Origin of the sequence: Acinetobacter halobius (genome assembly GCF_044130335.1) — a bacterium.
Lineage (GTDB): Bacteria > Pseudomonadota > Gammaproteobacteria > Pseudomonadales > Moraxellaceae > Acinetobacter.
In genome coordinates this window covers 230,247-460,932 of record NZ_JBIQOD010000001.1, presented here as the reverse complement: position 1 = coordinate 460,932, position 230,686 = coordinate 230,247, and the positions used below count along the sequence as shown (strand labels likewise).

Below are 230,686 nucleotides of genomic sequence, written 5' to 3'. Positions count from 1 at the left end.
GAGCGGCTCGCTCATTTCTCGGCTTAAACGCATCAGGTCTTGAGCATCTGCGAGTAGAACACGAGCACGTGCAACAACCTGCTCACCTAGGGGCGTTAAGCGCACATTTTGACGATCACGCTCTACAAGTACGCCACCGAGTAGGCGTTCAAGCTCCATAATCCCACCCGACAAAGTCGATTGGGTTACAAATGAACGGCGTGCAGCTTCAGTAAAATGCAGCGTTTCTGACAGTGTAACGAGATATGACAGCTGTCTTAAGGATGGTAATGCAGCCATAGTGTCCTAATGATTATGATTTAAAATGTTGTGCAAATAATTCGCTAAGATTTGGAATGAAGTGCGGTGGGATATCATGCCCCATTCCATCAATTAATTCAAATTTAGCACCCACAATTGCCTTTGCAACGGCTTTTCCGTGGCTAGGCGGAAGTAAACGATCCCGAGAACCATGCACTACAAGGGTTGGTTGTTGGATCTGTTTGTCCAGTTGCAATAAAGAACCTGTACATAATATTGCTAAAAACTGTTGAAGTACACCCGCTGGGTAATAACTTCGACGATATAATTTGCGAGATGTCTGAATTGCTTCTATTTGGTTGTGATAACCTGGTGAGCCTATGATCTTAAACACTTTTAAAGAGTGGCTGACAATTCCTTCTTCATCGGTTGATTCAGGTCTGCCGATGAGACTAAAGAGTTGTTTTGGGAAAGGCGGAGGAAGTAGAGGTTGATTGTTGCTGGTGAACATCAGCCCCAGTTTTTTTACTTTTTGTGGATGACGTGCTGCAAGAATTTGCCCAATCATACCGCCCATGGACGCACCAATCACATAACTTTCATCCAAACCTAAACGGTCTAGAAGCAAAGAAACATCATCTGCCATGTCGTATAAGTCATAGGGTGCACCACGGTTATCTAAACCTAAAGCAAAACGTCCCATCAGTTTAAGTGTGTTTAAACGTGGCCCTTGATGTTTAATTTTTGAAGATAAGCCAATATCACGGTTGTCAAAGCGAATAATACGAAAACCTTGGTCAATCAGTGATTTACAAAAAAAGTCAGGCCAAAATAGCAGTTGCGCTCCCAAACCCATAATTAAAACAATGGTGGGATGATGATCTTCACCACCGATTTCAACATGGAGTTCAATGCCATTACCTAAGTCGACTTTGGTTTCGCGCATGAAGGAGGTATAGGGGGAAAGATTATATTGGAGTGCGCTATTCATTGTTGTCATCCTCACATAAAGGACATTTATTGTTATAAATGTCCTTTTATTTAAACCTTAAACCTGTGCAGGAATCAAGTCTGGAACCAGTTTTGTCAATGCTAAACGTTGTTTTCCAGCCGTCGCACCCAGTAGTACGAATCCACGAAGTGTACCTTGACTATCTAGGGCTTTGGCAATCATGCCATCGTCTAACTCTTCTGTTTCCCAGTTTACGTCAACACCAATTGGTGCAGGTAAAACGGTCAATGGTGCAGCAGGGGTTTTCACTGCAACAGGCATAGCAGGGTAATGTACGGCAGTTTTTTCACCATTTAAGGTTTTTGCAAGTGCGCGAGCTTGCTGCATGATCGGCATAACATAAGGCAGTAGCAACCCGTTCACTTCTGCACAGTCACCTACGGCATAAATATGAGGTTGATTCGTTTCAAGTTGTGCGTTGGTTAAGATTCCGCGACTGGTTTGGATATCGGCATCCTTTGCAAGGGAAATGCTCGGTTGTAAGCCAATAGCAGATAGCACGACATCTGCCACTAAAGACTGACCGCTGGCTAAAGTTACAACATAGTCGCCATTTTCAATTTTAGACACTTTTTCAACTGTGGTGCCAAGGACAAAATGTATACCCGTTGCTTCAAGGTTTTCCTTAAATGCACTGGAAACATGTGTGGGTAAGAGACGTCCCAATGGTTGATTGGCTAAGTCAATTACTGTGGTTTGATGACCTGTATGTTGTAAGTCGTTGGCAAATTCACAACCAATCAGACCTGCACCTAAAATCACGACACGCTTATCTGCACGCTTTTCAAGTTCAGCCCTGAAAGTTTTGTAGTCATCTAAGTTATTGACTACTTGAATATCTTCACTGCCATCACCGGCAATCGCAAGGCGAATTGGATTTGCACCTACCGCTAAAACCAATTGTGAGTAAGGCTGTGTAGATTCAATACCATCTTTGATTAAGGTCAACTGTTGTTGTTCTGCATGAATTTCTTTGACCCAAGTGTGTGTAGCAATTTGCATTTTGAGCTGGGCTGCCATTTTCTCAGCATCGCCCAAAGCAATTTGTTCAGGTGCTTTATTCGCCACAAAGGCATTGGATAAGGTTGGCTTGGCATAGTTAGTCGCATCATCTGCACAGAGCATGAGCAGTTCTTGTTCAGGGTTGAGCTTACGAAATTCACGTGCTACAGCATAGCCTGCCATACCTGAGCCAATGATGACGATGGGATGCATAAGGTTCTCCAGAGATTATTTTAAGGACGTAAAAAAAGACCATGCTGCATGGTCTTTAACATTAGAAATTAGATTTCAACCATTTCAAAATCAATTTTTGACACACCACAATCTGGGCAAGTCCAATCGTCTGGGATATCGTCCCATTTGGTACCCGCCACGATGCCATCTTGCGGCCAACCTTCTGCTTCGTCATAAATCCATCCACAAACGATGCATTGATACTTCTTCATTTGACTCTCCAAAACGCTGAACAAGAAAGGGTTCAGCAAAATAATCCATTAAGCAAAATGCTATTGATCTGACTTTAGTAGCATACTCATGTAATCTAAATTTTTACGCAGTTCTATTACGAATGTAAAGTAAATATCGGAGTTTAATGATTGAATGTTTGAGCTAAAAGCGACGCTAAGGACAAAACGTATCATTTAAAACCAGATTGTATTTTGAGCGTATGCAGAATATAGACATGAAAATTGCTTAAATGAGGGTATTCGCTTAAGTTTTTATCTCAGTAAAATTCATGCCTTAGACTAAAGTCGGGCTGCATATCTTTCTTTAAATTGCTATTTTATGATTAGATAAATATATACCTAATATTTAATAAATAAATGATGTAATTAAAAACAATGACTTATAAAACTTCACTAAGTTTCCGTATTGGAATGTCGGGAGTTTTTGGCTGTTTTTCTGCAAGATTTGCTGTAAAATTCATCTATTCTTTTTCAAATTTCATTGATCTCCTATGAGCAACTTGTCTACAACGCTGTGGTCTCACATCCGTACGGTCCAAGATTTCCCAAAACCAGGTATTTGTTTCTTCGATTTAACGCCATTATTCATGAGTAATCTTGAGCCACTTACAGATGCACTGATTGCAAGTATTCCTGCGGAGAAGTTGGCTGAGGTAGACAGTTTTGTTGCTGTAGAAGCGCGTGGTTTTGTACTTGCAAGCTTGCTTGCGCAACGGTTGGGCAAAGGTTTGTTGTTAGTACGCAAGGCGGGTAAACTGCCACCACCAGTTGTAGGCGTTGGCTACAGTTTGGAGTATGGTTTAGATCGCTTAGAAATGGCAGCGAATATAGCATCACAAAAAGTGATAATTGTAGATGATGTTCTAGCAACAGGCGGGACATTAAAAGCAGTGAAGCAGTTGGTGAAAAAATGCCATCATGAAGTATTGGGTGCAAGTATTTTTCTGGATTTACCAGATTTGCATACTGACTTAGGTTTAGAAATTTGGTCTGTACTAGATGACAAATCTAAGCCAGAATCTGTAGCAGCATAATTGCGTTAAAAAAGCCTTGGATGATCCAAGGCTTTTTATTTATACAAATATTGTTGTTCTAGATGTTCAATCAATTGATTGATATTTTCAGGTTTCAGTAATCGGTGGTGTCCACCTTCAACGGCTTGTATCAGCATATAATTTTCTAATATTTCCTGTGCTGCATACATATCAATCAGCTCATCGCCGAGCTCCAAGTAGGCGACTTGGGGAACGTTGTGGTCTAGGTCTGTATCATTAATACTTGGATAATCATCACGGAAATCTGGTGCTAAACGAGGATTGGCAATTACACATGGAATTTGATGTGTCAGTGACATTTTCAACGCCCAATATGCCCCAATGCAATGCCCTACAATAATTTCAGGTTTTATTTTCTCAATAATATCGTCATAAAAACTGGCTACAGTAGAAAAGTTCAGATAGCGATAATCAATGTCGATACAAAACTTTTGTTTTGCATCAATCGCATGGAATTTGGTGGACTCACGGGAAGAGTCTAATCCATGCAAAAACAAAATTTTAGATTCGCATCTGCTCATATATTGTCATTCAATCAAAAATTAAATTCTTTTATTGGTGGCGAAAAGTTTACTTTTCCACGATTTATAACATTCATTGTAGAGTGATTCATATTGAAAGGAAGTTAGCTTTTGGTCTAAGAAAAAAGCTGAGTATATCGACAGTTAGTTCTTAGGTTTGAAATCAACAGAACAAACACTTTTTTATATATCGCTTGGTTTTAGATGATGCTCATTCGTCCAGAATTCTGCTATGCTATGCAACTTCCGTTTTTTAATACATATACGAGGCAGAGATGACGCAACAAAACGCTCAATCGACTTCTGAACAAGCCATTTCCGAAAACGATTTAATTGCACAGCGTCATGCCAAGTTAAAGCAGATTGAAGATCAAGCCAAACAAACGGGCACTAGCCCATGGCCAAACACGTTTAAACGTGAACATTATGCGCAAGACTTACAAGATCAATTTGCAGACAAAAGCAAAGAAGAGATTGAAGCAGCCGAGCATGTTTATGTGTCTGTAGCGGGTCGTGTGATGTTGAACCGCGGTTCATTCATCGTGATCCAAGATATGACGGGTCGTATCCAGTTATACGTGGCGCGTAAAGAATTAGCACCTGAAACCTTAGAAACCATTAAGAGCCTAGATCTTGGTGATATTATCGCGGTGAAAGGTTATATCGGTCGTTCAGGTAAAGGTGACCTTTATGTACATATCGAACATTTTGAGCTTTTAACCAAGTCACTTCGTCCACTTCCAGATAAATTCCATGGTCTAAACGACACTGAAGTCAAATATCGTAAGCGTTATCTTGACCTGATTGTGAACGAAGAAACACGTAAGACTTTTGAAATCCGTGCCAAAGTGGTTTCAGGCATTCGTGCATTCTTAACTGAACAGCGCTTCATGGAAGTAGAAACACCGATGATGCATGTGATTCCGGGTGGAGCGTCAGCGCGTCCATTTGAAACACATCACAATGCTTTGGATATGCCACTTTTCTTACGTATTGCACCTGAGCTTTACTTAAAACGTTTGGTGGTCGGTGGTTTTGAGCGTGTGTTTGAAATTAACCGTAACTTCCGTAACGAAGGTGTCTCGACACGTCATAACCCAGAATTCACTATGATTGAATTCTATCAAGCTTATGCAGATTATAAGGACTTGATGGAACTGACTGAAAATATGCTTGAACGCTTAGCGCTTGACATTTTGGGTTCAACCGATGTGCCTTATGGTGAAGAAGTGTATAGCTTCAAAGGTCCATTCAAGAAAATTTCGATGTTTGATGCCATTCTTGCGCACAACCCACAGTTCACGCCTGATAATGTCAATGACCGTGAGTTCTTAGCAAAATTTGTGCAGGAAGAACTGAAAGAACAGGTGAAACCAGGTTTTGGTTTGGGCAAACTGCAAACTATCGTATTTGAAGAAACTGTTGAAACTCAGTTACGCCAGCCGACTTTCATTACAGAATATCCTGCTGAAACTTCGCCATTGGCACGTCGTAATGATCACAACCCACACATTACGGACCGTTTTGAGTTCTTTATTGGTGGTCGTGAACTTGCCAATGGTTTCTCAGAATTGAATGACCCGATTGACCAAGCTGAACGTTTCCAAGCACAGGTTTCAGAAAAAGACGCAGGTGATGATGAAGCAATGCACTATGATGCAGACTTTGTTGAGGCGCTTGAGTACGGCTTACCTCCAACAGCAGGTGAGGGTATTGGTATTGACCGTTTGGTGATGCTATTTGCTAATGCAGCGAGTATTCGTGATGTGATTTTGTTCCCACACATGCGTCATAAAAACTAAGTTTACTGAGACACAAAACCCGCATCTCATTCTCAATGAAATGCGGGTTTTTTGATGGTTTCAGCATTCAGTGTAAAGCCTTTTGAATCCGAACTCTCATGTCTAATGCTTGCTGAAAGATAAAATCTTTCATCCAGACGACTTGTTCACCTAGTGGATTGGTTTTGATCGCAGTATTTAAAAAATCGAGTTTAGGTTGATTGAAGATTTGCTGTTCAATTTCATACAGGAGTTGGGCGGATGTGGCATAGAGTGGGCAACTCAACATGAAAAAAGTTTTGGGATAATTATAAAAAGCGTAATTAAGATTAAATGCTTGTTCATCTCCTTTTAAATGCCCAATACCGATTTCATAACTGCGGTCCTGGTTGCTATGTGTAATACCGATCAAAAATTCAAGCTTCAAAATTTTGCAGTCATACTGCGAAAGTCGTAGACCAAATTGCATGCCAATTTGGTCTGTACTATGTTCATGTTGTACAAAGCTGGGAAAGATCGAGCCTGCTTCATTGAGTACTTCTTGTAGTATCAGCATGTGGTTATTATGTTGATATATGAACCCAGCCAGTTGAGCTGCGTCTAATTTACTTCTTATTGTTGCTATTGTGAGGTTTGGTCTAGACATAGAATAAAATAAGTAGATGAAAAATTTACTGTAGAGTTTTTAGTGCAGGTGGCATAGCTAATGCTTAGATGAAATATCAATCATAAAAGTACTTAAAACACTGAATATGACAGGGGAAGTTAATGTAATATCTGCATTTATTTTGAACGTTGGAGTTGTTGAATAAAACTAATAGGGCTTATCAATTTTGTTTTATATGAGCTTTTTGCATATAAATATAATAAAACAAGCAATAGCGTGCATAACTAAATCTTTATAATGAATATATATTTTTGAATGTGTAATAAGTACACGATTTTTGTGAGTTGGTGCTGTCAATGTCATTAAATGAGGAAAGACTTACTCATCTTAAACAGCTTGAAGCTGAGAGTATTCATATTATCCGCGAAGTAGCTGCTGAGTTTGAAAACCCAGTCATGCTCTATTCTATTGGTAAGGATTCAGCAGTGATGCTGCATTTGGCGTTAAAAGCGTTCTATCCTGCCAAACTTCCATTTCCGCTTCTACATGTAGATACAGGCTGGAAATTTAAAGACATGATTGCTTTCCGCGACAACATGGCAAAAACGCATGGTTTTGATTTGATCGTACATCAAAACAAAGAAGGGAAAGATGCGGGCATTAACCCATTTGACCATGGTAGCTCAAAATATACCGACATCATGAAAACTCAAGGCTTAAAACAAGCACTTGATAAATACGGTTTTGATGCAGCTTTTGGTGGTGCGCGTCGTGACGAAGAAAAATCACGTGCTAAAGAACGTGTCTATTCATTCCGTGACTCGAAACACCGTTGGGATCCGAAAAACCAGCGTCCTGAACTTTGGAATCTTTACAACGGTAAAGTGAACAAAGGTGAAAGTATTCGTGTGTTCCCATTATCAAACTGGACTGAGCTTGATATTTGGCAATATATCTACTTGGAAAGTATTCCATTGGTTCCACTTTATTTAGCTGCAGAACGTCCTGTGGTTGAGCGTAGTGGCACGCTGATTATGGTTGATGATGAGCGTATGCCTTTAAAAGAAGGCGAAGTTCCACAAATGAAATCGGTACGTTTCCGTACACTTGGTTGTTACCCACTTACGGGTGCAGTTGAGTCAACGGCAAATACCCTACCTGAAATTATCCAAGAAATGTTGCTTGCAACCAGCTCTGAACGTCAAGGTCGTATGATTGACCATGATGAAGCAGGCTCGATGGAAAAGAAAAAGCAAGAAGGTTATTTCTAACTGTTGATAAATCTCTCCCCTTGCGCAGCAGTGCTGCTCATCTTTTTCTAAGAGAGGAGAAAAGCCCTTCTTTTGTAAAGGGGAAAGTCTCCCTTAACGAAGGGAGATTTAGAGGGATTAAAGAGATTAAAACCGATTTCTAAAGAATATGTGGAGTTTTGAGCAATGTCTCATCAATCAGAACTGATTAGCCAAGATATCTTGGGCTATCTAAAACAACATGAAAATAAAGACCTATTGCGTTTTTTGACTTGCGGTAATGTCGATGATGGTAAGTCAACTTTAATTGGTCGTTTGCTTTACGATTCAAAATTGATTTATGAAGATCAATTGCAAGCGGTGACTCGCGACTCTAAAAAAGTCGGTACGACAGGCGATGCGCCTGACTTGGCACTCCTTGTAGATGGTCTACAAGCTGAGCGTGAACAGGGTATTACCATTGATGTAGCTTATCGTTATTTCTCAACTGAAAAACGTAAGTTCATCATTGCTGACACACCAGGACATGAGCAATATACACGTAACATGGCAACGGGTGCGTCGACCTGTGATCTTGCGATTATCTTGATTGATGCGCGTTATGGTGTACAAACTCAGACACGTCGTCACACATATATTGCAAGCTTACTTGGCATTAAGAACATTATTGTTGCGATTAACAAAATGGACTTGGTGGAATTTTCTGAAGCACGCTTCAATGAAATTCAGACAGAGTATGCAAACTTTGTTGCACAACTCGGTGACCGTAAGCCAAACAACATTATCTTTACGCCTATTTCAGCATTGAATGGCGATAACGTTGTCAATAAATCACCAAATACACCGTGGTACACTGGTGAAACGTTGATGGGTACACTTGAGTCGGTAGAAATTAACCGCAGTTCAGTGACCAATGATTTCCGTTTCCCTGTGCAATATGTAAACCGTCCAAACCTCGACTTCCGTGGTTTCTGTGGTACGGTTGCGTTAGGTGATGTATCGGTAGGCGACAAAATCGTGGCTTTACCATCGGGTAAGTCATCAACGATCAAAGAAATTGTTACTTATGATGGTAACTTAGAGCGTGCTGTTGCAGGTCAAGCGGTGACGTTGACGCTGAATGACGAAATTGATATTTCACGCGGTAATGTACTTGTACGTGCAGATCAAACGGCGCCAGAAATTTCACGTTCAGTGAATGCTACTGTGGTCTGGATGGCAGATCAACCACTGGTGATTGGTAAGCTTTATAACTTAAAAGTAGGCACGCAAACTGTTCCTGCAAAAGTGACCGCAATTAACTACCGTACCAATGTCAACACATTGGAAAAGGTGCAAGTGGATAGCCTTGAGCTGAACGCCATTGCTAATGTCACCGTTGAGTTTGATGCGCCTGTGGTATTTGATCGTTACCAAGACAGCCGTTATACAGGTTCGTTTATCTTCATCGACCGTTTAAACAACGTGACGATTGGTGCGGGTATGGTGGAAGAGTCTGTGGAATGGTCTGCTCATAGCAACCCTGTCACAGCGGAAGACCGTGCTGCACGTTTAGGTCAAAAACCTGCTGCGGTAACTGTATCTGTGAAAGCACTTGAAAATGCACAAGTACTTGAAAACTTGTTAATTCAACAAGGTGTGGTTGCGATTGCGAAAGCTGGTTTAACTGCCGATCAGGTTGCGCTAGTACGTGAAACAGGTGTGGTTGTGGTGACTGACCTTGTAGACGGTACAGATGTCGCATTTACGCAAGATGCGGTTGAAGAGCTGGCTGATAAAATTGTTGAATTGGTTCGTCTTTAATAGATTTGGCTAATTTGAAAGGAACCCACCGTAAGGTGGGTTTTTTATTGAAAAATTAAAAAATAGTGGTAATAATGCATGAAAAATAAACGAGTTTAGTTAAATGTTTAAAAGTTTGATATTGAAAAATTTCAGAAATTTTGAGCAGATAAATATTGAATTAAAAGATAAAAATATAATTTTAGGAATGAATGATGTTGGAAAAAGTAATTTATTACACGCTTTGAGATTGGTCTTTGATAAGAAGATAAGATTAGAAGAAATACATTCTACTGATTTTCATAATAAAAATGATAGAAATCCAATTGAAATTATTGTTGGGTTAGATATATCCCAGCCTGAAAAAGAAGATGTCCAAAAACTTAAAGCTAGAGCACATGAAGCTGTAACGCAAGAAGAATCTGAAGTTTTTTATATCAAACTAATAATAGAAAATAGAAAAGAGGAAGGAATATTAAAAAAGTTTTTTTGGGGAGATGAACTAAGTGCTTTAAAAGAAATAAAGGGTAAGGGGGTTAATTATTTAATTTTAGATGATGTATTTAGTGTGATTTATATTCCGTCACATGTTGAAACTTTAAAAGTCTTTAGTGATATAAAAAAAGAGGTATTAAAAGATATAGTTTTAACTGAAGATGATTCAATATTAAAAGTTGAAATTAAAGATAACTTTGAAAATATAAATGAAAATATTCAAAAGTTAACATCTGTTAGTAGAATAGAAGAAGAAATTAATCAAAATTTGAAAATTTTTGATGAAACATATAAAGTGAAAATAACTTCACAATCAATAGTTGATGACTTATATAAGCAACTTAGAATTTATACCATAGAAAATGATCATGATCATTTGTATCCTGCTTCAGGGGATGGTAGGCAGAAAAAGATAATGTATGCCATGTTACATTATTTTTTAGAGAAAGAAGCTATTAAAAAAATTCCCATATTAATTCTAGAAGAACCAGAAAATCATTTATTTTTAAGTGCGCAAATAGACTTATCTAGAACATTATTTAATGATTTAAATATTAAGTATATTTTTTGTTCAAGCCACTCATCTGAGCTACTGTATCATATTGATATAGATTGTAATTTAGTTAGGTTGTATCGCCAGAAAAATATGCCCTTAAGAAAAACTATCAGTAGCTCGGCACAGATAAGTAGTGAATATCATAACCTAAAAAAAATGTATGCTGAGGGGCTCAGTAAAGGATACTTTGCGGATTGTGTTTTATTGGTTGAAGGATATTCGGAAAAACTTCTGTGTGATTCTATTTTAGGTTGTGTACTCAGTAAAAACCAGTTTCAAAAACTGTATGTTTTACCAGTACTTGGTACAAATTTTAAACCATATAGAGATTTACTTAAAAAACTGGGAATCAAGATTATTGTTTGAACGGATAATGATATATATAAGAATGATATTTATGGATTAAAACGCTGCTTAAAAATAGTTAATAAGAATCTTACTGAGATCATTCCTGAAGAGCTAAAAGGTAGGAAAGATGAAGATGAAATAATTTTGAATAAGAAGAAGAAAGATCTACACAAGCACTTTCAACCTTTAATTGAGAATCTCAAACTGGAACATGATATATTTTTGGCTGAAATTGATTTAGAAAATGATATTGTAAATGCTTTATTGGATGAGGGAATAAGTGATTGTTCGCTTAATGGGGAAGTTGTTGATTTAGAGGAGTTGAAGTCAGAACTTCAATATAAAAAATGGCACAATATGTTTTTATTTTTAGAAGAAAATGAAGAACTATTTGAAATAATATTCAAAAATTCAAGATTTGATTTTTTAAAAGAAGTAAAAGCATGCCTAGTTTAGATTTTACATTGGAACAACAGAGAATATTAGATTGTACTTCGGAAAATATAATTGTTTCAGCTTGTGCTGGATCTGGAAAATCTTCTACATTAGTTGAAAAAGCAAAAAGGGAAATATTGCTAAGTCGTCCATGGAAGAAATTGGCAGTACTTACGTTTACAAATAAATCTAAAGATGATTTGATTTCTAAAGTAAATCATCCATCAATTATTATTACAACATTTCATAGTTTTATTTTTGAAAATTTATTCCCATTTGATCCTCAAGTAAGTGATCAATTAAAGGAAATGTTCCGTGTAGAGGCTGATAATTATACTAAGTGGTTAGATATCTTATATAATAAGAAAACTATAGTTGGCTCGAAAGGAAAGAGTGACTTTGTATTAGAACATGCTATAAAACTTTGTAATAAGAAAAATGTACAACACTTTTTTAAATCTAAATTCCATGCAATTTATATTGATGAAGCACAGGATAATAATATTCAACAATATCAATTGATTGAGTTTTTTATAAAATTAGGCGTTAAGATTTTAATGGTAGGTGACGCAAACCAAACATTATATGGATTTAGAGGGGCTTGTTCTAATACTTTTACTCGATATTTTCATGATAATAGATTCAGCAGTTACGAGCTAAAACAAAACTTTAGATGTCATCATATCATTAATAGAATTGCTAACTCCTATAGTTTTCCTGATGAACATGTATATGAAGAGAATATGGGGTATTTTGTAATAAATATTAATATGCTAAATCAAGTTGTTGAAAAGTTAGTAGATGAGTCCATTGTTTTTTTGAAAAAGACTAATTATGATTTATCAGATCATGAAGGTAAATTTTCTATTCTAAAAGATATTTCTTTCTCTCCTGATTTGGATGATATGGTTAAAAAAATAGTAATTTGTCTTTTGAAAATTAAATTCAAAGCAAACTATTTTATGTATAACTTTCTAGAGGAATTACAAATAGATATTGATAAATTTAATAAAAATGAAATAGATTTTTTTAAAAACTGTATAGAAAAATATATTTATGAAAATGGCAATTCATTGGATGGTGCTTTAAGTCTAATAGGTTTTTCAGAATTGAATAATCAGATTTGTGAAACGTACAGCTCTTTAAGCCAATTAGAGGAAACAAAAAACTTTTTCCAAAATACAAATAAGCATGTAACGATGACTATTCATTCTTCGAAGGGATTGGAATTTGATAACGTTATCCTAAAAAGAGATGATCTTTATCATAATGGAGAACTTCAGAAAAATAACTTTTATGTGAGTATGACTCGAGCTAGAAATCGTGTTTTGGTAATTTTATGATTCTTGAAGAAGAAATTAATAAAAACTAATTTTTAATTCATATTTAAGCTAATCGAATCGCAATAAGTTAACTTTCATTATTAAACCGTTTTTTTAACTTATTCACATAGCGTTTAAATGGCCACGTAAACTGCTTCACAAAACTGTTTGGAATTTTATAACCCACTGTGCCATATACACTGGCTAAATGATTGGGCATATAAATGGATTTAAACATCACATCATAAAGGGGGATAAAGGCAGCATAGTTTTTATCAATCGCAGGCTTTTCAGAAGAATGATGCCAGTGATGGAATTCAGGCGTTGCGATTAACCAGCGCAGATAGGGAAAGCGGAAACGTACATTGGAGTGAATAAAAATGGCATGGAAAGAAATAAAGACCAAATAAGCAAATACTGCAGAGGTATGAAAGCCTAACAAGAAAATTGGTAAAGTTGCGATAAAACGAGTCATTAACACTTCAACAATGTGTAAGCGTGAAGAGGCTAGCCAGTCCATTTGTTCGGTTGAATGGTGAATGGCATGAAAGCGCCATAAGAAATTCACTTCATGCATCGCACGGTGTAACCAGTAGGTGGTGAAGTCCACCACAATCAATAGCTCAATAAACTGTAACCAAATCGGTTGTGCCTGCACATAAGGCACAATCGGGTTATTGGGAATATGCGTGATCCAATACTGAATAGGCATGACCGTTAAAAACGAAAAAAGCTGAATGCCAATATGGCTAAACATGAAATATTTCATGTCTGTGACCCAGCCGACGCGCAGGATTTTCTGTTCAGTATTTTTTGCAAAGAATCCTTCAAGCGGGATAAAAACCAAAGCAAGGATGATTAAAGTAATAACAAAATAATCAAAACCTGCATAAAACGGTAGCGCAGGTAATATCGGTGCTTTGATTAAGCCACAACCTAAAACAGCTGCCAAAATGGTGATACATAAACCATAAAAACCGTATTTATTCTGTTTAATGATTGCACTATAAGTACCAAAACCAGCACTGACGACAATACCGAACAGCAAGGCGTAGTAAAAAGCATCATAGTGTTTACTATAAAGCGGGCGTAGTTCAGGTGTGGTTAGGACGCTAGGAAACAAAAAACATAAGGCAGCAAAAATACCCAAAAACCCTAAGGACATAGAAAGAAATGCGCTGATCTTGCCTTGCCCAGCATTGAGTTGTAGGTTTTCAAATTTTTTTCTGAGTTGATCTGTCATTGTAATTAATTCTAAGTTTTAAGCTATTGGTCTGCGTTTACTTGAGTGTATAGGCGCAAAGACATAACGCAAATTTTAACGATATTGGGTGTTTACATCAATGAGATCGAACGTATTGATTTATGTTTTAACGCTTAGATATTCAAATTCTTCACTTTTTAATGATGATTTTAGTTTGAAATTTAGTGCTTGAAATAATCCAAAAACACATTAAGATATATCTTAATAATTTTAAGTTGTATCTTATGTATGTCGAATGCTCTTGAGACTGAAGCTATTGTCGAATTGGACGGATCTCCTGTTTTACGTAAGCGACGTTTATTTGAAACAGGACAAATGAAGCTCTTAGCCCTGCATCTTATTTCGTTGGCACCCAAATATGGTTACGACATTATTAAAGACATCGGTGAGATTGTAGGAGGAGGCTATTGTCCAAGTGCAGGAACCGTCTATCCAACTTTGAACTATTTAGAAGAGCAACAGTTTGTTCGCGTTGAATTGGGTGAGGATAAACGTAAGCAATACTGTATAACGGCCTTGGGTTTGCAACATCTTGAGGCTGAGCAAGGGGGGATTGAGAAAATTTTGGTGCGTTTTGATACCCGTAAACAAATTCAAAATAACGAGCAATATCTTGATATTAAACGTGCTATGGAAAATCTAAAAGCTTCTCTACGGCTTAAGATTCAGCATAGCGAATTGAGTCCTGAACAAATTCGGGCGATTGCTGCGGAAGTTGATCGGGCTGCAGTGAATATTGCATGTCTCTAGGAGAATAAAATGAAACAACATCGTTATGAAGTTACACTCAAACATATTGCCGATGCGCAAGGTAACCCGTCTAGTTACACCGATATTTTAAGTTTTAACAGCTATAACCACGACGACATTTTTAAAGTGTTAGAGATGATTCAAAGCAGTCAAATGCTTGATGATGAAGCTGCAAAATCATTTGCTGTTGGCTTAAAGCTATTTAGTGAAGTGATGCTGGAGCATAAAGAGCTTCCATTATTTAAAGATTTCATGCCTCAGTTCGGGCAATTTATGAAAGCGTTAAAACAAACCGTTAAAACGCAGAAGCAAGGTTAATTTTTAATTGGGTCATTTATGTTGAATACGCGCCTAAAAATTCATATCAAACATCTGAATTGGTTGATGCCGTTACTACTTTCAGGGCTAATGAGTGGCTCAATTTCTGCGTTTAATTTATTGTTGAATAAGGGTTTGGTGGATGGCTTATTTCAGCTTTGGTTAAAAAGCTGGAGTTTATCTTGGCTGATTGCATTTCCTCTGATTATGCTGTTTTTGCCTCTCGTCCGTAAATTTCTACTGCGGTTTGTGCATCTGCCAGATCAATCTTAAAACTCGAGTTATTTGGTTGATAAGCATTGTACTTTGAATAAACATGGTTTAGATGATGTTTTAAAGGCTGTTGTTTATGGGTTGAAAATCTTTTTGCTTTGATTCTGATTTGAGCGTGGAATATCACAGCGAAAAATAGTGAATAGACTATACATAAGTACGGTGTTCTTCATTTCAGTTTACTTCTATGATCAAATACGTCGATGAAACTTGAAAAATATTCAAAGCGTAGGGAATAATCATGTCACAAACAACAATGCAGCAGGTCATTATTACTGAGCCGGGCGGTGTGGATAAGTTAGCTTATGAAACAGTGACGATCCCAGAAGCAAAAGCTGATGAAGTTTTGGTGAAGGTGCATGCATTTGGTATTAACCGTCCAGACATTCTACAACGTCAGGGCTTATATCCGATGCCACCTGGGGTAACACAAGTCCCAGGACTTGAGGTTGCAGGCGAAGTTGTTGCTGTTGGTACAGACGTTACACAATTTAAAGTCGGGGATAAGGTTTGTGGTTTGACTAATGGTGGTGGTTATGCAGAGTATTGTGTGGTTCCACAAAGTCAAACTTTACATATTCCAGAAAATGTAAGCTTTGTTGAAGCTGCGGCTATTCCTGAGACTTTTTTCACAGTTTGGGCGAATGTATTTCAAATGGGTAAAGCCAAAGCGGGCGAAATTGTATTGGTACATGGTGGAAGTAGTGGTATTGGTACGACAGCACTTATGTTGTGTAAGTCATTGGGTATTCAAACCTTTGCCACAGTTGGCACAGATGAAAAAGTTCAAGCCATTGCGAACTTGACAGATGCCATCAATTATAAGACGCAAGATTTTGAACACGTGATTAATGAGAAAACGGATAATGGTGGAGTTGATGTTATTTTAGATATGGTGGGCGCCCCGTATTTAGAAAAGAATTTAAATCTACTCCGTCGTGACGGGCGTTTGGTCTATATTGCCTTTTTGGGTGGAGCAAAGGCTAAAGAGGTTAAGTTGGGTCAAATTATGATGAAGCGCTTAACGATCACTGGTTCAACCATGCGTGCACGAAATACGGCTGAGAAGGCTGAGATTGCACAAGGTTTACAAGATCATGTGGCACCGTTATGGGCTAGAGGTGAGTGCTTACCGATGATTTATCAAACTTTTGAGTTCGATCAGATTCAAGCGGCGCATGCGTGTATGGATACGGGTGAGCACGTGGGTAAAGTTGTTGTAAAAGTTCTGTAATATTTATATAAAATAAAAAGTAGAGCTGACATCATGTCGGCTTTTCTTTTGCCGAAATTTTTACAAAACAATCAAAATAATATATTGAAAAAATGAAATAATTTACCAAATATTAAAAAATGATAACTGTACGACACAACCTGTCAAAACTGCGGTGTAAATTTGCAGCTGAATTTAAACCTGACAAATTTACGTGGTTTTAAATGAAAAATAAAACAGAGAAGAGGGTGGTCATGAAAATTTTATCGACATCGTACACACATTCACAAGGTTTTCGTGCGCTTAAACGTCTGCATAGGTCTGTGATTCATAATCGAGTTTTGCCTAATGACTTGCACAAGCTGTATAAAGCTTTAATTCATTTTGAGCGTTATATCGAACGCTTAGCTCATCAACAGTCGGACTTAACAAAGAAATTTAAACAAAAGTGATCATTCTGATAAAAACATGAGATAGCTGTAAAGTTGATCATTTTTATTTAATCAGGGGATCCGAAAGTTAAAAGAGGGTTGTTACGGAGTAGTTTAAGCAAATCGCGGTATAAATAACCATGCTGATGATTGAAGCTAAATTCCGTTTCTTTAAGATGCAAATATAACATCTTCTTGTCAATTCCATTAAATTTGCTGAGCCGCTTTTTTGCATAGCCCCAAAAGGATTCTATACCGTTAATATGACGTTCCCCACAGGCAAATTCATTGTCCCTGTGATTTACTCTTGATCCTGGCCAAAATAATGGACAATGATTCCCTCTAAAGATAACGTAAGGTTAACTTTGGAGATGTAAAAATGGCTAAACGCTTTAGTCCAGAATTCAAACAACAAGCAATTGATTATGCACTTTCAAACTCGCACGAATCTGTGGCTGCTATCGCCCAGAAATTAGGTGTGGGTTATTCAACATCAGATAAATAAATTCGTGAGACCAACCCCACTGGTTCCAGCAAAAGACAGCTCTCGCCAGAACAACAGCGTATTCTCGATTTAGAAAAAGAAGTCAAACAACTCAGGGAAGCTAATGATATTTTAAAAAAGGCGCATGTGTACTTCCTGACAGATCATGCCAAGAAAAGTACACGGTAATCCAAGGCCTAACTGTGACTGAAATTACGGTTTCTTCTGCCTGTAAATGCCTAGGTTTCAGCACTTCGGGCTACTATGCTTGGCGAAAGAGACAGATTTACGTCAATCAGAAGTACACTGATTTAAAAGCTGTATATTGGCAACACCATGCTCGCTTAGGAGCACCTTCATTGGTGCACGACATGCATGATTTAGGTTACTGCATGAGTGAACGTACAGTTGGAAGGATGCTGAAAAAGCTCAGTTTACGTAGCAAGATTGCACGTAAATATAAGCATACGACTGATTCAAATCATCGTTTGCCGACGGCACCGAATTTATTAGATCGCCAGTTTACAGTCACTCTGCCAAATAAAGTTTGGACAACAGACATCACCTATATCCGAACCAAAGAAGGTTGGCTGTATTTATGTGTGATGCTAGATTTATTTAGTCGTCGTATTATAGGTTGGCAAACCAGCCATCGGATAGGTCGTCAATTGGTATGTGATGCATTTAATTATGCAATGGCACGTCAGGGATATCCAACAGGTGTCATGGTGCATTCGGACCAAGGCTCACAGTACTGTAGTCGTGATTTTAGAGCACTATTATTGGCGAATAACTGTATTCAAAGCATGTCACGTAGGGGGAATTGTTGGGATAATGCGGTGACTGAAAGCTTCTTTCATACATTGAAAGGTCATGTGATACATGACAGTGTATTTGCCACTCGAAAAGAAGCCAATGCTGTCTTGTTTGAATATATTGAAGTTAACTACAATCGAATCAGACGACATTCTGCAAACGGCTGGTTAAGTCCTGAAGCCTTTGAACATAAATATTTTAAGAATTTAGAGGGATATGCTGTCCACGATACTGTCTAGGATCATCTGAAGTGTTTATCAAAGCCAATATCAACTAAACCATCATACCCCCTCCATCCATCTGTATTGGTGATTGAATCAAGTTCTATATGCCCACGGATAATTCCTTGCAGCGTAGCTTTTGAGCAATCTGGTACAATTTCTGTGCACACATTTCCATCCCGTTTGAGCAACCCAAACACAATGGTTTTTCCTGATGCCCGCGACCTCACTTACCACGAGCACGACGAGCACCAAAGTAAGATTCATCCAGTTCAACGATGCTATTGAAGGGGGATATTTCTTCACATTGGACAGCAATCTTTTTACGCAATTTGATATAAATTGTATTGATGGAGCGAACAGAAATATTGGTAAGTTTAGCAGTATCAGATGCAGTAAAATCCATGGCAAAAAAGCGAATGATTTGTCTGAATTGTGCTTCTGCGATTCTTGAACGGGAATAGTATCTATTTTTTTCTTTCATATAAGGAAGTTACCATACTTTTTAATATGCTTAACTTCCTAAGCCTTTAATATTTAATTTTAAGTAAATTAATAACTATAATTTTTGGTATATTTAGACCTCTTGCAAAAGTCAAAAACAATCAGATGTAAGTGTTGATTTTATTAAGTTCGATCAATTCTAAAATGATTGAAAATGGTACTTACTCAAGAGGTCTATTTTATGCCTATTATATTTTATAGAATTTAATAAGTATTATCGGATATTAATTTTTAATGACACAACCTGTCATAAGGCTGTGAATAATATGCAGAGATGAGCAGTGTGAGATGAATTGGATAGATAATGGCAAAAAGTTCTGAAAAAAGTGGGCTATTGGCTGAGCGTTTAGCAAAATTGCTCGTCAAGTTAAATAATGGTGTACACCTAGATATAAAGACCTTGGCTAGTGAGTTCAATGTGAGTGAACGTACCATTATTCGAGATATAGGCCGTTTAGAATCTACTGAATTGGTTCTACAGCGTGATGCTCAGCAAAGATATTATTTAGAGACTAATTCAACTGGTGTATTTAAACAAAAAGATATAAGAAGTTTTGCCAAAATTTCTGGGATTCAAAATCTATATCCAAATTTAACAACATCGTTTTTAACTAAGCTGTTAGATCGTGAGCAACTTACTTATGAAGCAAGAGGCTATGCTTATGAGGATGCTAGTAAATTTGAAAATTTATTAAAGATGTTCTCTGAAGCGATTGAGAGAAATCAACAAATTGGTTTTTTATATAATAATGAACCACGAGTTGTTGAACCTTACCGCTTGATTCATCATCATGGAAGCTGGTATTTGGCTGCTGTGCGAAAAGGAAGGCTTCTTACTTATAGGGTGAGTCGTATTGCCCGTTCTTATCAACAGCATGAGCTTTCAACATTCGAACCGAATTTAGATATTTTAAAACAATTGGAAGATGAAGATGGTATTTGGTTTGGTCAGGAAAAAAGTGAAGTGATTTTAAAAGTTCATGCCGACGTGGTATTGCATTTTATGCAACGCCAACTTTTACCTGAGCAAGAGCTTGTTAAGACATTAGAAGATGGCGGGATATTAGTATCCAGTAAAATTAGCCATACCATGCAGCTTTTACCTTTAGTTCGATATTGGATTCCGCATGTTGAAATTGTTAGCCCTGAACATTTACAGGATGAGTTAGAAGTTGGTTTAAAAGGGTATTTGGAACGTTAGGGGATACAATGGCATGGAAACCAAAGCTAATAAAAGCTCAGGGTCTATAATGTAAAGCAACAGATATTTTTGTGTCTACAAGTGATGTGATTTTAGGCTTTCCACGGTGTAAAAAGTGTGGTGTACAAATGATCATGGCTGGGCAGTTTGATATGTTGGATTGGATAAAAAATTAAAAGCTTGGTTTAAAAATGAAGAAATTTATAAAGGGTTTGCAAAAAATGGGTCATAGAGAGAATCAACTATCTTCTAACATTAATGAGAAATTTGATTTAGAAAAAGCACGTCAGCGTTTACAGCAGTTTCAGGTAGAACGAGAACGTGATGGGCAGAATGAGGATCAGAATTTAGATATTGTTGAGCCTTTAGCTCAAGATCAGCAGAATTATATGATTGTTAAACCAACGGTTACTTTGGATGATGATGTCATTTTATCAACTGTTACCCGCGTGCAGTTAGATGAAGGAATGGCTAAATTACGCTTTCATAAAACGATCTATGAAGACTGGAATTTTGGTTCTGTAGATAAGCAAGGGCGCAGTGTTATTCTAAATTTTTTTGGTGCACCTGGGACAGGTAAAACTTTAACCGCAGAAGCATTCGCAGGAAGTTTAGGCTTATCTATCATAAAATTGGGAATTGCTGAGCTTGAAAGCAAGTTTATGGGGGAAACTTCAAAAAATATTCAGGCTGTGTTTAAGGTTGCAACAGAAGCCAATTCAGTTTTATTTTTTGATGAAGCAGATACCTTATTGGGTAAACGTTTATCTTCAGTGACACAAGGTATTGATAATGAAGTGAATGCTATGCGTTCTACTTTATTGATCGAGTTAGAAAAATTTAACGGAATTGCAATTTTTGCAACCAACTTTGCCAAAAACTATGATGAAGCGTTTAGAAGCCGTATTAGTCACCATATTCATTTTGACTTACCTGATTTAGAGGCACGCAAAAATTTATGGTCAAAAATGCTGGTTGAGCAAATTCCTTTGCTAGAAGAACGAAGTGAGTTTATTAATTGGGCAGCAGAATTATCTGAGGGTTTTTCTGGGCGTGAGATTCGGACTTGTATGCGTTTGGTTCTACCTAAAGCTTTGTTGGAAGCAGAACAGGCACAGGAAGAACCTAAATTAAAATTGGAACAGTTAAAAGAAGTAATTCATCGTGTGAATCATGCCAAGTCAGAAGTTGCAAGTAAAAACAAAGCAATAAGTGATGATGAGGTTAGTTCTGCAAAATCGTTATTGGGTATTAAAGGTTAATTTAAAGGAGATTGATATGGGGTGGTTTAGTTCGGCTTGTTCATGGGTTGGTTCAAAAGTCTCGTCTGCTGCAAGTAAAGTCTGGAATACAGCGAAAAGTGCAGCAAGTAAAGCGATTGATTGGATGGCCGATGAAGCTGAAAATTTTGTGGGCAAAGTAAAAGAAGTCTGGGCAACTGTAAAGCCACATGTTGTGAGAATTGCTCCAATGGTTTCCAATGCTTTAAAAGTGATCCCTCATCCGTGGGCACAAACGGCTGCGGTTGTCATTGAAAAAGGTTTGCAGGCTTTATTGGCATTAGAGAATAGTCCAATTCTTAAAAAAGCAGAACAGGCTATTTTATGGGCAGCTAAAGCAGCACGCCACTTTCGTGAAAAGTTTTTGACACCAGATGAAACCAAAGAGGCGGAACAACGTCAGGAAGATTTGCAGGAAACAATGGATGCTATGCAGACCGAAGAGCAACGCCAGTCTATTCGTTTTGCTGTAGTTATTAATGACTATATATTAGTTCAAACTCGCATTCAGTCAATTCTAGAGAAAGATAATTTAACTGATTTTAATCATTATTTAAGATTAAGAGCGACTCAGAAATTGTTGAAAGCTGCAGAAAAAACATTAAATACGGCACAGAACATCAATGAAATTACAGCAGATGATTCATTCTTGTTGCGTGTAGGTTCTGATCTTTTGGCTGAAAACCCACAATTATCTGATGCGGATGCAGAGCGTTTAGATCAATTAATCAGAAGACGTTTTAACGGTAAATCACTTATTCCTTTTGTATTTGAAGAAATGATTTGTGCATGGGAAACCAAATATCAAAATATGGAAGCGAAATGGAAAATGCAGAATAAGCATTTAGCATCTTTACAAGATGATTTAATGTCATTAGAAACAAAACTAGAAATTGAGCCCCTAAGCTCAGATGAAGAGCAAAGCTTAATTGAATTGAGGCAGGATGTTATTACTGAATCTTATCAATTAAAACAGAAAGGTAAAGAAAATCGAGCAATGAAAAGCTACGTTCATGCTGCCGAAGGATTTTTACAGGTATTGGAAAAATCAGAAGAACAATTTGAAGAGGAAGGACGAGATTATATCCTTGATGATGTTGCGACAGTGGGTCGATTATTAATTGATTGTGCCCAAAATGGAAAACAGTGGGATGAGTTATCAGTGGACGAGCAAAGCTTGATTACAGATTATGCCAATATTTTTGCAGCAGATAGTAAACAACGTAATCAAGATTTGATTGAGGCTGAAGTAGCATAATGGAAATCTTAAACTTTTTATTGCCGATTCATTTTTCACCCTTTAAAATTGAAGTTTTGCCAATTGCTTTTTTTGTAATTATTTGGGGGTTATTTATATTCACTATTACTCGAGTATATAAAGAAGCCAAGCCTGAGAATTGGGAACATAATTGGTATGGTGGTGATGTTAATAATACTGCTAATGATCTTGATGCTGAACATGGTTCAGTTATGGAAATTAGTGAAGCTGTAGCGACATCATCAGAAAAATTAGCTGATATTATGCCAGGAATGATCCTGATTATTGGTTTATTAGGTACGTTTCTGGGACTAGGTCTAGCTTTGGATAAAGCATCCTCCATTCTAACTGGTGCAAATGCCATGAATAATATGGATGCTTCAATGACTCAGTTGATGGGGATGTTGGAAGGGCTTGGCACTAAATTTAAAACATCAACATGGGGATTATTAGCATTTATTTTATTAAAAGTTATCTTATCTAAAAATGGTTATGAAGAACGCCGGTTACGTTGGTCAATTGAAAAAGTTAAAGGGGAACTTGACCTTGCACGAGATAGACAGCTAAAGGAACAACGTAGGAATAATCAAAATATTATTGATAACATGCAAACTATTGCTCAGTTATTTGTTGAGACGATTGGAAATAATCAAACTAAGAATCAGGAGTTGTTTCAGCAGTTAAGTAGACATAGTGAGGAGAGTAAAAATGCTATGGTTGGCTTTATTGAGAAGAATGAAGCAACAGTATCTAGTTTAGGAAAATCAGCAACAGGTATGTCAAAGGCCGCTGTACAAATGGGTGAATCAGCAAAGCATTTACAAAACGTAATTGATTCATTCCGTTCTAATATGGAAAGTGTTGTTGATCTAATGAAAGAAGACCTTAATTCAACAATTACTGGTATGAATGAGAGTTTTGGTCAAAACATGGCTGAAATGTCGGAAGGTTTAAATAAGGCAACAAAGGATATTTCTAATGCTGTCAATAGTTTATCGGGTAGTGTAGATGAAACTATGAAAACTGTAACATCAACTATTAATGAATCAATGGAATTACAGAAAAAATCACAAGGACAATTTACTACAACTGTACAAGTATTAAGAAAAGAAATTCTTGAAATGACGAATCTTGTAAAAGAATTAACAGAGGGAATAAATAATCAATTCGGAGCTGTTACTAATGGTATTAAGCGTACAGAGCACGTTGGTAAAAAAATAGAGGAATTAACAAATACAGTAAATGGTACATTTAAAGAATCATTACAAAGTATTGAAGCGGTCACAACGCTAAAACCAACACTTGAAAACTTGGTACATGGCATAGATTCTCAAATTACTTTATTGGGTAAGATTGAAATTAACACCTCTCCTGAGCAACAAAAGAAAGTTAATAATCTTTTAAAACTTGGGGGGAGAACGTAAACAGTGAAAGATAAACCCAATGAGTGGATTTCAATTTCAGATTTAATGGCAGGAGTTATGGCTGTTGTCATGCTTTTGCTAGTGATGTCTGTATTACAGAAAACGTATGCTGAGTTAAAGCACAAGCAGGAAATGGAACAGGGAGGAGCAGCCCAACAAAAACGTATTGCGGAAATGTTAAATGATTTAAAGAAATCTGTTGAAGAACAAGGTGCAAGTGGTTTGATGTCATTTGATATTGCAGATGGGCGAATTACATTAAAAGACAATATTTTTGAAAAAGGTAGTGCATGTATTACACCGTTGGCTGCTCAAGCATTTAAGAATATTGATATCAAAATATCAAAATTCTTACAAGATAATAGTTTAGCTTCGATTTATGTTGAGGGGCATACAGACAGCTTACCTGTTTCTCGTCCTGTAACTGATTATGCGCGTTTTTGTACAGTATATGATGATAACTTTACTTTATCCGCAGCGAGAGCGAGAGAGGCACGAAAGCTATTAATCTCACAATTGGATGCTATTCAGTCTAAACGTATTGTGGTCGCAGGTTTTGGAGATTCTCATCCTTTAAAAGGTATAGATTCTAAAGATGGTCGAAATCGCCGTGTAGAGATTCAGTTTGCAGTTACGTCTGGGAACTGATTGTTTGATATTTTTATCATATTTGGGTTTAAATGAAGATGAAAGAATGTATTGATTTATTATTATCTTTAAAATCTTGGGCCAGATAGGATTTCAATATGTTGTTATTGGGTTTTTTCTAATTTTATCGGTTTTCTGGGTGGTTGATAAGATATGTAAGTCTAAATAAAATGATTTATACCTCTTATTGTTAAATGTTTTAATAATAAGAGGCGATTTCTAATCAATATTTTAATTTTCTATAATTATTTCATTCACTTTACTGGTACTCATTAAATTTTAAATAACCCATCAACCCGATAAACCCTAAAATAGGAGTAAAAAGACCAGAGATTAAGAGCCAAAGTAAGAAAGATTGGCCTTGGCTTTTCGCAAAGGTTACAACTAAAAAAGCAAAAAATACTAAGATGAGAAAAGACATATTGTATTTCCTGATGAAGTTGTAGATTAGGCAACAAGCCATTCCTGACGAATGTTAGTGGCTTGATCATCTTGATTTAAATCAAATGTGACTTTTAATCCCAGTTTTAGATCGATATCTTCTGGCCATTCATTGCGGGAGAATCGATAGCGAACAGCATTCCCGTCAATAACAATGCCTGTTTTATTTAAAGGTGAATAATGTAAAATAAGTCCAATAATCATGATGTTTTTTCTCATTATCTTTAGAAGTTAGCGTAATGATGAATAATGAGAATGACAGGTGATGTCATTTTAAAAAGGATTATTTATAATTTTTAGATTTAATTTGATTGTATAAAGAAAAAAACTCCCAAAGATCAAATTGAGAGTTAAAGGTTAAAGAAATAGTTGGAATTATTTTACAGGTTCACCATAAAGATTGCTTTCACTTTGCCCCTTGGTAGCAAACCAGATCACTAATAAAATAAGACCAACAATCGGAATTAAACTAATGAGGAACCACCAACCTGAACGCCCTGTATCATGTAAACGACGTGCGCTCACTGCCAAATCAGGAATAAAGGTGGCAAGTAAAACCAAACCCGTAAAAATTACTTCTGTTTCGAGCACTATATCAACAATAGAAGCAACAATCACCAGAATGAAAATACTTAAACGAAAGAACCAGTATTCCTTGCGTCTCGACCGACCATTAAAGTTTGCATAATTTTTCATACATTTGATAAACCAGTCAAAGACATGATAATGCTCTTCACTTTTTTCAGTGGTGTTGGAGTGGTTTGCAATCGTAGGAGATGCAGCTAAAGCTTTATATATTCCAATAGCAAAACCTTGCTCATTTAAATCAAAGTCAACTTTTAATCCACGTTGTGGCGAAATGTTTTCTTTCCACTCATTGCCAAAAAATGTATAGCGCTTTTGGTCATCCCCAGAAATAATCCCACTATTGGTTTGAATCGAAAAATCAAGAATTGTGCCTTTCATTTTTATGCTCCGTGTATACGATTAGATAATGTGTATTGACGGGGCTATTGTTATTTAGAGGGATGACAGGGGGTGTCATTGGAATCAAAATATTTTTAATTCTAAATTACAGACATAAAAAAACCAGCTTAACGCTGGGTTCTTTATATGCACCATACTTAAAAGTATAAGAATGGTGCCCGAGGCCAGACTCGAACTGGCACGCTTTGTGGGCGGGGGATTTTAAATCCCCTGTGTCTACCGATTTCACCACTCGGGCTTTAACAAGATGGAGGCGGAGGTCGGAATCGAACCGGCGTCCACGGAGTTGCAGTCCGCTGCATGACCACTCTGCCACCCCGCCGCGTCTTGTTGATGCGTATATTAGCAAGCTCTGAAAAAAAAACAATAGGACTTTCATTCGTATGCGCATAAAAACAGCATATCGCGAAAAATATTCAAAATAATCATGTATTATGTGCAAAATTGATTCATATCAACACTTGGAGATGTGCCGTGGCATTAGTTTTAGATGGTCGTGCATTGGCAAAACAAATTGAAGCTGACTTGTTAACTCGCGTAGAAGTGCTAAAAGCAAAATCAGGTCGTACCCCAATTCTTGCAACAATTTTGGTGGGTGACGATGGTGCATCTGCAACTTATGTGCGTATGAAAGGAAATGCTTGCCGCCGCGTTGGTATGGACTCGCTTAAAGTTGAATTACCTAAAGAAACCACGACTGAGCAATTGTTAGCTGAAATTGAAAAGTTGAATGCGAATCCTGATGTACATGGTATTTTGCTGCAACATCCAGTGCCTGAACAGATTGATGAACGTGCATGTTTTGATGCAATCTCTCTTGCAAAAGATGTGGATGGCGTAACCTGTCTTGGTTTTGGTCGTATGGCTATGGGTGAGGCTGCTTATGGCTCTGCAACTCCTGCAGGTATCATGACGATTCTGAAAGAAAACAACATTGAAATCGCGGGTAAACATGCGGTTGTTGTAGGTCGTTCTGCAATTTTAGGTAAACCAATGGCGGCAATGTTGCTTGAAGCCAATGCAACTGTGACGATTTGCCATAGCCGTACTCAAGATTTGGCAAGCTTTGTGAAGCAAGCGGATATTATCGTGGGTGCAGTGGGTAAGGCTGAATTAATCCAAAAAGATTGGATTAAACAAGGCGCTGTGGTTGTTGATGCGGGTTTCCATCCACGTGATGGTGGTGGTGTAGGCGACATTCAATTGGTCGGTATTGAAGAAGTGGCTTCTGCGTACACACCAGTTCCAGGTGGTGTTGGCCCAATGACTATTACGACATTGATTCGTCAAACGGTTGAAGCGGCTGAAAAGGCTTTAGGTTAATTATTTAAAGTAGTCTAATACTTCCTCAAAGCGAGTATTGGATACACGATAACGTCATTCGCTGTTGTTTGAGCTAAGACTTTATTATTTATTTAATGTTTCTGCGACTATTTTAAATAGATGGTGGCATTTAACGAGTTCAGCGAATGACTATGGTTTTGCCTACTTTTGCCAAAACAAAAGTAGGTCTAGCCGAAGGCTAATTCCTCAATCCAAACTTTAGCTGCAAGACCCCGCAGTAAAAGCATAAAAGTACTCAATGACTTATGAGCTGTACTTTCCAATTCCCCAAAGCCCCAGATCATTTACTTCAAGCCTTGCATGAGGTGATTCCAAATTGTGAGCTTTTAGCTCAGCAACTTCCTGAAACACCCATTTCACTGTGGCTCATTCCCCCAGTATTTCCAACCGATAAACTGGATGATGAAATCATTCGACGTATTTGGAATGAAACGCCATATTGGATCTTTTGCTGGGCTTCAGGTCTAGCAATGGCGCAGTGGTTGCTGGCTGAACCACATCATGTTCAGGATAAAGTGGTGTTGGACTTCGGTGCAGGTTCAGGAGTGGTTGCGATTGCAGCCAAAATGGCGGGTGCAAAGCGCGTGATTTGCTGTGACATTGACCAAGTGAGTTTAGATGCTTGTCGTGCCAATGCGGAACTAAATAATGTAGAGCTGGAATATTTAATTGATCTCTACAAAGCAGAGCAAGTTGATATTTTGTTGGCTGCTGATGTTTTATATGACCAATGCAATCGTTTCTTTTTAGATGAGTTTTTAAAGTTTGCACCAGAGGTTTGGGTGGCAGATAGTCGTGTTAAAAATTTCAGCCATCCGCAGTACATAAAGTTGGATGAACGCAGTGCGACAACGTGGCCAGACTTAGATGAATCACCTGAGTTTCGTAATGTAAGTTTTTATCGAACTTTAGAAACTCAAAAAGGGCAGTAGCCCTTTTCATGAGTCTAAGCGATTTATGAGCAGGTATAGCGTACTACATGTAATGTGCTTGGTCGTGTTTCAAGTGCTTCGCGTGTGGCAAAATTTTCACCTTGGTGTAAGTCCGGTGTGTTACTTAAACCAAATGTAGCGCGAGTTTGTCCGATTTGACGACCATATTGAGGCATATCTGCGGCAGTATTTGGAATCTCATTGATACTTAAAATCGTCAATTTATAGTTTTTCTGTGAACCTAAAACCTTTTGGCATGCATGTTGGAGTTTGTTTTCATCGAGTTGCTGATTTTTACGTGCTGCAAGTGTATAAGCAAGCGTAGCACTAGTTCCAGACTGTTGTTCGATTTGATAGCCAACATTGCCATTGTATTGGCGAGGTGTACTTTGGCATGCAGATACTGCTAAAACAATACAACTTAAACCTAAAAATTTATACGTATTTTTCATGTAAAAAGTTCCTAACATTATTCTTGTTCTTAGTATGCCATACACAGGTTTAATTCACGATATTTCAATTGATCTAGTTTGAGTAAAACTTTCCTCTGGTAAATAAAAAATGCCTTCATGGGATGAAGGCATTTAGACTTTTAATATTTCAGATATGCAACAAGCAAAAGGATTAGTGATCGGTAATCATGCTGTGCTTTTTGGTGTCTTTCATGAAAATATAAGTCAGTAAGGATAATCCGATCATAAATGTAATGTAATAAAAGAAATAGTTTTCATGCCCTGCATTTTTAAAACTTAAAGCAACTAACTCTGCTGTACCACCAAAAACCGTATTGGCAATAGCATAAGGCAGTGCAACACCTAGTGCACGAATATGCGCAGGAAACAGCTCTGCTTTTACGACAGCATTAATGGCAGTATAACCTGTCACAATTACCATACCGCTCATACACAGCATAAAAGCAGTGGTTGGGCTACTGGTTGAGCCTAGGCCGTTAAAGATTGGAATCGTGAACAGTACGCCTAAAACACCGAAAGTAATCATAATGGGTTTACGACCAATCTTATCGGATAGTGCACCAACTACGGGTTGTAACAGCATAAAAATAAATATGGCTGCTGTGGTAATTTCAGTCGCTGTAGTTTTTTCAAAACCAGAGGTGTTGACCAAGTATTTTTGCAAATAGGTGGTGAAAGTATTGAATGCCAGCGTTCCACCTGCAGTCAGCATAATGACAGTAAAAGCTTGTCGTGGGTATTTGGTAAACAATGCCAAAGCACTTGATTTGGGGCCGCCATTTTTAGCTTGTTCTTGTGCATCTTTCGATGATTGTGTTTCAACCAAACCACGACGAATCCAGAACACCACAACTGCAAGAACGGCACCAATAAAGAATGGAATACGCCAACCCCATTCAGACAACTGGGTTTCAGTCATGTTGCGTTGTAAGATAATCAACACGCACAGAGCGAGTAATTGTCCTGAAATGAGGGTCACATACTGGAAACTAGAGAAAAAGCCGCGATGGTTTTTACCTGCCATTTCGGTTAAGTAAGTGGCACTAGAGCCATATTCACCGCCAACACTTAAACCTTGTAATAAGCGTGCAAAGAGTAATAGGGCAGGTGCGAGCATGCCGACACTTGCGTAGGTGGGCGCGCAGGCAATAATTAAAGACCCTACACACATTAAAGACACAGATAATGTTAGGCCTGATTTACGTCCTTTGCGGTCGGCATAAATACCCATGATCCATGCGCCGATTGGGCGCATGAGAAACCCAAGTGCAAATACCGCAGCGGCTTGCAGTAATTTGACCGTGTCATCTCCTTCAGGAAAAAACTGGGGCGCAAAATATAATGTAAATGCTGCATAGACATACCAGTCATACCATTCAACGAGATTACCTGCTGAACCGCCTAAAATTGACTTTAAACGTGTCTTTTTGTCGAGGCTTACTGGAGCTGCTTGGGAAGATAAATCAGTCACAAAGATTTTCCAAAGAGAAGTTCGGAAAAATACATCTTTTAACTTTTTGGATTATAAAAGTTAAAACAATATATTTTTAGATTAAACAATAAATTCTTTTTCGTTATACGCCCCTTGTTTAGAGAGTTCATTCGACTTTAGTCTAAAAAATCGCATGATTTATGGGCTGTTAAGTTTTTCTAATTAATATTTGTTTTTCAATGGGAAATAATAATTTTACTTATTTAAAACAGTATCTTGGTAATCAGTAAAATGTGAATAGTCAATTAAAATACAACAGTTTAGGCTGCTTTATACAAAATTAAAAAGAATTTTTATTTGGTGGAAATATCACTTTTTGTTTGAATGTTATTCAAATATTGAACCGAATCATAAAAAAGAAGCATTAATTTGTAAAAAGATGTGGGAGAGCTGATCTGTTAAGGAAAGTGATGTTTTTGTACGGTGGAATCATCTTTTCGGTATGACAAGGTCTGATTTTGATGTTAAGTTGAGATTAAGAAAAACAAGAATATATGCTAAGTAAAGAGGTTGATATGCAAGACACAAATGCAATTTATGACATTGCCGTTGTTGGAGCTGGAATCAATGGAGTGGGAATTGCAAATGATGCTGTTGGTCGTGGCTTAAATGTTTTCGTCTGCGAAAAAGATGATTTAGCTAGTCATACGTCTTCAGCGAGTAGCAAACTCATCCATGGTGGATTGCGTTATCTGGAACAAAAAGAATTTCGTTTAGTTCGTGAAGCATTACTTGAGCGTGAAGTCTTATTAAAAAAAGCGCCACATTTGATCCATCCCATGCGTTTTATCATGCCGCATCAACCGTATTTGCGCCCAGCATGGCTAATTCGTTCGGGCTTATTTATTTATGATTATCTGGCAAAACGAGAAACTCTCGAAGGTTCTGAGTTGATTTATTTTAATGCTGATAGTCCACTAAAGGAAACGATCAGTCGTGGTTTTGAATATTCTGACTGTACCGTAGATGATGCTCGGTTAGTGGTGGTCAATGCATTGCAAGCACATGAACTAGGAGCGCAGATTCGAACACAGACCCGCTGTGTTTCTGCAACTCAGCAAGAGGGTGTGTGGTGTTTAACATTAGAACATCAAAAACAACAATATCAAATTAAGGCAAGAGTTTTGGTGAATGCTACAGGTGCATGGGTTACTGATTTTATTCAACAGCAGTTGCTTCAAACGCCAAAAGCTGGAATTCGATTAGTACAAGGCAGTCACATTGTTGTGAAGCGCTTATACCCCGAACATCACGCTTTTATCCTACAAAATGATGATCAGCGCATTGTTTTTGTGATCCCTTATTTGGATGAATACAGTTTGATTGGGACAACAGACCTAGAGTTTGAGGGTGATCCAAATCATGTACAAATTACCGAACAAGAAACGGCATATCTAATAGATGTTATTAACGATCATTTTAAGCTGCAATTACAGCTTGATGATGTCATTTCTACCTATGCTGGTGTTCGGGCGCTATATGATGATGAAAGCGCACAGGCTTCTAAAATAACCCGTGATTATGTCCTTGCACTGTCGAATGAAGGAGAACACGAAGCACCTCTTTTGACAGTGTACGGTGGAAAGTTAACAACTTATCGAAAGCTAGCAGAAGCAGCATTATCTCAGCTCAAACGGTATTTTCCACAGATGAAAGCAGAATGGACGCTGCAAGCAAAATTACCGGGTGCGGAGGATTTTGATTCAGTGGAATTATTGCGGACAGAATTAATGCAGAGTATTCAAGGTTTGGATTTACATACTGCACAGCGTTGGGCTAAAACCTATGGCTGTCGTGTTTGGCAGATGCTAGATGAGAAGAAGACCATGCAGGATTTAGGGCAGTCATTTGGGTATGGTCTATATCAGCAAGAGGTTGATTATTTATATAGAGTTGAATGGGCTAGGCATAGCCAAGATATTCTCTGGCGAAGAACAAAGCTGGGTATGAAACTCAATATAGCTGAAGTCCGAAGTTTAGATATGTATCTACATGATTTACATCAGCGTCGTGTGCAGGGTGATGCTGCATAGTCTTGCATTGATGTTTATCTTCTTAAAAGTAGAGCATTGGGATTAAAAAAAGCCGCTTGCTGCGCGGCTTTTTAAGCTTAGATTTCAATACCACCTAATTGTTTGCAGTCCACAGGTGTTTTCCATTTCACAGCAGTACCCCAGACCACTGGGCGAACAATACGCCAAGGCCAGAATCCAAATCGTTGGCTTGCATTGTAATTAATCACCACATTGCCACCCACTTGGTGCGCGCGTTCAGCAAAGCGTGGATAAAGTTCTTCCACACTGCCATAAGTGCCTTTAGCAACTTTAATGCGTTTTTTGATGTCAAATTGAGTAGAGTCTGGAGTACCTTTAATGGCGCAGACGTGCAGTGTAGATGTTGTTGTTGGTTCAGTTTGAGCCATTGCTAGGCTTGATACACCAACTAGACTGATGGTTAGCATGAGTGTTTTGAACATAGTTTTCCCCTTTGATGTTTCTTTTTGATTTATAAAGTTAAATTTTTGAAATATTTGAAAGATTGAAAAAAGACCGCTTGTGCGGTCTTTTTTGAGAGCTTAATTTAAAGGTTAAGCAGATTTTTTCACAGCTTCTAAAAGTTCGTTTTGACGAGTTTTAAGAGCAGCTGGTAAGCGTTCACCAAGTTTATTGAACAACTCAGTATGACTTTCAATTTCTTTGATCCATTGATCTTTATCTTGAGAAGTCACAAGTTCAAATTGAGCTTTAGTAAAGTCAGAACCTGTCCAGTTTAATTGCTCATAAGTTGGTACTAAACCAATTGGAGTCTCAACAGCATCAGCACGGCCTTCACAGCGGTCAATGATCCACTCAAGAACACGCATGTTTTGACCAAAACCAGGCCATACAAAGTTACCTTCAGCATCACGACGGAACCAGTTCACGTTGTAAATGCCTGGGAGTTTGTTGCCTGCAGCTTTTGCTTTTGCTGCAACTTCTTCACCAAGTTCTAACCAGTGAGAGAAGTAATCCGCCATGTTGTAACCCGCAAATGGAAGCATTGCGAATGGGTCGCGACGAACGACACCTTGTTGACCTACAGCAGCTGCAGTTGTTTCAGAGCCCATAGTTGCAGCTTTATAAACACCATCTACCCAGTCAAATGCTTCTGAAATAAGAGGCACTGTGTCCGCACGACGGCCACCGAAGATGAATGCAGAAATAGGTACGCCTGCTGGATTTTCCCAGTCAGCATCAATAGAAGGACATTGACCTGCTGAAACAGTAAAGCGTGCATTCGGGTGAGCTGCTTTTTCTTCACCAGTGTGCGGTTGACCTTTCCAGTTAGTTAGGTTAGCAGGTACTTCTTTAGAAAGACCTTCCCACCATACTTCACCGTTGTCTGTTACAGCAACGTTGGTATAGATAACATCTTTAGTTAATGTTGCCATACAGTTTGGGTTCGTCTTGGTATTTGTACCAGGCGCTACACCAAAGAAACCAGCTTCAGGGTTGATCGCATATAAGCGACCATCTTCACCTGGTTTGATCCAAGCAATATCGTCACCTACGGTTTCAATTTTCCAACCTTCGTAACCCGCTGGTGGAATCAACATAGCAAAGTTCGTTTTACCACATGCAGAAGGGAATGCTGCTGCGATGTAGTGTTTCTCGCCTTGTGGATTTGTTACGCCAAGGATCAGCATGTGTTCAGCTAACCAGCCTTGTTGACGACCCATAGAAGAAGCAATACGTAAAGCTAGGCATTTTTTACCTAACAATGCGTTACCACCGTAACCTGAACCATAAGACCAGATTTCACGTGTTTCTGGATAGTGAACGATCCATTTTTCAGGATTGCAAGGCCAAGCCACGTCTTTTTCACCGATCGCAAGTGGAGCACCTACTGTATGAACACAAGGAACATATTCGCCATCAGTACCTAATACGTCATAAACAGCTTTACCCATACGAGCCATTTTAGACATACTGACTGCTACATAAGGAGAGTCAGTAAGTTCGATACCGATGTGTGCAATATGAGAACCTAAAGGACCCATAGAGAACGGTACTACATATAAAGTACGACCTGCCATTGAACCGTCGAACAAACCATTTAGACGAGCACGCATTTCAGCAGGCTCTTCCCAGTTGTTTGTTGCGCCAGCATCTTCTTGTTTTTCAGAACAGATGTATGTACGACCTTCAACACGAGCAACGTCAGAAGGGTCAGAATTTGCAAGATAAGAACCAGGATGTGTTTCTTGGTTAAGCGCTTGCATCGTGCCGTTAGCGATCATCAAGTCGATATAACGTTGATATTCTTCTTCGCTACCGTCACACCATTCAATTTTCGCTGGTTTTGTTAATTTTGCAATTTCTTCCACCCATGCAATAAGCTTAGGGTGACGAACGAATTCTGGTGCGTTCACTTGGGTCATGGTGAGGCCTATCTCAAATATGTACACAGTTGTACAAAGTACAATCTCAACAATAGATTTACTGCTGAGATGAAAAGATGAAAAAAAAGTGGCTGTATTAAAGCATAATTTGATAAAAAAAATAAGACCAAAGCCGTATCTAAATTATGAACAATTTTGTAAAGGTATTTTATTTTAATTATTAAAAAACAATACTTTACTTTAATTTTATTGCTTTATTTGGTGTATTTATTATATTTATGAGTATTATTCATTTAAAATATTTAAATTAAAAACAATGGTTTATAAATATTTTGTGATTGAGATTTATTATTGATTAAATAAATGAACGTCATTTGATTTTTACATAACCAAACTGTTAACTGTTGAATTTTTGGACAAAAATAGAGTAATTACTTTATGGAAGAGTGCTGGATGTCTGAGCAGTTAAAACCTTTGTCACTTATTTATAACAAAAAATCAGGTTTTCATGCCACAAATAAAGATGAAGTGTATGAACAACTGCTAGCCGATCTGAGTACTGCTGGTTTTGAAATACAGTCATTTGAGTTAAGTGAGTGCATGGACTTTGATCAGATGATGCAAGAGGTTTTATTACGTCATCGACAAGCAGAACATATAGGTGTTGTGGTTGCTGCAGGTGGAGACGGAACATTAAATGCAGTCGCTTCAAAGCTAATGGGTACTGATATCCCTATGGGAATATTGCCTTTAGGTACATTTAACTATGTTGCGCGAGTGTTGAATATTCCACTGGATTTATTAGACGCAGCCAAAGCTATTAGTGAAGGGCAGCCACGTTCGGTACATGTGGCACAGCTTAATCAACACATCTATCTGAACAATGCTAGTTTAGGGCTTTATCCTTTATTTATTCAAAAAAGAGAACAGTTTAATAAGCATTTTGGACGTTTTCCATTGCATGCGTATACCTCAGCATTGGATGTTCTCATCCGCGACCGTAAAGAGTTAAAACTTGAGGTGGAGGTCGATGGACAACGCTATCCCGTGAAAACGCCATTGATTTTCTTTGGAAATAATCAGCTTCAATTGGCTGAAATGAAATTGCGTATTGCTGAAGCTGCCGAAGCTGGAAAGGTAGCAGGGGTGGTTGTTGCAAAAAGTGATAAACGCACACTGTTTAAAACCTTGTGGCAGCTGATTAAAGGCAATTTGGATCAGGCTTCCGATGTTTATAGCTTTGCCGCAGATGAAGTGATTGTGCATTCAAAGCATAACAAGCTTACGGTTGCCGTAGATGGTGAAATCATTATGATGAAACCGCCTCTAAAAATTACAGTACGTAAACATGCACTGAATATCATGGTACCTGCATGATTTTACATTTGTCTGATTTACATTTCGGCACAGAACGCGAAGCCTGTTTGCAGGCTATTCATCTGTTATGTGAGGAACATCCTTTTGAAGCCGTAGTGGTTAGTGGCGATTTAACCCAGCGTGCACGGTTTATTCAGTTTTATGCTTGTCGGCAGTTTTTAGACAGTTTGAAGTTACCGTATTTGGTGGTGCCAGGAAATCACGATATCCCGCTGTACCATATTTGGAATCGTTTTTTTAATCCATTTGCGCGTTATCAACTGTTTTTTGGGGGGATGGAAAACACCTTAGAAACTGAACACTTTTATGTCATAGGTGTGAACAGTATTCGGAGGCGTTTCCACACACGGGGGCATATTTCACTGAGCCAAATTCAAGAGATTGATTTGAAATTACAACAAGCACCTGCACACAAAATAAAGCTGATCGCCGCTCATCAACCTTTTTATACGCCGCCAGACCATAGTCATGGTGTGAAAGACTGTCCAATGCTTGGTCGTATTGCACTGGAGCAATGGAGTCAACAGGGTTTAAATGGACTCTTGCATGGGCATTTGCATCATCCAGCAGTCTATGATCTGAATCAGATTTATCAACTTGGGGTATCGCATCCGGTGTTGGATATTCATGCAGGAACGGCAACCTCTTATCGTTTACATGGTGGACGACCGAATAGCTTAAATATTATTTTAAATAATGCAGATGTGCAGCATTTGAGCTTTAATTCTGCAATAAATCGCTTCGAGTTGATGCAGAAAAATATCTCAGATTAATTTGTGTGTCTAAACTTTGATTAGGTTTGCTTAAAAAGAGCGCAAAAATATAAAAATATTTTGTATTTGCCCTTGAAGCCCTTTTTTCCATCCCCACAAAAGTGTCATATCAAAATTTTGTTGATGACCTAGGAATAAGAAGTCATCTTCACATCGTAATCAATGACATTCTGAAAATGTCTATGGAGTTAGAAATGAGCAAAATTCGTCCTTTACATGACAACGTTGTGATTCGCCGCGTAGAGAAAGAAACTAAAACTGCTGGCGGTTTGATTTTGAGCACTTCTGCTGCTGAACAGCCAGCTCAAGGTGAAATTATTGCAGTAGGTAATGGCAAAATCACAGACAATGGCGTTCGTGCTTTAGACGTAAAAGTGGGCGACAATGTACTGTTCGGTGCTTATGCAGGCACTAAAGTTAAGGTTGAAGGCGAAGAGCTTCTAGTAATGAAAGAGTCTGATATTTTAGCAGTTCTTGAAGGTTAATTCGGAACGGTCATTTGCTGTTTAAGCAATACAATTGATTAAAATTTAAGAATATTTGGAGTTAAGCATGTCAGCTAAAGATGTAAAATTTGGTGATTCAGCACGTTCTAAAATGATTGCAGGCGTAAACGTACTTGCAGATGCTGTAAAAGTGACTTTAGGCCCTAAAGGCCGTAATGTTGTGATCGACCGTTCTTTCGGTGCACCACACATCACTAAAGATGGTGTAACTGTTGCGAAAGAAATTTCTCTAAAAGACAAATTTGAGAACATGGGTGCTCAATTGGTTCGTGAAGTATCTTCTAAAACCAATGACATCGCTGGTGACGGTACAACAACAGCAACTGTACTCGCTCAAGCAATTTTAAATGAAGGGATCAAGTCTGTAACTGCGGGTATGAACCCAATGGACTTGAAACGTGGTATTGACCTTGCAGTTAAAGCATTGGTTGCCGAAATTAAAGCAACAGCAAAACCTGCTTCTGATACTAAAGCGATTGAACAAGTGGGTTCAATCTCTGCAAACTCTGACGAAACTGTAGGTAAACTCATTGCACAAGCAATGGAACGCGTAGGCAAAGAAGGCGTGATTACCGTTGAAGAAGGTTCAGGCTTTGAAGATGCTTTGGACGTTGTTGAAGGTATGCAGTTTGACCGTGGTTATATCAGCCCGTACTTTGCAAACAAACAAGATACCTTAACAGCAGAACTTGAAAATCCATTCATTCTTCTTGTCGATAAAAAAATCAGCAACATTCGTGAATTGATTACTGTGCTTGAAGCCGTTGCTAAAACAGGTAAACCACTTTTAATTATCGCTGAAGATGTTGAAGGTGAGGCTTTAGCTACACTGGTTGTCAACAACATGCGCGGCATTATCAAAGTATGTGCGGTTAAAGCGCCAGGTTTTGGTGACCGTCGTAAAGCAATGCTTCAAGATATCGCAATCTTGACTGGTGCGACTGTGATTTCTGAAGAAGTGGGCATGACTTTAGAGCAAGCTTCTCTTCAAGACTTAGGTACTGCGCACAAAATTACAGTATCTAAAGAAAACACTGTGATTGTTGATGGTGCTGGTGATGCAACTCAAATTGCTGAACGTGTCACTCAAATCCGTGCACAAATTGAAGAGTCGACGTCTGAATACGACAAAGAAAAACTTCAAGAACGCGTTGCTAAATTGGCAGGCGGTGTAGCTGTGATCAAAATTGGCGCAGCGACTGAAGTTGAAATGAAAGAGAAAAAAGACCGTGTAGACGATGCGCTTCATGCTACGCGTGCTGCGGTTGAAGAAGGTGTGGTTGCTGGCGGTGGTGTTGCACTGGTACGTGCTGCAGCTGCGCTTGATGGCGTAACAGGTGCAAACGATGATCAAAATGTAGGTATCAACATTTTACGTCGTGCGATTGAAGCACCACTTCGTCAAATCGTTGCGAATGCGGGTGATGAGCCTTCAGTTGTGATCAATGCCGTGAAAAATGGTCAAGGTAACTTTGGTTATAACGCTGCAACGTCTGAGTATGGTGACATGCTAGAAATGGGTATTCTTGACCCTGCGAAAGTAACACGTTCTGCACTTGAACATGCTGCATCTGTCGCAGGTTTAATGTTGACTACAGAATGTATGATTACTGACGTTCCAGAAGACAAGCCTGCAATGCCTGATATGGGTGGCATGGGTGGTATGGGCGGCATGATGTAAATACTCGCCTAGCGTTGCTAATCAAAAAATCCCTGCATTTCGCGGGGATTTTTTATTTGGGTAAGTTATTCCAAAAACTTGATTATTTTAACATTCAGCTCAGATTGGCTAGGTCGTTACCTTTTATCGCATTACATTTATTTCAATAAAGTCTGAATCAATCAATTAAATACGGTTGTCAGCAGTAAGGTTGATTGAATCATTTGTTGATTACTTTTAAGAGAAGGGCTATCTCGAATAAAACGATATTATTCACATTTATTCCGACATGATTTGTGATGGACTGATATTTCTTGAAATATTTGGAATTAAATAAAATATACATTTATAGATTAATTGCTGTTTTATTGATCTAAATCCGATGTATTTGATCTTCAGCATTGCTAGAATCTGCGCGAATTTTAGCAATGTGGTGTTTTTTGTGTTCGAGAAGCTTGCAGAACAAAGTTTAACCTTAATGGGGTGGCAGATTGATAATCACTGGGATTTGAATATCAATCAATGTGTCATGATTGCAGCGCCACATACCAGTAATTGGGATGCACTCTATGCGCGTTTGGCACTAAAAGCCTTAGGGGTGAATGTCCGTATCACGATAAAAGACAGTTATATGAAGTTGCCTTTTGGCCCTTTTGTCCGTGCTATGGGGGGAATTGGTATTGACCGTCGTCCAAAACATGAAGGTGAACCACGTCCAAGCATGGTGCAATTGATGAGTGATCTTTTTAAAGAACATCCTAAATTAGTCATGTTAGTCACCCCAGAAGGAACACGTGCTAAGCAGGAGCAATGGAAAACAGGTTTTTACCATGTTGCGATAAGTGCAGGTGTACCGATTGCATTGGCTTATATGGATTATGCAAAGAAAAAAACGGGAATCGGTAAAATTGTTTACCCTACGGGTGACTATGAGAAAGATATGGCACAGATTATGGCATTTTACGCTGAAATTTCAGCGAAATTTCCGCAGAAGTTTAGTGTAGATACGCGTTATCATTCAGATTCTATGAAACAAGAAATTGAAGCATAATCAGTGATAAATCAAAAAAGACAGCACGCATGCTGTCTTTTTATTTGTCCAAAATTTTAAGGTGTGTCTTGAGCCGTGGTCGGTAAAACGCCACCTAAAGATTGACAGGCTGTAGTGTAGTTTTGTAGCTGGGTTTCTATAACTTCAGGTAGTGGCAGGTCAAAGATTTTATCGCCATGTTGATAGCTTTCTACATAAGATTGGGCTTTTTGTTTGCTGCTAGCAAGTATTTGTTCATGAAAACTGGTCATGGAGCTGTGATCAGCTTGGTCACGTTCAATATTTTGACAATCGAAATATTGTAATAGTTTTTCAGCTTGTTTAATTTCTTTAGATGAGCTGATGGAGCAGGCACTGACAAAGCAAAGACTAAAAAGTGCAAAATACGGTTTCATATATGCTGAATAGATGGTTTTTGAGCGTGGCGTTATTGTATAAATTTTTGTGAATAGTGAGAAAGCTTAAACATCGTAAGTTGCTTAAAGAAGTGGCAATTTTGACAGAAAGCACACAATTAAATGTCTAGATCGTTTGTCATAAAATGTTAAAAATCCGCTACTGATTTAAAAGGTAGCTGATACATAAAAAACAGCCTGAGCTAAATAAGAGTCCCAGTACGATTTGTTTAAATTGGCGTTCAGAAATTTTATAAAATAAGCGTGCACCTAGCATGGCCGGTAGACTGACACTTAAAATCAAGATACCCATATAGGGTAAATGCTGTAGGCTTAAATTTCCACGAAGTAGGTAGCTAAATAGTGTGAATACTTGGATCGCAAAATTAAAATGTCTCAAAATAAAACGTTGCTGCTCTTTAGGTAGATTTTTTAACATGACCCAAGCAGAAGGAAGTGAGCCACAAAACCCGCCTAAACCGCCGAGTATGCCACCAATAAAACCAATACAGCTGTCGGCATATTTTCCTGAAGATTGAATAGAACGAATTTGTGGATTCAAGAGCATCAATGGACACCAAAGTACTAAAAATATACCAAGCATTAGCTTAAACATATCCGCTTGAATAATCTCTAAAAGATAGGTTCCCAGCGGAACACCTAAAATGCCAGCCAAAACGTAGGGTGCAATAAGGTTTTTATTGATCTGAAAAGATGATTCTGATTTTAAGGAGATAAGATGGCTCCATACAGAAGCAAAAACCACTAATGGTGCTGCTAGCTGTGGTGCTAAAACCCATACCCAAAATGACATGGCAATTAAGGCAAAGGCAAAACCCGTTAAGCCCTGAACAAAACCAGCAACCATTGCACCTAAAATAAAGACCAGCCAAGTCATCGCATATATGCCGAAAACTTTATAGGGTAAGTGATATTTCGTTCAGCCGAAAGCGACATAGATTTTGCTAAAATTTTGAAATATCGAAACATAAAATGTCTTTGCTTTAGTAGCTTATGCTGTCTTTTGAAATAAGCCTGCACGTACAGTGCCAGCCTTGGTGCTCTTTACCTGAACCCAGGAGCTTGGAAGTCTTAGCAGATTTAACTCACGATCCGCTTCTATATAAATATAGCCATTCTTTGAAATCAGCGGGTCAGCCAAGAGAGCCAATTGTTCCCATAACTCTAGGCTATACGGCGGATCTAAAAAGACCAAATCAAACTGTTCTTTTAGGTTGGGCAAGCTTTGCTGTGCTGTTGAGACTTTTAATTGTGCACGAGACTTAGGTACTTTCAAGAGCTCTAAGTTTTGTGTTAAAAACTGTGCTTGACTGCGGTCAGGTTCAATCATCACTACTTTTGAAGCACCACGTGATAGAGCTTCGAATGCCAATGCACCCGAACCTGCACAAATATCCAAAACATTGGTATTTTGCACATCCCACATAAGCCAATTAAACAAAGTTTCACGGACTCGATCAGGCGTGGGGCGCAAACCTTCAATATTGGCGAAAGGGAGTTGGCGACGTTTCCATTCCCCCCCGATGATACGAAGTTGATTTTTCATAATTAGTCTGGCTCTTCAGTAGCAGGGGGTGGAGTAGCTGAATGGTTAGTGTTCGGAGCTACTGTTGTACTTTGTACGGAGGTTGCTGAACGACCTTGTGGGGCTACTGCTGTATTTGCTGCGGGTGGCGTGCTGTCACTCGGCAACTCACCCGGTTTAATCCCCGCTGTCATGAGTCCACCACTGATTTGATGGTTTTGCGGACGAATTGGATTTTTATGGCGAGTTTGCAACCAATAATCTAGCACAGGGCGAGCTAGCTGAGCTGCTGATCCGCCGTGACGTCCATTTTCCCAGACGACCGCAATTGCAATCTCTGGATTTTCCGCAGGCGCAAAGCCAACAAATAAACCATGGTCGAGCTGACGTTCTGTTAAAAGTGCTTCGTTATAACGTTTACCTTGAGCAATACTTTTAACCTGTGCGGTACCTGTTTTACCTGCAATTTTATACATTGGTGTACGAATACCACGCCCTGTACCCGTTTCCACGACATCGACCATAGCATCACGCATTTTTACCCAGTCTTCGTCTGTACCATTGAACTGAATTCGACCATCAGGTGCATTTAGGTCTTTATGTGGTTTTGCGCCTTTACTGGTTTGTAAAACATGTGGAATTACATGTGAACCATGATTCGCAGTAATGGCAGTTGCCATGGCTAATTGTAGGGGGGTTGCGGTAAAAGCACCTTGTCCAATACTGACAGAAATGGTTTCACCTTTAAGCCACTTGGCATCGCGAGTACGCATTTTCCATTCAGGGTTTGGATAAAGACCTGTGCTTTCACTTGGTAAATCAACACCTGTTTTTTCACCAAAACCAAACTGACGCATCCATGTGTTCATTTTTTCAATGCCCATGCGGAAAGACAGAATGTAATAAAAGGTATCGCAAGAAACAACTTGAGCTTTATGCAAATTGACCACGCCATGTCCTGACTTTTTCCAGTCACGGAATTTATGCGAATCTCCCGGCAGGGTGAAATAGCCGTGATCGGAAATAGCAGTACCCCAATCAATCAATCCATAATGAATACCACCTAAACCAAACATCGGTTTAATGGTTGAACCAGGTGGATAAGCCCCTTGTACAGCACGGTTATAAAGGGGTTGATCAAGGTTGTCTCGCAGACCACTATAGTCGGTATGGCTAATGCCTGTCACAAACAGGTTTGGGTTAAAACTAGGACTTGATACGAGGGCGAGGATTTCACCTGTACGTGGGTCCATGGCCACAATTGCACCGCGACGACCTGCGAGTTGTTCTGTCGCAACGACCTGTAAGCCATAATCGAGTGACAGGTATAAATCGTTGCCACGAATTGGCTCTTTGCGACCTAAATGTCGTAATACATTGCCGTGAGCATCCGCTTCGACAGACTCGTTTCCAGGAACGCCATGTAGCAAATCTTCATAGGATTTTTCTACCCCAATTTTACCAATCAGGTTAGTGCCCGCATATAAGTCTTTATTGATACTTTTTAATTCTTTATCGTTAATACGTCCCACATAACCAATCACATGAGCAAACAGCTCGCCATGTGGATAGTAACGTGTCATTTGAGTTTCGATGTTTACCCCTGGAAATTGATATTTGACTTCACTAAAACGTGCAATATCATTTTCATTCAAATTGAGTTTAATCGAAACACGCTCAGTTTTACGTGATGCTTTAATACGACTTTGAAAACGGTCAATATCTTCTTGGCTAAGTTCTAAAATGGGCGTTAGACGTTCAATTGTCTTATCAATATCTGGAACATCTGCACGACTCATAGTGGCTGTGAAAACAGGATAGTTGTCGGCTAAGAGCACACCATTACGGTCGTAAATATAGCCACGGGCAGGGGCTAAAGGCTGTAGCCGAATACGGTTTTGGTCAGATGCGGTGGAAAATTCATCGAACTGTACCAGCTGTAAATACGCATAGCGGGAGACTAAAATCAGTAAGAAAAAGATCACAATACCCATGGAAATAAAGGTACGATTTCGAAAAATGCGCTTTTCTTGTTGAACGTTTTTTAAAGGAAAGTGCTGTTTCATACCAAATCGACTTAGACACATGGATAAAGAGGAATATACCTGCGCGCTATTCTAACGCATGTCTCCCTGTTTTGATATTTGTTATCACCTGTTCTGCTTTTCATTTTGACTAAACTTTGACTTTACAGACATTAAAAATGTAAATTCCTGTATATAAGTGTTTTCTAATTTCTGATACAGTCAAAATCCGATAAAAAGGGACCAATTACTAAAATAACATTACGGATAATGGTGACAATAATGACAAGAATTTATCCAGTGTTGGCACTTGTTGCCTGTGCAAACGTAGCCTACGCTCAAGATAATTCGTTTTTGCCAGAAGCAAAAATTCCTACAGATAGTGCTCAAACATGGAATGTGGGAGCAGGTGTAACGCAGAAACTACTGCACACTAACGTAGAATGGGTAAATCCTTATGGGATTGCTTATGCAAAAGCTGGGGTATTTATGAATGATGACTACCCAGTGGGTGGTCAGGTTGGTTTTAGATTTCCAGTTCATTTTACTGGCAAAGATAAAAATGGCTATTATTTAGGTGTCTATGCAGGACATATAGATAGTAAAAAAGTTGATGGGGAGTATGAGGCTCGCCTTGGTGGTGGTGTAGATCTTGCTTATGTGTTACTTAGTCCTGAGCGAATCAGTACATTCAGTGTAGGGATTGGTGCAGGGGAAAAACTCGAAACTAAATCGGGGGATGTGATTGTAGAAACCGAACCGAGACTACAATTCTCCTATACTTTAAGCTTTGGTTTATAGACACAATATCTTTTTTAAAACGCTATATAATTCAGTTAATAAAATTAAATATGGAAGTTATGCATGCTTGAGTACGTCAATCAGTTGTGGCAAACCTTTTTGAATAGACCCGATTTTTGGGCTGTACTCAGTATTATCCCTGTAACTGCATTTGTAACATGGGCGCATGTTTGGATGGCCCTGAAAATGGTCTTTTACCCGATTAACTTTTGGGGCTTCCATATTGGCCCTTTGCCTGTCGGTTGGCAGGGGATTGTGCCCAGAAAGGCAGGGCGTATTTCAGGCATTATTACTGATAATACTTTATCCAAGCTCGGTTCTTTGCGTGAATTTTTAGATGCAATGGATCCTGAGGATATGGCACGGATCATTGGTGAACAAGTTGGTTTTGAACTTGAGCATCTGATTGATGAAGTCATGATTGACCGCAATGCAGTGCTTTGGGAAAATTTACCTTATTCGATTAAACGTCGAATTTATGCGCAAGCACATAAACAACTTCCAGCTGTGCTCCGAGAATTAGTGACCGAACTGACCATGAACGTCGAGTCACTTGTGGATATGCGTGATATGGTGGTCAGCCAAATGGAAGGCGACCGCAGATTGATGGTTCGTATGTTCTTGAAAGTGGGTCAGAAAGAAATAAACTTTATTTGGCATATTAGTGCCCTCATCGGCATGTTCTTTGGTATCTTCCAAATGATTGTTTGGTTTGTAGTACCTTGGCATTGGACGGTGCCATTTTGGGCGGCAGTATGGGGCTTCTTAACCAACTGGATTGCGATTTGGATGGTGTTTAACCCAATTGAGCCACATTATGTTCGATACTTGCAACTCACTGAATTAACAAAAAATCGTAAGTTTCCATGGATTAAGCCTGTGATTCCACGCATAGGGACTTATAATGTACAAGGCGCATTTATGAAGCGCCAAGAAGAAGTGTCTGATGTGTTCGCAAGTGTAGTCACAGAAGACCTGATTACGTTAAAATCCATCATGACTGAAATGATGTATGGCAATAAAAAAGACAAGACGCGTCGTATTGTCAAACGTCATATTAATGAAATCATGGAAACACCATTGGTGAGAACATCTTTGCAACTGTCTTTGGGGCCACGTGAATACGCAAAACTGAAGACGGACTTGATTGATCGTTCAATTGAAATTACGATGGTGCCTGTATGCGACCCAGCGTTCAATGCGAGCCGTGCACAGAAAATCTATCAAATGTTTAGAGACCGTATTCGAGAGCTAACGCCGAAAGAATTTCAAAACTTATTACGTCCTGCATTTCAGGAAGACGAATGGATTTTGATTTTATTGGGTGGGGTAACGGGCTTTATTGCGGGTACAATACATTTGTTTGTGGCTTTCTTATAATTAGATGCTAAAAATATGTCGAATTTTTCGACATGTACAAAGTGTCAAATACATTGTTTAAATGAGGATGTTTTTTTATGCGCATTATCTTACTCGGACCACCTGGAGCAGGTAAAGGTACACAAGCTCAGTTGATCTGTAAGCGCTACAATGTCCCACAAATTTCAACCGGTGATATGCTCCGTGCTGCAATTCGTGAAGGAACTGAACTCGGTCTACAGGCGAAAAGCGTGATGGACAACGGTGGTCTTGTATCTGATGAACTGATCATTGGTTTAGTGAAAGAACGTATTGCGCAACCTGACTGTGCAAATGGCTGTATCTTTGATGGTTTCCCTCGTACGATTCCGCAAGCTGAAGCTTTGGAAAAAGAAGGCATCAACATTGATCACGTGATTGAAATTGATGTTCCTGACGAAGAAATTGTACAACGTCTTTCGGGTCGCCGTCAGCACCCTGCATCGGGTCGTGTTTATCACATCGTTTACAACCCACCTAAAGTGGAAGGTAAAGACGATGAAACTGGTGAAGAATTGGTACAACGTCCAGATGACCAAGAAGCAACGATTCGTAAACGTTTAGGTTCATACCATACTGAAACTGAACAGTTGGTTGGTTTCTACCAAGGTCGCGCAGCGTCTGGTGAAAATGCACCAACTTATGACAAGCTGAATGGCTTACGTCCAATTGACGAAGTACAAGCAGATTTGTTTGCAATTCTTGATCAGGACAAATAATTGCATGTTTTAAACATGGCAATGTTTTGACATTGAAAGAGCTCTAAGTCATATTAGGGCTCTTTTTCTTGATCCTTTTCAAATGGAGTCGCGTGTGGCACAAGTTGGAATCATTGTTTTAATTATTGTTGCTGTGGCGGTGTTATTAGGTTTGTTTTATATCAGCGCAAAAATGCTGCGCGATGTCAGTCAACAAGAAAAAATGTCGAATAAGCAGCCAGAACGGCAGTTGCATCCGAAGTTGCAGCAAGACTTAAAAGATAAATCCAATCAAAAATAAAACTGAACTTTAATGTTCAGCTTCTATTATCATTTTTGTGGCAATGCGTGCTGCACCAAATTCAAAACGATCTGGCCAGTTACATACATCTGAAACGATGCACTCATGACATTTCGGTTTGCGTGCGATACAGCAGTATCGACCATGTAAAATGAGCCAATGGTGTGAATCGACAATAAATTCTTTCGGTATGACTTTCACTAAACGGTGTTCGACTTCCAGCACATTTTTGCCGACCGCTAATCCTGTACGATTGCCTAAACGAAAAATATGTGTATCGACCGCCATGGTCGGTTGTCCAAAAGCAGTATTTAACACCACATTGGCTGTTTTTCGCCCTACACCGGGTAAAGCTTCCAAATCAGCACGGTTGTTCGGCACGATGCTATTATGTTTTTCAATCAGTATCTTACAAGCTTTAATGACATTTTCAGCCTTCGCATTATATAAGCCTATGGTTTTAATATAGGTTTTTAAACCATCTACACCCAAGGCATAAATCGTTTCAGGTGTGTTGGCAACTGGAAATAGTTTATCTGTGGCTTTGTTGACACTCACATCCGTTGCCTGAGCAGATAAGGTCACGGCCACTAATAGCTCAAAAGGACTTGAATAATTCAATTCAGTTTTTGGGTTTGGGCGTTGTGCTCGTAAACGTTCAAAAAAGATTTGGATTTGCTTTTTGGTCATGTTTTTTACAGGTTTTCCGCTTGTGGTTAGCATGCTCTAAGCTTCCTGTAACTGATTAAGCTGTTGGGTTAAATCATCTAACATCAGACGCTTTTTGGTATCTTCACGCACGCTGAGTTGCTTTTCTAGTTTTTTGATTTGTACGCGTAATTTCGCCAGTTCAATGGTGGATTTTGCGTCGAGTTTTACCGTCATTTCTGGTTCTTTTTCAATGATCTGAATATCAGGTACTGCATCGTTCTGTGCTGAAAATTGGGCAAATAACGCTGTATCAATTTCAGCACGAACTACTGGGCCTTTACGGTGTAGACGCTGTTTTTCTTCACGCTGTATATGTGCGTAATAGCGTTGTCTTAGATCATCTTGCTCAGCTTTACGCAAGATTTCGGTCGGTATTTCGTCTGCATCTGGAATGAGGTCAATACAGTCGACAGGACAGGGCGGAATACATAGCTCACAACCTGTGCATAGGTCAGACAAAATGCTGTGCATGAGTTTACCAGAACCAATGATCGCATCTACTGGGCAGGCACTAATACATTTGGTACAGCCAATGCATTCATCCTCGCGAATGATGGCTTTCATTCTCTGCGGACGGCCATCCGCCTGAATAGGCCAAACACTTTCTTCTGCGATGAATTTTGGCCGATTAAGCAACTGAGCCAATGCATCTGCTACAGGCTGTCCACCCGGGACGCATTTATTGGCAGCCTCACCTTCGCTGATGGCTTTAGCATAAGGCAAGCAACCATCACGATGTCCACAGAGCCCGCATTGGGTTTGGGGAAGGAGGGCATCTATATTTTGGATAAGTGAAATGTGCGAGTTCATGCGTAAACCGACCCTGCAACTGTATGTGCAGAGATACTAGGACAATTTAAGTAGATGCTGAATTTTACCATGTTTTTTTTGAATAATCTTATGTTCTAAAATGGTTCATTTATTGCATCTTTTTTGCGCATAAAATGATTTTAAATCTGTGTTTTCATTGGTATTTTTTATAACCAGTTTTAAGACATATTTAATATAAATAATTGTTATATAAATGATAAATATGTTTTTTTGAATAAATGTGTTGTGAATTGTTGGGAAAAGATATTTAATTGTTTGCGCCAAAATTTAACATTGTTTATAAAATTTGACCAATTTTGATCCATTTTTTTGCTGAGGATTAAGCGTTGAAATATAACAGCCTTAATGAGTTTTTAGATTACGTGAAAACACGTGATGCACACCAACCTGAATTTCTACAAGCGGTAGAGGAAGTCATGACCAGCCTTTGGCCGTTCATTGAAAAAAATCCTCGTTATGCAGATCACGGTTTGCTAGAGCGTTTAGTAGAGCCAGAACGTGCAATTCAATTCCGCGTTTCATGGGTAGATGATCAAGGTCAAACACATGTTAACCGTGCTTTCCGCGTTCAGTACAACTCGGCAATTGGTCCATTTAAAGGTGGTATGCGTTTTCATCCATCGGTGAATTTGTCTATTCTTAAGTTCTTGGGTTTTGAACAGACTTTTAAAAATGCACTCACCACACTACCTATGGGCGGGGGTAAAGGGGGGTCAGACTTCGACCCTAAGGGCAAATCTGAAGGTGAAATCATGCGTTTTTGCCAAGCGCTGATTATTGAGTTGTATCGCCACCTTGGTTCAAATACAGATATCCCTGCGGGTGATATTGGCGTGGGGGGGCGTGAAGTGGGTTATATGACTGGCATGATGAAGAAGCTGAGCAATGACACTTCATGTGTGTTTACAGGCAAAGGTTTAAGTTTTGGTGGTTCTTTGGCCCGTCCTGAAGCAACGGGTTATGGCACAGTGTATTTTGCGGAAGAAATGCTGAAAACTCGCGGTGATAGCTTTCAAGCTAAAACGGTTACCATTTCTGGTTCAGGGAATGTGGCACAGTATGCTGCTGAAAAAGCAATGTATTTAGGTGCAAAAGTCGTTTCATTGTCCGATTCAGCAGGTACAGTATATGTCAAAAATGGCTTTACTGACGCGCTACTTGCTGAAGTGATGGAACTAAAAAATGTAAAACGTGGTCGTATCTCTGAGTTTGCTTCTAAGCATGGTTTTGAATACTTAGAAGGTCAGCGCCCTTGGTCTATTCCATGTGATATCGCTTTGCCATGTGCAACTCAAAATGAGTTAGATCAGGCCGATGCAGAAGCGCTACTTGCAAATGGTGTGATTTGTGTAGCTGAAGGGGCAAATATGCCTTCAACTTTAGATGCGGTAGAAAAGTTCGTTCAAGCGAAAATTTTATATGCACCAGGTAAGGCTTCGAATGCGGGTGGTGTTGCAACTTCTGGCCTAGAAATGTCACAAAATGCTTTACGTTTGGGTTGGACGTTTGAAGAAGTTGATGAGCGCTTACATGCGATCATGAAAGAAATTCACCGTAACTGTGTGAAATACGGTACACAAGAAGATGGCTCTGTGAACTATGTTAATGGTGCCAACATTGCAGGTTTTGTAAAAGTGGCCGATGCAATGCTTGCTCAAGGCGTATTCTAAGTTATATATACTGAGATCAATACTCAGGAAAAAACCGAGGTATAGCCTCGGTTTTTTCTAGGTCATTGAACGATTACAATGAGCCTTTTACCGCTTCACGTTCAATGATCATGTCTTGCACATAAGCATATTTGGATTGGTCAGCCGCAGGGTTTTGAATTTCATAACGCTTCACACGTACAATCTGACGCTCTTTCGGGTTATGCTTGAAACCGTCAATATGGTTATAAAATAATGTCCAGTCTTTATCGACTTGGGTTTTTACCCCATTTTCAGCATATTTAAGTTCACGAACTTGTAGGCACTCCATACGAGCAACGCCTGTAGCACATGTTTTGGTCTCTGGTGAGATTTCTAAGAAAACAGTTTCACCTTGACTTTGATATTTCGATTCAGCTGTTTGCTTGCCTGTGAAAACAATTTTTTCACCATTCGCAGAGATCACTGTTAATGTTGGTGCTTCAGGATCATTGAGATTTAAAACGAAAGGCACTTTACGGTTGTCAAATAGGTTGGCTGCGACTTTTTCTTGTGCCATGGCTTTCGGTTCACATGCCATTTGTGTTGCCATGAGGTTACCTGTCACGATTTGATTATTTTCAACTTTCCAGCTAGTCCCCATGCCGTTACAACTGGTTGCAATCCCTAGACGACCTGCTTTGTCAAAGTTTAAAACCAAAGGCTTGGGCGCATCTGTGGTATTCGCGCTCCAATGGTAGTTTGCAAGTGTTTGATCTGCATTTTGTTGTTGGAGTACAGACACAGCGATATCTCCTACTTTTTGGATATCAGAGGATTGGCAAGCGGCCAGTGCGAGTGGGAAAAGAGCAATCGCTAAATATTTTAATTTCATGGTTACAAGTTCTTGATTTAAAATAACAAGATCCATAATATCCGATCTTCTTTTTAAAAGAATGAATACATTCAGTTCTTTTCAGTTTCAGAATGTATCCATAAATATTTTTTTTGTTAATTTATAATTAAAATTTATGTGTTAGTCGAAACGATAAATGTCCATACCCAGTGCACCCATGGTAAAGCTGCTATGTACAATATTAAAACGATGCCCTGTACCCATCGCAAAAAATATGGGCGCAAAGTGTTCTAAAGTTGGATGATTACGACGGACAAAAGGAATAGATTCCCAGTTTAAAACCGCATCATAGTCCTGATGACTGAGTTTTGCGACCACATGGTTCCGAAATGTCGATGCCCATTCAGGTACAGCTTGGGATTGGCCATGCCAAGACAGCTCAGCTAAGTTATGTGTGATACTTCCAGAACCAATCAGTAATACCTGCTGCTCACGAAGTGGCGCAAGCGTTTGTCCAATTCTATAAATCTCTTGGGCTGATAAGTTCATTGGCAGAGAAATCTCTACCACAGGAATGTCAGCATCAGGATACATATGTAGTAAAGGCATCCAAACGCCATGATCCCGCGGACGGGTGCCATTCGCATGTGCTGAAAAATTTGCTTCTGCCAACAAATTTAAGATTTCTTCAGCGAGCTGGGGTTGACCTGAGGCAGGGTAGCGAATGTCATAAAGTTCAGCAGGAAAGCCGCGGAAATCGTGCCATGTCTCAGGACGTATACCTGTACTTACTTCTAGTGCGTTACTTTCCCAGTGTGCAGACATAATAACGATGGCTTGTGGCTTTGGTAGGTTTAGGCTTAAACGGTGTAACGCAGGCCCAACTTGCTCAGGATTCAACGCAAGCATGGGGGAGCCATGAGAAATGAATAAGCCGGGGAGCGTTTGTAAGTTCATTGTGAAAGCCTAATAAAGGAAGATGGAAACAATTGTGTCAGATTCTGCTCATTTCTGTAATGTGAAAAACATCAACGTATTGTTCTGAAAATAGAACGGAAATTGACCTAGCCTGCCCGATGATAAGGATGATTATGGTTGATGCTCATCGCACGATATAGCTGTTCAATTAGCATTACGCGAACCATGGGGTGGGGCAAAGTGAGTTTAGATAATGACCAATGCCAAGCAGCCGCTTTACGTACTGCTTCAGAATGGCCATCAGGTCCGCCAATAGCAAGTACAATATCATTACCCTCAAGCATCCATCCTTTCATGGTCTCAGCCAGTTTTTCGGTACTAAATTCGCGTCCTCCAACCTCTAAAGCAATCAAGACTTCATTGCTTTTCATGGCATTCAAGATGCTATCGCCTTCAATTTGGCGATACTTAAAAATATCTGCTTCCGAGTCATTTTTGCCACGCTTTGCCATTGGCAGTTCAATAATTTGTGTCTGAACAAAAGGCTGAATACGTTTAAAATAATCTTCAAAACCAGTGAGCACCCACGCTGGCATTTTTTGACCAATGGTCAGAATACGGATTTTCATAATGAAGTATGTATATGGAGACGATTTATTATAACGGTGAAAGTATGGCTTTGCAGTGAGACGAAACAAAATGCAATTGAATTCATTGAGCCAATGTTGCTTAATTCAACAAATGAGTGGAATAAGAAATACTTGGAATAATAACAATGTGGCTCAAAATTTTAAAAAAACAGGCTTTTTTGTTGATTGTTGTACTGGGTACTTTCACAGGGCAGGTATTCGCAAGCAACGTCAAAATGGCTGATGAACAAAACTTACAGGTCTATTTGGAGCAGGTGATTGGTCAGGGCAAAGCACGTAATTATAAAAATCTCGACGAGCTGAATCGTGTCTCTGCATGGATTAAAGAACAGATGCGCTTGTTGGGTGTGCCATGCCAATATCAAAACTTTACGGCCAATCAGCAAATCTACCGAAATGTAGTTTGTAGTTTAAACGTCGGACGTGCAGACCGTGTGATTGTTGGGGCACATTATGACGTCTTTGGTGAGCAAGATGGCGCCGATGACAATGCCTCTGGTGTTGCGGGCGTGATTGAAACGGCGCGTATTTTGGCAGAGCAAAAGTCTAAACTGCCCAACAATGTGGACTTTGTGTTCTATAGTTTAGAAGAACCACCGTTTTCTAAAACTGAACAAATGGGCAGCTATGTGCATGCGAAATCGGTTCAGTCACAAAAAGATAAGATTAAAGGTGTGTATATTTTAGAAATGATCGGGTTCTTTAGCGAACAACCCATCCAAAGCTATCCTGTGGGTTTAAAATGGATTTATCCAACCCATGGTAATTTTATTGCAACCGTGAGTAATGTCAGTTCACGTGATTTAGGTACAGGCTACTGTGCTGCGATGCAGGAGTTGAATCAACTGGAATGTCAGCGTTTGGTTGCACCAAGCTTTGCCAATGCTTTCGATTTTTCAGATCATCTGAATTATTGGGAGTTTGATATTCCAGCAGTGATGATTACGGATACTGCTTTTTATCGAAATGCTCATTATCACGCCAAAACAGATCGTTTAGCCACATTAAATTTAACTAAAATGACCAATGTGATTGACGGGCTGGTGCAGCATTTATTGAAACCTTAATGGATCATTAAACAATAAAAAACGCAGTTCCCAAGTAGTGAGAACTGCGATAAAAGGTCATCCGTCTGGAGAATCAGATGACCATACGATTTTAAAAATCGAATAAAGAGAAAACATACAGCACATACATATTCCTACTATTTATATCGGGATTTTTACAAAATTTTCAAGTCTAAATTAGCTTAAAAGGTTTATAAAAAAAGCATGTACACGTGAGGCTAGAATTTTAAGTTTATTTTATTGCATAGAATGCAAACCAATCATATTTCCTTCGCTATCGAAAGCAATCACAACATAACCATATTCGCCAATAGAAATCTTCGCTTCATGGATTTTTCCACCAAATTCCATAATACGGCTAGCTTCGTTCGCACAATCTTCACATGAAAAATAGATTAGGGTACTGTTCGCGCCTGCAACAACACCAGGCATTTTGACCAGTGCTCCAGAAGCACCGTAGGCTTGCATATCTGATGGAAATGCCCACATTTGCAGTGAATTACCATCTGAAGGTGGTGTAAGTTCAGTCAGCTGAACGTTAAAAACGGATTGGTAAAATTGTTTGGCACGAGATAAGTCATCTACATAAATTTCAAACCATCCAATTGGATTTTTCATTTTATTTGTCCTACATCTATCCCTTGATTGAATTATTGTAGTTGCTCAATGTACGACGGTATGTGGAGTTCTCTACGCTGATTTGTAATAAAAAAAGAGAGCCGAAGCTCTCTCTTTTCATCATACCGAATCAGTGGCGTGCAGCTTTTTTGCCTTCATCGACTGCTTTCACAATCGGTGCCTTAACCAATGGTTCAGGCATAGATGTTAATGCTAACGGTAAAATCTCATCAATTGATTTTACTGCTTTAATCTCTAAACCCTCTTTGACATTGTCAGGGATTTCAGATAAATCACGGACGTTGTCTTGAGGAATGAAGACCAGCTTAATTCCACCACGGTGTGCTGCGAGTAGTTTCTCTTTCAAGCCACCAATACGCATTGCACGGCCCCCTAGACTGGTTTCACCTGTCATCGCGATATCAGGACGAATTGGAATACCAGTGAAGGCAGAAACCAATGCTGTCGTTAACGCGAGACCTGCAGAAGGGCCATCTTTAGGTGTTGCACCTTCAGGTAAGTGAACGTGTACATCTGTTTCATCAAAGCGAGATGCATCAATACCGAGTTCATCTGCACGGGTACGTACCACGGTCATAGCAGCAGTAATGGATTCTTTCATCACGTCACCGAGTGAACCTGTGGTGATGAATTTTCCTTTACCTTTGACCGCTGCAACTTCAATGGTCAATAACTCACCACCGACAGAAGTCCATGCTAAACCGTTGACGCGACCGACTTGAGCTTCATCTTCCGCCATACCAAAGTCAAACTTATGTGGACCTAAGTAGTCTGGAAGGTTAGCCGAAGTCACGTCGACTTGCAGATTTTTCGCCTTTTTACTGACCGCTTCTTTTACTACTTTACGGGCAATTTTAGACACTTCACGCTCTAAGCTACGCACACCAGCTTCACGTGTATAACGTTGCACGATGTCACGAATCGCTTCTTCATGAACAGTCAATTCTTTTGCGCGTAGACCATTGTTCTTGATTGCTTTAGGAACAAGGTAACGCTCAGCAATATTGACTTTTTCATCTTCGGTATAACCCGGTAGACGAATCACTTCCATGCGATCCAGTAAAGCTTCTGGAATATTCATGCTGTTGGCCGTACAAATGAACATCACTTCAGACAGGTCAAGATCCAGATCTAAGTAGTGATCGTTGAACTTACTGTTCTGTGATGGATCGAGTACTTCAAGCAACGCAGAAGCAGGGTCGCCACGGTAGTCTTGCGCCATCTTGTCAATTTCATCGAGCAAGAACAATGGGTTTTTCACGCCGACTTTCGTTAAAGACTGCACAATTTTACCCGGCATCGCACCGATATAAGTACGACGGTGACCACGGATTTCCGCTTCATCACGTACGCCACCGAGCGCCATACGGACAAACTCACGACCTGTCGCTTTGGCAACCGATTCACCCAGTGAAGTTTTACCTACACCTGGAGGGCCAACCAAACAAAGGATTGGGCCTTTAAGTTTTTTCACGCGCGATTGAACCGCGAGATATTCCACAATACGATCTTTCACGTCATCTAAGCCGTAATGATCGGTATCTAAAATTTCTTGCGCTTTGCTTAAGTTAATGCTGACTTTGCTGGCTTTATTCCAAGGCGTATCTAAGATGGCCTCGATATAATTGCGCACCACAGCCGCTTCACTAGACGCAGGTTGCATTGCTTTGAGTTTACGGAATTCGCTTTCCGCTTTTTTACGCACATGTTCGGGTAAATCTGCTTCAGCAAGACGTTTTTCAATTTCAGCAACGTCATCTTCCGCACCGCCATTCATGTCAGAAAGCTCACGCTGAATGACCTTCATCTTTTCATTGAGGAAGTATTCGCGTTGATTTTTCTCCATTTGACGCTTCACTGAGTCATGTAAAGTTTGCTCAATCTGTTGTTCTTCAGATTGTTGCAATAAATACGTCATCAGTTCTTGTAGATGGGCTTCAAACTCATCGTGTTCGAGGAATTTTTGCTTCACATCAATATTCAGTGGAACACGGGTCGCTACGAAGAATAACAATTGCAGTAAATCATCAATCTTGTTCGCTGCAGCAATCAGTTCACGTGCGTTACGTAGTTTTGCTTCAGCGTATTGTGCAAACAGGGCACGTAACTCTTGTACACGTGTTTCTTGCGTTGTTTCGTCAATGTGGACTGACATTGGGCTAAGCGCATGTTCTGCTGTGAGATAATCATTTTCATCAATGATTTTTTCTAGCTTTGAACGATGTAAGCCTTCAATTAATACTTTTATACAGTTTTCATCATTTTCATGATTCACAACTTGCACAATCTTCGCGACAGTACCGTATTGATATAAGTTGTCGTGATCAATTTCTTCTGAAAGAGAATCTTTCTGAGCAACTACAAATACTAGATTGTCACTGTTACGAGCCACATCAACTGCATTGATCGATTTTTCACGACCTACAAATAGCGCGATTTGCATGTGTGGATACACCACGACATCACGTAACGCTAAAAGTGGTAATACACTTGGAACCTGAGGCTCTAAGGTTTCTTGATTCATAATAATTTCAGACATGGGCACTCCTAATGAGTGACAACGGTGTTGCCATGTTTTTTATAGTGATGGGTATTTTAAAAAATACAAGGGCAGGTCAAAATAAATTGTATAAAAAATGACTAAACATGTGATTTTTAAGTATTCTCAACAGTCAAAAATGTCAATTTTAGCGCTTGAAGCGTAAATGTTGTTGAGGGGTCAGCAGTCCATCTAAAGGCTGATCCCATGTTTCTCGAATCAAGCGCTGTGGCACTAACTGGAAGTGATGGGCCAAACCAAGGCGAAACGGACGGTGATAGGGCGCAGAAGCCAAGGTTTTATCGTAAAAACCACCGCCCATGCCAATACGTGTGCCATAAGGATCACAAGCCAATAAGGGCATGAGCAGGAGGTCTAAATGTGAAACGTGTTGCCCACGTGTTGCCATAGGCTCTTGCATACCTAACGGATGGTGGGAAAAGCGTTTATTTTGAAATTGGTTGTGTGAAACTTTGACCCACACCAAGCGCTGGTTCATATTGCAAATCATGGGTAAATACACTGCTTTTTTCTGATGAAAACAATATTCAATAATTTTACGGGTCTGAATTTCCCCAAAAGCATGTAGATAAATACCGACATGCTTGGCCTGTTTGAATTCGGGCACGCGTTTTAAGCGCTGTAAAATTTGCTGTTCGGACTGCTGCTGTTGGTAGGAGGAAACTTGTCTGCGTTGTTTGCGAAGCTGTTTTCTGAGTTGGGCAAGTTCAATCGACATGGTGAACGCAGTCCTGAGTATCGAAAAGATAAGTGTGAAAGTGATCGCCAAGTCAAAAAAGACGGCAATTGTTTATGGTGCAATCGTTGAACCTTTTTTCAGTTCTTGCAAAATAGGGCAACAGCTATCTGTCGTGGTTTTACATTCATCCACCCAAGTTGAAAGCCGTTGTTTCAAAGCATTCAGCTCTTGAATCCGTTGATCAATTTTTTCCAGACGTTGCTGAATCACATCACGGACTTTTTCGCGGTCATCCAGTTGCAAATGTAGTAGATCTTGAATTTCACTCAACTGTAAGCCCGCATCTTTACCTTTTTGAATAAAGCCCAGAGTTTCAATATCTTGCTGGCTATAGTAGCGATAGCTTTGGGTGGTTTCAGGAATGCGCATCAGACCAATGCGTTGATAATAACGAATCGTTTCTACATTAACATGACACTGTTTTGCCAGTTTGCCGATAGTGAGCATAAAATAATCTCCAAAAGGCTTGACTCAGTACCTAGGTACAGACTTTATGCTAACACAATCAAAAAATAAAAGGTGAGTCAGAATGAGTGAGCAACACAAAACTTCTTGCTGTTCCAAAGATAAATTAGCACCTACGGTGGTAAGGATCGACCCAGTTTGTGGTATGACAGTGGCGGAAGATTCTCCACATGTGTATGAGCATCAATCTGTTCGTTATTTGTTTTGTTGCTCAGGCTGTTTAAATAAATTTGCCGCTAACCCAGAGGCTTACTTAGGCTCAGAAAAACAATCAAGCACTTGTTGCAGTAAGCCGAAAACAGATTTAAGCAATGCTTCATCTCAGGCGAAAGAGGGTAGTGCTGTAGTTATTTCCAAAGGCTGTGGTTGCGGATCCAAACCTGTGTCAGATGCAGAGAAGACCACATTTATTGACCCTGTGTGTGGTATGACCGTGACGGATTTAAGCAAACCGCACACCGAGTGGCAGGGGCAGGATTATTATTTTTGTAGTGAAAAGTGTCAGCAAAAATTCATTGCCAATCCAGAGGCTTATGTAAAGGTTGAACATTTAGATTCTGTAGTTAAAGCTTCAGGTTGTTGTGGGACGACTCCGAAAGTGGTTGAGAAAAAAGCATCCTGTTGTACGCCTAAGCCACAAACAGAACCAGATACCAAAGCCAGTTGTTGTGCACCTAAACCTAAAGCAGAACCAGCCAAAAGTAGTTGCTGCGGTGGAGGAAAGCATGAACATCATGCTCCATCTGGTTCATCCGCATTTATTGATCCTGTCTGTGGTATGTCCGTTGACCCAAATACAGAGTTAAAAACGGATTATCAGCAACAGACTTATTATTTCTGTAATCCTTCTTGCTTAGATAAGTTTAAGGCTGACCCTGAGTTTTATCTGATTCCACCCGATCAGCGTCCTGTGCCTGAAGGGGCTGCGGATATGGACTATACCTGTCCGATGGACCCTGAAATTGTACAAAAAGGACCGGGGACGTGTCCGATTTGTGGTATGGCACTCGAGCCGATGCAACCGACTTTAGATGATGCACCCAACCCAGAGTTGGTGGACTTTAGCCATCGCTTTTGGATGACTTTACCACTGACGTTGATTGTATTTGTACTGGCGATGGGTTCGCACATTCATAGTTTCATTTCACCGCATATTCAGCCGTGGATTGAGTTAGTCCTCGCGACTCCTGTGGTGCTGTGGGCAGGTAAACCCTTTATTGAGCGTTGCTGGACTTCGTATAAAACCCGCAACCTCAATATGTGGAGCCTTATTGGTGTCGGGGTGTTGGCAGCTTATATTTATAGTGTCGTGGCAACGATTTTCCCAAGTGTGATTCCAATGGAAGCCAAAACTGGGCACGGCGTTGCAGTGTACTTTGAAGCGGCCTGTATGATTGTGTCTCTAAGTTTGCTTGGTCAAATCATGGAGTTGAAAGCGCGTGCCAAAACCGCAGACTCACTCAAAGCCTTATTGAAACTGCAAGTCAACACGGCTAAGTTGGTTCAAAACGATCAAGTGGTTGAAGTGGATATTGGTATGGTCAAACAAGGCGATATTTTACAAATTGCCTCAGGTGAGCAGATTCCACTAGATGGTGTGGTGGTGGAAGGCAAAACCTATGTCGATGAAGCCATGATGACGGGCGAACCTGTACCTGTGAAAAAGCAAGTGCATGACACGGTGATCGGTGGTACGGTCAATCAACAAGGCAGTATTCGTATTCAAACCACGGCGGTCGGGGCGAATACCACTTTGGCGAAAATGATTCAAACGGTGGCAGAAGCACAGCGTTCAAAAGCGCCGTTACAACGTTTGGCCGATGTATTTGCCAAGTACTTTGTCATCATCGTGCTATTGATTAGTGTGCTGACCTTTGCTGCTTGGATGATCTTTGGTGGTGCACAATTTGACTTGGCTCTGATGTGCGCGGTGGCGGTACTGATTATTGCTTGCCCATGTGCGCTGGGTTTAGCAACGCCAATGTCCGTGATGGCCACGACAGGGCGTGCAGCGCAGAAAGGGGTACTGTTTAAAGATGCAGAGGCGATTGAAGCGTTAAGTAAGGTCAATACATTGATTGTCGATAAAACAGGGACTCTGACGGAAGGTAAACCAAGTCTTAAAGAAATTCAGTTGCTCAGTCCAAATGTAGAACAAACTCAAGTAGAACAGTGGATTGCCTCGATTGAGCAATATTCTAGTCATCCGATTGCTCAAACTCTGACTCAAATTGTCCCTGCACAGCAATTGCTTAAAGTAGCAGACTTTGAAGATGTGACTGGGTTTGGTGTCAAAGGGCAGATCGGCGAGCAAACCCTCTATATTGGCAGCCAAAAGCTGCTAGAACAACTCGGCATTACTTTAGATGATACTTTGCAAAGCCAGTTGAATCAGCAACGTGCGACAGGCAACGTGATCAGTTTCTTAAGCAATAACCAAGAAGTGCTGGCTTATATTTCTATTCACGATGCGATTAAAGCCAATGCTCAGCAAGTCATTCAACAGCTGATTGATGATGGTATTGAAGTGGTCATGGCAACAGGTGACCATGAGCAAAATGCCCAGTTGGTGGCCAAGGAATTGGGTATTCAACAAGTCTATGGCAACTGTACACCAACTGAAAAGCTGGAGATCGTGAAGAAATATCAAGCTCAAGGTAAAATTGTGGCGATGGCGGGAGATGGGATTAATGATGCACCAGCCTTAGCACAAGCCAATGTCGGAATTGCCATGGGGAACGGAACTGATATCGCGAAACAAACTGCGCAAGTCACTTTGGTGAAAGGTGACATTCGTGGAGCAGCCGATGCGCTACATATGGCGAAACTGGGTGTGCGTAATATGAAACAAAACCTTGCGTTTTCCTTTGTGTATAACGGTTTGGGTGTACCTGTGGCAGCAGGAATTTTCTACCCATTAACAGGTTTATTACTCACCCCGATGTTTGCTGCGGTGGCGATGTCACTGAGTTCGTTGTCTGTGGTTTTGAACGCTTTACGTCTGCAAAAAGCAAAATAAAACATGCTCTTTTTGAAAATCTGATTTAAACCAAAGTCCATAAGAAAGCGCTTTTGAGAAGGCGCTTTTTTATGGCGTGTGGAAGTTAAGAACGGAGTAATCTTTTAATAGATAGCCCTGCGATAATTCTCAAGTTGAAGACTCTTTCTTATTTTGCGCTGATTGAATAAATAAAATTCTCTTGAATGAGGCACTGAGTTCTCATCATTGAAAAGTTAAGAAATGGGTCTAGATAGCCCACCGCCTAAAGCTTTGTATAATTCGATTTGAGTATTCAATTTGGTTTGTTCAAGCATCAGTAGACCTTGTTGAGCTGCGTAAGCAGAGCGTTGAGCATCCAACACGGTTAAATAACTCTCTATGCCTGCTCTAAAGCGAGCCGTGGATAATTTGTAGGTGGTATCGGTCGCGGAAACCAAACGGCGTTGCGCATTTAAACGATTTTCGATATGAGCCTGTGCAGCCAAGGCATCATTGACCTCACGGAATGCAGACTGAATAGCTTTTTCATAATTCGCCAATGCAATTTTCTGTTCTGTTTCAGCAATCTTAATATTGGCTTTACGCGTTCCCCAATCAAAGATAGGAAGTTCAATACTTGGGCCAACTGACCAAGAAAAGCCACCAGATTTAAATAAATCTTTTAGTTCAGTTGAGGCATAACCTGTAGAACCTGTCAGACTAATGTTTGGATACATACGTGCTTTTGCTGCGCCAATATTTGCACCCGCAGCTTGAAGTTGATATTCAGCCGCTTTTAGATCAGGGCGATTATTGAGTAAATCACTACTTAAACCTGTCGCAAAGTTGGTCTCCATACTGATACTTTTCACGGCATGATTTGGAAGAAGGTGTTGAGGAACAACTTGCCCAGCCAATAGATTGAGTAAATTCTGTGCCTGTAATACTTGGGTTTTATACGCAGCCACATCATTTGTGGCAGTCTCTACGGAAATCTGTGCTTGACGCAAAGGGACTTCACTTTCAATACCCGCATCAAAACGTTTTTTGTTCAGATTGTATGCATCAAGTTGCGCTTTAAGTGTTTGTTCAGCAAGGTTTAAATTGGCTTGAGCATAGGCATAATCCAACCAAGCTTGAGAAACTTGGCTGACTAAACTGATCTGCGTGGCTTCTTGTGCGCTTTGCGTGGCAAAGTAATTATTCAACGCCACATCTTTTAAGCTTTTCACACGTCCCCAAAAATCCAGTTCATAGGCTGTCATACCAAGCCCGACTTGGAAAGCTGAATAAGGGTTATTGGGATTCAAAGAAGCATTGATTTGTCGAATCGCACTACCATTTGCACCAATAGTCGGTAGTTGATCATTTTTGCTGATTTGGTACTGTTGCTGTGCACGTTGAATATTCAACATGGCTGTACGTAAATCACGATTGTGATCTAAGCTGATTTCAATCACTTGTAATAATTGAGTATCGACAAAGAATTGTTTATAGCCCTGATGTGCAATCGAAATTCCTGTGTTTGTCTGTGCAAAACTCTGTGGAATATCTGATTTGATCATCGGCTGAGGTGCTTGCATATTCATACACGCCGTCATTGTCATTGAAAGCGTAGAGATGAGTAGCCCACGAGATAAGACAGTCACTTTAGACATGGTCTTCTCCAAATAATATAAAGATGAATGCAGTGGAGAGAACAGAGAAAATCGTTTGATTTTCTCTGTTCAATGCTATTTAAGATGGATTTTTTTGTTTCGAGGAAAACAGCTTTTCAACTGCACCTAGAATGAAAATGAAGAACACTGGGACAAAGAAAATCGCCAGTATCGTTGCTGAGATCATGCCACCAAATACGCCTGTACCTAAGGCATGTTGGGTTTCTGAACTTGCACCTGATGCGATGACCAATGGAATTACACCACAAGTAAAGGCAAGTGAAGTCATCAGAATCGGGCGTAAACGAAGTTTTGCTGCCGCAACAGTGGCTTCAATTAAACTCATGCCTTCTTCCTTGAGCATCTTGGCAAATTCAACAATCAAAATGGCATTCTTGGCAGATAAACCGATGATGGTAATCAAGCCGATTTTAAAGAACACATCATTCATCATCCCTCTCGACATAATTGCCACAATCGCACCGAAAATACCCAGTGGTACGACGAGCATCACTGACAGTGGAATTGCCCAACTTTCATAGAGCGCAGCGAGTACAAGGAAGACCACCAACATAGATAAACCGAGTAAGAACGCCATTTGTGATTCAGACTGTTTTTCCTGTAAGGAAATACCCGTCCATTCATAACCAATGCCTTTCGGTAATTTAGCAATCAGTTGTTCCATTTCACGCATCGCATCACCAGACGAGGTATCAAAGTTTGGAATACCTGCAATACTCAAAGATGGGCGACCGTTATAGCGATTATATTGTTGTGGTGCTTTGCTCCATTGAGGGGTGACCACTTCGGATAAAGAAACTAATTGCCCGCTTGAACCCGCTACTTTGAGATTTAAAATATCTTTCAATTGCATCCGTGCTTTGGCATCAACCTGAACAATCACTCGTTGCATACGACCCTGATTCGGAAAGTCGTTGATATACATAGATCCCATTGAGGTCGAGATGATGTCTGAGACATCAGAGAACTTCACCCCTAAAACATTGAGTTTCTCACGGTCAATTTTTAAAGAAATGTTGTCACCTTGTGGTAGACCTTCATTCCACACCATATAGAATTTTTTATTCTTGGCAGCCATTGCCATTAACTGATCTTGAGCAGCCAGTAGCGCAGGCATGCCTAAATTGGCTCGATCTTGTAAACGTAAACTAAAACCTGAAAAAGTGCCCAATTCATCAATGGCAGGCGGAAGTACCGCCATGGTTGCACCTTCTTTACTGTTCGCCATGGTTGCATTGACGGTACTGGTCATTTCGGTTGCTGTTGAGGTGCGGTCTTTAAAATCGGCAAGGGTCGTAAACGCGACTGCCACGTTTTGACCTGAACCACTAAAGCCCCAACCCAAAATAGTAGTGTTACTTTTCACATTTGGATTGTCTTTTAAGCTTGCTTCAAATTCATTCACTACATTTCGAGTACGTTCAGTAGTCGCATCCGATGGCAGTTGGAAAGAGGTGAGAAACCAGCCTTGATCTTCTTCGGGCATAAATGCGGTGGGCCAATATTTCATGCTTGCAAAGGTAATGCCCGTAATCACCACAAAGATCACCATCATCGGAATGCTATGTTTGATGACTTTAAGTAGTATTAATTCATATTTTTTGGTGACTTTGTCAAAGCTACGATCAAACCATGCAAAAAAGCCTTTCTTTTGATGATGAGCATCAATTGGTTTCAGAATGGTGGCACATAGTGCAGGAGTTAAAATTAGGGCGAGCAGGGCTGAGAATAAAATCGACACCGACATGGTCAAGGTAAATTGTTGATAGATAATCCCCACTGAACCGCTAGCAAACGCCATCGGCAAAAACACCGCAGACAGTACCAGTGTAATCCCGATAATTGGGTTGGTAATCTCTTTCATCGCTTTAGAGGTCGCTTCTTTAGGAGACAAACCTTCTGTCGCCATGATTCGTTCTACGTTTTCAACCACTACAATTGCATCATCAACGATGATCCCAATCGCAAGCACCATACCAAACATGGTCAGTACGTTGATGGAAAAGCCTGCCAATAGCATGACCGCAAAAGTACCTAACAATGCAATTGGCGCGACAATCGCAGGAATTAAGGTATAACGAACATTATGCAAGAACAGATACATTACAATGAAAACCAGAACCATAGCTTCGAGTAAGGTATGAATCACTTTCTCAATCGAAATTTTAACGAAAGGTGCAGTGTCATAAGGAACACTGATTTGCATCCCTTCGGGTAAATTGAGCTTTAATTCTTCGATTTTGGCTTTAACACCCTCCGCCGTTTTCACGGCATTCGCGCCCGGACTGAGTTGGATTGCAGCAGCAGTAGCAGGTTTACCATCTTCCAAAATGGCAAAGTTATAAGCTTGTGAGCCAATTTCAACCTTGGCGACATCAGACAGTTTGATCACACTACCATTGGTTTTACTTTTTAAGCTGATATTTTTAAATTGCTCAACATTGCCCAATTGTCCTTGTGCAGAGAGAGGTACAGTAATCAGTTGACCTTTTTCAGCAGGCATATCTCCAAGACGACCGGGTGCAATTTCAACATTGTTCTCGCGAATCGCGGTATTCACATCACTTATGGATAAGCCATAAGACACCAGTTTATTGGGGTCGACCCAAATTCGCATGGCTTTTTCTGCACCGAAGGATTGAACTTTACCCACACCTTCAACACGTTTCAGTTCTTCCACCACATTGCGAACCAAATAATCACTCAGATCAACTTCAGAATATTGACCATTCGGTGAGTTGATACCGACTAACATCAAAAAGCCTGATGAAGATGCTTCGACTTGTAAGCCTTGTTGACGAACAACTTGTGGTAGACGTGCTTCAACCGCTTTGATTTTGTTTTGCACATCGACTTGTGCCATTTCAACATCAGTACCCGGTTTAAAGGTCGCCGAGATTTGCGCTGTACCAGAGGTATCTGTGGTCGAACTATAATAAAGCAGGTTTTTAACCCCAGATAATTCTCTTTCGATCAAGGTCACAACACTGTCATTAATGGTTTTTGCCGTTGCGCCGGGATAAGTCGCACTAATGTTGACTTGAGGTGGCGCGACACTTGGAAAGCGAGCAATCGGCAGTTTGGGGATACTGAGTAGCCCAAACAGGATAATGAAAATCGCAATCACCCATGCAAACACAGGGCGGCGAATGAAAAATTGTGACATCATCATTTCGCTCCTTGAGTCATAGGTGAGGTGCTATTGTTCGATGATGGTGCTTTCCAAGTCGTGAGTTGCAGTTTTTGATTCGCTTGGATACGTTCAACCCCTTCAACGACCACTTTGTCACCTGTTTTTAACCCCCTATTGGCAATGTAATACTGCTCATATTGCTGACCCAATTCGATTGGGCGAATATCTGCCGTACCTTTAGTATTGATGACATAGACTTGTGGATCACCATTGATATTACGTTGAATCGCTTGGGCAGGGACGAGCAAGGCTTGAGGAACAGAAGCACGGTCGATATTCACGCGGACATACATCCCAGGAAGAAGTTTACGTTCAGGATTCTGCACTTCGATGCGGATGGTGACATCACCTGTCTCAGGATCAACATTGATGTCTTCAAACAGCATTTTTGCGCTGACTTTATAAGGCTGTCCATGACTATTAGAAATTCGCACAGCCTTCTCATTATTTGCCGATAACTCACCACTTTGTAGCGCAGCCTGTAATCGTTCATATTCGCTAATGGATTGTTTTACATCGACATAGACTTTGTTGATCTGTTGTACAGTCGCCATGGTATTTGTATCACCTTGACTCACCAAAGCACCTTCAGTCACGAATGATTGTCCGATACGACCTGAAATCGGTGCGCGTACAGTGGCATATTGTAGATTCAGGTTTTGACGAGTCAGCAAGGCTTTCATTTGTGCAACATCAGCCAAAGCCTGACGGTATTCCGCTTGAGCATTGCTAACTTCTTGTTTACTGATTGCATTGCTAGGCAGTAATTGTTCATAACGTGCTAGCTGAACTTTTAAACGTGCAACCTCAGCTTCTGCTTTATTGAGTGAAGCCTGATTACTATTCACATCTGCTTGAAAGATTTCTGAATTAATTTTATAGAGTGCTTGTCCTGCTTTAACTTCACTGCCTTGAGTAAACAATACCTTTTCAATAATGCCACCGACTTGTGGACGTATTTCAGCAGTACGGAAGGCTTGTACACGCGCAGGGAGGTTTTCGCTAAAATTCACCGACTGTGGTTGAATATTAAGTACGCTTACTTTTGCAGGAGCAGCTTCTGCCTGAGTTGCTTGCTCTGAGCCACACCCTTGTAGTATCAGTCCGATAGATAAAAATAATGGAAGTAAAAGATGCTTTTGCATACTGTCCAAGCCTTGGGAGTTTTTGATGTTGTCATTATTTTTGAGAAGTGTGTAACGATGATCTCTGAAATGTGGAAAAAGTGTGGAGATACACAGATAAATCGGCGTATTATGGAGATTGACTGAAATTATTCGATAACCTATTCATGTTCGAAGCTTCATTTTCTTTTGATTGCCATGACAAACAGATTCTTGTTGTAGAAGATGAGTATGAGATTGGCGATATTATCGAGCACTATTTAAAACGTGAAGGGATGCACGTGATTCGTGCGATGAATGGCAAGCAAGCAATTGAAATACATGCAGCACAAGTAATTGATCTAATTGTGCTCGATATTAAGTTGCCTGAGCTAAACGGTTGGGAAGTGCTAAGTAAAATTCGTCAAAAAGCACAAACGCCTGTCATCATGTTGACAGCACTCGATCAAGATATTGATAAAGTGATGGCACTCAGAATTGGTGCGGATGACTTTGTGGTCAAACCGTTCAACCCAAATGAAGTGGTTGCACGGGTGCAAGCGGTCTTAAGACGAACTCAGCACAGTATGCAAGCCCAGCAGAAGCACTTGTTGTATAGAAATATTGAAATTAATACAGAACTTCGTAGTGTCTATGTACAGCGACAGAATAAAAAGATTTTACTGAATCTGACGTTAACGGAATATAAAATTCTTCTGTTAATGATTGATCATCCACATAAAGTATTTAGTCGTAGTGAGCTGATGAACCAATGCTTGCCAGATAGTGATGCGCTTGAACGTACAGTTGACAGTCATGTGAGTAAGTTAAGAAAGAAACTTGAAGAGCAAGGACTTGAGCAGATACTAATGAATGTACGTGGGGTCGGGTACCGATTAGATCAGCCAAAAGACTTGCAATGAGTAATATAAAACCGTGCAAGATGTGGAGAATGCGAAGGAATAGGGCTAGAAAATAATATGAAAAATAAGTCAGGTATTAGTACACAGTTATTTATCGCCTTAAGTATTGTCAATTTAAGCGTGACGCTATTTTCTATTGTTCTCGGGTACTTTATTTATGACTACGCGATTGATGCAGGTTGGATTACTTTAAGCGCATTGCAAGAAGACTGGAATGAATTTCATTTTGTCGATTGGATTTGGTTGGCGACCGTGATTTTCTGTGGCTCAGTTATTTCTTTAATCATTGGGATGTATCTCGCACAGCGGTTTATTCGCCCCCTCAATTTTTTGGTCGAAGCTGCTAAGAAAATTAGTCAGGGGGATTTGTCCGCAAGGGCTGAAGATACACAAGGACACTCGATTGAAATTTCTGAGTTGGTACAACATTTTAATGATATGGCATATAAACTTGAAGTTTCTGTACAAAATGCGCAAGTTTGGAATGCCGCAATTGCCCATGAACTTCGAACTCCTATCACGATTTTACAGGGACGTTTGCAAGGCATGGTAGATGGTGTTTTTGAACCCAATCCAGCCTTAATCAAGAGTTTATTAAACCAAGTTGAAGGCCTTTCTCATTTGGTGGAAGACTTACGTACGCTGAGTTTGGTTGAAAATCAACAGCTACGTTTAAATTATGAATGGGTTAATCTGCAAGACAGTGTTGATAAGGTATTGAAAATATTTGAAGAGCGTTTGATACAGGCAGATTTAACACCAGTATTGGATTTGGAAACAACGCCTGTTTTTTGTGACCAACGCCGTATTGAACAAATATTGATTGCTTTGATTGATAATGCTATTCGTTATGCAAATGCAGGAAAGTTAACTATTTCATCTCAAACTGATGGAAAAATGTGGCAGCTAAAAGTTGCTGATAATGGACCAGGGCTTGCTGAAGAATTTCAACAACATTTATTCGACCCGTTCTTTCGCTTGGAACAGTCACGCAATAAAGAGTTTGGTGGAACTGGCCTTGGACTTGCGGTGGTCAATGCCATTGTGATTGCACATAAGGGCACAGTGCATTATGAAAACCTAAACTCAAACAGCATTTTTACCATTCAAATGGGCATTGGCAGTAGTCGAGAATAAGCGTTTGAGCTTAATGGTATTTATTGAAAATAAAATTTAGAGAAGTATATGCAATTGATTAGACTGGCCACGCAACATGATATCAAATCAATTTTTGATATCCGAATCAGTGTAAAAGAAAATCACCTTTCCCTAGAGCAATTGACAGAGATGGGTATTACCCCAATTTCAGTTTTGGCGATGATGGAAAGTGAACCATGTATTTGGGTTGTGGAAAAGGCAGGGATGGTACTTGGTTTCTCAATAGTTGATTTTAAAGCGGGGATGGTTTTTGCAAGTTTTGTACATCCCGATCATGAAGGGAAAGGCTTTGGAAAACAGTTAATGAAAGAGGCAGAAGCCTTATTATTTCAAAAATATAATCGTATTTACTTAGAAACAGATTCAAAAAGTCGGGCATATCAGTTTTATAAGCACTTAGGTTGGAATACTGTTGAATTTTATGCAAATGGTGATGTCAAAATGGAAAAACTTAAACCTTAAAAGAGCTTTGATAAATTACTTTTTAGATCAAAATATTATGCTGTATAAATTTAGATCTACTGGTTTTTATCCTATTTTGTGGACTGAATTCTCATCACTTAAAAAGAGTGGTAACTACTGTACGATAACTGGAATCGAATAAGGACAAGATTTAAGGTGAATTTAAAAAGTCTAGAGGCATTTTATTGGGTTGTGACCTTAAATAGCTTCAATAAGGCTGCTGCAAAATTACAAACCACTCAGCCTGCGGTTTCCCAAAAAATCACTGCTCTAGAAAATGATTTAGGTTTTAAAGTCCTTGATCGCGGTTTTCGACAGCTTAAACCCACCTATAAAGGCATGACCCTGTTTAAATATGCCGAAAAGTTTATGCGTTTGGAAACCGATTTGGTGGCCGAGCTAACTGAAAACCAACACCTCACAGGAACGATTCGTTTAGGTGTTTCGGAGACGATTGTTTATACGTGGTTGGTTGAATATATCGAAAAAGTACAAAAAGAATTTCCCAAAGTTTCTGTGGAAATTGTGGTGGATTTAACTCCAAATTTGCAAGAAGGTGTGCGTACAGGGGATTTGGACATGGCCTTTTTGCTGGGCCCGACTTTGGCTTTCGAGTGTGTAGAGCAGGCGCTGTGTGACTTTGAACTGAGTTTTTTGGCAGCTCCATCTTTTAAAGGTGGTGTAGGTCAAATGTCTTTTAAGGCATTGATGTCGCATACCATTTTAACCTATCCAAAAATTACCTATCCCTATAAAGAGCTCAAGGCCAAAATGAAAGAACAGGCACTGGATGAGCCGCTTTCAATTACCAGTTATTCGCTTGCGACCTTATTGCGTCTTGCAGAGCAAGGGTTAGGGATTGCCGTTGTGCCGACCTTAACGGCGCTAAAGGAAATTACCGATGGTCGCTTAGAAATTTTGAATACCCCGATCCAGCTAAAAACCTTTCATTTCACCTCGATTTATATGCAAGGCAATGATGCAGCCTTGAAAGAGAAATTAACCGATGTCGCAGTCACTGTTTCTGAAAGTGCAATGAAAAGACTGCTTGAGAAAATTAAAAAATAATTGAGGCGTACCAGTTTTTTGACAAGTGAAGTTACTTTATCTCAAAATGGAATTTGTTTGAAAAACCATAAACGCAGCTTATCGTGCGTGATAAGTAAAATTTATCATTAGACTTTTAATAAATAAAAAATAATAAAATACAGTCATTTAGTTTTAATAATGGATGTAAAAAGTCGTATTGTTCCTCGTGCTTGCCTATGTTCTTATTTCAAATAGAAGATTTGATCCACCATGGCTTTGGTTGGGCAACAGGGAATCTTTGTCAGTTAAAGGAATTTAAGAACAGAATTTGCAAACAAAATGATGTTCTTGGTTCAACTTGAAAATAGCGTTATTAAGCTCAAATGGACGAGGAACGCATTAAATATGTCTTTATTAAAATCTTCTTTTTTATCAGATCGCCAATGGGCCATTGTTGCTTCAATCTTCATGATGGCAACCTCCGCAATGGGGCCCGGTTTTCTCACTCAAACCGCGGTCTTTACTGTGAAATTGGGTGCGGCGTTTGGCTTTGCCATTCTCGTGTCTATTTTGATTGATTATGTGGTTCAACAAAACATTTGGCGTGTCGTCACGCTGACGCAAATGCGTGCCTCGGATATTGCCAATAAAGCCTTGCCGGGTAGTGGTTACTTACTTGCTTTTTTGGTCATTTTGGGTGGGTTCTTCTTCAGTATTGGTAATATTGCAGGCGCAGCTTTAGGTCTCAATGCCTTATTTGGATTAGACACCAAATGGGGTGGCATTTTAAGTGGTGCTTTGGCCATTTTAATTTTTGCTTCAAGAAAAGCTACGCTAGCCATGGATAAAAGCATGATCGTTTTGGGGTTGCTCAAAATCATCTTGATTATCATTGTTGCTGTCATTGTGATGCCACCTGTGGGCCAAGCTGTGCATCAAACGTTTGCACCTGACCAGATTGATTTTGCCATTATCACCACGATTGTCGGTGGAACGGTTGGCGGCTATATCTGTTATGCAGGCGCCCATCGTTTACTGGATAAAGGCGCGGTTGGCCCTGAAAATATTGATGAAGTCGCAAGAGCTGCAACCAAAGGTATTGTGGTTGTAGGCATCATGCGCTATGTGCTGTTTTTAGCTTTTTTGGGCGTGGTGGTCAGTGGTGCAACGATTGATTTAGCCAGCCATGATGCCAATCCAGCAGCACAAGCTTTTCAATATGCCGCAGGAACTTTTGGTTATAAACTATTTGGTTTGATTTTCTGGGCAGCAGGGATCAGTAGTACCATTGGCGCCGCTTATACTTCGGTTTCATTCTTTACTGCATTTAAGAAAAATCTTAGTCCAAAACAAACCAATTACACCACCATTACATTTATCGCTTTAGCGTTATTGTTGTATGTGGTACTGGGCGCGACACCTGCTGGATTATTGATCTTCGTTGGTGGCTTTAATGGTTTGGTATTGCCAATCGGTTTAACGATTTTTGTTTATGTAGCTGCTTGCCGTAAAGATATGATGGGGAATTATAACTATCCAAAATGGTTACTTATTTTGGGTGTACTCACATGTATGTTGACATGGTGGATGGGCTATATGTCCTTTACCACAGTCTTTAATTATTTAACCAAACTTTAAGCCAGACGACGGTGAAGTGATAAAGGAATTGAGCCATGTTTGTAGATTTAAATAGTGACTTAGGTGAAAGTTTTGGTTCGTGGAAAATGGGCAATGATGACCAAATTCTACCCGTGGTGACAAGTGCCAATATTGCATGTGGCTTTCATGCAGGAGATCCGCTGGGGATTTTAAAAACACTGCGTAAGGCGGTTGAATTGAATGTCACGATTGGCGCGCATGTATCTTATCCAGACCTCGTCGGTTTTGGTCGCCGTAATATGGATGTGTCACGTGATGAGCTGATTGCCGATGTGTTGTATCAAATTTCCGCACTGGATGGTTTAGCCAAAGTGGCTGGTTCTCACGTGCAATATGTGAAACCCCATGGCGCACTGTATAACACCATTGCACACGATCAAGTTCAGGCCGCTGCGGTGATTGATGCTATCAAAATGTATAACCCAGAACTGGTTTTGGTGGCACTGGCAGGTTCCCACTTGGTTGGGCAAGCACGTGCAGCAGGCTTAAAGGTTGTCTCTGAGGCATTTGCAGACCGTGCTTATAACAGTGATGGTTCATTGGTTTCACGTCGTTTGGATGGGGCTGTTTTACATGATTCGGCCTTTGTGGCACGCCGTGTGGTGTCTATGTTGAAAAATGGCGGGGTTGAGTCGATTGATGGTGTATTTACCCCTATCCAAGCCGATACGATTTGCTTACACGGTGACACAGCGGGTGCCTTAGAGATGTCGGCTGCGATTAAAGCTGAACTGTTAAATCATCATATTGAAATTCGTCCCTTTGTCTTAAAGCATGAGGAAGTGCGCAATGTATAAGGATATTCGTGTCGATTCAGCGCAGCTTGAAGCCGCTTTAGCTGCGCGTTTAAAAATTCGTGCAGGCTTTGACAAACCAACGGCGGGTATGGCTGCGGGCATGACGCAGGTCAATATGATTTCAGTGCCTAAAGATTGGGCTTATGATTTTCTACTCTATGCTCATCGCAATCCGCAAAGCTGTCCTGTTTTAGACGTGCTAGAGGAAGGTGTATATGCCACGAGACTGGCAGAAAACTCAGATATACGTACTGACTTTCCACGTTATCGTATCTGGAAAGACGGTGAAATGGTGGATGAAGTAACCGATGCGAGTGACATTTATCATGCGCATCCTGACTTAGTGACGTTTTTAATTGGCTGTAGTTTCTCTTTTGAAACAGCACTGCAGGAGGCGGGCATTGAAGTTCGTCATATCCATGATCAGACCAATGTACCGATGTATTTGAGTAATATTCAATGTCAGCCTGCGGGGCGTATTTCGGGCAATATGGTGGTTTCTATGCGCCCGATTCCATCCCATCAAATTACGGATGTAGTCAAAATTACAGCACGGATGCCGAGTGTGCATGGTGCACCCGTGCATATTGGGCATCCTGAAGGTTTAGGCATTCGTGATGTGAATCAGCCAGATTTTGGCGATGCTTCACGTATTGAGGCTGGGGAAATTCCTGTGTTTTGGGCTTGTGGCGTAACCCCACAAGCAGCGGTAATGAACTCAAAAATTCCTTTTGCTATTAGCCATGCACCTGGTCATATGTTTATTACCGATATTCCTGATCGTGCATGGATAGGTTAAGTGGCACTAAAGAACAATTAAAAGGATAAGCACATGCGTTTTTTATCGGTAAACGCGGATTGTTTTCTCATAGAGCTTGCCAGCCTAGAGGAAACATTGGCGTTGTACAATAAATTGCACACGATGCAATTGAATGGAATTAAAGACTTAGTCCCTGCTGCAAAAACGATTTTAGTTTTTTTTAATGAAATCGAGACCACTTTTAAAACACTGGTTGCTTCGATTCAGACTGTAAAAATTGGTTCAGGCGTTGAGCGTAATGTCGAAGAGCTGATTATTCCTATCTGCTATACGGGTGAAGACCTTGCTCAGGTTGCAGAGTTACAAGGGCTTTCAATTGCCGATGTTATCTTGAAGCATCGTCAAAGTGTTTGGAATGTAGCTTTTATTGGCTTTGCGCCGGGCTTTGCTTATATGAGCAGTCCCGATCGACCTTTTACAGATATTCCTCGTTTAGTCGTACCACGTAAAAAAATACCGTCGGGTTCTTTGGGACTGGCAGGACAATATTCAGGGATTTACCCGAAAGACAGTCCAGGAGGTTGGCAGCTGATCGGTACGACTGCTGAAAAAATGTGGGATTTGGAGCGTAAAAATCCAGCGCTACTGTTACCGGGAATGACTGTACATTTTGAAGATGTCACGCATCAACCGACCACGGTTAGCATAGCACAGCAAGTCACTCGTAAAGTTGAGCCGAAACAATCCATGCCTTTGTTTACGGTAACTGCACCGAGCCTACAGATGTTGATTCAAGATGAAGGGCGTTTTAACCAGACCAATATTGGTGTGGGTGTTGCAGGGGCGATGGATGTATCGGCGATGCACAGTGCCAATCGAATTGTCGGTAACCCAACTGCGACGCCTGTGATTGAAGTTTTAAATGGTGGTTTGAAAGCCAAAATGCATCAGTCCGCAGTCATTGCGGTTACGGGAGCAATTTCAAACATCCATGTGAAATTTAGTGATGGCCAAAAGGCTGACTTTGAGAGCTATCAAGCGATTGCCCTTGATGATGGTGATGAATTTCAGATTCAAGCACCGACGGCAGGGCTGAGAAATTATCTGGCAATTCGTGGCGGTATCGACGTGCAACCTGTGCTGAAGAGTGCATCATTTGATAGTTTGGCCCTATTGGGGCCAGAACCTCTAAAAACGGGGGATACGGTTTATCAAGGACAGGTTGAAGTTTCAAATATTAGTGTCACCGAAGTTGCAAAGTTGAACTTGCCCAAAGTCGGCGATCTGGTTGAGCTCGACATTGTGATGGGACCGCGAACGGATTGGTTCGAAGCAGAGAGCATTGAGCGTTTATGTCAGCAAGCTTGGTTGGTGACCAATGAGAGTAATAGGGTTGGACTGAGACTCTCAGGTGAGCAGCCTTTGCAGCGCAAAATTCCCCATGAGTTGGAAAGTGAGGGAACTTGTATTGGTGCCTTACAGATTCCACCCAGTGGTCAACCTGTACTGTTTATGAACGACCATCCTTTAACTGGCGGCTACCCCGTCATTGCTTCTGTGGCGAAGCACCATTGGGACCTAGTGGCGCAGATTCCAGCAGGGTGCCAAATCAAATTTAAAAAAATGACCGAATTTACAGATTTTGAGAATGAATGATGACGACTGAAAAATTATTAATTGCAAACCGCGGTGAAATTGCTGTTCGTATTATTCATGCTTGCCGTGATATGGGTATTAGCTCAGTTGCGTTATATGCCGATGACGATATGGACAGTATGCATGTCGAGCTGGCGGATGAAGCATGGGGGTTGGCGGGTGCAACTGCACGTGAAACCTATTTGAATATTCCAGCCATTCTTGATGTTGCTAAAAAATCCAAAGCAACCATGGTTCATCCGGGTTATGGTTTTTTATCTGAACGTGCTGAATTTGCACAGGCAGTGATTGATGCGGGCTTAAAGTGGGTCGGACCATCGCCAAGTGCCATTGAAAAATTGGGTGATAAAATTGAAGCACGTAAAATCGCCGCTTCAGTGGGCGCACCTTTAGTTCAAGGCACACAAGACCCCTTAAATAATGCTGATGAAGCCCTCGATTTTGCAAAGCGGTTTGGTTTACCTATTGCGATTAAAGCCGCATTTGGCGGTGGTGGTCGAGGTTTAAAAGTCGTTTGGAAACTGGAAGATGTAAAAGAGCTGTATGATTCGGCTGTACGTGAAGCGCAAGCTGCCTTTGGTCGTGGTGAGTGTTTTGTTGAACAATACCTAGATCAACCACGCCATGTCGAAGCGCAAGTGATTGCGGATCAACATGGCAATGTAGTGGTTTTAGGTACACGTGATTGTTCGCTACAGCGTCGTAATCAGAAGTTGGTTGAAGAAGCGCCAGCGCCTTTTATCAGCGATGAGATATATCAACAAATTTTAACTTCGGCTAAAAATATCTGTCAGGCAGCCAACTATGTCGGTGCGGGTACAGTTGAATATTTGCTGAGCCGTGATGGAAAGCTTTCATTTTTAGAGGTGAATACCCGTTTGCAGGTGGAGCACCCTGTCACGGAAGAAACAGCCAAAGTCGATTTGGTGGTTGAGCAAATTCGCGTAGCTCAGGGGCATAAACTTTCAATCAAAGAAACCCCGAAAGTACAAGGGCATGCCATTGAGTTTCGTATCAATGCTGAAGACCCTGCTCGTGGCTTCATCCCTGCATTTGGTGTATTGAGTTTATTTGAAGCACCGTTTGGTCAGGGCGTACGCGTAGACACAGGTGTTCGTACAGGCTCTTTGGTATCGAGTCATTTTGATTCGCTCATGGCAAAACTGATTATCACAGGTCCAACACGTGAGGTTGTGATTGCTCGTGCAAAACGTGCGCTGAAGCAATTTAAAATTGAAGGGGTTGCTTCGGTTTTAGACTTTCACCGTGCTGTATTAAGTGAAGCTGATTTTGCCGACACATTTAATGTCCATACTCGTTGGATTGAAAATGATTTTAAATACGACTTAAAGCCAACGAAACGCAGTATTCCGAATCATCAACAACCGATGTTACTCAGCTATATTGAAATTGATGGAAAATTACATCGTTTAGGCTTACCAGCGGGCATGTTTGCACAAAACTCTACCATCACTGCTCAAGACCAACCAGCTACAGAAACAGCCATGCGTGCTGAACATTTACTTGCACCGATCAATGGCGTGATTAGCGCTTGGAAAGTAGAAAACGGGGAGCAGGTCGCAGAGGGGCAAGTGGTGGCAATTATGGAAGCCATGAAAATGGAAGTCCCTGTACTGGCACATCAAAGCGGAGTGATTCAATTGACGGTTCTGCAAGGAGCGACTTGTCACGCAGAACATATTATTGGATCGATTTGCTAAAAATTTAATCATCTGAATGAACCTGATGCAGCATGCAGCTAAGTCAGGTTTTCATTTGGAAATTCTTAAAAATTGGGGGCTAGTTAGCTGTGCTTTATAGACAAATGAAATAGTAAAATGACTTGATAAAGATTCAATAGCCCAATGAAAGTGTTATTTTAAGAGTTAGGGATATTCAATAATCATTTTGTTCAGTAGCAAGAAGACAAGATAAAAATGCTAAACCTGAAAAATAAAAATTAAAGAGTATTAGCAATGTATCTAATTATTATTTTTAACTAAATAAAGTACTCCGAAGATGCCGCTGCATGTGTCGTTACCCTGAACCCGATGAGTTCAAGGTGGACGCGACGTATACTTGCTGGGTTTCCCGCTCGAAGACGGGCATACACTCTAAATATACAGAACACAATCCATAAGTTTAAGTATCGGCAGGGGAATAGACCCGCTGGCGAACACCTCAGAGTTGCATTAAGTATAACGCATCTCACGTTGATGGCAACTCATAGACCGCTACGAACTGTAAACTCGTGCACAAGTGTTGATAGTTTATGCAAAAATGAAAGCACTTTAGGTAAATTCTTTAACGTCTTCAATAATGCTCGCTAACAAACGTTCTGCATGTGCATATTCTTGTAGCGTTTTATTCATAGACAGAACTTCTTGCATTAACTCAAGCGCCACCATAATGATGATTTTACTAGGTTCTACACGTGGTGCTTTACGACGAAATTCATCATATTTATCATTCAAAAGTAGCGCTGCACGTTCAAGGTCAGCTTTCTCTTTTTCTGTTGTGACTAAACGAAAACTATGACCTAAGACACGTAATTCAACAGTAATTTGTTCACTCATGATTAAACTTCCTCACCAGCTTCTGTTGGATGGGCAAGTTGCTGAATTTCTTGCGCGTGATGGTCTTGCTCCGTACCTAAAATAGCTAAACGTTGGATGATGGCTTCGACTTTAGCTTTGGCATGTTCATTTTTTTGTAACAATCTTTCACGTTCTTGCTGAAGTGCTTGGATTTCTTGCTGCGCTTGACGCTGATCATTGTTCATTTTTTCTTTAATTGCACGTAATTCATTACGTTCAGCCAAGATTTCCTGAAAGCGATTTTTTAAATCCGTACAACTTTTTTCCAAACGGCTATAACGATCGGCCAAAGCAGTCGCATCAGTATTCAAGTGTTGATATTGGGTCTGAGCGCTACTTAATTGCTCAGTTAAATCATCAATTTGTTCTTGTTTCTGGGTAATTAAGCTATTTTTTTGCACAACTTGAGAACGGTGCTGTTCTTCAGCATCCAGTTTGGCTGCATTTAAAGTGCTATTTTCACTTTCAAAATGAGCAAGTCGCGTTTTTAAAACGCCAATATGCGCCTGTAGACGCTGTAATTCTTCTAACATATCGTGGTCGCACAGTGTTGCAAACAAAGGTAATATATAAGAAGTATAGAGATTGGATAAACGAATGCAAGACGATATTTCAGGTTGGTCAGAATGGCAGCCAAATTTTTCTAAAATTGAAGAGATTTCTAGCCCAAGTGAGTTACATGGTTTGCTTACAGGTATCATTTGTGTAACTCAGGCACCAAGTCGTGAGGAATGGCAACATATCTTAGCGACTTTAGAAATTCCAGAGTTAAGCGAAGAAGCTTTGGCTTTATTAGCAGATGAAGCTGAAGATGTCTCACATGCACTTTCTGAAGACGAATTGGACTATTTACCATTACTTCCCGATGACACGCATACGCTCGCAGACCGTGTACAAGCTTTGGCGGATTGGTGCGCAGGCGTAGTGCTGGGCTTCGGTTTGGCGTCAGGTCATATTCGTCCAGATGAAATGGAGCTGATTGAACATTTACAAGATGTGGCAGCAGTTGAGTTTGAAGAAACTGATGATGATGAAGAGGGTGAGGAGAGCTATCAAGAGTTATATGAGTTTGTTCGTTTAATTCCTGTGAGCTTATCTGTCGGTCGCAAAAAGATTGCAGTTGAGGAAAGTTCTTTACTTAAACACTTTCATAACAAGCAACAAGCGGATCGTTCTGTAACAGAAGCGAACAATGTTGTAGAAATGTTTACACCGCATCGCCCAAGCTAATTGGCATAAGACTTGCTGCGCGTACAAGATAAGGTGCGCGTGGCACTTTTATTCTTTGGTATAAAAAAGACAGATCAAACATGAAACTAACGCAAGTGGATTTTCAGGAACGCCGTGACCGTTTGGCTGAACAAATGGGTCCGAATAGTATTGCCATTATCGCAACTAGCCCGGTGGCGATGCGTAATCGTGATGCAGACTATAAATACCGTACCGATAGCAGCTTTTTTTATCTGACCGGTTTTGCTGAGCCCGAAGCCGTGGCGGTCATCGAAACCTTTGCCGAAGACGATGAAGATGGTTATAGCTACAGTTTGTTCTGCCGTGAACGTGACCGTGAGATGGAAATCTGGAATGGTTATCGTGCAGGTGTAGATGGTGCGGTAGAAGACTATGAAGCTGATGAAGCCTATGCGATAGATTTGTTAGATGAAGAAATCATTGAAAAACTTTTAAGCAAAGAAAAATTATTCTATCGCATTGGGCAACAACCTGAATTTGATGCGCGTGTAGCAAAATGGATCACGACTGCTAACGGTGAGTCACGTCGTGGGACTGCTGCACCTGCGCAAGTCATTCAGCTAGACCGCATTTTAGATGAAATGCGTTTGTTTAAATCAGAACAAGAAATTGCATTGATGCAAACAGCTTCTGATATTTCTGCACAAGCTCATACTCGTGCCATGCAAACCGTTAAGCCAGGCATGATGGAATATGCTCTAGAAGCTGAACTGAATTATGTATTTGGTCAAAATGGCTGCGTGCCGTCGTATAACAGCATTGTTGGTGGTGGTGAAAATGCTTGCATTCTGCACTATGTAGAGAACAATAAAGAGCTAAAAGATGGTGATTTGGTCTTAATCGACGCAGCATGTGAATATGAATACTATGCTTCAGACATTACCCGTACTTTTCCCGTCAACGGAAAGTTCAGCCCTGAGCAAAAAGCACTTTATAATGTAGTCCTCGATGCACAACTTGCTGCAATTGACGCAGTGCGTATAGGAAACTCGTATAAAGAACCACATAATGTTGCTGTGCGTATCTTAGTTCAAGGTTTGCTTGATTTGGGCATTATGCAAGGTGATATTGAAGAGATTATCCAAAAGGAAAGTTTCCGTCAGTTTTATATGCATGGCACAGGACACTGGTTGGGTATGGACGTTCACGATGTGGGTTCATATAAACAAGAAGGTGTGTGGCGTGCCTATGAAGAAGGCATGGTAGTGACGGTTGAACCGGGCTTGTACATTGCACCTGATGATGAGACTGTCGATGCGAAATGGCGTGGCATTGGTATTCGTATTGAAGATGACATCGTCGCAACCCAAAACGGCCCACTGAATTTGACTGTGAAAGTGGTGAAGTCGGTAGAAGAGATAGAAGCGTTAATGGCACGATAAATATCATTTACTGTATAAAAGCCGATCATGAGATCGGCTTTTATTTTTCATGAGATGTCTATTTTAAATAGAAAAAAGAACTACTCCCTAAAAATATTAGAAATTTATTGCATTGCAAATATTAATGATTATTATTTGCATAAAATTAAAAAAGGAACGTAAATATTATGAATACAAAACACATGCATCACCTGATCCCATTTGTATCTTGTGTAAGCTTTTTATTAACTCAAACTGCACATGCAGATGATTCAAAAGAAAATACATCTGTACAACAGTTAGAAACGATGACATTTACAGCTTCACGTGCTGATGGTCTACAAGAAAAATCCAAACAAACGAGCAAAATAGATGAAAAACAGTTGGAGCTTTTAAAGCAAGGTTCAGCAGGTAATATTGGGACGGTGTTAGCTAAAACTGTGCCTGGCCTTGCAGATTCAAGTCGTACAATTACCGATTTTGGACAAACCTTACGTGGGCGAAATGCGCTGATTTTGGTTGATGGTATTCCTCTTAATTTAAGTCGAGAAACCTCTAGGGGGTTATCAGGTATTGATCCAGAAAGTATTCAGAATATTGAAGTTATTCGAGGAAGTAACGCTATTTATGGTGGTGGTGCAACAGGTGGTATCATTTCAATCACTACCAAAAGTGCAGGTGGTGAACCAACAGCAAAAACCGTTGTCGGTTTTCAAACCCCATTAACTAACTTTAGCCGTGATGCTTTAAGTGCAGATATCCATCAGTATTTTTCAGGTCGTTTAAATGATTGGGACTATGCCCTAGATTTTGGATATAAGCGTACAGGCAGTTCTTACGATGCGAGCGGGGATCGTATCGCACCAGAGCCGAGCCAAGGTGATCTATTTGACTCTGATGCTTATAGTGTTGGCGGTAAGTTGGGCTATCATATTGATGATAATCAATATATTCAGATATCAGCAAATTACTATACCGCGGACCAAGATTCGGAATACGCTTCAGATCCAAGTGTGGCGAAACTACCCGCTGGCAGTGTGCCTGCTAAAGCCATCAAAGGTTTAAAGTTGGCTGATCAGAACCAAAATGAAAGTCAGGTCTATAATTTAACGTATAAAAATAAAGATCTTCTAGGGAGTAACTTCGACTCTCAGATCTATTATCGTGACTTCTATACACGCTTTAATCCAACGGATGGCAGGAATCAAGCGAACCGTGCGAATACCATTAATCAGGGGTATCAAGAAAATGAGGTATTCGGAAGTCGTTTTACGTTCAATACACCACTGCACTTTTTAGGCGATAGCTCATTGGTGTGGGGTGGTGACTTTATTCGTGAACAAAGTGAAATGCCTTTGGATACCTTTGATCCTGTAATTTATGATCAGTCTGGTGGACTTGAGTTTGTTAAAAATGGAAATCTTATCTACCTACCAGAGCTTACAACACAAAGTGTGGGTGTGTTTGCACAATTAAAACATCGTTTCAATGATCAATGGTCCGCTGAAGTGGGTGCTCGTTATGAAGACAGCTTTGCAGAGGTCGATGATTTCATTCCACTCACCCAAGCCAATAAACCCAATCCTTATACAGTGAAGGGTGGAAAAGTTAAAGCAGATGCATGGTTATACAATGCGAGCGTCACCTTTAGTCCAGTAGAAGAACATTCGATTTATGCCTCTTTTAGTCAGGGCTTTCAGCTTCCAGATGTTGGTTTAGTTATTCGTAATGCAAATACTGGATTTGATTTAGGCTCTTCATTTTTAGAACCTGTCAAGGTTGATAACTATGAATTGGGTTGGAATGGTAATTTTGATCGTATTTCATCAAGTTTAGCTGTGTTCTACTCGGCTTCAGATTTAGGTGCAGTACAGTCATTTAATAATGGTTTGAGTCTTGCACGAACAAAGGAAGAAGTCACAGGAGTTGAAGGGACTATTGACTATCTAACCCAAGATGAAATTTGGGGATTTGGTGGTAGTGCTACATGGATGAAGGGCCGCGAAACACCGCAAGGGCGAAGTGAAGATCAAAAAATGACAGGATATCGTATTCCGCCATTAAAACTGACTTCTTATATTGCTTATAATCCATCAGATACATGGACAAATCGTTTACAAGCCACCTATTGGGGTTCTCAGGATTATCGCTTAGATGGTAAAGAGAGCTTTGGTCGATATGATGCAAAGACATATACAACCGTTGATTTGATGAGTAGCTTTGATGTTAATGCAAAGAATAATGTCAGTATTGGATTAGAAAATATTTTCAACCGAAAATATTATCCTTTATACAGTCAACTACTTCGTAGCAATAACAATATGAGTCATTTATTGGCTTCGGGAATCACATTAAAGGTCGCATATAGTCATAAGTGGTAATTTAAAAATTATTATAATATAGGTTTAATGATGCTTGGTCGTGAGGGCTGGGCATTATTGCTCATAATATTCATCAGAAATGATGGCTGTGAGTTTGAATAGTTCATGTTTGAACTAATGAAAAATTATATTTAAATCAGTTTATTAAATTTTTCTAAACTATGTTCCATAATTTTTATAAATTAGCTCTAACAAAGGTTTGACCGAAGATGGAATAACAGTTTAATAAATTGTCATCTGCATAACTTTTGCATAAGAGCTTTACAGTGAAAGTACGCAAAAACATCCATTTCATTATAAAAAAGAAAATCTTTGATGTAATATAAATCCATTAAAACTTATAGGTATTTGAAGTTTTTGACTTTAGGTACACCATAAAAAGGATAGAAGCATGCAACAAGAAGTCATCATAGTTGGTGGTGGTATGGTCGGACTCAGTCTGGCGTTGATGTTAGCCAAACAAAACATTGCGGTGAAGCTTTTAGAAGCGATCAAATACCCAAATTATGATGATGTAAACCTTGTGCCATACCATTCTAGCTTTGATGCAAGAAACAGCGCACTTTCACGTCGTACAGTCCAAATTTACCAAGAACTGGGCTTATGGAGTGCGTTACAAGAACATGCAACGCCTATTTTAGAAGTAAATATCACCGAACAAGGTAGCTTTGGTAAGGCGCGTCTTAAAGCTGAACAAGAAAAAGTCGAAAGCTTCGGGCAAGTCATCGAAAACGCATGGCTCGGTCGTGTGCTACTGACAGAAGTTCAAAAACAGCCACTTATTGAGTTGATTGATGGTGTACAAGTCACTCAACTAACGCAAGATGCTGATTTGGCGTACATTGAAGCAAACCGTGGAGAAGATGAACTTTCAATGCAAGCAAAACTCATTATTGCTGCAGATGGGCGTGATTCATTCTGCCGTAAAGCTTTAGGAATAGGCGCTTCAGAACATGACTATGACCAAGTCGCTATTGTGACTACCGTACAAACCTCAAAACCGCACAACCATGTGGGTTTCGAGCGCTTTAGTAGTTTAGGGCCATTGGCATTGTTACCGCTTCCGGGTGAATACCGTCGTTCTGTGGTGTGGCCTGTGCAAAAGGGTACTGAAGGGGAATGGTTGGGCGATGAAAATGACCAACACTTTTTAAATGCCTTACAAGAAACCTATGGCGATCGTGCAGGTAAATTCCAAAAAACAGGTAAGCGTTTTAGTTTTCCATTATCACAAGTACTAGCAGAAAAGCAGGCCGCAGGACGGGTGGTGTTAATGGGCAATGCCGCGCATACCATTCACCCCGTTGCAGGGCAAGGTTTTAACCTATGTATGCGTGATGCGCACGTTTTGGTCCGTTATTTAACGGAACAAAGTGCGCAAGATGCAGACTTGGGTGATGCAACGATGTTGCAATCCTATGAAGCTTCACGTTTGACTGACCAACAGCGTGTAATTAAGTTCTGCGACTCTGTAGTGCGTGGTTTTAGCAACAGCAACCCGATCTTAAAATTTATTCGAAACACGGGGCTGGTCGCATTTGATACAATTCCAGGCATTAAACCGCTAGTAGCTAACTATGCCATGGGGCTAAAAGCATGAGCCAAGTTCAAGCTGATATTTTAGATGTGGTGATCATCGGTGGTGGTTTAGTTGGCGGACTGACAGCCTTACTTTTAGCACAGGGTGGTGTGCAAGCGACAGTACTGGATGCTGCGCCTATTTTAGATGAACAAAAAACGCTAAGCATTGCCAACCCACGTGTTTTGGCACTCAGTCAAGCAACGATACATTTGCTTAAAACCATTGATGTTTGGGATAAAATTGCCCGCCAGATGCCCTATAGCGGCATGCAGGTGTGGAATAAAAATGGCTATGGTGAAATTAACTTTGGTCATGCGTCCCAGCAGGAACCACAAGGCGAACAAGCTCTCGGTTCTATGGTTGAGCCAAGTTTGCTCAATTTAGCGATTCAACAGCAGATGCTTAATGTACTCAATGATTACCGCACCCAAGTTAAAGTTGCCCGTGTCGAAGAAGGTGTTGGGTTATGGTATATCCATTTAGCTGATGGCACGGTGCTAAAAACCAAACTGGTGATTGGCGCAGATGGTGCAAACTCTTTTGTACGAGAGCAAGCATTTATTGATATTGATGTACTCGACTACAAACAAGCAGGCTTGAGTTGCGCCATTCGGACGGCACAGCCACATCAATATGTTGCACGTCAGATTTTCTTAGAAACTGGCCCTTTGGCATTTTTACCGATGGCGAGTTTAAAAGCGGAACAAGCAGGACATTGGCAGTCGATCGTATGGACTTTACCTGATGACTATGCAGAAGTATATGCAGCCCTTTCAGATGCTGAATTTACCGAGCTGTTAACGCGAGAAAGTCACCACATGTTAGGCGAAGTGTTGGAAGCGACACCGCGTGCTACTTTCCCACTCAAAGCACGTGCTGCACAACAATATGTTAAAGCGGGTTTGGCTTTAATTGGTGATGCGGCTCATGTGATTCATCCGTTGGCGGGACAGGGGGTGAATATCGGTTGTCTTGATGCAGCTGTACTATGTGATGCATTACTACATGATCTAGCACGTGGCGTATGGGCAAATGAGCAAACATTGAAGCGTTATGAACACCGCCGTAAAGGACAAAATGATGCCATGATGCATAGCATGTCTGCGATTGGTTGGATGGAAACTACACAACTCTTTCCCGTAGTGTGGGCACGAAACTTTGGTTTGAAACAGGTTGAAAAATTGCCTGTATTAAAAGATGCTTTTATGACACAGGCCAATGGTTTAGGGTTGCTCAAAGAGACGCGTTATGCTGTCTAAGACGGGAAGTGTTATTTTTTAGCCAGTCGTAAAATAAGATTACGATTTTGATTAAAAAAGATACGATTTTCTGTTGAATAAGACTATGCGAAAGGCTGAGAGCTTGTTAAATTTCAACATAATTGAAAACCAGTAATACATTGGAACCTTAAAGGTCATTTGTGGGGAGATTAAGATGACTGATTCAAATGATTATGATGATGTAGAAGACTCAGCGGTTGATGAGGACGAAGCTCAAGCCGCTGAAAAGGGCGCATCAGATTCTTCTGAAAATGCAGCAAGTGATGGTGATGTTGCCGAAGCTGAGACACTCACTGTGACTGCGAAATTGAAACAGCGCCAAGCGCTAGAAGATGAAGTGGCTGCTTTTCTCGCACGTGGTGGTCGTATCACAGAAGTGCCAGCAGATGAGTCTGCAAAAGATTGATGTTTATAAAACACCACCAATGTGGTGTTTTTTTATGGTCTGCTTAAAGTTTCGTGCATCAATTACAATACGTGCAATCAATTTTGTACAGTCGTCAGTTGCCTCTATTCGACTAACTGCTGATTAGCTTTTAAATAAGTAAATGATGCCTGTGATGATTGAGCCAACGGTTGCTAATAGCATATCTTTGTGAGCATCCCACATGTCACCTTGCTGGCCATTATAATTTTCAGCCTCTTCAGGTGATAAGCCCATCGCAATCAGCCATTCAATCCATTCATAAATCAGACTGCTTGCCATCACAAATTGAATTACCAAAAGGAATAGTGTCAGTTTTGAAAGTTGCGGTAACCAGACTTGAAATACACGATAGAAAAATGGGTAGAGCAGTAGACCGTATGCTAAATGTACAAAGCGATCATACATATTACGTGTCCAACCTAAACTCTGATTGAGGTCAAGGTTTAAGTATTGGATCGACCATTCATTATAGGGTACATAAGAATACAGATAATGTGCGCCAAGTATATGAATCAGCAAAAAAACAATATACAGCACAAAACTCATCAAGCTGAGTCCGAGTTTATACAAACAAATGATCAGCGTAATTAGCATGAACACAGTTCCGACCTGATGCAAGATATAAGAGCTGAGTTCAAGCGGGTGGATTGAAGCCAAAGCCACTGCTAAACAAAGCAGGATGAGACAGATCCAATGTGGCCTTTCCAGTTGATTGTTGATGGGATTTTCTGTGGTTGATGTTTTCAGTATGGTTGTCATCTTTTTATTTTTTCAATGAGATGTGTGCAATATGCTTGTTTGTATTATAAATAAAAAAGCGAAGCCTAAGCTTCGCTTTTTTTAATTTCTAAAAGTTAGATTTTAGAAATTAAGTCCGCAACTTGTTTTGCTTGTTCAGCTGCATTACCTGTATAGGTTGCAGGCGTCATTTCCGCTAAACGTGCACGGTCAGCAGCAGGAACAGCTTCAAGTTCATTACCATTAACGAAGTCAACCATCATGTCACGCGTCATCGCTTGACCACGTGTTAATGCTTTTAATTTTTCGTATGGCTTTTCAACGTTGTAACGACGCATAACGGTTTGAATTGGTTCAGCTAGAACTTCTTGCGCATTGTTCAAGTCTTCGTCAATACGTGCAGCATTCAGTTCAAGTTTACCAATGCCTTTTGAACATGCTTCAAAAGCAATCAAGCTTTGTGCAAAACCAACACCCATGTTACGCAGTACAGTTGAGTCCGTTAGGTCACGCTGCCAGCGAGAAATAGGCAGTTTTTCACCCAAGTGAGCCAATACTGCATTGGCTAAGCCTAAGTTACCTTCTGAGTTTTCAAAGTCAATTGGGTTCACTTTGTGTGGCATTGTTGAAGAACCCACTTCACCGTCTTTCAGTTTTTGCTTGAAGAAACCTAAAGAGATGTAGCCCCAAACGTCACGGTTAAAGTCGATCAAAATTGTATTGAAACGACGTAAAGCATCAAACAGTTCCGCCATGTAGTCATGTGGTTCGATTTGAGTAGTGTATGGGTTAAAGCTTAGACCTAAAGACTCAACGAATGCTTGTGAGTGTGCAGGCCAGTTAATGTCTGGGTAAGCAGAAAGGTGAGCGTTATAGTTACCTACCGCACCGTTAATTTTGCCTAAAAGTTCAACTTGTTTGAATTGTTTGATTTGGCGTGCAAGACGATATGCTACGTTCGCCATTTCTTTACCCAAAGTGGTTGGACTTGCAGTCTGACCATGTGTACGAGACAACATTGGTTGGTCAGCATGTTTTTCAGACAATGCCACGATTGAGTCAATGATTTGCTGCATAGAGGCAACCAATACATCACGACCACTTTTCAGCATTAGTGCATGAGACAAGTTGTTGATGTCTTCAGATGTACATGCAAAGTGAATGAATTCACCTGCATTTTTAAGTTCTTCAATACCTTCAATTTTTTCTTTCAGGAAGTATTCAACCGCTTTTACATCGTGATTTGTAGTGCGTTCGATTTCTTTGATACGATTTGCATCGCTTTCAGAAAAATCAGCAACAATTGCATCAAGTGCAGTATTGGTCGCAGCGCTAAATGCAGGGACTTCAGTGATTTCTGGACGGTTTGCAAGCGCTTGTAACCAACGCACTTCAACAGTCACACGAGCATGGATTAAACCAAACTCAGAGAGGAAAGGACGAAGCGCATCACATTTGTTAGCGTAGCGTCCATCTAATGGAGAAAGTGCGGTTAAAGCGTTCATAGCGATTCCTTAAACTTTGGAATTAAACGTAAAACTAAAAAGCCCGTCGATCATGTGTTAAATCACCTGATACTGTAAACGAGCGAGATCTTGAATATCTTTAAGCAATTTGCGTTTGCTAAACACCATGCCCCATGAACTTCCACCGAGCTGACGCCATAAATGTGCCAATTGTAAGCCTGTAAAGAGGGAAGCACGAATGCGGTTGGTATGTGATGAATCTTTAAATGCTTCTGCATTGCCTCGCACCATAATGCGTGGGTTAATTTGTCCTGCTGTGTCTACGTAGGTTTGTGCGAGGTTGGCAATGATGCTTGGGTGCAAATAGTTATTATCGAAAAAAGAAAGCTGTCTTAAAATTTTTTGTTGGGACTGTTCAATAATTTCAACGAATTTGGGGTTGCTATACACTTTCTTTTCTAATTGTAAGAGTGCCATGGCATAGGTCATGGGAAGTTTAGCAGTGGATAATTTAGGAATTCGAGTTTTGGGTGAGGTATTAAAGGGTTGGGTAATGCTACTTTCTAAGGTTTTCAGTCCTAAGGAGATGTCCGCCAGCTGATGAAAGAAGTCTAAGGTTTGTCCGCTTTGGTTGCCCTTTGGTCGGATATTTAAACTGGCTTTAATCAACTGCTCTAAATAGAAGTTACCGCTTTCCCCAATACTTTGCTGACCGCTCAAGGCGGTCATATGTGTCAGTTGCGCAGACTGAAAAACAGCCGCCAACGCCAACGCTCGGTTTTGACGTTCGTTCAAAGTTTGAGGCTGTTGAAACGGTAACTCAGCCATGTCTTAAAATCCTTTAAATAAAATCAGGTTTAGGAGCATTGGTATGATGAATCACGCCACCGCCTAAACAAACTTCACCTGAGTAGAATACGACACTCTGACCCGGAGTCACGGCACGTTGCGGTTCATCGAACTCAACGCGTACGCCACCTGGGGTAGTCGGATCATTAAAGATCACACAATCTTGGTCATCTTGGCGATAGCGCGTCCGAGAGGTACAACGGAAACCTGTCTCAGGAATCTGCATTTCACCTGCGACCCAGTCAATCGCTTCACTCCAAAGTGTAGTACTTTGCATGAGTGGATGTTCATGACCTTGACCAATCACCAAACGGTTGTTTTCAATATCTTTATGTAGAACGAACCATGCACCTTCAGCGACACCTTTCAAACCACCAATACCAATACCACCGCGTTGACCGAGCGTATAGTACATTAAGCCGTGATGTTCACCAACCTCTTTGCCATCATCTAAGACGATTTTTCCAGCTTGTGCAGGTAGGTATTGTTTTAAGAAGTCATTAAAACGACGTTCACCAATAAAACAGATGCCCGTTGAGTCTTTTTTCTTCGCCGTGACTAAGTCATATTGTTCCGCAATTTTACGTACTTCTGGCTTTTCAATTTCACCCACTGGGAACAAGGTCTTATTAATTTCACGACCATGCACAGCATGTAAGAAATAGGTTTGGTCTTTATTTTTATCTAAACCACGTAGTAAAGGTGCATATTCCTCACCTTTAGAGTTGGTCATAGTTTCGCCGCGACGTGCATAGTGACCAGTTGCAATAAAGTCCGCGCCTAGTTGCATGGCATGATCTAAGAACGCACGGAATTTGATTTCTTTATTACATAAAATATCTGGGTTTGGGGTACGGCCCGCAGCATATTCCGCTAAGAAATGCTCAAATACACGATCCCAATATTCCATAGCAAAATTGGCGGTGTGTAACTTAATCCCTAGTTTGTCACAGACTGCTTGAGCATCGGCTAAGTCTTCCATCGCTGTGCAGTATTCTGTGCCGTCGTCTTCTTCCCAGTTCTTCATGAAAAGACCCTCAACTTGATAACCTTGTTGAAGAAGAAGAGCAGCAGAAACAGATGAATCTACACCACCCGACATACCGACGATGACACGTTGTTGCATAGGACTAGGCATCCAAACTTGAAATAAGAGGAGAATTTTGGTGCTCATAAACGAGCGATAAAGGATATTTTTGACCCGCGAGTGCGTCTTGAACTGCTTTAATCACCAATGGACTACGCGCACGAGCCGTTTCGAGTAGTTCATCCAAAGTCATCCATACTGCACCGACGATACCTGTATCGAGTTCGGCTGTTGGATGGTGATGAAGTGACTGCGCTAAAAAGCAGAAACGGTAATAGGTACGATCTGGAAACATGGGCGGTGTATAGGTATAAATGCCCAATAACGCATCTATAGACACCTCATGTCCAGTTTCTTCCATTGTTTCACGAATGGCAGCTTCGATGAGGGTTTCACCTGATTCAACATGACCTGCGGGTTGGTTAAATACTGTATGTGTCACACCAGCGCTGTGTTCTTCAACAAACAGAAATTTTCCGTCTTTTTCAACAACGGTTGCGACGGTCACGTGAGCTGTCCAAGCGGTCATGTAAAAGCACCATGGGGAGAAAAGGGTATTCTACAAAATTTAGACCGTGGTGGCTATGTTGAATGTTTTTTTCTTGAAAGATGAATATGCTCAATATGATGATTAGCTAATTTTTAAACACTTTTACTCTATGTATCGAATAAGACTTTCTAGCTTATAATGAAAATAATAAATTTAAGGCTCTCATATCATGAAGCATGATATCAAAAATTTGGATCTCAACTTACTGAAGACCTTTGATGCACTTTTTGATGAGCGTAGTGTAACGGGTGCGGCCAAAAAGTTGTACCTCACTCAGCCTGCTGTGAGTGGAATGTTACAGCGATTGCGTGACTATTTTGAAGACCCATTATTTACGCGTTCTCAACGGGGAATAAACCCAACTTTAAGGGCATTAGAACTTGCGCCAGTCGTTAAAAATATTTTAAGTGATATCCATACTTTACTTAAACCCAGTATTTTTGAGCCCAAAGAGGCTGAGCTTACGCTACGTATTGCAGCTACAGATTATGCATTAAAGACAATCTTGGTACCTTATATTGCTGCGCTGAGACGTTCTGCACCTAAAGTTCAAATTGCAGTGGTTTCTGTGCACAATGATGAGATATTTACTCAATTAGAACGTGGTGTTATTGATTTTGCATTAATTACACCAGAACATGCACATTTAGATTTGCATACTTACGATTTATTTGAAGAACACTATGTTTGTCTCATGAGTGCTCAACATCAAATGGCACAAAATAAACAATTGAGTATTGATGATCTCTGTTCTACAGACCATGCTTTGATTTCTCATGATGGTGGACAATTTGTTGGGGTGACTGACTTGCAGCTTAAAGGACTAAAAAAAAGACGACAGGTAATGTTGTCGGTGAATAGTTTTTTGATCTTGCCTGAGATTTTGAGTACGACAGACTTAATCGCTGTTGTGCCGTCACGTTTAACTCAGAATCTGCAAGGTTTTAAAGTTTTTGAACCTCCTTTAGATATCCCTCATTTTACTAAAACACTGGTCTGGCATGAACGTAACCACCGTGATGCTGCCCAGCAGTGGTTACGGCTCTTATTAATTCAGACAGCGAAGGGAAGTCTGTGCTGAGAGCTCTCTAAATTTTAGATTTTGCTATTTTAACTAGACCGTCTAACCAGTCTTGGTGTCCATTTAACATCGGGTTCGGTTTAGTGTGTGCTAATTCTTGAGCTGGTCGACCTATTTGGGTTTCTTGAGTCAAAATACGGACGCGGTCATGAGGAAGGTCTTCAATTAGCCAAGCATGGTGGACATCCAAGCGATCACTACAATCTGGTTCACCTGCCCAGCCATGCCATGCGATTCTAGCGGGTTGATGATCTTTAGGCGGGGCATACTCAACGACCTGAGCATTGACTGGAAAGCCAAAAGTTTTAAAGAAAAAGACTAAGTTGAGTTCTAAGCATTTTGCACCATTCAAATCAATATCTGAGGCGTTTCCATAATATGAAGGCCATAGATGCGCATTGACTAAAAAAGGCCAAATATCTTGAACGGATAAGTTTGAAACAATCACTTCATTCGAAACAAAGTTATCGGTATGTCCAGGGAGGTAATTTTCAGGCCAGTGGATTGCGTTAAGCATGTTAAATCCTGTTGTTTTCTAGGATTCAAATGATCTACTGCTCTTTTATATAATACTAATTGTATTCTTTAATTTTAATTATACGTTTTTTTTATATCTAAACGGTACTCATTTTTAATGCGATTTTTTATTTTAAGATTTTGATAAATATATCATTTATTATAAAAATGAGTGACTTGGACTGATTTAAACTTCAGTTCAGCAAAATAGGCACCTATAATGAGATGCCTATTTATTTTCAATTTAGCTTTAAACGGTTAATGGCGGTTCAGCCTTGATTATTTTAGATTAGCGATTGGAATCTAGAACTTCGTTATTCTGAACGACTTCTTGCGCTTTCACATAGCTTTCCATCAACAGTGCATAAGCAGGAAAGATCTGAGTGTAGACTTGAGCCCATTCCTGAGCATCTTCACGATTCCATGTTTTTTGGATTTCAGAAGCAACTGCCGCAGTATCCATCGGTACAACACCTGCTTGAACCACACGTGCAAGAGTAATTTCCTCTGCCATTTTGGTGTATGTCCCTGAAGCATCAATCACTGCGAAAACTTTATAACCTTCAGCAACTGCACTAATCGCAGGGAAAGCCATACATACACTAGTAATGGTTCCTGCAATAATTAACGTCTTTTTCCCTGTCGCTTTGACTGCATCGACAAAGTCTGGGTTATCCCATGCATTAATTTCACCTTTACGTGCTACATATTGTGCATGTGGGGCATTTTGGTGTATTTCTGGAATTAGGGGACCATTTGGACCTTGAGGAACAGAAGCTGTTGTAATGACTGGAATATTGGCGAGTGATGCAATTTTTGCCAAAGCCGCCGCGCGTTGACGCAATTCAGGCATCGGCATATCACCTACAGTTTGAAATAAACCACTTTGATGGTCAATTAAAAGCATCGCTGAATCTGTTGGATCAATCACAGGACGTTGACCGTTGAAGTTTGCTGGAGTAGACATTTTTATTACCTTTTGTATGAATTAACTGGTGATTGCTATGTTAATTTCATGACAAAGATGAAAAAATACCTAATATGAGAAACATTGTCATATTAAAAGAACAATTAGATGTTCAGGGATTGTAGATGAAAGATTTTAATGACCTGTATTATTTTGCCAAAGTGATCGAGTACGGCGGTTTTTCCGCAGCCAGTAATGAACTGATGATCACGAAATCCTTGCTGAGTCGTCGTATTGCGGAGTTGGAAAACCGTTTAGGGGTAAAGTTACTCAACCGAACCACACGCAGTGTATCCGTCACAGAAGTAGGAAAAGTCTATTATCAGCACTGCCAAGCCATGATTATTGAGGCGGAAGCAGCCGATGCAGCTATTGAAATGCTCAGTTTAGAACCTGTAGGCACAGTGAAAATCTCATGTCCTGTGAATTTATTGCATTTGAATGTCAGCACTATGCTGAATGATTTTTTAAAGAAATATCCCAAAGTGCGTTTGCATGTCGAAGCCACCAACCGAAAAGTAGATTTGATGAATGAGCGTTACGATCTGGCAATACGTATCCGCCCCTTACCACTAGAAGATAGTGGACTCGTTGTACGTAACTTGTCTTTGTCTCGGCAGTTTATTGTGGCGAGTCCACAATTGGCCTATCAGCAGTTTTCCATTCAACATCCTAAAGAGTTAAATCAATGGCCTGTGTTGATGATGGAGTCATTTGTACCTGAATATCATTGGAAGTTATTCGATGAAAATGAAGAACTATACGTGCTGAAGTGTGAACCGAGACTGACCACTACCGATCTCAACGCATTGCATGTAGCGACTTTACAAGGTCTTGGGATTGCCAAGTTGCCTGAACTAATTATTCATCAGGATTTAAAAGAAGGGCGTTTAGTCAAAGTAATTCCAAACTGGGAGCCAAAACCAGAGTTGATTCACTTAGCCTATACCTCTAGACGTGGTTTGTTACCATCAGTGAAAGCTTTAATTGACTTTTTGGTGACAGCTTTTGAAAAATATTAAGAAATGAAAAGTGCGATGCAACTCGCACATAGGCCTATGACTCTAAATAATGCCCTGAAACTTTCACATAGTTTTGTGCTGAATAGGGTAAAAATGCTAATTCTTTTTCCGTAAGTGGGCGTATCTTTTTAGCTGGGCTTCCGACATATAAATAGCCACTTTCCAGCACTTTTCCAGGAGGCACTAGTGTGCCTGCACCAATCATGACATCGTCAGGAATAACGACATCATCCAAAACAATGCTGTTGATGCCAATCAATACGCGATTGCCAATAGTACAACCATGTAAAGTGACATGATGTCCAATAGTCACATCATCACCAATGATCAAAGGAGAACCGTTAGGTTTGTCTACTTTTTTATGACTGACATGCAGCATCGCATGGTCTTGTACATTTGAGTTTTTACCAATTCGGATCGAATTGACATCGCCTCGAATCACAGCAAAAGGCCAGACTGAAACATTGTCAGCCAAAATGACATCGCCAATCACTACGGACATTTCATCAATATAGCAATTGTTACCCAGTTGCGGTGTGGTGTTCAAATAGGGGCGAATATTTTTAGCCATATTGGTGTTCTGCTTTTATGTAGGTGCTCATTATAAAATAAAAAAGCACCCAGACCGAGGTGTGGATGCTTTAACTTAAGTCTAAATATGGCTTAGAATAAGTTTGAGAAGAATTGTTTGATGTGATCTAACATACGCGCAAAGAAGCCTGCTTCTTCAACATCTTTTAATGCAACCAGTGGCTTTTCAGCAATCACTTTACCATCAAGGCTTGCAACGTATTTACCAACCACTTGACCCTTTTTCAACGGTGCAGTGAGTTTCGGTTGAACTACAATCTGCGTTTTAATAGAGTTGGCTTGACCTTTAGGCATGGTCACGTTGAACGTTTCAGCTAGGCCCACAGGGACTTCACTGTCTTTACCAAACCACACTTTCGATTTGGCTAAAACTTGGTTCGCTGCTTGTACGTTTTTAGTTTCAAAGTTCGCATAACCCCACGCTAAAATTTCACGTGTTTGTGTTGCGCGTTCTTGCATGCTTGGCGCACCAAAAATCACCGAAATTAAACGCATAGGCCCGCGTTTTGCTGATGTGGTCAAGCAATAACCCGCTTCATCAGTATGGCCAGTTTTCAAACCATCGACACTTGGGTCGGTATAAAGCAAGGCATTTCGGTTACCTTGTTTAATACCGTTAAAGCTAAACTCTTTTTCAGAATAGATAGGATAGTATTTTGAGCTATCATGAATGATGTGCTGTGCAAGCGTTGCCATGTCTTTAGCGGTTGAGTAGTGACCTTCAGCTGGCATACCAGTTGAATTCATAAAGCTAGTATTGCTCATACCGATACGTTTTGCTTCAGAATTCATCATATGTACGAAAGTACCTTCGTTACCAGCAATGTGCTCAGCCATCGCTTTAGATGCATCATTTCCCGATTGAATGATAATGCCTCGTAGCATCTCTAATGCAGTTGCAGTACCGTTCAAAGGAACATACATACATGATTCTGAACTGCTGCCACGACACCATGCAGATTCGTTCATGCGAACTTTTTCATTTTCAGTCAGTTCACCTGCCAGCAATTTCTGTTCAATAATGAAGCTGGTCATCATTTTTGTCATTGAGGCAGGTGCTAATTTTTCGTTTTCATTTTTTGATGCGAGGATTTGCCCAGTCTCATAGTCCATCAGCACGTATGATTTATTATTTAGTTCTGGTGGTGAGGATAAGACAGTTGCTGCAAAGGAAATGCTTGGTACGAGTAATGCCGCAGCAAGGGCGCTTTTTTGAATCATTCTAAGGGGTTCCGATTTCTTTAGTATAAGCACGAGAGCCTTGCATTTTAGGACAAAGTTCTGCCGACTTCTATGGGAGAAATCGGCTTATTTTAAAGATATTGTAACCAATTGGTATTATTTGCTGTAAGTACTCAATTCTGTACAAATTTCTTGATTCTTTGCTTTGCCTGCTTTTTTTGCATCGGCTTGCGCTTCAGCTAAAATTGGCTTGAATTTTTTTTCTTTACTGAGTTTTTTCAGATATGCAGTAGGGTTTTCTTGTTGTGGAAGATACTCTTTTGCTAAAGAGTTATAGCCATTTTCAAACTGCTTTTGGTCAGAAACTAGATCTGGGCAAACTTCTGAGAGTACATAAATTGCAGCTAATTCTTGTTGAGTCACTTGTTGTAGTGGGGTGACTTCAATATTTTCATCTTTAGTGGCTGCTTGCGCGGAACTGATGACCATTAAAGTAGAACTGCACACCGCTAAAATCACTTTTTTCATCATATTCAAATTCATTTGAAACCTTAAGACCATATTTGTTAGTGCCATAATATGATGAGCTTAAACAAATTTTAAGTAAATGTAAGCGAATAAATGTATAGAAGCTGTTGAGGTAAATTTACAGTGTTGACATTTTTGATGTTAAAAAAGGTGAATATTTTGATTTATTCACCTTTTTTATTCTGCACGGCTGGCTACTCAATTAACCTTCAAAGTTTACGACATCATCACATACAGATTTTTGTTCTGCTTTGTCTGAACTGTTTGCATCTGCACGTGCCGCTTTGAGGATAGATTGGTATTCGCTATCTGACTGTAATTTTGCGTATGTCATCGACTTGTCAGAATAATCTTGCAAATATGTTTGAATCAGCGCTTGGATGTTACTTTCAATTTTAGGAGCTTGACCCACCAAAGCAGGGCAAAATTCAGTCATGACTTGCGCTGCTGCAATATCTTCTTTCACAATGGTATTGGCTTCTTCTGTGCTTAATCCTTCAACAGCAAAAGCAGATTGAGAGATTATGATAGCCATGCCTAATCCGAAGAAATTACGTAATGTTAAGGTTTTAATCATTTTTAAAATCACATATTTATGGTGGATACGGAGCAACCAATATATATATTTTCAGTTAGAATTCAATGAAAAGTTCTCACCAGTCATTTTAATAGAAATTTTTTTGAATATTTTGATAGTGGATAAGTATCACCTCATTGAGGTTATTTATTAGGCATTTTTAATTGAGGCTTGCTTGATGATGAGCTACTTAATTCGATAAATGTTTATATTTTGGAAAATGTGTCGACAGATGAGCAATCTGAGTACAACATTGTTTTGATTTTAGTGAGATTTAGCCAGATGGCTATAATGTTAAGCGGTGAGAAAATAAAGAAAAAATTATTGAGTGCTAAATTGGAAAATATTATAAATTTCAAATATATATAATTTTATCTTATGGTATTTTTAAGCCTTAGAACATAGTTGCGAGTTATAATCCGTGTGGGGATATCGTGGGAAAAGAAATCTTCGATGTTTAGGTTTAGTGGGACGACATATTGATATTTTGTATGGAAATATGAATGGCTGTCATTCATTTTAAAAGTCGTGAAATTTGACATTGGTTTGAAATTTATTCGATTATGCTTACTCCCCAAAAACCATAATGATTATTAAAGCGAGTGATCATGAGTGAAAAAAATGAAAGTCGTGAGTGTCTAGTCTGTGGGGAAAGATTCCTCATTAAAAATATCATTCCTATGGGGACAATACGAAAATCCATCATCGAAGAAATTGCACATGACTTCCCAGAATGGTCACCGCAAAGTTATATTTGCCAAGCAGATTTAGCCAAATATCGAATTCAGTATGTTCATTCACTGTTAAAATCTGAGAAAGGAGAGGTCACAGATCTTGAGCGTGAAGTCATTAAAAGCCTGCAACACCATGAGGTGATCACTCAAAATGTAGAAGATCAGCTCAATCAAAATTGGAGTCTAGGGGAAAGATTGGCAGATAGAATTGCTAGTTTTGGTGGCAGTTGGGCTTTTCTCATGTGCTTTGCGCTTTTCCTTGCGATCTGGATTATTATCAATACAGTCGTGATGGTTTCACATCCTGCGGATCCATATCCCTTTATTTTATTAAATTTAATTTTATCTTGTATCGCAGCTGTTCAGGCTCCCGTTATTATGATGAGCCAAAATAGGCAAGAAGCCAAAGACAGGTTGCGTTCGCAAAACGATTATAAAATAAATTTAAAGGCGGAGTTAGAAATTCAACATTTAAATGAAAAACTAGATCATCTATTGATGCATCAGTGGAATAGATTAGCTCAAATACAAGAAATACAACTGGATTTGTTATCTGAAATGAGTAAAAAACATGAATAATTTGATGGACAAATACTGAATATAATTTATCGGTTAGATTATCTTTTCTTTGGCTTGTTTTCTATGCTTAAGCCTGAGGCAGCTAGCTTATTTTATCTTGCTGCTTTCTTCCTTTTGTAAAGTAATAACTGAATATTCATTCAGACTCGTTGTTCCTGCTTTTCAGATGGCTTTATCTCAATGTATAGTGCAGTCTGCACCTAAGATGCGATACGTTTTTATTTTGGCGTTGAAGGCATTAAATTCTTTAGCTAATGTTTTCATATTATCTGTAAATCTACTGATTTTAATTGCTGACTAAAAATGGCTAAGTTTAAGATAAACTTAGGTGTATACATTTTTTATAGACTCATGCAGATTTAAGAAGACCTCAGTGAATATTTTAATAGCTAATGACGATGGTGTTTTTGCCCCTGGTATTCAAGCACTGGCACGTGCTTTACGTCCTTTAGGTCGAGTTGTAATTGTAGCCCCAGAAAGTGAACGCAGCGGTTTTTCTAGCGCTTTGACCTTGGATCGCCCGTTACGCCCAATTGAAATTGCACCTGACATGTGGGCAGTCAATGGTACACCTGCAGACTGTGTGTATTTGTCTATGAATGGTTTGTTTGATTTTGAATTTGACCTTGTTGTAAGTGGGATTAACAGTGGGGCAAATTTGGGGGATGATGTGCTGTACTCAGGAACAGTGGGTGCAGCTTTTGAAGGTCGACTCATGAAGCAACCGGCGATTGCAGTATCATTGGCTGGGCCAGAAGTACGTTCTTACAACAGCCCAGAAGATTATCAATATGCAGCACAATGGGTACATGACTTTGTTCAACAAGGTTTGCCTACGCTACCAGCACGACATATTTTAAACATTAATATCCCGGATGTAGCAGAGTTACAGGGAGCGAAAATCACCTATCAAGGACGTCGTAGTCAGTCGAAACCAATTACCAGCCATGTTGACCCACGTGGGCGCCAAGTCTATTGGATTGGATTATCTGGTGAAGCGGTAGTAGAGCCTAAACAGGGGTATGATGCTGTAGAGTCTGACTTTTTTGCAGTGGCACATGGTTTTGTGAGTATTACCCCTATTCAAATGGATGCCACCAATTATGACGTTTTACATGCATTACAAGTCCAAATGAACCCATAAATAGCCATACAGCTGGGTAATACAAGGCGTATGCTCAACTGTTTGTTATAACTTTGTGAAAATACGCGCAGAGATACTATTTCTACATGCTTTTTTGCTAATCTTAGCGCAAATTAAATTTATTATTTTTGTATTTTTTAGAGAGTAAGATAAATGTCTGTGTTGTCTCAAATCCGTTTCATTGCAGTACCCGCAGCCATGTTGAAGACAGTTGTTTTATCAACTGCTGTTGTTTCGACTGTTATTTTAAGTGGTTGTGCGTCTAAGCCACAGGTCAACAATGCAACACGTTTTGCGAAAGCACCAGACTATTATACGGTTCGTTCGGGTGATACTTTGAGTGGTATTGCGATGCGTTATGGGCTGAGTTATTTGTCAGTTGCAGAGATGAATGATATTGCTGCACCGTACCGAATTTATGTGGGGCAATCACTACGCTTAAAAGGCTCAGGGAGCCCGCGTACCACAACAACACAACCAATGACCCAAGTTGCTCCAATTCAACGTCAAAATGTTGGTCTCCCGAGTCAAAATACAGCCACCACAACCAGCACGACTCCTGCTAAAGTACCGACTGCACCTGTTGCGAGCTCGCAAACCTCGACTTTACGTTGGGTTAAACCGAGTAATGGTGCTGTATTGCAAGGTTACAATTTAGCCAATAATGTGAAAGGTATTCGCTATGCTGGTAACCAAGGCGATCCAATCTATGCAGCAGCAGATGGGCAGGTGGTATATGCGGCAGACGGTTTAAAAGAATATGGGAACTTAATTTTGATCAAGCATATTGATGGCTATATCACAGCCTATGCACATAATAGTGCAATGAATGTGAAGAGCGGTCAAAATGTGACAGCGGGCCAAAAAATTGCTGAAATGGGATCAACAGGCACAAATCGTACCATGTTGGAGTTCCAAGTACGCCTAGATGGCAAGCCAATCAATCCGACTATAGTTTTACCATTAAATTAAAAAATCTGGATGCAAAGCAAAAAATTCACCGTATAATACAATGAGTTGTTTTTATCGAAAAGATGAAAACTTCTCATGAATCCAGAGAGAATTTTATGTTAGATCAACTACGGGCAATGGGTGTTTTTGCTTGTGTTGTAGAAAAAAGTTCCTTTAGTGGTGCTGCGCGTGAGCTAGGCATCACTACAAGTGCTGTGAGCCAGCAAATTCGTTCTTTAGAGCAAGAGATGGAAGTTGTTCTTCTACATCGCTCAACTCGAAAGTTGAATTTAACTGAAGCAGGTCAGGCTTTTTTCCACAGCTGTCAAGAAATGCTCGCCGCTGCTGAACGTGGCAAAATACGTATCAATGAATTGCGCGATGATCTAGTCGGTGAGCTACGAATAGCGACTACGCCAGAGTTGGGTGCAAATCATGTGATTCCTGCTTTGTCACATTGGATGTCTGCACATCGTGGATTATCCGTTCATATAGAAGCAGATAATCATTATGTGGACTTGCTTGCAGGGCGTATTGATATTGCTTTAAGAATGGGGCCAATAGTTGACGATCAGAGTTTTCATGTTGTGCCTTTGGCTCGTGTTGAACAAATTTTGGTTGCATCGCCGAGTTATTTGAACCAGTCGGCGCCAATTTCACGACCTGAAGATTTAAAAAATCACGATCTTATTCCGATTACCATCATGAAAAATAATCATGATTTTGATTTTAAAAATGTGGTTACAGGTGAGATGGTTGAGCTTGAGATGAAATCGAGAGTAGCCAGTAACAATATTTTGGTGACAAAAACGCTGTGCCAGCATGGTCATGGGGTTGCTCGGATTTTATATTTGGATGTACAAAAAGAATTGGTGAACGGTTCTTTAGTAGAAGTTATTCCAGAATGGAAGCTACCAAATTTTACTTTATATGCTATCACTTCAAAGCATGAACAACAGCCGATGAAGATCCATCGTTGTTTGGATGCCTTGAAACAATACTTTTGCCAACTACCTGGCGGTCGTATCTACCAAGAAGCAAGTTAATTCTATAGAGACAATACTCAAGTATGAGGCAAAGCTCTACACATTCTTACTTATAAATTTTTACTGATATAAAAACATAATTTGAGGTTAAGCGGTTCATATGGATCCGCTTAACATTTAGAGCAGTAGAACGAGGCAAAATAACCTAAATTCTGCTGCTCTTTATTTTTGTATTTTTAAGCGTCACCTTGAGTGAGTTCTAAAGCGCGTTGGTAGGCAATTTTCTTTTTGATCCCTGTTAAGTCGGCAGCCAATTGAGATGCAGCTTTTACAGATAAATCTTGTAAGAGGCGTGTTAAAAGCTGATCAAGCTTTTCTTGTTCCATATCCTTTTCTGCAGTTGCACCGCCTACAACCAGAACAATTTCACCTTTTTGTTGATGATGGTCGTTGGCAATGAACGCCACCAGTTCACCTAAAGTCATTTTCTTTATGGTTTCAAAGGTTTTGGTAATTTCACGTGCAAAACCAACAGGGCGATCTGCTCCAAACACCTTCGCCATATCTGTCACACTGTCTAAAATGCGATGTGGTGCTTCATAAAAAATTAGCGTTTGTGTCTCGTCTTTGAGTTTTTCTAGGTTTGCTAGTCGCTGAGTTTGTTTGGAGGATAAAAATCCCTCGAAGCTAAAACGGTCACTGGGTAAGCCTACTGAACTTAAAGCAGCAATTGCGGCACAAGCGCCAGGGACAGGAATGACGCGGATATTATGCTCTTGTGCAGCACGAACCAATTTAAAACCGGGATCACTAATCAGTGGCGTACCTGCATCACTGATCAGTGCCATGTCTTCGCCCTTTAGCAAGCGCTGAATTAACAAGTCGATTTTATTACTTTCGTTGTGATCATGACATGCAGTAAGAGGGGTTTGAATATTGAAGTGCTTAAGAAGTTGAGCTGAGGTTCGTGTATCTTCAGCAGCAATCACTTTGACTGACTTTAATACATCAATTGCACGATAAGTCATGTCATCTAAGTGCCCGATAGGGGTTGCGACTACAAATAACTGGGCACTCATGGGTTTTCTCCGCACTGCAAAATAATAAAAGGACTTCGCTTGAAAATCTAAAAGTGCAATATATCTTTTCAAACATACTGCAATACATCATTCTACCCGAATTGCTCGCTATGGCGTGAATTAGAATCTATGAGGCATCTATTTTCCAGCTACAATTTAAGACTTCGCTTGAAATTTGGCTATTAAGAAATAAGGAAAAGTAGAAGTCATCAAGAAAAGTGGTGGTGAGACATCTCAGATAAGAGCTTTTATGTCTAAGCGGATAGGAAGATAATGAAAGTCATCAAACTATATATAATTTAAGCTGTGATTTTTAGATCATACTGCCATTCATAGAAAATAATAACGGGGAAATAGAACAGAATGAAACTGGGACAGTGGGCAGAGCAGCAAGCTTTGGTCTTATTAGAACAACAGGGTTATGCTTATGTGGTAGGCAATTATCATTCAAGATTTGGTGAAATTGATTTAATTGTACAGAAGGAGCAAGAGTTGGTCTTTGTTGAGGTTAAAGCGCGATCAAGAACGCGATTTGCGCAAGCTGTTGAAACAATTTCCCAGTCAAAACAGCGTAAAATAGCCAAAACGGCCATGTTATTTTTACAAGATCATCCACATTTCCAGCATTATTATTGTCGCTTTGATGTGATTTGTTTTGATTTTTTTAAAGAAATTGCAAAAACCATACAGCAAGATTTTTCAAAATTCACTTATGATCAGCAATGGATAGAAAATGCTTTTACTTTTGATCAAGACTTTATTAATCTTTGAACAAAATCAGAGCTGAAATGCTGCATTAAAAATAGTTTGAAAAATTGAGGAGTCTTGCTGAGTGTTCAATCGTATTGCAATGACCGTATTATGTGTCGCAAGTTTATCTGGATGTGCAAGTTTCATTTCGGGTGGAACAGGGACAGCTGCTGTAGGAACAGAAAGTGGTGCGCGTTCATTAGGACAAGTTTTCATCGACTCTTCAATTGAGCGTACTGCAAAAATTAATTTATATAAATTGGATAGCCGTTTTAAACAGTCACGTGTCAATATTGAAAGTTTTCACGGCAATGTACTATTAACAGGACAAGTTCCTGATCAGCATTTACGTCAACTCGCAGAAGATAATGTCCGTGCGATGTCGGATGTAAAAACGGTACATAATTATATTACTGTTGGAGACCAGATCAGTTACGGTACGATCATGCAAGATACATCGGTGACGGCTAATACCCGTGGTTTGATTATGAAAGCAGCGGTGGTTTCTGATGCAAAAGTACGGATTCACACAGAAGATGGCGTGTTGTATGTGATGGGGCGTTTAAATACTGCTGAAATTGCGGACTTAAACCAAGTATTACAACAAGTGGGTAACGTCACTAAAATTATTACCTTAGTTGATAACATTGAACAACAATCACAAACGAGCAATGCATTTGCATCACCTATGATGAATGCTGTACCTACAGAACAAACACCTGTAGCGATAGACCCAGACCAAGTTGAGCCAAGTAATGTTCAATAAACTTCAGCCTTTTATTAAAGGACTGAATCGTTCGGTAGAGTATGCAAGATTACTGTACCGTGATTTTCGTATTTATGATGTCGGTAGCTATGCCCTAAACCGTTTAACGCCGCGTAAAGGCTATTTCGTTCAAGAAAATGTAGCTTATGGTTTGCGTGCGCGACATCGTTTGGATTTGTTCCGCACACAAACGCCACGTGAGCATCGTCCACTAATTGTTTTTGTGCATGGTGGTGCGTGGATGCATGGTGATAAGAAAGACTATCGCTTCATTGGTGAGGCTTTTGCCAAAGAAGGTTTTGATGTGGCAGTGATTAATTATCATTTGGCACCTGAGCATATCTTTCCGACCTCAATTGATGACTTGAGTTTGGCTTTAAACTTTTTAAATGTGCATCAACAAAAGTATCAGATTTCGACTGAAAAAGTCGTATTGATGGGGCATTCCGCAGGCGCATTTAATGTGATGTCGGCGCTTTATCATCCTAAGCCTTATGAGATCCAGTGCCGAAGTCAAATTACCGCCATTATTGGTTTGGCAGGGCCTTATCATTTTGACTATAAAGGCGATCCAATTTGTGCAGATGCTTTTGATCAAAACAAGCCTTATCAAGAAGTCATGCCGTATTATTTTGTTGAGTCGAATACGGTGAAACATTATCTGCTGGTTGCAGAAAATGATGACATTGTTGGCTTAAGCAATGCTGTTGACTTGGATCGTAGATTGAAAGAAAAGGGTAATTACAGTCAACTTTGGACCGTACCACGTATGGGACATATCTCGATGATTGGTTCAGTCTCAAGTTTATTTAGTCGTTACTTTAGTACCAAGCAAAAAATCATGCAGGCGTTAGAGGATGCACTTAAGCATTAATTGGGTCGTAACTTATCATGGAATAGTGAGTGAGCTTATAGCCACTCACGTGTGTCATCGGCTACAATAGTCCCTTGAGTCGCATGCATAATCATCGCATGCGCGATACTGCCTTTAAAAGGAATTTCAGGGAGTTGATCAAACTTAAAGAATTGTGCATCACTGATTTCTTCTTCTTGTAAACATAGTTCACCCGAGGCATATTCAGCTTTAAATGCAACCATTAAATTACTCGGGAAAGGCCAAGGTTGACTTGCCAAGTATTGAATATTTTGCACTTGAATCCCGACTTCTTCCAAGGTTTCGCGACGTACCGCTTCTTCTAAAGTTTCACCGACCTCAACAAAACCTGCAATCAAACCATACATGTTGCTGCGTGTGTTACGTGCATTTTTAGCCAATAGGATTTCATTTTCCCCCCGAGTGATGACTGTAATCACACACGGTTGTACACGTGGGTACTGATGATAACCACAGGCAGGGCAAATCATGGCGTACTCGGTCGCATGTGCTTGAGTGGCATGACCACAGTGGCTACAGTACTTATGATTACGGCGCCATTCTAGTAGTTGGATTGCGCGGCTGGCTTGCTCAAATTGCTCAGTACTCCAAAGTGGAAGTAACTGACGAATTGGAATTAACTGTAAACCTTCGGGAATAGGCTCATTTTCTAATAAATCTCGGGCAATCACCTGATCACCCGAGTGAAAACTTAAATCACTTGCTAACTTTTCTACACGGGGCAATTGGAAGTTATGGTCAACCAATAATTGTTGTTGATGAAAAATATATGCAAGTGATAATTCTGACATTAGGCAACAGTCTTTAAGTTTTGGCTACTGGCTAATGCTACATCAAACATGCTGTGTAATACAGGTTGTTTACTCTTTAAATTCTCAATCAGCATATCGGCACTTGCGAGTGCATCAAGCACATGATTCACTTGCGCTGCTGTCAGAGCCGTTTCTGCATCTAGCTGTTGTTGAACAAATGCTGCTGCAATATTCAGTGCTGTTTGACCATGTTCTGCACCCAAGAACAACATTGCACCAGCTACTTCACGTAACTGGGCAGAGGTATTCTCAAGCACGATTAAGTTTTGTTCTTGTTGGTATTGCGTCAATGCTTGACTGCTTAAATCAATGGATACTTTTGCTTCTGTGAGCAAAGCTGCATGTGCTTCGTCTAAACGGTCTAGCGAGATATTCATGTTGTTGACACGAAGCTGTAAGCGGCTTGATGTATGGTGACGCTCTAGTACGCCAATCGAGTTCATTGCTGACAGAATGACATTCATGAGTTGTTGTGCAAAGTTTTCATCTTTAAGCATATCAGTTTGACTGAGAGATGCTGCCTGACGGTTTAAGTCATTATGTGCTTCGTTTAAATTTAACACTTTGAAAATATTGGCAAGATCGACCAGCTTCGCTTGAAGCTCTTGAGTCTTTTCTGGCGTCATGTTTTGGTAGTTGTACTCAATATCATTACGGATTTGCGACATTTCAGCGGTGACCAAATCACTAATCGTATGCATTGTTTCAAAATCAGGGCCATATAAGTGGCGGCTGAAAACTTGTAGTTGAGTATCAGTCAGTAGGTCATCGCCAATGTTGAGTTGACTCCGAATTTGCTGAGATACTTCATCTTCTTGGCTAATACAAAGGCTGAGAATATTAGCAAGATCTGTTAAGTCTGCTTTGAAGCTTTCAGGGGCTGCAAAGAATTGCGCCATATTACGTTCAATACTGACTAGGGTGCGTAAGCGGGGTTCATTGATGATGAGCTGATCAATTTGATTGAGTGCAACATAGACCAAGTTCCAATACTGTTTACTTGGTGTTTGTTCAGATAGCCCCGCTAAATAGGTTCCAACCAATTTTATAGCTTGTAAGTCCAACTCACTCTCTTCTTGTTTCAGCATTTTGCTCAAAGAAAGCTTATACAAGCGGTGAACGTATTGTGATTTTTCAAGACTTGGTGCTTGGGGTAAATGAAAATCAGGAGTGATGCAATCTAATAGCGACTCGATATGTTGACCTTCTTGGGTCAAAGGTTTACCTAAAGCCAGTTCCAGTCGGTTTAATGTATCGAGTAAAAACTGTGGGATTTTGACTTCTCTTAAGCAGATGAATTCAATGTAGCGCTTTAGCATCGTTGTGCCTTCACTCAGCGCAATGACATCTTGCGTATTAATTTGTGCAGGATTCCCCATGATCTTGCGCATTAACTCAGCAGAGTATTCAGCAATTTTTGCCAAGCTTGGCATATCAATCAATGCAAGGACTTGAGCACACTGCTCAAATTGGTTTAATGCATCGTCAATTCCAAATGGTAAAGTCTGATCTTCTGCTAAGGTGCTCACAGCTGATTCAACCAGTTTAATGGAATTATCCACTTCATTTTTTATTATCAGCAGCGCTGTTGGATCAAAATGAATAGAGGTTTGGTAAGACATTGATCTGCACCTATCCTAGTGTTTTATCATGTTTATATGCTGCCAAATAGAGGCATAGCAACTTGTTTATCACTATAGCCTAACTGAAAAATCTTGTAATACAAAAGTTAACAAAAACTTTAGATTTTATTTGGCGAAAAGGCAAGGTGTGCCATGTTTTTCTTGGTATTGTTTGACCCAAGTCTCATGTGCTTCTAGTTCCTCGGTCGAGGGTAAAATCACTGGGAGTTCAATTTCAAGTGTTTGACGTGTTGCTTGGCTATTTTGTTGTTCGCTATGTGATAGGGCGTCCATATCAAAAGAAACCTGACCACCCGTCATAGCTAAGTAAACATCGGCTAGGATTTCAGCATCTAGCAATGCGCCGTGAAATGTACGGTCACGCTGTGGAATTTCGTAACGGCGAACTAAGGCATCGAGTGAGTTTTTCTGTCCCGGATGCTTAGACTTTGCCATCGCGAGGGTATCTGTCACCGCACATACTTCAGAAAGCGCAACAAAACCTGCACGCTTGAACTCTGTATCTAAGAAGTTCATATCGAAAGTCGCGTTATGTGCAATGATCTCAGCACCTTTTAAATATGCAAACAAAGTATCTGCAATATCTTGGTACAGCGGTTTGTCTTTAAGAAAGTCATCTGAAATACCGTGGACATTTTCAGAGTCGCCCACAGGTTTTTGCGGATTGATATAAATATGAATTGAACTACCCGTAAGTTTGCGGTTGACCATTTCAATGGCACCGACTTCAATAATACGGTCGCCATCTTGATAATAAAAACCTGTGGTTTCAGTATCGAGAATGAGTTGTCTTGAACCAAAGACTTCAACTTTGCGCGGGGTAATCACAATTTGCGGATGTTGATTGAGTTGTGTTAAATCGACACTTGCCGTAATTTCAGGCGTTTGATCAGTAGAAGGCTTTGTTGTCTCAAATTCTGGTTCAGCTACTGTACTTGGTACTTGTACTGGAACGTCTATTTCACTTTCGGCTAAATCTTCGCTGTCATCGGCTTCTTCGTCATCGAAACCCAAACCAAAAGGATCGTTTAACAACCAGTCGGGTTCAACTTTTTTTTTATCTACAGACGGTTCTGTTGTTGCAGTTTTAGACTGACGAAGTTGAGCCTGTGTTTGATCGGCACCGAGGTTTGCCAATTGATCTGCCATTTCATTGCCTTCGTGACCTGCATGACCTTTAACCCAATGCCAGTCGATATCACGCCCTTGACAGGCTGCATCGAGTTTTTGCCATAAGTCTGGATTTTTAACATCTTTCCAATTTTTCTTTTTCCAACCCGTAATCCACTCGGTAATGCCGCGTTTTACGTAGGTTGAATCCGTCCAAACAATTAACTTTGCGTCTGTTGGGCAAAAAAGGATACCCTCAATAGCGGCAGTGAGTTCCATGCGGTTATTGGTGGTATTATCTTCACCACCACACAGTTTATGTTCTTCAGTTTCTGTAATAATGTAGGCACCCCATCCCCCAAGACCTGGGTTTCCACGACAAGCACCATCGACATACAGGGTAATTGTTTGTGACATACACAACTTCCGTAAACTGAAAATTAAAACTAAGCAGGCACCATTGTATAACGCAAATGCACTAGAGAAGTGTATAAGATGCAGCTTTTTTAATTTCTTGTAACATTTATACTGATTTCGAGTTAAATTAACGCCTTGTGTCTGTGGCCTGCTTTACTACAATGGCAGATCTAAAAAATAAATTTTATACGAGTTGTTTGGATTCTCTTATGTATAAGTCAGCTACCTTTTTTGGCCAACCGATGTTACCGACATTATTTAAAATTACAGTCCTCGGTTCAGCACTTGCGACACTCGGTTTGGTAGGCTGTTCCTCGACGCAAAGTGCAACTCAGGCATCGAAGTCCAAACAACTGGGTTCAGGTTATTTAGATGCAAACAGTTTAGATTCTTTAGAAGACCTCCTTTCTGCGACCGATATGCGCGCGGTGGAAGGGGATCGACTTTTGGTGTTAAAGCACGGTGACGTGTGGAAACGGATGACTGTGGGTTTTAAGATGAACAGTGATCACTGGAATCCACGTATTGATGCACAGCGCGGTTGGTTTATTTCACGTCAACCGTATTTGGATCGCTTAAGTGCGCGTGCTTCACGTTATTTGTATCATACTGTTAAAGAAGCTGAGCGTCGTGGTTTACCAACAGAGCTTGCTCTGCTACCTGTGATTGAAAGCTCGTATGATCCTGCTGCAACCAGTAGTGCTGCAGCTGCCGGCTTATGGCAATTTATTCCAAGTACTGGCCGTATTTATGGCTTAAAACAAAGTAGCCAGTACGATGGCCGACGTGATGTGGTTGAGTCAACGCGTGCTGCGTATGAATTCTTAGGAAGTTTATATAACCAGTTTGGTTCATGGGAACTTGCGCTAGCAGCTTATAATGCAGGTCCGGGCCGTATTCAACAAGCGATTAACCGCAATAAAGCGGCGGGTTTACCAACGGATTATTGGTCGTTAAAACTGCCTGAAGAAACCATGAACTATGTACCACGTTTCTTGGCAGTTGCGCAGATCATTAAAAATCCAAATGCCTATAACATTAATTTGCCGCCGATTGCGAACCGTCCGCACTTTAGAGAAGTCACTGTGGGCGCGGTGAGTTTAAATGAAGTTGCGTCGATTACAGGTTTAAGCCGAGCCGAATTATATCAGTTAAATCCAGGACACCGTGGAGAGTGGATTGATAGTTCAAGTCCAATGCGAATTTTAATTCCTGCAGATTTGAGCCCTTCGGTTGATGCGCGTTTGAAGAAGTTACAAGGTGGCTCAGGCGGTTTATGGGCATCTGCCAATACTAAATTGCCTGAAAATAATCAAACAATCCAACCGAGCAAAGTTGAACCACCAACTTTAAACAGCAAAACTATTTCTCCATCGAAAAATACTCCTCCAGTTTTGGCGGCAACAACAACCAAAACTGAGCCGAAGTTAACGACATCCACTGTAACGTCATCTAGTGCCACAAGTGTAAGTACCCCCGTACGCGGTTCTACGCCTAAAGGTTCGAGTGCACTAGCAGCCTTTGCTGCCAATAGCGATATTCCAAGTGCACCACGTATTCCTGTTGCTGTAACGCCTGTGACACCTGTAAAACCAGTATCAGTTGAACCCCCGATTTCTGCTGCGGAGCGTGAGCAGTTAACTGCAGCCATTCAGGCTGAAGGTCAAACTAAAACTGTTGATGAAGTCCTAAAACCTGTTGCGACCAAAGCAGAACAAGCTGAAGTGGTTGCTGAAATTCAAGCTTTAGCACCACAAGGGACAGAAATTGTCGATCCTTTAGATGGCAAAATTAAACTGACTGCAATTCAAACGAGTCAGTCTGTGGCTGAGCTACAAGGTAAAGAGTTGACTAAAGGCTTTGCATATCCAAAATCGGTGGCAGACAATACCAGTCTGGATTCGGACGAAGTGAAACGTAATCAAGGTAAAAACTTTGTTAAGACTGACTCTGAAATTGTAATTGTTCCGCCAAAAGGCAAACGTTCAACTTATACCGTACAACCGGGTGATACTTTAGCCGTAATTGCAGCTAAAAATGGGGTGAATTGGCGTGATGTAGCGAAATGGAACCAAATGGATGCCAATGCTACACTATATGTCGGAACCTCTATTTATTTATATGACGCAAAACCTCTGGTTGAAAAAGTCGAACCGCGTTCTGCTATAAAAACCGATTCTAAGCCTGATAGTTATACCGTTCGTGCTAATGATACTTTAACGGGTATTGCAGATGAATTTGGTTTAAGCCTCAAGCAGTTGGCTGACTATAATGGTTTAAGTGTGAGCAGTGGCGTGCGTGTGGGACAAAAGCTTTCCTTAAAAGAAACAGCACAATCACGCGCAAAAGCTAACGATGAGAAAGCCACCAGCCAAACTAAAGTAGCAATTCAGTCTTATACGGTGAAACGTGGCGAATATTTAAAACTGATTGCAGACCGTTATGCGCTATCAAATCAAGAATTGGCAGATTTAACACCAGGTTTAAATGCGGGCAGCAACTTGTTGGTGGGACAAAAAATTAATGTGCCTCTCAATGATGTTAAAAGCTTAGCGGCAAATAATACAAAAGCCTCTTCTGTTAAAATTGATAATGCTAAAGCTGCACCACAGTTCAAAGTTGAAAGTTATAAAGTGCAACGTGGCGATACACTTTATAGCATTGCCTCACAGTCGAAAATGAGCCTGTCTGAGCTTGCGGATTTAAACAACATTTCAAGCAATAGTGGCTTACAAGTCGGTCAAACAATCAAAATCCCTGCGGGTTCAACTGTGCCAGATACTTATACGGTTCAGTCTGGGGATTCGTTAACTGCGATTGCTTCGAAATATAATTTGGGTATGGACTATATTGCTGACCTCAATAATATGAGTCGTACAGCGGGCTTACGTGCGGGTCAAAAACTCAAATTAACGGGTGAAGTATCTGCTGTTGAAATGCCGAAAACAGTCGAAAAACAAACGACTGCAAGTAATAACCCAACTGATATTCACGTGGTGAAATCGGGAGAAACCCTAAATAGTATTGCGCGTAAATATCACTTACAGCTTAACTATTTGGCTGAACTGAATAACTTAAGCCGTACGGCCAATGTTCGTGTCGGTCAGCGTTTAAAAATAGACGGTGATGTTGATCCGGCGCCAATTAAAACAGAAACAGTGACAGCAAAACCACAAGCAAATTCAGGTCGAGCAACTGAAAGCTATAAAGTGAAGTCAGGTGAATCGTTAAACTCAATTGCAAGTCGTGTTGGGATGTCGGTGTCAGAGCTTGCTGCTTTAAATAACCTCAGTGCACGTGCGGGCTTACAAGTTGGCCAAAGCATTCAAATCCCGAAACTGATTACGCAGTACACAGTGAAACGTGGTGATACCTTAATTGGACTGGCAAGCCGTTATGGGGTGGACACTTCGCAATTGGCTGAGCTCAATGACATTAAGCCGAATACGCAGTTGCGCATTGGTGATGTAATTAAGGTGCCGAACTAATATTGAGTTGAAATGCAATTTCAGAGAAATCTCCGATGATGGTTAGAACAACGCTCTTGCTGTTCAGCCTTGTAACGATACCTTTAAAGGCATGGTCTGCAGTGCAGACCATGCCTTTTATTGCACCTTATGGTATGCCGAAATACAGCCAATTAGATCATCTGCCTTATGCCAATGTGCAGGCACCGAAGGGTGGTGAATTAACACGTGCAGTCATTGGGAGTTTTGATAACTTAAACAGCATGAATGGTCGCGGTACTGCGGTTGAGGGAACCAATTATTTATTTGACTCACTCATGAGTAGTTCGTTAGATGAGCCTGCAGTGATGTATCCATTGCTGGCAGAAAAGGTCAGTTATGACCCGAAAAATTTTAACGCGATCATTTTTCATTTAAACCCAAAAGCACGATTTAGTGATGGTAGTGCTGTTACCGCAGCTGATGTAAAGTTCAGTTTTGATCTTTTTCAAACCAAGTCCAATTTTGGCTTACAGATGTATTTGTCGGATTTAGCCAAGACCGAAGTGTTGTCCAAATACAGCGTCAAAATGTATTTTAAAACACGAAATAATGTGGAAATGCCTTTGATCGTGGCCAGAATGCCAATTTATTCCAAAAAAGACTGGCAAGGCAAAGACTTTAGTCAAACTTCAGTCAAGCCGATTTTAGGCTCAGGCCCTTATGTTTTAGAGAAAATCAATGCAGGGCAGCGGGTTGTTTATAAGCGTAATCCAAAGTATTGGGCCAAAGATTTAAAGGTCAATCAAGGGCGTTATAATTTTAACCGTGTGGGCTATGTGTATTATCGCAGCAAAGATATTGCTTTTACTGCGTTTAAGGCGGGTTTATATACTTTGCATGAGGAAGAGTCCGCACGCCAATGGGTGACTGCCTATAACTTTCCCGCAGTGAAACAAGGTCTCGTTAAAAAGTATCGCTTTAAGCATTTCAATCCGATACCGACGCAAAGTTTTGTGTTTAATACTCGTCGTCAGCCCTTTCAAGATATTTATTTTCGCCAAGCTTTAACTTATACCTACGACTTTGAGTGGCAAAACAAAGCGATGTTCTATGGGCAATATCAACGCCTGCAAAGCTATTTTTCTAATAGCGAACTAGAGGCGAAGGGTTTGCCTTCGGCTGCTGAAATCAAAATCTTAAAACCTTATTTGGCGAAATTGCATCCTGAGCAGCGAAACGGCGTTTTAAAAAATTGGCATTATTCAGCTTCAGATGGATCGGGCTATAATCGAAATAATTTGCTTATCGCACGACAGATTTTATTAAAAAATGGCTATAGATATAATGCCAAAGGGCAATTGTTGGATCGGAAAAATAAGCCGATCCAGTTTGAGTTTCTGATTCAGCCAAGTGATGCTGTGCGTGAAGTTGTGCCTTTTGTTCGCCATCTAAAGCGACTAGGAATACAGCTAAACATTCGACAGGTTGATACACCTCAGTATTATGAGCGGATGCGTACTCAAGCTTTTGATATGACGCTACAAACGATGCCGCAGTCTTTAACACCGGGCAAAGAACAGGTACAACTGTGGGGTAGTACTTCAGCCCATCAGGTGGGAAATTATAATTATTCAGGCATTCAAAATCCGGTGATTGATCAGATGATTCAACAGTTGATTCAAGCACCTGATCGTAAGCAAGTGGTGGTACAAACGCGTATTTTAGATCGCTTGCTGCGTGCAGGTTATTATCAAATACCAACCTATGGTAAAGCTGATCAATGGTATGCCTATTGGAATATGTATCAAAAACCGGCACGGAGCCCGCAGTTGAATGTCGGGTTGGATTATTGGTGGAGTGATGCTAAACAGACAAAAAAGGTGAGCCAGTATTTAGGTCAGGCAACCAAGCCATAAGCTGGCATAGGGGTTTTTGAGATGCGTATCTATATATTCAAAAGGCTGTTGCTGATTGTTCCGACCTTATTTTTGATTTTGTTGATCAATTTTGCTGTGATCCAAATTGCGCCTGGAGGGCCTGTTGAGCAAGCCATTCAGCAAGCGGAAGTCATGCAAACTTTGGGTAATCTGGGCGGTGCAGGTGCAGGTTCAAATGTCTATCAGGGCGCACAAGGACTTAGTGATGAAATGCTCGCAAAGATCAAAGCACATTATGGTTTTGATCAGCCCATGCATGTACGCTTTTTTGCAATGGTGAAAAATTATGCGCAACTGGACTTCGGTACCAGCTTTTTTAAAGACCAGCCCGTTACAGCACTGATTAAGGATAAATTACCCGTATCCGTGTCCTTAGGGCTGTGGAGTGCCTTGTTAATTTATCTGATTTCCATTCCTTTGGGCATCAAAAAAGCTCGATTGCACGGTACGGTGTTTGATCAGTCTACATCGCTACTGCTGGCCGTGGCTTATGCGGTTCCTGCATTTATTTTTGCAATTCTTCTGATTGTATTTTTTGCAGGCGGTTCTTATTTTCAATGGTTCCCCTTACAAGGTTTGGTTTCGGAAAATTTTGTGGACTTGTCGCTATGGGGCAAAATTAAAGATTATTTTTGGCACATGGCTTTACCGCTGTTAGCCATGGTGATTGGTGGTTTTGCCACGGTGACTTATCTCACCAAGTATTCGTTTATGGAAGAGCTCAGCAAGCCCTACGTGCTGACGGCGCGTTCTAAAGGTCTGACCGAGTCTCAAGTGTTGTATGGTCATGTGTTTCGCAATGCAATATTGATTGTGGTAGCAGGTTTACCTGAAGCTTTAATCGCTTACTTTTTTGTAGGTAATTTATTTATCGAGATCATTTTTAATCTGGATGGTTTAGGTTTATTGGGCTTTGAGGCGATTGTGCAACGCGACTATCCTGTGATCTTTGGCACCTTGTTCATTTTTACTTTGTTGGGCTTGCTGCTGCGTCTGATTGGCGATGTGTTGTATCAGTTGATTGATCCGCGAATACATTTTGATTCGCAAGGGAGAGGCTGATGTCACCCATTTTACAGGCAGGTTTCAAACGATTTAAGCAAAATAGGCTCGGGCTCAGTTGTTGTATTTTATTTATCTGTGTTTTTGTCCTTTCTTTAGCTGCAGAACTGATCGCGAATGATAAACCGCTGTTGGTGAAGTATGATCATGCTTTGTATTTCCCTGTATTGAAACACTATCCTGAAACGACTTTTGGCGGTGTTTTTGAGACTGAAACTGAATATAAAGATCCAGTGGTACAACAGCTGATTCAAGCAAAAGGTTGGGCCATGTGGCCGTTGATTCAATATTCATATCAAACCCCGAATGTAGATTTAACTGTCCCAGTACCGTCACCACCCACGGCGCAAAATTGGCTCGGGACAGATGACCAAGGTCGTGATGTCTTGGCGCGAGTATTATATGGCTTACGTGTCTCATTGCTGTTTGGTTTTATTTTGACTTTCTGTTCAGCTGTATTGGGCATTGTGATTGGGGCAATACAAGGTTATTACGGTGGTTGGGTGGATTTAATTGGGCAGCGCATTTTAGAAGTCTGGGGTGGGCTACCCATGCTGTTCATGGTGATGATTCTAGTCAGTATGTTCAGCCCCAATATCTACTGGCTGTTTTTCATCATGCTGTTATTCAGTTGGACGATTTTGGTTCCATTGGTACGTGCTGAGTTTTTAAGAGCGCGCCAGTTGGATTATGTTCGTGGAGCACGGAGTTTAGGTGTCACCAACCGAGCTATTATCTTTCGGCATATTTTACCCAATGCCATCAGCTCTAGCTTGTCACAACTTCCTTTTATCTTAACTGCCAATATTACTGCGTTAACAGCACTGGATTTCTTGGGTTATGGCCTACCGCCTGATGCGGCATCACTGGGCGAGCTTTTGTTACAAGGGAAGAATAATTTAAATGCGCCGTGGTTGGCACTGTCTGGCTTTTTTAGCTTGGCCATTGTGCTTGCGTTGCTGATGTATATCGGGGAGGCTTTGCGCGATGCATTTGACCCTAGACGCCAATAGTACAGCACCGATACTTAAAGTGAATGCACTGAGCATTCAAAGTACAGAAAGGGTGTTGGTCGATCAGCTCAGTTTTGAACTGCGTGCTGGGCAGACTTTAGCGTTGGTTGGAGAGAGCGGTTCGGGAAAATCAATCAGCGCTTTAGCCTTGATGGGTTTATTGCCGAAAACATTGCAAGTGCAAGGCTCAGTACTGTTAGATGGAAAAAATCTCCTAGCGCTGAACGATGCACAATTTAGGCCGATTCGTGGGCAAAAAATCGCGATGGTTTTTCAAGAGCCGATGACCGCCTTGAATTCTTTACATCGGGTGGAAAAGATCATTGCTGAGACTCTATGGTTACAGGGCTGGTCGAAAACGCAAGCTCGGCAGCGTGTAATTGCCTTGCTAGAGGACGTGGGTATTGCAAATCCGGAAAGTGTGTTGCAACGTTTTCCTTATGAGTTGTCTGGTGGACAGCGCCAACGGGTCATGATTGCTATGGCGCTGGTGCAAGAGCCTGATATTTTGATTGCTGATGAACCCACCACAGCACTAGATGTCATGTTACAAGTTCAAATTTTAGACTTGCTCAAGTCTTTACAACAGCGTCATAACATGGCCATGATTTTGATTAGCCATGACCTCAACTTGGTGAAACACTATGCTGATGATGTCGTGGTCATCCATCAAGGTAGGGTCATCGAGCAGGGGAAGGTTGCGCAAATTTTTGAGCAGTCGCAGTCTACTTATACTCAAAACTTACTCAATCATTCTTTTGGTCAAGCCATTAGCGTACAAAATGCAGCACCTTTACTCAGCTTAAAACAACTTGAGGTCAAATTTCCGATTAAAAAAGGCTGGTTGAATCGAACGACGCAGTATCGTGCTGCGATTGAAGCTTTAGACTTAAGCTTGGCTCAAGGACATTCTTTGGGCGTGGTGGGGGAAAGTGGTGCAGGCAAAAGTTCTTTGGCACTTGCTCTAGCAAGGTTGATTGAAAGTCGAGGACAGATCCAGTTTGGAGAACATGATTTAAACCAACTTTCGCAAAAAGCATTACGTCCACTTCGCGGTGATTTTCAAATCGTGTTTCAAGACCCGTTTGCAAGTTTGAATCCACGCATGAGTGTTGAGCAAATTATCATGGAAGGTCTGACCTTAAAACATTTGTCCTTGTTCGAGAGGACACAGCTTGTTGAGAATGTCTTATCTCAGGTGGAGTTACCAGTCACATTTAAAAGCTATTATCCACATGAGCTATCTGGCGGACAGCGGCAACGTGTGGCTTTGGCGAGAGCCTTGATACTTCAACCAAAACTATTGATTTTAGATGAGCCAACCTCGGCTTTAGACCGAAGTACGCAACGTTCGATCGTGGCTTTATTACGCCGTCTACAACAGGAGCAGGGCATCAGCTATTTGTTTATTAGTCATGACTTACAAGTGGTACGAGCACTTTGCCAACACGTTTTGGTCTTGCGACATGCCAGAGTAGTAGAGTTACAAGCCACGGAACAGCTTTTTGAGCAACCGCAGTCTGACTATACGCGTAAATTGATTCAAGCCAGTCAGTATCAGTAAAATTATTTTGCTAAATAAAAGCTTAGAGAATTTGACAAAATGAATTGTCAAATTCTCTTGACTGTAGCCAAAAAACACATAGAGTAAAAACACTAAAAAATATTAAAGGATGAATTTTCATGAGCCAGCTTGCAAGTGCAATCGACATAGGGCAGGTCCATTTTAAAAATAAGATGATTAAAGGGGCGATGAGTGAAGCACTGGCCAATCAAGCAGGTCAGCCGAATCATTTGCACTTGGGCTTGTATGAGGCTTGGGCAAAGGGAGGCCTAGGCTGTGCTATTACCGGTAATGTGATGGTGGACTTCCGAGCTAAAAATGAGCCGGGTGTGGTGGTGATTGAAAATGAACGTGACTTAGAATCATTAAAACAATGGGCTGCGATTGGTAAAAAACATGGCATGGTGCAATTGGTGCAGTTGTCACATCCGGGTCGTCAGTGCCCAAAGGGCTTAAATAAGGAAACGGTTGCACCTTCAGCAGTTCCGTTTAGTCCAGCTTTAGCAATGAGCTTTGGAACGCCGCGAGCGCTTCGTGAAGATGAAATCCTCGATATTATCCAGCGCTTTGCAACTTCAGCTGCAATCTGTGAAAAAGCAGGCTTTGAAGGCGTACAATTACATGGCGCACATGGTTATCTTATTAGTCAGTTTTTATCGCCATTGACCAATAAGCGTCAAGATCAATGGGGTGGTTCTGCCGAAAACCGCATGCGTTTTTTATTGGAAATTTATAAAGTGGTACGTGCAGCGACTTCGGATCAGTTTATTATTTCGGTCAAACTTAATTCAGCAGATTTTCAGCGTGGCGGGATCTCGGAAGAAGATGTCATTGCGACATTTAAAGCTATTGATGCGGCTGGGATTGATTTGATTGAAATTTCAGGTGGTAGCTATGAAGCACCTGCGATGGCAGGGGTGAAGCAAGAAAAACGTCAGGCATCGACCATTGCACGTGAGGCTTACTTTTTAGAATTTGCTGAAAAAATTCGTGAACATGTCCAGTGTAAGTTGATGGTGACAGGTGGTTTTCGCACTGTGGCTGGTATGAATGCAGCCTTAGAAAGTGGTGCGTGTGATTTTATTGGGATGGCACGCCCGTTTGCGGTAGAACCCGATGTGACCAACCGTTTAATTGCAGGGCAAGATGTGCGTTATGCAGTCGATAAGATTAAAACGGGTATTTCGATGATTGATAAAATGGCGATTATGGAAGTGATCTGGTATGCCGCGCAATTTAAGGATATCGCAGAAGGTCAACAACCAAATCCGAAACTGTCGCCGCTCAAAGTATTTTTTAATTATTTAAAAGGTAATGTGAAAGCCGTGATTAAAGGCCAAGTCAACTCTAGAAAGTCTGCCTAAGTAGAACTTACTGCGTGATAGACCAATAGTCTTCAAAATAGGAAGCAGACCATTGCCCGCGTGCCATTGCAGCATTGAAGGCAGGTCTGCTTTGTATTTGGGCGAAATAGTGTTGAATGGCCTGATACTGAGCAAACTGCGGTGTGGCATAACTGGCTGCATAGAGTGGAAACCACATTAGTATATCCGCATAATTAAACACATCGCCTGTAAAGTATGCATGCGTGCTTAAGTGGATCTCAATTTGTTTAAGCTGTCGATGTAGCTCAGGGTTTAAATAAGCACGATTAAACGCGCTTTGAAAGGCTAAACTCACAAAACGTACAACAAAAGGTGTTTGTTGTTTAATGTGTTGGAAGACCTGTTTCAATGCCAAATTGGGCATGAGACTGGCATCGCTATAACGACTATAAAAACAGAAGTTCCAATACTGTGCATGGTCATGGGGAATAATCAACTTCTGCTGTAGTTGACATAAATATTCTACGATTGCACTGCTTTCAGTCAATCGTACTGTCTGAGCATCATGTGGAATGTCGAGCGTTGGAAATTTCAGATTGGTTTGTTTAGCTTGTGCTGTATCATAAAATTTGAGTTCATAAGACAGCTCAAGTTCCTCAAGTAGCCAAAGAATACGTTGTGAACGCGAGTTTTGAAGATGATGTAAGATCATAAATATTTTATAGTTTTAAAAATGGTAGGTCGTATCTATAAAAAGAAGAATAAAGGAAATCTAGGATGAAAAATAGCAATCTTCTTGTGATTTTAAGTGCTGTTTTACTTTGTGAAAGTCCTCAACTGCTATGGGCGAATACATCCTATCAAACCGGTGATATTATTTTTCACGTCTCGAAGTCTCAACAAAGTTTAGGTATACAAAAAGCGACCAAGTCTCGCTATAGCCATATGGGTTTAATTGTGAATAAAAATGGAAAAGCATGGGTTTTAGAGGCAGTTCAGCCTGTGAAATATACGGCACTTCAGCAGTGGATTGATCGCGGGGTTGAGCGGCATTATGTGGTGAAGCGCTTTAAATCAAATTTGACTGTTCAGCAAAAGCAGAAGCTAATCAAGAACGCAGAACAATACTTAGGCCAGCCTTATGATCTTTATTTTGAGTGGGACAATCGTGCGCAATATTGCTCAGAAATAGTCTGGAAGACCTATCATGATGCTTTAGGTATTGAGTTGGCTCCGCTATCCAAACTCAAGCAATTCGATTTAAGTTCGCCTGAAGTCAAGCAACTCATGCAACAGCGATATGGGCAAAACATTCCCTTGAATGAAACTGTGATTGCACCACAGGCTATTTTTTCCTCGGTAGCTTTAGTTGAAGTTGATCATAAATAGACAGGCAATAAAAAAGCCCAAGTCATAATGCTTGGGCTTTTTTATGAGATGACTTTAGAAAAATCAATCTCTAATATGGCGTCCCTACGGGGATTCGAACCCCGGTTACCGCCGTGAAAGGGCGATGTCCTAGGCCTCTAGACGATAGGGACAGTACAGAAGTGATGTTTTAAAACCGATTACTTTTGATCTTAAGTAATGGCGTCCCTACGGGGATTCGAACCCCGGTTACCGCCGTGAAAGGGCGATGTCCTAGGCCTCTAGACGATAGGGACTGAATAAAACTTTACTTCTGAAATTGGCGTCCCTACGGGGATTCGAACCCCGGTTACCGCCGTGAAAGGGCGATGTCCTAGGCCTCTAGACGATAGGGACGTTTCAGAGGTGGGCGTATATTAGGGCGAAAACAGAGGGGTGTCAAACGCTTTTCTCTAAATAATTCCAGTTTTAAGTGTTGAGTGCATAAAATTAAAACAATAGAGATAAAGTGATTAAAAACTATATGATTTAAGTCGATTTTTTAAGCAGATCGGTGAGGCTATTTATAAACCTAGGATGTTGTAAATAACCCTCAATCAGATGAGGGTGAGCAAGATCGGTGGTGATTTGTTGATTAATAATGGCGGGATTAAATGCAAATGGTTTTTGATAGAGAGGAAATGCGCTTAGAAAATCAATGTCTGAATAAAAATTGATCCAGTCGCCATATAAAGCCACAGGTCGTTGAATGGGTTGTTGTAAATGACACTGTATGACCCGAAAAGCAAGGGGTGAAGCTAAACTAATAAACGCTTGAATGTGGAGTTCAGGGTGTTGAATTAAATAATTATAGGCAATCACGCTGCCGAGAGAGTGGGCAATCACAATCTTAGCTTTCGTACCGTGTAACTGCTCATGCAGACGTGTATGCACTGTGTGGATGAAGTGTGGATTGGATAAATATAGATAAGCTTCAATTAAAAAGCGATGAATAAAGCTGCTATGTAGCTTTGGAAAGTGATTCATTAAGCTTCCTAAATCACGAAATGCAATATCCTTACTCAATAGGCTGATGTACTTAATTTTATGATTGAATGAGAGTTCATCAGAAATGGTGAGCTGAGGGTTTTGAGAAATTTCAGTCTGATGTTCGATATTAAGTGTAGCGGTGTGTGTTAGGTGAATAGGATGTAAAAAAGAAAAAGGAGACCAGTGTTGCGGTATGAGGGTGCTGGCATTGAGGGTGTTTTCTAAATGCTGACGTGTTAGAAGGTCTCCGTAAAAGGCCAGCCGACTGTGTCGCTGAATATAAAGAAAGTAATCTACTTCTCCGCACGGTTCTAAGGCCTGTTTTAATATGATAAGCCAATGTTGAAGCAGGGTACGCGCAGTCTTATGCTGCTGATTCATCCCATGAATCCATACAATATTCATCGTGTATGCACCGATGATGTACTTGATATAAACAGTATAAAAAAAAGAGCGACCTCAGTCGCTCTTTTTAACATAAATGCTTAGGATTTATTGTGATAGAACTTATAGTAACTTGCATAGCAGACTGCAATAAACAGTAAACAACCAAAGAAGCTAATACGCATACTTGGGTCAAATACCATACTGACACAGGTGATAAAGCAGAAGATAAAGCCAAGGATTGGCACAATAGGAAATAGAGGGGCTGCAAAACCTAATTCTTCTTTTTTACGTCCTTGTTTATACCACTGACGACGGAAGTTAAATTGGCTTAAACAGATACTCATCCAAACTACGACCATGGTAAAGGCTGCAATACCAAGTAGATTGGTAAAAATTGTTTCAGGTGCAAACTGTTCAGACAGTAAACCCGGCATTCCGCCAATCATCGTGACAATGACTGCAACATAAGGAATACCGCGAGTATTTAATTTTGAAAATACTGCTGGTAATTGTTTCTGATAAGACAGTGACCACATCATACGTGATGCAGCAAACAACCCTGAGTTTGCAGCAGATAGCAGTGCTGTGATAATCACAAAACGAATGATATCTTCGGCATACGGAATGCCAATGTGTTGGAATACCGTTACAAATGGACTACTGCTCACGCCTTCAGCCGCTAAACCTGCTTCTTGATGCGGAAGGAGTGAAGTCACGACCAAGATGGTACCTACAAAGAAAATCAATAAGCGGAAAATCGCAGTATTGATGGCTTTGGGTACATTCTTGGCAGGATCTTTGGTTTCACCCGCAGCAACACCAATCAGCTCTGTACCAGAAAATGCAAAGTTTACAATCAGCATGGTAGTAAAGATTGGAAATAAGCCCTCAGGGAACCAACCTTGCGCTGTTAAGTTACTAAATAAAGGCGCAGCTTCATAACCTCTGTAGCCAATGACTCCAAAAATTGCCATTAAACCTAATAAGATAAAAGCAACAACCGTGATAACTTTTACCAAAGCCAGCCAGAACTCAGATTCAGCGAACCATTTGGTTGAAATCATATTCAGTGTAAATACGAAAGCACCAAAAATTAGGGTCCACATCCACATTGAGCTATCTGGATACCATTCCTGCATAAGAAGGGCAGCCGCTGTAAACTCTGTGCCTAAAGTGACTGACCACGTGAGCCAATACAACCAAGTGATGGTATAACCTGTACCTGGTCCGATATAGCGTTTGGCATAAGCACCAAATGAGCCAGACTCAGGCATATGAACGGCAAGTTCCCCTAAACACAGCATGACCATATAGGCAATGATCCCACCGAGAAAATAAGAAATAATGGCACCTACAGGCCCCGTTTGTGCAATGACTTCACCCGACCCTAAAAATAGACCTGTTCCGATTGCGCCACCTAGCGAAATCATGACCAGATGTCGAGTACTCATAGCGCGCTTTAAAGGCGCAGAATTGCCCTGATGCGAAGCATCATTCGGAGATGAGTGCATAAGCGTTGAATTAGTTGGGGAATGAAGCGGGCTATTGTAGTGAAAAACTGCAAATCTGCAATGAAATAATAATAATTATGAATAAGTGTTGATCAGAAGATCAAGATATGGCGTCCCTACGGGGATTCGAACCCCGGTTACCGCCGTGAAAGGGCGATGTCCTAGGCCTCTAGACGATAGGGACGTTGTGAGGTGATGCGTATATTAAGGATTAAAGGCTTATTTGTCAAAAGGGTTTTAGTTATATGTTTACCAAGAGTTCAAACATTAGACAAAACAAGCAATTAAATTTAATAGTCCAATTTGTATCGAATTAAAACTGAGCTCAAGGTGTGGACTTGAGCTCACTGTTAGTGAAGAGGCTTAATTTTTATTGTGATAGAGCCAATAGTAACTGGCATAGCAAGCTGCCATGAAAAGTAGGCAGCCAATAAAACCTGAAAGCATTTCAGGGTCTGCTGCCATACTTAAACCTGTCGCAGTACAGCAGATAAAACCTAAAATCGGAACAAATGGATACCAAGGGGTACGGAATTTTAGCTCCGATAAAGCATGACCTTGCTTTAACCATTGGCGACGGAAGTTAAACTGACTCCAGCAAATACTCATCCAGACAATCACCATAGTGAATGCAGCAACACCCATCAAGTTTTTAAAAATGACATCTGCACCAAACTGCTCAGAGAGCAAGCCCGGCAAGCCACCAATCATAGTGACCCAAATGGCAATATATGGCACCCCAGATTTACTTACTTTAGCAAAAAGCTTGGGTAGTTGGTTTTGTGAGGATAAGGCCCACATCATGCGTGATGCAGCATATAGGCCGGAGTTCGCAGTTGATAATAAGGCGGTGATGATGACAAAACGGATAAAGTCTTCAGCATAGGGGATACCCATTTGGGTGAATACAGTTACAAATGGGCTACTGCTTAAGCCACCATGTCCACCCACTTGCAAACCTGTGTTGCTATAGCTGAGCAGCGAGCTGATAACAACGATGGTTCCCACAAAGAAAATAATCAGGCGCCATACCGCAGCATGAATGGCTTTAGGTACATTTTTTTCTGGGTTTTCAGTTTCACCTGCGGCAATGCCAATCATTTCTGTGCCATTAAAAGCAAAGTTCACAATTAATAAGGTGGTAAACAAAGGAATAAGGCCATTCGGTAGCCAGCCTTGTGCGGTTAAGTTGCTAAATAAAGGTGCAGATTCATATCCTTGAAAAGGGATGACACCGAAAATACAGGCAAAGCCTAAAAGAATGAAAATAAGTACAGTTGCGACTTTGATCATGGATAGCCAAAACTCAGACTCTGCAAAAGCTCGGGTTGAGCTAAGGTTTGAAATCAGTACGCCACTGGCAAAGATTAATGTCCATAACCAGATCGAGGTTTGTGGGAACCATTCCTGTACCAAAATGGCTGCTGCGGTAAATTCGGTGCCGAGTGTTGCCGACCAACCGAGCCAATACATCCACGACACCATATAACCTGTGCCAGGGCCAATATAACGTGTTGCAAAGGCACCAAATGAACCAGAAACAGGTAAATGTACTGCAAGCTCCCCGAGGCAAAGCATGACCATATATGCAATTAAACCACCAATAATATAAGCCAGCACAGCACCGAGAGGGCCTGCTTGAGAAATTACTTCACCTGAGCCCATAAATAGGCCTGTGCCAATGGCACCACCTAGCGATAGCATGATCAGGTGACGCGTGCTCATGGCACGTTTCAATGAGGTATTTTGCGGTGAATTCGTTGAGGGTTGTGAAGGCGGTGTTGCAGATTGCATAGTAAATGAAACAATGGGCTTAAAGTGATATTCTAGTTTTTAATAAGATGAAAATTCACATAAATTGGAATTTTCGGATGAAGTATCTAGATTAATTTAAAAAACAAATATTTGAGTTGTATATCTTAGTGATCGGGTGTTGGGTATGAGCTTTTGCTTTCGGTGTTTGAATGCACTTCTTGTGACGAGTTGATTGGTTGGGGCGAGTGGGTATCTTGATTGACATACCAAAGGTAAAAAAAAGATGGCGATAAGATCAATAAACAGATCAAAGCTTTTTTCAGCATAGTCATAAAGCACTTAAAAATGATTTACAGTATAGCGAGTAAGTTATTGAAATAAAAATATTATACATGCAAGAAAATTTGCAAGATGAAAATATAGGATTATAAGAATATAAATAAGATGGCGTCCCTACGGGGATTCGAACCCCGGTTACCGCCGTGAAAGGGCGATGTCCTAGGCCTCTAGACGATAGGGACGTTGCGAGGATGGCGGTATCTTATTGATCCGCCACCAGAGTGTCAAGTAGGTGTGGTGCGAGTTTGTTCAAAATATAACAGAACAGTTCAGCGGTCTTTTGAGTGTCGTATAAAGCTGAGTGGGCTTCTCTACCATCGAACTCAATTCCTGCTTGAATACATGATTTTGCAAGAACCGTTTGACCAAACATCACAGCACTTAAGGTGACGGTATCAAAGACGGAAAAGCTATGAAAGGGATTCTGATTTTTGGTCCCTGTACGATTAATAGCAGCCTGTACAAAACCTAAATCAAAGTGGGCGTTATGACCGACCAAGACCGCATGTGTACAGTTCTGTTGGCGACGAACTTCATTGACGGCTTTAAAAATACGTTTTAATGCTGTTTTTTCATCTTCAGCCATAGCCATACGCATGGGATTAAAGGGATCAATTCCAATAAAGTCCAATGAGCGACGGTCTAAGTTTGCACCTTCAAATGGGTTGATATGCGCATGATGTGCAGGCCCTGGGACAAATTGACCTTCTTCATTATAAATAATCGGAATTGCAGCGATTTCCAATAAGGCATCGGTCTGTGCATTAAAACCTGCTGTCTCGACATCGACAACAACAGGTAGAAAACCACGGAAACGCTGACCAATTATTGGCAATGTTTCATTTGTCACACTTTTCTCCATTGAATGGTTTTACCCGCATACAGCGGAATAATCTGTTCACCATCCAAATAGTCTAAACTTTCAGGGATGACTTGGTCTTCTTTTACTAGTGTAATTGTTGAAGTATTGCGCGGTAGACCGTAGAAATCGGCACCAAAGTGGCTTGCGAAACCTTCAAGGCGTTCAATTTTGCTTACTTGATCGAATGCTTGTGCATAAAGTTCAATCGCAGTTGGTGCACTATAACAGCCTGCACAACCACATGCGTTTTCTTTAGCATTTTTAGAGTGTGGCGCACTGTCTGTACCTAAGAAAAACTTAGGGTTGCCACTGGTTGCCACTTCAAGCAATGTTTGTTGATGGGTTTGACGCTTTAAAATGGGTAAGCAGTAGAAGTGCGGCTTCACACCACCGACCAACATATCATTGCGATTAAACAATAAATGCTGTGGGGTAATCGTTGCTGCTACATTACGATCTTGTTCTAAAACAAAGTTGGCTGCTTCACTGGTGGTGATGTGCTCTAAAACCAATTTCAGTTTTGGGAATTGTTTGAGTAATGGAGAGAGTACTTCATCTAAGAAGCGCTTTTCACGGTCGAAAATATCGACATGATTATGCGTAACTTCACCATGTAACAATAAGGGAACTTGATGCTCTTCGAGTTGCTCAATGACGGCATAGACTTTACGAATATCGCTCACGCCATTGTCAGAGTTGGTGGTAGCACCAGCAGGGTAGAGTTTGATTGCATTTACAAACTCAGAGTTTTTAATCTTCTTTACTTCTTCAGGAGAAGTTGTATCAGTAAAATACAATACCATACGTGGGTCGAAAGTATTACCTTCTGGTACGTGCGCCATGATGCGTTCGCGATACGCATTCGCTTCCTCGACAGTTTTGACAGGAGGCACTGTATTTGGCATACAAATAGCGCGGGAAAACTGCTTGGCTAAATCGGGAACAGTACGTTGTAATGCAAGACCATCACGAAGGTGAGCGTGCCAATCATCTGGCTGGAGAATCGTAATCGTATTCAAGGCGATTTCTGTCAGAGAAATAAAACAGATGATAATGCATATACGTTAAAAATGGTAACGACAAATAAAGACATATTGTCTGATTATTATGATTAATCTTTGTAAATTTGTGTTATTTTTAATCGACTACAAGAATTAAATCTGGTCTGGTATGGAATATAAATATAACCTCGCCAAACTTCAGTACGATAAAGAAAAAATGGAAGGGCTGATTGCACGGCATAATCGTCGTGTTGGGCAGGTTTTCCCGCAGAAATTAGAGCAGGAGTTTTGGCGTTTAAACTTAGAACGCGCACGCCGCAATATTAATGACTTTTTTTGGTCAGGTGTTTTGGTCTATTTTATTTTTGCGGTTTTAATTATTCCTGGTGACTATTGGATTATTGAACAGTCACACTTCAAAGAAGATTTTATTCATTGCCTATTAGGGCTACTGAACGGTGCAGCCTGTCTTTTATTTCTTTATGTTTTTTCACATTTTGTAAAGCTTAAGCCTTTTTTTGCTTATGCTGCTTTGTTTGTCGTGTTTTGGGCAGTGGTCTCGACGACTTGGCTCACCATGTCTGTACATACTGAAGCTTTGCGCCACCAAGCAATGATGATCATTTGTATGATCTATGTATTGGGGTATTTGTTGACTGGGGTAAAACCTTTATATGTTTTTATGACAGGTATCGTAGCTGCTGGTGTTTCTTTTTTAGTTCTTATTTCGACTTTGGTCAAGTTTGATGCAATTGTGATGAGTCGCGTTATGTTTGGGAGTTGTTTACTAGGCTTTGCCATCGGGCGCATGATTTATGCTCGCGAACGTATCATTTTTCTAAATATTCGGCGTGCGAAAATTAGTGAAAAAATCCATCGGATTCATACTTCTGAGCTTCTACATTTGAGTCAAAATGATGAGTTGACGAAAATTTCAAATCGTCGAAATTTTGATGAAATGATGGATACTTATTATGAACAATCCCGTCAGGATGAAACACCTTTATCTATTTTGTTTATTGATGTTGATTTTTTCAAAAAATATAATGATTTCTATGGGCATCAAAAAGGTGATGATGTCATTTCATCCATTGCTAAATCCATTAAAAATGCAATTCGGCATATGGATTTTGTGGCACGTTATGGTGGCGAAGAGTTTGTCGTGTTATTACCAGAAACCGATGCGCATGGTGCCTATGCAGTTGCCTCGAATATTTACCGAGCGATTGAGCGCTTGGAAATCCCGCATGAAATGTCTGAAGTATCTGCATTTGTGACCATTAGCTTAGGAATTACGGTCTTTAAAGGTGAAATGGATTTGAGCAAAGTAGAGTTACTCAGGATTGCTGACCAAGCCTTATACCGTGCCAAGCAATTAGGGCGGAATCAGATTTATTATCAGCCTTTAACCACATCGAGTTGTACTGAATAAAGCATAAAAAACCGCTCTTATGAGCGGTTTTTTTAGCATGGAATCAACTTATTTGTTCTTGTCTTTCAACTGTGGAACAGCAGAACCCGTACCTACAGCTAGCAAACCAGTATTGGTATAAATACCAAGTTTCGCACGAGTATCGGTAATGTCTAAGTTACGCATCGTTAACTGCCCAATACGGTCCATTGGCGTAAACATTGAATCACCTTTCTCCATCGTCAAACGTTCAGCTTCATAAGTGAGGTTTTCAGATTCAGTGTTCATAATCGTGTAGTCATTACCACGACGAAGTTCTAAAGTCACAGTACCTGTGATCGCTTTCGCAACCCAACGCTGTGCAGTTTCACGAAGCATTAATGCTTGAGAGTCGAACCAACGACCTTGGTAAAGCAAACGACCTAAGCGTAAACCGTTAATACGATATTGTTCGATCGTATCTTCGTTATGAATACCCGTAACCAAACGCTCATAAGCAATATGTAGAAGGGCCATACCAGGTGCTTCATAAATACCGCGAGATTTCGCTTCAATAATACGGTTTTCAATTTGGTCAGACATACCTAGACCATGACGACCACCAATACGATTGGCTTCAAGAATGAACTCAACAGGATCTTCGATACGTTGGTCGTTGATTGCAACAGGGAAGCCTTCTTCAAAAGTAATAGATACTTCTTCAGGTTGAATTTCTACTTCGTCTTTCCAGAAAGCAACGCCCATGATTGGGTCAACAATTTTGATCCCTGCATTGAGGTATTCAAGATCTTTTGCTTCGTGTGTTGCACCCAGCATGTTTGAGTCTGTTGAGTATGCTTTTTCTTTCGACATTTTGTAGTCAAAGCCGTTGTCGATCAAAAATTGCGACATTTCAGCACGACCACCTAACTCATCAATAAACGTTTGGTCTAACCAAGGTTTATAGATTTTAAGTGCTGGGTTGGTTAAGAGACCATAACGGTAGAAACGTTCAATATCGTTGCCTTTATACGTTGAACCGTCACCCCAAATGTTGACGTCATCTTCTTTCATTGCGGTAACAAGCATAGTACCTGTAACTGCACGACCTAAAGGCGTGGTATTGAAGTAGGGAACACCGCCAGTGCTGATGTGGAATGCACCACATTGAATCGCAGCAATACCTTCAAGCGCAAGCTGTAAACGGCAATCAACTAAGCGAGCTTTTACTGCGCCATACGCTTCCGCTTTTTTTGGAATCGCATCGTAGTCGTCTTCATCAGGCTGACCTAAGTTTGCTGTATAAGCATAAGGTTCTGCGCCTTTTTGTTTCATCCACAAAAGTGCAGCTGAAGTATCTAGACCACCAGAGAAGGCAATACCAACTTTTTTGCCAACTGGGACATTCTGCAAGATAGTTGCATTATCAGTCATTGTTAATCCTAACGATATAAATATAGGCACCGAGAATGGGTGGCCTGAAAGAATATATATTTTCGCGATTGTAGCACTTTTCCAAATGATTTTTCTGAAAAAAACATAGGCCTTTAAAAAAAATCAAGTTTATAGACATGCTATTACTATTAAAAAATTATCAAGAAGGTCAGTGTTTGTATCTTGCCTATTTAGTTTTAAGCGAGACTACGTTTTTTAGTTTAAAAACGTTTCAAAAGCACCGAAATCTAAAGAATAATTAAATTGGTATAACCAATTTTGGATTAATGCATCGAATTTTGAATGTTTAGTAGGATTTAAACTTGCTAATGATTTTTAATACTTAGACTAAAGTCTAAACATATAATTTTTCATAAGATATATTGAATATAAATAATTACTTAAGTTTGTTTGAAATGTGATCAATATGTTTTTGATATAAAAATATGTATTTTATTGGTCATACCAATAAAACTTTTTTATTGAAGTTTTGCTTCATTCTGGATCAAAATATAGGATGTATAAGTCGTTATTGGTTTATTAACCTTTTCTTTTGTTAAAATTGGTATTACCAATATTAGTGAAATCACCAATAATATGCTCAAAATTAAATCTTAGTAAGCATTTCAAGGAGATGACAATGCTTCAATGGCAGCAAATGTATGACCCGATGGGGAATATTTGGATATCCAGTCTAATTGCGCTGATTCCAATTATCTTTTTCTTCTTGGCGCTCGCAGTATTTCGTTTAAAAGGTAGTGTGGCAGGTACGATCACTGTTGTACTTGCGCTTCTTGTCTCTTTATTTGCCTATAAGATGCCGGTATTGATGGCATTGGCATCTATGGTTTATGGTTTCTTCTACGGTTTATGGCCAATTGCTTGGATTATTATTGGTGCTGTTTTCCTGTATAAAATCTCAGTGAAGACAGGTCAGTTTGACATCATTCGTTCATCTATTCTCTCAATTACCGAAGATCAGCGTTTACAAATGCTGTTGGTCGGCTTTGCTTTTGGTACCTTTTTAGAAGGTGCGGCGGGCTTTGGTGCCCCTGTGGCGATTACCGCGGCGTTGCTGGTTGGCTTAGGTTTTAAACCTTTATATGCAGCAGGTCTTTGCCTAATTGTAAACACAGCACCTGTGGCATTTGGTGCGATGGGTATTCCTATTATCGTTGCGGGACAGGTATCTGGTGTCGATACCATGGAAATCAGCCAAATGGTAGGCCGTCAGTTACCATTTATGGTGCCAATCGTATTGTTCTGGATTATGGCGATTATGGACGGCTGGCGTGGTGTTAAAGAAACATGGCCAGCAGTTGTGGTGGGGGCAGGTAGCTTTGCAATCGCACAATACTTAACTTCTAACTTTGTTGGGCCAGAACTACCAGATATTACGGCTGCAATTGCATCCTTGGTTTCATTAACAATTTTGTTTAAATACTGGCAGCCAAAGCATATTTTTCGTTTTGCAGATCAAGACGCAAATATGAATGAAGATGTTGCAGCACAAAAACAGAAAAAATATAGCATCGGTCAAATTGCCAAAGCATGGTCTCCATTTGCCATTTTAACTGTAATGGTGACGATCTGGAGTGTGAAACCATTTAAGGATTTATTTGCCAAAGACGGTGCATTGCATGATCTTGTGATTTCCATCAAGGTGCCATTTTTGCATCAAATGATTCAAAAAATGCCGCCTGTAGTGACAGAAATAAAAGACTATGACGCAATCTATAAGTTCGATTGGATCTCGGCAACAGGTACTGCGATCTTTATTGCAGCATTAATTACGATTGCCTTTTTGAAGATGAAGCCTAAGGATGCAGTTGTAACTTTTGGTGAAACCTTGAATGAGTTGAAAATTCCAATTTATTCAATTGGTATGGTGTTGTCTTTTGCCTTTGTTGCGAACTACTCGGGTATGTCTTCGACTTTAGCTTTAGCGCTTGCACACACAGGTTCAGCATTTACTTTCTTTTCACCATTCTTGGGCTGGTTGGGTGTATTCCTTACAGGTTCGGATACTTCTGCGAACGCACTGTTTTCAGCGCTTCAAGCCACTACAGCTCAGCAAATTGGGGTGCCTGAAGTATTGTTAGTTGCAGCCAATACCAGTGGTGGTGTAACTGGCAAAATGATTTCACCTCAATCAATTGCGATTGCATGTGCGGCGGTCGGCTTAGTTGGTAAAGAGTCTGATTTATTCCGTTTTACTGTAAAACACAGTATAACGTTCACATTTATGATGGGTATTATGATTACCCTACAAGCTTATGTGTTCCCATGGATGATTCCATAGCACAAATTGTGTATCAACGTTAAGGAAAGCAGATGAGAGTCTCCGATAAAGCTGTACAAAGCCTGCGTGTATTGATTGAACAAAGCAATATGCAGGTTGGAGACCGTCTGCCTGCTGAAAGAAAACTGTGTGAACAACTTCAAGTCTCGCGTTCCTCTTTAAGAGAAGCGATTTCTCAACTGTCCAGCATGGGTATGTTGGTCAGTAAAGTGGGAGCGGGAACATTTTTAAAACAATTACCAGCTACCTGGTCAAGTTATCAAATTGTACAACCGATCAGTAATTTGATGAGTGAAGATCCAGCCTATCGCTTTGATGTGCAAGAGGCGCGCATTATTTTAGAAGGTGGGACGACTTGGTATGCAGCTCAACGCGCAACCCAAGAAGATTTGGTGAATATCCGACATTATTATGATCAGATTAACCATTTTCAGGCACTGGGTGATGATGATGCAGCGGCTCGTGCTGATGCGAAATTTCATTTAGCGATTGCTGAAGCATCTCATAATTTGGTTCTCATTCAGATGATGCGTGGTCTGTTCGATTTGTTGCAGTTCAACGTCGCTTTGGGACGCCGAAAAGTCTATAGCGAAGCACACCGTTTTGATCAATTGCATGATCAGCACTTTCAAGTCATGAGTGCAATTGAACGTCGTGATCCAGAAGCTGCACGCAAAGCAGTCTGTGGACACATTGAGTTTGTAGTACAACAGGTGCGCATGATTGATGAAGAAGAAGCTCGTCGTCAGCGCGCCAGTCGATTAAACAGGATATAAGCATGATTATTTCTTCTGCCAATGACTACCGTGAAGCGGCACGACGTCGTTTACCGCCATTTTTATTCCATTACATTGATGGTGGTGCGTATGCAGAATATACCCTGAAGCGTAACGTAGAAGATTTATCGAAAATTGCTTTGCGCCAGCGTGTACTGAACGACATGTCACAGTTAAGTTTAGAAACCAAACTGTTTGATGAAACGTTGTCGATGCCAGTTGCATTATCGCCTGTGGGTTTAACAGGGATGTATGCGCGTCGTGGTGAAGTTCAAGCTGCGGTTGCTGCGGATAAAAAGGGCATTCCATTTACGCTGTCTACCGTTTCAGTATGTCCAATTGAGGAAGTTGCGCCTGCGATTCAACGTCCAATGTGGTTCCAACTTTATGTACTGCGTGATCGTGGTTTCATGAAAAATGCCTTGGAACGTGCTAAAGCGGCAGGCTGTTCAACCTTGGTATTTACCGTGGATATGCCTGTTCCGGGCGCGCGTTACCGTGATGCCCACTCAGGTATGAGTGGCCCAAATGCAGCAATGCGTCGTTATATGCAGTCGTGTTTCCATCCACACTGGGCGTGGAATGTCGGCATGATGGGACGTCCGCATGACTTGGGCAATATTTCTAAATACTTAGGCAAACCTACAGGTCTAGAAGATTATATTGGTTGGTTAGGTTCAAACTTTGATCCGTCTATTTCGTGGAAAGACCTTGAATGGATTCGTGAGTTTTGGGATGGGCCAATGGTTATTAAAGGGATTCTGGATCCTGAAGATGCCAAAGATGCAGTGCGTTTCGGTGCAGATGGGATTGTGGTTTCAAACCATGGTGGTCGTCAGCTCGATGGCGTTTTATCTTCTGCACGTGCACTTCCGCCAATTGCAGATGCAGTCAAGGGTGACATTAAAATCCTCGCGGATTCGGGTATTCGTAATGGTCTAGATGTTGTGCGTATGCTGGCGTTGGGTGCAGACACGTGTATGCTTGGTCGCGCCTTTGTTTATGCACTTGGTGCAGCAGGCGGTGAAGGTGTTTCAAATCTTTTAGAATTGATTGATAAAGAAATGCGTGTTGCTATGACTTTAACTGGTGCAAAAACCATTGCGGATATTACGTCTGACTGTTTAGTGAAGTTAGAACGAGAGTTGGCTGAGTAATTCATTATATCAGTAGAAGCGTTCTCACACAGTAAACGTGCATTCAATAGGTATTTACATCAATACCGTGATTATTGCTATTTATATAATCCCTCTCAACCTCCCTTTAAAAGGGAGGAGTTATACCGATTAGAATTTATGTTGCAGGTATAAATAATTTTTCTTTTACTTTAAATGCCTAAGGTAAAGAAAAAGTCCCTCTTTGGAAAAGGGGGATTTAGGGGGATTGTAATCATTGGAAATAACAAATATGAACCCTCGATCTCTACAACACGTTATTGAAAATTTAATAAATATCGTTGGTAAACAACACGTTTTAACTGACGATAAAGACACACGTTTATACCGCCAAGGTCGTCGTTACGGTGCAGGGAAAGTACTGGCTGTTGTTGCACCAGGGTCATTACTTGAACAGTGGCAAGTACTACAAGCGGCTGTTGATGCAGATTGTATTGTGATTATGCAAGCGGCCAATACAGGTTTGACTGGTGGCTCAACGCCTTTTGGCGATGATTATGACCGTCCAGTGGTTCTAATCAGCACACGTCGTTTGGTCGGCATTCAAGTCATTAATGACGGTCAGCAAGTGATTTGTCTACCCGGTGCCACACTGGATCGACTTGAAAAAGAGTTGGTGCCATTTAATCGAGAGCCACATTCAGTGATTGGTTCATCGTGTATTGGGGCTTCAGTTTTAGGTGGTGTCTGTAATAACTCAGGCGGTGCTTTGGTGCGCCGTGGTCCTGCTTATACTGAGCTGGCTCTGTATGCTCGTGTCAATGATGGTGGTCAGTTAGAATTAGTGAATCATTTAGGGGTGAACCTAGGCGAAACACCTGAAGAAATTCTAAGCAGGCTTGAAACGAAAAATTATCAAATCGGCGATATTATCAATAACTCAGGCTGCTGCGCATCGGACCATCGTTATGGACATGATGTTAAACAAGTTGATGAAAATACGCCTGCACGCTTTAATGCTGATCCGTCTCGTTTATATGAAGCATCGGGTTCGGCAGGTAAAGTATGTGTCTTTGCCGTACGTTTAGATACCTTTGAAAAAATTCCAAGTCAGGTGTTCTACGTGGGAACCAACTCACATGATGATTTGACTGAAATTCGCCGTTTTTTATTGAAAGATTTGCCACGATTACCGATTGCAGGGGAATACATCCACCGTGTAGCGTATGACATTGGGGCGGAGTACGGTAAAGACACCTTTATGTTCATTGAAAAACTGGGTACAGCCAAAGTACCCGCTGCATTTGCAATGAAAGATAAGGTTGATGTGTACTTAGAAAAATTTGGTATGAAGGGGCTGTCAGATAAAGTCCTGCAATTGATCACTAAATTTTTGCCCAATCATTTACCGAAACGGATGAATGCATTCCGCGATTTGTATGAACACCATTTGGTTATTCGGATTGAAAATCAAGATGTCGAGCAAGTTGAAAGCTTTTTAAAACATTATTTCCAAGATAAAACTTCAGGTGATTTTTTCCACTGTACTGAGGAAGAAGGACGTAAAGCATTTTTACATCGCTTTGCCGTTGCAGGTGCAGCAATTCGCTATCGAGATACACACCGTTCGGAAGTTGAAGATATTGTAGCTTTGGACATCGCATTGCGTCGTAATGATCGAGAGTGGGTGGAAACCTTACCTAAAGAGATGGATGATCTGATTGTTCATAAACTCTATTATGGTCATTTTTTATGTCATGTGTTTCATCAGGACTATATTGTGAAAAAAGGCGTAGATCCTTTGGCGATGGAACACCAAATGTGGCATTTATTGGATGCACGAGGTGCTGAATACCCAGCCGAGCATAATGTTGGACATTTATATGTAGCAAAACCTGCACTGCGAACACATTATGAAAAGCTGGATCCAACCAATAGTTTTAACGTAGGTATTGGCCAAACCAGTAAGTTGAAAGCTTGGAAATAAGGCTTTTAAGCAATAAAAAAACCAGTGATGGCAACATCACTGGTTTTTTTATTGCTTTTTTGTGAATCCAGTTGAATTGACCGTAGTTACTCAGAAAATTTTCTAAATTGTCATCCCAAAATTTTGAAAAACAGCTAAAGTAGTATGCAACAAGTTGCAAAGCCAAAGATAAGGATTCATGATGACAACCAATAGCTATGCACATATTTTAAAACCCTTACATTTGGGTTTTACCACAATTAAGAACCGTGTGGTGATGGGCTCCATGCATACGGGTTTGGAAGATCGTTTTTATAATTATCCAAAATTGGCAGCATACTTCGGTGAGCGTGCTAAAGGTGGTGTTGGCCTGATCATTACAGGCGGGATTTCTCCAAACCGTCAAGGCTGGCTTCTTCCAGCGGGCGGTACGATGAATACGCTGGGGGATATTGCTCCGCATCGTTTAGTGACACATGCTGTACATAAGCATGGTGCAAAAATTTTAATGCAAATTTTGCATGCTGGACGTTATGGCTACCAACCTTTTGTGGTTTCTGCCAGCCCAATTAAATCACCGATTTCGCCTTTTAAACCGCGTCAAATGTCTGAAAAACAAATTTTGAATACCATAGATGACTACGTCAACTGTGCCAGTCTTGCGAAAAAGGCGGGCTATGATGGTGTAGAAATTATGGGTTCAGAAGGTTATTTATTGAATCAATTTCTTAGTCGTCATGTGAATCAACGTGAAGACCGTTGGGGTGGGCCGATTGAAAACCGTATGCGTTTTGCGGTCGAAATCGTTAAAGGGATACGTGCACAAGTCGGGGAGAAATTTATTATTTGCTTCCGTTTGTCATTGCTGGATTTAGTACATGACGGCAATACCATGCAAGAAGTGGTTACGATTGCACAAGCACTAGAAAAAGCAGGCATTACCTTGTTGAATACAGGGATTGGCTGGCATGAAGCTCGTATTCCAACCATCGTGACTTCTGTGCCACGTGCAGCTTTTGTTGATTATACAGCGGAAGTGAAAAAGCATGTGGCTGTGCCAGTGATTGCTTCAAATCGTATTAATATGCCAGACACGGCAGAAGAGATTTTGGCATCGGGCAAAGCTGATATGGTGCAAATGGCGCGTCCGTTATTGGCCGATGCTTTTTGGGTGAATAAAACAGCGACCAATCGTGTCGATGAAATCAATACGTGTATCGCCTGTAACCAAGCGTGTTTAGATCATACATTTAAAAACCAACGTGCAACCTGTTTAGTCAACCCGCGTGCGGCGTTTGAAACTGAGTTGGTTTATGTGAAAGCGAAACAACCGAAACGGGTTGCAGTTGTTGGCGGTGGTGTCGCAGGCATGTCGGCTGCGACGGTTGCAGCCAGTCGTGGACATGCAGTGACATTGTTTGAAGCAAGTTATGAGGTGGGTGGACAGTTCAACTTGGCAAAAGTTGTACCCGGTAAAGAAGAGTTTCATGAAACCATTCGTTATTTCAAAGTACAGATTGAAAAAACGGGAGTCGACTTACGTCTAAACACCAAGGTGAATCGTGAGCAGCTTGAGCGTGAAGGCTTTGAAGAAATTATTATTGCAACTGGTGTTGTACCACGTGCATTAAGTATCGAAGGGAGCGATTCACCGCAAGTCTTATCTTATGCAGAAGTGTTACGCGGTGCGCCAGTTGGTCGAAAAGTTGCGGTGATTGGTGCAGGGGGGATTGGTTTTGATGTGTCTGAGTATTTATTGAAACCTGAGCACCAACCTCAGCCACAACCACTTGCAGATTGGCAACGTGAATGGGGGGTAGATCCAAATCCGAATTATGTCTCTGAAGGAGGCACGCAGATCGCAGAAGTTCATCCACCTGTTCGTGAGATTTATTTATTACAACGTAAAACCTCTGCACTTGGTGCAGGCTTGGGTAAAACTTCGGGCTGGGTACACCGCGCACAGTTGAAAAAGCATGCGGTACGCATGTTACGTGGTGTTCAGTATAAAGCAGTGACTGATGAGGGGCTTTGGGTGGAGATGGCAGGGCAAGATCAATTGTTACGTGTTGATACTATCGTTGTATGTGCGGGGCAGGAGTCAGTGAAAGATCTGATGCCAAGTGCTGAGCAGAATACGCTTGCGAATTATCACATTATTGGTGGTGCTAAACTTGCCGCTGAGTTAGACGCAAAGCGTGCGATTCGTGAGGGTGCAGAAATCGCTGCGAAATTATAAGCTTTTGATTAAACAATATGCAGTTGTTTGCTTTTATTATAAGTTTTACTTGTCATCAAAACAAAAGCTCCGTATTATGGCGCACATGGAAGCGTGGCAGAGCGGTTTAATGCACCGGTCTTGAAAACCGACGAGGGTGTGAGTCCTCCGTGAGTTCGAATCTCACCGCTTCCGCCAAATTTTGAAAAAGCCCTTGTATTTGCAAGGGCTTTTTTCTTGCTTAAGGTTTTACCTCTCAACCTACCTCTCATCAAATTTTGAATTGACTCAAGCCTCAAAACAGCAAAATAAGACAGAGCAAGATGGCTAGTTTATTTGGTATAACTTATTCTCAAGTTATCCGAGTCAGATTTGCTATTATTCTTTTAAAATGAATAATCAAGATTTTTATTGTAGAAACAGATGTTAAGAAGTTTAGATTTCCCTAAACCATCCCAACTGCGTCGATAACAATTTGCCTATTTTCCATATCTTTCTGCCTAAATGCTTAATGATTTTAGCCATTTATTTCGCTCTAATGAATGAGTCCTTGTATATTTGCAAGGCATCGCATTGTTTCTTGGCGGAATCACTGCATGTGTTTGTCGATCCCAAATGACCTGTCGAAAGGATTTTGTGTCATAAGCACCATTAGTATAGATGGAGTCAATCCTTTCATTATTTTGAATTTGATCAAGCGAATTTATGAACATTTGTGAATTACTAACATTATTTGTCGTGAGCGAAACAGTACATATTTGCGGGGTTTTAGTATCTATACCGATATGAAGTTTACGCTATTGACGACGATATTTATTTTGATGTTTTTTGGGCTTCTAATTTGACATTATCTAAAAATTTCAAACCAATAGATCTTCTATGAACAGTATACGGCTCATAGAACAAGACCAATTTATTCTGCGGTAGATTTTTGATGAAGCTTATGTAGCTAAGCATTATATTGCTGAATAAACCTTTAGACATAAGTTTGTGAAATAAAGATTTTATGAATTAAAAAATTAAGTTTTGATATCAATGTTTTGGAAATAAAAGAGCCTAAAAAACATATTTATTTAACACTTATATGAAAATATGTGTTTCATTTCACATAAATATAGGTGTTATGTAGAGGTAATGAAAAAAAGATTTGTTTTATTGTAAGTGTGTCAAGTTTGTTTAGAAGTGAAATTTAAAATACAAAGCAGAACTTTTTCAATCATTACATAAATTTTTCTGTAAAAAATTCGATTGATTTAAAAAGGTTTTAGTGATGAAACGATTTAATTTAGCTTTACTTGCAACAACTTTATGTGCTGCTGGTGCAACAACTTCTGTTTTCGCTACTGATGGTACGATTACGATTAATGGTCGAGTGATTACTAGTACATGTACTTTAACGGCTGGTGGTACTGGTGTTGGTAGTGGTACGCAGAATGTGACAGTAACACTTCCGACAGTACTGAATTCAGCATTTACAGCAAATAGCGCAGTTCAGGCAACTAATTTTACTCTATCTTTAACAAATGCTGCTGGGTCGGCTGCATGTGATGCAGTGACTATTGCGGGTCTCAAGGGGATTACTTTAGGTGGACCTACAAATTCAGCTCAGTATGTAGCTGGCGATACAACTCGATTGGTTAATACAGTTTCAGGCTCAACAGTAAATACCCAACTTAAATTGGCTTCAGTATCTTCACCAATTGATTTTGCTTTAACGAATCAATTGACAAATAGTAATGCTACTAGTACGACAAGTGGTATTTGGAATATGCAGGCACAATATTATTCAACTACAGCAACACCTGCTGCTCAACAGGTAACTTCTGTAGTTAACTATATTTTGAACTACAACTAATCCTTTAAGTTTGAGGAAAAATATGCGTAAGTTAAGTTTTATTCTTTCGATATTCTTGATTAGCCATTATACAAATGCTGGTGTAAGTATAGATGGTACTCGCATTATTTTTCCTTCAAATGCTAAAAGTGTTAGTGTGCAATTACGTAATGAATTTGCAACGCCAGCCTTGGTTCAGACATGGATTGATCAGGGCGATATGGGAACTATACCCGCAGCTGATCAAATTCCTTTCGTACTTACTCCGCCTTTATCTCGTGTTGAGTCTAAAAAAGGGCAGATTATCCGGATTATACCTACAGGTTCACCCACATTACCTCAGGATCGTGAATCCTTGTATTGGTTTAATATGTTGGATATTCCACCCGAAGATCCAGCAAATGAAAGTAAGAATGTACTGACTTTTAATGTGCGCAGTCGAATTAAACTGTTTTACCGTCCGACTAGTTTAAAAATTTCGTCCGATAAAGCTTTTGCCAGTGTTCGTTACAACTACAATAACAGTACTCAATCTGTCACTTTGGATAACCCAACGCCATATTTTGTCACAGTCACTAAAGCGGATTTTAAAAATCAAAACCAAACAGCAAGCTATACCGCAGATGCCGTTATGCTGGCGCCTTTTTCACAACAAACATTGAATAAGTTTCAGTTGAAGTTTCAGCCTGATCAAATGAGTTATACAATTATTAATGATTTAGGTGGAAATCAGACTTTTGAGGTGAAATAAATAACCACTCACTGAGTATTTAACGGTATGAAAATCAGATATTCAAGTAGTTTTCTATTGCTTATTCTTCTTGTAAGCAAATCTTATGCTTCTTCCGAATTGGATATTTCTGGTCAAAATCCGGATAAAATATTGGCTCAGAATAATAAAAATATTTTAACGTTTAGTTCTTCTTCACTATTTGGAGGGCAAAATCAAAGTGTTGACTTGTCGATATTTCGTAGTGCGAATTATGTTGCTGAAGGTACTTATATTGTAGATACAACAGTCAATGATCGTTCGATTGGCGAGCTAAAACTATTATTTAAGCATTTGGATGCAAATCCCACCGCAGTTTTATGTATTGATACAGATATGTTAAAACGTTTGGATTTGCAGTCACACTATTTGAATTCTCTGACTAAAAAAGACTGCTTGACCATTAAAGATGTTAGTCCAGATGCATATTATGATTTTGACCTATCAACTCAAAAAATAGCGATTTACATCCCGCAAAAATTTGTTGTAGATCGGCCTAAGGGCTACATTGATCCTGCGCTATTTGATTCAGGTATTACTTCTGCTTTTGTTGGTTATAATGCCAACTTCAACCAAAATGATCAGGAAGATAGCAAATATTTGGCTTTAACAGCAGGATTAAATCTAAATGGTTGGTATTTTCGTCATGCAGGGAATTTTGACTCGAAGGATTCTGGTTTAGGAACGTATCGTTCCTATCAAAATGTACTTTATCGTGATATCACCGCGATAAATGCGCGTATAAGTAGTGGGCAGTTTAATACATCTAGCTTACAAACTGAAAGTTTACCAATTGTGGGAGTGCAACTCGCTTCAGATTTGTCGATGTTGCCTTGGTCTATGCGTAGCTACGCACCAGTAATTGAGAATGTTGCCAATACCAATGCGCTGGTCCGGGTTTTTCAAAATGGCCAAAAAATCTATGAGAAAACAGTTCCTGCGGGCCCATTTCGTATTACTGATTTAACTTCTTTTGCTTCAGGAGTGATGACGCTAGAAATTACAGAGAATGGTGGCGAGAAGAAAACCTATATTATCCCTGTGCAAAATAATATGAATTTATTAAAATCTGGACAAAAGACATTTAGCATTGCACTTGGGAATTATAAAACTATTGAAAAATTGACAGATGACAGTGTGTTACAGGGTAGTTATAACTATGGGTTAAATAACTATTTAACATTGTTGAGTGGAGTTAATTTAACTGAAGATTATCAGGGTGTATTACTAGGGGCAGGCTTAAATACCTTTTTTGGTGGGGTAAGTATTAAGGCAAATGCAAGTTCTGCTACATGGCAGGATCAGGACTATAATGGTCAAAAAGTTGCGTTGGATTATTCTTATTATATGCCTGTATACAAAATGAATTTTTATGCAAATGCGCAAACTCAAACACGACATTATTTATCGGTATCTAATTTACTTTCTTATAAAAATTACGATGATTTAAATCAAAATGAGTTAAATGATTTATATTTAACTGCTGATTTAAAAAATCAGATCAATTTCAGTTTAAGTAAAAGCTTCGATAACCCGAGAATAGGTGCGTTTAGTGTAGGGTTTTTAGTAAGTGATTATTGGGATAAAGATAATAATAGGTACCAATATAACTTGAGTTATGGCAATTCATGGAAACGCTTGTCTTATTCGATTGGATTCTCTCAAACTAATTATAAAGAGAATAATTTTGACAAGGATCAAAGTGTTTATGCTAGTCTCTCTTTGCTTCTTGACTTTCGAAAGTCTAATCTCAACCTTAACTCGACTTATCAGCAGGGTGAACAACAAGGACGCGATAGCGATAGCTTTGGTACTTATTTGTCTGGTACGGCAGGTCATAATAACAATCTTAACTTTGGTTTAGGGGCAACTTCCAATCGTTATGATGGCAGCACCAATACCTCATACAATGCCAATGTAAACTATCTATTGCCTTATGTGAATTTAGGGGCAACGGTGTACCATGCTAATCAAGATACCCAATATTCAGTTTCAGCACAGGGTGCAATTGTAGTACATCCTTATGGTATTACAGCAACCAATACTGCAGCAGATACTTATACTATTATTCATGTTGATCATGGTGCTGGTGCAAGTATTGACAACGCATGGGGGATAAAACTTGACCGTTGGGGAAATGCAATTTATCCAAATGCTTCAGCCTATTCGATCAATACGATTTCGATCAATCCAGATCAATTGCCGCCTGAAATTACTTTGGATGGTAACCAAACTCAAGTTATTCCGCGTATGTATAGTTCAACTCTTGCGACGTTCAAGGCGAATCAACAAAGCAATATTTTAATGCGTATTCATGGTAAAAACATACAACAATTTCCGATGGGAAGTCGTATTGAAACATCAAGTGGTCAGTTGATTGGTTTGATGGGACAGTCAAATCAATCCTTACTTACTCATGATATTCGTGATTTAAAAGAACCTTTAAAAGTTGTATGGGGGGATCAGTTAAAACAAAGCTGTAGTATTCCTGTAACAGAGTTTGGTTCAATCGTTAAGAAAAAGAATAGTCAATTAGATATTCTTAATGTGGAGTGCCATTAAATGTATAAGAGAATAGCGCTAGTCATAATGTGTCTATTGGCTTTTGCCTCCAAAACTCATGCAGTCTGTACGGCCAGAACAAACCCTGTTAACTTTGCTGCAAATTTAACCAAAGCGCACAGTGATAATGCTTATCTACAGCTTGTATCTCAAACTATAGCTGCGTCATCACCTCAACCGATTGATTCATGTAGTGGATCAGGTCCGAGTACTTTCACCATGAATGGGGGAACTGACTTAATGACCAGCAGTACGATTTCCAAAGATGGTTATACCTATTATCAGATTCCCTCTGCTAAAATTACTCCATCAGCAGCCTCAGCAAATATTAAAGTCTATATCGCTTTTAGCGTTAAGGATAATCAGACTACTGCAGCAGACTTCTGGATCAATAGCCCAACGGCCTCTTATGTAATCTATAATGGGAGCAGTGATACACGTGGTTTGAGGCTACAAGATGTTCGGCTATTAGTATCGGGTTTGGGAAATACAGCAGGTACCTATACGATTTCCAACTTAAAATTAGGTAATTTTTCAGCAAAAGGTTCTAGCAGTACGATTGCAACTACAGAGATCGTATTAACTAACACTACGTTTCAAATTACAAAATCTACCTGCGTAATTAATAATGGTTCAGCGATTAACGTCACTTTACCCACTGTGCCGAGTAGTAGCTTTACTGCGGCAGGTCAAACAGTCGGAGATACGACATTTACTGTAAGTGTCACTGGTTGTGGGAGTGGTGATGCCAGTAAAACTTTAGTTGCTTTGTTAACTGATAATAATAATGCGTCCGCAAGTAATATCAGTGGATTATTAAAAAATACTTATTCTACTAATGTGTCAGTTCAAATTACTGACAGTGCAGGAAGTGCTTTACCTATTGCACCGAAAAATATTGATAGTTCAAGCAGCTTTTTTAGTTTCGGAACCATTGATTCAGGTGGTACGGTTTCCAAAGCATTTAAAGCGCGTTACTATTCTAATGTCGCAGCTGTAACAGCTACGTTAGTTCAGGCACAGGCTACTATTACGCTGATATATAATTAAACAGAGAATGAAAGGTTTTTAATTTTTGCTATTTGATGTGTTTGGCTTCATGACCAAAGGTTTATACGCAATGACTAATTAGACAGTTTTTATAAATCCCAGAAATATCAATTTAGGTAGAATCAGATATTTTTGAGTTTTAGGATTATAGTTGCACAAGTATTTAAAGTCTGAAGGTATCTAAATTTACCGAATTGAATACATGAGAAGCATAGCCTCGCAGGGAGGTATGAGGTCTATTCAACTCCGTTGATAACAACCTAGCCATTTTTCGGTATTTTCCTGACTAAATGGTTAATTATTATTAATAATTCATTTCGCTCTAATGAGTGAGTTATTGTATTTTTCCAGAACTCAGCATTTTTTAGTGGAATAACGGCATGTTACTGATAAGATTTTCGATATGTAAACCTGGTTTTTAATTTAACTAAAATATAATAATGTTGAAATATTCATGGAAATAACAGGTCTATATTTTTTCATTGATTTCATAATTATAAGGTTTAAAAAAAACTCAGTTAAAATTAAGATTAAATACATTTAAATGTGCTTATATAGTTTGAGATTTTTATAACAATAAGTTGTAGAGCAGATGAGATTATTTGAGTGCGAATTTTATTTTAAATTTTATAGCTGATAAATATAAATGTGTGTGTTGATTTATGTTGTATAGATAAATTATATCGAGTCAATTGACTCATTATCATGTTGTTTCAGCGCTATTGTTGTCATTCTTTTGAGTATATATCCAGTCATTTTAAAAATGATAACCAAAATGCTGCTCAAAAACTTGTTTAAAATATTGTGTGCTACTGTAGCCGATTTGGTTGGCTACGTTGTCTAAAGAAACACCTTCTTTTAATAATAATTGGGCATGTTTCATTCGAACATCACGTAAAAAATGGCCAATGGTTTGCCCTGTATATTGTTTAAATAAGCGTTTTAAATCACATTCATTAATTCCAGCTTGTTTAGCCAAAGTACGAATCGTAATTTTCTTATCAAATTGGTTTTCTAATATAAAGATACTCTTTTGAATGGCGAACGGGAGTGAATTTTCTTTAGCGTTTTTATGCAAAATTAAACTTAATAATTCAAGCGCAGCACCTTCGAGGTGCAGTAAATCTATTGAACTCTGTGCAGGAGCTAAATTGAGTAAATAATGTGCCTGATGCAAAATATCTTTATTGGGAATATTACATGTCTGTATTGTGGGTGAGGACGGGTCTAAAAAGAAACGTGTTACATCGCAATCTCCGATGTTTGATGTAATCATTTTCAACATGGTTTCATTAAAATCTAAACTAATGAGAGACATCATTTTCTGAGGTTGTAAGTAGATCGTCTGTAAGCCTAAATTCCCTTTGCGTAGAATAATCATTGGTGAATGGATTTCATATTCCATTTTATTTTTATGATTTTGAATATGATGAGTGCCAGAAAGTAACAAGGTTAAACCGAAAGAATGAAGAGAAGCTTCGGCACTCATGGTCAAAGGTTGGGTTAGCCAATATTTACCTTTACCTACACAGAGCTTACCGAAATCATAGAGCTCACTATAACCTTCACCATCAGATGGATTAAAATGATTAAGTTGGTGGTTGGGCAACTGAGAATGAGCATCCAAAAATATATTGCCCACTTGTTCTAATACCGATTTATGAGAATCAATGTAGATCGACATCCACAGCGCTACTTTAAATTACAAATGATAATTATTTTCATTTTAACGATGGGGATTGTCAATCCTTAATTGATGGGTATATAGGATTTAAGCCCCAATTTTTCTGTAACGTAATCGGTGATTGAAACCGATTATGATTAAAAAATAATGTATATCTTTGCAATCAAGTTTAAATCCTGCGGTTAATTTTTATATTAAAAAACAGACACTTTCCCAATTCTGTAAACATATTTCCAATATTATTTTTTATTGAGAATGATTCTTGATAGTATTCCTCAACTTTCAAATACACTTGTCCCGTTTAAGGTGAAAAATGAATACAGTGTTTCAGGTAAAAAGATCCATGTTGTCTTTGAGTATTGCATTGTTATTAACCCAAAATGTGGTTGCAGGGGAAAGCATAGACATCCAAGGGGAAAAAAACAGTCAAGGCGCGAGTCAGTTAGCAACGATTGTGAGTTCGGCCGTTTCTGAAAATGAATTGGCAAGTGGTCAAGTGAGTAAAAAAAGTCAGATTGGGATTTTAGGTGAAAAAGAGGCATTAGATACACCATTTAGTATCACGAGTTATACCTCAAAATACATAGAAGATCATCAGGCGAAAACGGTTGCAGAAGCACTACAAAGCGATCCTTCTGTACGCACTGTAATGTCCTCAAATGGTCTGGGAGAATATTTTAATATTCGTGGTTTATATACCCAAAGTCATGAACTGGCATGGAATGGTGCTTTTGGCTTAGTCCCTCATAATCGTGTTCCAACTGAGTTTTTAGATCGTGTTGAGGTGTTTCGTGGCACCAGTGGGTTGTTGTATGGAATGTCATTAGGCGGGGCTGTTGGAGGGGTTATTAATGTGGTGCCAAAACGTGCAACAGATGATCCGATCACACGATTAACGACCACCTATTCTTCAGATTCGAACTTAGGGGCGCATGTCGATATTGGCCGACGTTTTGGTGAAAACAATGAGTTTGGTCTACGTGTGAATGCGTTGAAATCGCATGGCGATACGGCTTTGGATGGTCAAACTGAAGATCGACGTTTAGGTTCGATTGCTCTAGATTATCGCGGGGAAGATTTACGTGCGTCTTTAGATATTTATGATATTAAGGAAGAGCTATCAGGCGCTATGCCCTTAATGCTGTCTTTTGCGTCATCTAATATTCCTAAAGCACCCGATGCGTCTATTAACACGATGCCAGGTTCATACGGTGTTACAGAAACAACGGCTGCAATTGGTCATGTTGAATATGACTTTGTAGATGATTGGACGGCTTATCTAACAGCAGGAACTAAGCACCAAAAAGCACATGGTTATATGGCTAATAATGCACTTGGTATGAATGCTCAGGCCAATGGCAACTATACGGCTGTTTCTCGAAGTACAGCAAATGTAACCGATGTCGATTCGGCTGAAGTAGGGATTCGTGGCCATTTTGCGACAGGGAATATTAATCATCAGTTGGTTTTGAGTGCCAATGTGATTGATCAAGATGTGCATATGGGGCTTTCGACCAAAAACGCAGCTGGTACAGCAGCAATGTGGTCTTCAAATATTTATTCTCCATCTACCCCTGCTGCATTAGCAGTAACTCCAACGTATGTTCCTAAAACATCAGATGTCACTTTAAGTAGTGTCGCACTCGCAGATACTCTTTCATTTAAGGATGATAAATATCAACTTATTCTTGGACTTCGTCACCAACAAGTTAAGTCTCAGAGCTTTAGCATTAATGATGGAAAACCTGTAGAAGGCTCTGCATACAATAAAAATGAAATCACTCCAGCAGTCGGTTTTGTTATTAAACCATGGAATAACTCAGTGGCATTGTATGGTAACTATGTTGAGGGTTTATCGCCTGGGGAGTCAGTGACAGATACGACTGCATCCAACTATGGAGCAACACTTGCACCGTATAAATCGAAACAATATGAGCTTGGTACGAAATGGGACAGTGGGACTTTTAGAAATACCTTAAGTATTTATCAGATTACGAAACCGCTGATCATGGGTGATTCTCTAACGAATTACTACAGCATGAGTGGAGAACAGCAAAACCGAGGCTTGGAGTGGACTACAGCGGGTGAGCTCCGTGACAACTTACGAGTTTTAGGTGGCGTGGTGTATATGGATGCAGAGCAAGCCAAAACAACACAAGGAAAATATGATGGAAATGATGTCTATGGCATTCCACATTGGCAGTCGAATTTAGGTTTTGAGTGGGATGTAAATCAGTTACAGGGGCTCACCTTAACTGCAAATACGATATATACAGGCAGTATGTATGTTAATGCTGCAAATACACAAAAACTACCAAGTTGGGCTCGTTTGGATTTAGGGGGACGTTATGTAACGTCACTTGCAAATCGAAAGGTCACGTTTAGAGGTGGAGTAGACAACGTTTTTGATAAACAGTATTGGGCAGGTGTTTGGAATGGTGCCTTTGTTTCTGTAGGTCAGCCACGTACTTACAAGCTTTCAATGCAGTTCGATTTTTAAAATCAAAATCATTCTCAACATTGGAAAATTGTTTATGAAAGCAAATACGAAGCCTTGGCCACTTTTGATTAGTGTATATACCACGCAATATATTGGTATCGCTTTTATGATTTCTGCCACATTTGCCATTTTGAGGCAAAGTGGTATTGCACTCGATAAATTGGCATTAATGAATTTAATTGCACTTCCAATGTTGGGCAAAGTTTTATATGCACCATTTATTGATAGTTTCCGTTTTTTCTTTCAGGGGCAGTATCGTAGTTGGCTTATTCTTGCTCAGATGTGCATGACTCTACTATTGTTGATTTGTGGCATATTGGATATCCATAAGCAATTTAGTGTGATCTTAATTCTGTTTATTGTTTATACCTTGTTTATGAGTATACAGGATGTCTCAATTGATGGATTAGCATGTAAAATTTTTAGTGCACCTGAACGCCAATTTGCCAATAGTATTCAATATGCCAGTAATTTATTGGGCAATATTATTGGTGGTGGTCTATTACTCATTTTATACCCTTGGTTGCAGTGGCAAGGAGCCTTATGGTTATTGGCTGGGCTTACGGCAATGACATGGTTCCAGCTTATTTTCTATTCAGAACCTGAAAATAAATGGGAAAACCCGCATCAAGGTATAGGCCCTCAATTTAAGAGCCTATGGACGCAACTTAAGCTCTTTTTAATCCAACATCGGCTTTGGTTTTTCCTACTGTTTTTATATCCAATCGGTTTTACTGCTGTGTTTGGCATTCTAAATCCGCTGTTGGTCGATGCAAAATGGTCTATGGCTGATATTGGTTTTGCGACCAAAGTATTTGGTTCGATGATCGGTGTCATTTCTGCTTTTCTCGCCACAGTATTCATCAACAAATTAAAGCGTAAAGCAGCACTTATCACTTTCACCTTATTACAGGGTGGAACACTTTTATTATTCATTCCATTAACTTTAGGGTATACATCTAAGGCTTTGGTTTATCTGGCTATTTTTGGATATTTTATTGCTAACCCCGGCTTAATGGCGACCTTATCTACATTGATTATGGATCGCGCATCAACTATGCCAGCTCGAGCTACATTCTTCAGCTTACAGTTAAGTCTAATTGTATTTATGGGCTTTGCCTACTCAGCGATGGGGCTCATGTTAGCCCAACATTTTGGCTACACATTTGTGGTGGTCATGACCTTTGTTTGCGCAGTAATCGTAGCAGGACTGGTATGGAAACTATTACCCAAGAGCTCTCCAGAATTGACGATTTGAAGCAGAGATTTCTTTAGGCATATTTAGGCAATTTTTATGAAACATTACACCACGATACAAGATCAAGATCGTAAGCTCGATATTATGGATCATGTGAACCAAGATCATAGCAAAGAGCTTTTAATTATTGCTCAAACCTATGGTAAAAACGATCAAATCAGTAACGCCACAATTGCGGATATTTATGAAGAGGGGATTTTGCTACATATTCAAGATTTGACAGGAGAGCAACCGCTTTTTGTTGAGTTTGAATTAAAAGGTGATCTTGAGGAGCAAATTTTATATTTAGCTTATAACTCTTTTGCAAAACAAAAAATTGAGTTTAGTCATAACGCACGCCAATTTTTTGAGGTAATTCAAAAAGAGCAAGTCAGCAAGAATATGACACGCTTGACGATTAAAAGTCAGCGAGCGTTACCGCAATATTATGCAGGTTATGCTTATGGATTTATTTTAAAGGCTTTAGAGAAAGTCCCTGTGCTATCCCAAAAAAAGTCGAATAAAAGCGGACGCTTAAAAAATGCGTTTGATCATGGTTTTTTATGGCTCCTCAAGCATCTTTCTAGTCCAAAGCGTCAGAAATTATTGGAATCTATGAATAAAGACATTCGCTTGTACACGTTACGTCAGGCTTTTAGTCTAGATCAGCAAACTGCAGATTTGCATTATGGTTATGTCGATATTTTTACACATGGTCGCAGCCCTGGAAGTCTATGGGTGGAACAACTACAAGCAGGCTCATTAATTTCAAGTCGAACAGAAACAGATGATAAACATGAGCATTTACTTGAAGGACAAACGGTCTTAATTGCGGATGAGACTGCTTACCCAGCTTTGGCTGGTATTTTAGATTTTTGGTCAAATCCTATTCACCCAATTATTATTTTGTTATGTGCAGATGAAAAGGATCTTGAATATTTTCAGACATTTACTTTCCCTGAGCATTGTACGCTTAGAACCGTCATTGGTACTTTAGAGCAGCAGGCGGATGAAACAATCCTAATACTTCAGGCATGTCCGCAGATTGATGCCGTATGGGGAGCAATGGAAAATAAAGTTGCCAAAACAATCCGTCATTATGTACGTAATGACCTAAATCTACAGGGTAAAAATAATCATATTAAAGGTTATTGGCGCTTTCAAACGAACGCACGTATTCAGTGATTTTTAGCAATTTGTGAGTATGAGTAACCAAATTATCTATGAATATTGTTAAAGATATCACAGTACCCATTCTTCAACTTGCACTACCTTTGATTCTTATTCAGTTGTGCCAAGCTTTATTGGGTTTAGTTAATACAATTGTGGCAGGTCGTTATCATTATTTAGATTTAGCTGCTATTGGCTTGGGTAGTAATATTTGGGCGCCTGTTTTCATTCTATTTACGGGGATTTTATATGTATTGGTACCAAAGTTTTCGCTTTTAAAATATAAAGAGGATAGCCAACAGACAGCACAATTATATCAGCAGGGAAAGAGAGTATCTTTTCTGTTGGCGATGTTGGGTTTTGTGTTTATACAGGCTCTCGCATATTTATGTCCATTGTTTATCCCAGATACTGATGTTGCAAAAATTTGCAAGAATTACTTACATTTGATTGCATTTGCCATGCCTGCATTGGTTTATATGGTTTTTTACCGTTTTATCAGTGAAGGATATAGCCAACTTCATCCAATTCTAATGAGCTTTATCATCATGCTGATATGCGATGGATTATTGGGTTATGTTTTTGTTCATGGGATTGGTATTTTCCCCGAAATGGGAGGAATGGGCACGGGTTTGGCGACGATTATCAGTGCTTACATTGGTTGTTTGAGTATGCGTTATTGGGTTCATAAGCGTATACCAGAAATGAGTATTTGGACTGAGACGAGCACTGCTAATTTATCTGACAGTATAGAACTGTTGAAACAAGGTATGCCGATTGGATGTGCATTAGTTTTACAAGTTTTAGCACTCGCGACTTTGGCCTTTTTTGCAGCCAGACTTGGAACACAAGTCATCGCAGCACATCAAATTGTAATTAATATTGCAATGGTGATTATTATGATCCCTGTTGCCATGAGTAGTGCTGCAACCATTCGAATAGCTCATTTTAATGGGATGAAATATCGGAAAGAGAGGCGCTGGTCATATTACATCGTTACTGCTTTTACTCTTTTTTATGCAATCGTTGTGGCAGGGATTCTAAGTCAATTTGCAAGACAAATGACAGCATTTTTCAGTCAGGATAGCGATGTAGTAACGATTGCTGCAACGCTGATGTGCTATGTGGCTATTTTTCTTATATTTGATGCTTTACAAACGGTTGCAGCAGGAATATTAAGAGGAATGCAGCAATTCACGCAGCCCTTGTTTGTCATTTTATTTTGTTATTGGATGGTCATTATTCCATTCAGTTATATGTTTGGTATAAATGGGGCATTTCAGGTTGAACCCTCTGTCATGATGATATGGAAGATTATGATTATGGGGATTTTTTTGGCAGCATTATTATTAACTGCTCAAAGTTATCGTTGGGTACTCAAATAAAATCTTGATACCAATCAATATAAGAGTTTCTAGCTAGGCTCAACTAAAAGAGTGATTGGTTATTTCGCATGGATAAGTTTATTTGTACTTCATTATTCGAATAATGAGTTCGATACATTGCGATGAGAAAGACCAATAAGAACTTACTGCTGATGGTCTAATCCATCAGCACGCTTTGTTTTAAGTCTGCTTGTTTGCGTAAATAGTCCCAAACCAATTTAATCCGTGGCTCGTGTTGTAGGTCGACAAAAGTCAGCATCCAAAAGGTATGTGTGAAACGTACCTGATCGGGTAGAACTTGTACCAAATCAGGTTGATCATGCGCCAAAAATTTCGGCAAAAGTGCCAATCCTGCCCCTGCATTGACTGCAATTTGCTGGGCCAAAATACTACTACTGCGGAAGTTTGCAGTCAGAGGAATCGGTAGGCGTTCTAAGCAATATAGCTCCGAACTATAAATCAGATCATCAATATAATTCACAAAGCGGTGATGAGCTAAATCGTCCATATTTGTAATGGGTAGATGTTGTGCCAGATAGCTTTTGCTGCCGTAAATTTTTAAACAATAATCTGTCAGTCGGGTAATGATGTATGGCCCCGATTTTGGGCGGTCAATTGAAATCACAATATCCGCTTCACGATGCGACAGTTTGATCATCTTCGGCACAGGAATTAGGTCGATCGTGAGCAGTGGAAATTGCAATGACAGTTCGGCCAATAGTTGAGTTAAAAATGCTGTGCCGAAACCCTCAGGTGCGCCAATTCGCACACGACCTTCGAGTGGCTGTTGTGGTTTTTGAATTTGCAAAAAAGCCTGTTCCATTTGCTCTACACGGGGAACCAATGCCATGCCATCGGCAGTGAGTTCATAGCCAGTGGCTTCACGTTTAAACAGGGGCATGCCTAAAGTGACTTCTAAAGACTGCACGCGTCGTGCCACGGTACTGTGTTCGACGCCAATAATCCGTGCTGCATTGGTCAGGGTTTTAGCGCGTGCCAAGACCAAAAAAAACTGCAGATGATCCCAATCTACTTTCATTTTTATTTTCCACATCCTGTGCAAAATTGCACAACTATCGTGCACCAATCTGCATTGGTGGTCAAAGTTTTCTTTGCTAGTCTGAGTTGAAAAGCAGAAATTGAATATACGGTTTAAGTCGTATGTTTTCACAGTGACACAATAAAAATGAAGGCCTATGGAGAGGTTATGAATACGGTTTCTAAAATCCAAATTACTACAGCTAAACTTTTGATTAACGGTGAATTTGTTGAGTCTAAAACCCAGCAGTGGCAAGACATTATTAACCCTGCAACCCAAGAAGTGATTGGTTTAGTCCCTTTTGCAACACCAGAGGAAATACAAGCTGCGATTAGCTCAGCAAAATCTGCCTTTGCGAGCTGGAGAGAAACCCCGATTCAAGCGCGTATGCGCATTATGCTGAAACTACAGCAACTGATTCGTGACAATGCTAAGAAAATTGCACAGGTACTCACTGCGGAACAAGGCAAAACTTTGGCCGATGCGGAAGGTGATATTCAGCGTGGCTTGGAAGTAGTGGAACATGCCTGTTCAATTGGCACGTTGCAAATGGGCGAATATACCGAAGGTGTGGCACGCGGGGTGGACACTTATACCTTACAACAACCTTTAGGTGTATGTGCGGGCATTACACCATTTAACTTCCCTGCGATGATTCCTTTGTGGATGTTCCCCATGGCAATCGTCTGTGGCAATACCTTTGTTTTGAAGCCATCTGAACAAGATCCGCTCTCCACCATGATGTTGGTCGAGTTGGCAATCGAAGCTGGTATTCCCGCAGGCGTACTAAATGTGGTGCATGGTGGCAAAGAAGTGGTCGATGCACTGTGTACGCATCAAGACATTAAAGCCATTTCTTTTGTGGGTTCAACTGCTGTCGGTACGCATGTCTATAACTTGGCAGGCCAACATGGCAAGCGCGTACAATCGATGATGGGTGCGAAAAACCATGTGGTGGTCATGCCAGATGCCAATAAAGAACAAACCTTAAATGCCATGGTCGGTGCAGCCTTTGGTGCGGCAGGGCAACGTTGCATGGCGCTTTCAGTGGCAGTCATGGTCGGTGACAGTAAACACTGGATCAATGAATTGATCACAAAAGCCAAAACCTTAAGCGTGAATGCAGGACATGAGCCAAATACGGATATTGGCCCTGTGATATCACCGCGTGCCAAAGCCCGTGTGATTGATTTAATTAAAAGTGGTGTAGAACAAGGCGCTGAATTGTTACTAGATGGTCGGGATATTCAAGTCAAAGGCTATGAAAATGGCAACTTTGTCGGTGCCACGGTGTTTAACCATGTCACCACGGATATGCGCATTTATAAAGAAGAAATCTTTGGCCCAGTACTGACGATTCTCTGTGTCGAGACGTTGGATGAGGCGATTGAACTGGTCAATGCCAATCCATTTGGCAATGGTGTGGGCTTATTTACTCAAAGTGGTGCAGTGGCTCGTACCTTCCAAAACCGTATTGATATTGGTCAAGTGGGCATCAATATTCCTATTCCAGTGCCTGTCCCATTCTTTAGTTTCACAGGTTCACGTGGTTCGAAGTTGGGTGATTTAGGTCCTTATGGCAAACAAGCGGTCCAGTTCTATACACAAACTAAAACCATTACCAGCCGTTGGTTTGAAGACAGCCAAGAAGCAGGGGAAGTGAATACCACCATCAGTTTACGCTAAGGAGAGGCGAGATGAAGATAGCTTTCATTGGTTTAGGGAATATGGGCGGTTCGATGGCACAGAACCTGCTCAAAGCAGGGCAAACAGTGTTTGGTTATGATTTGAGTGAAAAAGCCTTACAACCGTTTGCTGAAAGTGGTGGGATTATTTGTGACAGTCCGCAAGCTGCTGCTGAGCAGGCAGATGTCGTCATCAGTATGTTACCCGCGGCCAAGCATGTACGTGACGTGTATTTAGGTGAAACTGGAATTCTGGCGGTAATGCGTGCAGGCAGTCTCTGTATTGACTCGAGTACCATTGATCCGCAAACCATTAAAGATGTTGCTGCTGAAGGCTTGAAGCATCAGGTTCAAGTTTGTGATGCGCCTGTATCTGGTGGCACCATTGGTGCTAAAGCAGGCACTCTCACCTTTATGGTCGGCGCCGATGATGCGACCTATGAGCAAGTGAAGCCCATTCTCAGTTTGATGGGGAAAAATACAGTGCACTGCGGTGTAGTCGGTGCGGGGCAAATTGCGAAGATTTGCAATAACATGATTTTGGGCATTTCCATGGCAGCCGTGGCAGAAGGCATGGCTTTGGGCAGTCGACTGGGGATTGATACACATGCGCTGGCAGGGGTGATCAATAGTTCAAGTGGTCGTTGCTGGAGTTCTGAGATCTGTAATCCTTGGCCAGATATTAGTCCAAATGCACCCGCAGGACGTGGCTATACCGATGGATTTGCTTCGCAACTCATGCTCAAAGATTTAGGTTTGGCCATTGAAGTGGCAGGTCAAGTCAAGCAACCTGTATTACTCGGTGGTTTGGCCCAGCAGCTTTATCAACAGCTGTGTTTACAAGGCAATGCACATTTAGATTTTTCCAGCATTATCCAGCAATACTTACCCCGAGAAAATTGATTTAAAAGAAATGCATGGGTGCAATGAGTGCACCCGATAAAAACCCCTTGTCGTGAATAACAAAAAATGTGACTGAGGTGAAAGGATGACTTCAAATTATCAACAAGCGCAGCAAAATTTTGATTTGCAACAGGCTGCGCAACGGTTTCTATCAGGTTCAGTCGATGCACTGAATGCATGTTATGAGTGCTGTGATCGGCATGCTTTGCCGGGGCAGATTGCTTTGTTTTGGCAGGGTAAAGATGGTCGTAAAGAGCAATATACCTTTCGAGAGTTACAACAACGTGCCAGCCAATTTGCCAACTTTTTAAAGTCGCAAGGGGTGAGCAAAGGCGACCGCATTTCTGGTTTATTGCCACGCACGCCTGAGCTCATCATTACTATTTTAGCGACATGGAGAATTGGTGCGGTCTATCAACCGCTATTTACTGCGTTCGGCCCGAAAGCCATTGAGCACCGTTTACAGTTGGCACAAAGCAAACTGGTGGTGACTGATGTGGGCAATCGTGACAAATTACAGGAAGTAGACGGTTGCCCTGCCATTGTGACGGTCACAGGAGCTAAAGGCACAGGTTTGTATCAAGGAGATTATAGCTTTTGGGCAGAGGTCAATCGCCAGTCTGATCAGTGTGAATTGGAGATGATGAACATCCAAGATCCGTTCTTGTTGATGTTCACTTCAGGCACGACAGGCCCTGCTAAACCTTTGCAAGTGCCACTCAAAGCTCTGATTGCATTTGGTGCTTATATGCAAGATGCGATTGGTTTAAGCGCTGAAGATTCATTTTGGAATATTGCCGATCCGGGTTGGGCCTATGGATTGTATTACGGCATTACTGGCCCGCTCTTATTGGGTCATCCGACCATTTTTTATGAAGGCGCGTTTACCGCCGATAGTCTGTGCCAAATCGTTGATGACTATGGCGTGAATAACTTGGCGGGAGCACCAACAGCTTACCGCATGATGATGGCGGCTGATCCCAAGCAAATGGCGAAACTCCGTGGCAAATTTCGTGTCGTCAGCAGTGCAGGTGAGCCATTGAATCCTGAAGTGTTTCGCTGGTTCAAGCAAGTATTAGACGCCCCGATCTTTGACCACTATGGCCAAACCGAAGTGGGAATGGTGGTGTGTAATCACCATGCGCTAGAACATGAGGTCCGTGCAGGTTCGGCTGGCTTTGCCAGTCCCGGCTATCGTGTTGTGGCACTAGATGAACAGGGTCATGAACTCGATGCTGATAGCCCAGGAATTTTAGCGGTGGATATTAGCCAGTCTCCGATGATGTGGTTTGGCGGTTATCAAGAAAGCCGTAAATCACCCTTTATTGGACATTATTATTTAACAGGTGATACCGCTGAAATTCATACTGATGGCAGCATGAGTTTTGTCGGACGCAGTGATGATGTGATTACCACTTCAGGTTATCGCGTAGGGCCATTCGATGTCGAAAGTGCACTACTAGAGCATGATGCAGTGATTGAAGCCGCCGTGATTGGTGTGCCTGATCCTGAGCGTACCGAAGTGATTAAAGCTTTTGTGATTTTATCTGGTGAGAGTGCAGCCAGTGCTGAGCTTGAAAATGAACTGAGCCAATTTGTGAAAAAACGCTTATCTGCCCATGCCTATCCGCGCTTGATTGAGTTTGTGACTGAACTTCCAAAAACACCAAGTGGGAAGATTCAACGCTTTTTATTGCGCAATCAGGAAATTGCTAAGCAGCAAACTGTGGCTACTGTTTAAATTGAAGAGATTGTAAGGAAAGGATTTATGCAATTCACTGAGGAACACGTCCTGAGTCAGGACAAGGCGAAAAGTTTTGCCCAAGAACAGATGAAACCAAATACCAGTGAGTGGGATCGACACGGTATGTTTTTTGAAGAACAAGTCCTGATTCAGGACATGGCGAAAAGTTTTGCCCAAGAACAAATTAAACCCTATGCCTGTGAGTGGGATCGACAGGGGACTTTCCCTGCGCAAGCTTTACAGCAAATGGGGCAACTGGGTTTTATGGGCATGTTGGTACCTGAAGAATGGGGTGGTTCAGCAACAGGTAACTTGGCCTATGTACTGGCACTGGAAGAAATTGCCGCTGCGGATGGTGCAACATCGGCCATTATGAGTGTGCATAATTCGGTGGGTTGTGTGCCGATTTTGAAATTTGGCACCGAAGAACAAAAGCAACAATTTCTGGTGCCTTTAGCCAAAGGGGAAATGATCGGTGCTTTTGCTTTAACTGAACCACATACTGGTTCCGATGCTGCAGCCATTAAAACCCGCGCCGTGAAAGATGGTGACCATTACATCATCAATGGTGCCAAGCAATTTATTACTTCAGGGCACAATGCAGGCGTGATTATCGTGTTTGCCGTGACCGATCCTAGCGCTGGGAAAAAAGGCATGAGTGCTTTTTTAGTCCCGCGTAATACACCCGGCTACGAAGTGATTCGGGTCGAAGAAAAATTGGGTTTACATGCCTCTGACACCTGCCAAATTGCCTTGACTGATGTGCGTGTGCACAAAAGCATGTTGTTGGGCAAAGAGGGCGAAGGTTTAAAAATTGCCTTGTCTAATTTGGAGGGTGGGCGCATTGGCATTGCCGCTCAAGCGGTTGGGTTGGCGCGAGCCGCTTTGGAGGAAGCGACGCGTTATGCCAAGGAACGTGTGGCATTTGGTAAACCGATCTTTGAACAGCAAGCAGTGTCGTTTCGACTGGCCAGTATGGCAACAGAAATTGCCGCAGCACGTCAGTTGGTACATCAGGCTGCGCGTTTAAAAGAAGCAGGCCAGCCGTGTTTGACAGAAGCTTCGATGGCCAAGTTGTTTGCCTCTGAAATGACTGAGCGGGTCTGTTCCAATGCTCTACAAATCTTTGGCGGTTATGGCTATCTGAAAGATTTCCCAATTGAGCGGATTTATCGTGATGCTCGGATTTGTCAGATTTACGAAGGCACCAGTGATATTCAACGCTTAGTGATTGCCCGTAGTTTATAAACCCAATATCGAAAAAACTGACCCTTGCACATGTGAATGATCGCGAGATTTTTCAAGAGATATGTGCATTGGTCTACAGAGAAAGGATCGCAACATGCAGTGGGAAAAAACATTTATCGAGGATTTACAGTGGGACACAATTTTAGTTGAAAAGCGTAAAGGCGTAGGGGTGATTACCCTGAACCGTCCTCAAGCGTTGAATGCCTTAAATAGTCAACTGATTGCTGAAATTAACCAAGCCTTAGACCAGTTTGAGCGCGATGCTGAAATTGGCTGTATGGTGTTGGCAGGTTCGGAAAAAGCCTTTGCCGCGGGTGCTGATATTAAAGAAATGGCCGAGCTGAATTTCCCGAATATCTATTTTGACGATTTTTTCCATTTGGCAGATCGGATTGCGCAGCGTCGTAAACCCTTGATTGCTGCGGTAAGTGGCTATGCGCTGGGGGGCGGCTGTGAGCTGGCGTTAATGTGCGATTTTATCTATTGTGCGGAGAATGCCAAATTTGGTTTGCCTGAAGTAACTCTTGGTGTAATTCCTGGCATTGGTGGAACGCAGCGTTTAACGTTGGCATTGGGTAAAGCCAAAGCCATGGAAATGTGTTTAACCGCACGGCAAATGGGCGCGGTTGAGGCGGAACAAAGTGGTTTAGTGGCGCGTGTGCTACCGAAAGATGAATTATTGGCCTATACCCTAGAGGCTGCGGAAAAAATTGCACAGCGATCCCTGACTGCAACCATGATGATTAAAGAAAGTATTAATCGCGCCTTTGAGGTGAGTTTGAGTGAGGGATTACGCTTTGAACGTCGTACTTTCCATTCCATCTTTGCAACGTCTGATCAAAAAGAAGGCATGAAAGCCTTTGTGGAAAAGCGTCCAGCACAATTTAAAAATCAATAAAAGGAGTCTTCGCATGGAAAATAATTTACAGATTAGCATGCAAGGGCATTTAGGCGTGATTACGCTAGATCGAGCGAGTCATCTGAATGCACTGTCCTTAAACATGATTCATGGCATTAGCCAGCAGCTAGAACAATGGCGAGAGGATGATCAAGTTCAAGCCGTCTTGATTAACTCCAAAAGCCCTAAAGCCTTTTGTGCAGGGGGGGATATTCGCTTCCTCTATGACAGCTATCAAAATGGAACTGCCAACTATCAACGCTATTTTGCTGATGAATATCACATGCTGAAGAGCCTGCGCCAATATGCGAAACCTGTGCTGGTGTTTTTAGATGGCTATGTTTTGGGCGGTGGTTTTGGTTTGGCACAAGCCTGCCATATCATTGTTAGTAGTGAGAAATCTCGTTTTGCCATGCCAGAAACCGCGATCGGCTTTTTCCCCGATGTGGGCGCAACCCATTTCCTGTCTCGTTTAGACGATGTGGGCGTGTATATGGCGGTGACGGGTGAACAGATCAGTAGTAGCGATGCCTTACATTTAGACTTAATTGATTATCTGGTGCCGAGTGACCACTTAGCACAGCTACAAACAGAATTGGCGCATGCTACGCAATTAACCCAACAGTCGATTGAGCAGACCATTGCGCGTTATTTAAAAGAACCTGCACCTAGCGAACTAAAACAGTATGAAGATGCGATTCGGCATCATTTTTCACATGCAGATTTGCAGGATATTGAAGACAGCTTAGCCAATACATTAGACAGTGACTATATGGATTGGGCTGAAAAAATCCTAGCCAATTTACAACAACGTTCTTTGTTGGCCAAGCAAATCAGCTTAAAACTTCAATATGTAGGTCGTGGATTATCTTTAGAGCAATGTATGCAGTTAGAGCGTGATTTACAAGATATCTGGTTTGAGCAAGGGGACATGATTGAAGGTGTTCGTGCCTTACTGATTGATAAAGACAAGTAACCGAAATGGCAAACAGAAAATCTTGAATTGATGCAAATGTTTGAAAATTTATTGCCATCTTCACCACAGCAACGGCAGGTAAGTGTGAAAATTTAGTTTGATCTTAAGGGGATAAAAATCTTTCAGGTTGTTGAAGGATTTTTGATCAGAAAAATCATGCAGTAATTAAAGCAGATTACCATTAATGTTGAAATGTACCTTGATGGTCTGTCGCTATCAGGATTTAGTGGTTTGTGCTTTCAGCAAATAAAAAAACACGTAGGCCACTATAAAATATTTTTACTCTTCTAATTTTACTAGGGTTTGATAGTCATTCTATTTGTATTTTAGCAATCAGCTCAGCTTAATAAAAAGCTAAATTCACTTAAATGATTTTGTAAATAACCGTTTACATCGCGCTGAATTTGCCTCTTTTATAGATTAAATTTGTTCCAGATAGCGATGATTTTGCAAAGAGGAGGGTATTTAAGAACTGATATTTACGTGAAAAGTGTTTTTTATTGATTGGAAAAAAAGTTTAACATATATTTAATTATCTAATAAAAAGATTGATTTTTGCATGATAAAAAATGCCAATCTAATACTAATTGATTATGATTCTTATTTGTGAAAATTATTATATATAAAATACATATACTTAGCATTATTTAATATATAGAAATGCATCTAAATAAGATTAAAAGGTATACAAAAAGTAGGGAAATATGTAATTAAGTTTTACTAAATGGTTTATAAAATGATGTTTTTTGTCAATCAAATAAAATATAATGTGAACCAGTACACACTTTTTCGCTATTTGGGACTTCTGAATGATATTACAGCAATATAAAATTGTTTTTGGAGGAACAATGGGGGCAGGAAAATCTGCTGCTATCCAAGCATTATCTGATATTTCTGTAGTAACAACCGAAGCTGTCAATACCGATACAGAAGCACACCATAAATTTTTGACGACTGTCGGCATTGATTATGGGGAAATTAGTCTAGATGACGGTACAAAAATTGGTTTGTACGGGACACCTGGTCAAGATCGTTTTGACTTCATGTGGTCCATTGTTTGTAAAGGGGCAATAGGGACCGTGGTATTAATTGATCATAGTCAAACTGACCGTTTGAAAGATCTTGAATTTTATTTAAATGCTTTTGCAGATTATGGCTCAAATATTGTGGTGGGAATTACTCATTTAGATGAAGAGCATGAGCATAAGCTGAAAATTTACCGTGATTGGATGCAAATACATCAAAAACAATTTCCACTATTTGCGGTAGATGCACGTAAAAAAGATGATGTCTTGCTGATGATAGAAACGTTAATTGCAACACTAGAATTACAAGCAGAGCCAGTCATTTAATAGGTAGCTAAAAATGAATAATCCTCGTGAAATTCCGAAAGAGTTGATTGAATACGCAAATTCAGAATTACAGCATTTTTTAAATACTGTTGCTGGTATTGATTTTGTCATGCTATGTTCATCGGATGGCTTTGAACTTTGCTTAGCTTCGAAGAAAAATATAGAAAATAAAGGAAAAATAGCAGCGGTTAGTAGCTCTATTTTGGCGATGGTTTCTGCTTTTATTTCAGAAATCCAACTTGTGGGTTGTCAGACAATTACGCTTGATGCTGAAAATGGAAAAGTATTTTTAACGGCAGTTAATCACTCGAAATATCCAATGGTGATGGTTGCTGTAACCAGCACAGATATTTTGATTGGACAAATGTTGTATTACTACAAAGAATTAAGTGAAAAATTGGCAAGCCAACAATTGAGCATTGCCTCATAAAATGGATGCGGTTGAACTTTTTTTGTTTAGAGTGAAATGGCGTGCAGTCATGATCTCGATAGATGATTTTTTAGTGGGTTCATGAATGAAAAATGTATTAAATATTGCGATATTTGGTTTAAGTTTGAATTCATTAGATCAAATCAAAACACAGATATTGCTTTCTTTGCCTAAAAATATGAATGTGAATTGGGTAAATCTTGCTGAACAAGAAATTGATTTGTTACTCGTTAATGATGCCTTTTTTAACGCACCTGGTATTCAAAAACTTTTATCTCTTCAGAGTGTTGCTTATCTACGTTTGGTTAAAAAGGTAGAGAATGCAGGACGAATTGTAGGGGATCAGTTATTTTATCCTCTGCCTAATGCCGAATATTTACGTGATTGGTTATTCAAAAAAGTCATTCCACAGTCAGAGTTGATGCCATTTGAAATACCATCCATGGAAATGACACATACGCAGCTGACACCACTGACGGTTTTAAACCCTGAAATGACGACGGAACAAGTATTTAATGAAATCTTTATTCCACGCAATGGGTATATTCAGTTATTTGATGCACAAGGTTTTCTTGCATTGGTAGATACGCGTACAGAGCGTGTTTGGGTCAATCCGAATAAAACGATTCAATTTAATGAAACATTGAATCAAACCTATGCAACGGCACAAATTGTACAAGATACGATAAAAGACAAAGAAGTCTATGACTTAAGAGTGTGGTTATGGAAGGTTGTAAATTCCTCGCCATCAATGGATTTACCGAAGGTAGATCTTAATCAGAATTTTAAGCTTGATATTTGGCCACAGTTTGAAAAAGATTTGCAACGCCGTGACTTTTTAAAAATAGCTGCCTGTTTTTCACAGGGTGCTCATATTGCAGATGTAAAACAGGCTCTGAATTTAAGTAATGAAAAAGTATTGAATTTTGTAGCATGTGCTGTTTTACTGCAATTAGGTCGTTTTATTGATCAAAATGAAGTGAAGTATCATATAGATACAAAACAAGTAGAAACTGGTCAAATGAATAAACTACGTGGCTTTATTGGAAAGTTACGTAGAAAACTTGGTCTTTGATTTTTTCCGGGGTAACCCTATAACTAGAGGTAAAATAATATGGCGCGTATTAGTTTAGATGCGTTAACGGGTCTTGATGGTTTTGTTGCTGCTGCACTTGTTGATAGTGAGAGTGGTCTAGCACTTGCGACTCAAGGCGGTGGGGTAGACTTAGAATTAGCAGCAGCAGGTAATACTGAGGTTATTCGTTCTAAGCGTAAAGTTGCGAAGGCTTTACAATTAAATGACAACATTGAAGATATTTTAATTACTTTAGGTAAGCAGTATCACTTGATTCGTCCTTTGGATACGAATGAAGCGTTGTTCTTATATTTAGTTTTAGATCGTTCTAAATCAAACTTGGCAATGGCTCGTTATGAGTTAAAAGGTTTTGAAAAATCACTTGATTTTTCTTGATTTTCTAGAGTAATTAGCCATGCTAGTATATTTCGATATGCTGGCATTTTTTATGCGTTATAGGTTGGCACTGGTGAGTGTACTAAATACTGCTATCCCTACTTGGCATAGTAGGTTTTGTAGGCTGTTTGAAAGGTACTGACATGCAGTTTGACCAGTTCAGGTAGGCTTTGATAACCGCCAGCTAAAACAAACATTAGTGGAAATTGGTGCTTTTGGGCTAAACGAAATACGATTTCATCTCGTTTTTGAATAAGTTCCGTACTAAACCATGAAGAACCGCAAGGGTCATTTTGATGGCAGTCCATGCCTGCCTGAAAAATAATCAAATCAGCTTTCCACTCCAAAGCGAGGCTAAAAGCTTGGTGAATCGCTAGGATATACTGACTAAAATTTCCATTGGTTTTATGAATATGATAGGTTTCAGCTCGTTCATAAGTTGGACAGCCAAAAGCCAAACCATAGATACTATAATTAAAAAGATTGCTCAAGCGACGAGTAAATTCTGCTGTTCCATTGCCTCCATGTTGATCACAATCAATCACAAAGATACGTTTATCTGGGAATTGTTGAGCCACTAAAGCCAGTCCATTAAAGCTACAAAAAGAGCCCCCAAACTCATAAACGGCATGATGAAATCCTTGAGCAATATTAGCTGAGATTTGGTGTTCCCAAGCCAACTCTGCAGCCAGAATTTGACCTGCATTGATGTTATAAACTGCATCACGGAGTTGATGATTCCAAGGTTTAAACCCTTGTAGTGTTGCTAACTTTTCAGGCAGTCCTGTATCAAAGGCTTCTACATACTTAGGGTCATGGAGTTGCTTTAGTATGTCTGTAGAAATTTTCTTCGGTGTATGAAATTGCACTATGCCCAAATCATTTAGTGCTTCCGCCACAGCCGTCAATTTTTCCATACTATTGGTATGAGTGCGAGCGTAGTATTGAGGTGAGTAGCAGACATTTAACATAGTTTAGTTCTTCACTTGCGCAGTGGCGACATCAAGCAGTTGTTGTAATCGCGTGGTTCCAGGACTATATAAACCATTGTCAATTTGCTGTTGATAGTGGGTTGTAAAGGCTCTTGACCGATTTTCAGGAGACACTGCCAAAGTCGTGAGTCGTAAGAACCAAAACCCACTTACTTCTGTGTAGGGGATGACATAGCCTTTAAACTGTTGATTTTGAGTTTTGTTTTGAATGGCATCTCGATCATAATCGACCGAAAATAATGAGCCTGCTGGCAAACAAACACCATTCATTAGTATAGGTTTGAGACTAATACAAGAGTGATCATCTCCCATGTTCAGTTTTTCTAGTAAGAGGGGTTGCTGTTCCTCATCTACAAAGATATTGATTTCACCTTGTCTTAGTACTCGTCCATGGGCAATTTTAAGGAAGAAGTTTTCAGCCATTGGGCATGAGCCGACTTTGGGCTTTTCTGTTCGAGTCTTTAATTCGACTAAACCTGTGTTAGTTGAGGTTTGAGGTAAAATAATATCTGCAATCAGTTGGCATAAAATCTGACTTTCTTCTAATTGAGCTTGTGCTGCAATGTGTCTTAAATTTTTCTGTCTTTCAAAATGGTCATGTACCTGTGCTGAAAGAAATGTGGAATTTGGGCCAGCCAAATGTTGTTGTAAATTTTCATTGAGGTCTAAGTTATGCCAGTCTGAAATTAGATATTGAGACTGTTCAAGTAGTGCCTTCAACGCTTTGGTATCATATTGATCGAACAATTTTAAGTCGATGAAGTCTTGGCTTAAGCGTGGGCTGTTGATGTATTCAGCTAAAACACGTGTGGCTTGTGTATAACCGCAACCTCGACGTTCAGTCTGATGTGAGAAATGTTCATTTAACATTTCAGCCAGCTTCGTAGACAGAGGGAAAACATGTTGTTTAAAGAGTTGAATAATTTCGTGATCTGTCTCGCGCATCCTTGCCCCAAAAATAACTTTAAGATCTGATTTATTATACAGTTTTATCAAGAACTGATTTGAATATTTAACTAAAAAATCTTAATCAGTACTGTATTTGATGTTTTTAAAATGTTTGGTTTTTTCATTGTATTTTAGATATGAACGGATAATTCACTTAGCGGTGTTTGTTTGGAGCTGACGATGGGCACTATAGCGTTATGGTGTGTAGCAAACTCAGCCTTAAATGTTCTCAAAAATTGGCTGCTGAAGCATATATGCGCACTCAACTTGAGGATAGTTGGAACGATAATAATTTAGTCGCCCGCCTATTTTTATATCACAACGCCATTCAGATCATCATGTTTATCCAACACGTAGTTTTCAAACGCTGAAAAATTATGAAGATGTACCTCAACTTCCCGCAGGTTATGCCGCCATGCTTTTACCTGCCTTGATTCCGAAGTGGTGGTTTAAACTGATGGATCAGCGAGTAGTCGAACACTATGCAAGGATCTTAAGCAAAATAAATATTGATCCAAAAGCCAAAAAAGAATTCATCAGAAATTTACCACTTTACTGTCTAAATCATCCATTACATCAGAGCAAGTTAGGACTCAAGAGGATGTAGGATGAAACGTTATCAATGTTTGGTTTGTGGTTCATCTATGATGAACAATCAGGTTGGCCGCAAGAAGGTTTTGTAGCAGCTAGAGCGTGGCAGGATGTGCCTGAAAACTGGACTTGTCCTGACTGTGGGGGGCTAAAGCTGACTTTGATATGTTAGAAATCTAAGCAGTAAATACGCACCACATTATGATATGGGCGCTGTGATTCACTTTAGCCGTGCCCAAAATTCTTCTATGGGATGATTTTTCTATCAAACCATTCTATAACCATTCTTTCGCATGGTTGTTCTTCATTTCAAGACTGTTAATCTTTTCAAGCAGATTTATTACTCAAGGACTGAGTAGAAGTCATAAGCCATATTTTAAAGAAAGCCATGGTCATGGAGGAGTGTGGATTCCTTTAAAATATTGAGATGATTAAAAAATAACGATGTGAAATCGAATGTGTAGAACTCAATAACTTCGAAAATCGCAAACATATTTTCTTTAAAGGATTAGAACAAAGATGGTTAATCAACTTGTTTGTATAACACTAGACGAAATTTTGGCTTCACCACGACTTAAAGTTACCAAGATTGCCCCCTTTTTTTATTGCTATGCCCTATTTTTAGTGAGTGGTCTTTAGCACATTATTTACTGTAAAAATAATTTTTAGCTATGCAGGTTTTGATACATAGACTGCAACATTTATTTATATAGAATTTAAAACTAAGAATAGATAAATAATTGAACTTTAATAAATTTTATACAGATTAAATTTCTAAGAAATAAGTTCTGGCAAAAGTCAGAAGGGATACTTTTATCTTAAAAACGGTCAAGGAGGATACCATGCGTATCATGAAGTCTAAGCTGTGTTTATCTATCGGCACTAGCTTATTGTCGGTAGCAATAACAACAGCACATGCTGCATCTGCGAAAACGTATCAAACAGGGAAGACGATTGCGAACGATCCTTTTTTGAAAGCAGTAGTCAGTTCTGAGCATATGGAACCTGCGATTATTCATCCTGCGCAGAGCGTGGTAGCCCAGAAAAAAATTGAGGCATATAAACAAAAAACAGGGCGTACTCCTAATATTTTGATTTTCATTGTTGATGATATGGGGTGGGGGGATATCGGTGCGAATGGTGGGGGTGAAACGGTGGGTGCACCGACACCAAATATTGATAAACTGGCACAAGGGGGGTTGCGTTTTACCTCATTCTATGCACAACCACTGAGTACGCCTTCTCGCGCTGCAATGATGACAGGTCGTCTGCCAATACGTACAGGGTTGGTCCGTCCTATTTTGACAGGTGAAAAACTCAAAGCAAATCCGTGGGAGGGTGAAGTTACTGCAGCAGGTCTTCTCGACAAAGCGGGCTACCGCACGGGCATGGTGGGAAAATGGCATTTGGGTGAAATTGATGGAGCTTACCCACAGCAAAATGGTTATGACGAATACTTCGGTTTCTTGCAAGTGGTATCGAACTTAACCGAGATGACCGATGAACGTTTATATCCAAATTTAATCCACGACCCTGAGCGTTTAGAAGCAATGCGCACGATTCAGCCTCCTGAAATTACCAGTGGCGTCAAAGGCGGGGCGCTAAAGGTTGAACAGTCGATTAAAACCATTGATGACATCAGCAAAATGGATCAAAAATTTGCAGATTACTCCGACAGTTTTATCCGTCGTGCAGATAAAAAGAATGAGCCGTTTTATCTGATACATTCATTTTCACGATTACATAATGATAATTATCCCGCTCCGGGTTATGCAGGCAAGAGCCCTGCAAAATATCCCTATAAGGATGTGGTGATTGAGGTCGATGATATCGTTGGTCGTCTTATGAAGACGCTGAAAGATACAGGTCAGCTTGAAAACACAGTCGTGTTCTTTACCTCAGACAACGGAGCCAATGAAGATGTTTGGCCAGATTCTGGGTTTCATCCATGGAAAGGCGGTAAAGGCACCACATGGGAAGGTGGAATCCGCGTTCCCGGTATTGCCTACTGGCCGGGCATGATTAAAGCAGGTCGGGTCAGTGATGGTATTTTTGACATTCTTGACTTATTTAACACATCCGTTGCACTAGGTGGGCAAACAAATCAAATCCCGAAAGATCGTTACTTTGATGGTATCGACCAAACCAGTTTCCTGCTGGCTGATGACGGTGAGTCAAACCGTGAAACTTCATACTTCTATTCAGGCAATCAGTTCACATCACTGCGTTGGAATGAGTTTAAAGTACATTTCAAAGTGATGGATACTACTTCGCCACGTAAAAATATTGATAGTACTTTGTTGTCAGTCGCCAACCCAGCACCGTGGGCATACAACTTATACCTTGACCCCAAAGAGCAAATTCCAAGCCATCATGGGTTTGAATGGGGTTATCCACGTGCCCTGAATCTGGTGCGTTATCACATGAGCACCTTTCAGAAATATCCAGCCAAAGACATTGGTTTGGGTGTGCCTTAATTCAGTTTGAGCAAAGATTCTATTCACTAGAACAAAAAGCGATGCAATCACTCACAGTGACTGCTTTTCAGCGGAATGAAACGTAGTCACTGGCTTAAATTTTCACTAAAGGATTAGACATGAAATCGAATCAAAAGTATCTCATAACTGCAATATTGTCTGTATTGGCAAGTCAAGCCTATGCCGCAGGTTTAGAGCGTTCCCCACAACAAATTGATGCGCTTTTTGAACAGGGAACTTATGCAGAAGTAGGCTACACCCATATTTCACCTGATGTGACAGGTGACGATTCAAGCGGGCATTCTCTTTCTGACATGGCGGAAGATTATCAATCTCTGAATTATGCAGTAAAGACAGATTTAACCCCGAGTTTACGTTTAGCGGTCATTTATGACGAACCATTCGGCGCGAAAGTGAAGTTTGATGGGACAAATAACTTCATTGCAACAGACCGCCCAGCAGCAGATGCTAAAACCCGTGTCGATGTGCAATCGAAAAATATCACTGCATTATTGGGCTATAACCTGAATAAAAATGTCATGATTTATGCTGGACCTGCACTGCAAGAGATAGAAGCTAATGTACATTTACGTGGTTTAACCTATGCTGCCAATAGTGGTTATAACAACAGCTTTGATGATATGGCTATTGGTTGGGTGGCTGGTTTCAGCTATGCCAAGCCTGAAAAGGGCATTTTAGCCTCACTTACTTATCGTTCTGAAATTGAGCATAAGACAACAATTCAGGAAGATGTGCCATTGGCTGATAAATTGGGTATGGATTATTCACATTATAATCAAGGCAGTATTACTACCCCTGAGTCTGTCAATTTAAACATGCAAGCAGGACTGAATATGACCACTGCTGTGTTTGCAAAAGTACGCTATGTGCCGTGGAGTAACTTTGCCTATTATCCACCTATTTTAAAAGCATCGACCGTGGCTGCTTTGGGCAAAGGTTTACCTTTAGTGGATTATTCTGATGATCAAACAGCAGTTGAAATTGGGCTGGGGAAACGTTTGGCTCCGAAGCTTGCCATTGCGGTTTCTGGTTTATGGGATTCAGGCGCGGGTGATCCAGCTCCGACTTTAGGGCCTGTGGATGGATATTGGGGCGCGGGTTTGGCAGCAAAATATAACTTTAATGAAAAGCTCGCATTTAGTGTCGGTGGTCGTTATATGTGGTTTGGTGATGCCAAAGGTGAAACATCTGACCGTCGTATAGTGGGTGATTTTAAAGACAATACAGGTTATATCGTAGGCATGAAGCTGTCTTATTCTGCTAAATAAATTGACAGTGTAATAGTAAGTCGTTAGTTGTTTTAAAGAGAAAACCCCTACAGATTTTCTGTTCCTTGGAACAAAGTATTGTAGAGGTTTTCTCTTTAGCTTACCTTAAGTTGAATTAACGTCCAGCAGGCTGATTTTCAATCATACTTGCAACTTGGTCGACTTGGACAGACATACTCTTTTGACTTGGTGGGAAGTCTTTAAAGGTTTTCACAAACTCTCCAATCTGCTCTCCAGCTGGACCTAAAATCCAGCTTCTGTTTTCAGCCCATTCATCATAACCACGCGCCTCGGTGAAGCGTTCAAATGGATCCATTTTCAGGTTAATGATATATGGACTGGTCATTGCTTCTTGAGTAGAGCGGAACCAACCATCTTGTTTGGTGAATAGTAATTTCCAATCTCCATAACGCATGCCATGGAAAGTAGTTTCCGTAAAGTAATAGAAATCTTTACGTTTAGTTTTGCCTTGGTTTAATAAAAGATCACTTTGATCATAACCATCTAAATGAACTTTATAATTTTTCCCACCAATACGCTTACCTTTTAATAAATCCTCTTTCAGCGTTTTATCACCCACCCAAGACATTAGTGTTGGCATCCAGTCTTCCATGGTCATAAATTCGCCAGTTGATACATTGGCAGGAATGTGACCAGGCCATTTGACGACTAAAGGAACACGGAAGCCACCTTCCCATCCTCCTACACCTTTTTCACCATGGAATGGTTGGTTACCACCATCTGGCCACGAATTTGATGCTGCGCCATTATCGGTTGAGAACATCACAATGGTATCTCCGCTTACTTTTAAGTCATCAAGAAGCTTTAAAAGTTCACCGACACCATCATCCATTTCAGCAACACCATCGGCATAGACACCATAACCCGTTTTACCATCATATTTCTTATTTAAGTGGGTTTTATAGTGTGTTCGTGTCATGTTGTGCCAAACAAAAAACGGCTTATCTTGTTTAACTGCATCTGAGATAAAACGCTTAGATTGTACCAAGACTTCTTCATCAAGATTACGTTGGCGTTCTATACCAAATGGACCTAAATCTTCAATTTGTTGTTTACCATTACCCAAAGCTTTAGAGTGGATCACACCACGCATTTTTAAGCCTAATTTTTGTTGTGTTGCTTCATCTTTCGGATAGTCTTGTTGCTCACCATACTCACCCGCATTTAGGTGATAGAGAATTCCATAAAATTCATCGAAACCATGTACAGTGGGTAAGTGTTCATCTCGATCACCCAAGTGATTTTTACCAAATTGTCCTGTGACATAACCTTTGGCTTTCAGCATTTCGGCAATGGTTGGATCTTTAGATTTTAGTCCCTGTACTGCTCCTGGAAGTCCGACCGTACTCAAACCTGTACGCATTGGGTATTGCCCTGTAATGAAAGCAGCCCGACCAGCTGTAGAGGATGCCTGTGCATAATGATCCATGAAGGTCATGCCTTCTTTGGCAATACGATCAATATTAGGCGTGGTACCGCCCATCATGCCACGGTGGTAGGTGCTTAAATTCCACATCCCAACATCGTCGCCCCAAATGACTAAAATATTGGGTTGCTTTGCAAATGTGGTTGCAGACAACAACGCTCCACCAATTAAGGCAACAGAGCGTGCAATTAAACTCTTCCGCATGTTATTTCTCCTTGTTAGGATTGTTATGAAGCAATAGAGATTTTTTTTCACTCAGTCCGCCTTAACGAACTTAGCGATGTTTTTACGGTTGTTCTAAAAATAAAAATTTATAGTTATGTTAAAAGGATTTTTTTTAATGTGATTGCAAGCGTTTCGCAATATCATGTTTAGATGAAGTTGCGGTGTGAAAAAATTTTTTTAGACCTGAGCAGAGGTAATGTAAGCCTGCTTCACCATCAGGTGTTTTCAAAAAACGATCTTTGGGGCAGTCACCCCAACAATACTGCAAATATGGACATTTTGTACAATATTTAGGCAGTGATTTATACTTTGAAAAAGAAAACTGTTTTTGCTTTTCAGAAAAGACCAGATCACCTTGATGAAAGTCCTGAATATTTCCCAGTTTATATTCAGGATAGACAAAGTGGTCGCAGGAAAATAAGTCACCATTATGTTCTATAGCTAGCGCTTTACCACAAATTTGTCCTGATACACATTTTTGAGCACCATAGCCAAACATCATCGAAACGATATTTTCAAATTGATCGACAAAGACCTTACCAAAGTCTTTTTGTAACCATTCTCCCCATACCCGAGAAAGAAAGTAACCCCAATCATCGGCTGCAATCGACCAGTCTGTAACGACGGAATCAGCTGTCTCAGGTTGTGTTGCAGAACTGCCTAAAGTGGGTAAGTCATCTGGATTCCAATAACCCGGAGCTGTTTGCTGAAACTGTGCGCTTTCCATCCCAGGTATAAACTGGATCATACGAGGTTGGACTTGATCGCGGAGAAAACGATATACGTCGATTGGACGCTTTGCATTATCACGGTTGACCACACAGAGGGCATTGAAAGGAATTTGGTAGAGATGCAGAAGTTTCACTGCCTGCATGACTTTGCTATGGGTCGGCTTTCCACCTTTGTTATAACGATGTTTATCATGAAACTCGGCAGGGCCATCAATGGATAAACCGACTAAAAAATTATTCCGTTTGAGAAATGCGCACCAGTCTTCATCGAGTAAAGTGCCATTGGTTTGTAAGTCATTTTCGATACGTTGATTGGCTTTTTGATATTTTCGTTGTAGCTCAACTACTCGTTCAAAAAATTCCAAACCCATGAGAGTAGGCTCGCCCCCTTGCCAACTAAACACAACTTCATCTGCGGTTTGAGACTCGATGTATTGTTTAATGTGCAGTTCAAGAAGAGACTCTGTCATGCGGGGTGTTTTAGGTTGATGCAGCATGTCTTGCTTATGTAAATAGAAGCAATAACTACAGTCTAAATTACACTGCGCACCCGAAGGTTTGATCATGACATGATATCGGTAAATTTTTCCCATCAGTTGGGCCGTTTTAAGTGGCGGGGATTCATTTAGAGTTGGAATTCGCTGCATGGCGCTTAAGTCCCCTTATCATTTTTAGTTAAATATTGTTTTTATCTTAATCGTTTATACTCAATCAATACTTAAAGATGCAATGCATAGGCTTATGCAACATGGCACTTTATCGTTCAATATACTGAGTGAATTTTTTAATCATTCATGCTGAATAGTTATTTTACTTATTCTAATAGAGAATAAATGAAAAAGGCAATTCCATAAAACTATTATGTCTTTTATTTTTTAAAAATAAGTGTGGAATATATAGGTTTTTAACTTAATGAATGATAAGGCAACATAGTGTTGTACTCACTCAAGGGGTATCATAGCGCTAACAAAGCGTTGGAATAGATTATGAAAATCGTGGCAGATGAAAATCTCGCATTTACCGATTATTTTTTTGCTGAATTTGGTGAAGTCGAACAGAAAGCAGGGCGTACTTTGATCCATGCCGATGTTGTAGAGGCGAAGGCATTATTGGTTCGTTCTGTGACACAAGTTAACCCAGCTTTAATTGATAATACAGCGCTTGAATATGTCGGTAGTGCAACGATTGGCACAGACCATTTAGATATTGAAGCCCTTGAAAAACAGAATATCCACTGGGCAAATGCTGCGGGCTGTAATGCACAGGCGGTGGCTGAATATGTGATTACCGCTTTACTGCATTTGAACCCAGCTTTTATAGATGCTAATGAACGTTTTACTTTGGGGATTATTGGTCTAGGAAATGTAGGTTCTCGCTTAGCCTATATGGCCAAACTATTGGGTTGGAATGTGATCGGCTATGATCCTTTTGTACAGCAAGATGTGATTCAGCAGGTCGATTTAAACACGCTATTAAACACTGCCGATGCCATTTCATTGCATGTTCCACTCACGAAAGCAGGGCAGCATCCGACACATCATTTAATTAATACGGATGCTTTAGCTGCAATGAAGCCTACAGCGATCCTAATCAACTCTGCGCGTGGATCTGTTGTTGAAGAGCAAGCTTTATTGGCAGACATCGAAAAAACACAGCGTAAAGTGGTATTAGATGTCTTTGAGCATGAGCCAGTGATTTCTGAGCAGGTACTAAATGCTGTGAGTCTAGTGACACCACACATTGCAGGTTATAGCTTAGAAGGTAAAGCGCGTGGTACACAAATGATCTATGACGCCTTTTGTAAAACCTTTCAGTTTGAAGCACATAAAAGTTTCGAGTCGCAGTTGCCTGTGTGTGCTCAGTATTTTGAAAGGCAAGATTTGAAATCTACACTTCAACAGCATTTAAATGAAATCTATCCAATTTTACGAGATGACCACGCTTTACGTGCTTGTTTAAAAGAGGGAATGATTGACCAGAAAGCCTTTGACCATTTAAGAAAGACTTATCCATTACGCCGTGAATGGGCTGCACATGGGGGGCCAAAGGCATGAGTCAGGACGTGATCCATTATCAGCCAACTTGTGATTTAAAAGCCATGCGTGCTCGCGCACAAATGTACAGCCAAATTCGTCAGTTTTTTGCTGAACGAGAAGTACTTGAAGTTGAAACACCGATTTTATCTCAGGCTGGTGTGACGGATGTACATTTGGCTTCCATTCAAGCGCAGCGCCATGTACAAGGCTCGCAGCAAACGCATTATTTACAAACCTCCCCTGAGTTTGCGATGAAGCGCTTACTCGCCAGTGGCAGTGGGCCGATTTATCAAGTCTGTAAGGTTTTCCGTGATGATGAACATGGACGAAAACACAATAGTGAATTTACCATGTTGGAATGGTACAGACCGAATTTTAGTTTGAAGGATTTGATGTTTGAAGTGACCGATTTATTGAATGTCACATTAAAGCAGCGTTTTGGTGAAGTTCGTCCAACCATTTTAAGCTATAAACATGCATTTATGGATCGTTTGGATTTGAACCCACTGCTAGCTAGTTTGAAAGAGCTAAAAGACTGCTGCAATCGCGTGGGTTTAAATTTGGACTTGGGTGATGACCGATTGGGTTATATTGATTTACTCTTTTCGCATTTTGTAGAGCCAAGCTTAGGTTTTGATACCCCAGTATTTTTAACTGACTTTCCGCCAGAACTTGCTTCACTTGCCAAAACCAAAACAGATGAAGACGGTGAGCTAGTTGCAGCACGTTTTGAGTTGTACATCGAGGGTTTAGAGCTCGCCAATGCTTATGATGAGTTGATTGATGCTGACGTGTTACGTTCACGCTTTGCAGCTGATAACGCAGAACGGGAAAAGTTAGGTTTACATGTGATGCCGATTGATGAATTTTTATTGGCTGCTTTGCCTCAAATGACCGCATGTGCAGGTATTGCTTTAGGTGTGGATCGTTTGTTAATGGTTGCAACTGAACAGATGCGGTTAGAGAAGGTGATTACATTTCCTGCGGTTATCTCTTAAGTGAAGTGAAAATAAAGCGCCAAATAGGGCGCTTTATTTTTTTGTTTATGAAGATTCAACTGTATTGAGTTTTCAGCACGCCAATGGCATGTATGCGACGTTCAATCAGCATTTCACCAATATCAGGGCCTTGGATATCTGCAGGCAGATCTTGAGCTTTAATATTTCGCACAACCTCCATCGCTTTTAAAACATATTGAGACTGCGGGTATTCACGATCTTCAAGTCCTAAACGACCACGCGAGTCGCATTCACAGGCCTGCACAAAGGCTTCAACCCGTTCAGGACGACGCAATACATCTAAGCGTTGCAGTAAGCGCCATAAAGTCCCTGGTTTTAAGGTGAGGGCTTGATGACATTTTAAATGTTCTTTGCAGACCGTAATTGCAAGTTGTTTCATCTGTGTTGGGACTTTTAGACGCTCGCACACTTCAGTCACAGGTTTAACCCCACGTTCTTCATGCATGATATGACGTGGTAATTCATCCACAGGTGTTAAGGCTTTACCTAAGTCATGTACGAGAACAGCAAAACGAACATCTAGTGCATAGTTGGCGCGGCACGCCTGTTGTAATGACATCATGGTGTGGATGCCACAGTCAATTTCAGGGTGATATTCAGGGCGCTGCGGAATACCGTAAAGTGCCTCGATTTCTGGAAAAAGTACTTTTAAAGCACCACAGCGACGTAGCACTTCAAAGTATTCATCAGCATGATCTTCCATTAGGGCGCGGGAGGTTTCTTTCCAAACGCGTTCAGGTGTCAGCGCCTCAAGTTCGCCCGAGTTTGCGAGTTGTTGCATCAGTGCCAACGTTTCCTCAGCCACTGTAAATCCTAGGGTTTTATAACGTGCCGCAAATCGAGCAATACGTAGGACGCGCAGTGGGTCTTCTACAAAAGCATCGGAAACATGCCGTAAAACACGTCGTTCTAGGTCTCGCTGACCGCCATAGGGGTCATATAGTGTGCCGTCATCATCCATAGCGATGGCATTAATGGTAAGGTCGCGTCGAATTAAATCTTGTTCTAGGGTGACGGAACTATCGGTATAAAACTCAAAGCCATGATATCCCTGTCCTGACTTACGTTCAGTACGTGCAAGTGCATATTCATCTTTGGTTTCAGGATGTAAAAAAACAGGAAAATCTTTACCTACAGGTTGGAAACCTTGGGCAAGCAGTTGTTCAGGCGTTGCACCGACAACTACATAATCTTTTTCGTGATAGGGATGACCCAGAAGCTGATCTCGGACCGCACCGCCTACTAAATAAACTTGCATGAAAAAACCTCTATTCTTGCAGCCATCATGCTACAGAATAGAGGTTTTCTCAAGTCACAAGACGAGACTATCTCAACAAGTGATTAGATAGCGTTTTTCTCAGCTTCTTGAACTTCGGCTACAGTCAGCGCTGTCATGTTGACCAAACGACGTGTTGTTGCTGTCGGCGTCAAAATATGAACTGGCTTAGCTGCACCTAATAGGATAGGACCAATAGTAACATTATTGCCTGAAGTTGCTTTTAACAGGTTAAATGAAATGTTGGCTGCATCCAAGTTCGGCATGATCAGTAGGTTCGCAGAACCTTTGAAGCGTGAGTTTGAGTATGCAAAGCTACGGATGTTTTCATCCAATGCTGCGTCTGCATGCATTTCACCTTCAACTTCAAGTTCTGGCGCAATTTGCGTTAAAATTTCAAACACTTTACGCATTTTTTGTGCGCTTGCATCAGTTTGATCTGAACCGAAGCTTGAGTGAGAAAGTAGCGCAACACGTGGTGTCATGCCAAAACGGCGCACTTCTTCAGCAGCTAAAATAGTCATTTCAGCCAGCTGTTCAGCCGTTGGATTACGATTGATGTAAGTGTCAGCAATGAACAGGTTACGGTCTTCAAGCATTAAAGCATTCAGCGTAAAGAAAGAGTTGTGACCTTCTTTTTTACCAATGATGTTTTTAACGAAATCTAAGTGAATGTCGTAGCTTGAATATGTACCACATAACATACCGTCTGCTTTACCATGTTTCACCAACATCGACGCGATCAACGTTGAACGACGACGTGCTTCACGTTGCGCATATTCAGGTGTTACACCTTTACGCTGCATGAGTGTGTAGTAGTCGTCTGCAAACAGTTCGTAGTCAGGATTTTTTTCTTGATCCACAATCGTGATGTTCACACCATGTTCAAGACGTAAGCCTAACTTTTTGATGTTCGCTTCAATAACTGCCGTACGACCGACTAAAATTGGTTTTGCAAGATCTTCATCAACCGCAATTTGTACTGCACGAAGTACACGTAGGTCTTCACCTTCTGCATAAGCAATACGTTTTGGGTCAGATTTTGCCTGAGCAAAAATAGGCTTCATCATGAACGCAGAGTTGTAAACAAACTCAGACAAACGTTGACGGTAAGCAGAGAAGTCTTGAATTGGGCGATCAGCCACACCAGAGTCCATTGCTGCTTGTGCAACAGCTGGTGCAATTTCCAAAATCAGACGTTGATCGAGTGGACGTGGAATAAGGTAGTCACGACCAAATGATGCTGATTTTTCACCATAAGATGCCGCATCTGCTTCAATGTGTGCCATACGCGCAATCGCATATACACACGCGATTTTCATCTCTTCATTAATCGTCGTTGCACCTACATCAAGGGCACCACGGAAAATGTAAGGGAAGCAAAGTGCGTTATTTACTTGGTTTGGATAGTCTGAACGACCTGTTGCCATGATGACATCATCACGAACTTCGTGAGCATGTTCAGGTAGAATTTCTGGATCTGGGTTTGCAAGTGCAAAGATAATTGGATCTTTTGCCATGAGCTTAACCATTTCTTTGGTTAAGATACCTGCAGCAGATAACCCAAGGAACATGTCTGCGTCTGCGATCACGTCAGCCAGTTGAGTGCCGTCGATGTCTTGTACATAACGCTTTTTAGACTCGTCTAAGCCTTCACGCTTAGTGGTAAGCAGACCGCGAGAGTCAGCTACAATAATATTTTCTTTCTTCGCACCAATTGCACAAAGAAGATCTAAACAAGACAATGCAGCAGCGCCTGCGCCTGAAGCAACGATCTTGATTTCCTCAATTTTTTTGCCATTTAACTGTAAAGCGTTCAGCAAAGCAGAACCAACAATAATAGAAGTACCATGTTGGTCGTCGTGGAACACAGGAATGTTCATGCGTTCACGTAGTTTTTGCTCGATATAGAAACACTCTGGCGCCTTGATATCTTCAAGGTTAATACCGCCAAAAGTCGGTTCTAATGCAGCAACAATGTCCACGATTTTGTCAGGATCATTTTCTGCAATTTCGATGTCAAAAACGTCAACACCAGCAAATTTCTTAAACAGTACGCCTTTACCTTCCATAACAGGTTTAGACGCTAAAGGACCAATGTTGCCTAGGCCAAGTACGGCTGTACCGTTACTGACCACAGCAACTAAGTTACCACGCGCTGTGTAAAGCGCAGCAGTAGACGGGTCGCGTTCAATCTCTAAACATGGTGCAGCAACACCTGGTGAATAAGCTAAAGCTAAGTCACGTTGGTTGACCAGCTGCTTGCTTGGTGTAACGCTGATTTTCCCTGGAGTTGGAAATTCGTGATAATACAAAGCTTGCTGTTTTAATGATTGATCGTCCATCTGAATCTCTTTGTAGCGTGGGTTAGCCAGCGGAGCTGGTGGTTTTTTAGTAGACAAGACCGAATATACCATTAGTTGCTGGCATATCCCAGTGATAGCTGATGCTTTTTAAGTCAAACTTAGAGCTAAAACCACCTGATTTATATTAAGTATGTATAAGCGGGCAGTTCGAGGTTATCTTTGAGATACTGAGTTGCGTCACGCTGGGCAAGTGGTTTGGAAAATAAGTAACCTTGAGCGATATCGCATTCAAGGTTTTGTAAGTAGTTTAGTTGCTGCTCAGTTTCGATACCTTCAGCGACGACAGTCATGCCCATGGCTTTCCCCATTGCAATCATGGCACTGACAATCGCTTCTTGTTTGCTGTGCCCAATTTTTGAAATAAATGTGCGATCAATTTTTAAAGTGTCGATTGGGAAGTCAGTCAGATAGGACAGGGATGAATAGCCAGTACCGAAATCATCCAAAGAAATGTGGATGCCACGTGATTTGATGGTCTCAAGTAAATTTTTAACTTCAACAGAGTTTTCTACTAAGGTGGATTCGGTTATTTCTAACTCTAGGCTACTGCCTTTGATTCCATAAAGGTGAAGCGCTTCATCCAAATCTTTGAGAAGTTGACCACGTTGTAACTGTTGTGCAACCACATTGACAGAGACACAAATGTCCTCGAAACCAAGTTTATTCCATTCTTGAATCTGTTTTGCGGTTTGTAGGATGACAATGCGCCCAATATCCGAAATCAGACTGGTTTTTTCCGCCATAGGAATGAACAGTCCAGGGGGAACTATACCTTTGGATGGATGATTCCAACGTACTAGCGCTTCAAAACCATAAATTTTTTGATCGTGAAAATTGATTTTTGGTTGATAATAGACTACCAACTCATTGTTTTGTATTGCCAGCCTTAAATCACGTTCTAAATAAATCCCTTCTTCTAAAGCAACTGTATTACTCAAAGTATAAAACTTGGTTGTATTGCCACCAAGGCGTTTTGCCTCGGTCAATGCTTGTTCTGCACAGTTATTTAAGTAGTCAAGTTGGCGACCGTGTTCAGGGTATTGAGAAATTCCCATTGAAAGCGTAATGATATGTTCTTGACCAAAGATGTCAAAAGGTAAGCTAAACGCTTTATGAATTCGCTCAATATGCTGTTGAATAGATGGCCGAATATGTGAAATTTCATAGACAATAGCAAAATCATCGCCGTTTAAGTGAGCAACAACTAGAGCTTCTGCATTGGTTAAACGAAGGCGTTGCGCAACTTGACGGAGTAATTCATCTCCACCATTGTTGCTTAAAAACTCATTCAATGGTCGGAAACGGTCAATATTGAGACGAATAATTGCCAGTTGTTTAATACTGTCTTTTTGAGAGACAAGATACTGATGCAGTTGATAGTTATAATAAAAACGGTTAGGTAAGTCCGTTAATGTGTCGTAGTTTTCTAAATAAGAAAGGCGTTGTTCTTGCAGTTTACGCTCAGTTAAATCAGACACAATCCCAATATAATGGGTCACACGATCTTGATCATCAGTGATGGCATTTAGATGCATCCAAATACACAGTTCTTTGCCTGAAAGAAACTTTTCGTCTAGTTCACCATCGTATTCACCTTTTTTCAAAAGCTGAGCAATGATTTGGTTGTGAGTGGTGCGTTGATGTGACCTATAGTTGGCCACAATATCAAATAGATGTTTACCATTTATGTGCGCGGCATTAAACCCAGTGAGACGCTCAAAGAATGGGTTTACGTCGATATAACGCAGGTCTTCATCAAGAATGAAAATACCTTGTTCTGCTTGTTCAAGTACGCTTGCTGCGAGTCGTAAACGTTCCTGATTACTTTTTTCATGTTGAATATCACGTCGAATACCCACCATTTGTAAAGGCTTTTGTGTCATAGGATCTCGGGAAATGACACGACCAGTGTCATGTACCCAATACCATTTCCCATTGTTATGTTGCACACGGTAAGTGGCTTCATAACGATCTGAATGACCCCGTAAATGACTTTTCATAGACGACTTAAATAATGTAATGTCATCTGGATGAATCAAAAACTGTAGTTGGTTTTGATGTTCTGTGGAGTTTTTAACGACTTTTTCTTGTTTGTGATTGGTTAGTGAAATCGAACGATCTTTAATATTCCAATCCCAAGGGCGAATACCTGCGATTTTATGTGCAAGAGAAAGGTTTTCTTGTTTGTTTTTTAAATCTTTATTGATTTCATTTATGTCAAAAGTACGTTCACGTACTTTTTGTTCCAGTAACTGATTATTCAGTTGCAGTTGTTGCTCTATTTCCTTGGATTTATTCACTTCAGTTTGTAATTGTTTACAAAGATCATCGGTCCATGCCACTTGCATTTCAGCTTCTTTTTTCAGTTCGCGGTTTTTAATAGAGAGGCGCGAGGAATGCTGATTGATACGATTTGTTGCATTGGCACAGAGTAATATCACAATCAAAATAAAATTGACGGTAAGGTGAAAAATATTGTGATTGTTATCAAAGTAAATGAATTGAGAGAAGATATAGGGCGTAATTGATGGAATAAAGACTAGACAGAAATAATTAATTCGCTGGGTTAAATAGGTTAGGCAGACTGTTTGTGTAACAATGACCAAAAGTGCAGATAAAACCAATGCGTCAACAAAACTAAAATCACCTGATTGTTGGGGTAGATAATAATAAATACATACAACACCAGTCGCAACTAGACAGCCGACGGTTAAGCAAACACCTTGAATCCAACGATGTGCAGGATGAGTTGAATAGTTACTTGGCTTGAAATAGACTGTGCTAATCACCCATAAAATACTCAAAATAAACTCAGAAATGAAAAACCAAAGGTTAAAATAAAAAGAATCTTGAGAAAAATTATAGTGATATGTACAGAAAATATAAAAATTAAGAATCAGTAAGCTACTAATAAGAAAACGAATATGGCTAATGGAGTGCGATATCTGCGCAGTCTGCAAGTGCCGATCAAGATTTTCTGTAGAAATATCTGGCATGAATCGCGAAACCTTATTTTTTTTATGACCTAAAAATGTTCAGTTGTGAGTTTTTCAAGTTAAAAAACACAGTACAAAAATAAACTCAAGTTATGTTTTGATATAAGTCAAGGGTAATATTGTTGTACATAATAAGCAATATATTAACAGAACTAAAGGATGACTCAACCGTTTATGTGATTTAAATCACTAAATTTGTAATTTAGAATCGCTAAAGCGACAACTGGCGCAGTCTCTGTACGTAACACCCGTTCGCCTATACACCAGTTTATAAATCCGTGGTCATTGGCTGTCGTAATTTCAGCCTCACTTAAACCACCTTCAGGGCCAATCAGTAACGCAATGTTCGGGGTCGCTTCTGCCAAAACGTCGAGTTCTTCTTTGTTTGGTGCAAGCACAAGTCGAGTTGTTGGTAACTCTGTCGCGAGCCATTTTTCTAAGCCGACCGGAGCATGAATAGTGGGAACAAGGTTCATGCCACATTGTTCACAAGCCGCTATGGCAATACCTTGCCAATGATCAATCTTCTTTTGGTCACGATCATATTTCAAACGCATTTCGCAACGTTCAGATGTTAAGAGTTGAATCTCCGAAACGCCCAATTCAACCGCTTTTTGAATGACATAGTCCATACGGTCACCTTTACTCATGACTTGACCGAGTAAAGTTTTGAACGCAGGTGTGCGATTGGTTGGGTTGAAAGCAGTGACCTGAACTGAGGCTGACTTTTTGGCAACGTCACTTAAGGTCACTTCATACTCGCCACCTTGTCCATTAAATAAGGTAGCCGTTTCACCGACTTGAGCGCGTAAAACTTTGACCCAATGATGAAACACCGTTTCAGTCAGTTCGACAGTGTGATCAACATTGAGTTCTGCTTCCATAAAAAAACGAGGCATTCGGTTTTACTCTCAAATAGGGTGAATCTGGTTTAAATCCTTATGCTAAACCGAGGTCTAGTACAAGTTGACGGGTAGGATCAGTGGTGTTCATGGTGTAGAAATGCAAACTTGGTGCACCACCAGCAATTAAGCGTTCACATAGTTTTACAACCACTTCATGACCAAATGCTTTAATGCTTGCGGTATCGTCACCATAGGTTGCCAGTTGCTTGCGAATCCAACGTGGAATCTCAGCGCCTGTACCATCTGCAAAGCGAATTAAGTTGCTGGCATTGATAATTGGCATAATGCCTGGTGCTACAGGAATATTCACCCCTTCTTTTTGAATGCGATCTACAAAGTAGAAGTAGGCATCTGGATTAAAGAAGAACTGAGTCAGTGCGGCATTCGCACCAGCATTGGCTTTGTCGCAAAAGCGTTGAATGTCTTGGTCAAAGCTATCTGCTTGAGGGTGCATTTCAGGATACGCAGCAACCTCAATTTTGAAATGATCGCCCGAATGTTCACGAATAAAGCGAACCAAATCCGTAGCATAAGGCAATTCGCCTAGGCCAACTTGACCTGAAGGCAAGTCACCGCGCAACGCGACAATACGGTCAATACCTTGATCTTTATAAATGTCGAGTAACTCAGCAATACGTGCTTTGTCATCACCAATACAAGACAGGTGAGGGGCAACAGGTGTGCCTTTACCATTAAATTCTGCAATCGCTGCTAAGGTACGTTCACGAGTTGAACCGCCTGCACCATAAGTAATTGAGAAAAACTCTGGATTTAAGAGTTGTAGTTCTTGATGTACGACTTTGAGCTTCTCTGCGCCCGCATCCGTTTTGGTCGGGAAAAACTCAAAAGAAATAGGAATGTGTTTCGACATGTTCAAATCCTTTTTATAAATGCTTTTTATTTAGACCTCTTCCTAGCCCACTCTTGCGCGTAGCTTTAAAGCAGTGCTTAAAACTCGCTTTACAGGAGAAGGCTAGGATGAGGGGAAATATAAAACTTAGTATTTATAAGCGTCTGATTTGAATGGGCCTTCAACTTGAACACCTAAGTAATCTGCTTGTACTTGAGTCAAAGTTGTTAACACACCGCCAAAACCTGCAACCATTGCCGCAGCAACTTCTTCATCTAATTTCTTAGGAAGGAGTTCTACACGGATTGCTGCTTGTTTTTGATCTTCTGCAAGATCCGCAAATTTTTCCGCGAATAAGTGCATTTGACCTAAGACTTGGTTGGCAAAAGAACCATCCATAACACGTGATGGGTGACCTGTTGCATTACCCAAGTTCACAAGACGACCTTCAGAAAGTAGGATTAAGTAGTCGCTGTCATTTTCAGAACGATACACTTGGTGTACTTGTGGCTTCACTTCAACCCACTTGTAACCACGTAAGTAGTTGGTGTCGATTTCAGTGTCAAAGTGACCGATGTTACACACCACTGCGCCTGCTTTTAATGTATCTAACATTGCAGCATCACATACGTGGTAGTTACCCGTTGTCGTTACGATCAAGTCAGTATTTTGAAGAAGGTCAAGGTTGATGTCTTCTTTTTTACCAGTTTGAACGCCGTTTTTGTACGGAGCAACAACCTCAAAGCCATCCATGCATGCTTGCATTGCACAGATTGGATCAACTTCAGTTACACGTACAATCATGCCTTCTTGACGAAGAGATTGAGCAGAACCTTTACCTACGTCACCGTAACCGATGACAAGTGCACGACGGCCAGATAAAAGCATATCTGTACCACGTTTGATCGCATCGTTTAGTGAGTGGCGGCAACCGTATTTGTTGTCGTTTTTAGATTTCGTTACTGAATCGTTGACGTTGATCGCAGGAACTTTAAGAGAACCGTCTTTCCACATTTCAAGTAGACGTTGAACACCTGTGGTGGTTTCTTCAGTAATACCGTGAATTTTAGCCAATACATTTGGGTATTTTTCATGAACAAGCGCAGTTAAGTCACCGCCATCATCCAAAATCATGTTGGCATCCCAAGGCGTACCATTCACATTGATTTGTTGTTCTAAACACCATACATATTCTTCTTCAGTTTCGCCTTTCCAAGCAAATACTGGGACACCAGAAGCCGCAATTGCCGCAGCAGCATGGTCTTGAGTAGAGAAGATGTTACAAGATGTCCAACGAACTTCTGCACCTAATTCAACTAGGGTTTCAATAAGAACCGCAGTTTGAATGGTCATGTGGATACAACCAAGGATTTTTGCGCCAGCAAGTGGTTTTGCAGCAGCATAACGCTTACGTAGACCCATAAGTGCTGGCATTTCTGCTTCAGCAAGTTTGATTTCTTTACGGCCGTAGTCAGCAAGTGAAATATCAGCAACTTTGTAATCTGTAAATGAAGCAGTAACCGCGTTCATCACGATCTCCTAATATAAAAAATTGATCATTCAGTTCGCGGATGCCGTTGTTGATTCAAAAAGGATTTGAACCGGATCGTCGAGCCTAGCGATTTCACATTTATGTACCTGTGAAAAAGTCGCAGCATCCCTCGACTAGCGAAGTATTGTACTTGGATTCTAAAAGTGTTCCAAGTTTTAAAAGATAATATTATTGGCTTTTGCCTATTTGTTCTTTTAATTGATCAAATGCCTTCCAACCTTGTTTGGTAAGGTTAAAGAGTTTTCCATCATATTCATCTTGAATGAGTCCCAATGTTACAAGTTCACGTAGAGTGCTTTTCCATGTAGCAATTTTTCTAGGTGTATCCAAATTCAATTTTAAATCGCCCGCGTATAAATTTGTGCAATCAATACCCGAAATAAATTGAATTTCACTTTCTGTTTCTCCAGCACTTATTATGAGTTGAACCATTTCATCACTAGGTTCAATGGAACGATTATTTGGGGGTGGTACTTCGCTTTCAAATGTTGAGTTATCTAAAAGATTATGAATATATTCGTTATTTTGTAATTGTAGTGTTATATGATCTTTAATTTTTTGTTTAAAAGTTAGTAGATCATTATAAAATTCTAATATACCATTCGGCATCCATTCCCGAATTTGTACTTGTAGTTTTTGATATTGATCAGTAATTTTACTTGGTGGTATTGGTCTGTCACAAATATAAATGGAGGTTAGTTTCTGAGATGCGATATGTCTTGAAATTTCTTCGACAGTACCACTCACATATTCGCCAGTTTCAGTGCCTAAGCGAGTCCAAAATATTCCCAATAAAATATCTGAATCTTCTAAAATTCGTTTATTGATAATTTCTTGCGGTCTACCACTCATTTCAGGTGCAATATGTGTTTCCCAGCCAACAGGATTTAGCATTACACCAAATTGTTTTGAGTGAATCGCATTCCACTCATAAATTGCATCACGTACTAGTTGTCTTTCTTCTAATACATCACTTGGGGATGCGATCATTACATTTAAAATTGTAGCTTGATATGCCATTTCTAATTTTCTGAAATTTGATTATTTACAGTTAATATATCTGAAATTTATACGGTTTCGATGGTTTGATGTAATTATTTAATTTCGAGTTCATGTCATTTTGTTTATTATCAACATAATCTCTTTTTTGAATTGTGTTATGGCCGTGAATATCCCTGAATCCTTAATGAACCTTGAAGCCAATGGCGGTATCTATGCAGTATGGATGATGCTACAACATTTAGGTATAGATGCAGAGATTGAACAATTGATTGATGTCTGTGCTTATGATGCAACGTTTGGCACCACAACGATAGGCTTGGCTGTAGGCTTAAAAAAGTTTGGTTTCAATGTGCATTTCTATACCGATGAAGACCCTGATCTTCAAGAACAAGAAAAACTGAGTTATGCCGAAGCTGAACAGTTAAAGTTACCTATTTCGCCTGCAATCAATTATCAACACATTCAGCAGGCGTTTGAACAGAATAACTTTATTATTGTGTATTACGATACTTTAGAAGGCGTCGGAAACCATTCACTGGTTTATTCTATAGATGAACAAGAAATCTGTTTCTTTGACAGTTTTGAGGCGATGCCAGCATCTGTATTTGAACAACAACGAAAAGCCGAAGGCATTTGTCGTCAGGTGATCATGATCGAGAATGCAAACTTTGAGACTCATGCAGAACATTAAACCTTAAAAAAGAAGATTAAAATGAAAAAAATAATAGGGTTATTCGTATTTATGTCTATGCACGTGAGTGCGAATGACAGTACGGGTTTTGTTGCAACAGGCGGTGTGCAATATCTTAAAAATAAAGATATTCAAATGTATAGTGAAAACTTATTTATCAGTAAAAAGCGAATCACTGTCGATTATGAGTTTAAAAATTTAAGTAAGCATTTGGTAAACGAGACTATTTTATTTCCCTTACCGAAAGTTCAAAATTACATGGACTATGATTATGCTGATGCCACAGGTTTAATTGATAGTTTTAAAATTCAAGTTAATGGTCAGCGTATACAGCCTCAGGTGCATGTACGGGCTTTTTTACCGAGTAATGAACAAGAATATGTTCATGATGGAGACTTTCAAGCCGATGTAACGAATGAGCTTATGGCTTGCAGTCTTACGCAGCAAGAGTTGATCCAGCCGTGGAAAGGTGAAAATGCCGATATAAGTACTTCTATTCAGCAAAAAATTCAAACTTGTAAAAATCCAAGAGTGCAAAAACTATTAAAAATTCAAGATGAAGATCTCATTCGCTGGCAGTCTCAGGTTATTTATAGTTGGAAACAAAATTTTAAAGCGAACAGCATGACCCGTATTCAGCATGAATATGCACCATTGGTCGGTGGTTCGGTTTCTTTATATCCTGAAGAGGATGAAAAGACTTATTGTATGGATCAAAGCTTCAAAGCAGGTTTGAAAAAAGCCAAATCACAATATGCACCTTATCAGGCGTTGGGTTATATCTTGAAAACGGGCGCAAATTGGGCGAAACCGATTCAAAATTTTAAACTGACGATTGAGCGTGATCCCAATGAGTTGGTTTCATTTTGTTGGAATGGTCAGGTGAAAAAGATCAGTTCGACACAATTTCAAATGACAGAAAAGAATTTTGTGCCTAAGCAGGATTTAGATATTATTTTTGTGCGTAAGTTTTAAGTAGTAAAAAGCCCATCAAAGGATGGGCTTTTGCTTTTATTCTTGCTCTGCGGCATCCGCCTTGTCATGCCAGTATTTGGCTTTTTCCTCATCCGCATCAATACCTAGTGCATTTTCATAAATGAAAGCCAAATCACGCATGGCTTGAGCTTCACCCAGTTCCGCTGCTTGTTGTACCAGCTCAATTGACTTAGTGACATCTTTTTCAACCACATCGCCCCGACGGTAAAAACTAGCCAACTCTAATATTGCAGTAGGGTGTTTCAGTTCAGCAGCTTGTTTTAACCAGTGATGTGCATGTCCAAAGTAGGTTTCTGCTTCGCTTGGGTCTTCTTCACGAAGTTCTTTGGCATAAAAAGCATAACCTTCACCGAGCCAATACATGGCTTCCACATGACCCAATGTTGCTGCTTTGAGCGCCCATTCTTCTGCAAGGGTAATGTCATCTTCATTTTCACTTTGCATATACAGTTCAGCAAGTTCAAATTGAGCGTCACTATTACCTGTTGTTGCAAGGTTGACCAATTCAGCAGGAATTTTAGGAGATTTAGGCATACAGATAACCAAAGATTGAAACTGTGGATAGCCTAATGCTTTCAAGTGAAAAAGCCAATCCGAAGATTGGCTTTTAGGCTTAGATTAGGTGCAAAGTTAGACTGGATATAAATATGAGTAAAACTGAAACAGCGATATTCCTAATTTTTTGCTCAAAATAACTCAAGCAAAGTCCAACAAACAACGCCGCGAAGCTAATCACGCCAACCCAATAACTGATTTCAGTGCTCCAATGTCCTTGCGTTAAGCAAATGAACAAAGAAACAATGAGGAGTAACCAACCTACAGTAGTTGCTAAGCGGGTTTGCTGAAGTGTCAGTTCTTTGCTAAAGATTTGCTTTTGATGCTTAGACATACTGCTGGCAAGAGCAAAAAAACCTAGGGTTGCTAGAGCCCATATCATTAGAAACCAAATCATGCTTCGGCCTCCTGAACAGGTGCTTTCACTTTTTTATTCGGCAAACCTTGATGCTTTTTAACTTTGTCATAAGCGAAATAGAAGATCACTGCCATTATCCACATGGCTAGGTCAACCGATGCAATCATCCACTGACCCTGCGCAATGCTGTTCCACAAAGCCTGACCACCTGTCATCAAGTTGACCACTGGTAACAGTGCGAAAGCGAGTGTTGCCAATAACAGTAAGTCTAACCATGCTTGGCGGTGGGTACGGAAAATGGCATAAATTAATGTGAGTAACCATACGGTAAAGAAGCTACGGATCTCCCAGTTTAGACGCATTTCTACATCTGCTGGAATGAAACGGTTGGCATAAAAATATGCTGCGCAGGCCAAAGGTAAACCAATAATGGCTGCAATATTCAGGACTTCAACCAGTCGGAAGCCAAACGATTTATAGCCTTGTTTTTGCTGTTGGGGCGCGCGTTTTACACACCAAAGAATCAGACCTGTAGCGACCATGAGCGTGCCTAAAATGCCCGAACAGAATAGCAACCAACGAAGAGCTAAGTCGACGCCGCGAGCTTCGTGTAAGACGGTGACCACGTTATAGATACCACTTGGAATAGATGGGTTTTTTATCCGTATATTTTTATCCGTTTCATCTTGACCCGTGACCCCATTGTAGTTGAGTGTTGCATAGACATTGCGATGCGCGACACTTTCAGCACGCAAGGCACGGAACTCAATTTTGGCTTGGTCTGTATTGGGTGAAATAATGTTAATCGAAGCAATTGGATTGTCTTTCCACTGTTGTTGTACCATCACCATAATTGGCGCTAGGTCTGTCAGTGGCGCAGGGCGGAGTTCGGGTTGTGGACGTTCCCCACCACGACCTTCAGCATGTTCACCACGTTGCTGTCCGCGTTCACCACGATCAGCTCTTTCGCCTTCGCGTTGACCACGACCTTCACGCTGCTGATCTTCAGCCTTTTGGGGCTGCTCAATCATGCTGGCCTGTTGGTCACGTAAAAACTGTTGTCGATTTTCATACGCTTGGTTAATTCCCCAAGGCATGAACATAAACATGAGCAGTAGTAAGCCACTAAAAGTAATCATTAAGTGAAAAGGCAATGCAAAAACAGCGGTTGCATTGTGCGCATCTAGCCATGAACGCTGACCTTTGCCTGAGCGAAAGGTAAAGAAGTCTTTAAAGATTTTTTTATGGGTGATGATACCGCTAACAATTGCAACCAACATGAACATGGTGGCAATCCCGACCAACCAACGCGTCCACAGACGCGGTAAACCGTATAATTCAAAATGGAAACGGTACAGGAACCCACCACTACGTGTATCCCGTGGTTCAATCACTTCACCAGTGGCACTGTCTAAGGTGATCCGTGTCCCACCACGACGTGCTTTCGGGTCTTCGCCAACGGCACGAATAGTTACTTCAGTCGTAGTTTGCCGTGAGTTGGGTAGTTGAATGTTCCAACTGCCTGCATCAGGGTGGTTTTTTTGTAAATAGTTGAGCGCGATCTGCATTTGTTGCACTTGAGACTGCGCAGGGATAGATTGATGGGTTTCAGGTTTCATCCAAGTAGAAATTTCATTTTGGAAAAAACTGAGTGTTCCAGTCACAAAAATTGCATACAGCAGCCACCCTAAAATGAGACTGGCCCATGTATGCAACCATGACATGGATTGGCGCGGTCCTTCCGCTTTTTGATCAACACGCATTGAAAAACTATCCTAAAAATTTGAGTAGGGCATACAGTGCAATACATGGCACAGCAATACCGAGCGTTGCTTTTAAGGTTTTTTGAACCATAAAGACCCAAATAAAGGCAGCACAGTTAAGACAAAATGCAATGAGTGTAGCGCTCATAGCCGCATTCACAGGATTGGCTATAAAGATTTTAGCAATGGCTAATGCAGAAAGTGCTGCAAGGAGATAGCCTCCAAGTAAGGCAAGAGCAAATCGGTACAACACCATAAGGCGGTAGCTAACGGGGGTATCGACTTTTTTCTTTTTGGTTGGTTTCGGACGAACTTTTTCCGAATGAACCAAGGCATCAATTTGAGTGGTGCTATTCATGGAAGACGGTTGGTGCTTTAGTAAACAGTGTTGTAAATGATAACAATTATTATTTAAATTAAATAGATGGTAATTTTATTTATTTTTTCTGTAATGTTTGGTGAGCCTCTAAATGAGTAAGATTTAAAGCAACGGTAGAAGAATATTAAATTTATTAAATTTTGAAGATTTTTTTTAGCCGAAAAGGCTACATGGCGTTACTAAATCATCTGATTGAGTATTTGTTTCTGCGTTATTTTCATTGCTTATACAATGATGTAATTTGAGGAAAGGAATGGCTGCTTTTATTAATGCTGAACAAGCAAAAATTATGTCTAACCAAGCGTATTTAGATATTGAGATCTACAAATTACGTTTGGCCTCATTGATTGAAGAAAGTGCCAAACAGGGAAATACTGCGGTATTTACAGTGCTGCCAAAACATTTACCTTTACAGGATATTCGCCGTTTTTCAGCAGAACTCACCCAATTGGGATATCAAGTCCGTTTGGAAGTGGAAGAGTTCTATTACCGTTTAAACGTCTATTGGATTTAAAACTTTGCTTCGATGTCATGGTTTATATTGTGTGGATAAAATAAAAGCCCGTAAACGAACTTTTATTTTTTAGCAATTCCACAAAACCAATAAGACGATTAGAGTCTAATATCTGAAATTTTGGTGTGATAGGGGTTATTTAAAGAGAGTGTCTGTTCAAGCTCATGGTCGAAAATATCGGTGAGCATACTATCGAAGCGTTGAGTGTTGTAATGAAGCAACTGATCCGCTTCCTCAGAGCTGATGAATCCTGTTTCAAGCGCATGTTGAATATGTGATTCAAAATCTAAGCCTTCAAATTGTCCTTTGGACTCCGCTTTTTTAAACTTCGTCCACAGCGGATCAATCTTTAATGCTGCTTGGAACGCATTTTCCATACGCCCAAAGACATCATCGGGATTGGTATTGTAAAAAACATGCTGCTTCAGTTGTTCACGGAACGGGTTATTTTCCATGATAGCAAGTCCTAATTGCGTTTTTAGCTGGTCACTTGGTTGCTGGGCAACACGACCAAAAGGGAAACAGATGAATTTGACTATGCAAGCTGCGGCTCGTATAGGAAAGTTTGCAAGTAGCCCATCAAATGCATCCTGAATTTGCACGAATGCTTTTTCTAAAGCTAGTTGAGCATGTTGTTGTTCCACCTCACTACGTTGTCCTTTTTCATAAAACTTCAAAATAGCAGTCGCGATAAATAAATAAGCATGAATGTCGGCTAAACGCCCTGAAAGCATTTCTTTGCGCTTAATATCACCTGCAAGTAAGCCTAAACAAAGGTCTGCGGTTAAAGCGAAGTTGGCACTGAAACGGTTAATGGTTTTGTAAAAAGGACGTGAGAAATCATCTGTCTGTGCGGAAGCATCTGAAGGACCACCGAACATGCCATAACTGAATGAACGTGCTGTTCGGTTAAAGGTATAAGCCAAATGTTTAAAAAGTAGCGTGTCGAAAGGCGCTAAAGCGGTTTTTGTATCTTCTGCTTGAAGGAGTTGCAGCTCTTCATATAAATAAGGATGACAGCGCATAGAGCCTTGACCAAAGATCATTAAAGAACGGCTTAAAATATTGGCCCCTTCAACAGTAATCGAAATGGGGATGGCTTGATAATTCAGTGCTAAAAAATTGCGTGGCCCCATTTGCACAGCCCGTCCACCAACGACATCCATGCCGTGATTGACGATTTTACGCATGGTTTCAGTGGCATAGTATTTGGCCATAGCTGTCATTACAGCAGGTTTTCCACCTTCATTTAAACCACAGGTCACCATATAGCGAAAAGCTTCTAACATATACGCACCGCTGGCAATATCACTAGTGGCTTCTTGCACACCTTCAAAATGTCCCACAGAAATTTTAAACTGTTGGCGGACTTTGGCAAAAGCACCGACGCTTAAATAGGCCATTTCAGCAGAAGCAGTGGAGAGCGCAGGTAGGGAAATACCGCGACCTACGGCTAAGCACTCCATCAGCATGCGCCAACCTTTACCTGCATTTTCTACCCCACCAATAATCCAATCGAGTGGGATAAAAACATCTTGTCCATCGACCGTTCCATTCATAAAAGGGGAACCAGGATTATGGCGTGCACCGACTTGGACACCTGCATGGCTGGCAGGTAATAAGGCGCAGGTGATACCGTATTCAGTTTTGCTTGCATCGCCTAAGAGTCCATCAGGGTCATAAAGTTTAAAAGCGAGACCAATCACAGTTGCAATAGGTGCCAGAGTAATCCAGCGTTTTGAAAAGTTCATACGTAAACCGAGTATTTCTCGGTCTTCAAACATGCCATAACAGACCACGCCTGTATCAGGTATTGCACCTGCGTCTGAACCAGCCTCGGGACTGGTTAAACCAAAGCAGGGGATTTCTTCACCTTTGGCGAGTCCCGGTAGATAGCGTTGTTTTTGTTCCTCAGTTCCATAATGTAAAAGCAACTCACCTGGGCCTAGAGAGTTGGGCACCATACAACTGACGGCAGTAGTCAGTGAACGTGAAGAAATTTTGCTCATGATGCGACTTTGGGCAAAGGAGCTAAACGCACGACCGCCGTATTCTTTGGGAATAATTAAACCCAAAAAGCCTTGTTCTTTGATGTATTGCCATGCTTCAACAGGAAGATCTTTTAAGTGGTGATGAATTTCCCATTCATTGAGTAAACCGCAAAGGTGTTCAACTTCATGATCTAAGAAGGATTGCTCCTCAGCAGACAAAGTTGGGTAGACATAACCATCAAATTTTTTCCAGTCAGGCGCACCCATAAATAATTCTTTTTCCCACCAACTGGTGCCTGCATCCAATGCTTCGCGTTCGGTACTGCTCATACTCGGCATGGCTTTGGTTAAAGCTTTATATGCAGGTTGCGTGATTAAGGACTTGCGTAATGGATCAATAACCACAATCAGGCTGAGAATAATTAAGGGTAGACCTAGAAGTAGTGACCACGGATTAATAAAAATAGCAGTGAATAGGGATGCAAAAATAACCATTGCAGCACCAATAAGGCGACTGACTTCAAAATAAAAAATAGCCCAGAGGGTACAGATTAAAAGCAGAATGGCGAAAATGAAACCCATTGAAACCTCCCGTTGTTTACACCGTGAGGTGAGTCATACGTTTTATAAAATTTCACGGAAAATAAGGCAAAACGTAGACTGAAAAGGTGTAATAAAAATGAATTTGATTTGATGTGTAGCAATACAATTATTTTAGACTTTGAATTAGCTTAGGGCGTTTTTTGAGCAATGACTGTGTTAGAAATGTATGAATACGTAATTGAAAAATATAAAGAACGAAGTCTGTAATAAAAAAAGCCCTCATATGAGGGCTTTTAATTTTTGCATTTAACTGTTTAACATCACAGCAAATTAAGCTTCAATTGTTTGAACAGCAATCTTTTTCGCAGGGTCTACTTTGCGACGTACTGCTGGTACAGGTTCGCCATAGTATTGACGGTCAGCGAAGTAACTTGAGCGAACCATTGGTGCTGCCCAAATATTTCTAAAGCCTAGCTTTTGACCATGTGCAGTGTAACGTTCAAATTCTTCTGGTGTAACAAAGCGGTCAATCGGCGCATGCTCTTTTGAAGGCTGTAAATACTGACCAATCGTTACATAGTCAACGCCGTGTGCATGCAAGTCATCTAAAAGTGAAATGACTTCTTCTTCAGTTTCACCAATACCGACCATCAAACCACATTTGGTTGGAACGTCAGGGCAGTATTCTTTAAACATTTTCAACAGATTTAAAGAGTGTTGGTAGTCTGAACCTGGACGCATTGCTTTGTATAAACGTGGCACCGTTTCAATGTTGTGGTTGAAAACATCAGGTGGACACTCGGTCATAATGCGAAGCGCAATGTCCATACGACCACGGAAGTCAGGGACTAAAATCTCAAGTAAAGTATTCGGGCTTAATGCACGTGCTTCTTTAATACAGTCAACAAAGTGTTGTGCACCACCGTCAAGTAAGTCATCACGGTCTACAGAAGTGATCACGGCATATTTTAGACCTAAGTTTGAAATCGTTTCAGCCATGTGACGTGGTTCGTCTGCATCAAGTGCGTTAGGACGACCATGTGCCACGTCGCAGAAAGGACAACGACGTGTACAAATGTCACCCATAATCATAAAGGTTGCAGTACCCCCACCAAAACATTCAGGTAGGTTTGGACATGCTGCTTCTTCACAAACGGTATGTAGTTTTTGTTCACGTAGGGTTGATTTAATGCGTTGCACTTCTTCGGGTGCTGCCATTTTCACGCGAATCCAATCCGGCTTGCGTGGTGTTTCAACCGTAGGGATAACTTTTACAGGTATACGCGCGACCTTTTCTGCGCCACGAAGTTTGATACCCTGCTCAGGTTTACGGTTTTCAGACATATTCAACTATTCCACTGTTTTTGACGGGGGAGATGCTAAAAATAGCAGTTCTTAGTATAGCTGAAATGCTAAATGATGGGGCAGAAATACTATTCATTTACTAAATGTGGTTATCACTTAATATATGTAAGCTAAATACAGCAAATTGCCTGCAATTACGTCATAATATGCCCAAGATAAGTAATAAGTTTTTGAAGAAGGAGCGTTGAATGCCACGTAAAAAAGAGGTCGTTGGTGGAACTTTCGTTAAGTACGATGCGGTCGTTCTAGGTTCAGGCCCTGCGGGTGAAGGCGCGGCAATGAAACTTGCCAAATCTGGAAAGCGTGTTGCGATTGTGGATGTACGTGAGCAGCTCGGTGGTAACTGTACCCACGTGGGGACCATTCCAAGTAAGGCTTTACGTCAAACGGTATCGAGCATTATTCGCTATCGTCGTGATCCAATGTTTAAAAAAATGGGCGACTGGCGTCAGTTTACCATGAAGCAAGTGCTTCAAAATGCACATAAAGTGATTCAACAACAAGTAGATACGCATTCACGTTTTTATGACCGTAACAAAATTGATATTTTCCATGGTCGCGCCTATGTCCAAGACCAAAATACAGTTTTAGTGTTTAGCCCTGAAGGCATTAAAGAAACGATCCTATGTAAACAAATCGTAATTGCAACGGGTAGTCGTCCATATCGTCCTGCGGCGCTTGATTTTAACCATCCGCGTGTATTCGATTCAGACAAAATTTTAGATCTTGATTATTCCATCCAAAAAATCATTATTTATGGTGCAGGTGTCATTGGTTGTGAATACGCGTCTATTTTTATTGGGCTAGATCACAAAGTTGACTTGATTAACACACAGCACAAACTGCTGAGTTATCTTGATGATGAAATTTCAGATGCGTTATCTTATCACTTACGCCAACAAGGTGTTTTGATTCGCCATAATGAGCAGATTGATCATCTTGAAACCTATGATGATCACGTGGTACTGCATTTGCAAAGCGGTAAGAAAATTAAAGCCGATGCCATTTTATGGTGTAACGGCCGCTCTGGAAATACGGATGGCTTAGGTTTGGAAAATGTTGGCATTACACCAAACAGTCGTGGTCAGATTACGGTGAATGATCAGTACCAAACCGAAGTAGAAAATATTTATGCTGCAGGTGATGTGATTGGCTGGCCTTCACTGGCTTCTGCTGCATACGACCAAGGTCGTTGTGCGGGTGCAAATATGAGCGGTGAGGAAGGCGTTGAACCTGTTGTTGATATTCCGACAGGGATTTATACCATTCCAGAAATTTCTTCGATTGGTAAAACTGAACAAGAGTTAACTGAAGAAAAAATTCCGTATGAAGTGGGTCAGGCTTCATTCCGTCACTTGGCACGTGCACAAATTACGGGTGACACGGTGGGTGAATTGAAAATTCTGTTCCACCGAGAAACTTTGGAAGTGCTGGGTGTACATTGCTTCGGTAACAACGCTTCGGAAATTATTCACATTGGTCAAGCTGTGATGAATAGTCCAAATAATACCATCAAATATTTTGTGGAAACCACATTCAACTATCCAACTATGGCGGAAGCTTACCGGGTTGCAACTTTAAACGGTATGAATCGGTTGTTCTAATTTTTATAATATTTTTCAAAAACCTGCGAGTTTAGGCTCGCAGGTTTTTTTATATCTAAAATATTTTGTTATCTATTGTTTAGTTTTTATGAGTATGTAAATATGCTGGATATGTACACTAAAGTTGGCTAACGTTATGAGTCGAACGCCGATTAGTCCAATTTATCACATTCGTCAGTCTACTCAGCAATTGGTTCGTGAGTATGGTCGTCTACAGAATGGTTTAGATCAAGTATTGTCATCATCGTCAGTGCAATGTTTACTTTGTTTAGAGCAACAAGGGCAACTGAGTGCAGTTTCTTTGGTGGAACACTTGGGTTTGGACAAATCAAGTGTGAGCCGAATGTTAGCCAAGTTAAAACAAACGGGTGAAATTGAGGAATTCAGTAGTAGCGAAGATGGACGTGTCAAGTTAGTTTGCTTAACCGAGCAAGGGCTCAGTACAGTTCACCATATTCATAGAGCTGATCAAAGTCAGATCAGTGTGGCATTGCAAAATTTAGATGAACATGGACAGCAACTGATTTTGCAGGGTTTAGCCCTGTATCTTGAAACACTAAAAAACTTTCGCATCTCAGCAACTGGAATACATACTACCAATATTCAAATTGTCTCTGGCTATCAAACAGGCTGTGTTGCCCGGCTGATTGATATGTTGCGCCAGTTTTATCGAATGAATAGCACATCACATGATGTGATTGAAATTCAGTTTGCACGCGAGTTAGCTGATTTTATTGGTCGCTTAGATCAGGCGCGTAATGAAATTTGGTTTGCCTTACATCAAAATCGTATTGTGGGCTGTGTTGCGATTGATGCAGAAAACTTAGGCAATGCCAATGCTCAACTTCGGTGGTTGATGGTGGATGATATTTGGCGCGGACAGGGCATAGGTCAACGGCTTATGTCACATGCAATGCAATTTTGTGAGTTACATGACTTTCAGGCGGTGGAAACGTGGCTTGAGCAACCATATCAGGCTGCAAAAAAATTGTATGAGCAATATGGTTTTGTTTATATGAGTGAACAGCCTGTTGAGTATTTTGGGCAAATATTTACTGAACAATATTATATAAAGCGCATAAAAGACCACACAGCTAAGCGCGGTAGAAGAAAAAAAGTTTAGATGACTTTGTTTTGGCTATTTTAGACGTAAAAAAACCAACAATCGTTGGCTTCTTTGAATGGGGCTGCGAAGGTCACATCAATTACAAAATGAATTGATGTAAGAAGTAGGCAGAAATCATCATGCCTAACACAAAGAACATGCACGAATAAGCATCAAGCTGATAGCGCTTTTCTAATTGATGTTCAACATGCTGTATATTTTCTTCTTGCATAATTTTCATGGAAGTTTTATTCCGATTTAATTATCGTTTAAATCCTATTGCATGTTTATATTTTTAACATAAAAAAATGATTAAATAAAGTACTAAATAAAAATAATCAAAGCCGATTATACATCATTATTAATTTTTTTAGTTTTATCTAAAAATTATATCAAAGTCTGCTTCTGGCAAGAGCTAACTATATGAAAGTCATAAAACTCATAAGTTTTGAATATATAAATTAAATAAAAATAATGAATTTAAAACTGTGGATAAATGGGTTTTAAAATGAATTTAAAATAGATGGAATTAATATAAAATGTGGATAAGTTTTATACAAATGAATTTAAATTAAAATAAAAGTGAGCTATAAAAATAAAAAAATCCAACTCAGTTGATACAAATTGCTTTGCAATCTGAGTTGGATTTTTGTTTAAATTATTGATTTGATGAATAAATATTGGCTTGAATCCAAATGTTACCACGGATGTATTGCCCAATATTGAACTGTGCATAAGTTGGGTTTTTAGTGGCAATACGGATCAAGGTTGCAGCTTGGTCTTCTTCATGAATTAAGGCAACGTCAAGCAACGTGTAGTCTTGCTCCATAAATTGCATGCTAGTTTTACCCACAATATTGCCTTGAAACCATGCTTCATCTTCCTGACCAATCTTTTCACCATATAAATAGGCAACCATCTTTGAAAAATCTACAGTCACAGGTTCTTTATCGTCATCTGACTTTGGTTCCCATGCGTCGATTTGCTCTTGGAGGTTGGCAGGGGCAATACCATTGTTTGCTGCTAAAATATCGTTTAGTGCGCGATGGTGTTTAATGGATGCGGGATCATCAACGACAAGTTGTTCATGTTCTGCAACAGCCTCTAGCTCATATGCCCATGCATTGAGTTGTGCAACATAGGTTTGGTCTTTTTGGTATTGGCCATGATTCACGCTATACAGACTATCGTAAGCATATACAATGCTGTTATTACCTAAATTTAGGCGTAGAACAGCTTGCGTGTTTGATTGACAGCGGATGATACGTTCAACCACAACAGGAACTTTGTAGGGGCTATTGAAACTTGGGAATGCAGTTTTTACTGCTGTAGGCTTATTATTTTCAACTGCAATCACTTGTGTAAGCTGAACAGCAGCTTGACTTGGTCCTTGGATTAACCAACAGTTTGCATCCATATCCTGTTCAGTTTGGCACAACCCCATTGGCATAATCGGCGCATTTAAAGCTAAACCTAACCATTTGGGTACATCTTGTGCAGGGTGATCTGTGAGTAAATTCCAATGTTCGACGTGGCTACCAAAGTTTTGGTCATCAATGGTGATTATTTCTGGACTATTTTGATTGTTCATATGCACGATTGAATGAGGTGATATATCCCTATTAAATCGAGGGTTATTTCTATATTTCAAGTCCTTTATTATATTTTTACTGAAGAATCATGAAAAAGCACATAGATATGGCTTGAATTTGGCTTTTAAATCCTACCACAGTCATGATGAATTATACTTTAAAAGTATTTGGCGATGGTTAACACTGTCATTTTGAGCGGTTTTATCTATTAATCTAACGCACTGAGTTTGTTAGACTAAGACAGTTTCTTTTGTTCGTGGATGCAAAGTGTTGCCATTTAAACTGTGGGTGGATGCTGATGCATTACCTAAAATCTTACGTGAAGTGATTTTACGTGCTTCAGATCGTTATCAGCTTGAAGTCACTTTCGTGGCAAACCAAAATGTTGGGATTACGCCATCCATCCGTATTAATTCGATTCAGGTGATGAGCGGGGCAGATGCGGCTGATCAAGAAATTGTTGATCGCATGCAAGCCAACGATATTGTGATTACTCAGGATATTCCGCTTGCCGCACAAGTGATTGAAAAAGGAGGGGTTGCGATTCATCCTCGTGGTGAAATTTACACCACTGCAAATGTCAAAGCGCGACTGCATTTACGGGACTTTATGGATACCTTACGTGGGGCAGGTGTTCAAACAGGTGGTCCTCCCCCTATTTCCGAACGAGATAAACGAGAGTTCTCCAGTTCTTTAGATCAAACCATCCAAAAGCAAAAACGTAAAACAGCTATCTAGCATCGAGCCGATTATGTCTTCTAAAGCCAATTTGATGGCAACCTATGGATTACTGGTTTTTATTTGGTCTACAACGCCTTTAGCGATTGTGTGGAGTGTGACCGATTTACATATGCTGTGGGCGTTGGTATTGCGATTTTTTATTGCACTACCTTTGGCGATTTGTTTGTTATTGGTTCTAAAGCGCCAGTTCCCGACCAACAAAGTTGCGTGGCATAGTTATTTAGCTGGTTCTTTTAGCTTGATCGGCTCGCAGTTTTTTACCTATGTCGCAACCAATTATATTAGTTCAGGCATGATTGCCTTAATGTTTGGCTTAGCACCCATTATGGCAGGGCTGATCGGACGTTTTTACTTTAAGACCTATTTGAGCGCAATGCAGTGGCTCGGGATGTGTATTGCATTGGTGGGATTGGCCATTATTTGTCTTGCTGGAAATACACAGCATGTGCATCCCTTTGGGATTGGGTTGATGCTACTCAGTGTATTTTCTTATGCAGCCTCTATTTTTTGGGTGAAAAAAGTCAATGCGAATATCGAACCTGTTGCACAAGCCACGGGGTCAATCTTGGTTTCAACCGTAGCAGCAATATGTATCGTGCCATTTATTTGGCAGTATGCACCGCAGCAAATGCCCGATTTGAAAACTTGTTTGGCACTACTTTATACCGTCATTATGGCGTCATTGATTGCAATGTTCTGTTATTTTAATTTGGTACAAAAAATTCAGCCGACAACGTTGTCATTGACAACAGTCATGACGCCGATGATTGCTTTATTTATTGGTGCAGTACTCAACCACGAAAAACTGTCGATGTTAGTCCTCTTGGGTGCAGTGGTATTGCTATCTGGCTTATTTGTCTATTTTTATAAAGATCTTCAGGCAAGTCGCAAACTTGCCCAAAAATTAAAAAGTCCAAACTAGTCCGAGTTTTTGGCTTTTTAATGATCTTCTAAGCTTAATGAAATACAGTCTGCGAGTTTTGAACGATCTTGCGGGTGCAAGGTAATAAAGTATGCACCCGTGCGATACTTATCATTTTCTTCTGCGTTGCTATATACCACTTGCGCAATGGCTGCAATATGGAAGAAGTTTTCAGGATGGCTCAAAGTCAGATGTATATAGGTACCATCTTGAATTTGCTTGTCACTGTAAAAGCTTAAACCACTTTCTGAAAAGTTGACATGCTCAGGCGTAGGTAACATGGTTTGTACAATCGTGTCGTACAAAGATCCCGTGATCAGGTTTAATTTTTGATTAAATAGGGATAATATTCGAGCAATTTGTTGATCTTTTTCAGATAATTGTTCTAATTCGTAGTTTAGGGCATGATCAAATTGATCTAATTCTGCGAGTAGTAGAAAATAGCGTGGCAAAACAAAATTAGGATCGTAAGGGTCATTAAGGGCAACATCATCAGAAATAATCTGATAGTTAATTCTCAAGGCCGCGTCGATTCGAGACATCACACGACGTTCAGTTTGAACGTTTTGATGCTGTAAACTTTCCATAATTATGACCTCGGACTAGATGGTATGTTTAAACCAATCTCGCTGTATATAGGGTTGAGATATACTCGCGCACGGCGTAGCAACCACTTTATTTCTTTTATTGCACTGGTTTCGATGATCGGTCTGACACTGGGTGTGGCAGTACTCATTACAGTGTTATCTGTAATGAATGGTTTTGACCGAGAATTGAAAACTCGTGTACTTGGAATGATACCTCAAGCCACTGTTTCTTCAACACAAATTTTAACAAATTGGCCCGAACTTGCAAAAAAAATTGAAACAAAAGAGCATGTCACGGGTGTGGCACCTTTTACTCAATTGCAGGGGATGCTGACTGCACAAGGCCAAGTGGCTGGAATCATGGTCACGGGAATTGAACCTGAGTATGAAAAAAAGGTTTCGATTATCCAAGACCACATGGTTGAAGGGGGTATTGATAAGCTCAAAAAAGGTGAGTTTGGTATTGTTTTAGGCAAACAAATGACCGATGCCTTAGGTTTAGGTTTAAATGACAGTGTGACTTTGGTTTTACCTGAGGCAACACCATCACCAGCGGGTGTCGTACCACGTTTTAAGCGTTTCAAAATTGTGGGGATTTTCAGCATTGGTGCTGAGGTTGATTCGATGATGGGCTACATTGCTCTTAATGATGCATCAACTTTGCTGCGCTTACCTGACGGTGCACAAGGTATTCGCTTGAAACTAGATGATATTTTTGTTGCTCCGAAAGTGGCAGATGAAATTGTCATGGATCTGCCAAGCGGTTTTTATGCCTCAAATTGGACCTATACTCACGGCAACTTATTTAGTGCGATCCAAATGGAAAAAGCGATGGTGAGCTTATTACTGTTCCTGATTGTCTTGGTGGCTGCATTTAATATTGTGTCGTCCTTGGTGATGGTTGTCACCGATAAAAAATCGGATATTGCTATATTACGAACTCTTGGGGCTTCTCCAGCAACTATTACTCGTATTTTTATGGTTCAGGGTACGATTATTGGTGTGATTGGTACAGTATCTGGTGCGATTCTCGGTATTGTTTTCGCTTCAAGTATTAGTAGCTTGGTGGGTTGGCTAAATAATGTAATGGGGCTTCATTTATTTGATGCTTATTTTATTAATTACTTACCTTCGTATTTAAGATGGCAAGATGTATTAACCATTGTGTCCCTGTCTTTAATTTTAAGTTTCCTTGCAACAATTTATCCTGCAATGCGTGCTGCAAAAATCCAACCTGCGGAGGCATTACGCTATGAGTAAAATTGTTTTAGAAGCACAAAATATTGAAAAGCACTTTACCGATGGTAAGTCGACCGTTGAAGTGATTAAAGGTCTCTCTCTACAAGTCAAAGCAGGCGAATTTGTCTCGATTGTGGGGTCGAGTGGTTCGGGTAAAAGTACGTTGTTACATGTATTGGGCGGTTTAGACCGTCCGAGCTCTGGACAGGTATTTTTACAGGGTAGTCGTTTTGACAGTTTGAATGAAGCTGAGCGTGGCTATTTACGTAATCAACACTTAGGTTTTGTTTACCAGTTCCATCATCTGTTGCCTGAGTTTACGGCTTTAGAAAATGTGGCCATGCCGCTGATGTTACGCCAAGGCACCAACTTTAAAGATGTGCAAAAACAGGCTGAATACTTGCTTGAACGTGTAGGATTGACGCATCGTTTAACCCATAAACCAGGTGAGCTTTCAGGTGGGGAACGTCAACGCGTTGCCTTGGCGCGAGCATTGGTGGCTAAGCCTGACTTGATGATGGCAGATGAACCGACAGGTAATTTAGATCGGAAAACAGCAAGTAAAATTTTTGAGTTGCTGATGGATTTACGTCAGGAATTCAATATGGCGATGTTGATTGTGACGCATGATGAGCAACTGGCTCAGTCGGCTGATTCTATTTTGCATATGCAAGATGGTCTTTGGGTCAATGATTAGGCTGAGTACCGACAAAAATATGAGATAAAGCCACTATCTATTGAAGCCCACTTCGGTGGGCTTTATTATGGCGCCAATAAAAACAATAACTGAATAAAAAATGAAGCTTTTATATGCTGTTGCTTGGATTTTAGGAATTGCATTAATGGGGCAGAGCGTCCCCATCCTAAATCATCTTTTTTACCCAGCATTGATTTTGGTCATCGGACTTTTACCTTTACAGTTTTTTCTTTTTAAGCATAAACCCGCGCTTATTTTACAGTTTATATGCGGATTAATTTATTTCATGTTGTTTTTAACTGCGGGATATCATTATGCGCAATCGGCTTTGCAGCAACGTCTAGCCTATAAAGAAACCCGAGTGGAAGATACTAAAGTCATTGTTTATATTGCAAAGATTAACCAACTGGGTAGTGAGACCATTCAGCAAGAAATACAGGTCTTGAACCGACACGAGCAACCGGTGCAGTGGTTAAGTTTTCAAAAAAGGATATCGGATCAGCAAGCGGTGTTGGAACTTGGGAAATACTACCGACTGACCGGGGAAATACGTCCTGCACATAGTTATGCAGTGCAAGGTGTATTCGATCTTGAGCAGTGGTATCTGCAACGTAATCTTATGTCTGGTTTCAAACTCAAGCAAATACAACCCTTATCTGAGGCAGAAATTTACGCGTTAGGCTATGCCAGTCATTTAAGAAAGCAGCAAACCATCTTCAAGCAACTCCAATTAGGTATAGAGCGACAGCGTTTAAAGATACGCAACTTTATTTATATACAGCCCTTAAGTCATAAGGGCTTAATTTTAGCGCTCCTGACAGGGGATGAAAGTTTCTTAGATAAGGAAACAACAATATTCTTTCAACGTTTTGGTATTAGTCATTTGTTGGCAATTTCAGGACCGCATGTACTCATCTTTGCTGTGATGTTTTGCTGGCTCTTACAAAAGATACTGAATCGTTATTGGCCACAGATTTTTCTAAAAATCCCACGACCTTATGCATTGTTACTACCATTTTGTTTCTGCGTATTGCTGTATTGTGCCTTTGTTGGTTTTGAGATTCCTGCACTGCGGACTTTACTCAGTTGTTTCTGTTTAACAACGTTGGCTTGGCTCAGGCAGAAAATTTCGGCTTTGACATTGCTCTTATTGAGTGCATCACTTCTTTTATTGTTTGATCCTTTTTCGATTCTATCAGCTGCTTTTTGGCTGTCCTATGGGGCATGTTTTGTACTTTTACGCATTTATCAAACCATCATTCGGTTTGATTTGAGTGGCTCCCAAACGTGGCAACAGCAACTTATATTCGCGCTCAAACTGTTGATAGAGTCGCAGTGGAAAATCTTTGTCGCACTTTTGCCTTTGGTGATCATTTTCTTTAAACAAGTCTCTTGGATTAGTCCTATCAGTAACCTTGTGGCCATTCCTTTGATTGGCTTAGTGGTTGTGCCATTGGATGTTTTGGCTGCTTTTACCTTTTATGTTTTTGAACCGCTGAGTAGTCTTTTGTTTCAGTTGGCAGATTGGGTATTGCTATTTTTGTTGAGCATACTCCACTTGTTAGATGCCATGCTTCCGATCAAATTGTTGTCAGTTGCACTTAACGTTTGGCAGATAATTTTTCTCATTGTGGTACTCAGCATTATTTTTATGCCCAAGTCGACTTTACCCAAAACATGGGTAGTATTGAGTGTTTTTCCGCTACTTGGGCTGAGTGCAAAGCAGCATCCTTTTGAATTAATTGTACTTGATGTCGGTCAGGGGCAGGCGGTGTATATGCAGGATGATCAACAGCATGCCATGATTGACGTCGGAGGCTCCTATGATGAAACGAAGTTTAGTATTGCTAAGCAGGTGATTCAGCCATTTCTATCGAAACAAGGTGTGAGTGAATTAGATCCATTGATACTTACGCATTTGGATCAAGATCATAGTGGAAGCTATACCACATTAAAAAATGAGTTGTCGATCAATCAAGTCTATTCCAATCAGCAATTGGATGTGGCTAGCAAGTCTCGTTTTGATTATTGTAAACAAGGGCAGATTTGGCATTGGTCTGAACACGTTGAGATCAAAATTTTATCGCCAAAAGCCAGTCAATTGGCACAAGTGCCGTATCAGCAAAATGAGCTATCTTGTGTAGTCTATATACAGGTGAAAAATGTACAGCCTTATCAGAATTTTTTGATTATGGGCGATGCTGGCTGGCAAACCGAGTTTCAATTATTGCAGGATTATCCTGACTTAAAAGTTGATGTCCTGATCTTGGGGCATCACGGTAGTCGTCATAGTTCAGCTTATGCATTTTTAAAGTATTATCAACCAAAACTAGCGGTTGCTTCAGCAGGTTTTCATAATCGTTATGGGCATCCGAGTAGAATAACGCAAGCACGCTTGAAAGCACTCAATATTCCACTTTTGACTACAGCAGGGCACGGTAGTATACGTTTTACTGCGAGGTCTACAGGACTTATTGAGTTGATGACACAGCGTCAGACTCGACCGTGGTTGCAATCGGCTGATTCTGTTGTTCCAAACGTAACTGCTCTAAACGCAGCACTGCCTCATTAAATGGCAGATTATACAATGGCCTAAGTTTCGAATTGGCTTTGAAGCGTTTATAGGTCCAGTGGTAATGTTCTGGGTGGCGATGGACTAAGTTCTCAATGGCTTGATGAATCACTAAAGTACCATCATTGGCACTACCTTGATAAATCGCGTCACTCATTTCTTCAATGTACATGTCAAAGCCATCGTCATTACGAATGGCATACAGCAGTAAAGCTTTGGCTTTGGTTTTTTGAATCAGCTTGGCGCTCAGGTTACTTGAGGCTAGGGGAAAACCAAAATAAGGAATCATTTCCCCGCCTTGTTTGGGGGTATGATCGGGCAGAATCACGGTTGTTCCCCCTTGTTTGAGCGCCTTAAAAATTTGTCGAACTCCAGACTCATCGGTAGGAACAAGATGAGCACCCTCCCGACCACGTGCTTCACGAACAAATAAGTCAGCCCCAGGATCTTTGACTGGTTTATACATAATGGTCATTTCGGTAAATTGGGCAACATAGGTGTTCATAATTTCCCATGTCCCAAAATGTGGAACGATCAAGACGACACCTTTTTTAGCAGCAAGGGCTTCGTGTAGTAGATGTTCGCCATGTACTTTTTGAACGCGTTCAATATTTTTTTGGTTACTGGAACCCCAAATACTAAAAAACTCAAAATAAGTAGTGAGTTCATTACGTACTGCTTGTTTCGCAATCATTTCGCGCTGTTCTGGACTGAGTTCAGGTAAAGCAATTTGTAGATTTAGTCTGAGAGCATCATTATTTTTACTAATTTTTAAAAGATTGACTAAACCCGCTAAACCTCTAGCAAAAAAACGTGAAAATTTAATGGGTTGTTTACTTGCAAAACGGAGTAGACGATAAGTCGAGTTCTGTTCTTGTGGTTTAGTCATTCTTTAGAGTCGATATAGTGTACGTGGATAAAAACAAAAAATATTATAAGATAAAATGAATGGTTTCGACAGTTTTGTATAAATCAGTGTATATAATGAGGGCAATTTTATTCAAGTTTGGATTGTTATATGTCCGATTGGCCACCAAAACCAGAAAATGAAATGCCGAAACAACAACCTGCACACGAACAGCCAACAGGGAATGAATGGAAGCTTTTAGAAAAAGCGGTTTTAGCTTCCGTTGAAGAACAACGTCGTGCACGTCGTTGGGGGATCTTTTTCAAGTTTCTGACTTTTGCCTATCTTTTGTTTATTTTAATTGCGATGACCAAGAGTTGTTCGACCAGTGGTACGGATGCAACAGCATCTAAGCATATTGCTGTGGTTGATATTGTGGGCACAATTGCCGCAGACGAGCAAAGCGTAAACAGTAATGACACGATTAAATCATTAAAGAAAGCATTTGAAAATAAGCAAAGCCAAGCAGTGGTTTTAAATATTAATTCACCAGGTGGTTCACCTGTTCAGTCTGATGAAATTTGGCAAGAAATCCAATACCTAAAGAAAACACATAGCGACAAAAAGTTGTATGCAGTGATTGGTGATACTGGTGCGTCAGGTGCATATTATATTGCGTCAGCTGCGGATGAGATTCTGGTGAATCCATCAAGTTTGGTCGGTTCAATTGGTGTGATTATGCCGAACTATGGTGTAACCGGCTTGATGCAAAAACTGGGTGTTGAAGACCGCACCATGACATCTGGTCAAAACAAAGCCTTGCTATCTATGACCCAACCTGTTAATCCTGCGCAGCGCGCACATGTCCAAGCTGTACTTGATAATGTACATGAGCATTTTATTAATGCTGTTAAACAAGGTCGTGGTAAAAAGTTAAAATCGAATGATCCAGCGCTCTTTTCAGGTCTTTTCTGGACTGGTGATCAGGCAGTAAAACTCGGCATTGCTGATCGTATTGGTAACTTACATACTTTAAAACGTGAGTTAAATACAGATAAAGCAATGGATTATACTGTGGTACATAGTCCACTTGATTCTGTTTTAGGGCGTTTAGGTGCGTCTATGGGGGCAGGTTTTGCGTCATCACTGTCAAACCAAATGCAAACTGAACAGACGACAAAGTTACAATGAAACCTTTAATTCATTTTGCGCACGCCAATGGCGTGCCTGGAAAAGTCTATCAGAAATTATTTGACTTACTCTCGGATCAGTACGATGTGATTTATGTGCCTCTATTGGGACCAGATAAAAGCTATCCGATTGATAACCATTGGAAAAGCTTAACTCAACAAGTGATTGATAGTATTGTTCGGCAGGCACAAGGGCGCAAGGTGATTGGTTTAGGTCACTCTTTAGGTTCAGTGCTTACTTTTCAGGCCGCATTACAGCGTCCTGAATTGTTTGAACAAGTCATTATGATTGATCCACCATTAATTATGGGCAAAGCTTCGTTTGCATTACACTTTGCAAAGATGCTGGGGCTCAAAGTGGTGGATAATATGTCTCCAGCCGCATTATCACTGCGACGCAGAGATCACTGGGAAAGCCGTGAACAGGCTACAGAATTGTTAGGCGCTAAAGGTTTTTATAAAGACTTTGATCCTGATTGCTTTCAAGCATATATCGACCATGGGTTAACTGAAGATCGTGTGCGTGGAGGTGTGGAGCTTAGCATTTCAAAGATGGATGAAGTTCATATCTTTAGAACAAATCCCTCATTGTGGTGGTTACCACAGGCCCAGCCAAAAGTTCCCATGCATTTATTGATCGCTGAGAAAGGGCCATTTATTGGTCCAGGTTTTCCACAAATGGTGAAAAAGAAATTCGGAATACCTTATCAAGTGGTTGAGGGAAGCCATATGTTTCCATTGGAAAAACCACAAGAAACGGTGACACTCATTAAAAGGCTCATTTCAACAGCGTAATTTTTTGGATTATAAATGCAGAAAGCCATTTATTCTTTATTTTTCATACTTCCGTTACTGGGATGTGCAAGCACTCAAGTCTCTCATTTGAATAATATTGATAAACGTGATTTAACGCATATTTGTATTGAACATAATCCTCAAGTTATTGTGGTTAACTTTGAAAATATTCTTATAAATGGTCTGGAAGCGCGTCATATCTCAACTCAAATTTATGATCGGACTAAACCTTTAGAATGTGTTTATGTCTTGAAATATGTGGCTTATCAAAAGTGGGATTTTTCAATGGTATTAACTAGAGCGGAATTAAGGCTTTATAAAGATGATCAATTGCTCGGTTTTGCTGAATATAAATTACATGCAGGTGGGTTGTTAAATCCAACGAAATATAAAAGTAATGAATCGAAAATCAATCCATTAATTAATCAGTTGTTAGAAAAGCATTAGAAATCATCATAAAAAAACGCATCCGAGGATGCGTTTTTTTAATCTTAAAATTTATGGAAACTTGGCAAATTGCACAGGTTCATGCATGATTTGACCACGATATAACACAGCCTTTTCGGTATGCTGAATTGTACCTGTACAAATCCATTCCACCACTTGCGGGTAAATGACATGTTCAAGCACATGTACTCGGCTTGCTAGTGAATCGGCATTATCATGTACATTCACTTTCAGAACGCCTTGTGCTAAAGCCTGACCTGCATCAAGTTCAGCCGTCACATAGTGCACGGTACAGCCATGTAGTTGATCACCAGTATTCAGTACGCGCTGATGAGTATGCATCCCTTTGTAATACGGCAGAAGAGAAGGGTGAATGTTAATCATTTTCCCTTCCCAAGCACTAACAAATTTCTCACTTAAAATACGCATAAAGCCAGCAAGAACCACGAGATCAACATCCCAATCGAGCAATTGTTGATGCATAACATCATCAAAAGCTTCACGATTTGGATATTGCTTGTGTTCAATCACTGCTGTTGCAATACCTGCATTTCCAGCACGCTGTAGCGCATAGGCTTCAGGCTTGTTGGAAATAACGCCTACAATTTTTCCTGAAAGGTTGGCATCAATCAAAGCCTGAAGGTTTGATCCATTTCCTGAAACCAAAACAGCAATTTTAATCATATGAATTAAGCGAAAACGACACGGATTTTTTCGTCTGCGCCTTCAACTGACTCAGCATTGTCTACAATATGACCCATGGTGAATGCTTTTTCGCCAAGCTCATTCAGTAATTTAACTGTTTTGTCAGCGTCAGCAGCATCGACAACTAAAACCATACCTACGCCACAGTTAAATGTGCGATACATTTCAAACTGTTCAACACCACCTTCACGTTGAAGAAGTTTAAACAATTCTGGCCATTCCCAAGATGCTTCATTGACAACAGCTTGAGCACCATTTGGTAATACGCGTGGTAAGTTACCAGGTAAACCGCCACCTGTAATATGTGCCATTGCATGAACATCAACTTCTTTTAAAAGTTGAAGAATAGGCTTCACATAAATACGAGTTGGTTCCATTGCCGCATCGGCAAGTGGGCGGCCATCAACAATTTGAGTTAAATCAATATTCTTAACATCTAAGATTTTACGAAGTAGAGAGTAACCGTTTGAGTGTGCACCTGAAGATGCAACACCAACTAAAACATTACCTGCTTTAACTTTAGAGCCATCAATAATTTTGCTTTGCTCAACCACGCCTACGCAGAAACCGGCTAAGTCATAATCTTCGCCTTCATACATGCCAGGCATTTCAGCAGTTTCACCGCCAACCAATGCACAACCAGCAAGTTCACAGCCTGCACCAATACCAGTGACTACGTTTGCTGCAACATCAACATTTAGGTGACCTGTTGCGTAGTAGTCAAGGAAGAATAATGGCTCAGCGCCACAGACAAGAAGATCGTTTACACACATTGCAACCAAGTCTTGACCAATTGTGTCATGACGGTTCAAATTCAATGCTAAACGTAATTTTGTACCAACACCGTCTGTGCCTGATACGAGAACAGGTTCTTCATAACCTTTAGGGATTTTACAAAGTGCACCGAAGCCACCTAGTCCGCCCATTACTTCAGGACGAGTAGTACGCTTCGCGACAGATTTAATACGATCGACTAACGCGTCGCCCGCTTCAATGTCGACACCTGCATCTTTGTAGCTTAAACCAGTGTTTGGGGTAGAAGTTGAGTTGCTCATAATGAAGTCTCCGCATTCGCGGGGCGATTATACCTGAATATACGAAACACATATGTTATTTCTGCGCTAAAATGTTATCTTTACTAAAATATTTTTCTCAATAACGATTAAATCTGAAAAAGGCGAGATTGCATGCAAGATCGTACACTGAAGCGTTTCTTTATTTTGGCAGGTATAGCACTTATTCTCTGGGTGTTGTATTTACTCAAACCTGTCGTTTTACCTTTTATTGGTGCATTTTTAGTCGCTTATCTGTTTAGCCCATTAGTCGATAAACTGCATAAAATTGGTTTACCGCGTTGGCTATCTATCAGTGCTGTTTTTATCGGTATTGGCGTTGTCATTACATTAGCATTTTGGTATTTGGTTCCGTTGATTTGGGAACAGTTAATGTATGCCAAAAATAGTATTCCTTCAGGGATACATTGGGCAAATTATAAATTCCTCCCTTGGCTTTCAGACAGCTTTAATTTAGTTCCTATGGAATTGGATGTTGATCAAATTTCAGCGGCTATTATGGAATACGTACAAACCAATTATAGTGCAGACAGCATTCAAGCGATGATTGCTAAATTGGCGCAATCTGGTCTGAACTTTATTCAAATTGGCGGTACGGTGGTTCTGATTCCGATTATTGCATTCTATTTTCTATTAGATTGGGATCGCATGCTGGATAGTTTCCGTCGCCTGATTCCAAGAGCCTACGAGCAAAGGACGCTTGTCATCGTTAGAGAGTGCCATAGCGTACTGGGTGCTTTTGTTAAAGGTCAGTTCTTGGTGATGGTGCTTTTGGGTGTGGTCTATGCTGTTGGTTTACAGCTTATTGGGCTTGAGGTCGGTTTAATTATCGGTATGGTCGCAGGCCTATGTAGTATTATTCCTTATCTAGGTTTTGCTGTTGGTATTATTGCAGCTGTTATTGCAAGCTTATTCCAATTTGGTATTGACTGGATGCAGCTACTGCTAGTTGGTGTGGTCTTTATGATTGGTCAAGCTGTAGAAGGCTATATCCTGCAACCGTTCTTGCTAGGCGATAAAATTGGACTGTCTCCAGTGGCAGTTGTATTTGCGGTTCTAGCAGGTGCTCAGTTGGGCGGAATTTTGGGGATGTTGATTGCATTGCCTGTAGCTGCTGTGATTGTGGTTTTATTGAGACATGCACGTGAGTTTTACGAAAATAGCCCTATGTATGGAACACCAGCACTTATTTCACAAGATTCGACAACAGGTTCAATTAGCATTGAAACTGATCAGGTTGAAGTTGATATTGAATTAAAAAATCGGATGGTAAAAGATCAGCAAGCATCTGAAAATTCAAGTAAGATTGATCAAGTCGACCATAAAGAACTTTAGGACAAATACCCCCCTATGCGTCAATTGCAATTAGATATTGAACCTCAACTCGATGCTCGGATCAGTGATTTTTCTGGGCCAGGGTGGGGGCATGTTATAGATGCAATTCGTCAGTTACATGCGGGTTTAATGAATCGTTTCTATGTCTATGGTGGTGCAGGTTCAGGGAAAAGTCATTTGCTCTCAGCAATTTGCGATTCCTATCTGGAAATTGGAAAAACAGCAATTCAAGTTTCATTGCTTGAGTTGCTTGATGCTCCGACTGAAGCAATTACCTCTTTAGAACGTTTTGATCTGGTCGCTTTAGATGATATTGAAGCCATTAGTGGTGTACCACATTGGCAAAAAGCAGTTTTCCATTTAATCAACTATAACAATGAAGAAGGTGGACAGTTGGTGTTCTCTTCTCGGGTTGCTCCCATTGAGTTAAAACTTGAGTTACCTGATTTGCAGTCACGTTTAACCCAAGCGGTGAGTGTGAAAGTCCCAAATGGTAGTTTGTATGCTGACCGATCGACACTGGTGATGTCAGTTCTTTCACGTCGTGGGATTCATATGGATCAACAAATTATTGATTATTTACTTGCACATGGTCCGCATCAAACCTCGATATTATTACAAAGCTTGGAACAGTTGATTCAGTTATTGAAGGGAGAGAAAACCAAATTAAGTAATGCAAACTTAAGACAGATTTATGCGTTGATTGACGAATATCGGTAAATCATAATATTACTTGAGAAATTGTTCGAGCTGTGACAGAGTACGGAAAATTGTTAGGTGTTGCAGGGATTATGCAACCTAAGAATAAAAAGAAAAGATAAAATAAAAAGCAAGGAGATCGTTATGCTCAAGAAGAGCATAGGTGTAGCTACGCTATTCATGGCGAGTCATGCCTACTCAGACAATATTAAGGTCACGACCACTGCAGATATTGTCAAAAATGACACGGAATGTTCACTTCGCGAAGCTATCGAATATATTAATCAAGACATGCCAGAAGCTGGATATTATGGTTGTGGTGGTAAAGATGCTATTTCAACAATTTTGCTTGAAAAAAATAAAACATATTTACTAAACAATCACTTAAGCATAAAAAAAGATATGACGCTGAGAACTACATACGATAGTTCTGTTGGGGATGACATTGTTCAGGGTGTAAGTAATGCCATTTTAAAAATGAATGGACAAGATAATATTTTACGAGTTGATAATGATCAAAGCGCTTTAATTCGTGTGAATTTAAAAGAAGTGAGTTTGCAAGGCTGTGAACAAGAGTGTGGTGTTGGGCAAGGCGGGCTAATTTATAATAATGAATATTTAAGTCTAGAATATGTCAAATTAACGGGTGGTTTTGCTGAGCAAGGTGGTGCTATTTATAATGTTGCAACCTTGTTGGCAGATGGGATCAGTCGAAGTATAGTAGAAATTCGCTCGAGTTTGGTCGAGAAGAACCAAGCGGTACAAGGGGCAATATTGTATGGTGGTGCACCTTCTTTTCGCATATCTAATTCTGTTTTCAAAGAAAATAAAACAACAAACAGTACAAGTGCCAATATTTATTCTTTAAATAATGCGACTGTTAATGAAGATTCTACCTTATTGACATTAACATCACGTCTTGTCAGTAGTACCTTTGTCAAAAATACGGGCTATGTCGTCAATGTTCGTGATGGTATGGCTTTGAACAATTTAACTGTCGTTGGCAATAGTAAAGGTATTTACTTTGATGCCACTGCAAACATGGCTTATTTGGCGAATAGTATTGTACTTGGCAACATTGAAAATACAATTGCAGAAAACTGTGCTGGAAATGTTGCTAAAGCCGTGCTTCAGAATAATCTTGTTACACAAGAGGATTGTGGAAGTGGTGTAAATTATTATCCCAATGAGTTTTGGTCGGGTCCTCTGATTGCAGGCAATGATGTTGTTGGCGATTGTAAGACGATGTCTGAAGATGGGGATAGCTTACTGTGTCCGTATAAGGTACCTAATCAAAAATTTTTAGGTTATATACGCCCACGTATCTTAATGAGTCAAATGCATTGGCTAGATTCACCAATTGTGAATAAAGGTAAAGTAGTTGTGAACTCAACCGATACTCTGATTGGTTGTGAAAGCTCTGATCAACGAGGCGTAAACAGGAATAGTAATAATACTTTCTGTGACCGAGGCGCAATTGAAATTGAAGTCCCTACCAGCATTAGTCTGATTGGTCAGGATTTAATCTCTGGCCAAGTTGCCAAGCTTTCAGTTGCAGATTTGCTAGGGGATAGTGATTTATTGTCTAAAACTGAATGTGCGACCTTGTTCAACTCAGTCAAGGCGCCTAATGGCGAAGAATGGCAACCGGGTTGTATGCGTGTACAGCAGACTCAAACTGTTTCCAAGGGCAAAGTTGTTATTGATGAGCAAGGGAATATCACCTACACGCCAAATGGATCATGGCATGGTGCAGATATTTTTAGACTGCAACTTGTGACCACAACAACACGCTTTGATGAGCATGTTCCGTTCATTGAAGTGAATGTTCAAATTGTGCAAGAACCACAAAATCATATGGAAAGTGACAAAATTAAAACCTCTGGAGGAAGCACTGGAATTCTTAGCTTACTCGGGTTGTTTGCATTAATTTTGCTGCGTCGAAAATAAAAAGAAAAGGCCAAACATGAAATATTTTAAGAAAGGACTGTTAGGAGCCGTGGTGGTCGCGAGCATGGCTCTAATTGCAGCGGAAGATAAGACTATTTATGTCAATACATTTGAAGATGAAGATAATGTGAACATGGATCAATGCTCACTCCGTGAGGCAATTAAAACAGCGAGTCTCAACAAGGCTTATGGGGGCTGCACAGCTGGGAATACAGGTTCTGGTCAGACAGATTATATTCAATTAAAAGCTGGTACATATAAGTTGAATAAAGAAATCACACCTGAATCTAAGGTTGTGATTTTAGGAAAAAGTCCATATTTAGATCGTGAGAAAAGCCCAATTAGTTTTAAGTATCCAGCACTAGGTGAGTTGACTTCACGAATTGATGCGGCTGGGAAATCACGTTTATTTAACACCATCACACAGAGTAGTCTAACACTTGAAAATGTAGTTTTAGAAAATGGTTACTCCTCGGATGAAGGTGGGGCTCTGCTTATTGGTGGAGCATTAACCCTCAACAATAGTCAGATTTTAAACTCAAAATCTGCTAAGAAAGGTGGGGCATTATATTTAGTTGGATCAGGGGAACATCAACTGTCTGTTAATAACAGTGTGTTGCAGGGTAATCAGGCGAATGTTGGTAGTATTCTTGCAATGCAGTGCAATGCAGGTCTTTTGGATGTGAAGGCTAATCTAGAATTTAGGGCGAGTAGTTTTATTGCGAATGGACTGACATCGAGTCTCAGTGCATTTGACTTCTGCGGGAATCCTAAAGTTGCCATGAGTAATAATACTGTGGCAAAAAACATTGCGAGTCCTACAAACGGAAGTATTATTTATGCCATCAATACTCGTGAACATAATTTAAGTCTAGAAAGTAGTTTTATCCTTTCAAACAATACCATTGTGGAAAATAGTGCAGCAGGTGTTCTGGATTATGATGATTCTGGTGATAAATCTTTATATTACAATGTGCTTGCATATAACCAATACAAGTCGTGCCGTTATTTAGGATCACAGACTTTGTCGGATAAGTATGATGCTGGTGTGACAGTTGCTTATAACGCTTTTGATACAAGTACAAGCCAGTGTGAGTTCGCTGAAGGTGCAAGGGTTGTAAGTAATTCGGTTGATACCAATATTGATGTTAAAAATGTTGCTATGTCTAGCTTACTGAGTTCATTAACTGAACCATCAAAGTATAATTTATTTCGACAAATGTACTTCCCGAAAGTCAATGGGGGAGCTATTGATTTGTTAGATACCAACAGCAAATTAGACTGTAATAGTAGTGATCAGCGTGGCTTAGATCGTATTGTTGATGGAACCTTGATGTTGGCTCCAGAAGATGCCAATAGTTGCGATATTGGTTCTGTTGAACTTCGTCGCTTGGCGGCGGCAGACATTACCGATTTGAAAAACACCTCACATGTAGAGCGTCTACAAGCTTATGAAGATAATATTAAGGAATTAGAAGATTTAATTGCCAATAAAAATACTAACCCTGACTTTCTAGTTGAGTTTAATGAGGAGTTACAACGCTATAAAGCACTTTTATCCGCGACAAAAACTGATCAAAAATACCGTGCGATTTATGTCGATCCATTCCTTTTTATACTTCAAGATGAAGCTGTGATTAATTCTGCTGATGGAACATCAGCTTTAAAAGAACCCAATACAGATAATTATGCGATTATTGAAACTAAGGTTTTGGGTGTTGGAACACTCAGTGCTACAGGCGGTGTCCTTGATACTTCTAAACTCAGGGCTGATCCAACATTGCGCTGTGAATGGAAAGATGATTTAAAACAAATCATGATTTATCGAACAGATGGTCAACCTACCAATAGTTCTGAATATGTCTATTGTCAATATACTGTTCAGAGTAAGTCAACACAGGCAACATCGTCAGGAATTTTAAAAGCTGAATTTAGCAATATTCAACCAATTGCCAAAACAGACGAATACACATTGAATTACGGTGGAACATTAAAATTAAATATAAACCCACTTTCCAATGATAGTGATGACGGTGATGGCCCTGTTAGCACTGTGGCCTCAGAATATCAGCGACCAGCATTTTACCAAGATGCTAATGGTGAAAATCTTGCAATTCGTATTGTTCGTCAAGATGCAGGTATCAATATTAAACCAGAGCGTACAGGACCGTGTCCTGGAGAGTATGAGAAATATGTATGTTATGGCGGTAATATTGAAGTTGAAGTGCGCAATAATTTCAGCCCATTCCCCTATGAGATTGAATATGTAATTTATGATGCTGAGGCTGAAGAGTCTAAATCTGCGATGATCTACTTTAAAAATACTGCTAAAAATACCAATAAAGAATCAAGTGGCGGTGGAGGCGGTTCGATCGGTGGTTTAGGGGTGATAGGGTTATTGTCATTGGTGTGGTTAAGACAACGCCGTAAAATTTAGAATTAAAATAAAAAATGCCTCAATTGAGGCATTTTTTATGAACTTGAGAGCAGTAGGTCATAAGTTTTGACTGAACTTAATGTGTGCTGTTATGGTTATTGATGTATTTATTAATATATTCATTACGAATATTTACACGTTCATTTGCATCAGCTTTTTGCATGCGAATGCCTAAATCACGTCGCTCTTGGGTGCTCATCTGTTGCCATGTATCACGCATTTTCTGCTTTTCTTGCTCAGGTAGCTGAGTGAACCAATCCATACGTTGTTGAAGTGCGGCACTTTGCGCATCTGGGAGTTCTTTGAGGGACTGGTAGCGTTGAATTAACGCACGCTGTTCTTCTTCAGATAGCGATTCCCACGTTTCAGATACTTGTGTATCCGCATCTTTGGAAAAAATCCAAAAACGTTCAAAACCTGCAAAACTGGTTTGTAAAAAACCCAGTGTACAAAGCGCAAAAGCGACACGTTTAGCTGCCATGTGGAACGGTGTCCTCACCTAAAACCAATAACATTTCTAAATCTTCAACCATCTGTGGTGAAAGTTTAGGAGTCGAAACTACTTGGTTGTGTGGTTTTTCATCGAGAGTTACAGAGTTTGGAAGAACCACGAAACCTGCAATAGCCGCAGCTAAAGCAAAACTAGACATTTTCCAAAGGCCATAACGTGAGGACTTTTGATCTTGAATATCATCAAGAACATGTTGCATCACCACGGGTTTATTTTTGTGGTGCTGCGCGAGTCCATCAAGTTTGGAGGTTACTTGCTTTAAGAAATCATCTTTCATTCGGATGATCCTCCTAGATGTGGATTCAAATGTGCGAGAGCTTGGCGTAAGCCTTGAATCGCACGATGGTAATGCGTTTTAACACTGCCTTCAGAGCAATTCATGATTTGTGCAGTAGTTGCAGTATCAAAACCTTCCCATGCACGTAACATAAATGCTTGCTGTTGACGAACTGGAAGGCTCGCAATGGCTTCTTGAATTTCATCAGCAGTAGCAGCTTGACTTAAAAAGTCTGATGGATTTAGCGCTCTTTCATCAACCACATCATTGACTTCAAGATCGTCATCATCAAGACTGACTTTTTTGAAGAAAGAAAAGGGTTGTGCTCGACGTGCTTCTTTACGACGCCAATCCTGTAATTTGTTGGTTAAAATGGTATAGAACAGGGGATACCATTCTTCCGTAGAACGATCTGCATAAGACTTATGCAAAGAAATAAAGGCTTCTTGCACCAAATCCATGGCAATGCCATGTTGGTTTTGTGTTGCACTTTCCATCATCACTAATGCACGACCAGTCACTTCTTGCATAAAGCTTTTCAGGCGAGACTCAGCGGTACTCTTAAGAATACTCGAATCTTGCGCTTTAGACTGTTTGGGTGCTAAATCCATAGAGATGGAAAATCCTGTCATTGGATACCCACCATTATTTCCTCGATCATGTGCCTATAACGTTGGAAATAATGGTTTGGTTGACAACACAACTAATTATTTTTTCTAGTGTAATCTATTTTTTTAGCTGAACCGACTTTAATTAATATAACTTAACGATTTTAAAGTCGCTGTCGTACCATTTCAAAGAAACAAATTGAACCTGCAATTGCCACATTAAGAGACTCTTGACCACCTGGTTGTGGAATGCTAACTGCTTGGGCATGGGCCAAAGCAAAATCAGAAACACCTTGACCTTCGTTACCTAAGATCCAGACACAAGCTTGGGTTAAATCTTTTTGATACAGGCTTTCAGCTTGATGTGAGCTGGTGACATACACTGGAATTTCAAAGCGCTCGAGTACATCTTCGATGGCAACGTTTTCATAGGTGTTGAGCGAGAAATGCGCTCCCATACCAGCGCGTAATACACGTGGCGACCAAAGTGATGCTGAGCCTTTGGTGCAGATCACTTGTTTAATCCCTGCAGCAGCTGCGGAGCGGAGGAGTGTACCGACATTACCTGGATCTTGAATATTTTCCAAAATCAGGGTGTCTAAGCTAAAGTCTACGCTTTGGCTTGAACTTGGTAAGTCTACAACTGCCAAGAAGGGCAAAGTGGTCCCCAATGTGCTTAAGTCTCGATACAGGCTTTCAGCAATGACAAAAACAGCACCTTCATATTCATCTAAAATATCGCAAATATCAGGGTGTTCGAGTGCATTTTCAGTGGTGAAAATAGAATTGAGTTTCTTCTTTTTTTCAACCCAAGCTAAGCCTAAGTGTGTCCCTTCAAGCACGGTTTGACCTTGCTTTTTACGGTAACTACTTTGTTCAATTAAACCACGCAGATGTTTAATCTTTGGGTTGTCTTTTGATTCAAGAAAAACGATTGACATGAGGGAGACTCGTGCACATAACGCGTTAGATGGTTATGCGCATTTTAAAAAATTAGTTGTGGTAGCCAGTCACTAAATCGACTTCGTTTTTAGAACCAATAATCACAGGGACACGTTGGTGTAGGTCAGTCGGTTGAATGTCTAAAATACGAACGCGACCCGTTGTAGATGCACCGCCAGCCTGTTCAATTAACATACTCATTGGGTTTGCTTCATACATTAAACGTAGACGACCTGCTTTTGTCGGATCTTTGAGGTCGTATGGATACATGAAAATACCACTACGGCAAAGAATACGGTGAATGTCGCCCACCATACATGCAACCCAACGCATGTTGAAGTCTTTCTCACGCGGACCTGTTTTACCTGCAAGAAGTTCTTCAATATAACGTTTTACTGGATTCTCCCAGTGACGTTGATTGGATGAGTTAATTGCATATTCTTTGGTATCTGCTGCTACTTGAATATTTTCAGAAGTGAGCAAGAATTGTTGAGTTTCAGGGTCGAAAGTGAAAAACACAGTACCTGCACCGACTGTTAACGCTAACATGGTGGATGGACCATAGAGCACATAACCCGCAGCAACTTGCTGGTTGCCTGCTTGCATAAAGTCTTCAGCTTGAGTTACTGTATTTTTTGCAGGCAAGATTGAGAAAATAGTACCCACGCACATATTAATGTCGATGTTGCTTGAACCATCAAGAGGGTCAAATAACACTAAATATTTGCCATTTTCTTGAGCTGGGGTGAATTCATCTAATTCTTCAGAAGCTAAACCACCAACCTGTGGGTGTACTTTTAAAGCATCAATTAAATAGTCATTTGAAATCACATCTAATTTTTTTTGTTCTTCACCTTGCACATTTTCATTTTGTGCACTGCCCAAAACTCCTGCTAAGGCACCTTTTTGCAAAGCTTGATCAATGGTCTGGCAAGTGTTAGCAATTGTGCTAATCACTTGAGCCAATTCAGGCGTAAGATTTCCCGTTTGTTGTTCTAAGAATTGGGACAGATTGAGATATGACATAAGGGGGAAGGCTCCACTAAAACTTGAATACATAATAAAATCAACTTTGCGCTATATTTTAGTCGAGAACGAGGCAAAAGAACAATTAAACTCGACTATTTGCTGTGATTTTACCCTTGCAAGTCTCGTGGAAAGTGCTATGTTGATGAAAGGAACATCAGGTAAAAATAGGAGCACAACAATGACTACGCAAAAATTTGATGCGACTCCAACGCCGAGCGAAGGGATTACTCTAGATGACATTTCAGCGGATAGTGTAAAAAAAGCATGGCAAGATTATGAAGCCAAAGCTGAGTACAAAAAGTTCAATAAGCATGACATGATTGAGTCTATGCAACACGCTGAAGAGTCTGACCAAGATCCCAAGCCTGAACAAGTTTAGTCATAAAAAAAGCGCCCACGAAATTGAGCGCTTTTTTTATAGCTGAAGAAACGACTACTATTTTAATAGTGGCGGTACAGCTTCGTAGTTAATTTCTACGCGACGGTTTTCTTTCCATGCATTTTCATCATGACCGGCATTGATAGGCATTTCTTTACCATAGCTAACGGCTTCAAGTTGGTTTGGACTTACACCTGTAGTGATTAAGAAACTCTCAACAGCTTTAGCACGACGTTCGCCTAATGCCATGTTGTACTCACGTGTACCGCGTTCATCGGTATGACCTGTTAACGCTACGCGAGAGTTTGCATTAGCCATGAGGAACTGAGCATGTGCTTGCAAAGTTTGATAGTCTTCATTACTGAGTTCGCTACTATCGTAGTCAAAGTGAACAACACGTTTTGCTAAAAATGCTTTGTTTGCTTCAGTCACACCTTTTGCTGATGCACCTGCAAGATTTTGTGCATTTAATGCAGCATCTTCACTTAGACCTTGTGTGTTGACTGTGGTGGCACCATTTGGGTTTTGACCCGCCTCAATTGTTGCTGCTGGTTTACGACTTGCACAACCAGTCATAACTAGAGCAGTTGCTAAAATCGGAAGGGCTAAAAGTTTGATTGATTTCATTCTTCATCTCCATGAAAACTGATGATTACTAAAAAAGACAGTTAAAAATTATTTAGGCGCCCAAGCGGGTTCGCGTACTTCACCTTGTTCGCTTGGAAGGTTCATACGGAAGCGTCCATCCAATGACATGATCGAGAGCAAACCACGTGAGCCTTCACGTGTGGCATAGACCACCATTTGTCCGTTTGGTGAAAAACTTGGTGATTCATCCAAACTGGTTGGCGTTAAAATATTGGTGACACTTGAGTTTAGGTCTTGAATTGCGACTTTATAGTTACTACCACTTGGACGGTGTACTAGTGCCAGTTTTTTGCCATCGGCACTGAGTGTGCCACGTGCATTGAATGCGCCACGGAAAGTTAGGCGTTTATAGTTACTGCTGTCGAAGTCGTAACGATAAATCTGCGCAGAGCCACCACGGTCAGACGTGAAAATAAATGATTTGCCATCAGGAGCATAACGCGCTTCAGTATCAATCGCACTGTCATTGGTCATACGTTGTAACTGACGGGTTTCCAAGTTCATTTGGTAGATTTCAGGGTTGCCATGCATAGATGCCGTAAACAACATGCTCTTACCATCTGGTGAGAAACTTGGCGCACCATTAAGACCACGGAAGCTGGCAAGTTTTTCTCGTGTACCTGTAGAAAGGTCTTGAACGTAAATTGCGGGGCGTTTAGTTTCAAATGACACATAGGCAATTTTCTTGGCATCTGGAGTCCAAGCTGGTGATAAAATTGGATCACGTGACGTTAAGATCGTCCGAGGTTGCTCACCATCGGTATCGGCAATTTGAAGTGTATAGCGTTGTTCTGGCGTAGCTGGATTACGTAGTACATAAGCAATCCGTCCGCTAAAGTCACCAGGAATACCTGTAAGTGCTTGATAGATAGCATCACTAATCATGTGTGCGGCAGAGCGCACACGGGATGCTGGAACGGTTAATAATTCATTTAAAAGGTATTGTTGTTTCTGCACATCATAAAGTTGGTACTGGACTTCGAAACCGCCATTTGCAGCAGACTTAACTGTACCAGTCACCACATACGGTACACCAGCTGCCTGCCAGTTAGCTGCATTAGGTGTGTTCATACTGGCTGTTGCGGGTAGATTTTTTGAGGAACTGGTGAATTTTCCTGAGCGATTTAAATCCGTTTCAATAATAGGATAAAGACTGCTGTCATTGCTAAATGGCACGATTGCAATTTTCGGTGCTTCTTCAGGTGCTTTTGCAATTTCTAAATGAAGCTGGGCATGTGCTTGAGTCACTAAGACTGGGCTAAAAGCAGTTAAAATAGCTAGGCTAAGAAGGTGTTTACGCGTCATTTCCATCATTCGTTATTTACTCAAACAAACGTCTTTTATTGTGGATTTAATTGTTCTACATAATGGCATGATTTTCTAATATTGAAAGCATGAAATTATGATTGATCTGTTATAACACTGTGAAAAGTGAGTACGAATTAAGTGGTTTAAGCGTAAATAGGAAAAGGAATCACCCGATCAAGGTCATAGATGTACGGAAACGGTTATGGAATAGCTGAAACATCAAATAATTTTGATGTGTAAAGTTGACGTACTTTTAGGTCATAGAACGCTACAAAAACTTCATATTGTGCTCAAAATAAATATCCCCTGATTTTGTTCAGGGGATATTTTTATTTTGCAGTAAATGATGAAGTAAAACTTTGAGCTTGTCTGCGCGCCTCTGGGTCTGATGGCATAGGGTAGGGTGCAGCAGAACGAACCGCGGCTTCAACACTGGCTTTCATGTCTGGGTCGCTAGAACTCACAATGACGGACCGCACAGTACCATTATCTGATAGCGTCACACGTGCTGTCGCTGTTTTCCCACTTGAGCCGGCAGGGGTATCCCATGCACGCTTAATTTTATTTTCAAAGTCTCGTTTTGCCGTGGACGCAATTTGTTTGGCCTCAGCTTTCTTTTGTGCAGCTTCTTCGGCAGCCTGTTTTGCAGATGAAGCACGTGCTTCTTCAGCCGCACGCTCTTTTGCTTCGGCATCGGCTTTACGTTTTGCATCAGCGGCAGCCTTGGCTTTTTCTGCATCTGCTTTGGCTTTTGCATCCGCCGTAGCTTTAGCTTTATCCGCATCGGCCTTACGTTTCGCATCAGCGTCGGCTTTGGTTTTCGCTGCATCTGCTTTAGCTTTAGCATCGGCATTTGCCTTGGCTTTATCGGCATCTGCTTTAGCCTTCGCATCAGCGGCGGCTTTTGCTTTGTCCGCATCGGCTTTACGTTTTGCATCAGCGGCAGCCTTGGCTTTATCTGCATCCGCTTTGGCCTTTGCATCCGCCGTAGCTTTAGCTTTATTGGTATCAATAATTTGTTGCTGCTTTTTAGCGAGATCAGCTTTCTTCTGTGCTTCAAGCTTCGCTTTTTGTACAGCTTCCGCTTTTTTCAATGCTTCTAAGTTTGCTCGGTGTTTTGCATCTGCTTCAGCTTTTGCGGCAGCATCCAGTTTGGCTCTTTCAGCAGCTTTCGCTTGTTCGGCAGCTCGAGCTTCGGCACGCTCTTGCTGTGCTTTAAGTTTTTCAGCTTCAGCCTTCGCACGTGCTTCTAACTGCTTTTGCATTTCTGCTTTACGCGCTGCCGCTTCAGCGGCTTTGGCATCCGCAGCTGCTTTTTGAGTATCGACCTTTGGCACAACTGGTGTTATAGGTGGGGTTGGAATAACAGGTGCAGGCTCTACAGTGGGGGGAGCCGTTTGTGTGATTTCTTTGGCTACATTTTCATGTGCTGTTTCAGTAAACTTTGTTTCTTCAAGCGTAACAGGCTTTAAGTCCTCGGGTTTAATCAGAACAGTCTTGATTTGCTTCGGTGGCTCAGGTGGTTTACTCATACCAAGATAAAGTAAGCCAACAACAGCAATCACATGGATACCAAAGGTAAATCCAAGCGCGATGGCTTTTTGTTTAAAAGGTGGCTTTTTAAAATCTTTCATAAATTACTTTAATGGCTCTGTGAGTAATCCAACTTGGGTGAGGCCCGCTTCTTGTAGACTGTTCATAAGTGACATGACTTCGCCATAAGAGCGAGACTGTTCACCTTCTACAACAACAGTTAAAGTTTTGTTTTCAGCCTGAGCTTGTTGTTGTGCTTCACTTAAAATAGACGTCAATTCAGATAAAGCCAAAGGTTCAGTTGAACTATGCGTTTTATATTTAAGAAAATAGCGACCTTCTTTATCTAAGCTGACCATTGCAGGTGCATCTTTTGATTCAATAGGATTGCCATTGGCTTGTGGCAGATCGACATTGATGCCACTGGTAATCATGGGTGCAGTCACCATGAAGATGACTAATAATACGAGCATGACGTCAATATATGGGACGACGTTCATCTCACTTTTTAGTGGTTTTTTAATGCGCTCGAAGCGTCCTGAACGTTGAATTGCCATTAGTCATGTTCCTTAGTTTCACCCAAAGACTGACGTTGTAATAACGCAACCATTTCCTCTGCAAATAAAGCACGATCGGAGTAAACCGTTTCGCCTTTTCCTGTGTAATGGTTAAATGCCAATACTGCGGGAATAGCAGCAAATAAACCAATCGCTGTAGCAATGAGTGCTTCAGCAATACCTGGTGCAACTGTTGCAAGGGTGACTTGATCTACGTCAGCTAAACCAATGAACGCATTCATGATGCCCCACACGGTACCAAATAAACCGACATAAGGGGCAACAGAACCAATGCTGGCCAAAGCACCTAAGCCTTGTTCAAGTTGGCTTTGGTCACGACTTAGCCCTACACGTAAAATACGTTCTGTACCTTCAATGGTTTGTGCTGGTGCAGCATTGCGTTTTTTTAGTTTTAAAAACTCCCCCAAACCTTGATAGAAAATGTCCTCAAGGCCGACACGTTTGGAGTTAAGTTGCGCATTGTTATATAGCGTATTCAGCTCAGCACCCGACCAAAAAATTTTTTGGAAATGCTCATCGTCTGCCTGTGCTTTTTTATAACTCATGTGTAACTTGGCAATCAGATACCAGCTAAACAGCGAGGCCAAAAGTAAAGCCAGCATTATCAGTTGTACGACAGGGCTTGCTTGTAAAATTAGATCTGAAACTTGAAGAGATGATTCGAGTTGAGTTGCCATAGTTACTACATGTGCCAATAATTTTTTTAGTCTTGTCCTAATTCCTTCAGAATCAGGTTACGAATTTCATCTGGCAGGCGACGTGGTTTCATTTCTGAACTGATACATGCCAATTCGACTTCGCCAGATGCAAGCATGATTTCACCACGATAAATATTTTGTTGCAACACAAATGACGTCGCCTTACACGAAACAACACTTGCTGTAACAGTAATTAAATCATCCATTAAAATTGGACGTGAATATTTCACATTAATTTTGTGTACTACAAAATTATAGTCTTTTTGGTGCCAGTAATGGTCTACACCCGCAGCACGTAGCCATTCGGTACGAGTACGTTCCATAAAGCGAATATGATTGGCGTGGTAAACAATGCCACCTGCATCGGTATCTTCAATATAGACACGAATGTTGAATTCGAATTTATTCGCCATGAGGGTATTCCGTTTTATTCAGTTTATGAATTGATTTTAAGTTCCTTGACGCTTTTATATTCAAGTATACAGCCTTAAAATTTAGATACGTCAAGTGGAGTAACGGCTCGAAGTTTAGCAGTTTGAGATTTCACTCCAATGGCACAAGGTGTCAAATATTAGGGTTCCTGATCATACAACTATTTCACTATGTAACTATAGGTGGCATTGAGCACATTCTAGTTGAGAAAGTAGCTTTTATTTTTGGTGATGGGGACGTATTTGAATTCTTTAACTCGGCTGTATGCACATATATGTCTTTACCGCTGTGTATAAAGAAGCAGTTGTCTTGGCTGCTTATATTGGTGCAACATACCAAGGGTATGGGGTCTATTGCTGAAGATTTATCATGATTATCACATGAAGACAGTGATTATCACGTGGTAGTGTCATCTGTATTTGATCGCGTATCGCTTGAAAAGATTCAGTTTATGCGATGCAAATTGTATAATTTTTTTAAATAATCCAAAAATGTAAGTGTTTATAGATGTTATGAGCAACGCCAACCAACCTACACCATCGCAACTTATGTCCGTGATTCAGACGCAAACGTCTATCGCAAAACTTGGTTTGGATCTCAACGCAGTCATGACATTGGTTGCTGAACAAGCACAGCAAATCACCAATGCAAAAGGTGCTGTAGTCGAGCTTGATGAAAATGGCGATATGGTGTATCGCGCTGTATCTGGTGGAGCAGCCCACTTACTTGGGCTACGGCTTCATAAGCTCAATAGTTTGTCTGGCTTATGTGTAGAACAAAACACGACTTTGTATTGTACCGATAGTGAAAATGATTCGCGTGTGGATCGTGAAGCATGCCGACGAGTCGGGCTGAGGTCAATGGCTGTAGTACCGTTAACTCATTGTGGTGAAGCGGTGGGCGTGCTAAAAATTTACTCTGAAGATGTAGAAGCATTTCAAGAAAGTGATTTGCAACTCTTGAGTTTGATGTCAGAGTTAATTGCCGCAGCAATGTACCACGCCACTAAGTTTGGTGCACAGGAGTTATATAAACTTGCGACTCAAGACCACCTGACGGGTTTATCCAATCGTGCATTATTTTTAGATTATTTAAGACAAGGCGTGCTACAGGCCAAGAAACACGGAAAGCATATTGGTGTTTTGATGATTGATATGGATGGATTAAAAACGATCAATGATCAATTTGGTCACCGTATGGGAGATGTCGCGTTAAAAGAAATTGCACATCGCATCAAAAACAATATAAGACAAGAGGATTTAGTTGCACGCCTTGGCGGTGACGAGTTTGCAGTAATACTCAGCAGTGTTGCGAATAGAGATTTAGCTACATCAGCGATGAATCGAATTGCTGAAGCGTGTGGGCTGCCTTTTCGCTTTGAACAATTAGATTTAAAAATAGGGGCGAGTGTCGGACTTGCAATCTACCCCGAGGATGCTTTGGAAATTGATCCTTTAATTGAGTTCGCGGATCAACAAATGTACCTGCAAAAAAAGCAACGTAAAAACATGCAATAAGTTGCTTCTCATCGTAAATTAAAAAGCGCTTATACTTGGTTAAGTATTTGATAATATGCTAATTTTTAGCTTTGATGTATAGCTCTTACTGTCAAACACAGAACAGCGAATGTAGTGGCCCCATTTAGCTAGTAGCTCAGTTCGCTGTTCTTTTTAAGATGACATCATGTTTTTATTTGTCTTTGGGTTCAG

General features: G+C 40.4%; 198 protein-coding genes, 8 tRNA genes, 1 other RNA gene and 7 pseudogenes (2 of these 214 only partly in view). 113 read left to right on the top strand and 101 right to left on the bottom strand.

The genetic code is table 11. From position 1 onward, the window contains the following. From oxyR to rubA, 4 genes are all read right to left on the bottom strand, one after another. Nucleotides 1-279 carry the beginning of a LysR family transcriptional regulator OxyR gene (gene oxyR / locus ACE01U_RS02165; protein ID WP_110975111.1) on the bottom strand. Its footprint begins 627 nt before the window's first position, so 279 of the gene's 906 nt are visible here — the first part of the coding sequence; its start codon is at nucleotides 277-279; the stop codon falls past the left edge of the window. 13 nt (nucleotides 280-292) lie between these two features. Further along, nucleotides 293-1,231: an esterase EstB gene (gene estB / locus ACE01U_RS02160; RefSeq protein WP_086208459.1), complete on the bottom strand. Its 939-nt coding sequence runs from the start codon at nucleotides 1,229-1,231 to the stop codon at nucleotides 293-295. Between the two features lie 57 nt (nucleotides 1,232-1,288). Next, nucleotides 1,289-2,467, bottom strand: a complete 1,179-nt coding sequence (locus tag ACE01U_RS02155; RefSeq protein WP_395553160.1) for an NAD(P)/FAD-dependent oxidoreductase — start codon at nucleotides 2,465-2,467, stop codon at nucleotides 1,289-1,291. A 68-nt stretch (nucleotides 2,468-2,535) separates the two neighbouring features. Beyond that, nucleotides 2,536-2,700, bottom strand: a complete 165-nt coding sequence (gene rubA, locus ACE01U_RS02150) for a rubredoxin RubA (protein ID WP_004694381.1) — start codon at nucleotides 2,698-2,700, stop codon at nucleotides 2,536-2,538. A 512-nt stretch (nucleotides 2,701-3,212) separates the two neighbouring features. On the opposite strand from rubA, the gene ACE01U_RS02145 reads away from it, so the two are divergent. After that, nucleotides 3,213-3,755 carry an adenine phosphoribosyltransferase gene (locus tag ACE01U_RS02145; RefSeq protein ID WP_110975112.1) on the top strand — a complete coding sequence of 181 codons (543 nt, stop codon included), beginning with the start codon at nucleotides 3,213-3,215 and terminating at the stop codon, nucleotides 3,753-3,755. Between the two features lie 35 nt (nucleotides 3,756-3,790). Here ACE01U_RS02145 and ACE01U_RS02140 read toward each other — a convergent pair whose 3' ends face one another. Continuing rightward, complete coding sequence (locus tag ACE01U_RS02140; RefSeq protein ID WP_086208456.1) at nucleotides 3,791-4,297, bottom strand: YqiA/YcfP family alpha/beta fold hydrolase; 507 nt, start codon at nucleotides 4,295-4,297, stop codon at nucleotides 3,791-3,793. 275 nt (nucleotides 4,298-4,572) lie between these two features. Between ACE01U_RS02140 and lysS the strand changes: the two genes are divergently transcribed. Continuing rightward, nucleotides 4,573-6,099, top strand: a complete 1,527-nt coding sequence (gene lysS / locus ACE01U_RS02135) for a lysine--tRNA ligase (protein ID WP_086208455.1) — start codon at nucleotides 4,573-4,575, stop codon at nucleotides 6,097-6,099. 67 nt (nucleotides 6,100-6,166) lie between these two features. Here the strand turns inward: lysS and ACE01U_RS02130 are convergent, their stop codons facing one another. Further along, complete coding sequence (locus ACE01U_RS02130) at nucleotides 6,167-6,724, bottom strand: hypothetical protein (protein WP_395553159.1); 558 nt, start codon at nucleotides 6,722-6,724, stop codon at nucleotides 6,167-6,169. A gap of 317 nt (nucleotides 6,725-7,041) precedes the next feature. On the opposite strand from ACE01U_RS02130, the gene cysD reads away from it, so the two are divergent. From cysD to ACE01U_RS02105, 5 genes are all read left to right on the top strand, one after another. Next, complete coding sequence (cysD, locus tag ACE01U_RS02125; RefSeq protein WP_004694369.1) at nucleotides 7,042-7,956, top strand: sulfate adenylyltransferase subunit CysD; 915 nt, start codon at nucleotides 7,042-7,044, stop codon at nucleotides 7,954-7,956. Between the two features lie 165 nt (nucleotides 7,957-8,121). Beyond that, nucleotides 8,122-9,738, top strand: a complete 1,617-nt coding sequence (cysN, locus tag ACE01U_RS02120) for a sulfate adenylyltransferase subunit CysN (RefSeq protein ID WP_110975115.1) — start codon at nucleotides 8,122-8,124, stop codon at nucleotides 9,736-9,738. A 103-nt stretch (nucleotides 9,739-9,841) separates the two neighbouring features. After that, entirely contained in the window at nucleotides 9,842-11,134 is a 1,293-nt protein-coding gene (locus ACE01U_RS02115; RefSeq protein ID WP_395553158.1) for an ATP-dependent nuclease, read from the top strand. Between the two features lie 126 nt (nucleotides 11,135-11,260). Then, a complete protein-coding gene (locus ACE01U_RS02110; protein ID WP_395553157.1) occupies nucleotides 11,261-11,572 on the top strand; it encodes a hypothetical protein in 312 nt (103 codons plus the stop codon). After that, complete coding sequence (locus tag ACE01U_RS02105; RefSeq protein WP_395553156.1) at nucleotides 11,560-12,894, top strand: UvrD-helicase domain-containing protein; 1,335 nt, start codon at nucleotides 11,560-11,562, stop codon at nucleotides 12,892-12,894. The genes ACE01U_RS02110 and ACE01U_RS02105 overlap by 13 nt, the downstream gene beginning before the upstream one ends. A gap of 67 nt (nucleotides 12,895-12,961) precedes the next feature. Here ACE01U_RS02105 and ACE01U_RS02100 read toward each other — a convergent pair whose 3' ends face one another. After that, entirely contained in the window at nucleotides 12,962-14,116 is a 1,155-nt protein-coding gene (locus ACE01U_RS02100; RefSeq protein WP_395553155.1) for a sterol desaturase family protein, read from the bottom strand. A 249-nt stretch (nucleotides 14,117-14,365) separates the two neighbouring features. On the opposite strand from ACE01U_RS02100, the gene ACE01U_RS02095 reads away from it, so the two are divergent. The 4 genes from ACE01U_RS02095 (at nucleotide 14,366) to ACE01U_RS02080 (ending at nucleotide 16,712) form a co-directional block, all read left to right on the top strand. Beyond that, complete coding sequence (locus tag ACE01U_RS02095) at nucleotides 14,366-14,887, top strand: PadR family transcriptional regulator (protein ID WP_395553154.1); 522 nt, start codon at nucleotides 14,366-14,368, stop codon at nucleotides 14,885-14,887. A 9-nt stretch (nucleotides 14,888-14,896) separates the two neighbouring features. Then, entirely contained in the window at nucleotides 14,897-15,205 is a 309-nt protein-coding gene (locus ACE01U_RS02090) for a DUF3861 domain-containing protein (RefSeq protein WP_086208450.1), read from the top strand. Between the two features lie 18 nt (nucleotides 15,206-15,223). Further along, nucleotides 15,224-15,478 (top strand): DUF2798 domain-containing protein, encoded by a 255-nt coding sequence (locus tag ACE01U_RS02085; protein ID WP_291372572.1) that lies wholly within the window; start codon nucleotides 15,224-15,226, stop codon nucleotides 15,476-15,478. Nucleotides 15,479-15,719: 241 nt separating this feature from the next. Further along, nucleotides 15,720-16,712, top strand: coding sequence for an NAD(P)H-quinone oxidoreductase (locus ACE01U_RS02080; RefSeq protein WP_110975119.1), 993 nt, complete (start codon nucleotides 15,720-15,722; stop codon nucleotides 16,710-16,712). Nucleotides 16,713-17,190: 478 nt separating this feature from the next. Here the strand turns inward: ACE01U_RS02080 and ACE01U_RS02075 are convergent. Then, nucleotides 17,191-17,430, bottom strand: a pseudogene (locus tag ACE01U_RS02075) (IS1595 family transposase); the annotation flags it as partial. A 71-nt stretch (nucleotides 17,431-17,501) separates the two neighbouring features. Here ACE01U_RS02075 and ACE01U_RS02070 point away from each other — a divergent pair. Then, nucleotides 17,502-18,661 (top strand): annotated as a pseudogene (locus ACE01U_RS02070) (IS3 family transposase). Between the two features lie 5 nt (nucleotides 18,662-18,666). Here the strand turns inward: ACE01U_RS02070 and ACE01U_RS02065 are convergent. Further along, a pseudogene (locus ACE01U_RS02065) lies at nucleotides 18,667-19,127 on the bottom strand (IS1595 family transposase); the annotation flags it as partial. A gap of 324 nt (nucleotides 19,128-19,451) precedes the next feature. Here ACE01U_RS02065 and ACE01U_RS02060 point away from each other — a divergent pair. From ACE01U_RS02060 to ACE01U_RS02040, 5 genes are all read left to right on the top strand, one after another. Beyond that, nucleotides 19,452-20,348, top strand: coding sequence for a helix-turn-helix transcriptional regulator (locus ACE01U_RS02060; protein ID WP_395553153.1), 897 nt, complete (start codon nucleotides 19,452-19,454; stop codon nucleotides 20,346-20,348). A 221-nt stretch (nucleotides 20,349-20,569) separates the two neighbouring features. Next, complete coding sequence (locus ACE01U_RS02055; protein ID WP_395553152.1) at nucleotides 20,570-21,610, top strand: ATP-binding protein; 1,041 nt, start codon at nucleotides 20,570-20,572, stop codon at nucleotides 21,608-21,610. A 124-nt stretch (nucleotides 21,611-21,734) separates the two neighbouring features. Further along, on the top strand, nucleotides 21,735-22,886 hold the full coding sequence (locus ACE01U_RS02050; protein WP_395553151.1) for a hypothetical protein: 1,152 nt from the start codon (nucleotides 21,735-21,737) through the stop codon (nucleotides 22,884-22,886). Then, on the top strand, nucleotides 22,886-24,310 hold the full coding sequence (locus ACE01U_RS02045; protein ID WP_395553150.1) for a hypothetical protein: 1,425 nt from the start codon (nucleotides 22,886-22,888) through the stop codon (nucleotides 24,308-24,310). Before ACE01U_RS02050 ends, ACE01U_RS02045 begins: the two co-directional genes overlap by 1 nt. A 3-nt stretch (nucleotides 24,311-24,313) precedes the next feature. After that, nucleotides 24,314-24,958: an OmpA/MotB family protein gene (locus tag ACE01U_RS02040; RefSeq protein WP_110975775.1), complete on the top strand. Its 645-nt coding sequence runs from the start codon at nucleotides 24,314-24,316 to the stop codon at nucleotides 24,956-24,958. A 447-nt stretch (nucleotides 24,959-25,405) separates the two neighbouring features. Here ACE01U_RS02040 and ACE01U_RS02035 read toward each other — a convergent pair whose 3' ends face one another. The 4 genes from ACE01U_RS02035 to ACE01U_RS02020 form a co-directional block, all read right to left on the bottom strand. Continuing rightward, the gene (locus tag ACE01U_RS02035; RefSeq protein ID WP_395553149.1) at nucleotides 25,406-25,603 is read right to left on the bottom strand and encodes a hypothetical protein; all 198 of its coding nucleotides are present in this window, start codon (nucleotides 25,601-25,603) and stop codon (nucleotides 25,406-25,408) included. A gap of 171 nt (nucleotides 25,604-25,774) precedes the next feature. Then, the gene (locus tag ACE01U_RS02030) at nucleotides 25,775-26,365 is read right to left on the bottom strand and encodes a DUF805 domain-containing protein (RefSeq protein WP_395553148.1); all 591 of its coding nucleotides are present in this window, start codon (nucleotides 26,363-26,365) and stop codon (nucleotides 25,775-25,777) included. Between the two features lie 173 nt (nucleotides 26,366-26,538). Further along, nucleotides 26,539-26,624: transfer RNA gene (locus ACE01U_RS02025), tRNA-Leu, on the bottom strand. Between the two features lie 10 nt (nucleotides 26,625-26,634). Next, nucleotides 26,635-26,708, bottom strand: a tRNA-Cys gene (locus ACE01U_RS02020). A gap of 152 nt (nucleotides 26,709-26,860) precedes the next feature. Here ACE01U_RS02020 and folD point away from each other — a divergent pair. Together folD and ACE01U_RS02010 are read left to right on the top strand one after the other, a co-directional pair. Next, nucleotides 26,861-27,709, top strand: a complete 849-nt coding sequence (folD, locus tag ACE01U_RS02015) for a bifunctional methylenetetrahydrofolate dehydrogenase/methenyltetrahydrofolate cyclohydrolase FolD (protein WP_119063531.1) — start codon at nucleotides 26,861-26,863, stop codon at nucleotides 27,707-27,709. A gap of 266 nt (nucleotides 27,710-27,975) precedes the next feature. Then, the gene (locus tag ACE01U_RS02010; protein ID WP_395553147.1) at nucleotides 27,976-28,662 is read left to right on the top strand and encodes a class I SAM-dependent methyltransferase; all 687 of its coding nucleotides are present in this window, start codon (nucleotides 27,976-27,978) and stop codon (nucleotides 28,660-28,662) included. 23 nt (nucleotides 28,663-28,685) lie between these two features. Here the strand turns inward: ACE01U_RS02010 and ACE01U_RS02005 are convergent, their stop codons facing one another. Next, nucleotides 28,686-29,114, bottom strand: coding sequence for a hypothetical protein (locus ACE01U_RS02005; protein WP_086208443.1), 429 nt, complete (start codon nucleotides 29,112-29,114; stop codon nucleotides 28,686-28,688). Between the two features lie 172 nt (nucleotides 29,115-29,286). Further along, nucleotides 29,287-30,606 (bottom strand): MFS transporter, encoded by a 1,320-nt coding sequence (locus ACE01U_RS02000; RefSeq protein ID WP_086208442.1) that lies wholly within the window; start codon nucleotides 30,604-30,606, stop codon nucleotides 29,287-29,289. A 536-nt stretch (nucleotides 30,607-31,142) separates the two neighbouring features. On the opposite strand from ACE01U_RS02000, the gene glpD reads away from it, so the two are divergent. Further along, entirely contained in the window at nucleotides 31,143-32,660 is a 1,518-nt protein-coding gene (gene glpD, locus ACE01U_RS01995) for a glycerol-3-phosphate dehydrogenase (protein WP_395553146.1), read from the top strand. A 77-nt stretch (nucleotides 32,661-32,737) separates the two neighbouring features. On the opposite strand, the gene ACE01U_RS01990 is transcribed toward glpD, so the two are convergent. Together ACE01U_RS01990 and ACE01U_RS01985 are read right to left on the bottom strand one after the other, a co-directional pair. After that, complete coding sequence (locus tag ACE01U_RS01990) at nucleotides 32,738-33,103, bottom strand: hypothetical protein (RefSeq protein WP_086208440.1); 366 nt, start codon at nucleotides 33,101-33,103, stop codon at nucleotides 32,738-32,740. A 111-nt stretch (nucleotides 33,104-33,214) separates the two neighbouring features. Next, a complete protein-coding gene (locus ACE01U_RS01985; protein WP_110975770.1) occupies nucleotides 33,215-35,047 on the bottom strand; it encodes a phosphoenolpyruvate carboxykinase (GTP) in 1,833 nt (610 codons plus the stop codon). Between the two features lie 414 nt (nucleotides 35,048-35,461). Between ACE01U_RS01985 and ACE01U_RS01980 the strand changes: the two genes are divergently transcribed. The 5 genes from ACE01U_RS01980 to ACE01U_RS01960 all read left to right on the top strand — a co-directional run bounded on the left by ACE01U_RS01980 (nucleotide 35,462) and on the right by ACE01U_RS01960 (nucleotide 40,375). Continuing rightward, nucleotides 35,462-36,385 (top strand): diacylglycerol/lipid kinase family protein, encoded by a 924-nt coding sequence (locus tag ACE01U_RS01980; RefSeq protein ID WP_395553145.1) that lies wholly within the window; start codon nucleotides 35,462-35,464, stop codon nucleotides 36,383-36,385. Continuing rightward, complete coding sequence (locus tag ACE01U_RS01975) at nucleotides 36,382-37,158, top strand: metallophosphoesterase family protein (protein ID WP_395553144.1); 777 nt, start codon at nucleotides 36,382-36,384, stop codon at nucleotides 37,156-37,158. Before ACE01U_RS01980 ends, ACE01U_RS01975 begins: the two co-directional genes overlap by 4 nt. Nucleotides 37,159-37,352: 194 nt before the next feature. Then, nucleotides 37,353-37,643: a co-chaperone GroES gene (locus ACE01U_RS01970; protein ID WP_010326285.1), complete on the top strand. Its 291-nt coding sequence runs from the start codon at nucleotides 37,353-37,355 to the stop codon at nucleotides 37,641-37,643. 67 nt (nucleotides 37,644-37,710) lie between these two features. Further along, nucleotides 37,711-39,345: a chaperonin GroEL gene (groL, locus tag ACE01U_RS01965; RefSeq protein WP_086208436.1), complete on the top strand. Its 1,635-nt coding sequence runs from the start codon at nucleotides 37,711-37,713 to the stop codon at nucleotides 39,343-39,345. Between the two features lie 421 nt (nucleotides 39,346-39,766). Beyond that, nucleotides 39,767-40,375 carry a 1-acyl-sn-glycerol-3-phosphate acyltransferase gene (locus tag ACE01U_RS01960; protein ID WP_395553143.1) on the top strand — a complete coding sequence of 203 codons (609 nt, stop codon included), beginning with the start codon at nucleotides 39,767-39,769 and terminating at the stop codon, nucleotides 40,373-40,375. 56 nt (nucleotides 40,376-40,431) lie between these two features. Here ACE01U_RS01960 and ACE01U_RS01955 read toward each other — a convergent pair whose 3' ends face one another. The 4 genes from ACE01U_RS01955 to mrdA all read right to left on the bottom strand — a co-directional run bounded on the left by ACE01U_RS01955 (nucleotide 40,432) and on the right by mrdA (nucleotide 44,382). Continuing rightward, nucleotides 40,432-40,770 carry a hypothetical protein gene (locus ACE01U_RS01955; protein WP_110975664.1) on the bottom strand — a complete coding sequence of 113 codons (339 nt, stop codon included), beginning with the start codon at nucleotides 40,768-40,770 and terminating at the stop codon, nucleotides 40,432-40,434. 160 nt (nucleotides 40,771-40,930) lie between these two features. Continuing rightward, nucleotides 40,931-41,668, bottom strand: coding sequence for a sulfite exporter TauE/SafE family protein (locus ACE01U_RS01950; protein WP_395553142.1), 738 nt, complete (start codon nucleotides 41,666-41,668; stop codon nucleotides 40,931-40,933). A gap of 114 nt (nucleotides 41,669-41,782) precedes the next feature. Further along, the gene (gene rsmD / locus ACE01U_RS01945) at nucleotides 41,783-42,337 is read right to left on the bottom strand and encodes a 16S rRNA (guanine(966)-N(2))-methyltransferase RsmD (protein ID WP_119063525.1); all 555 of its coding nucleotides are present in this window, start codon (nucleotides 42,335-42,337) and stop codon (nucleotides 41,783-41,785) included. A gap of 2 nt (nucleotides 42,338-42,339) precedes the next feature. Beyond that, nucleotides 42,340-44,382 (bottom strand): penicillin-binding protein 2, encoded by a 2,043-nt coding sequence (gene mrdA, locus ACE01U_RS01940; protein ID WP_291372598.1) that lies wholly within the window; start codon nucleotides 44,380-44,382, stop codon nucleotides 42,340-42,342. A gap of 240 nt (nucleotides 44,383-44,622) precedes the next feature. Between mrdA and ACE01U_RS01935 the strand changes: the two genes are divergently transcribed. The 4 genes from ACE01U_RS01935 to ACE01U_RS01920 all read left to right on the top strand — a co-directional run bounded on the left by ACE01U_RS01935 (nucleotide 44,623) and on the right by ACE01U_RS01920 (nucleotide 47,538). Then, on the top strand, nucleotides 44,623-45,141 hold the full coding sequence (locus tag ACE01U_RS01935) for a hypothetical protein (protein WP_086208430.1): 519 nt from the start codon (nucleotides 44,623-44,625) through the stop codon (nucleotides 45,139-45,141). A gap of 63 nt (nucleotides 45,142-45,204) precedes the next feature. Further along, the gene (locus ACE01U_RS01930) at nucleotides 45,205-46,521 is read left to right on the top strand and encodes a DUF445 domain-containing protein (RefSeq protein WP_086208429.1); all 1,317 of its coding nucleotides are present in this window, start codon (nucleotides 45,205-45,207) and stop codon (nucleotides 46,519-46,521) included. A gap of 77 nt (nucleotides 46,522-46,598) precedes the next feature. Further along, on the top strand, nucleotides 46,599-47,258 hold the full coding sequence (gene adk / locus ACE01U_RS01925) for an adenylate kinase (protein WP_086208428.1): 660 nt from the start codon (nucleotides 46,599-46,601) through the stop codon (nucleotides 47,256-47,258). Nucleotides 47,259-47,340: 82 nt separating this feature from the next. Beyond that, entirely contained in the window at nucleotides 47,341-47,538 is a 198-nt protein-coding gene (locus tag ACE01U_RS01920) for a hypothetical protein (protein WP_110975657.1), read from the top strand. Between the two features lie 9 nt (nucleotides 47,539-47,547). Here the strand turns inward: ACE01U_RS01920 and nth are convergent, their stop codons facing one another. Both nth and ACE01U_RS01910 read right to left on the bottom strand, forming a co-directional pair. After that, entirely contained in the window at nucleotides 47,548-48,261 is a 714-nt protein-coding gene (nth, locus tag ACE01U_RS01915; RefSeq protein ID WP_395553141.1) for an endonuclease III, read from the bottom strand. A 3-nt stretch (nucleotides 48,262-48,264) separates the two neighbouring features. Then, nucleotides 48,265-49,059 (bottom strand): RnfABCDGE type electron transport complex subunit B, encoded by a 795-nt coding sequence (locus tag ACE01U_RS01910; protein WP_395553140.1) that lies wholly within the window; start codon nucleotides 49,057-49,059, stop codon nucleotides 48,265-48,267. A gap of 347 nt (nucleotides 49,060-49,406) precedes the next feature. Here ACE01U_RS01910 and gdhA point away from each other — a divergent pair, with 347 nt between their 5' ends. Then, a complete protein-coding gene (gdhA, locus tag ACE01U_RS01905) occupies nucleotides 49,407-50,750 on the top strand; it encodes an NADP-specific glutamate dehydrogenase (RefSeq protein WP_395553139.1) in 1,344 nt (447 codons plus the stop codon). A gap of 73 nt (nucleotides 50,751-50,823) precedes the next feature. Here the strand turns inward: gdhA and ACE01U_RS01900 are convergent, their stop codons facing one another. The 3 genes from ACE01U_RS01900 to rlmH form a co-directional block, all read right to left on the bottom strand. After that, complete coding sequence (locus ACE01U_RS01900; protein WP_395553182.1) at nucleotides 50,824-51,603, bottom strand: DUF4377 domain-containing protein; 780 nt, start codon at nucleotides 51,601-51,603, stop codon at nucleotides 50,824-50,826. Nucleotides 51,604-51,744: 141 nt separating this feature from the next. After that, on the bottom strand, nucleotides 51,745-52,521 hold the full coding sequence (locus tag ACE01U_RS01895; RefSeq protein WP_395553138.1) for a dioxygenase family protein: 777 nt from the start codon (nucleotides 52,519-52,521) through the stop codon (nucleotides 51,745-51,747). A gap of 107 nt (nucleotides 52,522-52,628) precedes the next feature. Then, the gene (gene rlmH, locus ACE01U_RS01890) at nucleotides 52,629-53,111 is read right to left on the bottom strand and encodes a 23S rRNA (pseudouridine(1915)-N(3))-methyltransferase RlmH (protein WP_395553137.1); all 483 of its coding nucleotides are present in this window, start codon (nucleotides 53,109-53,111) and stop codon (nucleotides 52,629-52,631) included. 146 nt (nucleotides 53,112-53,257) lie between these two features. Here rlmH and ACE01U_RS01885 point away from each other — a divergent pair, with 146 nt between their 5' ends. Next, nucleotides 53,258-54,199 carry a M28 family peptidase gene (locus ACE01U_RS01885; protein ID WP_395553136.1) on the top strand — a complete coding sequence of 314 codons (942 nt, stop codon included), beginning with the start codon at nucleotides 53,258-53,260 and terminating at the stop codon, nucleotides 54,197-54,199. A 237-nt stretch (nucleotides 54,200-54,436) separates the two neighbouring features. Here ACE01U_RS01885 and ACE01U_RS01880 read toward each other — a convergent pair whose 3' ends face one another. The 4 genes from ACE01U_RS01880 to ACE01U_RS01865 all read right to left on the bottom strand — a co-directional run bounded on the left by ACE01U_RS01880 (nucleotide 54,437) and on the right by ACE01U_RS01865 (nucleotide 58,584). After that, nucleotides 54,437-54,817, bottom strand: a complete 381-nt coding sequence (locus ACE01U_RS01880) for a VOC family protein (protein WP_395553135.1) — start codon at nucleotides 54,815-54,817, stop codon at nucleotides 54,437-54,439. Nucleotides 54,818-54,947: 130 nt separating this feature from the next. Then, nucleotides 54,948-57,377: an endopeptidase La gene (gene lon, locus ACE01U_RS01875; protein ID WP_005399830.1), complete on the bottom strand. Its 2,430-nt coding sequence runs from the start codon at nucleotides 57,375-57,377 to the stop codon at nucleotides 54,948-54,950. Between the two features lie 148 nt (nucleotides 57,378-57,525). Beyond that, nucleotides 57,526-58,116, bottom strand: coding sequence for a 5-formyltetrahydrofolate cyclo-ligase (locus ACE01U_RS01870; RefSeq protein WP_086208418.1), 591 nt, complete (start codon nucleotides 58,114-58,116; stop codon nucleotides 57,526-57,528). Between the two features lie 72 nt (nucleotides 58,117-58,188). Further along, a complete protein-coding gene (locus tag ACE01U_RS01865; protein ID WP_110975649.1) occupies nucleotides 58,189-58,584 on the bottom strand; it encodes a MerR family transcriptional regulator in 396 nt (131 codons plus the stop codon). Nucleotides 58,585-58,666: 82 nt separating this feature from the next. Here ACE01U_RS01865 and ACE01U_RS01860 point away from each other — a divergent pair, with 82 nt between their 5' ends. After that, complete coding sequence (locus ACE01U_RS01860; protein ID WP_395553134.1) at nucleotides 58,667-61,621, top strand: heavy metal translocating P-type ATPase; 2,955 nt, start codon at nucleotides 58,667-58,669, stop codon at nucleotides 61,619-61,621. Between the two features lie 215 nt (nucleotides 61,622-61,836). On the opposite strand, the gene adeC is transcribed toward ACE01U_RS01860, so the two are convergent. From adeC to ACE01U_RS01845, 3 genes are all read right to left on the bottom strand, one after another. Then, a complete protein-coding gene (gene adeC / locus ACE01U_RS01855) occupies nucleotides 61,837-63,240 on the bottom strand; it encodes an AdeC/AdeK/OprM family multidrug efflux complex outer membrane factor (RefSeq protein ID WP_395553133.1) in 1,404 nt (467 codons plus the stop codon). A 79-nt stretch (nucleotides 63,241-63,319) separates the two neighbouring features. Beyond that, nucleotides 63,320-66,430: a multidrug efflux RND transporter permease subunit AdeB gene (gene adeB / locus ACE01U_RS01850; RefSeq protein ID WP_395553132.1), complete on the bottom strand. Its 3,111-nt coding sequence runs from the start codon at nucleotides 66,428-66,430 to the stop codon at nucleotides 63,320-63,322. Then, entirely contained in the window at nucleotides 66,430-67,599 is a 1,170-nt protein-coding gene (locus tag ACE01U_RS01845) for an efflux RND transporter periplasmic adaptor subunit (protein ID WP_395553131.1), read from the bottom strand. Before ACE01U_RS01845 ends, adeB begins: the two co-directional genes overlap by 1 nt. A gap of 146 nt (nucleotides 67,600-67,745) precedes the next feature. Between ACE01U_RS01845 and adeR the strand changes: the two genes are divergently transcribed. The 9 genes and pseudogenes from adeR to ACE01U_RS01800 all read left to right on the top strand — a co-directional run bounded on the left by adeR (nucleotide 67,746) and on the right by ACE01U_RS01800 (nucleotide 77,722). Beyond that, nucleotides 67,746-68,480: an efflux system response regulator transcription factor AdeR gene (adeR, locus tag ACE01U_RS01840; RefSeq protein WP_291373933.1), complete on the top strand. Its 735-nt coding sequence runs from the start codon at nucleotides 67,746-67,748 to the stop codon at nucleotides 68,478-68,480. Nucleotides 68,481-68,537: 57 nt separating this feature from the next. After that, complete coding sequence (gene adeS, locus ACE01U_RS01835) at nucleotides 68,538-69,617, top strand: two-component sensor histidine kinase AdeS (protein ID WP_395553130.1); 1,080 nt, start codon at nucleotides 68,538-68,540, stop codon at nucleotides 69,615-69,617. A gap of 48 nt (nucleotides 69,618-69,665) precedes the next feature. Continuing rightward, the gene (locus ACE01U_RS01830; RefSeq protein ID WP_395553129.1) at nucleotides 69,666-70,100 is read left to right on the top strand and encodes a GNAT family N-acetyltransferase; all 435 of its coding nucleotides are present in this window, start codon (nucleotides 69,666-69,668) and stop codon (nucleotides 70,098-70,100) included. 156 nt (nucleotides 70,101-70,256) lie between these two features. Next, complete coding sequence (gene mumR, locus ACE01U_RS01825) at nucleotides 70,257-71,168, top strand: LysR family transcriptional regulator MumR (RefSeq protein ID WP_395553128.1); 912 nt, start codon at nucleotides 70,257-70,259, stop codon at nucleotides 71,166-71,168. Between the two features lie 344 nt (nucleotides 71,169-71,512). Continuing rightward, nucleotides 71,513-72,767, top strand: a pseudogene (locus tag ACE01U_RS01820) (NRAMP family divalent metal transporter). A 35-nt stretch (nucleotides 72,768-72,802) separates the two neighbouring features. Next, nucleotides 72,803-73,585, top strand: coding sequence for a LamB/YcsF family protein (locus ACE01U_RS01815; protein WP_395553127.1), 783 nt, complete (start codon nucleotides 72,803-72,805; stop codon nucleotides 73,583-73,585). Next, nucleotides 73,578-74,384 carry a putative hydro-lyase gene (locus ACE01U_RS01810; protein WP_395553126.1) on the top strand — a complete coding sequence of 269 codons (807 nt, stop codon included), beginning with the start codon at nucleotides 73,578-73,580 and terminating at the stop codon, nucleotides 74,382-74,384. The genes ACE01U_RS01815 and ACE01U_RS01810 overlap by 8 nt, the downstream gene beginning before the upstream one ends. 33 nt (nucleotides 74,385-74,417) lie before the next feature. After that, entirely contained in the window at nucleotides 74,418-76,001 is a 1,584-nt protein-coding gene (locus ACE01U_RS01805) for a 5-oxoprolinase subunit B/C family protein (RefSeq protein ID WP_395553125.1), read from the top strand. Beyond that, nucleotides 76,001-77,722 carry an acetyl/propionyl/methylcrotonyl-CoA carboxylase subunit alpha gene (locus ACE01U_RS01800; RefSeq protein WP_395553181.1) on the top strand — a complete coding sequence of 574 codons (1,722 nt, stop codon included), beginning with the start codon at nucleotides 76,001-76,003 and terminating at the stop codon, nucleotides 77,720-77,722. Before ACE01U_RS01805 ends, ACE01U_RS01800 begins: the two co-directional genes overlap by 1 nt. Before the next feature lie 285 nt (nucleotides 77,723-78,007). Here ACE01U_RS01800 and ssrS read toward each other — a convergent pair. The 3 genes from ssrS to ACE01U_RS01785 form a co-directional block, all read right to left on the bottom strand. After that, nucleotides 78,008-78,192, bottom strand: a non-coding RNA gene (gene ssrS / locus ACE01U_RS01795) — 6S RNA. Between the two features lie 100 nt (nucleotides 78,193-78,292). Further along, a complete protein-coding gene (locus tag ACE01U_RS01790) occupies nucleotides 78,293-78,577 on the bottom strand; it encodes a cell division protein ZapA (RefSeq protein ID WP_395553124.1) in 285 nt (94 codons plus the stop codon). 2 nt (nucleotides 78,578-78,579) lie between these two features. Next, on the bottom strand, nucleotides 78,580-79,131 hold the full coding sequence (locus ACE01U_RS01785; protein WP_234951478.1) for a hypothetical protein: 552 nt from the start codon (nucleotides 79,129-79,131) through the stop codon (nucleotides 78,580-78,582). Nucleotides 79,132-79,195: 64 nt separating this feature from the next. On the opposite strand from ACE01U_RS01785, the gene ACE01U_RS01780 reads away from it, so the two are divergent. The 6 genes from ACE01U_RS01780 to ACE01U_RS01755 all read left to right on the top strand — a co-directional run bounded on the left by ACE01U_RS01780 (nucleotide 79,196) and on the right by ACE01U_RS01755 (nucleotide 86,859). Further along, entirely contained in the window at nucleotides 79,196-79,828 is a 633-nt protein-coding gene (locus tag ACE01U_RS01780) for a UPF0149 family protein (RefSeq protein WP_086207824.1), read from the top strand. 80 nt (nucleotides 79,829-79,908) lie between these two features. Continuing rightward, nucleotides 79,909-81,231: a Xaa-Pro aminopeptidase gene (gene pepP / locus ACE01U_RS01775; RefSeq protein WP_119063014.1), complete on the top strand. Its 1,323-nt coding sequence runs from the start codon at nucleotides 79,909-79,911 to the stop codon at nucleotides 81,229-81,231. A gap of 182 nt (nucleotides 81,232-81,413) precedes the next feature. Next, nucleotides 81,414-83,591 (top strand): TonB-dependent receptor, encoded by a 2,178-nt coding sequence (locus tag ACE01U_RS01770; RefSeq protein WP_395553180.1) that lies wholly within the window; start codon nucleotides 81,414-81,416, stop codon nucleotides 83,589-83,591. A 391-nt stretch (nucleotides 83,592-83,982) separates the two neighbouring features. After that, nucleotides 83,983-85,191 (top strand): 2-octaprenyl-6-methoxyphenyl hydroxylase, encoded by a 1,209-nt coding sequence (gene ubiH, locus ACE01U_RS01765; protein ID WP_086207820.1) that lies wholly within the window; start codon nucleotides 83,983-83,985, stop codon nucleotides 85,189-85,191. Beyond that, nucleotides 85,188-86,432, top strand: coding sequence for an FAD-dependent monooxygenase (locus tag ACE01U_RS01760; protein ID WP_395553123.1), 1,245 nt, complete (start codon nucleotides 85,188-85,190; stop codon nucleotides 86,430-86,432). Before ubiH ends, ACE01U_RS01760 begins: the two co-directional genes overlap by 4 nt. Before the next feature lie 175 nt (nucleotides 86,433-86,607). After that, entirely contained in the window at nucleotides 86,608-86,859 is a 252-nt protein-coding gene (locus ACE01U_RS01755) for a hypothetical protein (RefSeq protein WP_086207818.1), read from the top strand. 123 nt (nucleotides 86,860-86,982) lie between these two features. Here the strand turns inward: ACE01U_RS01755 and ACE01U_RS01750 are convergent, their stop codons facing one another. The 5 genes from ACE01U_RS01750 to ACE01U_RS01730 all read right to left on the bottom strand — a co-directional run bounded on the left by ACE01U_RS01750 (nucleotide 86,983) and on the right by ACE01U_RS01730 (nucleotide 91,549). Further along, nucleotides 86,983-87,639: a DUF2238 domain-containing protein gene (locus tag ACE01U_RS01750; RefSeq protein ID WP_395553122.1), complete on the bottom strand. Its 657-nt coding sequence runs from the start codon at nucleotides 87,637-87,639 to the stop codon at nucleotides 86,983-86,985. A 95-nt stretch (nucleotides 87,640-87,734) separates the two neighbouring features. Then, nucleotides 87,735-89,123, bottom strand: coding sequence for an adenylosuccinate lyase (gene purB / locus ACE01U_RS01745; RefSeq protein ID WP_395553121.1), 1,389 nt, complete (start codon nucleotides 89,121-89,123; stop codon nucleotides 87,735-87,737). Nucleotides 89,124-89,180: 57 nt separating this feature from the next. Continuing rightward, nucleotides 89,181-89,912, bottom strand: coding sequence for a high frequency lysogenization protein HflD (hflD, locus tag ACE01U_RS01740; protein WP_086207815.1), 732 nt, complete (start codon nucleotides 89,910-89,912; stop codon nucleotides 89,181-89,183). Between the two features lie 13 nt (nucleotides 89,913-89,925). Then, nucleotides 89,926-91,059 carry a tRNA 2-thiouridine(34) synthase MnmA gene (mnmA, locus tag ACE01U_RS01735; RefSeq protein ID WP_086207814.1) on the bottom strand — a complete coding sequence of 378 codons (1,134 nt, stop codon included), beginning with the start codon at nucleotides 91,057-91,059 and terminating at the stop codon, nucleotides 89,926-89,928. Between the two features lie 4 nt (nucleotides 91,060-91,063). Next, nucleotides 91,064-91,549, bottom strand: a complete 486-nt coding sequence (locus tag ACE01U_RS01730) for an NUDIX hydrolase (protein WP_110975727.1) — start codon at nucleotides 91,547-91,549, stop codon at nucleotides 91,064-91,066. 190 nt (nucleotides 91,550-91,739) lie between these two features. On the opposite strand from ACE01U_RS01730, the gene ACE01U_RS01725 reads away from it, so the two are divergent. After that, nucleotides 91,740-92,651 carry a LysR family transcriptional regulator gene (locus ACE01U_RS01725; protein ID WP_151706347.1) on the top strand — a complete coding sequence of 304 codons (912 nt, stop codon included), beginning with the start codon at nucleotides 91,740-91,742 and terminating at the stop codon, nucleotides 92,649-92,651. A gap of 7 nt (nucleotides 92,652-92,658) precedes the next feature. On the opposite strand, the gene ACE01U_RS01720 is transcribed toward ACE01U_RS01725, so the two are convergent. Together ACE01U_RS01720 and ACE01U_RS01715 are read right to left on the bottom strand one after the other, a co-directional pair. Beyond that, nucleotides 92,659-93,168, bottom strand: coding sequence for an SRPBCC family protein (locus ACE01U_RS01720; protein ID WP_151706346.1), 510 nt, complete (start codon nucleotides 93,166-93,168; stop codon nucleotides 92,659-92,661). Between the two features lie 288 nt (nucleotides 93,169-93,456). Then, nucleotides 93,457-94,134, bottom strand: coding sequence for a hydrolase (locus ACE01U_RS01715; RefSeq protein WP_395553120.1), 678 nt, complete (start codon nucleotides 94,132-94,134; stop codon nucleotides 93,457-93,459). A 125-nt stretch (nucleotides 94,135-94,259) separates the two neighbouring features. Between ACE01U_RS01715 and ACE01U_RS01710 the strand changes: the two genes are divergently transcribed. Beyond that, entirely contained in the window at nucleotides 94,260-95,156 is an 897-nt protein-coding gene (locus tag ACE01U_RS01710; protein ID WP_086207809.1) for a LysR substrate-binding domain-containing protein, read from the top strand. Nucleotides 95,157-95,190: 34 nt separating this feature from the next. On the opposite strand, the gene ACE01U_RS01705 is transcribed toward ACE01U_RS01710, so the two are convergent. From ACE01U_RS01705 to ACE01U_RS01690, 4 genes are all read right to left on the bottom strand, one after another. After that, nucleotides 95,191-95,727, bottom strand: coding sequence for a gamma carbonic anhydrase family protein (locus ACE01U_RS01705; protein WP_395553119.1), 537 nt, complete (start codon nucleotides 95,725-95,727; stop codon nucleotides 95,191-95,193). Between the two features lie 92 nt (nucleotides 95,728-95,819). Further along, nucleotides 95,820-96,968 carry a D-alanyl-D-alanine carboxypeptidase PBP5/6 gene (dacC, locus tag ACE01U_RS01700; RefSeq protein WP_086207807.1) on the bottom strand — a complete coding sequence of 383 codons (1,149 nt, stop codon included), beginning with the start codon at nucleotides 96,966-96,968 and terminating at the stop codon, nucleotides 95,820-95,822. A 117-nt stretch (nucleotides 96,969-97,085) separates the two neighbouring features. After that, nucleotides 97,086-97,472, bottom strand: a complete 387-nt coding sequence (locus ACE01U_RS01695; protein ID WP_086207806.1) for an MCR_0457 family protein — start codon at nucleotides 97,470-97,472, stop codon at nucleotides 97,086-97,088. A 187-nt stretch (nucleotides 97,473-97,659) separates the two neighbouring features. After that, on the bottom strand, nucleotides 97,660-98,034 hold the full coding sequence (locus tag ACE01U_RS01690; RefSeq protein WP_119063004.1) for an MCR_0457 family protein: 375 nt from the start codon (nucleotides 98,032-98,034) through the stop codon (nucleotides 97,660-97,662). 608 nt (nucleotides 98,035-98,642) lie between these two features. Between ACE01U_RS01690 and ACE01U_RS01685 the strand changes: the two genes are divergently transcribed. The 4 genes from ACE01U_RS01685 (at nucleotide 98,643) to ACE01U_RS01670 (ending at nucleotide 102,488) form a co-directional block, all read left to right on the top strand. Further along, nucleotides 98,643-99,347 carry a DUF1003 domain-containing protein gene (locus tag ACE01U_RS01685; RefSeq protein ID WP_395553118.1) on the top strand — a complete coding sequence of 235 codons (705 nt, stop codon included), beginning with the start codon at nucleotides 98,643-98,645 and terminating at the stop codon, nucleotides 99,345-99,347. Between the two features lie 373 nt (nucleotides 99,348-99,720). After that, a complete protein-coding gene (surE, locus tag ACE01U_RS01680) occupies nucleotides 99,721-100,491 on the top strand; it encodes a 5'/3'-nucleotidase SurE (RefSeq protein ID WP_151706341.1) in 771 nt (256 codons plus the stop codon). Nucleotides 100,492-100,644: 153 nt separating this feature from the next. Continuing rightward, nucleotides 100,645-101,463, top strand: coding sequence for a peptidoglycan DD-metalloendopeptidase family protein (locus ACE01U_RS01675; protein ID WP_110975302.1), 819 nt, complete (start codon nucleotides 100,645-100,647; stop codon nucleotides 101,461-101,463). A 95-nt stretch (nucleotides 101,464-101,558) separates the two neighbouring features. Then, nucleotides 101,559-102,488 (top strand): LysR family transcriptional regulator, encoded by a 930-nt coding sequence (locus ACE01U_RS01670; RefSeq protein WP_086207799.1) that lies wholly within the window; start codon nucleotides 101,559-101,561, stop codon nucleotides 102,486-102,488. A 176-nt stretch (nucleotides 102,489-102,664) separates the two neighbouring features. On the opposite strand, the gene rsmI is transcribed toward ACE01U_RS01670, so the two are convergent. Continuing rightward, entirely contained in the window at nucleotides 102,665-103,507 is an 843-nt protein-coding gene (gene rsmI, locus ACE01U_RS01665) for a 16S rRNA (cytidine(1402)-2'-O)-methyltransferase (RefSeq protein ID WP_086207798.1), read from the bottom strand. 363 nt (nucleotides 103,508-103,870) lie between these two features. On the opposite strand from rsmI, the gene ACE01U_RS01660 reads away from it, so the two are divergent. From ACE01U_RS01660 to ACE01U_RS01650, 3 genes are all read left to right on the top strand, one after another. Then, nucleotides 103,871-104,278 carry a YraN family protein gene (locus ACE01U_RS01660; RefSeq protein WP_086207797.1) on the top strand — a complete coding sequence of 136 codons (408 nt, stop codon included), beginning with the start codon at nucleotides 103,871-103,873 and terminating at the stop codon, nucleotides 104,276-104,278. Between the two features lie 61 nt (nucleotides 104,279-104,339). After that, a complete protein-coding gene (locus tag ACE01U_RS01655; protein ID WP_086207796.1) occupies nucleotides 104,340-105,023 on the top strand; it encodes a BON domain-containing protein in 684 nt (227 codons plus the stop codon). Beyond that, nucleotides 105,013-105,897: an alpha/beta hydrolase gene (locus ACE01U_RS01650; protein ID WP_086207795.1), complete on the top strand. Its 885-nt coding sequence runs from the start codon at nucleotides 105,013-105,015 to the stop codon at nucleotides 105,895-105,897. Before ACE01U_RS01655 ends, ACE01U_RS01650 begins: the two co-directional genes overlap by 11 nt. 35 nt (nucleotides 105,898-105,932) lie before the next feature. Here ACE01U_RS01650 and nudC read toward each other — a convergent pair whose 3' ends face one another. The 3 genes from nudC to dnaQ all read right to left on the bottom strand — a co-directional run bounded on the left by nudC (nucleotide 105,933) and on the right by dnaQ (nucleotide 109,900). Continuing rightward, nucleotides 105,933-106,709: an NAD(+) diphosphatase gene (gene nudC / locus ACE01U_RS01645; RefSeq protein WP_110975304.1), complete on the bottom strand. Its 777-nt coding sequence runs from the start codon at nucleotides 106,707-106,709 to the stop codon at nucleotides 105,933-105,935. After that, nucleotides 106,709-108,352: a chemotaxis protein gene (locus ACE01U_RS01640; RefSeq protein ID WP_086207793.1), complete on the bottom strand. Its 1,644-nt coding sequence runs from the start codon at nucleotides 108,350-108,352 to the stop codon at nucleotides 106,709-106,711. The genes nudC and ACE01U_RS01640 overlap by 1 nt, the downstream gene beginning before the upstream one ends. A 126-nt stretch (nucleotides 108,353-108,478) precedes the next feature. After that, the gene (gene dnaQ, locus ACE01U_RS01635; protein WP_110975306.1) at nucleotides 108,479-109,900 is read right to left on the bottom strand and encodes a DNA polymerase III subunit epsilon; all 1,422 of its coding nucleotides are present in this window, start codon (nucleotides 109,898-109,900) and stop codon (nucleotides 108,479-108,481) included. A gap of 209 nt (nucleotides 109,901-110,109) precedes the next feature. Between dnaQ and ACE01U_RS01630 the strand changes: the two genes are divergently transcribed. The 6 genes from ACE01U_RS01630 to ACE01U_RS01605 all read left to right on the top strand — a co-directional run bounded on the left by ACE01U_RS01630 (nucleotide 110,110) and on the right by ACE01U_RS01605 (nucleotide 120,289). Then, the gene (locus ACE01U_RS01630) at nucleotides 110,110-113,388 is read left to right on the top strand and encodes a lytic transglycosylase (protein WP_395553117.1); all 3,279 of its coding nucleotides are present in this window, start codon (nucleotides 110,110-110,112) and stop codon (nucleotides 113,386-113,388) included. 35 nt (nucleotides 113,389-113,423) lie between these two features. Then, a complete protein-coding gene (locus tag ACE01U_RS01625) occupies nucleotides 113,424-115,265 on the top strand; it encodes an extracellular solute-binding protein (protein ID WP_395553116.1) in 1,842 nt (613 codons plus the stop codon). A gap of 21 nt (nucleotides 115,266-115,286) precedes the next feature. Beyond that, a complete protein-coding gene (gene yejB / locus ACE01U_RS01620; RefSeq protein ID WP_291373326.1) occupies nucleotides 115,287-116,348 on the top strand; it encodes a microcin C ABC transporter permease YejB in 1,062 nt (353 codons plus the stop codon). Then, entirely contained in the window at nucleotides 116,348-117,361 is a 1,014-nt protein-coding gene (locus tag ACE01U_RS01615; RefSeq protein WP_291373328.1) for an ABC transporter permease, read from the top strand. Before yejB ends, ACE01U_RS01615 begins: the two co-directional genes overlap by 1 nt. Beyond that, entirely contained in the window at nucleotides 117,336-118,925 is a 1,590-nt protein-coding gene (locus ACE01U_RS01610; RefSeq protein ID WP_395553115.1) for an ABC transporter ATP-binding protein, read from the top strand. The genes ACE01U_RS01615 and ACE01U_RS01610 overlap by 26 nt, the downstream gene beginning before the upstream one ends. Before the next feature lie 119 nt (nucleotides 118,926-119,044). Continuing rightward, nucleotides 119,045-120,289 (top strand): NADH:flavin oxidoreductase/NADH oxidase family protein, encoded by a 1,245-nt coding sequence (locus ACE01U_RS01605; protein ID WP_395553114.1) that lies wholly within the window; start codon nucleotides 119,045-119,047, stop codon nucleotides 120,287-120,289. Between the two features lie 7 nt (nucleotides 120,290-120,296). Here the strand turns inward: ACE01U_RS01605 and ACE01U_RS01600 are convergent, their stop codons facing one another. Further along, the gene (locus ACE01U_RS01600; RefSeq protein WP_395553113.1) at nucleotides 120,297-120,962 is read right to left on the bottom strand and encodes a glutathione binding-like protein; all 666 of its coding nucleotides are present in this window, start codon (nucleotides 120,960-120,962) and stop codon (nucleotides 120,297-120,299) included. A gap of 65 nt (nucleotides 120,963-121,027) precedes the next feature. On the opposite strand from ACE01U_RS01600, the gene ACE01U_RS01595 reads away from it, so the two are divergent. Further along, on the top strand, nucleotides 121,028-121,639 hold the full coding sequence (locus tag ACE01U_RS01595) for a YiiX family permuted papain-like enzyme (RefSeq protein ID WP_395553112.1): 612 nt from the start codon (nucleotides 121,028-121,030) through the stop codon (nucleotides 121,637-121,639). Between the two features lie 76 nt (nucleotides 121,640-121,715). Here ACE01U_RS01595 and ACE01U_RS01590 read toward each other — a convergent pair. From ACE01U_RS01590 to pyrC, 10 genes are all read right to left on the bottom strand, one after another. Further along, nucleotides 121,716-121,791: transfer RNA gene (locus ACE01U_RS01590), tRNA-Glu, on the bottom strand. Between the two features lie 47 nt (nucleotides 121,792-121,838). After that, nucleotides 121,839-121,914 (bottom strand) — tRNA-Glu (locus ACE01U_RS01585). 24 nt (nucleotides 121,915-121,938) lie between these two features. Next, a tRNA-Glu gene (locus ACE01U_RS01580) sits at nucleotides 121,939-122,014 on the bottom strand. A 132-nt stretch (nucleotides 122,015-122,146) separates the two neighbouring features. Further along, the gene (locus ACE01U_RS01575; protein ID WP_395553111.1) at nucleotides 122,147-123,052 is read right to left on the bottom strand and encodes an alpha/beta hydrolase; all 906 of its coding nucleotides are present in this window, start codon (nucleotides 123,050-123,052) and stop codon (nucleotides 122,147-122,149) included. 80 nt (nucleotides 123,053-123,132) lie between these two features. Next, the gene (locus tag ACE01U_RS01570) at nucleotides 123,133-124,545 is read right to left on the bottom strand and encodes an amino acid permease (RefSeq protein WP_086207782.1); all 1,413 of its coding nucleotides are present in this window, start codon (nucleotides 124,543-124,545) and stop codon (nucleotides 123,133-123,135) included. 108 nt (nucleotides 124,546-124,653) lie between these two features. Next, nucleotides 124,654-124,729, bottom strand: a tRNA-Glu gene (locus ACE01U_RS01565). Nucleotides 124,730-124,908: 179 nt separating this feature from the next. Next, complete coding sequence (locus ACE01U_RS01560; protein WP_395553110.1) at nucleotides 124,909-126,339, bottom strand: amino acid permease; 1,431 nt, start codon at nucleotides 126,337-126,339, stop codon at nucleotides 124,909-124,911. A gap of 406 nt (nucleotides 126,340-126,745) precedes the next feature. Further along, nucleotides 126,746-126,821 (bottom strand) — tRNA-Glu (locus ACE01U_RS01555). Nucleotides 126,822-126,841: 20 nt separating this feature from the next. Then, on the bottom strand, nucleotides 126,842-127,501 hold the full coding sequence (gene rnt / locus ACE01U_RS01550; protein ID WP_086207780.1) for a ribonuclease T: 660 nt from the start codon (nucleotides 127,499-127,501) through the stop codon (nucleotides 126,842-126,844). Further along, nucleotides 127,486-128,520 carry a dihydroorotase gene (gene pyrC, locus ACE01U_RS01545; protein WP_086207779.1) on the bottom strand — a complete coding sequence of 345 codons (1,035 nt, stop codon included), beginning with the start codon at nucleotides 128,518-128,520 and terminating at the stop codon, nucleotides 127,486-127,488. Before pyrC ends, rnt begins: the two co-directional genes overlap by 16 nt. 151 nt (nucleotides 128,521-128,671) lie before the next feature. Between pyrC and ACE01U_RS01540 the strand changes: the two genes are divergently transcribed. Beyond that, complete coding sequence (locus ACE01U_RS01540) at nucleotides 128,672-129,934, top strand: GGDEF domain-containing protein (RefSeq protein WP_110975316.1); 1,263 nt, start codon at nucleotides 128,672-128,674, stop codon at nucleotides 129,932-129,934. Between the two features lie 48 nt (nucleotides 129,935-129,982). Here ACE01U_RS01540 and argG read toward each other — a convergent pair whose 3' ends face one another. Next, the gene (gene argG, locus ACE01U_RS01535) at nucleotides 129,983-131,326 is read right to left on the bottom strand and encodes an argininosuccinate synthase (RefSeq protein ID WP_395553109.1); all 1,344 of its coding nucleotides are present in this window, start codon (nucleotides 131,324-131,326) and stop codon (nucleotides 129,983-129,985) included. Between the two features lie 634 nt (nucleotides 131,327-131,960). Here argG and lldP point away from each other — a divergent pair. The 6 genes from lldP to ACE01U_RS01505 all read left to right on the top strand — a co-directional run bounded on the left by lldP (nucleotide 131,961) and on the right by ACE01U_RS01505 (nucleotide 139,901). After that, a complete protein-coding gene (lldP, locus tag ACE01U_RS01530; protein ID WP_171264387.1) occupies nucleotides 131,961-133,628 on the top strand; it encodes an L-lactate permease in 1,668 nt (555 codons plus the stop codon). 32 nt (nucleotides 133,629-133,660) lie between these two features. Further along, nucleotides 133,661-134,404 (top strand): transcriptional regulator LldR, encoded by a 744-nt coding sequence (gene lldR, locus ACE01U_RS01525; RefSeq protein ID WP_086207776.1) that lies wholly within the window; start codon nucleotides 133,661-133,663, stop codon nucleotides 134,402-134,404. A gap of 2 nt (nucleotides 134,405-134,406) precedes the next feature. Further along, nucleotides 134,407-135,561 (top strand): FMN-dependent L-lactate dehydrogenase LldD, encoded by a 1,155-nt coding sequence (lldD, locus tag ACE01U_RS01520; RefSeq protein WP_062034458.1) that lies wholly within the window; start codon nucleotides 134,407-134,409, stop codon nucleotides 135,559-135,561. A 250-nt stretch (nucleotides 135,562-135,811) separates the two neighbouring features. Continuing rightward, complete coding sequence (gene dld / locus ACE01U_RS01515; protein ID WP_395553108.1) at nucleotides 135,812-137,506, top strand: D-lactate dehydrogenase; 1,695 nt, start codon at nucleotides 135,812-135,814, stop codon at nucleotides 137,504-137,506. 181 nt (nucleotides 137,507-137,687) lie between these two features. Then, complete coding sequence (locus ACE01U_RS01510; protein ID WP_395553179.1) at nucleotides 137,688-139,724, top strand: oxidoreductase; 2,037 nt, start codon at nucleotides 137,688-137,690, stop codon at nucleotides 139,722-139,724. Nucleotides 139,725-139,811: 87 nt separating this feature from the next. Next, nucleotides 139,812-139,901, top strand: a tRNA-Ser gene (locus ACE01U_RS01505). 237 nt (nucleotides 139,902-140,138) lie between these two features. On the opposite strand, the pseudogene ACE01U_RS01500 reads toward ACE01U_RS01505, so the two are convergent. Next, nucleotides 140,139-140,539: pseudogene (locus tag ACE01U_RS01500) on the bottom strand (transposase); the annotation flags it as partial. 434 nt (nucleotides 140,540-140,973) lie between these two features. Here ACE01U_RS01500 and acuA point away from each other — a divergent pair. Genes acuA through acuG form a run of 4 tightly spaced genes read left to right on the top strand, consistent with a single transcriptional unit; the run spans nucleotide 140,974 to nucleotide 145,918 of the window. Beyond that, the gene (gene acuA, locus ACE01U_RS01495) at nucleotides 140,974-141,558 is read left to right on the top strand and encodes a thin pilus major pilin AcuA (protein ID WP_151833184.1); all 585 of its coding nucleotides are present in this window, start codon (nucleotides 140,974-140,976) and stop codon (nucleotides 141,556-141,558) included. A 22-nt stretch (nucleotides 141,559-141,580) separates the two neighbouring features. Further along, nucleotides 141,581-142,288 (top strand): thin pilus assembly periplasmic chaperone AcuD, encoded by a 708-nt coding sequence (gene acuD / locus ACE01U_RS01490; protein ID WP_151833183.1) that lies wholly within the window; start codon nucleotides 141,581-141,583, stop codon nucleotides 142,286-142,288. 27 nt (nucleotides 142,289-142,315) lie between these two features. Next, complete coding sequence (acuC, locus tag ACE01U_RS01485; protein ID WP_395553107.1) at nucleotides 142,316-144,868, top strand: thin pilus assembly outer membrane usher AcuC; 2,553 nt, start codon at nucleotides 142,316-142,318, stop codon at nucleotides 144,866-144,868. After that, nucleotides 144,869-145,918 (top strand): thin pilus adhesin subunit AcuG, encoded by a 1,050-nt coding sequence (gene acuG, locus ACE01U_RS01480; RefSeq protein ID WP_395553106.1) that lies wholly within the window; start codon nucleotides 144,869-144,871, stop codon nucleotides 145,916-145,918. 757 nt (nucleotides 145,919-146,675) lie between these two features. Here the strand turns inward: acuG and ACE01U_RS01475 are convergent. Then, complete coding sequence (locus tag ACE01U_RS01475) at nucleotides 146,676-147,602, bottom strand: helix-turn-helix transcriptional regulator (RefSeq protein ID WP_395553105.1); 927 nt, start codon at nucleotides 147,600-147,602, stop codon at nucleotides 146,676-146,678. Between the two features lie 313 nt (nucleotides 147,603-147,915). Between ACE01U_RS01475 and ACE01U_RS01470 the strand changes: the two genes are divergently transcribed. From ACE01U_RS01470 to ACE01U_RS01455, 4 genes are read left to right on the top strand one after another with little or no spacing between them, the layout of a single operon-like run. After that, entirely contained in the window at nucleotides 147,916-150,102 is a 2,187-nt protein-coding gene (locus ACE01U_RS01470) for a TonB-dependent receptor (RefSeq protein WP_395553104.1), read from the top strand. Between the two features lie 34 nt (nucleotides 150,103-150,136). Next, the gene (locus ACE01U_RS01465; protein ID WP_291373917.1) at nucleotides 150,137-151,360 is read left to right on the top strand and encodes an MFS transporter; all 1,224 of its coding nucleotides are present in this window, start codon (nucleotides 150,137-150,139) and stop codon (nucleotides 151,358-151,360) included. A 36-nt stretch (nucleotides 151,361-151,396) separates the two neighbouring features. Beyond that, nucleotides 151,397-152,524, top strand: a complete 1,128-nt coding sequence (locus ACE01U_RS01460) for a siderophore-interacting protein (RefSeq protein ID WP_395553103.1) — start codon at nucleotides 151,397-151,399, stop codon at nucleotides 152,522-152,524. 38 nt (nucleotides 152,525-152,562) lie between these two features. Then, nucleotides 152,563-153,894, top strand: a complete 1,332-nt coding sequence (locus ACE01U_RS01455; protein WP_395553102.1) for an MATE family efflux transporter — start codon at nucleotides 152,563-152,565, stop codon at nucleotides 153,892-153,894. A 157-nt stretch (nucleotides 153,895-154,051) separates the two neighbouring features. Here the strand turns inward: ACE01U_RS01455 and ACE01U_RS01450 are convergent, their stop codons facing one another. Then, nucleotides 154,052-154,933 carry a LysR family transcriptional regulator gene (locus ACE01U_RS01450; RefSeq protein ID WP_395553101.1) on the bottom strand — a complete coding sequence of 294 codons (882 nt, stop codon included), beginning with the start codon at nucleotides 154,931-154,933 and terminating at the stop codon, nucleotides 154,052-154,054. Nucleotides 154,934-155,101: 168 nt separating this feature from the next. Here ACE01U_RS01450 and ACE01U_RS01445 point away from each other — a divergent pair, with 168 nt between their 5' ends. From ACE01U_RS01445 to ACE01U_RS01400, 10 genes are all read left to right on the top strand, one after another. Beyond that, nucleotides 155,102-156,619 carry a CoA-acylating methylmalonate-semialdehyde dehydrogenase gene (locus ACE01U_RS01445; RefSeq protein WP_395553100.1) on the top strand — a complete coding sequence of 506 codons (1,518 nt, stop codon included), beginning with the start codon at nucleotides 155,102-155,104 and terminating at the stop codon, nucleotides 156,617-156,619. 11 nt (nucleotides 156,620-156,630) lie between these two features. After that, entirely contained in the window at nucleotides 156,631-157,521 is an 891-nt protein-coding gene (gene mmsB, locus ACE01U_RS01440; RefSeq protein WP_395553099.1) for a 3-hydroxyisobutyrate dehydrogenase, read from the top strand. An 85-nt stretch (nucleotides 157,522-157,606) separates the two neighbouring features. After that, on the top strand, nucleotides 157,607-159,262 hold the full coding sequence (locus ACE01U_RS01435; protein WP_395553098.1) for an AMP-binding protein: 1,656 nt from the start codon (nucleotides 157,607-157,609) through the stop codon (nucleotides 159,260-159,262). A 126-nt stretch (nucleotides 159,263-159,388) separates the two neighbouring features. Then, a complete protein-coding gene (locus ACE01U_RS01430; RefSeq protein ID WP_395553178.1) occupies nucleotides 159,389-160,513 on the top strand; it encodes an acyl-CoA dehydrogenase family protein in 1,125 nt (374 codons plus the stop codon). Nucleotides 160,514-160,607: 94 nt separating this feature from the next. Then, nucleotides 160,608-161,411 carry an enoyl-CoA hydratase gene (locus tag ACE01U_RS01425; RefSeq protein ID WP_291373911.1) on the top strand — a complete coding sequence of 268 codons (804 nt, stop codon included), beginning with the start codon at nucleotides 160,608-160,610 and terminating at the stop codon, nucleotides 161,409-161,411. 13 nt (nucleotides 161,412-161,424) lie between these two features. Beyond that, nucleotides 161,425-162,387 (top strand): enoyl-CoA hydratase/isomerase family protein, encoded by a 963-nt coding sequence (locus tag ACE01U_RS01420; protein ID WP_395553097.1) that lies wholly within the window; start codon nucleotides 161,425-161,427, stop codon nucleotides 162,385-162,387. 809 nt (nucleotides 162,388-163,196) lie between these two features. After that, nucleotides 163,197-163,739 (top strand): GTP-binding protein, encoded by a 543-nt coding sequence (locus tag ACE01U_RS01415; RefSeq protein ID WP_086208336.1) that lies wholly within the window; start codon nucleotides 163,197-163,199, stop codon nucleotides 163,737-163,739. Between the two features lie 13 nt (nucleotides 163,740-163,752). Further along, nucleotides 163,753-164,169: a roadblock/LC7 domain-containing protein gene (locus tag ACE01U_RS01410; protein WP_086208335.1), complete on the top strand. Its 417-nt coding sequence runs from the start codon at nucleotides 163,753-163,755 to the stop codon at nucleotides 164,167-164,169. 85 nt (nucleotides 164,170-164,254) lie between these two features. After that, complete coding sequence (locus tag ACE01U_RS01405; RefSeq protein WP_395553096.1) at nucleotides 164,255-165,244, top strand: hypothetical protein; 990 nt, start codon at nucleotides 164,255-164,257, stop codon at nucleotides 165,242-165,244. Between the two features lie 39 nt (nucleotides 165,245-165,283). After that, nucleotides 165,284-165,640, top strand: coding sequence for a hypothetical protein (locus ACE01U_RS01400; RefSeq protein ID WP_086208333.1), 357 nt, complete (start codon nucleotides 165,284-165,286; stop codon nucleotides 165,638-165,640). Between the two features lie 98 nt (nucleotides 165,641-165,738). Here ACE01U_RS01400 and ACE01U_RS01395 read toward each other — a convergent pair whose 3' ends face one another. Further along, complete coding sequence (locus ACE01U_RS01395) at nucleotides 165,739-166,611, bottom strand: arginase family protein (protein ID WP_395553095.1); 873 nt, start codon at nucleotides 166,609-166,611, stop codon at nucleotides 165,739-165,741. Nucleotides 166,612-166,614: 3 nt separating this feature from the next. After that, a complete protein-coding gene (locus ACE01U_RS01390) occupies nucleotides 166,615-167,577 on the bottom strand; it encodes a hypothetical protein (protein WP_291373908.1) in 963 nt (320 codons plus the stop codon). A gap of 254 nt (nucleotides 167,578-167,831) precedes the next feature. On the opposite strand from ACE01U_RS01390, the pseudogene ACE01U_RS01385 reads away from it, so the two are divergent. The 4 genes and pseudogenes from ACE01U_RS01385 to ACE01U_RS01370 form a co-directional block, all read left to right on the top strand. Next, nucleotides 167,832-168,187 (top strand): annotated as a pseudogene (locus ACE01U_RS01385) (hypothetical protein); the annotation flags it as partial. A 1-nt stretch (nucleotide 168,188) separates the two neighbouring features. After that, nucleotides 168,189-168,351, top strand: a pseudogene (locus ACE01U_RS01380) (rubredoxin). Between the two features lie 662 nt (nucleotides 168,352-169,013). Beyond that, complete coding sequence (locus ACE01U_RS01375) at nucleotides 169,014-170,648, top strand: arylsulfatase (RefSeq protein ID WP_395553094.1); 1,635 nt, start codon at nucleotides 169,014-169,016, stop codon at nucleotides 170,646-170,648. Nucleotides 170,649-170,767: 119 nt separating this feature from the next. Further along, nucleotides 170,768-171,937 carry an OmpP1/FadL family transporter gene (locus ACE01U_RS01370; protein ID WP_395553093.1) on the top strand — a complete coding sequence of 390 codons (1,170 nt, stop codon included), beginning with the start codon at nucleotides 170,768-170,770 and terminating at the stop codon, nucleotides 171,935-171,937. Nucleotides 171,938-172,052: 115 nt separating this feature from the next. Here ACE01U_RS01370 and ACE01U_RS01365 read toward each other — a convergent pair whose 3' ends face one another. Then, nucleotides 172,053-173,588, bottom strand: coding sequence for an arylsulfatase (locus ACE01U_RS01365; RefSeq protein WP_110974545.1), 1,536 nt, complete (start codon nucleotides 173,586-173,588; stop codon nucleotides 172,053-172,055). Nucleotides 173,589-173,721: 133 nt separating this feature from the next. Further along, nucleotides 173,722-174,987 carry an anaerobic sulfatase maturase gene (locus tag ACE01U_RS01360; protein WP_395553092.1) on the bottom strand — a complete coding sequence of 422 codons (1,266 nt, stop codon included), beginning with the start codon at nucleotides 174,985-174,987 and terminating at the stop codon, nucleotides 173,722-173,724. Nucleotides 174,988-175,326: 339 nt separating this feature from the next. Between ACE01U_RS01360 and ACE01U_RS01355 the strand changes: the two genes are divergently transcribed. Both ACE01U_RS01355 and epmA read left to right on the top strand, forming a co-directional pair. Further along, nucleotides 175,327-176,394 (top strand): 4-phosphoerythronate dehydrogenase, encoded by a 1,068-nt coding sequence (locus ACE01U_RS01355; RefSeq protein ID WP_395553091.1) that lies wholly within the window; start codon nucleotides 175,327-175,329, stop codon nucleotides 176,392-176,394. Then, the gene (gene epmA, locus ACE01U_RS01350; RefSeq protein WP_395553090.1) at nucleotides 176,391-177,374 is read left to right on the top strand and encodes an EF-P lysine aminoacylase EpmA; all 984 of its coding nucleotides are present in this window, start codon (nucleotides 176,391-176,393) and stop codon (nucleotides 177,372-177,374) included. The genes ACE01U_RS01355 and epmA overlap by 4 nt, the downstream gene beginning before the upstream one ends. Before the next feature lie 55 nt (nucleotides 177,375-177,429). On the opposite strand, the gene ACE01U_RS01345 is transcribed toward epmA, so the two are convergent. The 7 genes from ACE01U_RS01345 to ACE01U_RS01315 all read right to left on the bottom strand — a co-directional run bounded on the left by ACE01U_RS01345 (nucleotide 177,430) and on the right by ACE01U_RS01315 (nucleotide 188,360). Then, entirely contained in the window at nucleotides 177,430-178,653 is a 1,224-nt protein-coding gene (locus ACE01U_RS01345; RefSeq protein ID WP_395553089.1) for a multifunctional CCA addition/repair protein, read from the bottom strand. A gap of 83 nt (nucleotides 178,654-178,736) precedes the next feature. Beyond that, on the bottom strand, nucleotides 178,737-181,016 hold the full coding sequence (locus ACE01U_RS01340) for an NADP-dependent malic enzyme (protein ID WP_086208872.1): 2,280 nt from the start codon (nucleotides 181,014-181,016) through the stop codon (nucleotides 178,737-178,739). 140 nt (nucleotides 181,017-181,156) lie between these two features. Continuing rightward, nucleotides 181,157-184,033: a bifunctional diguanylate cyclase/phosphodiesterase gene (locus ACE01U_RS01335; protein ID WP_395553088.1), complete on the bottom strand. Its 2,877-nt coding sequence runs from the start codon at nucleotides 184,031-184,033 to the stop codon at nucleotides 181,157-181,159. A 164-nt stretch (nucleotides 184,034-184,197) separates the two neighbouring features. Continuing rightward, entirely contained in the window at nucleotides 184,198-184,932 is a 735-nt protein-coding gene (locus ACE01U_RS01330; RefSeq protein WP_110974551.1) for a 16S rRNA (uracil(1498)-N(3))-methyltransferase, read from the bottom strand. 40 nt (nucleotides 184,933-184,972) lie between these two features. After that, on the bottom strand, nucleotides 184,973-185,809 hold the full coding sequence (gene metF, locus ACE01U_RS01325; RefSeq protein ID WP_119063670.1) for a methylenetetrahydrofolate reductase [NAD(P)H]: 837 nt from the start codon (nucleotides 185,807-185,809) through the stop codon (nucleotides 184,973-184,975). A 126-nt stretch (nucleotides 185,810-185,935) separates the two neighbouring features. Next, a complete protein-coding gene (ahcY, locus tag ACE01U_RS01320) occupies nucleotides 185,936-187,318 on the bottom strand; it encodes an adenosylhomocysteinase (protein WP_110974553.1) in 1,383 nt (460 codons plus the stop codon). 190 nt (nucleotides 187,319-187,508) lie between these two features. Continuing rightward, entirely contained in the window at nucleotides 187,509-188,360 is an 852-nt protein-coding gene (locus tag ACE01U_RS01315; RefSeq protein ID WP_395553087.1) for a DUF4062 domain-containing protein, read from the bottom strand. A gap of 139 nt (nucleotides 188,361-188,499) precedes the next feature. Between ACE01U_RS01315 and ACE01U_RS01310 the strand changes: the two genes are divergently transcribed. Next, entirely contained in the window at nucleotides 188,500-189,033 is a 534-nt protein-coding gene (locus tag ACE01U_RS01310) for a cysteine peptidase family C39 domain-containing protein (RefSeq protein WP_110974554.1), read from the top strand. Between the two features lie 21 nt (nucleotides 189,034-189,054). Then, nucleotides 189,055-190,008, top strand: coding sequence for a DUF4424 family protein (locus tag ACE01U_RS01305; RefSeq protein ID WP_395553086.1), 954 nt, complete (start codon nucleotides 189,055-189,057; stop codon nucleotides 190,006-190,008). 36 nt (nucleotides 190,009-190,044) lie between these two features. Here the strand turns inward: ACE01U_RS01305 and ACE01U_RS01300 are convergent, their stop codons facing one another. The 4 genes from ACE01U_RS01300 to ACE01U_RS01285 form a co-directional block, all read right to left on the bottom strand. After that, entirely contained in the window at nucleotides 190,045-190,563 is a 519-nt protein-coding gene (locus ACE01U_RS01300) for a tetratricopeptide repeat protein (RefSeq protein WP_395553085.1), read from the bottom strand. A 79-nt stretch (nucleotides 190,564-190,642) separates the two neighbouring features. Next, nucleotides 190,643-190,981: a DUF3325 domain-containing protein gene (locus ACE01U_RS01295; protein WP_291374454.1), complete on the bottom strand. Its 339-nt coding sequence runs from the start codon at nucleotides 190,979-190,981 to the stop codon at nucleotides 190,643-190,645. Beyond that, on the bottom strand, nucleotides 190,978-192,705 hold the full coding sequence (locus ACE01U_RS01290) for a PepSY-associated TM helix domain-containing protein (protein WP_395553084.1): 1,728 nt from the start codon (nucleotides 192,703-192,705) through the stop codon (nucleotides 190,978-190,980). Before ACE01U_RS01290 ends, ACE01U_RS01295 begins: the two co-directional genes overlap by 4 nt. A 7-nt stretch (nucleotides 192,706-192,712) precedes the next feature. After that, on the bottom strand, nucleotides 192,713-193,063 hold the full coding sequence (locus ACE01U_RS01285; RefSeq protein ID WP_086208314.1) for a hypothetical protein: 351 nt from the start codon (nucleotides 193,061-193,063) through the stop codon (nucleotides 192,713-192,715). A gap of 274 nt (nucleotides 193,064-193,337) precedes the next feature. Between ACE01U_RS01285 and ACE01U_RS01280 the strand changes: the two genes are divergently transcribed. Further along, nucleotides 193,338-193,598, top strand: a complete 261-nt coding sequence (locus tag ACE01U_RS01280) for a hypothetical protein (RefSeq protein WP_110974560.1) — start codon at nucleotides 193,338-193,340, stop codon at nucleotides 193,596-193,598. Between the two features lie 98 nt (nucleotides 193,599-193,696). Here ACE01U_RS01280 and ACE01U_RS01275 read toward each other — a convergent pair whose 3' ends face one another. Then, a complete protein-coding gene (locus ACE01U_RS01275; RefSeq protein ID WP_395553083.1) occupies nucleotides 193,697-196,171 on the bottom strand; it encodes an acyl-CoA dehydrogenase in 2,475 nt (824 codons plus the stop codon). A gap of 291 nt (nucleotides 196,172-196,462) precedes the next feature. Continuing rightward, the gene (lipA, locus tag ACE01U_RS01270) at nucleotides 196,463-197,476 is read right to left on the bottom strand and encodes a lipoyl synthase (RefSeq protein WP_086208311.1); all 1,014 of its coding nucleotides are present in this window, start codon (nucleotides 197,474-197,476) and stop codon (nucleotides 196,463-196,465) included. A 209-nt stretch (nucleotides 197,477-197,685) separates the two neighbouring features. Here lipA and sthA point away from each other — a divergent pair, with 209 nt between their 5' ends. Both sthA and ACE01U_RS01260 read left to right on the top strand, forming a co-directional pair. Continuing rightward, nucleotides 197,686-199,101 carry a Si-specific NAD(P)(+) transhydrogenase gene (sthA, locus tag ACE01U_RS01265; protein ID WP_086208310.1) on the top strand — a complete coding sequence of 472 codons (1,416 nt, stop codon included), beginning with the start codon at nucleotides 197,686-197,688 and terminating at the stop codon, nucleotides 199,099-199,101. 136 nt (nucleotides 199,102-199,237) lie between these two features. Beyond that, nucleotides 199,238-200,224 carry a bifunctional helix-turn-helix transcriptional regulator/GNAT family N-acetyltransferase gene (locus tag ACE01U_RS01260; RefSeq protein WP_395553082.1) on the top strand — a complete coding sequence of 329 codons (987 nt, stop codon included), beginning with the start codon at nucleotides 199,238-199,240 and terminating at the stop codon, nucleotides 200,222-200,224. An 82-nt stretch (nucleotides 200,225-200,306) separates the two neighbouring features. Here ACE01U_RS01260 and ACE01U_RS01255 read toward each other — a convergent pair whose 3' ends face one another. Together ACE01U_RS01255 and ACE01U_RS01250 are read right to left on the bottom strand one after the other, a co-directional pair. Continuing rightward, nucleotides 200,307-200,447, bottom strand: coding sequence for a hypothetical protein (locus tag ACE01U_RS01255; protein ID WP_004693924.1), 141 nt, complete (start codon nucleotides 200,445-200,447; stop codon nucleotides 200,307-200,309). A gap of 417 nt (nucleotides 200,448-200,864) precedes the next feature. Beyond that, on the bottom strand, nucleotides 200,865-201,797 hold the full coding sequence (locus ACE01U_RS01250) for a hypothetical protein (RefSeq protein WP_119063661.1): 933 nt from the start codon (nucleotides 201,795-201,797) through the stop codon (nucleotides 200,865-200,867). Between the two features lie 268 nt (nucleotides 201,798-202,065). Here ACE01U_RS01250 and ACE01U_RS01245 point away from each other — a divergent pair, with 268 nt between their 5' ends. Next, a complete protein-coding gene (locus ACE01U_RS01245) occupies nucleotides 202,066-202,536 on the top strand; it encodes a YaiI/YqxD family protein (RefSeq protein ID WP_086208307.1) in 471 nt (156 codons plus the stop codon). 13 nt (nucleotides 202,537-202,549) lie between these two features. Beyond that, nucleotides 202,550-203,461, top strand: coding sequence for a DMT family transporter (locus ACE01U_RS01240; RefSeq protein WP_395553081.1), 912 nt, complete (start codon nucleotides 202,550-202,552; stop codon nucleotides 203,459-203,461). A 17-nt stretch (nucleotides 203,462-203,478) separates the two neighbouring features. On the opposite strand, the gene ACE01U_RS01235 is transcribed toward ACE01U_RS01240, so the two are convergent. Beyond that, nucleotides 203,479-204,048, bottom strand: coding sequence for a PilZ domain-containing protein (locus ACE01U_RS01235; RefSeq protein ID WP_110974565.1), 570 nt, complete (start codon nucleotides 204,046-204,048; stop codon nucleotides 203,479-203,481). Between the two features lie 24 nt (nucleotides 204,049-204,072). Between ACE01U_RS01235 and ACE01U_RS01230 the strand changes: the two genes are divergently transcribed. The 3 genes from ACE01U_RS01230 to ACE01U_RS01220 all read left to right on the top strand — a co-directional run bounded on the left by ACE01U_RS01230 (nucleotide 204,073) and on the right by ACE01U_RS01220 (nucleotide 208,556). Beyond that, the gene (locus ACE01U_RS01230; protein WP_086208304.1) at nucleotides 204,073-205,308 is read left to right on the top strand and encodes a lipoprotein-releasing ABC transporter permease subunit; all 1,236 of its coding nucleotides are present in this window, start codon (nucleotides 204,073-204,075) and stop codon (nucleotides 205,306-205,308) included. Then, on the top strand, nucleotides 205,301-205,984 hold the full coding sequence (lolD, locus tag ACE01U_RS01225; RefSeq protein WP_395553080.1) for a lipoprotein-releasing ABC transporter ATP-binding protein LolD: 684 nt from the start codon (nucleotides 205,301-205,303) through the stop codon (nucleotides 205,982-205,984). The genes ACE01U_RS01230 and lolD overlap by 8 nt, the downstream gene beginning before the upstream one ends. Nucleotides 205,985-206,084: 100 nt before the next feature. Continuing rightward, on the top strand, nucleotides 206,085-208,556 hold the full coding sequence (locus ACE01U_RS01220; protein WP_395553079.1) for a DNA internalization-related competence protein ComEC/Rec2: 2,472 nt from the start codon (nucleotides 206,085-206,087) through the stop codon (nucleotides 208,554-208,556). On the opposite strand, the gene ACE01U_RS01215 is transcribed toward ACE01U_RS01220, so the two are convergent. Continuing rightward, a complete protein-coding gene (locus ACE01U_RS01215) occupies nucleotides 208,456-209,445 on the bottom strand; it encodes a lysophospholipid acyltransferase family protein (protein ID WP_086208302.1) in 990 nt (329 codons plus the stop codon). The genes ACE01U_RS01220 and ACE01U_RS01215 overlap by 101 nt on opposite strands. A gap of 129 nt (nucleotides 209,446-209,574) precedes the next feature. Between ACE01U_RS01215 and sppA the strand changes: the two genes are divergently transcribed. Genes sppA through ACE01U_RS01200 form a run of 3 tightly spaced genes read left to right on the top strand, consistent with a single transcriptional unit; the run spans nucleotide 209,575 to nucleotide 211,835 of the window. Beyond that, on the top strand, nucleotides 209,575-210,594 hold the full coding sequence (gene sppA / locus ACE01U_RS01210; RefSeq protein ID WP_086208301.1) for a signal peptide peptidase SppA: 1,020 nt from the start codon (nucleotides 209,575-209,577) through the stop codon (nucleotides 210,592-210,594). Beyond that, nucleotides 210,591-211,388 carry an alpha/beta fold hydrolase gene (locus ACE01U_RS01205; RefSeq protein ID WP_395553078.1) on the top strand — a complete coding sequence of 266 codons (798 nt, stop codon included), beginning with the start codon at nucleotides 210,591-210,593 and terminating at the stop codon, nucleotides 211,386-211,388. Before sppA ends, ACE01U_RS01205 begins: the two co-directional genes overlap by 4 nt. 15 nt (nucleotides 211,389-211,403) lie before the next feature. Continuing rightward, nucleotides 211,404-211,835, top strand: a complete 432-nt coding sequence (locus tag ACE01U_RS01200) for an Sbal_3080 family lipoprotein (protein WP_291374461.1) — start codon at nucleotides 211,404-211,406, stop codon at nucleotides 211,833-211,835. Nucleotides 211,836-211,886: 51 nt separating this feature from the next. Here ACE01U_RS01200 and purN read toward each other — a convergent pair whose 3' ends face one another. Both purN and purM read right to left on the bottom strand, forming a co-directional pair. Next, on the bottom strand, nucleotides 211,887-212,519 hold the full coding sequence (purN, locus tag ACE01U_RS01195; protein ID WP_395553077.1) for a phosphoribosylglycinamide formyltransferase: 633 nt from the start codon (nucleotides 212,517-212,519) through the stop codon (nucleotides 211,887-211,889). A 5-nt stretch (nucleotides 212,520-212,524) separates the two neighbouring features. Beyond that, entirely contained in the window at nucleotides 212,525-213,595 is a 1,071-nt protein-coding gene (purM, locus tag ACE01U_RS01190) for a phosphoribosylformylglycinamidine cyclo-ligase (protein WP_086208297.1), read from the bottom strand. Between the two features lie 132 nt (nucleotides 213,596-213,727). Here purM and cxpE point away from each other — a divergent pair, with 132 nt between their 5' ends. From cxpE to ACE01U_RS01170, 4 genes are all read left to right on the top strand, one after another. Beyond that, nucleotides 213,728-214,948: a chloramphenicol efflux transporter CxpE gene (cxpE, locus tag ACE01U_RS01185; RefSeq protein ID WP_291374463.1), complete on the top strand. Its 1,221-nt coding sequence runs from the start codon at nucleotides 213,728-213,730 to the stop codon at nucleotides 214,946-214,948. Between the two features lie 15 nt (nucleotides 214,949-214,963). Next, nucleotides 214,964-215,668 carry a DnaA regulatory inactivator Hda gene (gene hda, locus ACE01U_RS01180; protein ID WP_086208295.1) on the top strand — a complete coding sequence of 235 codons (705 nt, stop codon included), beginning with the start codon at nucleotides 214,964-214,966 and terminating at the stop codon, nucleotides 215,666-215,668. 123 nt (nucleotides 215,669-215,791) lie between these two features. Further along, a complete protein-coding gene (gene rbtA / locus ACE01U_RS01175; RefSeq protein ID WP_395553076.1) occupies nucleotides 215,792-217,597 on the top strand; it encodes a rhombotarget A in 1,806 nt (601 codons plus the stop codon). A gap of 16 nt (nucleotides 217,598-217,613) precedes the next feature. Further along, complete coding sequence (locus ACE01U_RS01170; RefSeq protein WP_395553075.1) at nucleotides 217,614-220,034, top strand: CSLREA domain-containing protein; 2,421 nt, start codon at nucleotides 217,614-217,616, stop codon at nucleotides 220,032-220,034. 76 nt (nucleotides 220,035-220,110) lie between these two features. On the opposite strand, the gene ACE01U_RS01165 is transcribed toward ACE01U_RS01170, so the two are convergent. From ACE01U_RS01165 to ACE01U_RS01145, 5 genes are all read right to left on the bottom strand, one after another. Then, a complete protein-coding gene (locus tag ACE01U_RS01165; protein ID WP_086208292.1) occupies nucleotides 220,111-220,515 on the bottom strand; it encodes a DUF3106 domain-containing protein in 405 nt (134 codons plus the stop codon). Continuing rightward, nucleotides 220,505-220,822, bottom strand: coding sequence for a hypothetical protein (locus ACE01U_RS01160; protein WP_395553074.1), 318 nt, complete (start codon nucleotides 220,820-220,822; stop codon nucleotides 220,505-220,507). The genes ACE01U_RS01165 and ACE01U_RS01160 overlap by 11 nt, the downstream gene beginning before the upstream one ends. Beyond that, the gene (locus ACE01U_RS01155; protein WP_395553177.1) at nucleotides 220,819-221,433 is read right to left on the bottom strand and encodes an RNA polymerase sigma factor; all 615 of its coding nucleotides are present in this window, start codon (nucleotides 221,431-221,433) and stop codon (nucleotides 220,819-220,821) included. The genes ACE01U_RS01160 and ACE01U_RS01155 overlap by 4 nt, the downstream gene beginning before the upstream one ends. 161 nt (nucleotides 221,434-221,594) lie before the next feature. Next, nucleotides 221,595-222,371, bottom strand: coding sequence for a TrmH family RNA methyltransferase (locus ACE01U_RS01150; RefSeq protein WP_086208290.1), 777 nt, complete (start codon nucleotides 222,369-222,371; stop codon nucleotides 221,595-221,597). 52 nt (nucleotides 222,372-222,423) lie between these two features. After that, a complete protein-coding gene (locus tag ACE01U_RS01145) occupies nucleotides 222,424-223,398 on the bottom strand; it encodes a class 1 fructose-bisphosphatase (RefSeq protein ID WP_119063652.1) in 975 nt (324 codons plus the stop codon). 181 nt (nucleotides 223,399-223,579) lie between these two features. Between ACE01U_RS01145 and ACE01U_RS01140 the strand changes: the two genes are divergently transcribed. Continuing rightward, nucleotides 223,580-223,780: an NF038105 family protein gene (locus ACE01U_RS01140; RefSeq protein ID WP_086208288.1), complete on the top strand. Its 201-nt coding sequence runs from the start codon at nucleotides 223,580-223,582 to the stop codon at nucleotides 223,778-223,780. A 57-nt stretch (nucleotides 223,781-223,837) separates the two neighbouring features. Here the strand turns inward: ACE01U_RS01140 and pal are convergent, their stop codons facing one another. The 6 genes from pal to ybgC form a co-directional block, all read right to left on the bottom strand. After that, nucleotides 223,838-224,407: a peptidoglycan-associated lipoprotein Pal gene (gene pal, locus ACE01U_RS01135; RefSeq protein WP_110974577.1), complete on the bottom strand. Its 570-nt coding sequence runs from the start codon at nucleotides 224,405-224,407 to the stop codon at nucleotides 223,838-223,840. A 48-nt stretch (nucleotides 224,408-224,455) separates the two neighbouring features. After that, nucleotides 224,456-225,739, bottom strand: a complete 1,284-nt coding sequence (gene tolB, locus ACE01U_RS01130) for a Tol-Pal system beta propeller repeat protein TolB (protein WP_162622327.1) — start codon at nucleotides 225,737-225,739, stop codon at nucleotides 224,456-224,458. Nucleotides 225,740-226,065: 326 nt separating this feature from the next. Further along, entirely contained in the window at nucleotides 226,066-227,370 is a 1,305-nt protein-coding gene (gene tolA / locus ACE01U_RS01125) for a cell envelope integrity protein TolA (RefSeq protein ID WP_110974579.1), read from the bottom strand. Nucleotides 227,371-227,373: 3 nt separating this feature from the next. Next, a complete protein-coding gene (tolR, locus tag ACE01U_RS01120) occupies nucleotides 227,374-227,826 on the bottom strand; it encodes a protein TolR (RefSeq protein ID WP_086208284.1) in 453 nt (150 codons plus the stop codon). Beyond that, nucleotides 227,826-228,524 carry a protein TolQ gene (tolQ, locus tag ACE01U_RS01115; RefSeq protein WP_086208283.1) on the bottom strand — a complete coding sequence of 233 codons (699 nt, stop codon included), beginning with the start codon at nucleotides 228,522-228,524 and terminating at the stop codon, nucleotides 227,826-227,828. Before tolQ ends, tolR begins: the two co-directional genes overlap by 1 nt. A 26-nt stretch (nucleotides 228,525-228,550) precedes the next feature. Next, nucleotides 228,551-228,958 carry a tol-pal system-associated acyl-CoA thioesterase gene (gene ybgC / locus ACE01U_RS01110; RefSeq protein ID WP_086208282.1) on the bottom strand — a complete coding sequence of 136 codons (408 nt, stop codon included), beginning with the start codon at nucleotides 228,956-228,958 and terminating at the stop codon, nucleotides 228,551-228,553. 531 nt (nucleotides 228,959-229,489) lie between these two features. On the opposite strand from ybgC, the gene ACE01U_RS01105 reads away from it, so the two are divergent. After that, on the top strand, nucleotides 229,490-230,494 hold the full coding sequence (locus ACE01U_RS01105) for a sensor domain-containing diguanylate cyclase (RefSeq protein ID WP_086208281.1): 1,005 nt from the start codon (nucleotides 229,490-229,492) through the stop codon (nucleotides 230,492-230,494). A 172-nt stretch (nucleotides 230,495-230,666) separates the two neighbouring features. Here the strand turns inward: ACE01U_RS01105 and ruvB are convergent, their stop codons facing one another. Next, nucleotides 230,667-230,686, bottom strand: partial view of a Holliday junction branch migration DNA helicase RuvB gene (gene ruvB, locus ACE01U_RS01100; protein WP_395553073.1) — the 3' portion only. The gene runs 988 nt beyond the window's last position; the window shows 20 of its 1,008 coding nt (coding positions 989-1,008); its start codon lies off the right edge, out of view; it ends in the stop codon at nucleotides 230,667-230,669.

What these genes read in the sequence shown, in the direction of transcription:
- estB (WP_086208459.1), bottom strand. Translation starts at nt 1,231, where the DNA reads ATGAATAGCGCACTCCAATATAATCTTTCCCCCTATACCTCCTTCATG.
- ACE01U_RS02155 (WP_395553160.1), bottom strand. Translation starts at nt 2,467, where the DNA reads ATGCATCCCATCGTCATCATTGGCTCAGGTATGGCAGGCTATGCTGTA.
- rubA (WP_004694381.1), bottom strand. Translation starts at nt 2,700, where the DNA reads ATGAAGAAGTATCAATGCATCGTTTGTGGATGGATTTATGACGAAGCA.
- ACE01U_RS02145 (WP_110975112.1), top strand. Translation starts at nt 3,213, where the DNA reads ATGAGCAACTTGTCTACAACGCTGTGGTCTCACATCCGTACGGTCCAA.
- ACE01U_RS02140 (WP_086208456.1), bottom strand. Translation starts at nt 4,297, where the DNA reads ATGAGCAGATGCGAATCTAAAATTTTGTTTTTGCATGGATTAGACTCT.
- lysS (WP_086208455.1), top strand. Translation starts at nt 4,573, where the DNA reads ATGACGCAACAAAACGCTCAATCGACTTCTGAACAAGCCATTTCCGAA.
- ACE01U_RS02130 (WP_395553159.1), bottom strand. Translation starts at nt 6,724, where the DNA reads ATGTCTAGACCAAACCTCACAATAGCAACAATAAGAAGTAAATTAGAC.
- cysD (WP_004694369.1), top strand. Translation starts at nt 7,042, where the DNA reads ATGTCATTAAATGAGGAAAGACTTACTCATCTTAAACAGCTTGAAGCT.
- cysN (WP_110975115.1), top strand. Translation starts at nt 8,122, where the DNA reads ATGTCTCATCAATCAGAACTGATTAGCCAAGATATCTTGGGCTATCTA.
- ACE01U_RS02115 (WP_395553158.1), top strand. Translation starts at nt 9,842, where the DNA reads ATGTTTAAAAGTTTGATATTGAAAAATTTCAGAAATTTTGAGCAGATA.
- ACE01U_RS02105 (WP_395553156.1), top strand. Translation starts at nt 11,560, where the DNA reads ATGCCTAGTTTAGATTTTACATTGGAACAACAGAGAATATTAGATTGT.
- ACE01U_RS02100 (WP_395553155.1), bottom strand. Translation starts at nt 14,116, where the DNA reads ATGACAGATCAACTCAGAAAAAAATTTGAAAACCTACAACTCAATGCT.
- ACE01U_RS02095 (WP_395553154.1), top strand. Translation starts at nt 14,366, where the DNA reads ATGTCGAATGCTCTTGAGACTGAAGCTATTGTCGAATTGGACGGATCT.
- ACE01U_RS02090 (WP_086208450.1), top strand. Translation starts at nt 14,897, where the DNA reads ATGAAACAACATCGTTATGAAGTTACACTCAAACATATTGCCGATGCG.
- ACE01U_RS02085 (WP_291372572.1), top strand. Translation starts at nt 15,224, where the DNA reads ATGTTGAATACGCGCCTAAAAATTCATATCAAACATCTGAATTGGTTG.
- ACE01U_RS02080 (WP_110975119.1), top strand. Translation starts at nt 15,720, where the DNA reads ATGTCACAAACAACAATGCAGCAGGTCATTATTACTGAGCCGGGCGGT.
- ACE01U_RS02060 (WP_395553153.1), top strand. Translation starts at nt 19,452, where the DNA reads ATGGCAAAAAGTTCTGAAAAAAGTGGGCTATTGGCTGAGCGTTTAGCA.
- ACE01U_RS02055 (WP_395553152.1), top strand. Translation starts at nt 20,570, where the DNA reads ATGGGTCATAGAGAGAATCAACTATCTTCTAACATTAATGAGAAATTT.
- ACE01U_RS02050 (WP_395553151.1), top strand. Translation starts at nt 21,735, where the DNA reads ATGGCCGATGAAGCTGAAAATTTTGTGGGCAAAGTAAAAGAAGTCTGG.
- ACE01U_RS02045 (WP_395553150.1), top strand. Translation starts at nt 22,886, where the DNA reads ATGGAAATCTTAAACTTTTTATTGCCGATTCATTTTTCACCCTTTAAA.
- ACE01U_RS02035 (WP_395553149.1), bottom strand. Translation starts at nt 25,603, where the DNA reads ATGATTATTGGACTTATTTTACATTATTCACCTTTAAATAAAACAGGC.
- ACE01U_RS02030 (WP_395553148.1), bottom strand. Translation starts at nt 26,365, where the DNA reads ATGAAAGGCACAATTCTTGATTTTTCGATTCAAACCAATAGTGGGATT.
- ACE01U_RS02010 (WP_395553147.1), top strand. Translation starts at nt 27,976, where the DNA reads ATGAGCTGTACTTTCCAATTCCCCAAAGCCCCAGATCATTTACTTCAA.
- ACE01U_RS02005 (WP_086208443.1), bottom strand. Translation starts at nt 29,114, where the DNA reads ATGAAAAATACGTATAAATTTTTAGGTTTAAGTTGTATTGTTTTAGCA.
- glpD (WP_395553146.1), top strand. Translation starts at nt 31,143, where the DNA reads ATGCAAGACACAAATGCAATTTATGACATTGCCGTTGTTGGAGCTGGA.
- ACE01U_RS01990 (WP_086208440.1), bottom strand. Translation starts at nt 33,103, where the DNA reads ATGTTCAAAACACTCATGCTAACCATCAGTCTAGTTGGTGTATCAAGC.
- ACE01U_RS01985 (WP_110975770.1), bottom strand. Translation starts at nt 35,047, where the DNA reads ATGACCCAAGTGAACGCACCAGAATTCGTTCGTCACCCTAAGCTTATT.
- ACE01U_RS01980 (WP_395553145.1), top strand. Translation starts at nt 35,462, where the DNA reads ATGTCTGAGCAGTTAAAACCTTTGTCACTTATTTATAACAAAAAATCA.
- ACE01U_RS01975 (WP_395553144.1), top strand. Translation starts at nt 36,382, where the DNA reads ATGATTTTACATTTGTCTGATTTACATTTCGGCACAGAACGCGAAGCC.
- ACE01U_RS01970 (WP_010326285.1), top strand. Translation starts at nt 37,353, where the DNA reads ATGAGCAAAATTCGTCCTTTACATGACAACGTTGTGATTCGCCGCGTA.
- groL (WP_086208436.1), top strand. Translation starts at nt 37,711, where the DNA reads ATGTCAGCTAAAGATGTAAAATTTGGTGATTCAGCACGTTCTAAAATG.
- ACE01U_RS01955 (WP_110975664.1), bottom strand. Translation starts at nt 40,770, where the DNA reads ATGAAACCGTATTTTGCACTTTTTAGTCTTTGCTTTGTCAGTGCCTGC.
- ACE01U_RS01950 (WP_395553142.1), bottom strand. Translation starts at nt 41,668, where the DNA reads ATGACTTGGCTGGTCTTTATTTTAGGTGCAATGGTTGCTGGTTTTGTT.
- rsmD (WP_119063525.1), bottom strand. Translation starts at nt 42,337, where the DNA reads ATGAAAAATCAACTTCGTATCATCGGGGGGGAATGGAAACGTCGCCAA.
- mrdA (WP_291372598.1), bottom strand. Translation starts at nt 44,382, where the DNA reads ATGAAACAGCACTTTCCTTTAAAAAACGTTCAACAAGAAAAGCGCATT.
- ACE01U_RS01935 (WP_086208430.1), top strand. Translation starts at nt 44,623, where the DNA reads ATGACAAGAATTTATCCAGTGTTGGCACTTGTTGCCTGTGCAAACGTA.
- ACE01U_RS01930 (WP_086208429.1), top strand. Translation starts at nt 45,205, where the DNA reads ATGCTTGAGTACGTCAATCAGTTGTGGCAAACCTTTTTGAATAGACCC.
- adk (WP_086208428.1), top strand. Translation starts at nt 46,599, where the DNA reads ATGCGCATTATCTTACTCGGACCACCTGGAGCAGGTAAAGGTACACAA.
- ACE01U_RS01920 (WP_110975657.1), top strand. Translation starts at nt 47,341, where the DNA reads ATGGAGTCGCGTGTGGCACAAGTTGGAATCATTGTTTTAATTATTGTT.
- nth (WP_395553141.1), bottom strand. Translation starts at nt 48,261, where the DNA reads ATGCTAACCACAAGCGGAAAACCTGTAAAAAACATGACCAAAAAGCAA.
- ACE01U_RS01910 (WP_395553140.1), bottom strand. Translation starts at nt 49,059, where the DNA reads ATGAACTCGCACATTTCACTTATCCAAAATATAGATGCCCTCCTTCCC.
- ACE01U_RS01900 (WP_395553182.1), bottom strand. Translation starts at nt 51,603, where the DNA reads ATGAAATTAAAATATTTAGCGATTGCTCTTTTCCCACTCGCACTGGCC.
- ACE01U_RS01895 (WP_395553138.1), bottom strand. Translation starts at nt 52,521, where the DNA reads ATGAACTTACAAACGCTCCCCGGCTTATTCATTTCTCATGGCTCCCCC.
- rlmH (WP_395553137.1), bottom strand. Translation starts at nt 53,111, where the DNA reads ATGAAAATCCGTATTCTGACCATTGGTCAAAAAATGCCAGCGTGGGTG.
- ACE01U_RS01885 (WP_395553136.1), top strand. Translation starts at nt 53,258, where the DNA reads ATGTGGCTCAAAATTTTAAAAAAACAGGCTTTTTTGTTGATTGTTGTA.
- ACE01U_RS01880 (WP_395553135.1), bottom strand. Translation starts at nt 54,817, where the DNA reads ATGAAAAATCCAATTGGATGGTTTGAAATTTATGTAGATGACTTATCT.
- lon (WP_005399830.1), bottom strand. Translation starts at nt 57,377, where the DNA reads ATGTCTGAAATTATTATGAATCAAGAAACCTTAGAGCCTCAGGTTCCA.
- ACE01U_RS01870 (WP_086208418.1), bottom strand. Translation starts at nt 58,116, where the DNA reads ATGTCGATTGAACTTGCCCAACTCAGAAAACAGCTTCGCAAACAACGC.
- ACE01U_RS01865 (WP_110975649.1), bottom strand. Translation starts at nt 58,584, where the DNA reads ATGCTCACTATCGGCAAACTGGCAAAACAGTGTCATGTTAATGTAGAA.
- ACE01U_RS01860 (WP_395553134.1), top strand. Translation starts at nt 58,667, where the DNA reads ATGAGTGAGCAACACAAAACTTCTTGCTGTTCCAAAGATAAATTAGCA.
- adeC (WP_395553133.1), bottom strand. Translation starts at nt 63,240, where the DNA reads ATGTCTAAAGTGACTGTCTTATCTCGTGGGCTACTCATCTCTACGCTT.
- adeB (WP_395553132.1), bottom strand. Translation starts at nt 66,430, where the DNA reads ATGATGTCACAATTTTTCATTCGCCGCCCTGTGTTTGCATGGGTGATT.
- ACE01U_RS01845 (WP_395553131.1), bottom strand. Translation starts at nt 67,599, where the DNA reads ATGCAAAAGCATCTTTTACTTCCATTATTTTTATCTATCGGACTGATA.
- adeR (WP_291373933.1), top strand. Translation starts at nt 67,746, where the DNA reads ATGTTCGAAGCTTCATTTTCTTTTGATTGCCATGACAAACAGATTCTT.
- adeS (WP_395553130.1), top strand. Translation starts at nt 68,538, where the DNA reads ATGAAAAATAAGTCAGGTATTAGTACACAGTTATTTATCGCCTTAAGT.
- ACE01U_RS01830 (WP_395553129.1), top strand. Translation starts at nt 69,666, where the DNA reads ATGCAATTGATTAGACTGGCCACGCAACATGATATCAAATCAATTTTT.
- ACE01U_RS01815 (WP_395553127.1), top strand. Translation starts at nt 72,803, where the DNA reads ATGTTTGTAGATTTAAATAGTGACTTAGGTGAAAGTTTTGGTTCGTGG.
- ACE01U_RS01810 (WP_395553126.1), top strand. Translation starts at nt 73,578, where the DNA reads ATGTATAAGGATATTCGTGTCGATTCAGCGCAGCTTGAAGCCGCTTTA.
- ACE01U_RS01805 (WP_395553125.1), top strand. Translation starts at nt 74,418, where the DNA reads ATGCGTTTTTTATCGGTAAACGCGGATTGTTTTCTCATAGAGCTTGCC.
- ACE01U_RS01800 (WP_395553181.1), top strand. Translation starts at nt 76,001, where the DNA reads ATGACGACTGAAAAATTATTAATTGCAAACCGCGGTGAAATTGCTGTT.
- ACE01U_RS01790 (WP_395553124.1), bottom strand. Translation starts at nt 78,577, where the DNA reads ATGAGTGAACAAATTACTGTTGAATTACGTGTCTTAGGTCATAGTTTT.
- ACE01U_RS01785 (WP_234951478.1), bottom strand. Translation starts at nt 79,131, where the DNA reads ATGTTAGAAGAATTACAGCGTCTACAGGCGCATATTGGCGTTTTAAAA.
- ACE01U_RS01780 (WP_086207824.1), top strand. Translation starts at nt 79,196, where the DNA reads ATGCAAGACGATATTTCAGGTTGGTCAGAATGGCAGCCAAATTTTTCT.
- pepP (WP_119063014.1), top strand. Translation starts at nt 79,909, where the DNA reads ATGAAACTAACGCAAGTGGATTTTCAGGAACGCCGTGACCGTTTGGCT.
- ACE01U_RS01770 (WP_395553180.1), top strand. Translation starts at nt 81,414, where the DNA reads ATGCATCACCTGATCCCATTTGTATCTTGTGTAAGCTTTTTATTAACT.
- ubiH (WP_086207820.1), top strand. Translation starts at nt 83,983, where the DNA reads ATGCAACAAGAAGTCATCATAGTTGGTGGTGGTATGGTCGGACTCAGT.
- ACE01U_RS01760 (WP_395553123.1), top strand. Translation starts at nt 85,188, where the DNA reads ATGAGCCAAGTTCAAGCTGATATTTTAGATGTGGTGATCATCGGTGGT.
- ACE01U_RS01755 (WP_086207818.1), top strand. Translation starts at nt 86,608, where the DNA reads ATGACTGATTCAAATGATTATGATGATGTAGAAGACTCAGCGGTTGAT.
- ACE01U_RS01750 (WP_395553122.1), bottom strand. Translation starts at nt 87,639, where the DNA reads ATGACAACCATACTGAAAACATCAACCACAGAAAATCCCATCAACAAT.
- purB (WP_395553121.1), bottom strand. Translation starts at nt 89,123, where the DNA reads ATGAACGCTTTAACCGCACTTTCTCCATTAGATGGACGCTACGCTAAC.
- hflD (WP_086207815.1), bottom strand. Translation starts at nt 89,912, where the DNA reads ATGGCTGAGTTACCGTTTCAACAGCCTCAAACTTTGAACGAACGTCAA.
- mnmA (WP_086207814.1), bottom strand. Translation starts at nt 91,059, where the DNA reads ATGCAACAACGTGTCATCGTCGGTATGTCGGGTGGTGTAGATTCATCT.
- ACE01U_RS01730 (WP_110975727.1), bottom strand. Translation starts at nt 91,549, where the DNA reads ATGACCGCTTGGACAGCTCACGTGACCGTCGCAACCGTTGTTGAAAAA.
- ACE01U_RS01725 (WP_151706347.1), top strand. Translation starts at nt 91,740, where the DNA reads ATGAAGCATGATATCAAAAATTTGGATCTCAACTTACTGAAGACCTTT.
- ACE01U_RS01720 (WP_151706346.1), bottom strand. Translation starts at nt 93,168, where the DNA reads ATGCTTAACGCAATCCACTGGCCTGAAAATTACCTCCCTGGACATACC.
- ACE01U_RS01715 (WP_395553120.1), bottom strand. Translation starts at nt 94,134, where the DNA reads ATGTCTACTCCAGCAAACTTCAACGGTCAACGTCCTGTGATTGATCCA.
- ACE01U_RS01710 (WP_086207809.1), top strand. Translation starts at nt 94,260, where the DNA reads ATGAAAGATTTTAATGACCTGTATTATTTTGCCAAAGTGATCGAGTAC.
- ACE01U_RS01705 (WP_395553119.1), bottom strand. Translation starts at nt 95,727, where the DNA reads ATGGCTAAAAATATTCGCCCCTATTTGAACACCACACCGCAACTGGGT.
- dacC (WP_086207807.1), bottom strand. Translation starts at nt 96,968, where the DNA reads ATGATTCAAAAAAGCGCCCTTGCTGCGGCATTACTCGTACCAAGCATT.
- ACE01U_RS01695 (WP_086207806.1), bottom strand. Translation starts at nt 97,472, where the DNA reads ATGAATTTGAATATGATGAAAAAAGTGATTTTAGCGGTGTGCAGTTCT.
- ACE01U_RS01690 (WP_119063004.1), bottom strand. Translation starts at nt 98,034, where the DNA reads ATGATTAAAACCTTAACATTACGTAATTTCTTCGGATTAGGCATGGCT.
- ACE01U_RS01685 (WP_395553118.1), top strand. Translation starts at nt 98,643, where the DNA reads ATGAGTGAAAAAAATGAAAGTCGTGAGTGTCTAGTCTGTGGGGAAAGA.
- ACE01U_RS01675 (WP_110975302.1), top strand. Translation starts at nt 100,645, where the DNA reads ATGTCTGTGTTGTCTCAAATCCGTTTCATTGCAGTACCCGCAGCCATG.
- ACE01U_RS01670 (WP_086207799.1), top strand. Translation starts at nt 101,559, where the DNA reads ATGTTAGATCAACTACGGGCAATGGGTGTTTTTGCTTGTGTTGTAGAA.
- rsmI (WP_086207798.1), bottom strand. Translation starts at nt 103,507, where the DNA reads ATGAGTGCCCAGTTATTTGTAGTCGCAACCCCTATCGGGCACTTAGAT.
- ACE01U_RS01660 (WP_086207797.1), top strand. Translation starts at nt 103,871, where the DNA reads ATGAAACTGGGACAGTGGGCAGAGCAGCAAGCTTTGGTCTTATTAGAA.
- ACE01U_RS01650 (WP_086207795.1), top strand. Translation starts at nt 105,013, where the DNA reads ATGTTCAATAAACTTCAGCCTTTTATTAAAGGACTGAATCGTTCGGTA.
- nudC (WP_110975304.1), bottom strand. Translation starts at nt 106,709, where the DNA reads ATGTCAGAATTATCACTTGCATATATTTTTCATCAACAACAATTATTG.
- ACE01U_RS01640 (WP_086207793.1), bottom strand. Translation starts at nt 108,352, where the DNA reads ATGTCTTACCAAACCTCTATTCATTTTGATCCAACAGCGCTGCTGATA.
- dnaQ (WP_110975306.1), bottom strand. Translation starts at nt 109,900, where the DNA reads ATGTCACAAACAATTACCCTGTATGTCGATGGTGCTTGTCGTGGAAAC.
- ACE01U_RS01630 (WP_395553117.1), top strand. Translation starts at nt 110,110, where the DNA reads ATGTATAAGTCAGCTACCTTTTTTGGCCAACCGATGTTACCGACATTA.
- ACE01U_RS01625 (WP_395553116.1), top strand. Translation starts at nt 113,424, where the DNA reads ATGATGGTTAGAACAACGCTCTTGCTGTTCAGCCTTGTAACGATACCT.
- yejB (WP_291373326.1), top strand. Translation starts at nt 115,287, where the DNA reads ATGCGTATCTATATATTCAAAAGGCTGTTGCTGATTGTTCCGACCTTA.
- ACE01U_RS01615 (WP_291373328.1), top strand. Translation starts at nt 116,348, where the DNA reads ATGTCACCCATTTTACAGGCAGGTTTCAAACGATTTAAGCAAAATAGG.
- ACE01U_RS01610 (WP_395553115.1), top strand. Translation starts at nt 117,336, where the DNA reads ATGCATTTGACCCTAGACGCCAATAGTACAGCACCGATACTTAAAGTG.
- ACE01U_RS01605 (WP_395553114.1), top strand. Translation starts at nt 119,045, where the DNA reads ATGAGCCAGCTTGCAAGTGCAATCGACATAGGGCAGGTCCATTTTAAA.
- ACE01U_RS01600 (WP_395553113.1), bottom strand. Translation starts at nt 120,962, where the DNA reads ATGATCTTACATCATCTTCAAAACTCGCGTTCACAACGTATTCTTTGG.
- ACE01U_RS01595 (WP_395553112.1), top strand. Translation starts at nt 121,028, where the DNA reads ATGAAAAATAGCAATCTTCTTGTGATTTTAAGTGCTGTTTTACTTTGT.
- ACE01U_RS01575 (WP_395553111.1), bottom strand. Translation starts at nt 123,052, where the DNA reads ATGAATATTGTATGGATTCATGGGATGAATCAGCAGCATAAGACTGCG.
- ACE01U_RS01570 (WP_086207782.1), bottom strand. Translation starts at nt 124,545, where the DNA reads ATGCACTCATCTCCGAATGATGCTTCGCATCAGGGCAATTCTGCGCCT.
- ACE01U_RS01560 (WP_395553110.1), bottom strand. Translation starts at nt 126,339, where the DNA reads ATGCAATCTGCAACACCGCCTTCACAACCCTCAACGAATTCACCGCAA.
- rnt (WP_086207780.1), bottom strand. Translation starts at nt 127,501, where the DNA reads ATGGAGAAAAGTGTGACAAATGAAACATTGCCAATAATTGGTCAGCGT.
- ACE01U_RS01540 (WP_110975316.1), top strand. Translation starts at nt 128,672, where the DNA reads ATGGAATATAAATATAACCTCGCCAAACTTCAGTACGATAAAGAAAAA.
- argG (WP_395553109.1), bottom strand. Translation starts at nt 131,326, where the DNA reads ATGACTGATAATGCAACTATCTTGCAGAATGTCCCAGTTGGCAAAAAA.
- lldP (WP_171264387.1), top strand. Translation starts at nt 131,961, where the DNA reads ATGACAATGCTTCAATGGCAGCAAATGTATGACCCGATGGGGAATATT.
- lldR (WP_086207776.1), top strand. Translation starts at nt 133,661, where the DNA reads ATGAGAGTCTCCGATAAAGCTGTACAAAGCCTGCGTGTATTGATTGAA.
- lldD (WP_062034458.1), top strand. Translation starts at nt 134,407, where the DNA reads ATGATTATTTCTTCTGCCAATGACTACCGTGAAGCGGCACGACGTCGT.
- dld (WP_395553108.1), top strand. Translation starts at nt 135,812, where the DNA reads ATGAACCCTCGATCTCTACAACACGTTATTGAAAATTTAATAAATATC.
- ACE01U_RS01510 (WP_395553179.1), top strand. Translation starts at nt 137,688, where the DNA reads ATGACAACCAATAGCTATGCACATATTTTAAAACCCTTACATTTGGGT.
- acuA (WP_151833184.1), top strand. Translation starts at nt 140,974, where the DNA reads ATGAAACGATTTAATTTAGCTTTACTTGCAACAACTTTATGTGCTGCT.
- acuD (WP_151833183.1), top strand. Translation starts at nt 141,581, where the DNA reads ATGCGTAAGTTAAGTTTTATTCTTTCGATATTCTTGATTAGCCATTAT.
- acuC (WP_395553107.1), top strand. Translation starts at nt 142,316, where the DNA reads ATGAAAATCAGATATTCAAGTAGTTTTCTATTGCTTATTCTTCTTGTA.
- acuG (WP_395553106.1), top strand. Translation starts at nt 144,869, where the DNA reads ATGTATAAGAGAATAGCGCTAGTCATAATGTGTCTATTGGCTTTTGCC.
- ACE01U_RS01475 (WP_395553105.1), bottom strand. Translation starts at nt 147,602, where the DNA reads ATGTCGATCTACATTGATTCTCATAAATCGGTATTAGAACAAGTGGGC.
- ACE01U_RS01470 (WP_395553104.1), top strand. Translation starts at nt 147,916, where the DNA reads ATGAATACAGTGTTTCAGGTAAAAAGATCCATGTTGTCTTTGAGTATT.
- ACE01U_RS01465 (WP_291373917.1), top strand. Translation starts at nt 150,137, where the DNA reads ATGAAAGCAAATACGAAGCCTTGGCCACTTTTGATTAGTGTATATACC.
- ACE01U_RS01460 (WP_395553103.1), top strand. Translation starts at nt 151,397, where the DNA reads ATGAAACATTACACCACGATACAAGATCAAGATCGTAAGCTCGATATT.
- ACE01U_RS01455 (WP_395553102.1), top strand. Translation starts at nt 152,563, where the DNA reads ATGAATATTGTTAAAGATATCACAGTACCCATTCTTCAACTTGCACTA.
- ACE01U_RS01450 (WP_395553101.1), bottom strand. Translation starts at nt 154,933, where the DNA reads ATGAAAGTAGATTGGGATCATCTGCAGTTTTTTTTGGTCTTGGCACGC.
- ACE01U_RS01445 (WP_395553100.1), top strand. Translation starts at nt 155,102, where the DNA reads ATGAATACGGTTTCTAAAATCCAAATTACTACAGCTAAACTTTTGATT.
- mmsB (WP_395553099.1), top strand. Translation starts at nt 156,631, where the DNA reads ATGAAGATAGCTTTCATTGGTTTAGGGAATATGGGCGGTTCGATGGCA.
- ACE01U_RS01435 (WP_395553098.1), top strand. Translation starts at nt 157,607, where the DNA reads ATGACTTCAAATTATCAACAAGCGCAGCAAAATTTTGATTTGCAACAG.
- ACE01U_RS01430 (WP_395553178.1), top strand. Translation starts at nt 159,389, where the DNA reads ATGTTTTTTGAAGAACAAGTCCTGATTCAGGACATGGCGAAAAGTTTT.
- ACE01U_RS01425 (WP_291373911.1), top strand. Translation starts at nt 160,608, where the DNA reads ATGCAGTGGGAAAAAACATTTATCGAGGATTTACAGTGGGACACAATT.
- ACE01U_RS01420 (WP_395553097.1), top strand. Translation starts at nt 161,425, where the DNA reads ATGGAAAATAATTTACAGATTAGCATGCAAGGGCATTTAGGCGTGATT.
- ACE01U_RS01415 (WP_086208336.1), top strand. Translation starts at nt 163,197, where the DNA reads ATGATATTACAGCAATATAAAATTGTTTTTGGAGGAACAATGGGGGCA.
- ACE01U_RS01410 (WP_086208335.1), top strand. Translation starts at nt 163,753, where the DNA reads ATGAATAATCCTCGTGAAATTCCGAAAGAGTTGATTGAATACGCAAAT.
- ACE01U_RS01405 (WP_395553096.1), top strand. Translation starts at nt 164,255, where the DNA reads ATGAAAAATGTATTAAATATTGCGATATTTGGTTTAAGTTTGAATTCA.
- ACE01U_RS01400 (WP_086208333.1), top strand. Translation starts at nt 165,284, where the DNA reads ATGGCGCGTATTAGTTTAGATGCGTTAACGGGTCTTGATGGTTTTGTT.
- ACE01U_RS01395 (WP_395553095.1), bottom strand. Translation starts at nt 166,611, where the DNA reads ATGTTAAATGTCTGCTACTCACCTCAATACTACGCTCGCACTCATACC.
- ACE01U_RS01390 (WP_291373908.1), bottom strand. Translation starts at nt 167,577, where the DNA reads ATGCGCGAGACAGATCACGAAATTATTCAACTCTTTAAACAACATGTT.
- ACE01U_RS01375 (WP_395553094.1), top strand. Translation starts at nt 169,014, where the DNA reads ATGCGTATCATGAAGTCTAAGCTGTGTTTATCTATCGGCACTAGCTTA.
- ACE01U_RS01370 (WP_395553093.1), top strand. Translation starts at nt 170,768, where the DNA reads ATGAAATCGAATCAAAAGTATCTCATAACTGCAATATTGTCTGTATTG.
- ACE01U_RS01365 (WP_110974545.1), bottom strand. Translation starts at nt 173,588, where the DNA reads ATGCGGAAGAGTTTAATTGCACGCTCTGTTGCCTTAATTGGTGGAGCG.
- ACE01U_RS01360 (WP_395553092.1), bottom strand. Translation starts at nt 174,987, where the DNA reads ATGCAGCGAATTCCAACTCTAAATGAATCCCCGCCACTTAAAACGGCC.
- ACE01U_RS01355 (WP_395553091.1), top strand. Translation starts at nt 175,327, where the DNA reads ATGAAAATCGTGGCAGATGAAAATCTCGCATTTACCGATTATTTTTTT.
- epmA (WP_395553090.1), top strand. Translation starts at nt 176,391, where the DNA reads ATGAGTCAGGACGTGATCCATTATCAGCCAACTTGTGATTTAAAAGCC.
- ACE01U_RS01345 (WP_395553089.1), bottom strand. Translation starts at nt 178,653, where the DNA reads ATGCAAGTTTATTTAGTAGGCGGTGCGGTCCGAGATCAGCTTCTGGGT.
- ACE01U_RS01340 (WP_086208872.1), bottom strand. Translation starts at nt 181,016, where the DNA reads ATGGACGATCAATCATTAAAACAGCAAGCTTTGTATTATCACGAATTT.
- ACE01U_RS01335 (WP_395553088.1), bottom strand. Translation starts at nt 184,033, where the DNA reads ATGCCAGATATTTCTACAGAAAATCTTGATCGGCACTTGCAGACTGCG.
- ACE01U_RS01330 (WP_110974551.1), bottom strand. Translation starts at nt 184,932, where the DNA reads ATGCCTCGTTTTTTTATGGAAGCAGAACTCAATGTTGATCACACTGTC.
- metF (WP_119063670.1), bottom strand. Translation starts at nt 185,809, where the DNA reads ATGTCGAAACACATTCCTATTTCTTTTGAGTTTTTCCCGACCAAAACG.
- ahcY (WP_110974553.1), bottom strand. Translation starts at nt 187,318, where the DNA reads ATGAACGCGGTTACTGCTTCATTTACAGATTACAAAGTTGCTGATATT.
- ACE01U_RS01315 (WP_395553087.1), bottom strand. Translation starts at nt 188,360, where the DNA reads ATGGCATATCAAGCTACAATTTTAAATGTAATGATCGCATCCCCAAGT.
- ACE01U_RS01310 (WP_110974554.1), top strand. Translation starts at nt 188,500, where the DNA reads ATGGCCGTGAATATCCCTGAATCCTTAATGAACCTTGAAGCCAATGGC.
- ACE01U_RS01305 (WP_395553086.1), top strand. Translation starts at nt 189,055, where the DNA reads ATGAAAAAAATAATAGGGTTATTCGTATTTATGTCTATGCACGTGAGT.
- ACE01U_RS01300 (WP_395553085.1), bottom strand. Translation starts at nt 190,563, where the DNA reads ATGCCTAAATCTCCTAAAATTCCTGCTGAATTGGTCAACCTTGCAACA.
- ACE01U_RS01295 (WP_291374454.1), bottom strand. Translation starts at nt 190,981, where the DNA reads ATGATTTGGTTTCTAATGATATGGGCTCTAGCAACCCTAGGTTTTTTT.
- ACE01U_RS01290 (WP_395553084.1), bottom strand. Translation starts at nt 192,705, where the DNA reads ATGCGTGTTGATCAAAAAGCGGAAGGACCGCGCCAATCCATGTCATGG.
- ACE01U_RS01285 (WP_086208314.1), bottom strand. Translation starts at nt 193,063, where the DNA reads ATGAATAGCACCACTCAAATTGATGCCTTGGTTCATTCGGAAAAAGTT.
- ACE01U_RS01280 (WP_110974560.1), top strand. Translation starts at nt 193,338, where the DNA reads ATGGCTGCTTTTATTAATGCTGAACAAGCAAAAATTATGTCTAACCAA.
- ACE01U_RS01275 (WP_395553083.1), bottom strand. Translation starts at nt 196,171, where the DNA reads ATGGGTTTCATTTTCGCCATTCTGCTTTTAATCTGTACCCTCTGGGCT.
- lipA (WP_086208311.1), bottom strand. Translation starts at nt 197,476, where the DNA reads ATGTCTGAAAACCGTAAACCTGAGCAGGGTATCAAACTTCGTGGCGCA.
- sthA (WP_086208310.1), top strand. Translation starts at nt 197,686, where the DNA reads ATGCCACGTAAAAAAGAGGTCGTTGGTGGAACTTTCGTTAAGTACGAT.
- ACE01U_RS01260 (WP_395553082.1), top strand. Translation starts at nt 199,238, where the DNA reads ATGAGTCGAACGCCGATTAGTCCAATTTATCACATTCGTCAGTCTACT.
- ACE01U_RS01255 (WP_004693924.1), bottom strand. Translation starts at nt 200,447, where the DNA reads ATGAAAATTATGCAAGAAGAAAATATACAGCATGTTGAACATCAATTA.
- ACE01U_RS01250 (WP_119063661.1), bottom strand. Translation starts at nt 201,797, where the DNA reads ATGAACAATCAAAATAGTCCAGAAATAATCACCATTGATGACCAAAAC.
- ACE01U_RS01240 (WP_395553081.1), top strand. Translation starts at nt 202,550, where the DNA reads ATGTCTTCTAAAGCCAATTTGATGGCAACCTATGGATTACTGGTTTTT.
- ACE01U_RS01235 (WP_110974565.1), bottom strand. Translation starts at nt 204,048, where the DNA reads ATGGAAAGTTTACAGCATCAAAACGTTCAAACTGAACGTCGTGTGATG.
- ACE01U_RS01230 (WP_086208304.1), top strand. Translation starts at nt 204,073, where the DNA reads ATGTTTAAACCAATCTCGCTGTATATAGGGTTGAGATATACTCGCGCA.
- lolD (WP_395553080.1), top strand. Translation starts at nt 205,301, where the DNA reads ATGAGTAAAATTGTTTTAGAAGCACAAAATATTGAAAAGCACTTTACC.
- ACE01U_RS01220 (WP_395553079.1), top strand. Translation starts at nt 206,085, where the DNA reads ATGAAGCTTTTATATGCTGTTGCTTGGATTTTAGGAATTGCATTAATG.
- ACE01U_RS01215 (WP_086208302.1), bottom strand. Translation starts at nt 209,445, where the DNA reads ATGACTAAACCACAAGAACAGAACTCGACTTATCGTCTACTCCGTTTT.
- sppA (WP_086208301.1), top strand. Translation starts at nt 209,575, where the DNA reads ATGTCCGATTGGCCACCAAAACCAGAAAATGAAATGCCGAAACAACAA.
- ACE01U_RS01205 (WP_395553078.1), top strand. Translation starts at nt 210,591, where the DNA reads ATGAAACCTTTAATTCATTTTGCGCACGCCAATGGCGTGCCTGGAAAA.
- ACE01U_RS01200 (WP_291374461.1), top strand. Translation starts at nt 211,404, where the DNA reads ATGCAGAAAGCCATTTATTCTTTATTTTTCATACTTCCGTTACTGGGA.
- purN (WP_395553077.1), bottom strand. Translation starts at nt 212,519, where the DNA reads ATGATTAAAATTGCTGTTTTGGTTTCAGGAAATGGATCAAACCTTCAG.
- purM (WP_086208297.1), bottom strand. Translation starts at nt 213,595, where the DNA reads ATGAGCAACTCAACTTCTACCCCAAACACTGGTTTAAGCTACAAAGAT.
- cxpE (WP_291374463.1), top strand. Translation starts at nt 213,728, where the DNA reads ATGCAAGATCGTACACTGAAGCGTTTCTTTATTTTGGCAGGTATAGCA.
- hda (WP_086208295.1), top strand. Translation starts at nt 214,964, where the DNA reads ATGCGTCAATTGCAATTAGATATTGAACCTCAACTCGATGCTCGGATC.
- rbtA (WP_395553076.1), top strand. Translation starts at nt 215,792, where the DNA reads ATGCTCAAGAAGAGCATAGGTGTAGCTACGCTATTCATGGCGAGTCAT.
- ACE01U_RS01170 (WP_395553075.1), top strand. Translation starts at nt 217,614, where the DNA reads ATGAAATATTTTAAGAAAGGACTGTTAGGAGCCGTGGTGGTCGCGAGC.
- ACE01U_RS01165 (WP_086208292.1), bottom strand. Translation starts at nt 220,515, where the DNA reads ATGGCAGCTAAACGTGTCGCTTTTGCGCTTTGTACACTGGGTTTTTTA.
- ACE01U_RS01160 (WP_395553074.1), bottom strand. Translation starts at nt 220,822, where the DNA reads ATGAAAGATGATTTCTTAAAGCAAGTAACCTCCAAACTTGATGGACTC.
- ACE01U_RS01155 (WP_395553177.1), bottom strand. Translation starts at nt 221,433, where the DNA reads ATGGATTTAGCACCCAAACAGTCTAAAGCGCAAGATTCGAGTATTCTT.
- ACE01U_RS01150 (WP_086208290.1), bottom strand. Translation starts at nt 222,371, where the DNA reads ATGTCAATCGTTTTTCTTGAATCAAAAGACAACCCAAAGATTAAACAT.
- ACE01U_RS01145 (WP_119063652.1), bottom strand. Translation starts at nt 223,398, where the DNA reads ATGTCATATCTCAATCTGTCCCAATTCTTAGAACAACAAACGGGAAAT.
- ACE01U_RS01140 (WP_086208288.1), top strand. Translation starts at nt 223,580, where the DNA reads ATGACTACGCAAAAATTTGATGCGACTCCAACGCCGAGCGAAGGGATT.
- pal (WP_110974577.1), bottom strand. Translation starts at nt 224,407, where the DNA reads ATGAAATCAATCAAACTTTTAGCCCTTCCGATTTTAGCAACTGCTCTA.
- tolB (WP_162622327.1), bottom strand. Translation starts at nt 225,739, where the DNA reads ATGGAAATGACGCGTAAACACCTTCTTAGCCTAGCTATTTTAACTGCT.
- tolA (WP_110974579.1), bottom strand. Translation starts at nt 227,370, where the DNA reads ATGAAAGATTTTAAAAAGCCACCTTTTAAACAAAAAGCCATCGCGCTT.
- tolR (WP_086208284.1), bottom strand. Translation starts at nt 227,826, where the DNA reads ATGGCAATTCAACGTTCAGGACGCTTCGAGCGCATTAAAAAACCACTA.
- tolQ (WP_086208283.1), bottom strand. Translation starts at nt 228,524, where the DNA reads ATGGCAACTCAACTCGAATCATCTCTTCAAGTTTCAGATCTAATTTTA.
- ybgC (WP_086208282.1), bottom strand. Translation starts at nt 228,958, where the DNA reads ATGGCGAATAAATTCGAATTCAACATTCGTGTCTATATTGAAGATACC.
- ACE01U_RS01105 (WP_086208281.1), top strand. Translation starts at nt 229,490, where the DNA reads ATGAGCAACGCCAACCAACCTACACCATCGCAACTTATGTCCGTGATT.